This is a genomic window from Burkholderia pyrrocinia (assembly GCF_001028665.1).
GTDB classification, from domain to species: domain Bacteria; phylum Pseudomonadota; class Gammaproteobacteria; order Burkholderiales; family Burkholderiaceae; genus Burkholderia; species Burkholderia pyrrocinia.
Genome location: NZ_CP011505.1, coordinates 628426 through 857236 on the forward strand (window position 1 = coordinate 628426; position 228811 = coordinate 857236).

Annotated in this window: 203 protein-coding genes and 3 pseudogenes (2 of these 206 running past the window's edge); 107 read left to right on the plus strand and 99 right to left on the minus strand. The window is 66.2% G+C overall.

Annotated features, from left to right (window positions below; all coding sequences use genetic code 11):
• The 5 genes from ABD05_RS32920 to ABD05_RS39170 all read left to right on the plus strand — a co-directional run.
• Positions 1-805: the 3' portion of a glycosyltransferase family 87 protein gene (locus ABD05_RS32920; protein ID WP_047904317.1), read on the plus strand. Its footprint begins 575 nt before the window's first position; 805 of the gene's 1380 nt are visible here — the last part of the coding sequence; its start codon lies beyond the left edge, outside the window; it ends in the stop codon at positions 803-805.
• A gap of 24 nt (positions 806-829) precedes the next feature.
• Positions 830-1873: a glycosyltransferase family 2 protein gene (locus ABD05_RS32925; RefSeq protein WP_047904318.1), complete on the plus strand. Its 1044-nt coding sequence runs from the start codon at positions 830-832 to the stop codon at positions 1871-1873.
• Positions 1874-1888: 15 nt separating this feature from the next.
• Positions 1889-2272: a GtrA family protein gene (locus ABD05_RS32930; RefSeq protein ID WP_047904319.1), complete on the plus strand. Its 384-nt coding sequence runs from the start codon at positions 1889-1891 to the stop codon at positions 2270-2272.
• Positions 2273-2669: 397 nt separating this feature from the next.
• Positions 2670-3173 carry an inclusion body family protein gene (locus ABD05_RS32935; protein WP_047904320.1) on the plus strand — a complete coding sequence of 168 codons (504 nt, stop codon included), beginning with the start codon at positions 2670-2672 and terminating at the stop codon, positions 3171-3173.
• A 65-nt stretch (positions 3174-3238) separates the two neighbouring features.
• Complete coding sequence (locus tag ABD05_RS39170) at positions 3239-4129, plus strand: AidA/PixA family protein (RefSeq protein WP_082146325.1); 891 nt, start codon at positions 3239-3241, stop codon at positions 4127-4129.
• Positions 4130-4159: 30 nt separating this feature from the next.
• Here the strand turns inward: ABD05_RS39170 and ABD05_RS32950 are convergent, their stop codons facing one another.
• Positions 4160-5098, minus strand: a complete 939-nt coding sequence (locus tag ABD05_RS32950; RefSeq protein WP_047904321.1) for an ABC transporter substrate-binding protein — start codon at positions 5096-5098, stop codon at positions 4160-4162.
• A 108-nt stretch (positions 5099-5206) separates the two neighbouring features.
• Complete coding sequence (locus tag ABD05_RS32955; RefSeq protein WP_047904322.1) at positions 5207-6328, minus strand: TauD/TfdA family dioxygenase; 1122 nt, start codon at positions 6326-6328, stop codon at positions 5207-5209.
• Positions 6329-6769: 441 nt separating this feature from the next.
• On the opposite strand from ABD05_RS32955, the gene ABD05_RS32960 reads away from it, so the two are divergent.
• Together ABD05_RS32960 and ABD05_RS32965 are read left to right on the plus strand one after the other, a co-directional pair.
• A complete protein-coding gene (locus tag ABD05_RS32960; RefSeq protein WP_047904697.1) occupies positions 6770-8197 on the plus strand; it encodes an MFS transporter in 1428 nt (475 codons plus the stop codon).
• Between the two features lie 58 nt (positions 8198-8255).
• Entirely contained in the window at positions 8256-9524 is a 1269-nt protein-coding gene (locus ABD05_RS32965) for an ATP-grasp domain-containing protein (RefSeq protein WP_047904323.1), read from the plus strand.
• Positions 9525-9573: 49 nt separating this feature from the next.
• Here the strand turns inward: ABD05_RS32965 and ABD05_RS32970 are convergent, their stop codons facing one another.
• The gene (locus tag ABD05_RS32970; RefSeq protein WP_047904324.1) at positions 9574-10449 is read right to left on the minus strand and encodes a LysR family transcriptional regulator; all 876 of its coding nucleotides are present in this window, start codon (positions 10447-10449) and stop codon (positions 9574-9576) included.
• A 167-nt stretch (positions 10450-10616) separates the two neighbouring features.
• Between ABD05_RS32970 and ABD05_RS32975 the strand changes: the two genes are divergently transcribed.
• Both ABD05_RS32975 and ABD05_RS32980 read left to right on the plus strand, forming a co-directional pair.
• Positions 10617-11561 carry a hypothetical protein gene (locus ABD05_RS32975; protein WP_047904698.1) on the plus strand — a complete coding sequence of 315 codons (945 nt, stop codon included), beginning with the start codon at positions 10617-10619 and terminating at the stop codon, positions 11559-11561.
• A 42-nt stretch (positions 11562-11603) separates the two neighbouring features.
• Positions 11604-12812 (plus strand): ATP-grasp domain-containing protein, encoded by a 1209-nt coding sequence (locus ABD05_RS32980; RefSeq protein ID WP_047904325.1) that lies wholly within the window; start codon positions 11604-11606, stop codon positions 12810-12812.
• 336 nt (positions 12813-13148) lie between these two features.
• Here the strand turns inward: ABD05_RS32980 and ABD05_RS32985 are convergent, their stop codons facing one another.
• The 3 genes from ABD05_RS32985 to ABD05_RS32995 form a co-directional block, all read right to left on the minus strand.
• Entirely contained in the window at positions 13149-14918 is a 1770-nt protein-coding gene (locus ABD05_RS32985; RefSeq protein ID WP_047904326.1) for a histidine kinase, read from the minus strand.
• 84 nt (positions 14919-15002) lie between these two features.
• On the minus strand, positions 15003-16415 hold the full coding sequence (gene nosR, locus ABD05_RS32990; RefSeq protein ID WP_047904327.1) for a response regulator c-di-GMP phosphodiesterase, NosR family: 1413 nt from the start codon (positions 16413-16415) through the stop codon (positions 15003-15005).
• A 237-nt stretch (positions 16416-16652) separates the two neighbouring features.
• Positions 16653-17558 (minus strand): LysR family transcriptional regulator, encoded by a 906-nt coding sequence (locus ABD05_RS32995; protein ID WP_047904328.1) that lies wholly within the window; start codon positions 17556-17558, stop codon positions 16653-16655.
• Positions 17559-17653: 95 nt separating this feature from the next.
• On the opposite strand from ABD05_RS32995, the gene ABD05_RS33000 reads away from it, so the two are divergent.
• The 6 genes from ABD05_RS33000 to ABD05_RS33025 are packed head-to-tail and all read left to right on the plus strand — an operon-like array spanning position 17654 to position 21762.
• Complete coding sequence (locus ABD05_RS33000) at positions 17654-18613, plus strand: ketopantoate reductase family protein (RefSeq protein ID WP_047904329.1); 960 nt, start codon at positions 17654-17656, stop codon at positions 18611-18613.
• A gap of 41 nt (positions 18614-18654) precedes the next feature.
• On the plus strand, positions 18655-19047 hold the full coding sequence (locus tag ABD05_RS33005; RefSeq protein ID WP_047904330.1) for a VOC family protein: 393 nt from the start codon (positions 18655-18657) through the stop codon (positions 19045-19047).
• A gap of 2 nt (positions 19048-19049) precedes the next feature.
• Positions 19050-19508, plus strand: coding sequence for a MaoC family dehydratase (locus ABD05_RS33010; protein WP_047904331.1), 459 nt, complete (start codon positions 19050-19052; stop codon positions 19506-19508).
• The gene (locus tag ABD05_RS33015; RefSeq protein WP_047904332.1) at positions 19508-20719 is read left to right on the plus strand and encodes a CaiB/BaiF CoA transferase family protein; all 1212 of its coding nucleotides are present in this window, start codon (positions 19508-19510) and stop codon (positions 20717-20719) included. The genes ABD05_RS33010 and ABD05_RS33015 overlap by 1 nt, the downstream gene beginning before the upstream one ends.
• Before the next feature lie 7 nt (positions 20720-20726).
• Complete coding sequence (gene aroE, locus ABD05_RS33020) at positions 20727-21560, plus strand: shikimate dehydrogenase (protein WP_047904333.1); 834 nt, start codon at positions 20727-20729, stop codon at positions 21558-21560.
• 19 nt (positions 21561-21579) lie between these two features.
• Positions 21580-21762, plus strand: a complete 183-nt coding sequence (locus ABD05_RS33025; protein WP_148669199.1) for a hypothetical protein — start codon at positions 21580-21582, stop codon at positions 21760-21762.
• 58 nt (positions 21763-21820) lie between these two features.
• Here ABD05_RS33025 and ABD05_RS33030 read toward each other — a convergent pair whose 3' ends face one another.
• From ABD05_RS33030 to ABD05_RS33040, 3 genes are all read right to left on the minus strand, one after another.
• Positions 21821-22111 (minus strand): DUF1330 domain-containing protein, encoded by a 291-nt coding sequence (locus ABD05_RS33030; protein ID WP_047904335.1) that lies wholly within the window; start codon positions 22109-22111, stop codon positions 21821-21823.
• A gap of 92 nt (positions 22112-22203) precedes the next feature.
• A complete protein-coding gene (locus tag ABD05_RS33035; protein WP_047904699.1) occupies positions 22204-23259 on the minus strand; it encodes an aldo/keto reductase in 1056 nt (351 codons plus the stop codon).
• A 72-nt stretch (positions 23260-23331) separates the two neighbouring features.
• A complete protein-coding gene (locus ABD05_RS33040; protein ID WP_047904336.1) occupies positions 23332-23922 on the minus strand; it encodes a flavodoxin family protein in 591 nt (196 codons plus the stop codon).
• Between the two features lie 118 nt (positions 23923-24040).
• Between ABD05_RS33040 and ABD05_RS33045 the strand changes: the two genes are divergently transcribed.
• The 4 genes from ABD05_RS33045 to ABD05_RS33055 all read left to right on the plus strand — a co-directional run bounded on the left by ABD05_RS33045 (position 24041) and on the right by ABD05_RS33055 (position 27523).
• Positions 24041-24946: a LysR family transcriptional regulator gene (locus ABD05_RS33045; protein ID WP_047904337.1), complete on the plus strand. Its 906-nt coding sequence runs from the start codon at positions 24041-24043 to the stop codon at positions 24944-24946.
• A gap of 104 nt (positions 24947-25050) precedes the next feature.
• Complete coding sequence (locus ABD05_RS38155) at positions 25051-25287, plus strand: hypothetical protein (protein ID WP_148669200.1); 237 nt, start codon at positions 25051-25053, stop codon at positions 25285-25287.
• Positions 25288-25606: 319 nt separating this feature from the next.
• Positions 25607-25963, plus strand: coding sequence for a SpoIIAA family protein (locus tag ABD05_RS33050; RefSeq protein ID WP_047904338.1), 357 nt, complete (start codon positions 25607-25609; stop codon positions 25961-25963).
• A gap of 291 nt (positions 25964-26254) precedes the next feature.
• Complete coding sequence (locus ABD05_RS33055) at positions 26255-27523, plus strand: alginate lyase family protein (protein WP_238594200.1); 1269 nt, start codon at positions 26255-26257, stop codon at positions 27521-27523.
• A gap of 61 nt (positions 27524-27584) precedes the next feature.
• Here ABD05_RS33055 and ABD05_RS33060 read toward each other — a convergent pair whose 3' ends face one another.
• The gene (locus ABD05_RS33060) at positions 27585-29030 is read right to left on the minus strand and encodes a DEAD/DEAH box helicase (RefSeq protein WP_047904339.1); all 1446 of its coding nucleotides are present in this window, start codon (positions 29028-29030) and stop codon (positions 27585-27587) included.
• 93 nt (positions 29031-29123) lie between these two features.
• Between ABD05_RS33060 and ABD05_RS37080 the strand changes: the two genes are divergently transcribed.
• The gene (locus tag ABD05_RS37080) at positions 29124-29384 is read left to right on the plus strand and encodes an aldo/keto reductase (protein ID WP_261309990.1); all 261 of its coding nucleotides are present in this window, start codon (positions 29124-29126) and stop codon (positions 29382-29384) included.
• 126 nt (positions 29385-29510) lie between these two features.
• Here ABD05_RS37080 and ABD05_RS33065 read toward each other — a convergent pair whose 3' ends face one another.
• Positions 29511-29825 (minus strand): hypothetical protein, encoded by a 315-nt coding sequence (locus tag ABD05_RS33065; protein ID WP_047904340.1) that lies wholly within the window; start codon positions 29823-29825, stop codon positions 29511-29513.
• A gap of 509 nt (positions 29826-30334) precedes the next feature.
• Here ABD05_RS33065 and ABD05_RS33075 point away from each other — a divergent pair.
• The 3 genes from ABD05_RS33075 (at position 30335) to ABD05_RS33085 (ending at position 32825) form a co-directional block, all read left to right on the plus strand.
• Positions 30335-30601 carry a hypothetical protein gene (locus ABD05_RS33075; protein ID WP_047904341.1) on the plus strand — a complete coding sequence of 89 codons (267 nt, stop codon included), beginning with the start codon at positions 30335-30337 and terminating at the stop codon, positions 30599-30601.
• A gap of 51 nt (positions 30602-30652) precedes the next feature.
• Positions 30653-31678 (plus strand): phosphate ABC transporter substrate-binding protein PstS, encoded by a 1026-nt coding sequence (gene pstS / locus ABD05_RS33080; RefSeq protein WP_047904342.1) that lies wholly within the window; start codon positions 30653-30655, stop codon positions 31676-31678.
• Positions 31679-31919: 241 nt separating this feature from the next.
• On the plus strand, positions 31920-32825 hold the full coding sequence (locus tag ABD05_RS33085) for a helix-turn-helix transcriptional regulator (protein ID WP_047904702.1): 906 nt from the start codon (positions 31920-31922) through the stop codon (positions 32823-32825).
• 228 nt (positions 32826-33053) lie between these two features.
• Here ABD05_RS33085 and ABD05_RS33090 read toward each other — a convergent pair whose 3' ends face one another.
• On the minus strand, positions 33054-33857 hold the full coding sequence (locus ABD05_RS33090) for a hypothetical protein (protein ID WP_047904343.1): 804 nt from the start codon (positions 33855-33857) through the stop codon (positions 33054-33056).
• Positions 33858-34078: 221 nt separating this feature from the next.
• Between ABD05_RS33090 and ABD05_RS33095 the strand changes: the two genes are divergently transcribed.
• Complete coding sequence (locus tag ABD05_RS33095) at positions 34079-34561, plus strand: cupin domain-containing protein (RefSeq protein ID WP_047904344.1); 483 nt, start codon at positions 34079-34081, stop codon at positions 34559-34561.
• Positions 34562-35844: 1283 nt separating this feature from the next.
• Here ABD05_RS33095 and ABD05_RS38160 read toward each other — a convergent pair.
• The 4 genes from ABD05_RS38160 to ABD05_RS33115 all read right to left on the minus strand — a co-directional run bounded on the left by ABD05_RS38160 (position 35845) and on the right by ABD05_RS33115 (position 38448).
• Complete coding sequence (locus ABD05_RS38160) at positions 35845-36408, minus strand: DUF1444 domain-containing protein (protein ID WP_141685026.1); 564 nt, start codon at positions 36406-36408, stop codon at positions 35845-35847.
• A gap of 231 nt (positions 36409-36639) precedes the next feature.
• Entirely contained in the window at positions 36640-36852 is a 213-nt protein-coding gene (locus tag ABD05_RS33100) for a hypothetical protein (RefSeq protein WP_047904345.1), read from the minus strand.
• 161 nt (positions 36853-37013) lie between these two features.
• Positions 37014-38015, minus strand: coding sequence for a hypothetical protein (locus tag ABD05_RS39175; RefSeq protein ID WP_238594201.1), 1002 nt, complete (start codon positions 38013-38015; stop codon positions 37014-37016).
• A gap of 166 nt (positions 38016-38181) precedes the next feature.
• Complete coding sequence (locus tag ABD05_RS33115) at positions 38182-38448, minus strand: hypothetical protein (RefSeq protein ID WP_047904346.1); 267 nt, start codon at positions 38446-38448, stop codon at positions 38182-38184.
• A gap of 429 nt (positions 38449-38877) precedes the next feature.
• Between ABD05_RS33115 and ABD05_RS33120 the strand changes: the two genes are divergently transcribed.
• Positions 38878-39612, plus strand: coding sequence for an ABC transporter substrate-binding protein (locus ABD05_RS33120; protein ID WP_047904347.1), 735 nt, complete (start codon positions 38878-38880; stop codon positions 39610-39612).
• Positions 39613-39686: 74 nt separating this feature from the next.
• Here the strand turns inward: ABD05_RS33120 and uvrA are convergent, their stop codons facing one another.
• Positions 39687-45590 carry an excinuclease ABC subunit UvrA gene (gene uvrA / locus ABD05_RS33125; protein ID WP_047904348.1) on the minus strand — a complete coding sequence of 1968 codons (5904 nt, stop codon included), beginning with the start codon at positions 45588-45590 and terminating at the stop codon, positions 39687-39689.
• Between the two features lie 184 nt (positions 45591-45774).
• On the minus strand, positions 45775-46170 hold the full coding sequence (locus ABD05_RS33130) for a winged helix-turn-helix transcriptional regulator (protein ID WP_047904349.1): 396 nt from the start codon (positions 46168-46170) through the stop codon (positions 45775-45777).
• Between the two features lie 132 nt (positions 46171-46302).
• On the opposite strand from ABD05_RS33130, the gene ABD05_RS33135 reads away from it, so the two are divergent.
• The 4 genes from ABD05_RS33135 to ABD05_RS33150 all read left to right on the plus strand — a co-directional run bounded on the left by ABD05_RS33135 (position 46303) and on the right by ABD05_RS33150 (position 48571).
• Complete coding sequence (locus ABD05_RS33135; RefSeq protein ID WP_238594202.1) at positions 46303-46674, plus strand: DoxX family protein; 372 nt, start codon at positions 46303-46305, stop codon at positions 46672-46674.
• 11 nt (positions 46675-46685) lie between these two features.
• A complete protein-coding gene (locus ABD05_RS33140) occupies positions 46686-47429 on the plus strand; it encodes an SDR family NAD(P)-dependent oxidoreductase (protein WP_047904351.1) in 744 nt (247 codons plus the stop codon).
• A gap of 99 nt (positions 47430-47528) precedes the next feature.
• Entirely contained in the window at positions 47529-48038 is a 510-nt protein-coding gene (locus tag ABD05_RS33145) for a carboxymuconolactone decarboxylase family protein (RefSeq protein WP_053060034.1), read from the plus strand.
• Positions 48039-48100: 62 nt separating this feature from the next.
• Complete coding sequence (locus ABD05_RS33150) at positions 48101-48571, plus strand: MaoC family dehydratase (protein WP_047904352.1); 471 nt, start codon at positions 48101-48103, stop codon at positions 48569-48571.
• 267 nt (positions 48572-48838) lie between these two features.
• Here ABD05_RS33150 and ABD05_RS33155 read toward each other — a convergent pair whose 3' ends face one another.
• Both ABD05_RS33155 and ABD05_RS39595 read right to left on the minus strand, forming a co-directional pair.
• Positions 48839-49501, minus strand: a complete 663-nt coding sequence (locus tag ABD05_RS33155; protein WP_047904353.1) for an OmpA family protein — start codon at positions 49499-49501, stop codon at positions 48839-48841.
• A 128-nt stretch (positions 49502-49629) separates the two neighbouring features.
• On the minus strand, positions 49630-54120 hold the full coding sequence (locus ABD05_RS39595) for a YadA-like family protein (protein ID WP_047904354.1): 4491 nt from the start codon (positions 54118-54120) through the stop codon (positions 49630-49632).
• Between the two features lie 1453 nt (positions 54121-55573).
• On the opposite strand from ABD05_RS39595, the gene ABD05_RS33165 reads away from it, so the two are divergent.
• A complete protein-coding gene (locus tag ABD05_RS33165) occupies positions 55574-56407 on the plus strand; it encodes a response regulator transcription factor (protein ID WP_047904355.1) in 834 nt (277 codons plus the stop codon).
• The gene (locus ABD05_RS33170) at positions 56400-58748 is read left to right on the plus strand and encodes a sensor histidine kinase (protein ID WP_047904356.1); all 2349 of its coding nucleotides are present in this window, start codon (positions 56400-56402) and stop codon (positions 58746-58748) included. Before ABD05_RS33165 ends, ABD05_RS33170 begins: the two co-directional genes overlap by 8 nt.
• Before the next feature lie 91 nt (positions 58749-58839).
• Here ABD05_RS33170 and ABD05_RS33175 read toward each other — a convergent pair whose 3' ends face one another.
• On the minus strand, positions 58840-60186 hold the full coding sequence (locus tag ABD05_RS33175) for an MFS transporter (protein WP_047904357.1): 1347 nt from the start codon (positions 60184-60186) through the stop codon (positions 58840-58842).
• Between the two features lie 296 nt (positions 60187-60482).
• On the opposite strand from ABD05_RS33175, the gene ABD05_RS33180 reads away from it, so the two are divergent.
• The 4 genes from ABD05_RS33180 (at position 60483) to ABD05_RS33195 (ending at position 65116) form a co-directional block, all read left to right on the plus strand.
• Positions 60483-61520 (plus strand): LacI family DNA-binding transcriptional regulator, encoded by a 1038-nt coding sequence (locus ABD05_RS33180; RefSeq protein ID WP_175804817.1) that lies wholly within the window; start codon positions 60483-60485, stop codon positions 61518-61520.
• Positions 61521-61727: 207 nt separating this feature from the next.
• Complete coding sequence (locus tag ABD05_RS33185) at positions 61728-63509, plus strand: IlvD/Edd family dehydratase (RefSeq protein ID WP_047904359.1); 1782 nt, start codon at positions 61728-61730, stop codon at positions 63507-63509.
• A 32-nt stretch (positions 63510-63541) separates the two neighbouring features.
• Positions 63542-64723 (plus strand): fumarylacetoacetate hydrolase family protein, encoded by a 1182-nt coding sequence (locus tag ABD05_RS33190; protein ID WP_047904360.1) that lies wholly within the window; start codon positions 63542-63544, stop codon positions 64721-64723.
• Positions 64724-64738: 15 nt separating this feature from the next.
• A complete protein-coding gene (locus ABD05_RS33195) occupies positions 64739-65116 on the plus strand; it encodes a cupin domain-containing protein (RefSeq protein ID WP_047904361.1) in 378 nt (125 codons plus the stop codon).
• Between the two features lie 83 nt (positions 65117-65199).
• Here the strand turns inward: ABD05_RS33195 and ABD05_RS33200 are convergent, their stop codons facing one another.
• From ABD05_RS33200 to ABD05_RS33280, 18 genes and pseudogenes are all read right to left on the minus strand, one after another.
• A complete protein-coding gene (locus tag ABD05_RS33200) occupies positions 65200-65676 on the minus strand; it encodes a helix-turn-helix domain-containing protein (RefSeq protein WP_047904362.1) in 477 nt (158 codons plus the stop codon).
• Positions 65677-65687: 11 nt separating this feature from the next.
• The gene (locus ABD05_RS33205; RefSeq protein ID WP_047904363.1) at positions 65688-66842 is read right to left on the minus strand and encodes an NAD(P)/FAD-dependent oxidoreductase; all 1155 of its coding nucleotides are present in this window, start codon (positions 66840-66842) and stop codon (positions 65688-65690) included.
• A complete protein-coding gene (locus tag ABD05_RS33210) occupies positions 66839-68260 on the minus strand; it encodes an FAD/NAD(P)-dependent oxidoreductase (RefSeq protein ID WP_047904364.1) in 1422 nt (473 codons plus the stop codon). Before ABD05_RS33210 ends, ABD05_RS33205 begins: the two co-directional genes overlap by 4 nt.
• Positions 68242-68550: a (2Fe-2S)-binding protein gene (locus tag ABD05_RS33215; protein WP_047904365.1), complete on the minus strand. Its 309-nt coding sequence runs from the start codon at positions 68548-68550 to the stop codon at positions 68242-68244. Before ABD05_RS33215 ends, ABD05_RS33210 begins: the two co-directional genes overlap by 19 nt.
• 74 nt (positions 68551-68624) lie before the next feature.
• The gene (locus ABD05_RS33220; protein WP_047904706.1) at positions 68625-69902 is read right to left on the minus strand and encodes an NAD(P)/FAD-dependent oxidoreductase; all 1278 of its coding nucleotides are present in this window, start codon (positions 69900-69902) and stop codon (positions 68625-68627) included.
• A 276-nt stretch (positions 69903-70178) separates the two neighbouring features.
• Positions 70179-70376, minus strand: a pseudogene (locus tag ABD05_RS33225) (aldehyde dehydrogenase family protein); the annotation flags it as partial.
• Positions 70377-70475: 99 nt separating this feature from the next.
• Positions 70476-70676 (minus strand): hypothetical protein, encoded by a 201-nt coding sequence (locus ABD05_RS38170; RefSeq protein WP_148669201.1) that lies wholly within the window; start codon positions 70674-70676, stop codon positions 70476-70478.
• 128 nt (positions 70677-70804) lie between these two features.
• Complete coding sequence (locus tag ABD05_RS33230; RefSeq protein ID WP_047904707.1) at positions 70805-71707, minus strand: GNAT family N-acetyltransferase; 903 nt, start codon at positions 71705-71707, stop codon at positions 70805-70807.
• Between the two features lie 84 nt (positions 71708-71791).
• Positions 71792-72976, minus strand: coding sequence for a M20 aminoacylase family protein (locus ABD05_RS33235; protein WP_047904367.1), 1185 nt, complete (start codon positions 72974-72976; stop codon positions 71792-71794).
• A 68-nt stretch (positions 72977-73044) separates the two neighbouring features.
• Positions 73045-74502, minus strand: a complete 1458-nt coding sequence (locus tag ABD05_RS33240; RefSeq protein WP_047904368.1) for an aldehyde dehydrogenase family protein — start codon at positions 74500-74502, stop codon at positions 73045-73047.
• Positions 74499-75776: an NAD(P)/FAD-dependent oxidoreductase gene (locus ABD05_RS33245; protein WP_047904369.1), complete on the minus strand. Its 1278-nt coding sequence runs from the start codon at positions 75774-75776 to the stop codon at positions 74499-74501. The genes ABD05_RS33240 and ABD05_RS33245 overlap by 4 nt, the downstream gene beginning before the upstream one ends.
• A 135-nt stretch (positions 75777-75911) precedes the next feature.
• A complete protein-coding gene (locus ABD05_RS33250; protein ID WP_047904370.1) occupies positions 75912-77237 on the minus strand; it encodes an NAD(P)/FAD-dependent oxidoreductase in 1326 nt (441 codons plus the stop codon).
• A 2-nt stretch (positions 77238-77239) separates the two neighbouring features.
• Positions 77240-77974, minus strand: coding sequence for a cupin domain-containing protein (locus tag ABD05_RS33255; protein ID WP_047904371.1), 735 nt, complete (start codon positions 77972-77974; stop codon positions 77240-77242).
• 311 nt (positions 77975-78285) lie between these two features.
• Positions 78286-78741 (minus strand): helix-turn-helix domain-containing protein, encoded by a 456-nt coding sequence (locus tag ABD05_RS33260; RefSeq protein WP_047904708.1) that lies wholly within the window; start codon positions 78739-78741, stop codon positions 78286-78288.
• A gap of 248 nt (positions 78742-78989) precedes the next feature.
• Complete coding sequence (locus tag ABD05_RS33265) at positions 78990-80861, minus strand: ABC transporter ATP-binding protein (RefSeq protein WP_047904372.1); 1872 nt, start codon at positions 80859-80861, stop codon at positions 78990-78992.
• A complete protein-coding gene (locus ABD05_RS33270; protein ID WP_047904709.1) occupies positions 80861-81817 on the minus strand; it encodes an ABC transporter permease in 957 nt (318 codons plus the stop codon). The genes ABD05_RS33265 and ABD05_RS33270 overlap by 1 nt, the downstream gene beginning before the upstream one ends.
• 30 nt (positions 81818-81847) lie before the next feature.
• A complete protein-coding gene (locus ABD05_RS33275) occupies positions 81848-82801 on the minus strand; it encodes an ABC transporter permease (RefSeq protein ID WP_047904373.1) in 954 nt (317 codons plus the stop codon).
• Positions 82802-82880: 79 nt separating this feature from the next.
• Complete coding sequence (locus tag ABD05_RS33280) at positions 82881-84467, minus strand: ABC transporter substrate-binding protein (RefSeq protein ID WP_047904374.1); 1587 nt, start codon at positions 84465-84467, stop codon at positions 82881-82883.
• Positions 84468-84963: 496 nt separating this feature from the next.
• Between ABD05_RS33280 and ABD05_RS33285 the strand changes: the two genes are divergently transcribed.
• Positions 84964-85308 (plus strand): cupin domain-containing protein, encoded by a 345-nt coding sequence (locus ABD05_RS33285; RefSeq protein WP_047904375.1) that lies wholly within the window; start codon positions 84964-84966, stop codon positions 85306-85308.
• Between the two features lie 54 nt (positions 85309-85362).
• Here ABD05_RS33285 and ABD05_RS33290 read toward each other — a convergent pair whose 3' ends face one another.
• Positions 85363-86901 carry a methyl-accepting chemotaxis protein gene (locus ABD05_RS33290; protein ID WP_047904376.1) on the minus strand — a complete coding sequence of 513 codons (1539 nt, stop codon included), beginning with the start codon at positions 86899-86901 and terminating at the stop codon, positions 85363-85365.
• Between the two features lie 209 nt (positions 86902-87110).
• A complete protein-coding gene (locus tag ABD05_RS33295; protein WP_047904377.1) occupies positions 87111-87779 on the minus strand; it encodes a haloacid dehalogenase type II in 669 nt (222 codons plus the stop codon).
• Between the two features lie 476 nt (positions 87780-88255).
• Here ABD05_RS33295 and ABD05_RS33300 point away from each other — a divergent pair, with 476 nt between their 5' ends.
• The 9 genes from ABD05_RS33300 (at position 88256) to ABD05_RS33340 (ending at position 100477) form a co-directional block, all read left to right on the plus strand.
• Entirely contained in the window at positions 88256-89116 is an 861-nt protein-coding gene (locus ABD05_RS33300) for a GNAT family N-acetyltransferase (protein ID WP_047904378.1), read from the plus strand.
• A 12-nt stretch (positions 89117-89128) separates the two neighbouring features.
• A complete protein-coding gene (locus ABD05_RS33305; protein ID WP_047904379.1) occupies positions 89129-90055 on the plus strand; it encodes a 2-hydroxyacid dehydrogenase in 927 nt (308 codons plus the stop codon).
• A gap of 161 nt (positions 90056-90216) precedes the next feature.
• Positions 90217-91617: an aspartate aminotransferase family protein gene (locus ABD05_RS33310; protein ID WP_047904380.1), complete on the plus strand. Its 1401-nt coding sequence runs from the start codon at positions 90217-90219 to the stop codon at positions 91615-91617.
• A 97-nt stretch (positions 91618-91714) separates the two neighbouring features.
• Complete coding sequence (locus tag ABD05_RS33315) at positions 91715-92206, plus strand: Lrp/AsnC family transcriptional regulator (RefSeq protein ID WP_034182400.1); 492 nt, start codon at positions 91715-91717, stop codon at positions 92204-92206.
• Between the two features lie 104 nt (positions 92207-92310).
• The gene (locus tag ABD05_RS33320) at positions 92311-93783 is read left to right on the plus strand and encodes an NAD-dependent succinate-semialdehyde dehydrogenase (RefSeq protein WP_047904381.1); all 1473 of its coding nucleotides are present in this window, start codon (positions 92311-92313) and stop codon (positions 93781-93783) included.
• Positions 93784-93826: 43 nt separating this feature from the next.
• Complete coding sequence (locus ABD05_RS33325) at positions 93827-94807, plus strand: M14 family metallopeptidase (RefSeq protein ID WP_047904382.1); 981 nt, start codon at positions 93827-93829, stop codon at positions 94805-94807.
• Between the two features lie 163 nt (positions 94808-94970).
• Complete coding sequence (locus tag ABD05_RS33330) at positions 94971-96491, plus strand: sensor domain-containing diguanylate cyclase (protein WP_047904383.1); 1521 nt, start codon at positions 94971-94973, stop codon at positions 96489-96491.
• Between the two features lie 251 nt (positions 96492-96742).
• A complete protein-coding gene (locus ABD05_RS33335) occupies positions 96743-98329 on the plus strand; it encodes a methyl-accepting chemotaxis protein (RefSeq protein WP_047904384.1) in 1587 nt (528 codons plus the stop codon).
• Between the two features lie 189 nt (positions 98330-98518).
• A complete protein-coding gene (locus tag ABD05_RS33340; protein WP_047904385.1) occupies positions 98519-100477 on the plus strand; it encodes an autotransporter-associated beta strand repeat-containing protein in 1959 nt (652 codons plus the stop codon).
• Between the two features lie 52 nt (positions 100478-100529).
• On the opposite strand, the gene ABD05_RS39380 is transcribed toward ABD05_RS33340, so the two are convergent.
• From ABD05_RS39380 to ABD05_RS33370, 6 genes are all read right to left on the minus strand, one after another.
• A complete protein-coding gene (locus ABD05_RS39380; protein WP_274521917.1) occupies positions 100530-100658 on the minus strand; it encodes a hypothetical protein in 129 nt (42 codons plus the stop codon).
• Between the two features lie 128 nt (positions 100659-100786).
• Positions 100787-101662, minus strand: coding sequence for an amidohydrolase family protein (locus ABD05_RS33350; protein WP_047904386.1), 876 nt, complete (start codon positions 101660-101662; stop codon positions 100787-100789).
• Positions 101659-102675, minus strand: coding sequence for an aldo/keto reductase (locus ABD05_RS33355; protein WP_047904387.1), 1017 nt, complete (start codon positions 102673-102675; stop codon positions 101659-101661). The genes ABD05_RS33350 and ABD05_RS33355 overlap by 4 nt, the downstream gene beginning before the upstream one ends.
• A 73-nt stretch (positions 102676-102748) precedes the next feature.
• On the minus strand, positions 102749-103696 hold the full coding sequence (locus ABD05_RS33360) for an ABC transporter substrate-binding protein (RefSeq protein ID WP_047904388.1): 948 nt from the start codon (positions 103694-103696) through the stop codon (positions 102749-102751).
• Between the two features lie 38 nt (positions 103697-103734).
• Positions 103735-104766 carry an ABC transporter permease gene (locus ABD05_RS33365; protein WP_034182410.1) on the minus strand — a complete coding sequence of 344 codons (1032 nt, stop codon included), beginning with the start codon at positions 104764-104766 and terminating at the stop codon, positions 103735-103737.
• Positions 104759-106303 (minus strand): sugar ABC transporter ATP-binding protein, encoded by a 1545-nt coding sequence (locus ABD05_RS33370; protein WP_047904389.1) that lies wholly within the window; start codon positions 106301-106303, stop codon positions 104759-104761. Before ABD05_RS33370 ends, ABD05_RS33365 begins: the two co-directional genes overlap by 8 nt.
• 234 nt (positions 106304-106537) lie before the next feature.
• On the opposite strand from ABD05_RS33370, the gene ABD05_RS33375 reads away from it, so the two are divergent.
• From ABD05_RS33375 to ABD05_RS33405, 7 genes are all read left to right on the plus strand, one after another.
• Complete coding sequence (locus ABD05_RS33375) at positions 106538-107239, plus strand: FadR/GntR family transcriptional regulator (protein ID WP_047904390.1); 702 nt, start codon at positions 106538-106540, stop codon at positions 107237-107239.
• A 437-nt stretch (positions 107240-107676) separates the two neighbouring features.
• Positions 107677-108621, plus strand: a complete 945-nt coding sequence (locus tag ABD05_RS33380; protein ID WP_047904391.1) for a helix-turn-helix domain-containing protein — start codon at positions 107677-107679, stop codon at positions 108619-108621.
• A 298-nt stretch (positions 108622-108919) separates the two neighbouring features.
• The gene (locus tag ABD05_RS33385; RefSeq protein WP_047904392.1) at positions 108920-110359 is read left to right on the plus strand and encodes an APC family permease; all 1440 of its coding nucleotides are present in this window, start codon (positions 108920-108922) and stop codon (positions 110357-110359) included.
• A gap of 285 nt (positions 110360-110644) precedes the next feature.
• Positions 110645-112090: an aldehyde dehydrogenase family protein gene (locus ABD05_RS33390; RefSeq protein ID WP_047904393.1), complete on the plus strand. Its 1446-nt coding sequence runs from the start codon at positions 110645-110647 to the stop codon at positions 112088-112090.
• Between the two features lie 55 nt (positions 112091-112145).
• A complete protein-coding gene (locus ABD05_RS33395) occupies positions 112146-113510 on the plus strand; it encodes an aspartate aminotransferase family protein (RefSeq protein ID WP_047904394.1) in 1365 nt (454 codons plus the stop codon).
• 148 nt (positions 113511-113658) lie between these two features.
• Positions 113659-114222 (plus strand): cytochrome b, encoded by a 564-nt coding sequence (locus tag ABD05_RS33400; RefSeq protein WP_047904395.1) that lies wholly within the window; start codon positions 113659-113661, stop codon positions 114220-114222.
• 194 nt (positions 114223-114416) lie between these two features.
• Entirely contained in the window at positions 114417-115565 is a 1149-nt protein-coding gene (locus ABD05_RS33405) for a porin (RefSeq protein ID WP_047904396.1), read from the plus strand.
• Between the two features lie 59 nt (positions 115566-115624).
• On the opposite strand, the gene ABD05_RS33410 is transcribed toward ABD05_RS33405, so the two are convergent.
• Positions 115625-116680: a porin gene (locus tag ABD05_RS33410; protein WP_047904711.1), complete on the minus strand. Its 1056-nt coding sequence runs from the start codon at positions 116678-116680 to the stop codon at positions 115625-115627.
• A gap of 313 nt (positions 116681-116993) precedes the next feature.
• On the opposite strand from ABD05_RS33410, the gene ABD05_RS33415 reads away from it, so the two are divergent.
• On the plus strand, positions 116994-117722 hold the full coding sequence (locus ABD05_RS33415; RefSeq protein ID WP_047904397.1) for an IclR family transcriptional regulator: 729 nt from the start codon (positions 116994-116996) through the stop codon (positions 117720-117722).
• Between the two features lie 48 nt (positions 117723-117770).
• Here the strand turns inward: ABD05_RS33415 and ABD05_RS33420 are convergent, their stop codons facing one another.
• The 9 genes from ABD05_RS33420 to ABD05_RS33460 all read right to left on the minus strand — a co-directional run bounded on the left by ABD05_RS33420 (position 117771) and on the right by ABD05_RS33460 (position 126849).
• Positions 117771-119222 (minus strand): NAD-dependent succinate-semialdehyde dehydrogenase, encoded by a 1452-nt coding sequence (locus ABD05_RS33420; RefSeq protein ID WP_047904398.1) that lies wholly within the window; start codon positions 119220-119222, stop codon positions 117771-117773.
• Positions 119223-119306: 84 nt separating this feature from the next.
• Positions 119307-119639: an NIPSNAP family protein gene (locus ABD05_RS33425; RefSeq protein ID WP_047904399.1), complete on the minus strand. Its 333-nt coding sequence runs from the start codon at positions 119637-119639 to the stop codon at positions 119307-119309.
• Positions 119629-121260 carry a bifunctional 3-(3-hydroxy-phenyl)propionate/3-hydroxycinnamic acid hydroxylase gene (locus ABD05_RS33430; RefSeq protein ID WP_047904400.1) on the minus strand — a complete coding sequence of 544 codons (1632 nt, stop codon included), beginning with the start codon at positions 121258-121260 and terminating at the stop codon, positions 119629-119631. The genes ABD05_RS33425 and ABD05_RS33430 overlap by 11 nt, the downstream gene beginning before the upstream one ends.
• A 3-nt stretch (positions 121261-121263) precedes the next feature.
• Positions 121264-122142 (minus strand): alpha/beta fold hydrolase, encoded by an 879-nt coding sequence (locus tag ABD05_RS33435; protein WP_175804815.1) that lies wholly within the window; start codon positions 122140-122142, stop codon positions 121264-121266.
• A 27-nt stretch (positions 122143-122169) separates the two neighbouring features.
• Entirely contained in the window at positions 122170-122775 is a 606-nt protein-coding gene (locus tag ABD05_RS33440) for an amino acid synthesis family protein (protein WP_047904402.1), read from the minus strand.
• A gap of 50 nt (positions 122776-122825) precedes the next feature.
• Positions 122826-123341, minus strand: coding sequence for a VOC family protein (locus tag ABD05_RS33445; protein WP_047904403.1), 516 nt, complete (start codon positions 123339-123341; stop codon positions 122826-122828).
• Positions 123342-123353: 12 nt separating this feature from the next.
• Complete coding sequence (locus ABD05_RS33450; protein WP_047904404.1) at positions 123354-124391, minus strand: beta propeller repeat protein; 1038 nt, start codon at positions 124389-124391, stop codon at positions 123354-123356.
• A 15-nt stretch (positions 124392-124406) separates the two neighbouring features.
• Positions 124407-125219, minus strand: a complete 813-nt coding sequence (locus tag ABD05_RS33455; protein WP_047904405.1) for an SDR family NAD(P)-dependent oxidoreductase — start codon at positions 125217-125219, stop codon at positions 124407-124409.
• Positions 125220-125268: 49 nt separating this feature from the next.
• On the minus strand, positions 125269-126849 hold the full coding sequence (locus ABD05_RS33460; protein WP_047904406.1) for an acetolactate synthase large subunit: 1581 nt from the start codon (positions 126847-126849) through the stop codon (positions 125269-125271).
• Positions 126850-127253: 404 nt separating this feature from the next.
• Between ABD05_RS33460 and ABD05_RS33465 the strand changes: the two genes are divergently transcribed.
• Positions 127254-129359, plus strand: a complete 2106-nt coding sequence (locus ABD05_RS33465; RefSeq protein WP_047904407.1) for a TonB-dependent siderophore receptor — start codon at positions 127254-127256, stop codon at positions 129357-129359.
• Positions 129360-129396: 37 nt separating this feature from the next.
• Here the strand turns inward: ABD05_RS33465 and ABD05_RS39600 are convergent.
• A pseudogene (locus tag ABD05_RS39600) lies at positions 129397-129543 on the minus strand (arsenic transporter); the annotation flags it as partial.
• 205 nt (positions 129544-129748) lie between these two features.
• Between ABD05_RS39600 and ABD05_RS33470 the strand changes: the two are divergent.
• A complete protein-coding gene (locus ABD05_RS33470; RefSeq protein ID WP_047904408.1) occupies positions 129749-130705 on the plus strand; it encodes a mannuronate-specific alginate lyase in 957 nt (318 codons plus the stop codon).
• Positions 130706-130844: 139 nt separating this feature from the next.
• On the opposite strand, the gene ABD05_RS33475 is transcribed toward ABD05_RS33470, so the two are convergent.
• From ABD05_RS33475 to xylA, 5 genes are all read right to left on the minus strand, one after another.
• Positions 130845-132044, minus strand: coding sequence for a sugar ABC transporter permease (locus tag ABD05_RS33475; protein ID WP_047904409.1), 1200 nt, complete (start codon positions 132042-132044; stop codon positions 130845-130847).
• The gene (xylG, locus tag ABD05_RS33480; RefSeq protein WP_047904410.1) at positions 132041-133600 is read right to left on the minus strand and encodes a D-xylose ABC transporter ATP-binding protein; all 1560 of its coding nucleotides are present in this window, start codon (positions 133598-133600) and stop codon (positions 132041-132043) included. The genes ABD05_RS33475 and xylG overlap by 4 nt, the downstream gene beginning before the upstream one ends.
• A 59-nt stretch (positions 133601-133659) precedes the next feature.
• Entirely contained in the window at positions 133660-134688 is a 1029-nt protein-coding gene (xylF, locus tag ABD05_RS33485; protein ID WP_047904411.1) for a D-xylose ABC transporter substrate-binding protein, read from the minus strand.
• Between the two features lie 92 nt (positions 134689-134780).
• On the minus strand, positions 134781-136271 hold the full coding sequence (gene xylB, locus ABD05_RS33490; protein ID WP_047904412.1) for a xylulokinase: 1491 nt from the start codon (positions 136269-136271) through the stop codon (positions 134781-134783).
• 4 nt (positions 136272-136275) lie between these two features.
• Complete coding sequence (xylA, locus tag ABD05_RS33495; protein WP_047904413.1) at positions 136276-137598, minus strand: xylose isomerase; 1323 nt, start codon at positions 137596-137598, stop codon at positions 136276-136278.
• Between the two features lie 273 nt (positions 137599-137871).
• On the opposite strand from xylA, the gene ABD05_RS33500 reads away from it, so the two are divergent.
• On the plus strand, positions 137872-139065 hold the full coding sequence (locus ABD05_RS33500; RefSeq protein WP_047904414.1) for a XylR family transcriptional regulator: 1194 nt from the start codon (positions 137872-137874) through the stop codon (positions 139063-139065).
• Positions 139066-139092: 27 nt separating this feature from the next.
• Positions 139093-140181 carry an aldose epimerase family protein gene (locus ABD05_RS33505; RefSeq protein ID WP_047904415.1) on the plus strand — a complete coding sequence of 363 codons (1089 nt, stop codon included), beginning with the start codon at positions 139093-139095 and terminating at the stop codon, positions 140179-140181.
• Between the two features lie 107 nt (positions 140182-140288).
• Here the strand turns inward: ABD05_RS33505 and yjfF are convergent, their stop codons facing one another.
• The 5 genes from yjfF to ABD05_RS33530 all read right to left on the minus strand — a co-directional run bounded on the left by yjfF (position 140289) and on the right by ABD05_RS33530 (position 146851).
• Positions 140289-141377: a galactofuranose ABC transporter, permease protein YjfF gene (gene yjfF / locus ABD05_RS33510; protein ID WP_047904416.1), complete on the minus strand. Its 1089-nt coding sequence runs from the start codon at positions 141375-141377 to the stop codon at positions 140289-140291.
• Positions 141374-142414 carry an ABC transporter permease gene (locus ABD05_RS33515; RefSeq protein WP_047904417.1) on the minus strand — a complete coding sequence of 347 codons (1041 nt, stop codon included), beginning with the start codon at positions 142412-142414 and terminating at the stop codon, positions 141374-141376. The genes yjfF and ABD05_RS33515 overlap by 4 nt, the downstream gene beginning before the upstream one ends.
• Positions 142411-143925, minus strand: a complete 1515-nt coding sequence (locus tag ABD05_RS33520; RefSeq protein WP_047904418.1) for a sugar ABC transporter ATP-binding protein — start codon at positions 143923-143925, stop codon at positions 142411-142413. The genes ABD05_RS33515 and ABD05_RS33520 overlap by 4 nt, the downstream gene beginning before the upstream one ends.
• 72 nt (positions 143926-143997) lie before the next feature.
• Positions 143998-144960 (minus strand): ABC transporter substrate-binding protein, encoded by a 963-nt coding sequence (locus tag ABD05_RS33525; protein ID WP_047904419.1) that lies wholly within the window; start codon positions 144958-144960, stop codon positions 143998-144000.
• Positions 144961-145759: 799 nt separating this feature from the next.
• Entirely contained in the window at positions 145760-146851 is a 1092-nt protein-coding gene (locus ABD05_RS33530) for an IS5 family transposase (RefSeq protein ID WP_047904420.1), read from the minus strand.
• Positions 146852-146940: 89 nt separating this feature from the next.
• Here ABD05_RS33530 and ABD05_RS39200 point away from each other — a divergent pair.
• Both ABD05_RS39200 and ABD05_RS38175 read left to right on the plus strand, forming a co-directional pair.
• A pseudogene (locus tag ABD05_RS39200) lies at positions 146941-147036 on the plus strand (transposase); the annotation flags it as partial.
• Positions 147037-147954: 918 nt separating this feature from the next.
• A complete protein-coding gene (locus ABD05_RS38175; protein WP_148669202.1) occupies positions 147955-149262 on the plus strand; it encodes a beta strand repeat-containing protein in 1308 nt (435 codons plus the stop codon).
• Positions 149263-149386: 124 nt separating this feature from the next.
• On the opposite strand, the gene ABD05_RS33535 is transcribed toward ABD05_RS38175, so the two are convergent.
• Positions 149387-150597, minus strand: a protein-coding gene (locus ABD05_RS33535) for an IS3 family transposase (RefSeq protein ID WP_148669077.1) whose coding sequence is annotated in 2 segments (ribosomal slippage) — positions 149387-150282 and positions 150282-150597 — 1212 coding nt in all. Because the reading frame shifts where the segments join, the coding sequence is not laid out codon by codon here.
• Positions 150598-150817: 220 nt separating this feature from the next.
• Here ABD05_RS33535 and ABD05_RS37125 point away from each other — a divergent pair.
• Positions 150818-152230: a dienelactone hydrolase family protein gene (locus ABD05_RS37125; RefSeq protein ID WP_082146329.1), complete on the plus strand. Its 1413-nt coding sequence runs from the start codon at positions 150818-150820 to the stop codon at positions 152228-152230.
• A gap of 222 nt (positions 152231-152452) precedes the next feature.
• Entirely contained in the window at positions 152453-152863 is a 411-nt protein-coding gene (locus ABD05_RS33545) for a c-type cytochrome (RefSeq protein WP_148669203.1), read from the plus strand.
• 173 nt (positions 152864-153036) lie between these two features.
• Here ABD05_RS33545 and ABD05_RS33550 read toward each other — a convergent pair whose 3' ends face one another.
• The gene (locus ABD05_RS33550; RefSeq protein ID WP_047904421.1) at positions 153037-153315 is read right to left on the minus strand and encodes a DUF4148 domain-containing protein; all 279 of its coding nucleotides are present in this window, start codon (positions 153313-153315) and stop codon (positions 153037-153039) included.
• Positions 153316-153585: 270 nt separating this feature from the next.
• Between ABD05_RS33550 and ABD05_RS33555 the strand changes: the two genes are divergently transcribed.
• From ABD05_RS33555 to ABD05_RS33565, 3 genes are read left to right on the plus strand one after another with little or no spacing between them, the layout of a single operon-like run.
• Complete coding sequence (locus ABD05_RS33555) at positions 153586-156816, plus strand: efflux RND transporter permease subunit (protein WP_047904422.1); 3231 nt, start codon at positions 153586-153588, stop codon at positions 156814-156816.
• 48 nt (positions 156817-156864) lie between these two features.
• The gene (locus ABD05_RS33560) at positions 156865-158226 is read left to right on the plus strand and encodes an efflux RND transporter periplasmic adaptor subunit (RefSeq protein WP_047904423.1); all 1362 of its coding nucleotides are present in this window, start codon (positions 156865-156867) and stop codon (positions 158224-158226) included.
• Positions 158227-158257: 31 nt separating this feature from the next.
• Entirely contained in the window at positions 158258-159826 is a 1569-nt protein-coding gene (locus ABD05_RS33565) for an efflux transporter outer membrane subunit (RefSeq protein ID WP_047904713.1), read from the plus strand.
• Here the strand turns inward: ABD05_RS33565 and ABD05_RS33570 are convergent.
• The gene (locus ABD05_RS33570) at positions 159807-161288 is read right to left on the minus strand and encodes a heavy metal sensor histidine kinase (RefSeq protein WP_047904424.1); all 1482 of its coding nucleotides are present in this window, start codon (positions 161286-161288) and stop codon (positions 159807-159809) included. The genes ABD05_RS33565 and ABD05_RS33570 overlap by 20 nt on opposite strands.
• A complete protein-coding gene (locus ABD05_RS33575) occupies positions 161285-161962 on the minus strand; it encodes a heavy metal response regulator transcription factor (protein WP_047904425.1) in 678 nt (225 codons plus the stop codon). Before ABD05_RS33575 ends, ABD05_RS33570 begins: the two co-directional genes overlap by 4 nt.
• Before the next feature lie 195 nt (positions 161963-162157).
• On the opposite strand from ABD05_RS33575, the gene ABD05_RS33580 reads away from it, so the two are divergent.
• The 9 genes from ABD05_RS33580 to ABD05_RS33625 all read left to right on the plus strand — a co-directional run bounded on the left by ABD05_RS33580 (position 162158) and on the right by ABD05_RS33625 (position 169566).
• Complete coding sequence (locus ABD05_RS33580) at positions 162158-162415, plus strand: DUF4148 domain-containing protein (RefSeq protein ID WP_047904426.1); 258 nt, start codon at positions 162158-162160, stop codon at positions 162413-162415.
• Positions 162416-162888: 473 nt separating this feature from the next.
• Entirely contained in the window at positions 162889-163398 is a 510-nt protein-coding gene (locus ABD05_RS33585) for a hypothetical protein (protein WP_047904427.1), read from the plus strand.
• A gap of 311 nt (positions 163399-163709) precedes the next feature.
• Positions 163710-164222: a hypothetical protein gene (locus ABD05_RS33595; protein WP_047904429.1), complete on the plus strand. Its 513-nt coding sequence runs from the start codon at positions 163710-163712 to the stop codon at positions 164220-164222.
• 383 nt (positions 164223-164605) lie between these two features.
• Positions 164606-165754: a cytochrome c oxidase subunit II gene (locus ABD05_RS33600; protein WP_047904430.1), complete on the plus strand. Its 1149-nt coding sequence runs from the start codon at positions 164606-164608 to the stop codon at positions 165752-165754.
• Between the two features lie 24 nt (positions 165755-165778).
• Positions 165779-167533 (plus strand): cytochrome c oxidase subunit I, encoded by a 1755-nt coding sequence (gene ctaD / locus ABD05_RS33605; RefSeq protein ID WP_047904431.1) that lies wholly within the window; start codon positions 165779-165781, stop codon positions 167531-167533.
• Positions 167530-168141, plus strand: coding sequence for a cytochrome c oxidase subunit 3 (locus tag ABD05_RS33610; protein ID WP_047904432.1), 612 nt, complete (start codon positions 167530-167532; stop codon positions 168139-168141). Before ctaD ends, ABD05_RS33610 begins: the two co-directional genes overlap by 4 nt.
• Complete coding sequence (locus ABD05_RS33615; protein ID WP_047904433.1) at positions 168138-168845, plus strand: heme-copper oxidase subunit III family protein; 708 nt, start codon at positions 168138-168140, stop codon at positions 168843-168845. Before ABD05_RS33610 ends, ABD05_RS33615 begins: the two co-directional genes overlap by 4 nt.
• An 8-nt stretch (positions 168846-168853) precedes the next feature.
• On the plus strand, positions 168854-169195 hold the full coding sequence (locus ABD05_RS33620; protein ID WP_034181991.1) for a cytochrome C oxidase subunit IV family protein: 342 nt from the start codon (positions 168854-168856) through the stop codon (positions 169193-169195).
• A gap of 56 nt (positions 169196-169251) precedes the next feature.
• Positions 169252-169566 carry a high-potential iron-sulfur protein gene (locus ABD05_RS33625; protein WP_047904714.1) on the plus strand — a complete coding sequence of 105 codons (315 nt, stop codon included), beginning with the start codon at positions 169252-169254 and terminating at the stop codon, positions 169564-169566.
• A gap of 141 nt (positions 169567-169707) precedes the next feature.
• Here the strand turns inward: ABD05_RS33625 and ABD05_RS33630 are convergent, their stop codons facing one another.
• The 3 genes from ABD05_RS33630 to ABD05_RS33640 form a co-directional block, all read right to left on the minus strand.
• Complete coding sequence (locus tag ABD05_RS33630; RefSeq protein ID WP_047904715.1) at positions 169708-169896, minus strand: hypothetical protein; 189 nt, start codon at positions 169894-169896, stop codon at positions 169708-169710.
• 301 nt (positions 169897-170197) lie between these two features.
• The gene (locus ABD05_RS33635) at positions 170198-170623 is read right to left on the minus strand and encodes a GlcG/HbpS family heme-binding protein (RefSeq protein ID WP_047904434.1); all 426 of its coding nucleotides are present in this window, start codon (positions 170621-170623) and stop codon (positions 170198-170200) included.
• A 24-nt stretch (positions 170624-170647) separates the two neighbouring features.
• Positions 170648-171661: a zinc-binding alcohol dehydrogenase family protein gene (locus ABD05_RS33640; protein WP_047904716.1), complete on the minus strand. Its 1014-nt coding sequence runs from the start codon at positions 171659-171661 to the stop codon at positions 170648-170650.
• Positions 171662-171758: 97 nt separating this feature from the next.
• Between ABD05_RS33640 and ABD05_RS33645 the strand changes: the two genes are divergently transcribed.
• Positions 171759-172688, plus strand: a complete 930-nt coding sequence (locus tag ABD05_RS33645) for a LysR family transcriptional regulator (RefSeq protein ID WP_047904435.1) — start codon at positions 171759-171761, stop codon at positions 172686-172688.
• 480 nt (positions 172689-173168) lie between these two features.
• Here the strand turns inward: ABD05_RS33645 and ABD05_RS33650 are convergent, their stop codons facing one another.
• Genes ABD05_RS33650 through ABD05_RS33665 form a run of 4 tightly spaced genes read right to left on the minus strand, consistent with a single transcriptional unit; the run spans position 173169 to position 175810 of the window.
• Complete coding sequence (locus tag ABD05_RS33650; protein WP_047904717.1) at positions 173169-173552, minus strand: hypothetical protein; 384 nt, start codon at positions 173550-173552, stop codon at positions 173169-173171.
• 41 nt (positions 173553-173593) lie between these two features.
• A complete protein-coding gene (locus ABD05_RS33655) occupies positions 173594-174505 on the minus strand; it encodes an oxidoreductase (protein ID WP_047904436.1) in 912 nt (303 codons plus the stop codon).
• A 29-nt stretch (positions 174506-174534) separates the two neighbouring features.
• Positions 174535-175188 (minus strand): NAD(P)-dependent oxidoreductase, encoded by a 654-nt coding sequence (locus ABD05_RS33660; RefSeq protein WP_047904437.1) that lies wholly within the window; start codon positions 175186-175188, stop codon positions 174535-174537.
• A 4-nt stretch (positions 175189-175192) separates the two neighbouring features.
• A complete protein-coding gene (locus ABD05_RS33665) occupies positions 175193-175810 on the minus strand; it encodes an FMN-dependent NADH-azoreductase (RefSeq protein WP_047904438.1) in 618 nt (205 codons plus the stop codon).
• A 109-nt stretch (positions 175811-175919) separates the two neighbouring features.
• Here ABD05_RS33665 and ABD05_RS33670 point away from each other — a divergent pair, with 109 nt between their 5' ends.
• Entirely contained in the window at positions 175920-176354 is a 435-nt protein-coding gene (locus tag ABD05_RS33670) for a winged helix-turn-helix transcriptional regulator (RefSeq protein ID WP_026051665.1), read from the plus strand.
• A 378-nt stretch (positions 176355-176732) separates the two neighbouring features.
• On the opposite strand, the gene ABD05_RS33675 is transcribed toward ABD05_RS33670, so the two are convergent.
• Positions 176733-177134 (minus strand): hypothetical protein, encoded by a 402-nt coding sequence (locus ABD05_RS33675; protein ID WP_047904439.1) that lies wholly within the window; start codon positions 177132-177134, stop codon positions 176733-176735.
• Between the two features lie 201 nt (positions 177135-177335).
• Here ABD05_RS33675 and ABD05_RS37135 point away from each other — a divergent pair, with 201 nt between their 5' ends.
• Positions 177336-178706: an IS30 family transposase gene (locus ABD05_RS37135; protein ID WP_082146117.1), complete on the plus strand. Its 1371-nt coding sequence runs from the start codon at positions 177336-177338 to the stop codon at positions 178704-178706.
• A 207-nt stretch (positions 178707-178913) separates the two neighbouring features.
• Here the strand turns inward: ABD05_RS37135 and ABD05_RS33680 are convergent, their stop codons facing one another.
• Both ABD05_RS33680 and ABD05_RS39215 read right to left on the minus strand, forming a co-directional pair.
• On the minus strand, positions 178914-179693 hold the full coding sequence (locus ABD05_RS33680) for a hypothetical protein (protein ID WP_338012474.1): 780 nt from the start codon (positions 179691-179693) through the stop codon (positions 178914-178916).
• Positions 179694-179748: 55 nt separating this feature from the next.
• Positions 179749-180855: a glutathione binding-like protein gene (locus ABD05_RS39215; RefSeq protein WP_238594203.1), complete on the minus strand. Its 1107-nt coding sequence runs from the start codon at positions 180853-180855 to the stop codon at positions 179749-179751.
• A gap of 92 nt (positions 180856-180947) precedes the next feature.
• Here ABD05_RS39215 and ABD05_RS33695 point away from each other — a divergent pair, with 92 nt between their 5' ends.
• Positions 180948-181877, plus strand: coding sequence for a LysR family transcriptional regulator (locus tag ABD05_RS33695; protein ID WP_047904721.1), 930 nt, complete (start codon positions 180948-180950; stop codon positions 181875-181877).
• A 377-nt stretch (positions 181878-182254) separates the two neighbouring features.
• On the plus strand, positions 182255-183724 hold the full coding sequence (gene proP / locus ABD05_RS33700; protein WP_047904440.1) for a glycine betaine/L-proline transporter ProP: 1470 nt from the start codon (positions 182255-182257) through the stop codon (positions 183722-183724).
• A 60-nt stretch (positions 183725-183784) separates the two neighbouring features.
• Here the strand turns inward: proP and ABD05_RS33705 are convergent, their stop codons facing one another.
• From ABD05_RS33705 to ABD05_RS33720, 4 genes are all read right to left on the minus strand, one after another.
• On the minus strand, positions 183785-184609 hold the full coding sequence (locus tag ABD05_RS33705; RefSeq protein WP_047904722.1) for an alpha/beta fold hydrolase: 825 nt from the start codon (positions 184607-184609) through the stop codon (positions 183785-183787).
• A 197-nt stretch (positions 184610-184806) separates the two neighbouring features.
• Positions 184807-185796 (minus strand): LysR substrate-binding domain-containing protein, encoded by a 990-nt coding sequence (locus tag ABD05_RS33710; RefSeq protein WP_047904441.1) that lies wholly within the window; start codon positions 185794-185796, stop codon positions 184807-184809.
• Between the two features lie 624 nt (positions 185797-186420).
• Positions 186421-187281, minus strand: a complete 861-nt coding sequence (locus tag ABD05_RS33715) for a ferritin family protein (RefSeq protein WP_047904723.1) — start codon at positions 187279-187281, stop codon at positions 186421-186423.
• A gap of 31 nt (positions 187282-187312) precedes the next feature.
• Complete coding sequence (locus ABD05_RS33720) at positions 187313-188260, minus strand: fatty acid desaturase family protein (protein WP_047904442.1); 948 nt, start codon at positions 188258-188260, stop codon at positions 187313-187315.
• A gap of 385 nt (positions 188261-188645) precedes the next feature.
• Between ABD05_RS33720 and ABD05_RS33725 the strand changes: the two genes are divergently transcribed.
• The 23 genes from ABD05_RS33725 to ABD05_RS33835 are packed head-to-tail and all read left to right on the plus strand — an operon-like array spanning position 188646 to position 212382.
• Positions 188646-190409 carry a fatty acyl-AMP ligase gene (locus ABD05_RS33725; protein WP_053060036.1) on the plus strand — a complete coding sequence of 588 codons (1764 nt, stop codon included), beginning with the start codon at positions 188646-188648 and terminating at the stop codon, positions 190407-190409.
• Positions 190406-191116, plus strand: a complete 711-nt coding sequence (locus ABD05_RS33730) for an ABC transporter ATP-binding protein (RefSeq protein ID WP_047904443.1) — start codon at positions 190406-190408, stop codon at positions 191114-191116. The genes ABD05_RS33725 and ABD05_RS33730 overlap by 4 nt, the downstream gene beginning before the upstream one ends.
• Complete coding sequence (locus tag ABD05_RS33735; protein WP_047904444.1) at positions 191088-192305, plus strand: ABC transporter permease; 1218 nt, start codon at positions 191088-191090, stop codon at positions 192303-192305. The genes ABD05_RS33730 and ABD05_RS33735 overlap by 29 nt, the downstream gene beginning before the upstream one ends.
• Positions 192302-193051 (plus strand): outer membrane lipoprotein-sorting protein, encoded by a 750-nt coding sequence (locus tag ABD05_RS33740; protein WP_047904445.1) that lies wholly within the window; start codon positions 192302-192304, stop codon positions 193049-193051. Before ABD05_RS33735 ends, ABD05_RS33740 begins: the two co-directional genes overlap by 4 nt.
• Positions 193041-194381: a hypothetical protein gene (locus tag ABD05_RS33745; RefSeq protein ID WP_047904446.1), complete on the plus strand. Its 1341-nt coding sequence runs from the start codon at positions 193041-193043 to the stop codon at positions 194379-194381. The genes ABD05_RS33740 and ABD05_RS33745 overlap by 11 nt, the downstream gene beginning before the upstream one ends.
• 13 nt (positions 194382-194394) lie before the next feature.
• The gene (locus ABD05_RS33750; RefSeq protein ID WP_047904447.1) at positions 194395-195510 is read left to right on the plus strand and encodes a hypothetical protein; all 1116 of its coding nucleotides are present in this window, start codon (positions 194395-194397) and stop codon (positions 195508-195510) included.
• 58 nt (positions 195511-195568) lie between these two features.
• Positions 195569-195823, plus strand: a complete 255-nt coding sequence (locus ABD05_RS33755) for an acyl carrier protein (RefSeq protein ID WP_011350104.1) — start codon at positions 195569-195571, stop codon at positions 195821-195823.
• A 7-nt stretch (positions 195824-195830) separates the two neighbouring features.
• Positions 195831-196706 carry a hypothetical protein gene (locus ABD05_RS33760; RefSeq protein ID WP_047904448.1) on the plus strand — a complete coding sequence of 292 codons (876 nt, stop codon included), beginning with the start codon at positions 195831-195833 and terminating at the stop codon, positions 196704-196706.
• Between the two features lies 1 nt (position 196707).
• Positions 196708-197328: a hypothetical protein gene (locus tag ABD05_RS33765; protein ID WP_047904449.1), complete on the plus strand. Its 621-nt coding sequence runs from the start codon at positions 196708-196710 to the stop codon at positions 197326-197328.
• Position 197329: 1 nt separating this feature from the next.
• Positions 197330-198313, plus strand: coding sequence for a ferritin-like domain-containing protein (locus tag ABD05_RS33770; protein WP_047904450.1), 984 nt, complete (start codon positions 197330-197332; stop codon positions 198311-198313).
• Position 198314: 1 nt separating this feature from the next.
• Positions 198315-199304: a ketoacyl-ACP synthase III family protein gene (locus ABD05_RS33775; protein ID WP_047904451.1), complete on the plus strand. Its 990-nt coding sequence runs from the start codon at positions 198315-198317 to the stop codon at positions 199302-199304.
• Positions 199294-200469, plus strand: coding sequence for a PLP-dependent decarboxylase (locus ABD05_RS33780; RefSeq protein ID WP_047904452.1), 1176 nt, complete (start codon positions 199294-199296; stop codon positions 200467-200469). Before ABD05_RS33775 ends, ABD05_RS33780 begins: the two co-directional genes overlap by 11 nt.
• A 24-nt stretch (positions 200470-200493) precedes the next feature.
• On the plus strand, positions 200494-202068 hold the full coding sequence (locus tag ABD05_RS33785; protein ID WP_047904453.1) for an acyl-CoA ligase (AMP-forming), exosortase A system-associated: 1575 nt from the start codon (positions 200494-200496) through the stop codon (positions 202066-202068).
• Positions 202065-203156, plus strand: coding sequence for a hypothetical protein (locus ABD05_RS33790; RefSeq protein WP_047904454.1), 1092 nt, complete (start codon positions 202065-202067; stop codon positions 203154-203156). The genes ABD05_RS33785 and ABD05_RS33790 overlap by 4 nt, the downstream gene beginning before the upstream one ends.
• The gene (locus ABD05_RS33795) at positions 203156-205003 is read left to right on the plus strand and encodes an acyl-CoA dehydrogenase family protein (RefSeq protein ID WP_047904455.1); all 1848 of its coding nucleotides are present in this window, start codon (positions 203156-203158) and stop codon (positions 205001-205003) included. Before ABD05_RS33790 ends, ABD05_RS33795 begins: the two co-directional genes overlap by 1 nt.
• A gap of 1 nt (position 205004) precedes the next feature.
• Positions 205005-206234: a citrate/2-methylcitrate synthase gene (locus tag ABD05_RS33800; RefSeq protein ID WP_047904456.1), complete on the plus strand. Its 1230-nt coding sequence runs from the start codon at positions 205005-205007 to the stop codon at positions 206232-206234.
• A gap of 28 nt (positions 206235-206262) precedes the next feature.
• The gene (locus ABD05_RS33805) at positions 206263-206925 is read left to right on the plus strand and encodes a class I SAM-dependent methyltransferase (RefSeq protein ID WP_047904457.1); all 663 of its coding nucleotides are present in this window, start codon (positions 206263-206265) and stop codon (positions 206923-206925) included.
• Positions 206926-206928: 3 nt separating this feature from the next.
• Positions 206929-208002 carry a TauD/TfdA family dioxygenase gene (locus tag ABD05_RS33810; RefSeq protein WP_047904458.1) on the plus strand — a complete coding sequence of 358 codons (1074 nt, stop codon included), beginning with the start codon at positions 206929-206931 and terminating at the stop codon, positions 208000-208002.
• Between the two features lie 12 nt (positions 208003-208014).
• Positions 208015-209028, plus strand: a complete 1014-nt coding sequence (locus ABD05_RS33815; protein WP_047904459.1) for an ATP-binding cassette domain-containing protein — start codon at positions 208015-208017, stop codon at positions 209026-209028.
• Complete coding sequence (locus ABD05_RS33820) at positions 209021-210100, plus strand: ABC transporter permease (protein WP_047904460.1); 1080 nt, start codon at positions 209021-209023, stop codon at positions 210098-210100. The genes ABD05_RS33815 and ABD05_RS33820 overlap by 8 nt, the downstream gene beginning before the upstream one ends.
• 37 nt (positions 210101-210137) lie before the next feature.
• A complete protein-coding gene (locus ABD05_RS33825) occupies positions 210138-210680 on the plus strand; it encodes a hypothetical protein (RefSeq protein WP_047904461.1) in 543 nt (180 codons plus the stop codon).
• A gap of 2 nt (positions 210681-210682) precedes the next feature.
• A complete protein-coding gene (locus ABD05_RS33830) occupies positions 210683-212092 on the plus strand; it encodes an FAD-binding oxidoreductase (protein WP_047904462.1) in 1410 nt (469 codons plus the stop codon).
• A 32-nt stretch (positions 212093-212124) separates the two neighbouring features.
• A complete protein-coding gene (locus tag ABD05_RS33835; RefSeq protein WP_047904463.1) occupies positions 212125-212382 on the plus strand; it encodes a hypothetical protein in 258 nt (85 codons plus the stop codon).
• A 118-nt stretch (positions 212383-212500) separates the two neighbouring features.
• Here the strand turns inward: ABD05_RS33835 and ABD05_RS33840 are convergent, their stop codons facing one another.
• From ABD05_RS33840 to ABD05_RS33855, 4 genes are all read right to left on the minus strand, one after another.
• Positions 212501-213853, minus strand: coding sequence for a TRAP transporter large permease (locus ABD05_RS33840; protein WP_047904464.1), 1353 nt, complete (start codon positions 213851-213853; stop codon positions 212501-212503).
• A 4-nt stretch (positions 213854-213857) separates the two neighbouring features.
• Positions 213858-214430: a TRAP transporter small permease gene (locus tag ABD05_RS33845; protein WP_047904465.1), complete on the minus strand. Its 573-nt coding sequence runs from the start codon at positions 214428-214430 to the stop codon at positions 213858-213860.
• Complete coding sequence (locus ABD05_RS33850; RefSeq protein ID WP_047904466.1) at positions 214427-215413, minus strand: TRAP transporter substrate-binding protein; 987 nt, start codon at positions 215411-215413, stop codon at positions 214427-214429. Before ABD05_RS33850 ends, ABD05_RS33845 begins: the two co-directional genes overlap by 4 nt.
• Positions 215414-215872: 459 nt before the next feature.
• The gene (locus ABD05_RS33855; protein ID WP_047904467.1) at positions 215873-216964 is read right to left on the minus strand and encodes a helix-turn-helix transcriptional regulator; all 1092 of its coding nucleotides are present in this window, start codon (positions 216962-216964) and stop codon (positions 215873-215875) included.
• A gap of 487 nt (positions 216965-217451) precedes the next feature.
• Here ABD05_RS33855 and ABD05_RS33860 point away from each other — a divergent pair, with 487 nt between their 5' ends.
• Entirely contained in the window at positions 217452-218564 is a 1113-nt protein-coding gene (locus tag ABD05_RS33860) for a histidinol-phosphate transaminase (protein ID WP_047904468.1), read from the plus strand.
• Between the two features lie 115 nt (positions 218565-218679).
• Here the strand turns inward: ABD05_RS33860 and ABD05_RS33865 are convergent, their stop codons facing one another.
• The 3 genes from ABD05_RS33865 to ABD05_RS38765 all read right to left on the minus strand — a co-directional run bounded on the left by ABD05_RS33865 (position 218680) and on the right by ABD05_RS38765 (position 220955).
• Entirely contained in the window at positions 218680-218931 is a 252-nt protein-coding gene (locus tag ABD05_RS33865) for a hypothetical protein (RefSeq protein ID WP_047904469.1), read from the minus strand.
• Positions 218932-219386: 455 nt separating this feature from the next.
• The gene (locus ABD05_RS33870) at positions 219387-220439 is read right to left on the minus strand and encodes an ankyrin repeat domain-containing protein (RefSeq protein ID WP_047904470.1); all 1053 of its coding nucleotides are present in this window, start codon (positions 220437-220439) and stop codon (positions 219387-219389) included.
• Positions 220440-220550: 111 nt separating this feature from the next.
• Positions 220551-220955 (minus strand): hypothetical protein, encoded by a 405-nt coding sequence (locus ABD05_RS38765; protein WP_175804814.1) that lies wholly within the window; start codon positions 220953-220955, stop codon positions 220551-220553.
• Positions 220956-221203: 248 nt separating this feature from the next.
• Here ABD05_RS38765 and ABD05_RS33880 point away from each other — a divergent pair, with 248 nt between their 5' ends.
• Positions 221204-222262 carry an NAD-dependent epimerase/dehydratase family protein gene (locus tag ABD05_RS33880; RefSeq protein WP_047904471.1) on the plus strand — a complete coding sequence of 353 codons (1059 nt, stop codon included), beginning with the start codon at positions 221204-221206 and terminating at the stop codon, positions 222260-222262.
• A complete protein-coding gene (locus tag ABD05_RS33885; RefSeq protein ID WP_047904472.1) occupies positions 222259-222528 on the plus strand; it encodes an AraC family transcriptional regulator ligand-binding domain-containing protein in 270 nt (89 codons plus the stop codon). Before ABD05_RS33880 ends, ABD05_RS33885 begins: the two co-directional genes overlap by 4 nt.
• Here ABD05_RS33885 and ABD05_RS33890 read toward each other — a convergent pair.
• Positions 222491-222979 (minus strand): RidA family protein, encoded by a 489-nt coding sequence (locus ABD05_RS33890; RefSeq protein WP_047904473.1) that lies wholly within the window; start codon positions 222977-222979, stop codon positions 222491-222493. The two genes, ABD05_RS33885 and ABD05_RS33890, sit on opposite strands and share 38 nt — an antisense overlap.
• 273 nt (positions 222980-223252) lie before the next feature.
• On the opposite strand from ABD05_RS33890, the gene ABD05_RS33895 reads away from it, so the two are divergent.
• Positions 223253-223552: an H-NS histone family protein gene (locus ABD05_RS33895; RefSeq protein WP_047904474.1), complete on the plus strand. Its 300-nt coding sequence runs from the start codon at positions 223253-223255 to the stop codon at positions 223550-223552.
• 164 nt (positions 223553-223716) lie between these two features.
• Here the strand turns inward: ABD05_RS33895 and ABD05_RS33900 are convergent, their stop codons facing one another.
• From ABD05_RS33900 to ABD05_RS33910, 3 genes are all read right to left on the minus strand, one after another.
• Positions 223717-224049, minus strand: a complete 333-nt coding sequence (locus ABD05_RS33900; protein WP_047904475.1) for a cupin domain-containing protein — start codon at positions 224047-224049, stop codon at positions 223717-223719.
• A gap of 134 nt (positions 224050-224183) precedes the next feature.
• Positions 224184-224780: a nucleotidyltransferase domain-containing protein gene (locus ABD05_RS33905; RefSeq protein WP_148669204.1), complete on the minus strand. Its 597-nt coding sequence runs from the start codon at positions 224778-224780 to the stop codon at positions 224184-224186.
• A 183-nt stretch (positions 224781-224963) separates the two neighbouring features.
• Positions 224964-225887 carry a LysR family transcriptional regulator gene (locus ABD05_RS33910; protein ID WP_047904477.1) on the minus strand — a complete coding sequence of 308 codons (924 nt, stop codon included), beginning with the start codon at positions 225885-225887 and terminating at the stop codon, positions 224964-224966.
• A gap of 67 nt (positions 225888-225954) precedes the next feature.
• Here ABD05_RS33910 and ABD05_RS33915 point away from each other — a divergent pair, with 67 nt between their 5' ends.
• Positions 225955-226572 (plus strand): LysE family translocator, encoded by a 618-nt coding sequence (locus ABD05_RS33915; RefSeq protein ID WP_047904478.1) that lies wholly within the window; start codon positions 225955-225957, stop codon positions 226570-226572.
• Positions 226573-226653: 81 nt separating this feature from the next.
• Here the strand turns inward: ABD05_RS33915 and ABD05_RS33920 are convergent, their stop codons facing one another.
• Positions 226654-227286 carry an FMN-dependent NADH-azoreductase gene (locus tag ABD05_RS33920; RefSeq protein WP_047904479.1) on the minus strand — a complete coding sequence of 211 codons (633 nt, stop codon included), beginning with the start codon at positions 227284-227286 and terminating at the stop codon, positions 226654-226656.
• Between the two features lie 132 nt (positions 227287-227418).
• Here ABD05_RS33920 and ABD05_RS33925 point away from each other — a divergent pair, with 132 nt between their 5' ends.
• Positions 227419-228297 (plus strand): LysR substrate-binding domain-containing protein, encoded by an 879-nt coding sequence (locus tag ABD05_RS33925; protein WP_047904480.1) that lies wholly within the window; start codon positions 227419-227421, stop codon positions 228295-228297.
• Positions 228298-228526: 229 nt separating this feature from the next.
• Here the strand turns inward: ABD05_RS33925 and ABD05_RS33930 are convergent, their stop codons facing one another.
• Positions 228527-228811, minus strand: the 3' end of a protein-coding gene (locus ABD05_RS33930; protein ID WP_047904726.1) for a saccharopine dehydrogenase family protein. 960 nt of this gene lie beyond the right edge of the window; 285 of the gene's 1245 nt are visible here — the last part of the coding sequence; its start codon lies off the right edge, out of view; it ends in the stop codon at positions 228527-228529.

The following is a 228811-nucleotide window of genomic DNA, read 5'->3' on the forward strand; positions in this document are numbered from 1 at the left end:
CGCCGGCCTGCTCGCGCTGAACCGCCGCCCCGTCTGCGCCGGGATCTGCTTCGGCTTGCTGACGATGAAGCCGCAGCTCGCGGTGCTGTTCCCGTTCGCGCTGCTGTGCGCGGGCCAGTGGCGCGCGCTGGCCGCGTGGGCCGCGACGATCGCCGGCAGCGCCGCGCTCGCGACGCTCGCATTCGGTATCGGCCCGTGGGTCACGTTCGCACATGTGATCGGCAACGTGTACGCGATCGTCGGCACCGGTCACGCGAAGCTCGCCCGCATGCCGACCGTGTTTGCGCTTGCGACGATGGCCGGCTGGCCCGCGATCGTCGCACGAAGCCTTCAATTGCTGTCGGCCGCGGTCGCCGCGATCGCCGTCGTCTACGCGTGGCGCGGCGCATGTTCGTACGCGCTGCGCGCCGCGACGCTCGCATGCGCATGCCTGCTGGTCAGCCCTTATCTGTACGACTACGACCTGACCTGGTACGGCATCGTGATCGCGTGGTACGCGCGCTATGCATGGACGCACGGCTGGCGGCATTTCGATCGCGAATGGCTGATGCTGCTGTGGCCGATGCCGCTCGCGGGCCTCTTTGTCGTGCCGCATCTGTCGTTCCAGTTCATGCCGCTCGTGACGCTCGCGTCGCTCGCGCTGCTCGTCGGCCGGATCGCGCAGGAACGGCACGACGTGCCGTCGATGCCCGACGCACGCGACGACTCGACCGAGACCGGTTTCACGCATCCGGTCCGACCGCACCACCGCCCGGCGTACGGAATGCGCCGCACCGGCCGCCCGATCATCGGCGCCGACCGGTGACGCGACATCACAAGGGGAATCATCATGCGGGAATCACTCTACAAGCCGCTCGTCTCGCTGGTCGTGCCGTTCTATAACGAAGGCGAAGCCGTCGAGCGTTTCTTCGACGTCGTGCTTCCGTTGCTGACGGCGATCGACGCGATCCGCTTCGAGATCGTCTGCGTGAATGACGGCAGCCGCGACGACACGCTCGAACGCCTGATCCGGATCAGCACCGGCGAGCGGCGCGTGCGCGTCATCGATCTCACCCGCAACTTCGGCAAGGAAGCCGCGCTGACGGCCGGCCTCGACGAAGCCACCGGCGACGCGGTGATCCCGCTCGACGCCGACCTGCAGGACCCGCCGAGCCTGATCCCGGTGATGATCGAACACTGGCGCGACGGCGCGGAAGTCGTGGCGGCGAAGCGCAGCAACCGCGCGTGCGATTCGTTCGCGAAGCGCACCGCAGCCGCGATCTACTACCGCGTGCACAACCTGCTGTCGGACGTGAAGCTGCCCGAGAACGTCGGCGATTTCCGGCTGATGGACCGCAAGGTCGTGAACGCGCTGCGCAGCCTGCCCGAGCGGCACCGCTTCATGAAGGGGCTGTTTGCGTGGGTCGGCTACAAGACCGTGATCGTCGAATACCAGCGCGACCCGCGCAGCGCCGGGCACTCGAAGTTCTCCGGCTGGAAGCTGTGGAATTTCGCGCTGGAAGGGATCACCAGCTTCAGCACGGTGCCGCTGCGCAGCTGGACCTACATCGGCGTCGGCATCGCCGCGCTCGCGTTCCTGTACGGCTCGTTCATCATCTTCCGCACGCTGCTGTTCGGCAATCCGGTGCTCGGTTACGCGTCGCTGATCTCGGTCACGCTGTTCATCGGCGGCATCGAACTGATCGGGATCGGTGTCGTCGGCGAATACATCGGGCGGATCTACGACGAGTCGAAGCAACGGCCCGTCTACCTGATCCGCCGCCGCTACCAGGCGCACGGCAAGGTGATCGAACTCCCGGTCGCGCGCGATGCGCGCCGCCAGATTGCACGCCGGCGCGTGCAGCCGACCCGGGCGCGGATCGACGCTCGCTGACGCGCGCAAGCAACCATGATCGACCTGCTTCATGCGGAGCGCACGCGGCTCGTGCGCTTCGGCTTGTCCGGGCTCTGTTCGACCGCGATCCATACGCTGGTCGCGTCGGCGCTGTTCGCGCTGTTCGATGCGACGCTGGTCGCCGCGAACGCGGTCGCGTTTCTCTGCGCCACCGCGTTCTCGTATCTCGCGAATACGCTGTGGAGTTTCTCGTCGACGGTACGCACGCGCAACGCGCTGCGCTTTCTCGTCGTCACGCTGGCCGGCTTCGTCGAAACGCTGCTGCTCGCGCGTGCCGCCGAGGCGCTCGACGTGTCGCGCACGATGAGCATCGTCGCGATCGCGCTGCTGATCCCGCCGACGACATTCGTGCTGCATCGGCTCTGGACCTACCGGTAAGCGCTGGATCGCCCGCCGCCCGGCGGCCCGATACCTGCCGCGAATCGCCCCCCTTCCCGCTCCCGAATCGTCGCGCCGCCGCGGCGGCGATCGCGCCGTCCATCGGCCCTTTCGCATTTCGAAAATAATCGGCCAACCAATTAACAGATTCAATGTCGCTCTATTTATGCAATGCATCCATTGGATTGAATCCGATTTCAAAATTAACCTCCGAAAATTATTTTCTCGACCCTGTTTACCTTTACAGCTCTCATCATTAACCGAACGGGATAATCTGCATTCGCCGTCGCGCCTGGTCGCGCCATATCGCGCACGAAGCCTTGCAGGACAAGGAGATGGCGGCTGCACGAAGCAAATCGCGCAACGATAAGTCCCATTACTTGAAACGGGAGCTTCTATGTCACGCATTACCGATGTGCTCGTCTCGATCGACACCGAAACCATTCTGAAAAATTATCCGAATCCCAGCAGGAATCCGAATAGTCCGACGCTGATCGACTGGAAGCACGTGTACATGGTCACGAACCAGGACAACGTGGTGTCCGGGCAGGCGGGCGGCGAACTCGACCTGAAGGCGCAGGTCGGCGACCTGATCCGCTGGCGCGAAACGAGCCTGTCGCTGGGCTTCGAGAAACAGGTGGTCTTCTACGGCTTCATCGCCAACCAGGGCAAGGACCTGATTTCGACACCCACGCCGCGCAAGGCCACCGCATCGGTTCCGATTCCGAACCCGAGCTCGCCGTCGACGCCGACCTGCCAGAAGATCGACAACTATTACTGGTCGTCGGAAACGCTGTCGGAAGGGCGCGTCACCTACCACTTCTACTTCCAGATCATCGACCGCAACTGCCAGTCGCTGGGCTGCTACCAGTGGGATCCGTTCATCTCGATCCACAACTGATCGCGGCAGGCGGGCGGCCGCGCCGCGGTCGCCCGCGTCATTCCCTTGTTGCGGAGGAAGCGACCATGTCTGGTCTTCGTTGCGATGTGCTCGCAATCGTCGATGCCGTCACGCTGCTGTCGGCCTACCCCGATGCGAGCGGGAACGCCGACGCGCCGACCGTGATCGACGGCCGGCACATCTACGTGGTGAGCCCCGGCGAGACCGGGCAGCTCGGCCACAACGACAGCCGGCTCTTTGCCGGCCTGTCGCCGGGCGACCAGCTCCACCTGCGCGAAACCGCGCTGGCGCTGCGTGCCGAGGTGAGCGTGCTGTTCGTCCGGTTCGCCTTGAAGGACGCCGGCATCGTCGCGCCGATCGAACCGGAAGTGCGCGACGCCACCACGCCGGTGCCGAATGCCGACGACCTGCTTCATCCGCCGTGCCAGCCGATGAAAGACCACTACTGGCGCAGCGACGTGCTCGCCGCGGGCACCACCACGTGTACGGCCGACTTCGCCGTGCTCGACCGCGACGGCGCCGTGTTGGCCTATTTCCGCTGGGAAACGTCGGTCGAGATCGCCGGCAGCCGGCCGGATACGAAACAGCCCGGCTTCAAGCCGTCGTCGGACCGCAACGGCAACTTCAGCCTGCCGCCGAATACCGACTTCAAGGCGACCTTCTACGCGAATGCCGCCGACCGGCAGGACCTGAAGCTGTTCATCGACGACGCGCCGGAACCGGCCGCGTCGTTCGTCGGCAATGGCAACGACGGCGTCAGGCAGTTCACGCTGAACTCGAAAGGCGGCAAGATCCGCATCGACGCATCGGCCAACGGCAGGAAATCCGCGACCGATGCGCGCCTCGCGCCGCTGTCCGCGGGCGACCAGGTGTGGCTCGGCTGGCTCGGCGCCGAGGACGGCGCCGACAGCGACTACAACGACGGGATCGTCATTCTTCAGTGGCCGATCACCTGAGCGTCCGGGCGTCATCACCGCGTGCCGCGCTCAGGTGCGCGGCAGCCCCGGCGGATTGGTCTGCGACCGGTCGACCGCTTCGGCGTCGAGGCTCCAGCGGCCGAGCACTTTCCGGTAGCTGCCGTTCGCGATCAGCGCATTGACCGCGAGCGTCAGCGGATCGGCGAGGCCGCTGCCCTTGCGCGTCGTGATCGCGATGTCCGCGGTGCGCGGCCAGCCGCCGCTCACGGTGCCGATGAGCTTCGCATCGCCGCGCAGCGACGCCTGGTACGCAAGCATCGAATTCACGCTGAAGATCGTGTCGACGCGGCCCGACTGCAGCGCGACCCAGCGCTCCGCCGCATCGGCGTAGTACTGGATCTCGACTGGTGCGAGGCCGCGCGCGACGTTCTGCCGGTTCCATTCGAGCAGGATCTTTTCCTGGTTCGTGCCCGAATCGGTCACGACGCGCAGCCCCGCGACGTCCTTCGGCTCGCGGATCGCGGTTATCCGGCTGCTGGTTTTCACGTAGAAGCCGAGCTGATCCTTCCGGTAGGTCGAGAAGTCGAATTTTTCCTTGCGCTGCTCGGTGACCGTCACGTTCGAGATCACCGCGTCGACCTTGCCGGACTGCAGCGCGAGCGGCCAGTCGGCCCACGCGAGCGGCACGATCTTCAGCTTGCGCCCGGCGCTGTCCGCGATGAGCTGCGCGAGATCGGGATCGAAGCCGACCACCGTCCGCGCGTCGGTCGCATACGTGCTGAGCGGCGGCAGGTTCGGCGCGATGCCGATCGTCAGCGTGTTCGCTTCGGCAAACCTGAAGCCGCCCGGCAACGCCTGCTCGACCGCCGGGTTCACGGTGCCGCGCTGCCGGCCGGGCTGCTCGGGGCTCAGGTCGAACGTCGCGGCCTGTGCGGCGACGCTGCCGCCGATCAGCACGGCGGCCAGCATCCGAACGACGCGTGCAACGGGAAATGCTGTTCTTGTCATGTTTGACGGGTTCCTTCTTGTTCGATGATGCATTGGGCGAACGCGAGTCGCGGCAGCGCGATGATCGACGCTGGAATACGCAGCCACCGCCCCGCGTTCCCGGCCCTCTTACGCGGGCGTCGCTTCGAGTTCGGCCGCAGCGGTGCGCTGAGGCGCCGGCTGCGCGACCGGCGACGGGCGCGTCGCTTGCGACGATTCGCCCGCATACAGCGCCTTCGGATCGAACACACGCGCCTGCAGCGGCGTAAACGCGCGGAAATTCCACAGGCTGCGCGCGACGAACACGCGCTGCACCCAGCGGAACGCGCGGTCGTTCTCGTCGTATTGCGGATCGAAGCGGTCGCGCGAATGCAGCGTGAAATGGTTGTTGATCAGCACCAGCTTGCCCGGCGACACCTGCACGCCGAACGACACCTCGCGCACCGCGCGATACAGGTTGGCCAGCGCTTCCTGCGCACGCGTATTGACCGCCAGCACCATGTCCGGATAGAACGCGACCGTCACGCGCGGCGCATCGAGCGGCCCCGACAGCACGGCGCTCAGGTCGGTGTTGTCGCGCGGCGTCGGCGCCGCGCCGCGCCACCGGTACGGCACGCGGATGATGTAGTGCTCGCCGTAGAGCTGCGCGATATCGTCCGGCGACAGCAGTTGCAGCGCGCGGCGCGCATCCGCGAGCCGCGTGTACGGGCCGCCGCCGGCTTCGCTGCGCACGCCGAGCAGCAGCAACGCGAACGGCGACGTGTCGCCTTCGGGCATGTGCGCCTGCGCGGCATTCTCGATATGGAAATCCAGCTCGACCTCGGAGCCGAGGCCCGTGTATTCGCGCGCGGTCGTCTTGTGCGGCGTCAGGTTGTTCACGAGCTCGCGGCCTTCGTGCGCGATCGAATACGGCTCGCCGGCCAGCGTGCTCAGCGCGACCAGTACGTTCTCGCTCAGCACGCCGGACTTGAACGAGCGGCCGGTCTCCTCGAACCTCGGGCTGCCGTTCACATCGCCGTCGATCGGCAGGTTGTCGATCTCGATCGACCCGTGCGCGTCCGCGGTCGGCGCCTTCGCGCGGTCGAAGGCGTCGACGATCCGGTCGGGAAACGCGTTGTAGGCCAGCTTGCGGACTGCGCTGATGTAGCCGGCGCCGCCGGCGGGATCGTAAGCGAGCGCGCCGAGCGTCTTCCGGATGTGACCGGACTCCACTGCCGTCAAGACGATACGTTCATCTGCAAGGTAGGTCATAGGTCTCTCGTAAAAAGATCTTGGGTCGAAGTGCGGTGGGCACCACCGCCGCGCTTTGCCGTCCTCGGTGCGAAGCGCTCGACAAGACTAGGAGACCGTCATTGCATTGCGAAATGATATTAAATCGATTGCTAACAAAAATTAGCGATATAAGTTCAGCAATTCCGACCGCACCATGTTGCGTCTCTCGCGCCGGTCCTTAACACGAATGCTTGTTAAAAAATCACTGGTTATTATTTGTATTCGCTAGCGGGTCGATGCTAGTTTTCTGTCGGATTCGACGATGCGGCTCGCTTCGATGGGCAGCCGCCCCCTCATCCGCCAACCGGGAACTCGCCATATGAACCGATACCGCCTGCTGCGCTGCTTCTTCGGATACGCCGGATGCGACGCTTCGCCGCCGGCACGCCGCCTCGCGACCCACGCGGCGCGGGGGCAGCAATGAGCGAACGCGTTCCGGCGCTCGACAGCGCACTGGCCGCCGCCGCGCCGCCGCATCGCTCGTCGCTGCGTACGATCTTCCCGACCGTCGCGGCCGCGAGCCTCGGCTTCGCGATCGTCCAGCTCGACGTGACCGTCGTCAACGTCGCGATTCCGAGCCTCGGCCATTCGTTCGGATCGAGCGTCCACGGGCTGCAGTGGATCGTCGATGCGTACACGCTGTCGTTCGCCGCGCTGCTGCTGACGTCCGGCACGCTGGCCGACCGCTTCGGCAGCCGCCGGCTGTTCGCGTACGGCCTCGCGCTGTTCCTGTTCGCGTCGCTCGGCTGCGCGCTCGCGCCGTCGCTCGCGGCGCTGATCGCCGCGCGTGTCGCGCAAGGCGTCGGCGCTGCGATGATCCTGCCCACGTCGCTCGCGCTCATCACGCATGCTTGCGCGAACGACACCGCCGCGCGCGTGAAGGCCGTCGCGTGGTGGAGCGCGACCGGCGGTGCGATCAGCGCGGCCGGGCCAACGCTCGGCGGGCTGCTGATCGATTCGCTCGGCTGGCGCGCGATCTTCTTCATCAACCTGCCGATCTGCGCGGCCGGGCTGTGGCTTACGCTGCGCCACGTGCAGGATTCGGCCGCCGCGCGCACGCGGCTGTTCGATCCGGCCGGCCAGATCGTCGCGGTGCTCGTGCTCGCACTGCTGACGGGCGGGATCATCCGGGCCGGCGCACATGGGCCGGGGGACCCATATGCGGCCGGCGCGCTGGTTGCATCGGTCGTGCTCGGCGCGCTGTTCATCGCGATCGAGCGGCGCGTGGCCGCGCCGATGCTGCAGCTCGCGTTCTTCAGGATCGCGCGCGTGCCGGGCGTGCTCGCGATCGGTGCGGTCACGAATGCCGCGTTCTACGGGCTGATCTTCTCGCTGAGCCTCTATTTCCAGAACGCGCGCGGCTTCACGGCAACCGAATCGGGGCTCGCACTCGCGCCGCTCACGATCATCATGCTCGCCAACATCGCGAGTGCGCGGCTCGCCGTCCGGTACGGATTCCGCGCGACCGTCATCGTCGGCCTCGGCGTATCGCTCGCGGGCTACGTGTGGCTGTGGCAAACGCTTGCAGCGCACACGCCGTATGCACTGCTGGCGCCCGGGCTCGCGGCGATGGCGATCGGCGGCGGCATCGCGATTCCCGCGCTGACGTCGACGATGCTCGGCAGCGTCGAAGCCGGCCGCTCGGCCACCGCGTCCGCGATCCTCAATACCGCGCGCCAAGTCGGCGCCGCCGTCGGCGTCGCGGCGCTCGGTGCGCTGGTCGCGGGCCAGGGCGCGGCGATCGTGGCCGGTGCGTCGCGTGCGTTTGCCGTCGCGGCCGCGCTCGTCGCCGTGTGCATCGTGCTGGCCGCGCGCTGGCCCGGCGACGCGCCGGACGCCGGCACGTGATCCTGAGCACGTGCCGCCCGCCTCTTTTCAACCGATCCCACAGCCGAGCGAGGAATCCATGCAGCATCGCTTCATCGATACCGTCCTGATCGTCGACGGCGCGTCGACGGCCGCCTATCTGGCGCCCGCGTTTCGCGCATACGGCATCCGTTGCGCGCACGTGATCAGCGACCCCGATTTGCCGGAAATCTACCGGAACCAGTTCGTCGCGTCCGACTACATCCGCCAGGTCCAGCATCGCGGCGACCTCGACGCGACGCTCGCGCAATTGAGCGACCTGCGGATCGGCGCGGTGCTGCACGGCCTGGACGCGGCGCTCGAACTCGCCGACACGCTGGCCGAGCGGCTCGACGTGCCATATCGCAACAACCTCGCGACGTCGGCCGCGCGACGCGACAAGTTCGCGATGAACGAGCGCATCCGCCAGGCCGGCCTGCGCGCACCCGCGCATTTTCACAGTACGTCGGTCGACGAAACGCTCGCATGGGCACGTGCGTACGGCACGCTGCCGCTCGTGGTGAAGCCGGCGCGCAGCGCGGGCGTAGCCGGCGTGAAGATCTGCCGGACGCTCGAGCAGGTCGAGCACGCCGCGCGCGACGTGCTGGCCACCCGTTCGCTGTACAACCAGCCGAACGACGACATCGTGATCCAGAGCTATTCCGAGGGGCAGGAATACATCGTCGATTCGGTGTCGTTCGAGGGCCGCCATCGCGTGGTCAGCCTGTGGGAGGTGCATCGCGACCGTACGCACGCGCCGCGGCTCGACAAGATGCTGGTGCTGAACCATGCCGACCCGCGCTACGCGCCGCTGCTCGATTACGCGGCCGACGTGCTCGATGCGCTCGACGTCCGCTTCGGGCCGACCCATCTCGAACTGTTCGATACGGCCGACGGCCCGACGATCGTCGAACTGAACGCGCGGCTGCACGGCAGCCTCGACCCGCGGCTGACGAGTGCGGTCAGCGGCGAGAATCACGTGTCGGCCGCCGTCGAAGCCGTGCTGCATCCGGAGCGGCTGTTCGGCGAAGCCGCCGCGCCGACGGATTTTCGCGGCTACTGCGGACACGTGCTGCTGCTGTCGTCGCGCAACGGCGTGCTCGCGCAGGACTTCACGTGGCAGGCGATCCAGGCGCTGCCGTCGTTCGTCGGGCTGAAGCAGTGGATCAAGGTCGGCGACACGCTGCGCGTGACCACCGACCTGCAGACGGCGCTCGGCACGGTCGGCCTCTACAGCCCGACGTTCGAGCGGCTGCTCGAGGATTGCCGGCGCATCCGCGAAATCGAGGCCGATTTCTTCGCGGACGAACGCGCCGTCGCGCTGGCGTAGCGTTGCTGGCACCGCGCGCCCGAGCCCTCGAGTTCCCGCTTCTCCGGCGCTAGCGCGCGAGCAACGCCCCCGCCTGCCGGCCCAGCACCGCGCGCAATGCGTCGAGTTCGGACAGCGCGGGCGCTTCCTCGGGCGTGACGAGGTAGGTCGTCACGCTGTCGAGATCGTCGAACGCGTGCGCGCGCAGTTCCTTGCGGGCCACGTGTTCGGTGGTGATCCGCTTCGGCAGGATCGCGACGCCCATTCCGGCCGCCACGCAGCCGAGGATTGCGCCGAACGTGCCGAACGACGACACCGATTCGATCGCGAACCCGCGCGCCTTCAGCCAGTGCTCGGCGACCGCGCGATACGGGCAGCCGTCGTGAAACGCCAGCAGCCGCACCGTGCTGTCGGCCAGCAATTGGCGGCGCGTGACCGTGGCCGCGCTCACCAGCACCATGTCCTCGGCGAACGCGGGCTCGTAGCGCAGCCCCGGCCGGACGACCGCGCGCGCGGTGAGCGCGGCGTCGATCCGGCCGCGCAGCAGCGCGTCGGCCAGCTCCGGTTCGCTGCCGATCTGCACCGCGAGGCCGAGTGCCGGATCGTGCGCCTTCAGCGCGGCGGCGAGCGCCGGCAGCCGCGTGGCCGCCGTGCTTTCCATCGAACCGAGCCGGAAGCTGCGTGCGACCGGCGTCTCGCGCACCACCTGCGTCGCTTCGTCGACGAGGCGCAGGATGCGGTCGCAATACGGGATCAGCCGGCGCCCGGCTTCGTTCAGCACCAGCCGCTTGCCGTGCCGGTCGAACAGCGGCGCGTCGAGCGACTCTTCGAGCTGGCGAAGCCGCGCGGTCACGTTCGACTGCGTGCAGCCGAGCCGTTCGGCCGCGCGCAACGCGCTGCCTTCCTGCACGACGGCCCGGAAGGTTTCGAGCAGAGGTATGTTCATATCACCTTCTCTTGTTACTGATCCAGTTTATATCATTTTACTTCGCGAATCATCGGGATTAGCCTAGCGGACATTCCATGCTGGCCGGCCCCTTTCCGAGGAATCCGCATGTCATCCGCTGTCTGTTCCGGCTTCACCTCCGTGCGCCGTCGGCGCGAGGCTTGCCCGTGCGTGCACTGATCGCCGCACTGGTGCGGCGCGGCCCGACCGTGCTCGCGTGCGGCGTCGGCCTCGGTCTGCTGATTCCGCCGCTCGCGAACCTCGCACGGCCGCTGATGCCCGTTACCGTGTTCCTGTTCGTGCTCGGCACGCTGCTGCGCGTCGAACCGAGCGCCGTGCGCGCGGTCGCGCGGCGGCCGGCCGTGTCGCTGCTGCTGCCCGCCGCGACGATGATTGCCTGCCCGGTCGCGCTCGGCATCGCGGCGCGGCTCGCCGGCATGCCGGACGAGTGGGTCGTCGCGCTGGTGATCGCGTACTGCGCGCCGCCGTCGAGCGGTACGTCGACGATCGCGCGGATGCTGTCTCTCGACGCGAGCGTCGCGCTCGTCGCGACCCTCGCGTCGATGGCGTTCGTTCCGCTCACCGCGCCGCTGCTGACGGCCTGGTTCAGCCATGATGCGGCCGTGTCGATCTCGCCGTTGAGTCTCGCGTTGCGGCTCGCGCTGCTGATCGGCAGCGCCGAAGGCGTCGCGCTGCTCGTGCGGCGGCTCGCCGGCTCGCGGCTCGATCGCTATGCGACGACTATCGACGCGATCGTCGTCGTCGCACTGCTGGTGTTCGCGCTCGGCACGATGGCCGGCATGCAGCAGTCGATCATCGATGCGCCGCAGCGCGCGTTGAGCGCGATCGCACTCGCGTTCGCCGTCAACGCGGGCTTCCAGATCATCGCGTACGGGCTCACGCCCGGCGACGTCCGCACGCGGCTCAATGTCGCGCTGATCGTCGCCAATCGCAATGTCGGGCTGATGTGGGCCGCGCTCGGGCTCGCGGCCACGCCGACCATGGCGCTCGTGTTCACGTGCGCGCAACTGCCGATCTACACGCTGCCGCGCGTCGTCCAGCACCTGCTGCCGCGCCTCGAAGCGCAGCGCCTGCGCAGGCGTGCACGCTAGCCGGCACCGCCCCGCTCTCCCGTCCTCGATCAAGGATCCAGCATGAAGCGACTCATCGTGATCGGCGCACGCGCCACCGGCAGCAGCCTCGCACTCGTGCGTGCCGCCCTCGCGCGCCAGGTGGCCGTGACCGTCGTCACCGCGCCCGGCCATCGTCTCGACGGCGTGTTTCCCGACGGCGTCGAGACTATCAACCTCGAACCCGACGCCGGCCAGCTCGCCGGCTGGCTGCGCACGCGTTTTCAGGGTGAACTCGACACGCTGCGCGTGACGACCGCCCACGACACCTATGCGCGCACCGCCGCGTGGGTCGCCGACGCGCTCGGCCTGCCCGGCCCCGATGCACGGCACGTCGCGCACGCGGTATCGAAGTCGAACCAGAAGGCCTTGCTCGCCGCGCACGGCATCCCCGCCGCGCAATTCGTCACGGGCACGCTGGGCGCGCCGGCAGCGCTCGCCGCCGCGGCCGCCCCGTTGCGTTTTCCGGTCGTCGTCAAGCCGTCGGAGGGATCGGCGAGCGATGGCGTCCGGCGCTGCGAGGACATCGCCGAAGTGCGCGCGCAACTCGACGCGCTCGCCGCCGCGCAAACCGATGCGCGGACGCTCGCGACGGAGCGCGTCGTCATCGAGGAATTCCTGAGCGGCAGCGAATACTGCGTCGAGTATTTCGACGGCCGCTACGTCGGCGCGCTGCGCAAGCTGAAGCGGCATGGCGCCGGCTTTCTCGAACGCGGCTATACCTCCGAACTCGATCTCGATGCCGACACGCTGCGCGCGCTGATCGACGTCGGCACGCGCGCGACCGCAGCCGCCGGGCTCACGTGGGGGCCCGTGCATCTTGATTGCATCGTGCACGACGGCGTGCCGCACGTGATCGAACTGAATCCGCGCATCGCAGGCAGCTTCATCTGCGACATCGTGCGCGACGGATACGGCTTCAACGTGGTCGATGCATTGCTCGACAAACTCGACGGACGGACGGTGACGATTCCCGAACTGTTCGAGCCGCACGCGTATGCGCGCGCCGAATTCCTGCTCGACAGCGATCCGCGCGCGTGGCGTTTCGCGCAGGCTGGCGAGATCAACGACGGCGCAGTCACGATCAGTTACGGGCCGCAAGTGTTGCCGGATCGCGAACGGCGCGCGTTTCTTTATGTGCGTGTCGCGTCGCCGGCCGCGCACGAGGTGGCGAAAAGGCCGGGCTCATCGACCGATAGCGGCGACGTCCGGCAGCCGACGCCGGCCGGATAGCGCGTCGGCCAGCGCGGCTGGACGGGAGCGGTACGCCCTCCCGTCCAGCCGGTACTCGGCGTCTATGGGCAGCTCGCGGCCCCGTCCGCCGGAAAATGGGTCGTCAGTTGCTCCGAACGAACATACGCGCATGCTCCAGATCCAGCATCACAGGTCGGATCGCGGCACGAAGCCGTTCCGTTCATGGAAGCAGTTCGGTTCGCTGCCGCGCAATGCGTCGACGCGCAGGCACCTGCGTTGCGCATTCGCCTGCGCAAAAATCTCACGCGGCACGGCGGCGCCAATGCCCTTTGAGCACGCGCTTCCCGCACACGCACGGCGCTCCCGATCGCCGCCTCACGCCCGCTGCGCCAGCGCCGCCGCGTTCGCGTTGTCGCGTGCCCGCCGGACCGGCAGCCGCACGCAGAACGTCGTGCCGCGCCCGGGTTCGCTCGTCACGTCGATTGCGCCGCGATGGCGCTCGACGATGCCGTGCGATACCGACAAGCCAAGCCCCGTTCCCTGCCCGACCGGCTTGGTCGTGAAGAACGGATCGAAGATCCGCCGGACGACGTCGGGCGACATGCCCGTTCCGGTGTCGCTGATCGCGATCGACACCTGTTCGCCCTCGCTCGACGTGCGGATCGTGATGACGCCGCGCTCGGGAATCGCCTGCACCGCGTTGACCAGCAGGTTCATGAATACCTGGTTCAGTTGCGACGGCAGGCATTCGACCTGCGGCAGGTCGCCATAATCGCGCACGATGTCGGCCTTGTACTTGAGTTCGTTATGAACGACGTTGAGCGTGCTCTCGAGGCCCGCGTGGAGATCGACCACGCTCCACTCGTCGCTGACCGGGCGCGAGAAATCGCGCAGGTCCTGCACGATGCGCCGCACCCGCACCGCGCCATCGATCGATTCGTCGATCAGCGTCACGATCTCGTCGCGGACGTAGTCCAGATCCGCCGCGCGGCCCATCGCCGTCAGCGCATCGCGGGCGGCGGGGTCGAGCTGCGGCAGCACGGCCTCATGCGCCGCGACCACGTCGAGCAGGCTTCGCACCCAGGTCTTCAACGTATTGAGGTTCGCGCTGACGAAGCCGATCGGATTGTTGATCTCGTGCGCGACGCCCGCCGCGAGCTGGCCGATCGACGCGAGTTTTTCCGACTGCAGCAACTGCACGTGGGTTTCCTCGAGCGCATGCAGCAGGCGCCGCTGTTCCTCCCGCTCCTGTTCGAGCCGTGCCTGTGCCGCCTTGCGTTCGTCGATCTCGGTCGCCATGTTCTCGCGCGTGCGCTGCAGCATCTCCGTCGACTGCTCGTAGCGATGCAACGCACGCTCGAGTTCGGCGGTTCGCATTTTCACGAGCCGTTCGAGCGTGTCGGTCATCCCGCGCAGAAAGGTTGTGCGCGCATCGAAGCGGCTGAGCAGCAGCGTGACGATCAGCGTCGCCATCGTAAACAGCGCGACGGTCGTCGCGAGCCACGGCGCGTCGATCCCGTTCGCGGCGCCGCATCGAACGTCCGGCGCAAAATGGGCGGCCGCCATCCCCGTATAGTGCATGCCGGTAATGGCGATGCCCATGATGACGGCCGCGCCGACGCGTTGCGCGGTCGCATGACGTGCCTGCTGCGCGCGCAGCGCCTGCGCAATCCATAGCGCGGCGGTCGATGCGATCACCGCGATGCCGATCGATGCGGCGAACAGCGCGGGATCGTAGCGAATGCCGGGTTGCATGTGCATCGCAGCCATCCCCGCGTAGTGCATGCCGGCAATCCCGCCGCCCATCAGCGCACCGCCCGCGAACAGTCGCCGCCAGCCCAGCCGCGCTCGCGTGACGACGTTCAGCGCGAAATACGACACGAGCACGGCGATCGCCAGCGATGCGCCCGTGTCCGGCAGTGCATAGCCGAGCGGGATCGGCAGCGAGAACGCGAGCATGCCGACGAAATGCATCGACCAGATCCCGGTTCCCATCGCGGCCGCGCCGCCGCCCAGCCACGCACGCTTGAGCTTCGGGTTGTCGAGCAGCGAAATGAACGCGGCCAGATCGAGCGTCGTATAGGAAGCCAGCGTCGCGATGGCGAGCGACAGCAGGACGAGCGGGAGATTGTAGGTGCCGTGCATGATCGAGCGCCCGAATCGGTATGAATGCGTTGCCGCGACGTGCGCTCGAGCGCGCACCGCGGCCGTCAGGCCGCGTATCCGACGTCAGGCGGGCGGCGTGCCTGCAGCGGGCGTCTGCTTCGACGCGGCCGCGCCGGCCAGGACGAGGATGTCGAACGGCGTCCCTTCCCGCGTCTCGAAGCGGCGCACGAGCTCGATCTGGTGTGCCGACATCACGCTGCCTTTCGTCATCAGCAGCACGCCGCGATGCGTGCGCAGATCGTCGGCGAGCTGCATCCCTTCACGCAACTGCGTGGACTTGATCTCCGCGACGGACGCCGCGATGCCGAGACTCGCCGGGTCCCGCATCAGCTCGACGAAGCGCTCGACGAGCTGCGGGTCATACCGCACGCCGGCCTGCGACCGCAGCGCATCGAGCGCCTGCTCGAGCGAATGCGGCGCACCGATTTCGCCGTTGCGCAGCCCTTCGAAATCGCGTGCGATCGCAACGATCCGCGAACCGGGCGGGATCGCGTCGCCGGCCAGCCCGTCCGGCGTGCCGCGTCCGTTGAAGCGCTCGTACTGGTGAAGCACGATCGACGCGACCTTGTGCAGTTGCGCGACCGGCGTCAGCACCATCTGCGCGCGCAGCGGATGCTGCTGGAACAGGCGGTGTTCGTCCGTCGTCATCCGCGTGAGCGGCTTGTGCAGCAATTCGTCGGGCAGCGACAACTTGCCGATGCCGTGCAGCAGCCCCGCGAAATAGACGTCCTGCGCGTGCAGCTCGCTCATCTCCGACGCCAGCGCGAGCCGGCGCGCAATCTCGCCGACCCGCATCGCGTGTCCGCCGGCGGTCCCGCAACGCAGTTCGATCATGCTCGCGCAGACCTGGACCATCGCCGTGAAACTGCTTTTCAGGTCGCGTTGCGCGGCTTCGAGGAACATCACGGTCTGGCCGAGTTCCTCGGTGCGCGCGCGCACCTGCGTTTCGAGTTCCGTATTGAAACGGCGCAGCGCATCGTTCTGCGCCTCGGTCAGCGCGGCCAGCCGGATCGCTTCGCGGCGCAAATGCCGCTGCTCCAGCGCCTGTTCGATGGTCAGCAGCAGGTCGTGATCGTCCCACGGCTTGTTCAGGTAGCGATACACGCCGCCTTCGTTGACGGCCTGCACGACCGACGCGATCTCCGCATAACCGGTCAGCAGGATGCGCATCGTGTCCGGGTACAGCGCCCGCGCGCGAGCCAGGAATTCCGCGCCGCTCATGTGCGGCATCCGCATGTCGGACACGATCAGGTCGACTTCGGTCGACGCCAGGATCTCGAGTGCGGCCTCGCCGCTGTCGGCGGTCAGGATCTCGTAGCGTGCGGGACGGAACACGCGCTTGAGCGCCGACAGCACGTTCGGTTCGTCGTCGACCAGCAGGATCGACGGTGCGGGACATGCGTCGCCGGATGCGGCTGCCGCGTCGGGCGTTTCAGGCGATATGGCATTCACGCCGTTTGTTGCAGATGTCGTCATAATCGGCCTCGGATCAATTATTTACATCTTCTCTCTTTGCAACATCGGCTCGTGCGGCGATTTTTATATTGGGAGAAACGCTGATACGTGCTTGTCACGGGGTCTTGATTCGTTCCGTCCGCATGGCAAGGAATCGCAAGTACTTGCCGTGCTCGCCCTCGAAAAGCTCCGGCACGCCGCCCACACCTGACGGATCCGGACGCATCGGCCACCGATAGCTGAAGACGATACGACAGGTCAGTGCGAATTGCCAAACAGCTCAACCACCAAACCGCGCAGCCAGCGATTGCCGGCTTCGTGGTGATATCTGGCGTGCCAGTGCTGCCGCACGGCAAAGCCCTCGACGGGAATCGGGCATGGATGGACTGACAGGTCGTTGGCCTTGGCCAGTGTCTCGCCGATATGTCGCGGCAGCGTCGCAATCAGGTCGGTGGTCTGGATGATCGCGGCCAACCCGAGAAAGCCCGGCAACTCCAGCACCACCTGCCGCTCGACGTGCTCACGCACGAGCGCCTGCTCCAGCAATTGCGCCCCGGTCCCCGCCGTGATCGCGACATGCCCCGCCGCGCGGTATTGCTTCGCCCCGAGCTTTGCGCGCAACCGCGGATGATGCCGGTTGGTCAGGCATACCCAATCCTGCAAATACAACTGCTGCTGGTAAATGCCGCCGCCTAGCCACGGCACATGGCCGATTGCGAGATCGGCTTCGCCGGATTCCAGCGCTCGTTCGGTATTGCCGTCGATTCCCGCCACCTCCAGACGGATTCCGGGCGCTTGCGCGCGTACGTGCGCAAGCAAGCGCGGAAGCAGCGTGATGTGACTCGCGTCGGTCATGCAGATGCGGAAACGCCGCTGCGCGGTAACGGGATCGAATGCGATTTCCCACGCCGCGAAACGCCGCAACGATTCGAGAATCTCCCGGCATGGCCCGATCATGGCGTCGGCGTGCGGCGTCGGCGCCATGCCGCCCGGCGTACGGACGAACAACGGATCCTGCAGGAATTCGCGCAGACGTCCGAGCCAGATGCTGACCGTCGGCTGGCTTTGCCCGAGTTGTTCCGCCGCGCGCGTGACGCTGCGGGTGTCGTACAGGAGATCGAAGAGCTGCAGCAGCTTCAGTTCGGGGAGATCGGTCGGCGTCATGGCGTTATTGCGAAACACAATGATGTCATTGTAGTCATTGCATTGCCGGCATGAACAGCAACTCGTATCGTGGATTCCATGTCAAGGAGATGCCATTGAAGATCGCGATTCTGGGTGCCGGCGCACTGGGCTGTGCCATTGGCGCGGCGCTCACCGAAGCCGGCCACGAGACCTGGTTGCTCAACCGCTCGATGGCGCACGTCGAGGCGATGTGTCGCGACGGTCTGCGGGTGGACGACGACGCCGGATCGCGGCGCGTCATGGTCCGTGCCACTACGCGGGCCGCCGAGGCCGGCACTGCGGATCTGGTCGTCGTGTTGGTCAAGTCATTCCATACCGAATCGGCGATGCGCGGCGCGCAAGCGCTGATCGGGCCCGATACGCTGGTGCTGTCGTTGCAGAACGGCCTCGGGCACGAAGATGTGCTCGCCGACATCGTCGGCCGCGAGCGGGTGTTGGCGGGCAAGACCTACGTCGGCGGCGTCATGCGCGGCCCGGGGCATATCCAGTCCGGCGTGGCCGGCAAGACCACTTACGTCGGCGAACTCGATGGCCGGCTCACGCCCCGCGTGCTGGCGATTGCCGATGCCTTCAATGCCGCCGGGCTGGACACCATCGTGAGCGACAACATCGTCGGCACGATGTGGGACAAGTTGCTCGTCAACGTCGCCACCGGCGCACTGACCGGCGTCACCGGCCTGACCTATGGGCAACTCTACGACGAGCCGCTGCTGAAGGCGACCGCCCTCGCGGCGGTCGCCGAGGCGATGGCAGTCGCCCGGGCCGCCGGCGTGAAGCTCTCCATCACCGATTCCGAACAGGCGTGGACGCTGGCCGCGGCGGGACTGTCTCCGGGCTTCAAGACTTCGATGCTGCAAAGCCTGGAGAAAGGTTCGGTCACCGAAATCGACTTCATCAACGGTTCGGTCGTGCGCCGGGGACAGCGGCATGGCGTGCCGACTCCGGTCAACGCGACGCTGGTGGCCTGCATCAAGGGCATCGAGCGCGCCATGGCCGACCGACAACACTTCAACACCAGCATGAGACCGGAGTAAGCGCTGAAGCGCCAACCCCGGTAGACAAAGGAGACAACCCAATGAATGTTCCAAAGGCCTATCTGGAGCACGTTGCCATCCGGGTGAAGGACATCCGCTGGCACATCCGCTTTTTCGAGGAAGTGCTCGGCATGAGCATGCGCGAGGTGGACGGTACCCGCGAGGAACCCCGGCAGTACTGGACACTCGGCGGCCTGCAATTCATCCATGACCCACATCATGAAGGTCCGGAGGGCCGGCTCGCGCATCTCGGCGTGATGTGCGAAGACCTCGAGGCCGCACTGGCCGCGGCGCAAAAGCATGGCGTAAGCGAAATGCCGCAGGGGCGCAATTGGGTGCGCCTGCCGGACGGCCTCGCCGTCGAACTGATCCAGGCCAGGCCGGCAGCGTGCGTCGCGCAGGCGCTGGCGATCAACCCGCGCGCGGAGGCGTGACCATGACGATCGCCGAGAAATACTGGGACGACGCCCGTGAGGGCGACGAATGCGTAAGCCCGGGCTACACCGTCACCCGAGCGCGCATTCTGGCCTACGCCGACCTCACCGGCGACCGCACGCCCGTGCACGTCGACGAGGAGTACGCCAATGCGAGCCACTTCGGCTGCCTCGTCGCGCACGGCCTGTTCGGGCTGTCGATCGCCGATGGGCTCAAGACGCAGAGCGACTACCGCTTCCTGCCGGGGATGTCGCTCGGCTGGACGTGGGACTTTCTCCTGCCCATCAAGGTCGACGACGTGCTGCACGTCAAGTTCCGCGTGGGCTCGATGCGGGCAAGCAAGAGCCGCCCCGACTGGGGCATCGTCGTGCTGCCGTCCGAGCTGATCAATCAGGACGGGCAGGTCGTCCAGCGCGGCGAGCATCGCCTGATGGTGCCGCGCCGGCCGGGAGCGTTCTGATGCAAGCCCGCCCTCTCGAAGGTATTCGCGTCGTCGACTACAGCCATTTTCTGGCCGGCCCCTACGTGGGACGCTGCCTCGCGGCGCTCGGCGCCGAAGTCATCAAGGTCGAGCGCCCGGGCAGCGGCGATGCAGGGCGCCAGCACGCCACCGTGCTCGACGACCGGCAAAGCGGCTACTTCCTGCAGCTCAACATGGGCAAGCGCGGCGTCAGCGTCAACATGAAGGACCCGCGCGGCAAGGATTTCATGCAGCGTCTGTGCGACTCGGCGGACGTGTTCGTCGAGAACTACCGGCCGGGCGCGCTCGACAAGCTGGGGCTCGGATATGCCGAGTTGTCGGCACGCAATCCGCGCCTCGTCTATTGCTCGATCTCCGCTTACGGCCATACCGGACCGGATGCTCATCGCGCCGGCTTCGGCCTGATCGCCGAGGCCAGGAGCGGCATCATGCAGATGGTCGGCACGCCGGGCGAACCGCCGCCGCTGCTGCGCATCTCGCTGGGCGACATGTACACCGGCATTCATGCGGTGGCGGCCATCAACGCCGCGCTGCTCGGGCGCGCGAGTAGCGGCCGGGGCCAGCATATCGACATGGCGTTGTACGACACGCTGGTGTCGATGCACGAGTACGCGGTGCAGTGCTACACGTTGCAGGGCGTGCTACCCGAACAGACGGGTCACGACATGCCGAACTCGACGCTCTACGGCGTGTTCCGTGCCGCCGACGGCGATCTCGTGATCGCGGCGCAGGTGGACGATGCCTGGAAACGCTTCGCAGCCTTGGTCGAGGCTCATGGCGGGCCGGCCGGTTTCGGTACCGACGAGCGATTCCACGACAGTGTGGGGCGCAATGCCCATCGGTCGAACATCCTGTCCGTGGTGCAACCATGGGTCGCCGCTCGTTCCGTGACGTCAATATTGGCGCTGCTGGACGCGATCGACGTTCCGTGCGCGAAAGTGCAGCGCATCGACGAGGTGCTTGCCGATCCGCAGATCCGGGCGCGCGGCATGGTGGTCGAGCAGCAGCATCCGCGCTACGGCACGCTGCGCTTGCCCAACCTGCCGTTCCGCTTCTCGGATTGCGATACGACGATCCGCGACGTCGCGCCTGACCTCGGTCAGCACAACGCGGAAGTGGCGCAGTCGCTGGGCTTTGGCCCTGCCGAGATCGACGCCATGCAGACCGACGGCGTTCTTTTTTCGAAGTGAGGCCTTGATGACGGACCAGTACGCGGTGATCGGCAACCCGATCGGACACACCAAATCTCCGCTGATTCATGGACTCTTTGCGCAAGAGACGCAGCAAGACATGACCTACGCGGCCATCGAAGGCCCGCTGGAACCCGAGGAAGCCTTTGCAGAAACCGTGCGGGCGTTCGTCGTGGCGGGCGGCAAGGGGATGAACGTCACCGCACCCTTCAAGCTGAAGGCCTTCGCGATGGCCGACGAACTCGGCGAAAGAGCGAAGCTTGCCGGAGCCGTCAATGCCATGAAGTTCGACAACGGCCGCATCGTCGCCGAGAACTTCGACGGAATCGGACTCGTGCGCGATATCGAGGTGAACCTCGGCCTGCCGCTCGACGGCAAACGCGTGTTGGTGCTCGGCGCAGGCGGAGCAGTACGCGGCGCATTGCTGCCGTTCCTGGCGGCGCGCCCCGCCGAGTTGGTCATCACGAATCGGGATCTGGCCAAAGCTCGAGCCCTCGCGTCTCAGGTCGACGCGTGCGGCCCGCTGCTCGCCTGCGGCTATGGCGATCTCGAGGCAATGGGACGTTTCGATCTGGTGGTCAACGCAACGTCGGCCAGTCTCACCGGCGACCTGCCGCCCGTTCCGCCAAGTGTCTTCAGCACGGAGGGCGCAGCCTATGAACTCGCTTACGGCAAGCGGCTGACACCTTTCCTGCGGCTCGCGCGCAATGCCGGCGTGCGGACTGTCGCGGACGGCGTGGGCATGCTGGTCGAGCAAGCAGCAGAAGCCTTCGACTGGTGGCGCGGCGTGCGCCCCGGGACGCGGGCCGTGATCGACCGGCTCACGGTGCCGTTGGACTGAAGGTGCGATGGCGATACGCATGAAGAAAATCCCGCTGCTGCACGGTGTCAAGCACAACGTATTCGGCAAGCGCCTCGAGCAAAGCGATCGCGATCGCGCTACCCGCTGCCCCGGCACCGATCAGCAATGCGCGGCCATCTTTCACGCATGCACCGTGGTCGATCTGCGCCTTCACGAGCACGAAAGCTGCCGGGATTCATGAAAATACCCGGCACTGAATCAAAGCGGGGGGCTGGCGTTCGGGCGCGTCGCGACCAGCGTCATGAAGTCCCTTCGAGGATGACAAAGGTCCCGGTCGCTGCCCCGGCGCGGAGCGCCTTGGCCGCCTGATATTCGGGGCTTTCATAGAAACGCCTGGCCTCGGCCAGCGAATCGAACTCGAGGACCACATGCCGCTCGTGGGCCTCGCCTTCGAGGTTTTCATACGCTCCCCAACCAGCGATGACCTTGGGGCTGTAATGCTTCATTGCATCGCCTGCGGCTGTTGCGTAGGCGGCGTAAGCAGTTGCGTCCGAGACGCTGACGTGTGCGATCAGATAACCCTTTGGCATGTCTATGCCTCGTTCAGTGGCCGCATTCAACTCGATGCGGGGGCATTCGAATAACCGCCGATGTCGATGGTATGGTTGTGCAGTAGCCGGTTCTAATTCGACGCATCGGGCCTGAACGGCAAGGGGCGCCTGCTCGCGTCCTGACGATCGATCATCCAGCCGGGATAGCAGCGAGGCAAGGCACTCACGGCTTCAAGACGCGCAAGTTCGTCCTCGGTGAGAGCGACATCGACCGCGCCGAGATTGTCTTCGAGCTGTTCGATCCGTTTGGCGCCGATAATGACGCTCGTGACAAACGGCTTGGCGAGCAACCACGCAAGCGCGATCCGGGCGACCGAGACACCGCGCGCGTCAGCGATGGCACGCATCTCCGCAACGCACGGCCAGGCCTGACCGAGATCGACCGGCGGAAAATCGAAATGGCTGCGCCGCGAACCTTCTTCGGCAGGTGCCCCGGGACCAAACTTCCCGGAAAGCAATCCGCCGGCGAGGGGCGACCAGACGAGCAGCCCCATCCGCTCCTCGACAACGAGTGGCACCAGTTCGCGCTCCACGTCCCGCCCGGCGATCGAATAATAGGCCTGGAGCGTCTCGAAGCGCGTGGCGTGTAGCGCCGCACTCAGTCCGAGCGCCTTACCGATCCTGCCTGCGCGCCAATTCGAGACGCCGACATAACGAACCAGCCCCTGCCGCGTGAGATCGTCGAGGGCCCGCAGCGTTTCTTCGATCGGCGTGACAGAATCGTTCGCGTGTATCTGGTAAAGATCGATATGGTCGACCTGGAGCCGTTCCAGGCTCCGCTGCACGGAATCCATGATGTGACCGCGCGACGCCCCCTGCTCGTTGGGTTTCGGGCCCATCACGCCGGCCGTCTTCGTCGCCAGCACGATCTCGCTGCGCGGTACTCCGATGTCTCTCAGCGCCTGTCCGACGACACGTTCAGACTGACCGAAGGAATAGATATCGGCGGTGTCGATGAAATTGATTCCGTCGGCAAGCGCGCGGGCGATCAACCGGTTCGCGTCGTCCTGACCGAGTGCGCCGATCGCCTTCCACATGCCGGCGTCGGCATTGCCGCCCAGCGTCATCGTGCCGAGACACAGCTCGGAGACGTACAGGCCGGTGCGGCCGAGTTGCTTGTATTTCATGGCCATTCCCTTCAAGGTTGGCTGGATAAAATGCGGCGGCGTCCGGGCTGTCACGTCCCGCGCGCGAGGATTTCAGTTGCCTTGGGATTTTCCGGACCGGAACTGTCCGGCGATCATCGCGACGCGAGCGCCATAGCGGCGTGCCGTCTCGAGGTCCCCCGGCGACATCTCGGCAGGCGACGCATCGGCAGGCGTCTGCGCCATCGGCGCGATATAGGAGCCCATGCGATTCAGGTCGTCACGCATCGAGGCTTTCACATTCGCCGGCTTGATATCCATGCTGACCCAGATGCCGCCGTGCTGCCCGGCAAGCAGAACGAAGTGTTCGAGCGTATTGAGCTTGTCGCCGTTGATGCTTGCGCTGTTGGTGAAGCCGCCGAAGATCTTGTTTTGCCACGCACCTTCGAACCAGGGCTTCGACGATGAGTCGGCAAACTTCTTGAACTGCCAGCTGGGGCCGCCCATGTAGGTCGGCGAGCCGAACAGGATCGCATCCGCGCCGGCAAGCGTATTCCACGCATCCTCGGCCATGTTTCCGTCGGTGTCGATTGCGACGAGTACCGCGCCGGCGCCTTCGGCGACAGCACTTGCCATGCGCTCGGTATGCCCATAGCCGGAGTGGTAGACGACGGCCGCTTTAACCGGAGAAGTGTGTTGTGTCATGGTGGCTCCCTTTCGTTCGAATCGTCCGCTGTGGACGACATGGGAAGCCACTCTACTGAGTCACAACTGAGTTATAAATGATGACAAATTGAACGTTCTGTTACTCCCTGGGTGAACAATGCAAAACCTTGACGCGCTTTTGATCTTTGCCCGTGTCGCCGAAATGACGAGCTTCACGCGTGCGGCCGAAAGCCTCGGTATTCAGAAGGGACGTGTCTCGATGGTGATCCGTGAACTTGAGCGAGATGTGGGTGTTGCGCTCCTGCACCGGACCACGAGGAGCGTGCAGCTAACCGAAGACGGACGCGCCTTTTATTTGCGCGCACGGGACCTGCTGGCCGAAGTACAGGAATTGCAATCGATGTTCTCGGGTCATGGCACGCCACTGCGGGGAAGGTTGCGCGTCGACATGCCCACCGAGTTGGCACGAAGCGTCGTGGTGCCCGCGCTCCCGCAACTGATGGCGGCACATCCGGATCTGGAACTGGAGCTTTCCAGCACCGATCGGCGTGTCGATCTCGTGCAGGAAGGGTTCGATTGCGTGATCCGTCTGGGTCCGATCGTCGACGAGACGCTGATTGCCCGACCGCTGGGCAAGCTGCGCATGACAAATGCGGCGAGCCCGAGCTATCTGGCACGGTACGGCATACCGCACACGCTCGACGATCTGCGCAGCCAGGGGCACCGGATGATCCACTACACGCTGACACTCGGCGCCAGGCATGCCGGTTGGGAATACCCGAATGGCGACGGCTATGCGTCGCTTCCGTTGCCAAGCGCGATGCAGGTCAACAGTGTGCAGACCTATCATGCAGCCGGGCTTGCGGGCATCGGGTTGATCCAGGCGGGATATTCGGCGCTCGCGCATCACATCGAAAGCGGCGCGCTAGTGGAGGTTCTGCCGGACTTGCGTCCTGAGCCCCTCCCCGCGTCGCTCGTCGTGGCCCATCGGCGTAACCTGTCGCCACGCGTCCGGGCCTTCATGGATTGGATCGAGCGGGTATTGGAGCCCTATTTTGATTGACCTTCGGGAGTAGCGGCTCGGAGGGGCAGTGGACGAGTTGTCAGGTATCCGGGGCATGGCAGCCATTGGAGCGTCGGTGCACGAGCCTGGCCGAGCGGCAGAAAATGGCCGAACCCGGAAGCGCGAAGTCGGACGCCGGTCGCGCGCCCTGGCGCAAGTGGCCGAACTACCTCAGTCGACTGCGGACTCAACCCGTCGATGCAACACACTTGAGGCTGCATGGCAGCGAGGCGTGTTGCAACGAAACCGAGACGCGCGGCCTCGCGCATCGCAACGGGATCATTCACGACGACGGTTTCGTCGAGCGCGCCCGCGATCTCGATACTGTTCGCATTCCGTAACATCCAGTCACGACCTCGCCCCGTGCGCGGCGAGTGCTTGGCGATGCCGTTGCTGGCAGTGGGTCCTGAAGGATCGGCCGGCGGCGGCCGGCCGGATATCCGAAAAACTGCCGCCCTCCGCCCCCGTCCCTGCTCGTACCCCAACCGAACGGCTGGCCATCGCGGGCGGGAAACCGGTGACGGGGCGGGCCCGTCAGCCTGCTCCGAACGCTGCTGACCGGGCTGTATGGAAAGGCGTACGATGAAGAAATCATCGAACGCCAGGCTCATCCGCGCCGCGCTTGAGTGTGTAACGTCTCCCCAGTCAGGAGGTCTTGCCATGATCCAGTATCGCACCGAGCCCGATTCCCCTGTCATCGAAATTTCCGTCGAAGGCAAAATCACCGACCACGAACTGCGCGAGGCCATCGAGCGCATGCGTGGCGATCTCGAGCTGAACGGCAAGACCCGCGTGCTCGAACGCATCGAGCATTTCACCGGCATCGAGCCGAAGGCGCTGTGGACCGACATAACGCTCGGCGTTCCCGTGAGTCGCAAGGTCACGCGCGCCGCCGTGGTGGCCGATGCAGGCTGGATCCGAGCGTCGATACATCTGGCGCGGTTCTTTACGAAGGCCGAAGTCAAGGTATTCCACGTCGACGAGCTGGAGCAGGCGCGCGTCTGGATCAACACCTGAACGCCACCAGGCGAATTTCGTAGCAGTCCGGACGCACGTCCGAGCGCGATTGACCGTAGGCGGTCCGTAAGCGACGCCTGTTGGATCGGTATGCACGGAATCGGAATGCGTCTTCCCGGGATGACGAATGATTCTTTACGGAATACTTACCGTCAACCGTAGCGTCCCGAGGACCGTTCATACGTTGCAAAGCGGCTTTCTCCCGGCGGCGCGTTCAGCGTACGCCGGTTCCTGTTCGAATCCATGCTGGCTCTTTCTCGGCAAGACCAGCGCAATCATTATCGGACCCATATGGCATTTCGCCTGTCCTTGCGAGCAGCAGCCACGATTCCCGTTCTTAGCATCGTGATGCTCGGCGGGTGCACTGCCGCGACGCAGCACCATACCGACGCGACCGGTACGTATCAGTCACACACCGACGCACATCCGAAGCCTGCGCCCGGCGCCCGCGTGGCCGGCGCACCTTTTGTCCACCCCGGCCTGCTGCATACGGAGAGCGATTTCACGCGCATGCGCGTGAACGTCGCCGCGCGGCGGCAGCCGTGGTTCGACGGCTGGCAACGCCTGGTTGCCAACCGGCATGCATCGCTCGACTGGAAGCCGAATCCGCAGCCGGCCATCTATCGCGGACGCAACCCCGACCACGCAGAGAATTACGCCACGCTCTTCAACGATGCCGCTGCGGCCTACGCGCTTGCGCTTCGATGGAAGATCACCGGCGACGACGCCTACGCGCAACACGCCATAGACGTCCTGAATGCGTGGTCGCGCACGCTGACGACGATCGATGGCAGTTCCGACAAGTTCCTGGCTTCCGGTATTTACGGCTACCAGCTGGCGAACGCCGGCGAAATCCTGCGCACGTCCCCGCAGTGGCGCGCCGACGATTTCCGGCGCTTCCAGTCGATGATGCTGGGCGTGTTCTATCCGATGAACCACGACTTCCTGACGCGCCACAACGGCGCAAGGATCGACCACTACTGGGCTAACTGGGATCTCGCAAACATGGCATCCATGCTGGCGATCGGGGTCCTGACCGACCGTCACGACATCTATGCCGAAGCGGTCGACTATTTCAGGCATGGCGCCGGCAACGGTTCAATCGAACACGTGGTGTGGAAGCTGTATCCGGATGGGCTGGGTCAGGTGCAGGAAAGCGGGCGAGACCAGGGGCATACCATGCTCGATATCGCGCTGCTCGGGCCGTTCTGCCAGATGGCCTGGAGCCAGGGGGACGATCTGTACGGATATGACGACAACCGGTTCCTGCGCGGAGCGGAATACGCCGCCCGATACAACCTCGGGAAGGACGTGCCTTACACGCAATACACGAACAGCGACGTCACGCAGCCCGTCATCTCGCCGGGTTCACGCGGTGACGGGCGTCCGATCTGGGCACTCGTCTACAACCATTACGTCGTGCTCAAGGGGCTCTCCGCGCCGGACGTCGAGGCTTATGCCCGCAAGGTCGCGCCGGAAGGCGGCGGTGGCGACTACGGTCCCAACAGCGGCGGCTTCGATCAGCTCGGATATGGGACGTTGACATATACGCTCAAATGACGGCCAGCGGGCCGCAAACCGCCAGCGCTGGAACAGCGCCGGCGTGACTCATTCCCACGGATCAGGGCTGACGTTTGCCGCGGCCACCAGCGGGCTTGCCAGCCGGCTTGCGTGAACCCGCGGCCGACTTGCCGGCGGGTTTGCTGCGTGGCTTCTGCACGCCGAATGGGTTACCGCTGGACAAACCTGCGCCTTTACCTGCGGCTACTGCGCGCTGCGCCGCAGGCTTGCGTTTGTTTTCGCCGCCTTGCGGGCGCGGCTTTTTGCCGGGCACCTGCGTGGCGCCCGACGCAGCTTGCGGCACTTTGGGCTTCTTCGGCTTTTTGGGCTTCTTGACGATCTGGCCCGTTGCGCTGGTTTCCGGCACGCGGTGTTCGGCTTCAAAACCCGGCTCTTCTTCACGGGGCAGCGTTTGCCGGATCAGCGCTTCGATCGCGGCCAGTTGCGGCGCTTCGTCGGCACACACGAGGGACACCGCCACGCCGCTGGCGCCCGCGCGGCCGGTACGGCCGATACGGTGCACATAGTCTTGCGCCACGATCGGCAGATCGACGTTGATCACCAGCGGCAGATCGTCGATATCCAGCCCGCGCGCAGCCACATCGGTGGCGACCAGCATATTGACTTCGCCCGTCTTGAAGCGCTCCAGCGCACGCAGGCGCGCGGGTTGCGGTTTGTCGCCGTGGATGGTGTCGATCGCATAGCCCGCTTCATCCAGCATGGCCGCCAGGTAATCCACGCCTTTGCGGGTTTTGACGAACACCAGCGCGTGCTCCCAGTTGTTCTCGGCCACGAGGTGCATGAAGAGGTCGGGCTTGTTCCTTTTATCCACCGTCACCACCCACTGCTTGATCTTGCTGGCCGTGACATTGGGCGGGCTGACGCTGATATTGACCGGGCCGCGCAGAATGCCCGCCGCCATCGTGCGGATATCGTCGGTAAACGTGGCGGAGAACAGCAGAGTCTGGCGCTGGGTGGGCAACGCAGCAAAGACAGCATTGAGTTCGCGCGCAAAGCCGAGATCCAGCATGCGGTCGGCTTCATCCAGCACCAGCGTTTGTACCTGATCGAACTGCACTGCGTTCTGGCGATTGAGATCCAGCAAACGGCCCGGCGTGGCAACGAGCACATCCACGCCCTTGCGCAACTTCATCATCTGCGGGTTGATGCTCACACCGCCGTAGGCGGCCAGAAATCGCAAGTCGAGGCCTTTGCCGTAATCGACAAAGCTTTGCAGCACCTGTTCAGCCAGCTCACGCGTGGGCACCAGCACCAGAACGCGCACGCGGTTGCTGGACACCGCCGGCCCGTGTTGCACCAGCCGCTGCAACAGGGGAAGCGCGAAACCCGCCGTCTTGCCGGTGCCGGTCTGTGCCGCGGCCATGACGTCCTTGCCGCTGAGCACTGCAGGAATCGCCTTGGCCTGCACCGGCGTGGGTGTCTGGTAATTGCGGTCCTGCACATTACGCAGCAGGGGATCGATCAGGCCAAGCGAGGCAAAAGACATGGGGGCATTCCGGGCTAAAACCGCAATTCTAGCGGTTACCGCTCCGATTGCACCGCGCACGTCAATGGTCGGAAAGATCGACGTCGGTCGCCACTGAAAAACGTAGCGGTGCCGGGCCACGGCAAGTCCGTGGGACAAGTCGTGCTGCGATGGGTGGTTCAGCGTGGAATCGTCGCTCTGGCGAAGTCCGTGCGAAAGGAGCGGATGCTGGAAAACCTGGCCGTATTCGACTTCGAACTGTCCGAGGAAGACATGCAGGCCATCGCTACGCTGGAGACCGGCACGAGCAGCTTCTTCTCCCATCGCGATCCGGCGATCGTGAAGTGGATGAGCGAACGGAAACTCGGCCTTTGATACGCGATCGGGGGGCGTCCGGCCAATCAAGCCGGCCGCCCCTTCGCCGAAAGTGGTAACGCGCATGCGTCGGGTTCGCTGCGCTCGGTCGTCAGGCCTTAAAACTCGTCAACCTCTCTACGGCGCTTATCGTGTCGCCGCCAAGGAATCCTGCCCTGCCCGCGTCTTGCCCACTCGGACGAAATCGGAAATGTTCAGAGGGACCGTATCCGCCTTGGCACTCGAGCGCGTCTTCCTGGCGGCACCCAGGATCGGCCCCAGGTGTTCATAAAAGCACTCGAGCTGTCGCGCATCGGACGCCAGTCGCTCGAGATCGAGCGCCCTCTCAAGAACCATCCGCGCAATATGAAAGCGCTGAAGGCCGCGCCCCACGCGAACCTGGAAGACCACACCATCGCTGTTGTGCGGCACTCCTGCCCAAACAAGCGAACCGCTGTCCATGACGCCTCCGAAGAATCACAATCGTCACATCAATATGCCAGCAAGCTCTCACGGCGCATATCGGTATTTCAAAATTGTGACGCTTGGCGCATCGGAACTTTTACAGCAACTCGTATATTGCGGCGCAGCAAAAATGCCCGTAGACTGAGTTCGCACCTTCGATGTAGTTGCCCCGCAGTCGCCCCATGACGGGAGAGCACGCCATGACGACTTCTTCACCCGCACCGAGCCAGGCGCCCCCCGCCCTCCACGTATTCGAACAAGATGGGGGTTGGCATTGGGGCATCACGGTTCCTCGCTCCACGGGAAGCGGCTTCAAACTGATCGCATTCAGCGAGCACGTCTTTTCCGCTGAAGACACTGCCCAGCGCGACGGCGATCGAGCGTTGGCCTCCATCGCGGCAAGTGACGGGAACTGAGCGTTTCCGGCAGTTGCACGCACCTTGAGTTTTCACATCCAGATGCAATACTCCTATCACCCTCCGATGCGAGACCACTCACCGCACGCCATGACGGACCTCGCCACTCGTCTGACATGCCCGATCGTCTGCGACGATCTGAGCCTGTCGTTCTCTGCCTATGGCACCGGTTGGGGGTACGTTGCGATCAAGCTCCCGTCCGACATCATTCGAGACAAGCTCGGCGCAGACACGGCGACACCCGAGCAGTTGCTCACTGCATTTGAAAGCAATCGCGAGAAGATCACGGTCGCGGTCAACCGACATGCATTGCCGAACGACGGCCGCCACATCCAGCTCGACAAATCAGACTTCTAGATCGAAACCAGCGTGTGGGCCCGCATGCCGACCGTAGACAGGAGGTAACACATGAACATCCGGATCCTGGTTCCCTGCGCCCTCGCGCTTGTTGCCCTCTCCGCTCGAGCTGCCGATATCACCGGTGCAGGGAGTACGTTTGCCACGCCGATTTACACAAAATGGGCCGAAGCGTACAAGAAGGCGGGCGGCGGCAAGGTCAACTATCAAGGCATCGGTTCGTCGGGTGGTTTGAAGCAGATCAACGCGAAGACGATCGATTTTGCCGGTTCGGACGCGCCGCTGAAGGATGACGAGCTCGCGAAGGCAGGCCTGTTCCAGTTCCCGACGGTGATCGGCGGCGTGGTGCCGGTCGTCAATGTGCCGGGCGTGAAGTCAGGCGAGCTGACGCTGTCGGGCCCGGTGCTCGGCGACATCTACCTCGGCAAGATCAAGAAGTGGAACGACCCGGCGATCGCCGCACTGAACCCGAAGGTCAAGCTGCCGGATGCGGACATCGCCGTCGTTCGCCGCGCCGATGGCTCGGGCACGAGCTTCATCTGGACGAACTACCTGTCGAAGGTCAACGGCGAGTGGAAGTCGAAGGTCGGCGAAGGCACGACGGTCAACTGGCCGACGGGCACCGGCGGCAAGGGCAACGACGGCGTCGCAGCCTTCGTGCAGCGCCTGCCGGGCGCGATCGGCTACGTCGAGTGGGCGTACGCGAAGAAGAACAACATGACCTACACCGCGCTGAAGAACTCGACGGGCACGGTGGTCGAGCCGAAGACGGAAACGTTCAAGGCCGCTGCCGCCGGCGCGAACTGGTCGAAGTCGTTCTACCAGATCCTGACGGACGAGCCGGGCAAGGACGCATGGCCCGTCGTCGGCGCGACGTTCGTGCTGCTGTACGCGAAGCAGGAGAAGCCGGAACAGGGCGCGGAAACGCTGAAGTTCTTCGACTGGGCATTCCGCAATGGCAACCAGGCCGCCACGGATCTCGATTACATCTCGCTTCCGGATCCGGTCGTGTCCGAAATCCGCAAGCAATGGAAAGCGAAAATCAAGGACGCCTCCGGTAAAGCGCTGACGGATTGAGCGCGTTGGGCGGGATGCGATGTCGACCTGATATGTCGCGTGGCGAAACGAAAGCGTCTGTTCAAGAATCCTTCCCCGATTTCCGTTATGGCCAGCAGCGGCCGATCCAGTCGAGCAAGCGCCGAAATCCAGCCGATCTTGGCCTTGCCTCGGTACCGGCACAGCGCTTGCGCCGTCGCGGCAGCCGTAATTTAGGTTTGGTAGGCTGCACGGCTTGATCCTTGACGTTCTCGCCGAGTTTATGACTACTGCACAATCGGACAACGCTTCTTCCGAGTTCATTCCGGCCGACGTGAGGCAGAGTGTCGTCACCCAAACATTGCCATTCGCGCAGATCGGCATCAGTCGGCTGAAGTCGGCGCGGAGAAATATGGGCCGGACCGCGCCCTATGACCTCGAAGACGCCGATCTCATCGTGTTGCAATTGCGCGCTTTCGGCGAACAGGAATTGTGGCTTGACGGACGCGCCGCTCGCTTCGTCCCCTACCAGGCCGGGACCGTGACGATTCACGACCTCGACCGCAGGTGGGTGGCGGATCTGAAGGGGGCGTTTGATTGCATCCACTTCCATCTGCCTCGCCGAACGCTGGAGGAGACGGCCGATGAAATCGGCGGCCGGCGACGACCGCAGCTTTATTTGCCGCCGCACTTGAGTGAAACCGACCCGATCATTCATCACCTCGGACAATCATTGCTGCCCGCGTTGGCGCAGCCCGAATATGCGTCGCAACTCTTCATCGACCATGTCGCGCTCGCTTTCCAGGCGCATATCGCACATCAGTACGGCGGCATCGGCGCACAGCAGGAAAAGCAGACCGGCAAACTCACGCCGTGGCAGGAGCGGCAGGCAAAAGGGCTTCTGTTCGAACACCTCAACGGAAAAATTTCGCTTGTCGATGTGGCGAAAGCCTGCGGTATGTCCCGCAGCCATTTCGTCAAATCCTTTCATCAGACCACGGGACTGCCCCCGCATCGCTGGCTGATCAATCAACGCGTAGAGCTGGCAAAAAAGTACCTGCGCACGTCCCCCATGCCGCTGAACATGATCTCGGATTTGTGTGGCTTTGCGGACCCAAGCCACTTCACGAGGACATTCACGCGCCTGACCGGCGTCACACCTCGTCAATGGCGCGCGGACAACCGTTGATTGAGCACCGCGGTGCTGCTGCGATGCTTTGCAGGTTCGTTTTCAGGACATGACGCAACAGAAACCGACGTTCGAACCGGCACGGCAAGGGGCCGTTCCGGGCCGGCCGCGGGCTTTGTGTGATTGACGCAACTGCCCGCGCCAACTCTGTCGCAAGGCAACTGTCAGTGCCCCAAAGGCCACTGACAACTCAGCCACCGCCGACGGCCTGCTTACCGTCGACTTCGGTCAGGGCTTCACATCCCCTTGCCTGGCGCCCATGGCCGCAGCAATGCGGCTTTGTGCAGCGACGAGTTGGTCATCCGTGGTCGCCACCAGCCACAGACGCGCCTGCTCCTCGATCTGGCGGTTGTGGTCCTTCAACGGACCCATCGTGGCAGCGGCCTTCCAGACCACTGGGCCGATTCGGCTTTTCCTGCCCGACGGCGCGCCTACCAGCAGGCAGTATGGTCCCAGCGGAAGCGATACAAACGGGAGTGCCGGACTGGCACGCACGCGCCAGTCAATGAAGGGCGTGTCTCCGATCAGCAACGGCATGGGCAAGCCGTAAAGCACACTGAAATCGTAAAGCGCCAGTTGCTCCCGCATGCCGACGTAAATACGCCGGATGTCGGCGACAACCGCGGCGCGGATCTCGTCATCGAACATCGGTTCCTGCGCGTAGCGGGCAAAGGCCTTTCGAGCCTCCGATTGATATGCGCTGAACAGGCCAATCTCCACGCAATCCTGCACGGCGCGCTGTACATCCGCTACGGAACCGGCTTCCTCTGGCTTACCCAACTGAGCAGCCCGCAAAAACCGGGCAAGTCCTGCGTCGTGGATCGCAGGACGGTCCGCGGATGCATCGTCTTCAGCGCCGTTGCCAAGGGGCACGTAGACATATTCCTCGGCTGCGAAATGCGATTTCTTGCCTTCATCGAACTTGATTTCGCCATCGACGCAGTCCAGATAGCGCGTCCCGATTCGGCCGTGCTCCCAAACCCAATTTTTCAGGAACGGACGTAGCGGATGCAAGCTCTCGTGATCGGTCATTGAATCCTCCAGGTTGCCCAGTATAGTTCCAAGTTGCCGATTGTCCCGTGGAGGACATGGCGATCGATCAAACCAATGGGTCAGCCCTTTCCGATCAGCCGAGCGGAGGCCGGCGAGCTCAGCAGCGACCGGCACGACAGGCGACACTCCGATGATGCAGCAGTACCTGAAGCCCGCCTGACAAGGCATAACTGCAAAAGCCACGCCAAGGAGAACCACCGATGAACCGCCCCGATTTCATCAAGCATTGGACTGAGCTCGAAGAACCGGATGCGCATTGTTATCGCGGCGATACCGAGCCCATGGCGCTGGACGCGCCGCTCTCCGCCGCGCTCGGCATTACACGTATCGGTATTCATCACGTGAGGCTTCTGCCGGGCCGGCGGACGTCATATCCGCATGCCGAAAGTACCGAGCAGGAGTTCGTGTACGTGCTCGAGGGCAAGCCCGATGTCTGGATCGACGGCGTGCTTCACCCCATTGCCGAAGGAGACTCCGTCGCGTTTCCTGCGGGCACCGGAATCTGCCACACCTTCATCAACAATACGCAGGACGAAGTCAGGCTGATGGTGATCGGCGAACGTCCGCGCGACGACAACCGGATTCGCTACCCGCTCAACCAGGCGTATGAACTTACCCGCGCGGACCGCTGGGTAGACTGGCCCGACAGACCGCTCGGGGACCATAACGGGATGCCGGACTAACGCTTGCGCGGAGGATCGCAGTGGTTGACGACTTGCCGGATCGAACCTGCGTTTCGATAGCCGGTATCCGAGCGTAGCCAACGCTCGAATGTCCACCTGAGAGCATTGGCGAACGGCCACATGTGACCAGCGGCCGCCGTTCCTGATCACCGGCAACTGGCCGCACGGCGTACCTCGCGCTTGAATGTCCGGACCGTGGGTAAACTCGGGCGACCAAAGCAACTTCCCCCGGTCACATGAGCACGCAACCCACCGACGTACCTGCTAACGTCACCCCAATGATGCAGCAGTACCTGCGCCTTGCCTGACAAGGATCAGCCCGAAAAGCTACGCCAAGACCTACGCTCACCCTTTTCAGAATCTGTCGTTAGCCGAAAAGGGCATGGCATCGAACGTGTCACAATCATGCGTCGTCGCGAAAAACCAACTGGGCAACTTGTGAAGTCACTACTCATTCTGGTTGCATTAACAGGCTTGTCGGTCGTTTCGACAGCGCAGGGACAGAACGCTGCGACTCTCATCGGGTTATCAAAGGACCTATCTAGGCATATGAATGGCCCGGACGGCGAGTACGGGTTCATTCGTGTCGAGACGCCTCACTGCCGTCAGTTTGGACTGGGAGCCAGCGACGATCTGCCACCTCCAAATCAATACCGTTTCGTAGATTTTAGTCACGCGCAGAATGCGAACGTCGATACGCGCGGAGTGACGTTTACGATGCGGTCAATACCTTTGCCCTGGTGCAAGCCGGGCGAAGGTATGTACTAATGGTCCGTCTCTGATATTTTGTGATTGCTTGTTCGTTGTCTAGCGTCGCGAGAGTTTGGAAACGCTTGGCTGCCGCTCACCATCTCCCGCACCTGGCCAAACGGCGAACTTCGCGCGTGAACGCCGAAGCCACTGGTAAACTCGGGCAGCCAAAGCAACTGTTCCCGGTCACATGAGCACGCAACCCGCCGCAGCACCTGCCCCCGTCACCCCAATGATGCAGCAGTACCTGCACCTTATCTGATAAGGCTCTGTGAACAAACCTACGCCAAGACCTACGCCCGCCTTTTTGAGGATCGTCCGCTAACGACTGCGGATTCAACCCGTCGATGCAACACTCCTCGCTGCTATGCAGCCTCAAGTGTGTTGCATCGACGGGTTGAATCCGCAACCCTGAAGAGACAGTCGCGGAAAGCGAAAGCGGACATTCGCATCGTCGTTAGGCGCGAATCTGTCCTATTGGGCTCGGCGTCTATCTTGCCTAAATTCCAGAGCGCCTGAATCGCCGTCCCTGATCACGGCGTGACAGGCAGTTGCTTCCATGCGCCGGCTATGCGTCGGTACAAGTGAGGGAGCAGTCGATGGTCGCAATCCCCGGACCGCTCTACGACTTGCCGAAGTTCCACTAACCCTTGTGCGGAAGATGAGTCGCAGAATGCAAGGAGGTCACGCGCTGGAGCAACCGCGACAAAGCCCTGTGGGGCGACATGGGCATACCAGTGATTCCACATGGCATCAAGCGTGAGAAGACTCGCCTCGAAGTTACCTCCCATGAGTGCAACATACATGGAACCGTACTCGCGAACAACCAGCTTTTCTTCCGCAAGAGTCTGCAAATTTGAAACGGCGATTGAATGAAGCTGATCAGCCGAAACACACTCCTGTTCCAGATGCCGGTGCTGAACGAAAGCCAAATGATCAGATGCGTCTACGACATACGAAACCAATAGGTCGTCACTTAGAGGACGGAGAACAGGCGAGTCCTCGCCTGACAACGATATTGCTGGCGTTGAGTCTTGCACCAAGGGCTTCAGATAAGCGATGGCGCGGGCACAGATGCCGCCTTCTCTCACGGTCATAGGGCGATATTCAATCAATCCGAAAATACTGCTAGAACCATCCTCGGAGGATGGTCAACGATTCGGGTCGTGATGTCGAATGGCTGGTTGTGGCCGAACGCGGCCGGCCGCCACCCCGCGACGCGGTCAGCACATGCTGCCATGACCAGACCTTCGCCCAGTTCTAAAGGAAATGCAAAGCGTCGAGGAGCATCCTGCTTCCACTCCGTCAAAGCCCGCAGCGCTTCGCTGCTAACCGAAACTCGCCGCTATCAGGTGCCGTTCAGAGTATGCAATCAAGGCGAATATGATCAGCCCTGTCACGATCCCTGCAACGCGCCCGGTCGTGACATTCGTCGATTTGGCCATGATATCGCCGGCATTGCGCCGTTCTTTAAGGCGATTCATGGCGTAAAGCACGGCAGCCAATGCCGCCGCCCGGACAATTGCACTCTGAATAGTCATATATCCCCCGGCTGATCTGTTTGATCTAGTGTGTCGTCGATAGACGGTTATCAGGCGACGGCGAACCATTTTGTTGGTATGCGCCTTTGAGATGCTCGCGAGGGCAATTGTGGACGAATTGAGTCACGGTGTCGAACGACCGTTCATGGCCGGCCTCGTCCTTACGAAGAAGGTTCGAGGCAATCACTTCGACGGATCAAGACCCTTACCGCGCGCATGAGGTGATGGTTTATCGTCGGAATCAGTGTTGCCGGAATCTCATAAGGGCCAGCGGTCCGAAAATCGGCTGCGTGCAAAATGTGAGCCCGCCCACCGTTGAACTGAACGAACGCTTCGATCGTTGGATCGTCCCGCATAGCCGCTTTCATTTCATCTTCCCCGAACCAGGGTGACGAATAGAGGGTGAACGTCGGTCCATCGAATGGCGGTAGCGCTCGGAAACCCGCGTGAACGAGCCAGTCGAATTGCGCCCGATTCACCTTAACGATACTAGACGCGCCGTAAAGACTGCTACCGCTGCGCGCGAGATAGTCGATCCACCAGTCGTTTTGCCATGGCTCGTAACCAAGCAACGCACCCTCCAGTCGCTCCATGTTTTCGCAGCCGTCGCCTTGTCGGTTGAGATTCTGGCGGAAAAACTCCAGAGCCGGGATGCGCCACTCCTCGCCTTTGAGCGTATATAGGACTTGCCTGATTCGACGTGCTGGACGGCCTTGACGCACCGGTGCGTCGACGATGATTTCCTGCGAGTGCAAGACACCTTGAGCCACATACTCGTCAAAGCGAGCCTTCAGTTCGACCGACGGCCGGCATTCGCTGTCGAAATCGATGAACCCGAATGGTTTACGCCCTTGCACCATCAAAGCCAGTTCGTAACCGGTATGGACAAGGTACGGTACGGGAACACGGGCTTCTACATACTTCGTGAGGATGGTTTCGCGTGAACGGTGTTCAAAGTCGATCGCGAAGAATTCGCAAACGTCGGCGACCTGTATCGGCGACAGAAGATACCAATCGTCAAGCGCGGCATCCTCCAGGGCGTCCGGGTCGACCAGCTGCCGCAGCGCCGCAACATCGTCGATTTCGAATCGGATCTGAAGGCACGGGTACAGAAGATCAGGATCGATCGCCGTCAGAATGAACGAGTTTCTCGGATCTCTCATGGCAGCTTCCCGTGCGTCAGTTTGAAGACTTCGATTCAATACGCGCGAAGATTTTCGACGATCTACTGGCCTACACGCAATCAGAAACGATCCGGACTTCGGCGCCAGATTTACCTTTCAACGTCCGCCCTTGACCGAAGCCCGACGCATCTCGCTGTGGCCGCGTTCAGAATACCTCGAACGAGCACCAGTCTGGCACAAACCCCTCGAAGATAAAAAAGTCTTCGATATACGTGAGGCCAAGCTTTTCCAGAGATCTCATGCATTCGTCGGCTGCATCACCTCCAAAAAAAGGACCAAGCGATACCAGATTGTCAGATTCGTCAAAGTATCTACCCAGATTGAATTCGGTCATGACCGTTGACAAGTCGACGTTCTTGGCCGAAAGCGCGGCCCGCCGGACAACAATTCCGAAATCCCGGGATACTTTCATCGATGTGGAGCTTGAGTGAATGAGTCGCCACGATTGTCGGAGATCTATGTGCCGAGGTCGAGTGTCCGAAACTGGCCGGTAGCCGTCTCTCGCCATCGTCGGCGACAACTGGCCGGATGGCGAACTTCGAGCGGTCCCGTCCGGCCCACTGGTAAACTCGGGCGACCAAAGCAACTTCCCCCGGTCACATGAGCACGCAACCCACCGACGTACCTGCTAACGTCACCCCAATGATGCAGCAGTACCTGTGCACCAGCCCTGACGAGAGCGTAAACGAAGTGCCAAGCGATCATGTGCACCCGAATAGCATGGCGACCAACTATCGCGCAGGCACACACCGCAACACGCTGCCCCCAACGGCCTGGTGATAAGCTCAACGTCGGTGCACCCGTCAGCCCCGACCGTCAATCCGCCCCAACGAGCCCCCTCATGCCCCTCGCCCCCGCCATCCTCTCCGCCTTCGCCCCAACCGGCAAGCTGCGCGCGTCGATCAATCTCGGCAACCCGATCCTCGCGAACCGCGACCCGGCAACCGGCGAACCGTTCGGCGTATCGATTGACCTGGCGCGCGCGTTCGCGGAGCGTCTGTCGGCCGAGCTGGAACTCGTCGTATTCGACGCCGCCGGAAAATCGGTGCAGGCGCTGACCGAAGAGCGCGCCGATTTCGGCTTCTTCGCGGTCGATCCGCTGCGCGGAGAAACGGTCGCATTCACCGCGCCGTACGTGTTGATCGAGGGTTTCTATCTCGTGCGCGACGCTTCACCGATCCGCACGAACGCCGACGTCGACCAGCCGCACAACCGCGTGACCGTCGGCAAGGGCAGCGCATACGACCTGTTCCTCACCCGTGAACTGAAAGCCGCGCAGATCGTGCGCGCGCCGACGTCGCAGGCCGTCGTGCAGACGTTCGTGGAACAGCAACTGGAAGTAGCGGCCGGCGTAAAACAGCAGCTCGAAGCCGACGCCGCTAAGACGGCAGGCCTGCGCCTGCTCGACGAGCGGTTCATGGTGATCCGGCAGGCGATGGGCGTGCCGAAAAGCCGCGGCGAGGCGGCCGCAGCGGTGCTGAACGAATTCGTCGAGGAAATGAAGGCATCAGGCTTCGTCGAAGATTCGCTGCAACGCCACGGCATCACCGGCGCGTCCGTCGCACCGCCAGCCTGATCAAAAACGACCCGACATAAAAACGGCCCCGGTGTCTCACTCGACACCGGGGCCGCTCATTCGAAGCGCCGCATTCAACCGACCCGCGCTTCTCCCTGGCGCTCGGCTTCCCCCTCATCCGCCCCCGTACGCGCGAGCACCGGCTTCAGCGCCTGCCCCGTATGGCTCGCGCTCACCTTCACAAGCGCTTCGGGCGGCGCCGCCGCGACGATCGTGCCGCCGCCCACGCCGCCCTCCGGCCCGAGATCGATGATCCAGTCGGCTTCCGCGATCACGTCGAGGTCATGCTCGATCACGACGACGCTGTGCCCCGCATCGACCAGCCGGTGCAGCACCCGAATCAGCTTCGCGACATCCGCCATGTGCAGGCCGACCGTCGGCTCGTCGAGCACGTACAGCGTGTGCGGCGCCTTCTGGCCGCGCCGCGTGATGTCGTCGCGCACCTTCGTCAGCTCGGTGACGAGCTTGATGCGCTGCGCCTCGCCGCCGGACAGCGTCGGCGACGGCTGGCCGAGCGTCAGGTAGCCGAGCCCGACATCCTTCATCAGCTGCAGCGGATGCGCGATGTTCGAGATCGGCGCGAAAAACTCCACCGCCTCGTCGATCTCCATCGTCAGCACATCGCCGATGTTCCGGCCGCGCCACGTGACGGCGAGCGTCTCCGGGTTGAAGCGCTGCCCGTGGCACACGTCGCACGGCACCTTCACGTCGGGCAGGAAGCTCATGCCGATCGTGCGCACGCCTTGCCCTTCGCACGCGGGGCAGCGCCCGTCGCCGGTATTGAACGAGAAACGCGACGCCGTATAACCGCGGGCGCGCGCTTCGAGCGTATCCGCGAACAGCTTGCGGATCGTGTCCCACACGCCGATATAGGTGGCCGGGCACGAACGCGGCGTCTTGCCGATCGGCGTTTGATCGACTTCGAGCACGCGATCGATCTGCTCCCAGCCGCTCAACGACTCGCAGCCCTGCCACGCATGCGTGACGTTCAGCGACGGCCGCGGCGCGCTGCGCGCGAGCACGCTCGAGCGCCGGTTGGCCGCCGGCGCGTCCTGCTGCGCGGCCTTGCGCGCGCGCCGCGTGGCCGGCGACGACAGCACCGAGCGGCCGACCGCGTCGAGCAGGTTCGTCATCAGCACGTCGCGCGCGAGCGTCGACTTGCCCGACCCGCTGACGCCCGTCACCGCGACGAGCCGCGCGAGCGGAATGCCGACCGTGACGTCGCGCAGGTTGTGCAACCGTGCGCCATGCACGGTCAGCCACGCCTCCGGCACCGCGGCACCGCCCTTCTTGCCCGGCACGCTCACGCTGCGGCGCGGCTGCAGCGGATGCGTCATCGGCTGCGCGAGCAGGCGCCCCGTCACCGAATCGGACTGCGCGGCGAGATCCGCGACCGCGCCCTGCGCGACCAGCGTGCCGCCGCGCTTGCCGGCGCCCGGGCCGACGTCGATGATGTGATCGGCGCGGCGGATCGTGTCCTCGTCATGCTCGACGACGACCAACGTATTGCCCTTGTCGCCGAGCTTGCGCAGCGCGTCCAGCAGGATCTGGTTGTCGCGCGGATGCAGGCCGATCGTGGGCTCGTCGAGCACGTAGCAGACGCCCTGCAGGTTGCTGCCGAGCTGCGCGGCGAGCCGGATGCGCTGCGCTTCGCCGCCCGACAGGCTCGGCGCCGCGCGATCGAGGCTCAGGTAGCCGAGCCCGACTTCCTCGAGAAACGCGAGGCGGCTGCCGATCTCGCTGACGATGTCGCGCGCGATCTGCGCGTCGCGCCCGGTGAGTTCCAGCCCGTCGATCCAGCGCCGCGTGTCCGACACCGTCCACTGCGCGACCTCGACGATCGGATGCGCGTCGAACGTGACCGCGCGCGCGGACGGGTTCAGCCGCGTACCGCTGCAATCCGGGCACGGCTCGTTGCCGACGCCTTCCGGTTCCTGCTCGTCCGACGGCAGCGTCTGTTCGCGGCCGCGGCCGTCCTCGGCGAGCACCGTGTCGTCGTACGCGGCGCGCTGTTCGCGCGTGAGCGTGACGCCGGTGCCGACGCAGGTCGTGCACCAGCCGTGCTTGCTGTTGTACGAGAACATCCGCGGGTCCAGCTCCGGATAGCTCGTGCCGCACACCGGGCACGCACGCTTGACCGACAGCACCTTGACCGCACCGACGCGCGCGGTCGAATGATCGTTCTGCATCGCATCGTGCAGCCCGTCGAGCGGCGCGAGCAGGTGCATCACGCCCTTGCCGAGTTCGAGCGTCTCGTCGAGCACGCGCCGCAACTCGGCCTCGTTGTCCGGCGATACGACAATGTCGGCAACCGGCAGCTCGATCGTGTGCTCGCGGAAGCGGTCGAGCTTCGGCCACGGGTCGACCGTCACGAACTCGCCGTCGACACGCAGATGCGTGCTGCCGCGCGCCTTCGCCCACTTCGCGAGATCCGTATACACGCCCTTGCGGTTGACGACGAGCGGCGCGAGCAGCCCGACGTGTTCGCCGCGATGGTCGCGCAGCAACTGCGCGGCGATCGATTCGACGGATTGCGACGTGACCGGCGTGCCGTCGTGGATGCAATGCTGCAGGCCGAGCTTTACGTACAGCAGCCGCAGGAAGTGCCAGACTTCGGACGTCGTCGCGACCGTACTCTTGCGGCCGCCGCGCGACAGCCGCTGCTCGATCGCGACGGTCGGCGGAATGCCGTACACCGCGTCGACTTCCGGTCGCCCGGCCGGCTGCACGATCGAGCGCGCATACGCATTCAGCGATTCGAGGTAGCGGCGCTGGCCTTCGTGGAACAGGATGTCGAACGCGAGCGTCGATTTGCCGGAGCCCGACACGCCGGTGATCACATTGAACTTGCCGTGCGGGATATCGACGTCGAGCGACTTCAGGTTGTGCTCGCGCGCGTTGACGATCCGCACGACGTCCTCGCCTTCGATCGCACGGCGCTCGCGCGCGGCGTTCAGCACGGTCTGCAACGGCACGCCTTCGTCGGCGAACGGCGCTTCGGCGTCCATCGCGCGGTCGTATTGCAGCAGCGCCACGCCGGTATGCGATTCGGCGCAGGCCTTTACCTCGTCGGGCGTGCCCGCGCACAGCACGAGGCCGCCGCCGTCGCCGCCTTCCGGGCCGAGATCGATCAGCCAGTCGGCCGCGCGGATCACGTCGAGGTTGTGCTCGATCACGATCAGCGAATGGCCGGCCGCGAGCAGCTTGCCGAACGCCAGCATCAGCTTCGCGATGTCGTCGAAGTGCAGCCCGGTGGTCGGCTCGTCGAACATGAACAACTTCGCGCGCGCGACGCGTGCTTCTTCCGTGACGACCCGGCGGCCGTTGACCGCCGCCGCGGATTCGGCGAGGAAGCCGGCCAGCTTCAGGCGCTGCGCTTCGCCGCCCGACAGCGTCGGCACCGGCTGGCCGAGCTTCACGTATTCGAGCCCGACGTCGACGATCGGCTGCAGCACGCGCAGCACCTCGGCGTCGGTCGCAAAGAACGCGGCCGCTTCGCTGACGGTCAGGTCGAGCACGTCAGCGATGTTCAGCGCGCGACCGTCGCGCTCGATGCGCACTTCGAGAATCTCGGCGCGGTAGCGGCTGCCGTCGCAGTCCGGGCAACGCAGGTAGACGTCGCTCAGGAACTGCATCTCGATGTGCTCGAAGCCCGAGCCGCCGCAGGTCGGGCAACGGCCGTCGCCCGAGTTGAAGCTGAACGCGCCGGCGCCGTAGCCGCGTTGCAGCGCGAGCGGCGCCTTCGCGAACAGCTTGCGGATCTCGTCGAACGCACCGACATAACTCGCCGGGTTCGAGCGCGTGGTCTTGCCGATCGGCGACTGGTCGACGAACACGACGTCGCCCACCTGGTCAGCGCCTGCGAGATTGCGGTATGCGCCCGGCGACTCGGTCGCCTTGCCGTGGTGCCGCGCCATCGCCGGATAGAGCACGTCCTGCAACAGCGTGGATTTACCGGAACCGGACACGCCGGTCACGCACACGAGCCGCTGCAGCGGAATCTCGACCGTCACGTCGCGCAGGTTGTGTTCGCTCGCACCGTCGAGCACGATGCGCGGCGTATCCGCGTCGACCGGCCGGCGTGCCCAGTTCGACGCATGCGCGACATGCTTGCGGCCACCGAGATATTCGCCCGTCAGCGTGTGCGCCGAACGGATGTCGCCCGGCGTGCCGTCGTAGACGATCGTGCCGCCGCGCTCGCCCGGGCCGGGGCCCATGTCGATCAGCCGGTCGGCCGCGAGCATCACCGACGGATCGTGTTCGACGACGACCAGCGTATTGCCCGCGTCGCGCAGCCGCTGCATCGCCTCGACGATCCGCGTGAGATCGCGCGGATGCAGCCCGATGCTCGGTTCGTCGAGCACGAACAGGGTTTTGGTGAGCGACGTGCCGAGCGCCGTCGTCAGGTTGATCCGCTGCACCTCGCCGCCCGACAGCGTGCGGCTCTGCCGGTCGAGCGTCAGGTAGCCGAGCCCCACGTCGCACAGGTATTTCAGGCGCGTGCGCACTTCGGCGAGCAGCAGCTTCAGCGCATCGTCGAGCAGCGCGCTCGGCAGGTTGATGTCGTCGAAGAAACGGCGGATGCGCTCGATCGGCAGCAGCATCAGGTCGTGCACGGTCAGGCCCGGCAGCGCTTCGAGCTGCGCGCGGTTCCAGTCGACGCCGCGCGGCATGAAACGGCCGGCCGGCGCGAGCACGCCGTCGGCATTCTCTTTCGAGCCGAGCCGCCATTGCAGCGATTCCGTCTTCAGGCGCGCGCCGCCGCACACGTCGCACGGCGTGTAGCTGCGGTATTTCGACAGCAGCACGCGGATATGCATCTTGTACGCTTTCGATTCGAGGTAGCCGAAGAAGCGCTTCACGCCGTACCACTGGCTCTGCCACTTGCCGTTCCAGTCCGGCGAACCGTTGACGACCCAGTCGCGCTCGGCGTCCGTCAGCTCGGCCCACGGCACGTCGCGCCGGATGTCGGCTTTCGCCGCATAGCGCATCAGGTCGTCCTGGCACTCTTTCCATGCGGGCGTCTGCATCGGCTTGATCGCGCCGCCGCGCAGCGTCTTGCGCGCGTCGGGAATCACGAGGCCGAGATCGACGCCGATCACACGGCCGAAGCCGCGGCAGGTTTCGCACGCGCCGTAGGCCGAGTTGAACGAGAACATCGCCGCCTGCGGCTCCGCGTAGCGCAGGTCGCTGTCGGGGTCATGGAGCCCGGTGGAGAAGCGCCACACCTGCGGCTCCGCGGCCGCGCCGCCGGCGGTTTCCGGCTCCGGCGCGAGCACGTACACGTTCGCCCGCCCGCCGCCGCGCTTCAGCGACGCCTCGATCGCCTCGACGACGCGCACCTTGTCGGCCTGCTGCACGCGGAAGCGGTCGGCCACCACGTCGAGCACCTTGCGCGGCCCGGTGGGCGACGCGACTTCGCGCCGCGCCTGCACGCGCGTATAGCCGCTCGCCGACAGCCACTGCGTGATTTCGTCGTCGGACGCGGTTTCCGGCAGCTCGACCGGGAACGTGACGACGACGCGCGGATCGTCCGCCTGCGTGCGCGCGACGAGTTCCGCGTAGATCGTCTCCGGCGTGTCGTGTCGCACCTGCCGTGCGGTCTTGCGGTCGAACAACTCGGCCGCGCGCGCGTACAGCAGCTTCAGGTGATCGTTCAGCTCGGTCATCGTGCCGACCGTCGAGCGCGAGCTGCGTACGGGGTTGGTCTGGTCGATCGCGATCGCGGGCGGCACGCCGTCGACGCGCTCGACCTGCGGGCGGTCCATCCGGTCGAGGAACTGCCGCGCGTACGCGCTGAACGTCTCGACATAGCGCCGCTGGCCTTCCGCGTACAGCGTGTCGAACACGAGACTCGACTTGCCGGAGCCCGACGGGCCGGTGACGACCGTCATTTCGCCGGTGCGCAGGTCGAGATCGATATTCTTGAGGTTGTGCTGACGTGCTCCGCGAATGCGGATCAGATTGCTGGATGACAATTTGCCTGCCCGTCTGAATGAGTTAGCCAGAGTTCACGGTGCCGGAACGCTGCGGCGGATGCCCGCAGGCGCGGCGCACGTGCCGCCCGGGGTCGCACCTGGGCGGCTCGATTTCGACGGGTACTATACTGTATATTCATACAGTTTTCCATGGCCGGCGCGGATACCCCGGCAACGCGTCCGGTCATTCCGGCTTCGGCTTGACCGCGTTGGGCTTGCGTCCGCGCGTCGCCGGCTTGACCGGTACGCTGCGCCCATACTCGTTCCACCACGCTGTCAGCGCTTCCATCGTCGGTCCGAGACCGCGCGCCTTCGCGGTGATCGCGTATTCGACGCGCGGCGGCACTTCCGCGAAAACCGTGCGGGTAATCAGGCCGTCCGCCTCGAGTTCCCGCAACTGCGCCGTCAGCATGTGCTGGGTGATGCCCGGAATCGTCTTGCGTAGTTCTCCAAAGCGATAAACGCGCTGGTTGAGCAGCCACATGATCTCCAGTTTCCACTTGCCTGACAGCAACGAAAATGCGCGTCGCATTTCGTCGTGCATGTTCACTTCATCGGCGTCATCAGTCATCTTTTCCATACCAACAGACAGAAAATCATCCTACTTGCAGGCTTTCATCTTAGACGACATTCTTGAGCCAGGTCGACACCTAAAAACTTAAGGAACCCATAATAAATGGCTGAGAACTACGCATACTGGATCAGTACGGCATTGCTGTCGCTGCTCTATCTGGCGTCCGCGACGCTGTACATCGCCAAGCGGGATTGGGTTCGCAAGAGCCTTGCCGGGTTCGGCTATCCCGCGTATCTCGTTTCGATCCTGACCGCCGCGAAGCTGCTCGCCGTGGCGGCCATCCTGACGCGTGTGGGCGTGCCGCTCAGCGATCTCGCCTACGCCGGCGTCCTCTATCACCTGCTGCTTTCGGCACTCGCGCACGTCGGTGTGCGCCAACCGCGCGGCGCGCTGCCGGCCGCGGTCGGCCTCGTCTGTCTCGTCGTGTCATTCACCACGCAAAACGCGGCGCGCGACATCCCGTCGCCGTATGGCGCGCTCGCGACAACGCATCACGCAACCATTGACTGAAGGAGAACGCCATGGCCCGACTCAACGGGAAAATTGCCATCGTAACGGGCGCCGGTCGAGGAATCGGACGCGCCACCGCGAAACGATTCGCTGCCGAAGGCGCCACGGTAGCAGTCGTTTCGCTCACCCCCGCCAACGTCGACGCGGTAGTGGCCGACATCGAGGCGGCCGGCGGCAACGCACTCGGCGTGCCTTGCGATCTCGGCAACGCCGACCAGATCCAGGCAACTGTCGACAAGGTCGCCGCGACCTGCGGCGGCATCGACATACTCGTCAACAACGCCTTCGATCCATCGGCGCCGTTCTCGTCGATCGTCGATCTGCCGGTCGAGCAACTGCAGCGAAACTTCGAACTCGGGCCAATCGCGTATCTGAGGATGATGCAGGCGGCCTACCCGCACCTGAAAGCGAGCGGCGAAGGACGCGTGATCAATTTCGGGTCCATGGCCGGGGTCATGGGGCTGGCAGGATACGGACCGTACAACATGGCGAAAGAAGCGGTGCGCGCGCTGACGAGAACCGCCGCACGCGAATGGGCCGCCGACAGGATCACGGTCAACAACGTCCTGCCGCTGGCGCAGACGTGGGGCGCGGACGCCGACGTACCGCCGCCGACCAACCCGCTTGGCCGCTTCGGCACGCCGGACGACGACATCGCGCCTGTCGTCCTGTTCCTGGCGAGCAAGGACGCACAGTTCCTGACCGGATACAGTCTCACGCCGGACGGCGGTTCGATCATCGACAGCGCGCGCTGAAGCGCGATCGTCATTGCCAGCGAGAATCAGCACGACGCGGTACGGCATCACTTGAAGGCTTGTCTGCATCTTAGCTGGACACGCAGCGAGCAGACGGAAGTGCTGATTCAACTCACCGGCTATATCGGCTGGCCGCTCGTGCTACCGGTGGCGCGCATCGCGCTTGACGTGTTCGATGCAGCAGAAGACAGCGCGACTGCAGAGCAAGCAGACACAATCGCCGAAACGGAATCGCTGGAACGCGATCGGCGCGCACCGTACGCACCGACAGGCATCGCAGACATTTCGATCGACATCGCGCGTTGTATCGACGAAATGGGCGCCGCGACGACGCACCTCGAACCGTTCGAACATGCGAAGGCACGGCACCTGACAGCCATCGCCTGCCTGACGTGCCTCGCTCGAAATGCCGATGCGGAAGCGCTCGCCAAGCACATGCGCGACGCGCTCTCGTTGGGCGCGTCGCGGCAAGACATCGTCGAAGCAATCGTCGGAACACTGCCTCACGCAGGCGTACTCGCCGCGCAGTCGGCATTGCGTGTGGCAAATCAACTGTTTGCATCGACAGATTCGCACGCGGCGGGGGTACAGGAAACCACGGCGGCATAGCGGGCGACGCCTCTCGATGCACCCATCAACACCAATCGGTACGAACGACACAGGAACAGACCATGAACGACGAAGGTGGATACGACCTCGAAGACCTCATGCCGGGCATGACCGCGCAGTTCCTGAAGATTCTGTCCGAGCGCGACGTCTTCCTGTTTGCGAGCGCCTCCGGCGATCGGAATCCCGTGCATCTCGACGACGCCTATGCGCAGCGAACGCGTTTCGGCGGCCGCATCGCGCACGGCATGTTGTCCGCATCCGTGATCTCCGCGGCGATTGCGTCGCGTCTGCCTGGCCCCGGGTCGATCTATCTGTCGCAGGATCTGCAGTTTCGGCGGCCGGTAAAACTCGGCGAAACCGTATGCGCGACCGTGACGATCAAGGAGATTCTCGCGAATCGGCGGCGAGTCGTGCTCGATACCCGATGCGAAGTGAATGGGCTCGTCGTTGTAGAAGGTACGGCGGTTGTCATGCCGACGACCGCCGCGGAACGCGTGAAAGAAGCGGAAAAATTGCAAGGTCAGGAAACCTGACAGTCGTGCGCCCGGGTTTCGGCCCCTCCGCGGCGATCTCGATTCGCCATGATCGCAGCGGAACTCGAGCCCCTAGCCGACACGCTATCGCCTGTCCCGTCACTCGGCTGGGTGCGACAATGTCGCCGCCGCATTCGAGCGCGGCACTGCATCGACCGTCATCACCTGCACCACGTTCTCGATCGACGGCGGCATGAGTGCCGCCTGGCAACGAACCGCATGCACGCGAGCGCCGTCGGATGACCAGCGCTCGCGGCACCCCGCCTGCTAGTTCTGCAGCAAGATCTCCACGCGTCGATTGCTCGCTCGCCCTTCCGCGGTATCGTTTGAGCCCACCGGATCGGCTTCTCCCCTGCCGGCCGCCGTGACGGAATCCGCCTTCAGGCCATGTTCGCGCAAGTACGTCGCGACCGAGTCGGCCCGGCGTTGCGACAACGCAAGATTGTGCGCATCCGAACCGACCGAGTCGGTATAGCCCGTCACTTTCACCACCGAGAAATGCCGGTCCGCCTGACGGCTCAGCAATGCGTCGAGCGAAGCGCGGGCGGCGGGCGTCAGCGTTGCGGAGTCGGTCGCGAAATACGCGTCGCCGGTCAGGCTGACCTTTTCCGCGGCGGCAGGCGCGACCGCCACCGGCGCCGGAACCGGCGCGGGCGCCGCGCCGCACTGGAACTCGATCGACCGCGGATCGGCGCCGTCGCGGAACGGCGCCGCCGAATCGACCAGACGTACCGGCTCCTTGTCGCACATGCGCGTCGCGACTTTCATGCAGGTCTTTTCGCTCGACAGGATGCCGTGACAATCGACACGGAACGTCCGAACGCCGTTTCTCGGTTGCAATTCGTACGCGCTGAACGTCGGCCCGGACGCGCTCGAGCATGCGGCGAGGGAGGCCACGGACACAAGCAGGGCAAGAGAATATTTGTTCACTGGATAACTCCGGAAATTCGATTCGATACCTCGCATGCGGCGCGGCAGCGCGGCTGCATGCGGATGCGTTCTCACTCGGGGCGAACCCGTCCGGCGCGACACGCCGGACGGGTTCGGGGCACACGGAATTACTTCCACTGGTACAACATGCCCCCGCCAACGACGCGTTGACTGCCGCTGAAACCGCCATTCAGCGTCGCCTTCAGGTTCTCCGTAATGCGCGCCTGCACGCCGACCGCCAGCGCTTTTTGACCGAGGAAGCTCGACGTACCGACCCCCATCGCGAAATTCGAGTCGCGGTCCATGTGCGGGATCGACGCGATCGCAGCGGTTGCGGCGATCCCCTCGCGCGCCATCGAATCGGTCTGCTGAATCTGCTGCTGCATCTGCGTGAGCTGATTGTTGACGGTGTTCAGCGACTGCGTGAACTGGTTCGACACCGCGTTGAGCTGGTTCACGTTGACCGCATCGGTACCCTGCGTGCCGGCCGCGACGTTGACGACCTGGCGCGCAGAATCCGCCGAGCCGACCGCGACGACGTTCGACCGCCCGCCGTCGTTGCTGCCCGTGCCGATCGCGGCCGAGTTGCCGCCCGACGCGGTCGACCCGACCCCGATCGCGGTCGACCCGTTGCCGGATGCCAGCGACCCGTTGCCGACCGCCGTGCTGTTCGAGCCCGATGCGACCGCGCCCGAGCCGCCCGCGGACGAGTTCACCCCCGTCGGGCCCGGCGGCACGTTCGTGCCGGCGGGATTCGAGTTGTACGAGCCGCCGAGGTTCGACGTGCGCTGGGTGATCAGCGTCGTCAGCTGGTTGGCGACCGAATCGAGCTGCGACACGTTCACCGCGTCGGTGCCGCTCTTGCCGGCCGCGAGGCCGGTGATCTGCCGGTTGCCGACGTTCACTTCGCCGGACGACGACTGCGGGCTGCTCAACCCGTACGCGATGTAGTTCGTCAGTGCGCCGACCGTGGTCAGCGAACCCGCGCCGAGCGCGACGCTGTTCGCGAGCGTCGCCGATGCGCCGGCGCCGAGCGCGAGCGCGTCGGTTGCATTGCTGTGCGCGCCCGATCCGAGCGCGACGCTGCCGACGCTGGCCGCGACCGCGTTGGCGCCCTGCGCGACCGACTGCGCGCCGGTGGCCGTCGCGCCGCTGCCGAGCGCGATCGCATCGGCCTGCGCGGAACTCGCCGCCTGCCCGATCGCCACGCCGCCGGGCGCGGTGGCGTCGACGATCGCGCCGTTGCCGATACCCACGCCGTGATCGCCGTTGACGACCGTCGTCGGGCCGACCGCGATCGAATCCGCACCGACCGCGAGCGAATCCACGGCCGTCGAGTTCGCATGGAAATACTTCGTGGTGGTGACCGCGAACGACTGCAGCGCGCCGGCCAGCTGCCGCACGGTCACCGCATCCTGCTGGCCGGTGCCGTCCGCGACGTTGGTGATCTGGCGATACGTCCTGCTCGTCGCGTCGCCGACCGATACCGCGCCCAGCAGCGTCTGGTCGGCCGTGTTGAACGGGATCGACGCGCTGCCGTTGCGGATGGTGCCGGAAGCCGGCACCGTCGCGCGATCGGCCACCGAGCCGGCACCGAACGCGATGCTGCCGTCCACCTTCGCGATCGCGTTCGGGCCGATCGCGACGCTGTCGACGCCGAGCGCCTGGCTGTCCGGCGCGGTCGAGTTCGCGTGGAAATACTTGGTGCCGTGCGCGTTGATGTTGTCGATCGCCGAACCGACGTTGTTGTTGATCGTCGTCGAGCCGTCGCTGTTGTACGTCACGTACGACGGCGCCGAGATCGTCCCGGTCGTCGGGTTGTAGGTCGCGCCGCCGCCGATCGCACCGGCCGTGCTGTTGCCGAGATTGGTGTTGTTCGACCCGATCGAGCTGATGCTGGTCGACAACGAACCGATGCCCGTCGACGTCGCGGTGGACAGCGAAGTCAGGTTGCTGTTCGTGCTCGACAGGCCGGTGGACAGTGAACCGACGATCGTCGACGTCGAGGTCGACAGCGACGAGATCGAGCTCGTCGTCGAACTGAGGCCGGTGGACAGCGAACCGATGCTCGTCGACGTTGCCGTGGACAGCGACGTCACGTTGCTGTTCGTCGTGCTCAGACCGGTCGACAGCGAAGCGACGCCCGTGGACAGCGAACCGACGCTCGTCGAGGTCGACGTCGACAGGGACGTGACCGCGCTGTTCGTGCTCGACAGGCCGGTGGACAACGAGCTGATGCCCGTCGACGTGGACGTCGACAACGACGTGACCGTGCTGTTCGTCGAACTCAAGCCGGTGGACAGCGAGCCGACCACCGTCGACGTCGACGTGGACAACGACGTGACCGAACTGTTGGTCGAACTCAGGCCGGTCGACAGTGAGCCGACGACCGTCGACGTCGACGTGGACAGCGACGTGACCGAGCTGTTGGTCGAACTCAGGCCGGTCGACAGCGAACTGATGCCGGTCGACGTCGACGTGGACAGTGAAGTGATCGAGCTATTGGCCGACGACAACCCCGTCGACGTGGAAGTCGACAGTGACGTCACCGAGCTGTTGGTCGAACTCAGGCCGGTCGACAACGAGCTGATGCCCGTCGACGTCGACGTGGACAGTGAAGTGATCGAGCTATTGGCCGACGACAACCCCGTCGACGTGGAAGTCGACAACGACGTCACCGAGCTGTTGGTCGAACTCAGGCCGGTCGACAACGAGCTGATGCCCGTCGACGTCGACGTGGACAGCGACGTGATCGAGCTGTTCGCCGACGACAACCCCGTCGACGTGGAAGTCGACAGCGAAGTCACCGAGCTGTTGGTCGAGCTCAACCCGGTCGACAACGACGACACACCCGTCGACAACGACGTAATGCTCGACGCCGTCGACGTCGACAGCGAATTGACCGCCTGATTCGTCGCATCGAGCTGCGACCCGTTGATCGCGTCCGTGCTCGCCGAATTGATGCGCCCGGCCGCGACGTTGGTGATCTGGCGTTCGGTGCCCGGCGCACCGACGCTGACGACGCTGGTCGGCGTCGTGCCCTGGAAGTTGTACGTGACGCCGCCGATCGTCGCGCTTGCCGTCGGATTCGGCGCGGCCGTCGTCGAGCCGGAGCCGAGCGCGACATCGCCCGCGTTGTTCGCCACGGCCGATGCGCCGAACGCCACCGCGCCCGCCGCCGCGGCCGTCGACGTGTTGCCGAGCGCGAGCGAGCCGACGCCCTGCGCGTTGTTCGAATTGCCGATTGCCACCGCGCCGTTGCCGTTCGCGGTGTTGTTCGAACCGGCGGTCACCGCGCCGGTGCCGATCGCGGTGCTCGGGTCGCCGATCGCCACTGCACCGTCGCCGCTGACCGTCTGGCCCTGGCCGAGCGCGACGGCGCCGATACCCGCCAGCACCTTCGAGTTGTTGCCGCCGGCGATCGAGCCCGCGCCCGCGGCAGCAGCGACCGAGTTGGTGGCGCCGATCGCGACCGTGGAACCCGCCGCCGCGACGCTGTTGATACCGATTGCGGTCGAATTGATGCCCGACGCCGTCGCGCCGGGGCCCAATGCGGTCGCCGATATGCCGCTTCCGAGCGCAAGATTGCCGAGCGCGACCGCGAACTGCTGCGTCGCGGTCGCCTGCACGCCCATCGCGACCGAACTGACGCCCGACGCATTGGCGCTCAGGCCGAGCGCCATCGCCTGGTTGGCGCCGGCCGTCGTGCTCGAACCCAGCGCGATCGAACTCGTGCCGAGCGACTGCGTGCCCGATCCGGGCACGCCGGCAACGCCGCCCCAGCCGATCGCGATCGACGTGCCGCCCTTCGCGCCGCTGTTGACGCCCATCGCGATACCCGAATTGCCGGACGCCAGCGCACCGCTGCCCACCGCAACGGCGGCCGCGCCGGAACTCGTCGACTGGTTGCCGAGCGCGATTGTCCCCTGGTTAGTCGCCTGTGACGAAAAACCGAGCGCCACGCTGCCAAGGCCCGACGAAACCGCGCCGAGCCCGAGTGCGGCTGCATTCTGGCCAGAGGCCGTCGCATTGTTCCCGAGCCCGATGGCGGAAACGCCGTTCGCGGTCGCGCCACTGCCGATCGCCACCGTGCCGGACTGCGTCGCGAGGGATTGGTTACCGACGGCAACCGAGAACGCTCCCGAGCTGATCGCCTGCGAGCCGAGCGCCGCGCTATTGATGCCGGTCGCCTGCGAGTTGATGCCGACGGCCGTCGAAGCGTCGGCCATCGCATGAGCGCCCGGGCCCAGTGCGGTGGCGGAAACGCCCGCTGCCGTCGACAGGTTGCCAAATGCGGTGGAATTCACCTGCGTCGCGACCGAACCGTTACCGACCGCTATCGAACTGGCGCCGCCGGTTGCCGACCCGCCGCCCGCCGAGTACTGAGCGTGGGCAGCAACATGGAACAAGCCGAGATAAGCCGACGCCATCAGCACGGCCAGCCGCCGTAGCGACGGGAGAGAAGGCACTCCCGAGCGTGTCGCTGCGCCCCCGATCGCGGCGCGTTCCGGCACGCTACTCGACGACGCGACGCGCTTGCCGCGCGCACGGTCAAGCTCCGACGCCGCAACCCAGGCCCCCAGTGCTTCGTTCCAGATCGACTTGAACGACTTGTTCATCTCGTGTTCCCTCGGTTCTCATGTGCTGAATGACGCAACAGCGAACGCATCGACAAGCGACGACGCATCCCTCTGCGTTCCCGCCCGTGTTGCGACGCTCCGTTCTTCACTTTGGATAGCTAAATAAACGCTCGAACAACACTGCACGACATTCCCGATCGCTATCGCGATCGCGCGAACGCAGCCCGCACGTGCGCTTCGGCACGACGCGCGGCGGCAATCGCCGGTTATCGAATCACGGAAGCCGACATCGCAGGAAAGGCGGATTCGCGATGCACCGCGCACCGCAAATCCGCGCGCGCGTGCGCCGTCGCACCGAACCTGCGGCGACCTCGAATTTCATGGGAAAGCGTCGTTCAGACGCCGGATGGACGGATGCCGGCCCCAACCTCGGGGCGGCCCGTCATGGTTCATTCAGGAGGAGAAGGAGGATGACGCTGCGTCGTCCCCGGGGCTGAAGCATGCGCCGCCGGTTCGTTCGAACCGGTGCGTTGACCTGCCATGCCTGTCGTGCTCATATTTTTCGTGCCCGTCTGATTCGATAGCGCACCGCGCACGATCGCGCCCGGGCGAATCAAACCGCCAGGCTGCCAACGCGAAGCCGCTCACCCTATCCGTTCGGCCGCCAAACGCACTTTCCGGATTTCCGGAAAAGAACCGCTGGCTTGCCGAACGACCCCTGCACCGAATTAATCGAACGAATTTCCTTGACGATTTCTTCTTGACAGATACTTCACATCATGACAAATCTCACATTTCTCCGATTCATCTTATATATCAACACATTCGGAGAATTATGAAGTTTGCGTTACCTCGTGCCAATTATTCGTTCGCCACCGCATTCCCAGACTCTGAGAATTTCATCATTCAATGTCACATTGAATATTGCATTCGTCAAAATGCGACAGCGGCAAGCAATCCGCGCGGAATCGTTCACCTCGAAGAACCGATTCCAGCCGCGCCGGGGCTAGTGTGCGGGCATTCGCCGGAATAAACCTTTTCCCGAGCGGACAAACCCTTTTCCCGAGCGGACGACATTTACATTCATACATTTCGGCGGGAAATCCGACTTCGACGAGAAAGAAATTCTGAGTCGGAGATCAATAAACCATTAATCAGTCAAGCTTCGAATCGGCACGTTCAATTCGCATGGAAAGACACCGACTTTCGACACACGACGTCCGAATTCATCGCCCGGGCCATTTCAATCAGATAATCGACCTACCGGAAATAAAGACCGACATTAAAAGGTAATTCGGCATGTTTTTCCACTTCTTTTCCTTCCGGCCGATCGCCGCTGCCGAAAAACGCGCCGCGCCCCGTCGGATATGCCCACACAGGCCGCACGGAATCCTCACAATCGGGCTGTTGCCGGCATATAATTTTTCGCAACAATCGCGCACATAGCGATGCTTTCAGCCTGTCAGGCCTACTACCCTACCCGTTTGCAACCATGTCATCCCGCTCGTCCAGTCCGGCGCCGCCTCGCTCCACGCCGGAACTCGCTGACGCACATATTCTTGTCGTCGACGATCGCCCGAACGACCTGCGGCTCCTGACCGAAATCCTGCGTGCCGCGCGGTGCCGGATCAGCGTCGCGTTCGACGGTTTGCAGGCCTATCACCGAGCGCAAGCCATCTCTCCCGACCTGATCCTGATGGACGTGCGCATGCCGCGCATGGACGGGTTCGCCGCGTGCCGGCTGCTGGCGTCGACGCCGTCGACGCAGTCCATTCCGGTGATCATCCTGACGGCCGCGGGCGATCTCGAGGACCGCATCGCGGGGCTCGAAACCGGCGCGATCGACTACATCGTCAAGCCGTTCGAACCGGCGGAAGTGATTGCACGGATCCGCAATCACCTGAAGCGCGCGCGGCGCAGCCAGCCGTTTGCGCACCTGCCCGAACTGCCCGACAAACCCGATGCGGCGCTCGTGCGCGCAGCGACCGAGGTGCTGCTGCGCGACCTGCGCCATCCGCCGGCGCTCGAGGATCTCGCCAAACAGGTCGGCACGCACGAAAAGCGCCTGTCCCGTGTGTTCCGCGACCATCTCGGCCAGACCGTGTTCGAGTATCTGCGCGACACGCGCCTGCGCGCCGCAATGCACTTTCTCGCGGAAACGTCGATGGGGATCGGCGACATCGCCGAGGAAATCGGCTTTTCCACGCCCGGCAATTTCGCGACGGCGTTCCGCGAACGCTTCGGCATCACGCCGTCCGACTGGCGGCGCCAGCGTCATGCGGTCAAGGCGCCGCCCGCGCCCGGGGAGCACCGTCACGATGCGTAGGCGATACGCGGCATGGGCAGCCGGATGTCGCGCGTTGCTGCTGCTTCTGATGGCGATGGCCGTCGCCTGCGCGACGGCCCGGGCCGCGTCGGCGCCCAACCCCGCGCAACTGGAAGCCGTGTCGGTTGTCGAGGACGCCAGCACGACGATGACCGTCGATCAGGTCGCCGCACGGCTCGCCGATCCGGTACACAGTGGATCCGCAGCTACCACGCCATCGTTCAACGTCGCGTTTTCCCGGTCGGCATGGTGGGTCCACGCAACGCTGACCAACCGCGACAACACGGCGGGCCCGCTGGTGCTGGCGATTCGCGACGCGCGCGTCGACCATGCCGACTTCTATCTCCACCAGGACGGCCGGTGGATACTCGCCAGCCGCTTCCCCGCTGCCGATGCCGACGGCGATGCAAACCGGCAGCCATCGCGGTACCCGGCACTCGACGTCACGCTGCGCGCCGGCGAAAGCATCCCCGTGCTGATCCGCGTCACGTCCCGCAAGGAAATGCGGCTCGCGCCGGCCGCGTTCACCCGCGAAGCATGGAACGCGCAGGAGTCGCGCGCCGCGATGTGGGACTTCGGCTTCTTCGGCGGGCTGCTCGCACTCGTCTGGTGCGCGCTGCTGATCGGGTTCTTTTCGCGCAGCGGCATGTTCCACGTACTGGCCGCGACGGCGCTCGGCACGACGCTGTTCGAAGCGACGTACCGCGGCTACACGGCGTTGGCTCTGTGGCCCGCCGCGCGCGAGTGGTCGGCGCGCGGCGAGGTGATCTTCGCGTACCTGGCGGTCTCGCTCTTCATCGTGTTCATTCTGTTGGTCGCGCATCGCGAGAAGGCGCGGCTTCCGGTGCGCGCCGTCTACATGACGATCCTCGGCCTCGAATGCGCGGGAATGATCGGCGCCGCCTTCGGCGACCTGCTGACCTTCACGTGGTTCTGCCTGCGCTTGAACACCGTGCTGGGGATCGTGAACATCGGCATCGCGCTGACGCTCGCGATCCGCCGGACGCCGACCGGCCGCGTGATGCTGATCGCGGTGACGCTCGCCTGCTTCAACATCCTGCTGCGCACGCTCGACGGCATGGACGCGCTGCCGCCGTTCCTGTCCTGGCTCAAGTCCGATATCCATCCGAACCCCGTCACCGCGATCATCGGGCTCGCCACGCACCTGCTGGTGCTGGCCGCATGGATCCACCACGTGGGCCGTCAGCGCACCGAGGCCAGAACGCGGCTCGAGCATTTCCAGCTCACCGAACAGGATCGCCTGCGCGACGAAGTCGCGAGACGCACGGTCGCGCTCAACGACGCGCTGCAGCAGGTGACGACGCACATGCAGCAGAAGATCGAGACGCTCGGCTATGTCAGCCACGACCTGCGCGCGCCGCTGTCCACGATCAACGGCTACGCGAAGCTGCTGCTGCAAAGCGCGACGCGCAGCCAGGCGCGGCTGATCCGGTCGATCGACCGCAGCATCCGCTACCAGCTCGCGCTGATCGACGAACTGCTGGCGTTCACGAAGGCCGAGTTGCAGCCGCTCGGCGTGTCGCCGGACACGACCGACCTGCCCGCACTGCTCGACGACATCGCGCACTACGCGGTCGCGCTGTGCGCGCAGCAGGACAACCGGTTCGTCTACCGGCCGGCCACGCCGTTGCCGCACACGGTGTCGATCGACGGGATGCGGCTGCAGCAGGTGCTGCTGAACCTGTTGTCCAACGCGTCGAAGTTCACGCGCGACGGCACGGTCACGCTGCTGGTTCACGCGTCGCGCGAAGGCGATGCGTGGCGCCTCTTGTTCGAGGTCGCCGATACGGGGATCGGGATCGACATCAGCGGAACCCGCGACATCTTCCGCGCGTACCAGCAGGTGCAGGCCGTGAACGGCGGAACCGGGCTCGGCCTGTTCATCGCGCAACGCATCGTCGGCGCGATGGGCGGCGAGCTGGCCGTCGCCAGCCGGCCGGGCGTCGGCACGTCGTTCTCGTTCCCGATCGTCGCGCCGGCAGTCGGGCACGCGCTCGTGCCGGCGTCGGAACTCGTCAGGCGGTTCCAGCCGGCGGACGATACCGAACCGGAGATCGCTGCGCCCGTGCCGCACGGCCCGTCCGACGATGCGCTCGACGAACTGATCCTGCTCGCCGGCGAGGGCCGGCTCACCGATATCGAGGAATGGCTCGGCCAGTATGCGGACGAGCCGGACCATGCGGCCTTCGTGCTGGACGTGCGCGAGCATCTCGACGCACTGGACCTGCACGCGATCGAGAAACTGGCCGGCACGCTGAAACGCGCGCGCCACGCGGATGCGTCGTTCGACGCCGAGACGGACGCGGCCGGGCAAGCCTGATCATCCTGGTCGGTCGCGCGATCGCCGCTGCATCGTCGATACCGGCGCCGCGCCCTCGTCGGGCGCCGCCACGCGAGCGACTGTAACGGATCTACTGCTCGGCCGCGGGCACCAGGATGCTGCGCGGAATCAACGCAATCAGCACGCAGCTGACCAGCAGGCAGGCGCCCAGTGCATAAGTACCGTTGTTGATGTTGCCGGTCATTTCCTTGGCGATGCCGGTGATCATCGAGCCCGTGAAGCCGGACAGGTTGCCCACCGAGTTGATCAGCGCAATGCCGGCGGCCGCGGCCGTGCCGGACAGAATCTGGCCCGGGAAGGTCCAGTAGATCGGCATCAGCGCCAGGATGCCGCAGGTGGCGATGGTCAGGAACACGATCGACAGCGCCACGTTCTGCGCGCATGCCGCGCTCATGATCAGGCCGACGCCGCCGATCAGGGCGGGAATCGCTGCATGCAGGCGGCGTTCGCCCGTCTTGCGCGAGTGCGATGCGTTCCACACCATCGCGAAGATTGCCGTCAGGTACGGAATGGCAGTAAGCAGGCCGATATGCAGCGGGCTCCGCACGCCGGACGCGCGAATGATCGACGGCAGCCAGAAGGCCAGCCCGTAGAAGCCGGTATTGAATGTGAGAAGGATGAAGGTAAGCAGCCAGACGCGCGGGCTGCGCAACGCGGCACCGACGCTGTGCGACTTGTGCGCGGCCTCGGATTCGAGGTTGCGCGACAGCACCGCCTTTTCCTGGTCGGACAGCCACTTCGCCGACTGCGGGCCGTCGCCGAGGCAAGCCAGCACGATGAACGCCACCACGATCGACGGCAAACCTTCGAGCAGCAGCATCCATTGCCAACCGCTCATGCCCGACAGGCCGTGCGTCTGCTCCATCAGCCAGCCGGAAACCACGCTGCCCAGCGTCAGGCTCAGCGGGATCGCCACCAGGAAGCCCGACATCGCCACGCTCTGGCGGCGCGCCGGAAACCAGTAGTTCATGTACAGGATGACGCCCGGGAAAAAACCGGCTTCACACAGACCCAACAGGAAGCGCAGCGTGTAGAACATGGTGGGCGTCTGCACGTGGAAGAACTGCGCGAGCGGCACGATGAAGGCCATCGACGACGACACGATGCCCCATGTGATCATGATCCGCGCGATCCAGAAGCGTGCGCCGTAGCGGTGCAGCAGCAGGTTGCTGGGCATCTCGAACAGGAAATAGCCCCAGAAGAACACGCTGGCGCCGAACGCATAGACGCTGTCGCTCAGGCTCAGGTCATCGAGCATCTGCAGCTTGGCGAAGCCCACGTTGACGCGGTCCAGGTAGGCCACGACGTAGCAGAGCAGCAGCAATGGCAGGATGCGCCGCATGACCTTGCGGTAGAGGGCGTCTTCGGACGAGTCGGCCGCGGCCGGCGCGGCAGCGGTCTGCGTGATGGTTGGCATCGGATTGTCTCCTGATTGTGTAGGTCTTCTTCGTACCGGCGAGCTCGCCGGCTCGCCGATGTTACCGATACCATCCGGTGATAAAAAAAACCGTCGACAGGACGACGGGAGCAACCGGCGCTCTGATACCGGTAACAGATCTGAAGGTAGCATGCGACGACAGGCGAATTCAAGTCCCGACGAACACGTGGTTTCCCTAGTGAAGGCGTCGATACACTGGACGCGCAGCGGGCGGCCTGGACGGTACGCCGCACCGGTATGATGTAGCCTTTCATGTTTCCCCGATCGCGATTCCGATGCCCAGTCCCACCGCCGTCCGGCCTGCCGGACCGCCCCGCATGTCCGACGTAGCGCGCCTGGCCGGCGTATCGAAGATGACCGTGTCGCGCGTGCTTGCCGGCCACAGCGTGGCAGCCGAGACGCGCGAACGGGTCTGCAAGGCCATCGACCAGCTCGGCTACGTGGCCGATGCCGCCGCGGGTGCGCTGTCGTCGGGGCGGTCGGAATTTGTCGCGGTGCTGGTGCCGTCGCTGTCGAGCTCCAACTTCTCGGACACCGTGCGCGGCCTGACCGATGCGCTCGAACCGCATGGCCTGCAACTGCTGCTCGGCGACACCGACTACGACCTCGAACGTGAAGAACGGCTGGTGCGCTCCATGCTGCGTCACCAACCGCGCTGCATCGCGCTGACGGGTGCGCAGCACACCGATGCGACGCGCAAGGTGCTGCAGCGCTCGGCCATTCCCGTGGTCGAGATGTGGGACCTCCCCACGCATCCTATCGACACCGCCGTGGGCTTCTCCAACGTGCGCGCCGCGCGTGCGATGGTGCGGCACCTTGCCGGGCAAGGTTACCGGCGCATCGGCTTTCTCGGCGGCGCCAGCGTGCTGGACCGCCGCGGCCTGGACCGGCTCAAGGGGTATCAGTCGGAGATCAAGGCACTGGGACTGGGCGAGCCGCGCGTCGTGCGGCTCGGCGAATCGCCGATCACCATGAGCCACGGCGGCCCCGCCATGGCAGCACTGCTGGAGATGTGGCCGGACACCGACGCGGTGATGTGCGTGAGCGACATGTCGGCGTTCGGCGCGATCATGGAATGCCACCGGCGCGGACTGTCCGTGCCGGCAGACATGGCCGTGGCCGGCTTCGGGAACTTCGAAGTGGCGACATGCTGCCACCCGACCATCACCACGGTGTCGGTCGACGCCTACGGCATCGGCCTGCGCACGGGCGAGGCCTTGCTGGCAGCGCTGCAAGCGCGTGACGACGGCGAACGGATAGAATCGCAAAGCGTCCGCATCGACTACACGATCGTCGCGCGGGAAAGCGCCTGACGGGCTGCAGGCCAGGTTTGCCGCCCTTGATGACAATGGTCGCGCGTCGACGCGCGACTGCGTAGCGGCTCGCGCCCTCATCCGCCCCACTCGCACGCAAAATCCCCTTTCGCAACGCAAAATCCCCGTGCTAACATCCGCTCGTATGTTACCGGTAACTATCCGGTAGAAAAAACTGAACGAAGAACCATGCGGAGACAGCCCACCATGTCACACTCCCCTCGCCGCCTGCGCAGCCAGGAATGGTTCGACGACCCTGCCCATGCGGACATGACCGCGCTCTATGTCGAGCGCTTCATGAACTACGGGCTGACGCGCGAGGAGCTGCAGTCGGGCCGTCCCATCATCGGCATCGCGCAGACGGGCAGCGACCTGGCACCGTGCAACCGCCACCACATCGAACTGGCCGAGCGCACCAAGGCGGGTATCCGCGACATGGGTGGCATTCCGATGGAATTCCCCGTGCATCCGCTGGCCGAGCAGAGCCGCCGGCCCACGGCCGCGCTCGACCGAAACCTGGCCTACCTGGGGCTGGTCGAGGTGTTGCATGGCTTTCCGCTGGACGGCGTGGTCCTGACCACCGGCTGCGACAAGACCACCCCCGCCTGCCTGATGGCCGCGGCCACCGTGGACATGCCCGCCATCGTGCTGTCGGGTGGACCGATGCTCGACGGCTGGCACGAGGGCAAGCGCGTCGGTTCGGGCACGGTGATCTGGCACGCCCGCAACCTGCTGGCTGCCGGCGATATCGACTACGAAGGCTTCATGAAGCTGACCACGGCATCGTCGCCGTCGATCGGGCACTGCAACACCATGGGCACGGCGCTGTCGATGAACAGTCTGGCCGAGGCGCTGGGCATGTCGCTGCCGGGCTGCGCGAGCATTCCGGCCGCCTACCGCGAGCGCGGCCAGATGGCTTACGCCACCGGCAAGCGCGCTGTCGAGCTCGTTCGCGAAGACATGCGCCCGTCGAAGATCATGACGCGCGCGGCGTTCGAGAATGCCATCGTCGTCGCCTCCGCGCTCGGCGCGTCGACCAACTGCCCGCCGCACCTGATCGCCATTGCGCGCCACATGGGCGTGGAACTGAGCCTGGACGACTGGCAGCGCCTGGGTGAATCCGTGCCGCTGCTCGTCAACTGCATGCCGGCCGGCGAATACCTCGGGGAGAGCTTCCACCGCGCCGGCGGCGTGCCCGCGGTGCTGCGTCAACTCGATGCGGCCGGCCTGCTGCAGCGCGACTGCCTGACCGTGTCCGGTCGCGCGATCGGCGAGATCGCCGACACGGCGCAAGATGCCGACCGCGACGTGATCCGCACGCCCGAAGACCCGCTCAAGCATGGTGCCGGCTTCATGGTGCTGTCAGGCAACTTCTTCGACAGCGCCATCATGAAGATGTCGGTGGTGGGCGAAGCCTTCCGCCACACCTACCTTGCCGAGCCGGGCGCGGAAAATACCTTCGAGGCACGCGCCATCGTCTTCGATGGCCCCGAGGACTACCACGCCCGTATCGACGACCCTCGGCTGCAAATCGACGAACGCTGCATCCTGGTGATCCGCGGCTGCGGTACGGTCGGCTACCCGGGCAGTTCGGAAGTCGTCAACATGGCACCGCCCGCGCACCTGGTGAAGCGTGGCGTGACGTCGCTGCCATGCATGGGCGATGGACGCCAGAGCGGCACGTCGGCCAGCCCGTCGATCCTGAACATGTCGCCGGAAGCGGCGGTTGGCGGCGGCCTGGCCCTGCTGCGCACGAACGACCGCGTCCGCGTGGACCTGAATCGCCGCAGCGTCGACGTGCTCGTCGATGAAGACGAACTCGCGCGCCGCCGCGAGACTGCATGTTTCGCCGTGCCGCAGGCACAAACGCCCTGGCAAGAACTCTATCGCCAGTTCGTGGGCCAGTTGTCCACCGGCGGCTGCCTCGAACCGGCCACGCTGTACCTGAAGGTCATCGAGCAGCGCGGTAACCCGCGCCATTCGCACTGACCCAACCGCCCACGACTCTTGCCGAGCTGACCATGCGTACTCCTTCCGTTTCCGACTGCCTGCCGCACGACCTTGCGCAGGCCCTGCTGATCGGCCGCGTCTGGCGGCACGATGGTGCCCACGCGGGCCCGAGCGTCGTCGCCGTGCGCGGCGGCGAGATGTTCGACATCACGCACACCGTGCCGACCACCGCGGACCTGTTCGACCGTCCCGACGCAGTCGCAATCGCGGGCACCGCCCCCGGCGAATCGCTCGGCCGCGTCGAGCCCCTCCTGCAGGCGGCGCTGGACGGCACGCCCGGCGCCACTCACCTGCTCGCTCCATGCGACGTGCAGGCCATCAAGGCTTGCGGCGTCACCTTTGCGGTCAGCCTGATCGAACGCGTCATCGAAGAACAGGCCGGCGGCGATCCCGCCAAAGCGAGGGACGTGCGCGAAACCATCGCCGCGACCATCGGCACCGACCTGTCGAGGATCGTTCCCGGTTCTGAAGCCTCCATGCGCCTGAAGGCGGAACTCGAGCGCCGCGGCGCGTGGTCGCAATACATGGAAGTCGGCATCGGCCCGGATGCCGAGGTGTTCTCCAAGTCGCAGCCGATGTCGGCAGTGGGCTTCGGCGCGGACGTGGGTCTGCTGCCGGTGTCGGTGTGGAACAACCCGGAACCGGAGATCGTGCTGGCGGTCAGCTGCGACGGCAGGCCGGTAGGCGCCACACTCGGCAATGACGTGAACTTGCGCGACATCGAAGGCCGCTCGGCGCTGCTCCTCGGCAAATGCAAGGACAACAACGGCTCGTGCGCGATCGGCCCGTTCGTGCGGCTATTCGACGACCGCTTCACGCTGGACAGCGTGCGGCAGGCCAGCGTGTCGCTGCGCGTCGAAGGCGCGGATGACGGCTTCGTCCTCGACGGCATCAGCCACATGCGCGAGATCAGCCGCGACCCGGCCGACCTCGTCGCGCAGACCTGCGGCGCGCATCACCAGTATCCCGACGGTTTCATGCTGTTCCTGGGCACGATGTTCTCGCCGATCCAGGATCGCGACGCACCCGGCGGCGGATTCACTCACCACCTGGGCGACCGCGTCACCATCTCCACGCCCATGCTCGGCGCACTCGTCAACACCGTGCGGCTTTCCACCGAGATCTCGCCATGGACCTTCGGCGTGCGTGCCCTGTACGCCAACCTGGCCGCACGCGGCCTGCTCGATGCGTGAGGCCATTCGTGGACGATCCGGTCGACCTCGGAACGATCGGGACGTGGGCTCGGCGTGTCGGAATACTGGTCGCCCAAAGTCGTTGCTCAGGTCAACGATCAATACGTGAAGGTTGCAAAAGTACGCGGACAGCTCGTCTGGCACGACCATGCGCACGAAGACGAATTGTTCTTCGTCGTGCGCGGGCACCTCAGGATCGAATATGAAGGCGGCCGTGTCGTCGATCTGCCTGCGGGTTCGATGCACGTCGTGCCGAAAGGCACGCTGCACAATCCGGTCGCTGATGACGAATGCTGGATCGTGCTGATCGAACCCGTGCAGACGAAGCATACCGGCGACGTCGAATCACCGCTGACACGGACGATCGACGAGCAGTTGGGTGGGTCGCGCTGAATTCACCCCTCGGCTTTGACCGATCCCTCCCACGCCGCCATGTCGTTGCCGAACCGGTGCCGAAGCCCCGATACCGCGAAACGTCAGGCCGAAGCCGCCGGGCTGCCCGCCCCCTGCTCGCGCGCCGGTGACCCGCACCGCCCCGACGCCGGCGCCGGCACGCCGTTCGGCCGCGCCGCATTCGGCCGGTCGACGTAATCGCGCGGCGTGCGCCCGAGCACCCTCCTGAAATGACGGCACAGATGGCTCTGGTCGAAGAACCCGACCTCGGTCGCGACGACCGACGGCGGCAGCCCCGCGCGCAGCAGGTCCTGTGCGCGCCGCACCCGCACGAGGCACAGATAGCGATGCGGCGACACGCCCAGCTCGTTGCGAAAGCGCGCGGCAAAACGCGACACGCTCAGCCCGGCCGCCGCCGCGAGCGCCTCGATGCTCAACGGCTGCGCGTACGCAGTCTCGATGATGCGCAGCGCGCCGTCGACGGCGCTCGACGCGGGTTGCGCAACGCCGAACGGGCGGATCGCCGCGGATTCGCCTGCCGGATGAAACACGTTTCCCATGCGCGGCTCCGTCAGGTTGTCGCGTGCGCCGCGTCGGCCGGCAGTACGAAGCGCCCGATCGCGAACGGCTCGATCGGCGTGCTCGTCGCGCCCGTATCGATCAGCTCGGCCATCGTGTCGCCGACGCCCGGGCCGAGCTGGAAGCCGTGCCCGCAGAAGCCGAACGCGTAATACAGCCCGTCGACCCTTGCGCTGCGTCCCATGATCGGCCGGTCGTCCGGCATGTAGCCCTCGACGCCGCTCCATACGCGAATGATGTTCAGCCGCGTCAGCGCCGGTGCGACGCGCGCGAGCTGCGTGAACTGCAGCAGCGTGCTCTCGGGCAGCACCTTCGCGCGCCGTTCGTCGAGATAGGCCGGCGCGCGCGCGCAGCCGCCGATCACGACGTTGCCGCGCTCGACCTGCCGGAAGTACACGACTTCCTCGATATGCGGCGACGACACGCCGACGGCCGGCAGGATCGAATACGGCACCGGTTCCGTCACGCACATCTGCGGCCCGTTGACCGCGATCGGCACCGGCTCGCCGAACTGCGTGCTGAGCTGGTTGCCCCACGCGCCGGCCGTCACGAGCAGGTTCGGCGCGCAGAACACGCGGCCGTCGTCGCTCGTCGCGCGGAACGTGTCGCCGTCCTTCTCGACGGTCGCGATCGCGGTGTTCTCCTCGATCCGCGCACCCGCGCGTGCCGCCGCGCGGCCGAACGCCGGCGCGGCGAGGCGCGGGTTCGCGTGACCGTCCAGCGCCGAATGGGATGCGCTCAGCACCTCGGGGCCCAAAAACGGAAACTTCGCGCGCATCGCCGCGCCGCGATACAGGTCGAGCTTCAGCCCGTATTGCGCGGCGTCGCGCGCATAGGCGTCGAACATGTCGTCCTGCTCCTGCCGGTAGCACACGCGAACGTGCCCGGTCTGCAGGAATTCGGCGCTGTGCCCGATCAGCTCGGGCATTCGGCACCAGATCTCGCGGGAACGGTTCGCGAGCGGCAATTGCGGCAGGTAACGGCCCTGGCGCCGCACGTTACCGAAATTGACGCCGCTCGCCTGCTGCCCGATCAGCCCGCGTTCGAGCAGGATCACCGAGCGGCCGCGCCGGCGCAGGAAAAACGCGGCAGCGGCGCCCATGAAGCCGCCGCCCACGATCACGACATCCGCATCGGCCCGCATCATTCATCCCCCTTCATCGTCACGGCTTCGTCGCGCGGCGCGGGCGGCTCGCCCGCCGCACGCAGCGCGACCGGCAGCGGCTTCACGGGCGCCTGCCCGCGCAGGCGGCCGACCGCATCGAGCGGCACGCCGGCCGCGGCGGCGATCACCTCGGCCCCCGCGTGGCCGCAGTAGCGGCCCTGGCAGCGCCCCATCCCGACGCGGCTGAACGCCTTCGCGCGATTCGCCTCGCACGCGCCTTCGTCGCGGATCACGCGGCGCAGCTCGCCGACGCTCACGCCCTCGCAGCGGCACAGGATCGTGTCGTCGGACAGCGTCGCGGCCTGTTGCGCGGGCCACGGAAACGCCTGCGCGAGCCCCGCGCGGAAACGGTCCATCTTCGTGCGTTCGCGCTGCAGCGCGGCGACCGCGCGCGCGTCGACCGGCCGGCCGAGATCCTTCAGCAGCGCGAGCGCCGCGAGGCGGCCCGCCGCTTCCGCACCGTCCGCGCCGAGCACGCGCGCGCCGTCGCCGGCCAGATAGACGCCCGCGACCGAGCTGCGCCCCATGTCGTCGAGCTGCGGCAGCCATTGCCGCGTGTCGCCGTCGAAGCGGAACGCGCAGCCGGCCAGATCCGCGAGCTGCGTCTCGGCGCGCAGGTGGTAGCCCAGTGCGACCGCGTCGCAGTCGATGACCGCGGCGGTGCCGGCGGCGGTGCGAAAACTGACGGCCGACACGCCCTGCGCGGGATCGCCGTGAATCTCGAGCGGCTCGATCCCGTGCTCGATGCGCACGCCGGCGCGCTTCAGCGCACGCGTGAGCGCGATGCCCTTCGCGAGCACGTCGGGCCGCGCGAGCAGTTTCGGCAGCGCGCGCAGCCGGTTCGCGGCTGGCGACGTGTCGAGCACCGCCGCGACCTTCGCGCCGGCCTGCACGTACTGGTTCGCGACGAGGTACAGCAGCGGGCCCGAACCCATGAACACGACGTTCGCGCCGATCGCGCACGCCTGCGCCTTCAGCGCGATCTGCGACGCACCGAGGCTGTAGGTGCCCGCGTACTGCCAGCCCTTGACGGGCATCAGCCGGTCGGTGGCGCCCGGGCACAGCACCAGCGCATCGTACGGGCGGCGCACCGACATGCCATCGTGGGCGGTGTAGAGTGCGCCTCCGGACAGGTTCCAGGCCAGCGTGTCGGGCGCGTAGTCCAGCGACGCGCGCAGGCGCTCGAACGTGTCGTGCAGGTCTTTCGCGCGCACGGCCTCGGTGCCGTACAGCTTGTCGTACGGGCGCGAGAACGTATCGGGCTGACGCCGGTAGATCTGGCCGCCGTCGCGCCGGCCTTCGTCGATCACGAGCGGCCGCACGCCGGCTTCCACCAGCGTCTGCGCGCAGCGCACGCCGGCCGGCCCGGCGCCGACGACGATTACGCGTGGTTCGACCATTGCGCCTCCGGTTGGCGGGTGACGATGTCGAGGCCCGGCTGCACGACGGTCGTGCACGCCCGCAGGCGCTCGCCGTCGGCCGTCCAGACCCAGCAGTCCTGGCACGCGCCCATCAGGCAGAAACCGGCCCGCGCCTCGGGGCCGAACTCGGACTGCCGCACGTGGCCGGCCTGCGTCAGCATCGCGACGAGCAGCGTATCGCCCTCGAGCCCGTTCACCGTGCGGCCGTCGACGCTGAACGTTACCGGACGGCGCCCGGTTTCGGCGAGACGAACGAATCGCCCTGTCATATCCAACCCTCCTGTCGCGCGAGCGGGCCGCCCACCGGCCGGCTCGTCGCGCGTCTTCTCATCGTTTTCAACGTTCAGTGCAGGATGTCCTGCAGCCGGTAATACGCGCCGACGAACGGCAGGAACCACGCGTGCCCGAAATGCCCCGGTATCGCCGGCCAGTCGAGCTCGCGCCACGGATTCGACGCGGCCGCGCCATACATCACGTCGGCCATCACGCGGCCCATGTGCACCGACATCTGCACGCCGTGGCCGCTGTAGCCCATCGAGTAATAGACACCGTCGTGCTGGCCGGCACGCGGCAGGCGGTCGGCGGTGATGTCGACGAGCCCGCCCCAGCAATAGTCGAGCCGCACGTCCGCGAGCGCGGGGAAATACTCGGCCATGCCGGCGCGCAGGACGTCGCCGCTTTTCGCATCGGAGCGCGGGCTCGACATCGCGAAGCGCGCGCGCCCGCCGAACAGCAGCCGGTTGTCGGGCGTCACGCGGAAGTAGTTGCCGATCTGGCGTGAAGTAACGTACGCGCGGCGGTGCGGAAGCAGCCGGTTCAGTTGTTCGTCGGGCAGCGGTTCGGTGACGACGATGAAACTGCCGACCGGCGCGATGCGCCGCCGGAACCACGCGAACGGCCCCTGCTGCGATGCGCCGGTCGCGACCAGCACGCGATCGGCCACGATCGTGCCGCGCGTGCAGGTGATCGCGTGGCGCTCGCCATCGAGCCGCTCGAGCTGCGTGACGGCCGCATGCTCGTAGATGCGCGCGCCGGCCCGCACGGCCGCTTGCGCGAGCCCGACGCCGAACTTGCCCATGTGCATCTGCGCGCCGTTGCGCTGCAGCAGGCCGCCGTGGAAGCCGTCGGAGCCGACCTCATCGCGAATCCGCGACGGCTCGATCAGTTCGATGTCCGGATCGACGTCGCGCCGCAATGCGTCGAAGGTCTTCGCGAGCCCCGCGAAATGCTGCGGCTTCGCGGCGAGCTTCAGCTTGCCGGCGCGCCGGAAATCGCAGTCGATCGCGTGTTCGGCGACGATCGTTTCGACGGTTCGCACCGCGCTCTCGTACGCGCGATAGAACTGCTTCGCCTGCTCGGCGCCGATCCGCGCGGCGAGCGACGCGTAGTCCTGCGCAACGCCGGTGTTGCATTGCCCGCCGTTGCGGCCCGATGCCTCTGCGGCAACCTGTGCGGCTTCCAGCACCACGACCGACACGCCGCGCTGCGCGAGCGCCAGCGCCGCCGACAACCCGGTAAAGCCGCCGCCGATCACGACCACGTCGGCACGCCCTTCAACGGGCCCTTCGCTACCGCCGCGAAAATCGGGACGGGTATCCAGCCAGTACGATTCGAGTTTCATCGGATCCTTCGTGAGCATTCGGGCGCCGCGAACGACGTGCATGCGGCGCATCGGCCCGCCTGTCGCCGCAGGTTCGCGATCGGGCGACGGCCGCCCGGTGAATACCATTTAATCATCGTCAAAAAGCGTAGTTGCCGCGTATTGGCGCGCGGCGCGCGCATCATCCGCTGTTTTGCGCGGCCGCGGCAGCACACCATGCGCAAGCCGCGCGCGGCAGCCCGCGCACACCGGCTGAACGCCGGCCGATCCGGTCATGGAACGCGCCGGCGTCATTCGTCACGCCTCCACCGACATGTCGATCAGGACGCTCTTGAAGCGCAGGTTCGCCTCGAAGGCATGGCGGCCGAGATCCTTGCCGATGCCCGACTGTTTGTAGCCGCCGGTCGGGATCACGAAATCCGACGTGCGGCCATAGCGGTTGTTCCAGACGGTACCGGCCTCGAGGCCGCGCATCACCCGCAGTGCGCGGCGAGCGCGACGGGTTTCGTGCCCGACTGCACGCATGCCGCCATGGTCGCCGCGGCGTTGTCAAGTTGAAGTGTCGGAGGCGCAAGCGTGCCGGGGGATTGGTCGTTACCCGGAAAGCGGACTGAGTCCGGATGACATGGGTCGGTTCACGCCCTGCTGTGCGGCGAATCGTCGGAGGATTTCCAGCGCACGAGAAACGCGCCCGGCGCACGGCATTTCGTCGCGGGCAAGACATTGACGTGACAACGCCGTTTTGACATCGATCACGATTTTCATGCCGCCGACTGTTCCGACGACGCTCACCATGACACGCATTGCACTGAAATCAAGGCCGCCTTTACGAAACGCCGGCTTCCATGTTTTCCGGCTGGCCCCAGGGCGCGATTACGGTTCTGATGGACGCGAACGGCTGCCGCCGGGTGCGCAGCCGTGGCCTACAACATCGCTTGACTGATTAGCCCGTACAGCCCGCATGCCGGATCGAGCGCACCGCCGTGTGCTGCCGCGAGCGGGTTGCGAACCATCTTCGAGCAGGTGTCCACCCGCGTCAATCCCTGAGCGCCGAGCCAGTCCGGCAAACTCGTTCCCGAAGGTACGTCGATGCGAACGAATTCGTTCTCCAATCCGCTCATCCAATAGCCGATCAGGGCCCTTGCATGCGCGTCGTCGGTCGAACGCCGTGCGACCACCGGGCCGATCAGGTAACCGCGACCGAAGTGGCGCAGCACCGAAAATCCGACGATTTCGCCGTCGCGCTCGAGCACGACGCTTTTCCCGCGCTTCGACAATGCCGACAAAAGCGCATCGCGCTCGAGGCCGGAAGCGCGCGTGTCCAGTTCGACGAGGCAACGCAAATCGGCAGGCGTCCCGGCCCGCAGTCTCTCGCCATCGAGCAGTGCAACCGCGGCAGGCCGACTCACGTTCCCTTGATACTGGTCCAGCGATCCGCACACGTTGAAACCGAGCCTCTCGTAGAGTGGCAGGCCGGCCGGCGTCGCATGCAGGAACGTGATGCGCGGCCCCAGTTCTTCGAGGAGCGCCTCCATCAGCTCGCGGCCGATACCTCTGCCCTGGTGCGCGGACGACACGATGACGTGCCCGATGGAAGCGCGGTCCGAGCCGAACTTCCAGCACATCGCCGTACCAATGACCACACCGCGTTCCTCGGCCACGAACGCGATCGACGTGTCGGCGGAAAACTGCCAGTCTTCCAGTCTGAAGGGCCAGCGAAGCGCCATGGACAGCGCGTGGGCCGCGGGTATATCGGCCGCGGTGAACCTTCGATAGCGAAGCTCCGTCGTCGAGCGGGAATCGTTCATCACGTGTTCCTGTTTCATCAAGCAATCCTTCCAGATGGCGCCGTTCCGCAACCGGGTGCGCGCGACGAATCGATCCCGGTCACGATGGATCGAACCGCCGCGTCAAACGGTCCCGAAGTAATGCTGCGCCAAGGCGACCCAATACCGGACGCCGGCCGGAATGATGTCGTCGTTGAAATCGTATTTCGGGTGATGCAGAGCCGGCGCGGCCGTTCCGGCCGGCGCATTGCCGATCAGCACATAAGCGCCGGGCCGCTCCTCCAGCATGAAGCCGAAGTCTTCGGACGTCATGTTCGGCGGCACGTCGCGGTAAAGACGTTCGTCGCCGAACGTCTCGCGAATGACCGTTTCGCAGAGCGCAGTCTCGGCCGGCGTGTTGACCGTCGCGGGGTAGTACTGAAAAAACTCGACCTCGACTTGCGCGCCATAGGCACGGGCCAGCCCCTCGCACATGAGCTGGACGTCGCGCTGCAGCTTCTGCTGCAATGCCGACGATAGCGTGCGAATCGTCCCGCGCAACTCGGCGCTGTCCGGAATGACATTGTCCGTCGTTCCCGCATGGAACATGCAGACGGAAATGACGGCGGGATCCACGGGATCCTTGTGCCGCGCAGCGATGGTCTGACACTGCAGCACCACCGAACACGCGAGGGGGACGGGGTCGACGCCCAGATGCGGCTGCGCCGCATGCGCGCCCTTGCCCGTTACCGTAATCCTGAACCGGGAGCCCGCGGCCATGATCGGGCCGGTACGCAACCCGAAATGCCCGGCGGGCAAACCGGGCCAGTTATGCATGCCGAATACCGCATCCGTCGGACATTGCTCGAACAGCCCGTCGTCGATCATCTTCCGCGCGCCCGCGCCCCCCTCTTCTCCGGGCTGGAACACGAAATGAACCGTGCCCGGCAACTGCCGTAGTTCCTTCAGGATTCGCGCGGCCCCCAGCAACATGACGGTATGCCCGTCATGCCCGCACGCGTGCATGACCCCGTGGGCGCACGATGCGTGCGCAAAGTCATTGGCTTCCTGGATCGGCAACGCATCCAGATCGGCACGGAGCACGATGCCGCGGCCCGGATTCGCACCGGGCAGGCTCGCGACGACTCCCGTGCCTCCGATCCCACGTGAAACCGCGTAGCCAAGATCTTCAAGCTCACGGGCGACGACGTCGGCCGTCCGGTGCTCTTCGAATCGCAACTCGGGATGCGCATGCAGATCGCGGCGCAATGTCGCCCAGTGCGCGTGATGCGTTTTCAGCGACGCCTCGGGGATGACGGGGGTTTCCAATCTCGGCACCTTTACCAAGCAAACGGATTCAAATCTGTACTGCCGTCGCATCGCGTGCAGCAGCTGCTTCAATCATGGAAACCCAGGATCGACTTGATCTCCATGTACTCTTCCATCCCTTCGATCCCGTACTCGCGACCGTTCCCCGACTGCTTGTACCCGCCAAACGGAGCCTGCGGGTCCCATGCCGGGTAGTTCAGATGCACCTGACCCGACCGGATGCGCGCAGCCACCGCGCGCACGCGTTCCTTGTCGGTGCCCTGCACATGTGCGCCAAGCCCGTAAACCGTATCGTTCGCGATAGCGATGGCTTCTTCGACGGTGTCGTAGGGAAGGATCGCGAGGACCGGACCAAAGATCTCTTGCTGCGCGATCGTCATGCCGGTGCCGACATCGGAAAAGACGGTTGGCCGCGCATAAAGGCCTCGATCGAAACCCGCGGGCCGTCCGGGCCCACCGGCGATGAGCTTCGCCCGTTCGTCGATGCCCGCGTCGATCATCTGCCCGACGCGATCGAACTGCGCGCGATTGGCCAGCGGGCCATGCGTCGTCGCTTCGGCGAACGGATCGCCGACGACCATCCGTTCCGTTGCCGCGACGACCAACTCTTCGACGCTACCCAGAAGGCTGCGCGGTACGATCAGGCGGGTCGGCGCGCTGCACGACTGGCCCATGTTCCGGAACGCTGCGGCAACGCCCGGCGCGACGGCACGCGACAGGTCCGCATCGGGCAACACGATGTTCGGCGACTTGCCTCCAAGCTCCTGCGCAACGCGCTTGACGGTCGGAGCCGCCGCTTGCGCAACCAGTACGCCCGCACGCGTCGACCCCGTGATCGAAACCATGTCGACCTCCGGGTGCGATGCGAGCGCCGCGCCCACTTCCGCTCCACTGCCGCTCACCAGGTTGAATACGCCCGCGGGCACGCCTGCATCGGCGATCACTTCCGCAAACAGCAACGCGCTGAGCGGCGACAGCTCGCTAGGTTTCAGGACCACGGTACAGCCCGCTGCGAGAGCCGGGCCGACCTTCGCCGTGATTTGATAGATCGGCCAGTTCCACGGCGTGATCAGCGCGCACACGCCGATCGGCTCGCGCACGACCGCGGTCGTCCCCCGCCGGGTCCGGAACGGGTAGCTGGCCAGATTGTCGCGCGCGACCCGGATATGTTCGGCCGCAAGCGGCACATGGGCACCGCGCGCATAGCTGATGGGCGCGCCCATTTCCATCGTGAGCGCCATGGCGAACAGTTCGGCACGCTCGAGTATCAGCGCATGAACGCGGTCGAGCAGCGCGGCGCGTTGCTGCGGCGACGTCGCGGCCCAGCGTTCGAAAGCGTCGCGCGCGGCCTGCACCGCGCGGTCGGCGTCGCGTGCGTTCCCAAGCGGAATTTCGCACAGCCTGTCTTCAGTGGAAGGGCAGACGACCGCGAACCGATCGCCGCCGTCGGGCATGACCCAGTCTCCGTCGATGAAGAATCGATCCAGTCTTCCGGCTTGCATCAGGTGATGAACAGGTGAATTCATTGCAGGGTGTCCTTGAGTCGGTACCACGCGCCCACGAACGGCAAAAACCATGCTTTGCCGAAGTGGCCGGGAATAGCGGGCCAGTCGAAGCTGTTCCACGGGTTGAGATCGGCTCGCCCGTCCATGATCTCTGCCATCAGCGTGCCCATCAGCGTGGCCATGTGCGTGCCGTGGCCGCTATAGCCCATCGAGTAATAAACACCTCGTCGCTGGCCCGCGCGCGGCAGGCGGTTGGCCGTCATGTCGACCATGCCGCCCCAGCAGTAGTCGATGCGCACGCTGGCCAGTTCCGGGAACACGGCGGCCATCTGCTGTCGCAGGATCAGCCCGCTCTTTTCGTCTGAACGGGGGTTGGACGTCGCAAAACGCGCACGCCCGCCAAACAGCATCCGGTTGTCGGGCGTGACGCGAAAGAAGTTGACGAAGTTCTTCGTGTCGGTGGCCATCCGGCGAGTCGGCAGCAACCGGTCCAGAAGTTCGCGCGGCAAAGGCTCGGTGACGATGATGAAAGCGCCGACCGGCACGATCCTGCGTCGGATCCAGCCGAACGGCCCCACCTGCGAAATGCCGCTCGCCAGAAGAATCTGGCGCGTACGGATCTCACCGAGCGGCGTTCGCAACGCGTATGCGCCACCCGGCTCCCTCTTTAACCCGAGTACCGGCGCACGCTCCAGGATGTGCGCACCGCGCGCTTGCGCGGCGTTCGCAAGGCCGCGCACATAGCGGCCGACGTGCATCCCGGCACTCTTCTCGAAGATCAACCCGCCGTGATAGCGGTTCGAGCCGATCTCGTCGCGCAGTTCCGCCTTCGTCACCACGCGCGTGTCGGGATCCACGCTCCCGGCGAGCAGCGCCTGACTTCGTACCAGCTTGTCGTAGTGCTCCGGCTTCGCCGCGAGCTTGAGCTTTCCGCAGCGCACGAAATCGCAGTCGATCGACTCCTCCCGGACCAGCCGCTCGACCGTGTCGACACCCGCGTCGAACGCAAGATACAACCGGTTGGCCAGTTCCGTGCCGATGCGCTGCGACAGTGAAGCGTAATCCTGCGCGAAGCCGTTGTTGCACATGCCGCCGTTGCGTCCCGACGCCGCCTGCCCCACGGTGCCGGCTTCGCAGACGACGACGCGGGCGCCTTTTTTCGACAGCGCCAGTGCCGCCGCCGAACCCGTGATTCCGCCGCCCACCACGACCACGTCGCAACTTCCGTCAGGCAGATCCGGCGAGCTGCTCACGAATGGCTCGGACGTATCGAGCCAGTAGGAACTGAAACGCATCACACACTCCAAAGCTGGCGCACCAGGCTGGAAAGGCGGCGGGCATTCGCCGCACCGATCCGGCTGGTCGCGCACGATCCGAACCGAAGCGCATCATTCGAACGCCGCCACCGCCTTCCGCGTGACGGCCGCAAACTAAAAATCAGCGACCTTGCCCCAGGTGGATTCGCCGAATCGGCCGGGCCGATACGGTATCGGGTCCACGATCGGCCGCACACCGGTGGCGAGATCCGCGATCAAGTGACCCGCGCCCGGGCCGATGCCGAAGCCGTGCCCGGAAAAGCCCGCTGCCAGGATCAAGCCCGGCACGCCCGGCACTTCGCCGATACCCGGGACGCCGTCCGGCGTGCTGTCGACGAACCCGGCCCAAGCGTGAGTGATCGTCGCTTCACGAAGTTCGGGCAGCAGTTCGACGGCACGGCGGTACGTTTCGGTGACCGTCGGCATATCGGGCTTCGGATCGAGAATGCGCACCGCCTCCATCGGTGTCGGCGCATCGAGTCGCCACCGCTTCAGCGATTCGTGGCCGCCGCGCATGCCTTCGAGGCCTCCCGGAAGAAGGCTGCGCCAGCGCTTCGCGAACATCGGCACGAAATGCGGGGCGAATCGCAGGAACTGCGGCGTCACATCCACGCGCGCGCGGCCGCTGATGGCCAGTGCGTAGCGTCCGTCGCTCCGACGCGTAACGGACACGCCGGAGGTGTACAGCGCATCCGGCAAGCGCTGTTCGACAGGCGACACGCTCAGGATCGACTGGCGGATCGACGCCTGAGGAAAACGGATGCCGAGCTGGCGGCAGAACGACGACGCCCACGCGCCACCGGCGAGCACGGCCGTTCTGGTCTTGATCACCCCGGCTTCCGTGACGACGCCGGAAACCCGCCCGCCCTCGAGTTCGATGCCGCGGGCCGCGCAGTGCTGGTTGACGCTGCCGCCGAGCTTCATCAGTGCAGCGGCCACGGCCGGCGCGGCCTTCGCCGGGTCGGCGGTGCCGTCGCTCGGCGAAAAGACGCCGCCCTTCCAGGGTCGCCCGGTTGGCTGCCCGCGCTGGCTCGCTTGCCGGCTGTCGAGCATGTACGTCGTCACGCCCGCGGTCTTTGCGAACTCGCCCCAATGGGACCAACGCGACAACTCGGCTTCGTCATTGCTCAGATACAACAGCCCGCAACGATGAAAACCCGTGTCTTCGCCGGATTCGGCGGCAAATCGTTCCCAGAGATCGAGGCTCTTGCTTGCCATCGGCAACTCGCGCGCGTCGCGGTTTTGCTGCCGGCACCAGCCCCAGTTGCGGCTCGACTGCTCGGCTCCGATCCTGCCCTTCTCGACCAGCGCGACCGAAACCCCGCGCAGGGCCAGGTAGTAGGCGGTAAAAACGCCGATGATCCCGCCTCCGATCACGACGACGTCAGCCGCGGCCGGCAGCGTGGGCGAAGTTTGTATGTGCTGCAGTGGAGGCGACATGATCAATGTTGCTCGGTAGATACCTGGACGTCTTGCACGACGTAGAACTTCGCCACGCGATCGCTGCTTTCCCACCCGATCGATGCACCCTGCGGGACGAAAAGCGCGTCGCCGGCGCCGACCGACAGCACGCTGCCATCAGGCGCGGCGAACCGTACGCTGCCGGCCAGCAGCTGCATGAACTCGTTCACCCGATGCGGGCGAACGATCCGATGGTACGGCGTCGAATCCCACGTACCCGCGCAGTAACCTGCGCCGTCGTCGGTGAAGACGTTGTCACTGCGGCATTGCGGAGCGGGACCGAGCAGCACGTCGGCAGGCAGCGATGCAGACGGCTTGAAGTCGGCATCGGCGCGCAGCGCAAAGAGGCCGCGTTTCGTCGGATTCCTGCAAGCCGCCGCGCAGAACATGAAAAGCACCGGCGATGCTGCACTGACGCGGACCGTCGTGCCGCTGCCGATGACCGCCCCCGCTTGCGGGCCGAGCACCAACGGCGCCGCTCCGGGCACTTCGAGCGTAAGCTCTCCTTCCACGACGACGATGGTTTCAATGTGCGGAAAGCTCGGCACGTCGAGCTCGCCCACGAAGCCGATACGGCCCGCGGCCATCGAGCCGCGGCCTTCCCATGCGATCTCCCGATGTCGCCCGAACGGGTCGTTCTCGCCGAATGACTCCCTGCGGAAGACGGTTGACAAAGGCGTGCCGTCGGCACGGTGCAACACGAATGCTACGGTCATTTCTGCTCCTGCGCATTGCGCGACGATCTTGTTGAGATGCCCTGGGGCGGTACCGGAAATCGTTGTTCTCGCGACTTCGTTTCCGGAAACCGTCAGGAGTATTGATCTGTTGGATAAAGCGTATTCGTTGCGAAATAATTCAATCGCGCGGCTGGTGGTTCTTGCCTGCAATTATGCGTCTCGGACCTTCCCGACTGGTTAACATCCAGAAAATCGATCGTTAAACACGGTTTAATGACCAAGCCACAGGCCGGCAGGCGGCTTCACCGAGCAGCCAGGGCCGGTCGCAGCCGCGCGCGCTCCGCTTTCGCCTACACGGCGTGACAGGACACGTCGCGGCGTTCATCGTGCGTGCGCACCGACGACGTTCGCCCCTGCGCCCCGCCCGACCGCGCGCTCACGTAATCGCGCGGCGTAATCCCGAGCACCCGCCGGAAATGCCGGCACAGATGGCTCTGGTCGAAGAAACCGACCTCGGTCGCCACGACCGACGGCGCCACGCCGCCGCGCAGCAAGTCCTGCGCACGCCGGACACGCACCAGACACAGATACCGATGCGGCGACAGCCCGATTTCGCTGCGAAAACGCGCGGTGAAACGCGACACGCTCAACCCGGCCACCGCCGCGAGCGTATCGAGATTCAGCGGCTGCGCGAACGATGCATCGATCGTGCGCAGCACGTCGCCGATGGCCGGCGATACGGACCGCCCGACGCCAGCAGCGCGGAGCGCCGCACTTTCGACCGAATCGTGGAACAGAGCGACCATGTTCGCCATCCTCATGCGGCCGCCTGCGCGGCCGTTACCGGCGCGACGAAGCGCGCGATCGCGAACGACTCGATCGGCGTGCCGGTCGCGCCGGTGTCGATCAGTTCAATCACCGTCAAGAAGCGCAGTTGCAGCGTATTCGCGCACGGCGCACGCCCAATCCACCGTTTTTCGCGACTGCCGCGGCAGCCTGTGCGGACAGCCGATCGCCGGCCTGCGCGAGCGCGGTGAACTCATGGCGCGGCCCACTACAGGCGCACCGGCTGCACCGGCGCGACGACCGCCGCCGGCTCCGCCTGGAAGCGCGTCAGGTCGTCCTCGCTGCGGTGGCACAGCACCTGCGCGCCGTTGTCGAGGGTGCGCAGCACGGGTGCCGTTTGATTGCATACGCCGTCCACGCGCATCGGGCAGCGCGACAGGAACGGGCACAGCCCGGCGTTGTCCGCGCTCGCGCCGATCGGCACCAGCGGCCGGTGACAACGCTCGGCTGCATCGTCGAGCCAGCCCGCGCGCAGTTCCGGCGCCGACGACACGAGCAGGTGCGAATACGGGTGATAAGGCGGCGCGCACAGCGCGTCGCGGCTGCCCGTCTCGACACGGCGGCCCGCGTACAGCACGACGATGTCGTCGCTGATCGCGCGCACCTTGGCGATGTCGTGCGTGATGAACACGTACGACACGCCGAGCTTTGCCTGCAGTTCGCGCAACAGGTCCATGATCGCGGCGCCGACCACGGTATCGAGCGCCGACGTGACCTCGTCGCACAGGATCAGGTCGGGCTCCGCCGCGAGCGCGCGCGCGAGGTTCACGCGCTGCTTCTGCCCGCCGGACAGCTCGCCGGTGCGTCGCCCGGCGACGGCCTGCGGCAGCCGCACGAGCTCGAGCAACTCCGCGACGCGCCGCCGTGCGCGCTCACCCTTGATCCCGTGATAGAACGCGAGCGGCCGCGCGAGCGTGCGCTCGACGGTATGCACCGGATTGAGCGCGGTATCCGCGTTCTGGAACACGATCTGCACGCGCCGGTGCTGCTCCTTCGTGCGTTTGCCGATGTCGAGCGCGAGCGGCTCGCCGTCGAGCAGGATCTGCCCGCCGGTGGCCGGCACCAGGCCCGCGATCACCTTCGCGAGCGTCGTCTTGCCCGAGCCCGATTCGCCGATCACGCCGACCGTCTGCCCGCGCCCGATGCGCAGGTCCACTTCGTGCAGGATCACCTTGGCCGGCCAGCCTTTCGCGGTGCGGCCGCCGTAGCCGGCGATCGCGCCGCGCACGTCGAGCAGCGGCGCAGGCGCGGCCGGTGCGAGTTTCGCCGCGCGTTCGGCATCGCTCGGCGCGACCGCCGCGATCAGGCTCTGCGTGTACGGATGTACGGGCGCATGCAGGATCTGCTCGGTGTCCCCCGACTCGCGGATCACGCCGTCGCTCAGCACGATGATCCGGTCGGCCATCTGCGCGACGACGGCCAGATCGTGCGACACGTACACCGCGCTCATGCCGTAGCGCCGGATCACGCTCTTGAACGCCTGCAGCACGTCGATCTGCGTGGTCACGTCGAGCGCCGTCGTCGGTTCGTCGAGGATCACGAGCTCCGGATCGGTGATCAGCGCCATCGCTGCCATCAGACGCTGCAACTGGCCGCCCGACACCTGGTGCGGATAGCGTTTGCCGATCGTCTCCGGCTCCGGCAGCGCGAGCGCGCGGAACAGCTCGACCGCCTTCGCCTGCGCGTCGCGCTTCGTCAGCGTCCGGTGGATCAGCGCGCTCTCGATCACCTGGTCGAGGATCGTGCGCGACGGGTTGAACGCGGCGGCCGCGCTCTGCGCGATGTACGCGACCCTGCGGCCGCGCAGCGCGGTCAGCGCCTGCGAGGACAGCGTGCAGACGTCCGAGCCGTCGAGCTTGACCGAGCCGCCGGCGATCCGGCAGCCGGCGCGCGCATGGCCCATCAGCGACAGTGCGATCGTCGTCTTGCCCGAGCCGGATTCGCCGATCAGCGCGAGCACCTCGCCGCGCCGGACGTCGAAGTCGACGCCGTCGACGATCGTCGTTTCCGCACCGCCCGGCCGGCCGCCGACCACGCGCAGCCCGCGCACCTCGACGAGCGGGTTCGATTCGTGTCGCATCAGTGTGCTCCCGCGGCAGCGGCCGCGCCCTTGCGGCGGCCGCGATGCGGCAAGCCGTCGATCAACAGGTTGACGCCCACCGTCAGGATCGCGATCGCGACCGCGGGCATGATCGCGACGGCCGAGCCGTCGCCGAGGCTGGCGATGTTCTCGCGCACGAGCGAGCCGAGGTCCGCGTACGGCGGCTGCACGCCGAGCCCGAGGAAGCTCAGGCCGCTCAGCAGCAGCACGACGAACGTGAAGCGCAGGCCCGTGTCGGCGAGCATCGGGTGAATCATGTTCGGCAGCATCTCGACGCACGCGATGTACAACGCACTCTCGCCGCGCGCTCGTGCGACCTGCACGAATTCGAGCGTGCTGATGTTGACCGCCAGCGCACGGGCAATCCGGTACGAGCCCGGCATGTAGCTGATCGCGGCCGTCACGATCAGCAGCGGCAGCGACGAGCCGAACGCGGCGACGATCATCAGCGCGAACATCTTCGACGGGATCGACGTGAGCGCATCGAGCACGCGGCTCATGGTCTCGTCGACCACGCGGCCCGACACCGTCGCGAGCAGCCCGAGCGTCGTGCCGGTCAGCGCGGCGAGCAGCACCGCGGCGAGCGCGAGCAGCACGGTCAGCCGCGTGCCGAACAGGATCCGGCTCAGCATGTCGCGGCCGAGGAAGTCCGAGCCGAACGGCAGCTTCGCGCTGAACGGCGCAAATACGTCGGGTGTCACGATCGTGCCGACTTCATGCGGCGCGAGGAGCGGCGCGAACACCGCGATGAACAGCATCAGGCTGGCCATCGACAGGCCGATCCAGCCGCCGGTGGTCAGGGCCGGGCGCATCGCGCGGCGCTTGCGCGGCTGTTCGGGGGAAGGTGCGGCAGGCGGCGTGTCGCCCCACGACGGGCGCGGATCGCCGGGCGGCGGCAGCGCGCTGCTGCGTTGTACGGGTTCGGTCGGGTGCATGTTCGGCATCTCGGGAGAAGGACGGGACGGTCAGGTCCGCAACCTCGGGTTCGACACGATCGAGCACAGGTCGGCGAACAGCACGAGCGTCAGGTAGGCCACGCAGAAGATCAGCGTGCACGCCTGCACCAACGGGAAGTCGCGGTTGCCGACCGCATCGACCATCAGGCTGGCGAGGCCCGGATAGTTGAAGATCGTCTCGACGACGATCACGCCGCCGAGCAGGTACGACAGGCTCAGTGCGATCGCATTGGCGATCGGCCCGATCGCGTTCGGCAGCGCATGGCGCAGCACCACGCGCGCGGGGCTCGCGCCCTTGAGCACGGCCATCTCGACATACGACGCGCTCAGTTGCTCGATGACCGCCGCGCGCGTCATCCGTGCCATCTGCGCGATCACGACCGCGCAGAGCGTCAGCACCGGCATCGCATACGCGCGCAGGAAATCGTGGACGCTTTCGATCGGCCCGCTGTACGACAGCGCGGACAGCCAGTGCAGCTTCACCGCCAGCACGAGCACGGCGACCGTCGCGATCAGGAATTCCGGCGTCGCGACGAGCGACAGCGTGCCGAGGCTGATCGCGCGGTCGATCGCCGACTCGCGCTTGACCGCCGCGAGGATGCCGAGCACCAGTGCGATCGGCACCGACACGCAGGTCGTGATCGCCGCGAGCGTCAGCGATTTCGGCAGGCGTCCGCCGATCATGTCGGACACCGGCATGTCGCTCGACAGCGAGCGGCCGAAGTCGCCGTGCAGCAGGCTCGCGAGCCAGTGCACGTAGCGCACGTGGGCCGGCATGTCGAGGCCGAACTGCTGGCGCAGCGCGGCCACCGTTTCCGGCGTCGCGGACTGGCCGAGCGCGGCCTGGGCGGCATCGCCGGGCAGCAGGTTCGTGATCGCGAAGATGATCACGGACACGATCAGCAGCGTCAGCGCGGTGACCGCGATGCGGCGGCCGATCAGTCCGAGCAGGATGCGGTTCATCGCGCGGCCCTCCGGGAAAGTGTGAGCGTGTCCGGCGCGGCAACCCGCACCGGCCACGCGGCGGCGGCGGGCAACGGCGTCACGCGTTCCACCACACGTGCTCGGCGAACATGAAGCCCATCATCCCGCCCGTCGGGATCGAACCCAGGCCGCCGAGGCGCTTGTCGTAGCCGTCGAGGAAGCTGATGAACGCCGGGATGCCGACCCTGCCCTGCTGCGCGACGATCGCCTGCATCTCGCCGTACATCTGCTTGCGCTTCGCATCGTCGGTCTCGGAACGCGCGGCCAGCAGCAGCTGATCGAACTTCGCGTTCTTCCAGCCCGACTCGTTCCACGGCGCATCCGACTTGAAGAACTGCGTGAACAGCACGTCGGCGCTCGAGCGCGGATTGATGTTGCCGAAGCCGAGCGGATGCTTCATCCAGTGGTTCGACCAGTAGCCGTCGGCCGACACGCGGTTCACCTGCAGGTTCAGTCCGATCTTCTGGCCGGCCTGCTGCAGCAGCACGGCCATCTCGATCGAGCCGTTCGCGTCCGACGTCGCGTAGATCGGCGGCAGCGCGACACCCAGCGCGCCCGCCTTCTGGAACAGGAATTTCGCCTTGTCCGGATCGTGCGGCCGTTGCGGCAGCGACGCGTTGAAGTAGCGATGGCCCGGCGGAATCGGCTGATCGTTGCCGATCACCGCGTAACCGCGGAACACCGCCGAGCGGATCTGCTCGCGGTCGAACAGGTACTTCATCCCCTCGACGAAATCCGGGTTGGCGGTCAGCGGGCTTTCGCTGCGCATGATGAGGTCGGTATAGAGCCCCGACTTGGTTTCCTTGAGCGCATAGCCGGGCGTCGACGCGACACGCTGCGTCGAGCGCGGGTCGACCGCGTTCACGAGGTGCACGTCGCCCGACAGCAGCGCGTTCAGGCGCGCGGCGCTGTCGCTGATGCCGATCAGCTCGATCTCGTCGAGATACGGCATCCCCGGCTTGAAGTAGCTGTCGTTGCGCACGCCAACCGTCGACACGCCCGGCTTGAACGTCTTCAGCTTGTACGGGCCGCAGCCGATGCCGGTCGTGAAGTCGGTCGTGCCGTCCTTGACGATCACGAGCTGCGGCGTCGCGAGGATCACCGGCAGGTCCGCGTTCGCGCTGGCGAGCGTGAGCGTGACTTCGTCGGGCCCGGTCGCCTTCGCGTCGGTGAACTGGTCGGCGATCGTCTTGACCTTCGACGCCGTGGCCGCGTTCTTGTGGCGCAGCAGCGAGAACACGACGTCGGCCGGGCCGACCGTCTTGCCGTCGTGGAACGTGACGCCCTTGCGCAGCTTGATGACCCAGGTCTTCGCGTCGCTCGTCCGCAGCGACTCGGCCAGGTTCATCTGCGGCGTCAGGCTGGCATCCAGCTGCGTGAGGCCGCTGTAGAACATGAAGAAGCGGATGTAGTCGGCGCCCGTCGAGCCCTTGGCCGGGTCGAGCGTGTCGGCCGTCGAGCTGGATTCATTGGCCACGCGGATCTTGCCGCCGCGCTTCGGCGCGGGCGCGGCGAACGCCGGGTGCGCGCCCATCAGCAGTCCGCCGGCGCCGGTGGCTATCATGCCGCCCGCCGCCATGATCCGCATCATGTCGCGGCGCGTGAAGCCGCGGTGATCTCCGCCGTTGTCGATATCGTCGCTCATCCGAACTGCTCCTGACTGTGGAAAGTGGGTCCTGGGATCCAGCGTGGTTCGAGATTCCCGCCGCGCCCGCCTGCTGGTAGCGAGTGCAACGTCGTACGCATTGAGTTCATTTAAGCACCGCCAAAATGGCGGTTATCGCGATTCGGGGCGCCTGCACGACACGATTCGACCGTTTTGGGCCGGCCGCGCAGCATGATTAGCTGCGCGCTCGCGTGTGCCGCCGCACCTTCCTGCTCAACTCGCGACAGATGCGTGACAAAGGGAATCGTAAAGCGGCGTCCACCGCAGATTTCACCGACAAAATTGCCCGTTCGGCATCCGAAACGCGTTCGGCGGCCTCAAACCGCATGTTGTGCGTCGATTGCGCGCTCACGGGCCGGCGCGGGTCGAAACGAGCGAAACGTCCTGGTCGCCGGCCGCGCGCGCATGCGACAGCGAGCCGCCCTCGCAGCCGCTGCGCCGGGGCGCTTTCCCATCACCTCCAGGACACCCACGCATGAAAGTTCAGAAGATTTCCCGCTCCGTCGACACCGCGTTGCCCGAAGACTGGGGCACGGCCGGATTGCCCGGCACCGAGCCCGCCCGCGTGTCGGGCCGCCAGGTCGTGATCCCGGGCAGCGAGGCATTCGACACCGGCGTGTTCGAATGCACGCCGGGCACTTACCGGCGCGGCGTGAAGGAAGCGGAGGTGATGCATTTCCTCGCAGGCGCCGGCACGTTTGCGCCGGACGGCGAGGAAGCGATCGAGTTCGGCGCGGGCGACACGTTGTTCTTTGCCGCGAACACCGAAGGGCTGTGGGACGTGCGCGAGACGATGCGCAAGGTGTATGTGATTTTCTGACTCGGGCGGGCCGCGCATGCGCGCCGCGCCCGCTTTCCCTCCCGGGCAGGCCGCTCAGCCGGCCAGCCGGAACACTGCTACCGCGGACCTCAACCGTGCCGCCTGTTCATCCAGCGACGAAGCCGCAGCGGCAGCCTGCTCGACGAGCGCGGCGTTCTGCTGCGTGACTTCATCCATTTGCGCCACCGCCTTGCCGACCTGTTCGATGCCGGTACTTTGCTCGGCCGAGGCCGTGGAGATCTCGCCCATGATGTCGGCAACCCGGTCGATCGAGCGAACGATCTCCGTCATGCGCGCCCCCGCCGCCTCGACGAGCCGGCTGCCGCTGCCGACCTTCTCGACCGACACCCCGATCAGCCCCTTGATGTCCTTCGCCGCCGCGGCGCTGCGCTGGGCGAGCGAGCGGACCTCCGACGCCACGACCGCGAACCCGCGCCCTTCCTCGCCGGCTCGCGCCGCTTCGACGGCCGCGTTGAGCGCAAGAATGTTGGTCTGGAACGCGATGCTTTCGATCACGACGGTAATGTCGGCGATCCGCACCGACTCGTCCGAAATCTGCCGCATCGTTTCGACGACTTCCTGCACCGCGGCCCCGCCGAGTTCGGTCGCCTCCTTGGCCGTGGTGACGAGCACGTTGGCCTGACGCGCATTCTCGGCATTCTGTCGGACCGTCGACGTGATCTGCTCCATGCTGGCGGCCGTTTCCTGCAGCGACGCGGCCTGTTCCTCCGTGCGTTGCGACAGGTCCAGGTTGCCTTGCGCGATCTCGCCGGTGCCGACGGCAATCGAGTGCGTCGTGGTCTGGATTTCGGCGATGGTCTCGGTCAGGCGCGCCTTCATTTCGCCGAGCGCCGCGAGCAGGCTGCCCGGCGCGGCCGTTGCCGCATCGAACTCGACGTCCAGTTCGCCGGCGGCGATGCGCGCGGCGATATGCGTCGCGTGCGCCGGCTCGCCGCCGAGCGTGCGCCTGACGCTGCGCAGGACGCCCCATGCGATTGCCGCCAGCGTCGCGGCGATGACGAGCGCAATCGCGCCCAGCACCATCGCGAGCCGCGTGAAGGCCGCGTCGATATCGTCGTAAAAGAACCCCGTGCCGATCCACCAGTTCCAGTCCGGAATGGCGACCACGCCCTGGAGTTTCGGCACCGCATCCGCGTCGGGGCTGCGCTTGACCAGCACGTCGACGAGCGCGAAATGCGCCGCCGCCATCCCGGCGCGGTAAGCCTCGCTATCGGTCAGGCCGTCGGTCGTGCGATTCCCCTTGGCCCGGGTGCCGATGAATTTCGCGTTCGGATGAACCAGGTTGACGCCGTCGGCAGTCGTGACCCAGTAGTAGCTTTTCGTATCCGCGTTGAGCGCCGACAGCGCGGCTTTTGCCTGCTGCTGGGCCTGATCCGCCGTGAGCGTGCCGCTCGCCTGCAACGCGCGGTACGAATTGACCAGATGTTCGGCCTTCGTCAAAAGAATGACGATCTCTTCGCGACGGCTGTCGATCAGCGCGCCGCGCAGCGTGTGCAGCGACATGGCGGCAAGCAATACGACACCGAGCAGGGCGGCTGCGACGAGCATCAGCAGTTTCGTGGACAACTTCATGCGGGAGCCTCGCGATATTAACCATTCGGTACAGATATCGGCGCTGGCGGCTCCACCTTGAATGTCACTGCATCGGTATTTACCCTCGATTCGTGCGCTGATCGTACGCACCCGAGCGAACGGCCGGGCCGGCCGCTCACTGGATTCGCCCGGGCGTGCCCGAGCGGCGGCGCGACGCACGACACGTGCGCGCGCCGCCGACGCGGCGCTTACAGGCCGAGCTGCGTCGCGAGATCGCCGATGTCGGACACTTCCGTGTAGTTGTAGTACGGCGTGCCCGGCTCGTGGCCGCGATTGACGAACGCCTTGTGCTTGATCCCGAGATCCTCGGCCGTCATCAGGTCGTAGCGCAGGCTCGACGACACGTGCAGCACGTCCTGCGGCTGGCAGCCGAGCTTGTCGAACATGTACTCGAAGCCCTGCATGCGCGGCTTGTACGACTGCGCCTGCTGCGCGGTGAACACCGCGTGGAACGGCGCGCCGAGCTTGTCGACGTTGCTCATGATCTGGTCGTCCGACGCGTTCGACAGGATCACCAGCTTGTACTTCTTCGCGAGCCGCGACAGGCCGGCCGGCACGTCCGGATGCGGGCCCCAGGTCGGGACCGCGAGATAGAAGCGCTCGGCTTCGGCTTCGTCGAACTTCACGCCGAGCCTGTTGCAGGTGCGGCGGATCGCGTTGACGACCACGTCGCGATACGGCTTCCACGCGCCGAGCACCTCGTCGAGGCGATAGCCGGCGAACACACGCACGAATTCCTCGAGATCGACCGGCGACAGCCGGTCGGCGTAAATCTCGCGCGCCATGTCGCCCATCCGGAAGCGGGTCAGCGTGCCATAGCAGTCGAACGTGATGAATTTCGGTTCAAATTGAATCATGGTGACGTCCTGTCGGTGTGAAGCCCCGGCAGGGCCGGGGACGGGCTGGGTTGAACACAATTGAATCAGGGCAATAAATCCTTCGCGCATCGTTCGGCGCCGCTCGAAACGCACGATCGCCGCGTGTTGCGGGGCCTGCACGGCACGAACTGCGGCGCGATCCCGGCGCGGCGCGCGCCGGCCGGCCGACGGGATCGCCGAAGCGGCAACGCGCCGCTCGTGCACACTTGCCATGCGATCCCGCCGGGCGGCGAGCGCGCCGCGCTGCTTCAATCGTACGGGCGTTCCCGTAGCAGATGCTGCCGGATTGACCACCCGCGCCGGCACGGAACGCGCGTTGCGTCGCGCCGTTCGAACCGGTTTGCGTCGATTTCGCGCGACGGGCCGCCGCCGCCGAAAAACAGGCGAATCGTCCTATCCGCACCGCGCCGGCGCTGGCAGAGTGGGGCGTCATTCCTACCGATCCGGAGTCCGGCGTGGCCGACCTCAATTCTTCCCGCACGCTTACCTATCGTCCGTTCGCCGAAAGCGACCTGCCCGCCGCCCATCGGCTGTCGGAAGCGTTCAACTGGCCGCATCGGGTCGACGACTGGCGCTTCGTGCTGCAGCTCGGCAGCGGCTTCGTCGCCGAAGACGAGACCGGCGTCGTCGGCACCGCGCTCGGCTGGCGCTTCGGCGAATCGCATGCATCGCTCGGCATGGTGATCGTGTCGCCCGAGCGCCACGGCCGCGGCATCGGCCGCGAACTCCTCGCGCGGCTCGTCGACGGCTTCGGCACGCGCACGGTATTCCTGCATGCGACGCCGGCCGGCGAGCCGCTGTACGCGAAGTTCGGCTTCCACGCGATCGGCACGATCGACCAGCACCAGGGCACCGTGTTCCAGCCGCCGCTGATCTCGCTGCCGCCCGGCGAACGGCTGCGGCCGCTCGGCACGAACGACGGCCCGCGACTCGCGGCGCTCGCGTCGCGCGCGGCCGGCTATCCGCGCGACGCGGCGACCGAGGCGCTGCTCGACGTCGCCAACGGGATCGCGCTCGACCGCGACGGCGAACTGCTCGGCTTCGCGCTGTTCCGCCGGTTCGGCCGCGGCCATGCGATCGGCCCGGTGATCGCGCCGGACGCGCTGCGCGCGCAGGCGCTCATCAGCCACTGGCTCGCGCTGCACGAGGGCATGTTCGTGCGGCTCGACGTGCCGGGCGACAGCGGCCTGTCCGACTGGCTGCAGGGGCTCGGGTTGCCGCGCGTCGACACGGTCGTCGCGATGGTGCGCGGCGACGCGCCCGCGCGCGACCCGGCGCTGCGTGCGTTCGCGATCGTGAACCAGGCGCTCGGCTGAGCGACGCGGGCCATGAGCTTCGTCTACAAGGCCGACCCGGTGCGCGGCGCGTTATGGGCGCGCCGCTTCGCGCAACAGGCGCCCGACCTCGCGTTCCGGATCTGGCCGGACATCGGCGATCCGCACGCGGTGCGCTACCTCGCCGCGTGGCAGCCGCCCGACGATCCGGTCGCGCTGCTGCCGAACCTCGAGATCGTGTTCTCCGTCGGCGCCGGCATCGACCAGTTCGACCTGTCGCGCGTGCCTGCGCACATCCCGGTCGTGCGGATGATCGAGCCCGGCATCGTCGACGGCATGGTCGAGTATGTGACGCAGGCCGTGCTGACGATCCATCGCGACCTGTTCGACTACGCGGCGCAGCAACGCACGCAGGTCTGGCACGAGCGGCCGGTGCGCGCGGCCGCGTCGCGCCGCGTCGGCGTGCTCGGGCTCGGCACGCTCGGCCAGGCCGTGCTCGACATGCTGCGGCGCTTCGGCTTCCCGTGCGCCGGCTGGAGCCGCACGCCGCGCACGCTCGACGGCGTCGAGTGCCATGCGGGCGATGCGGCGCTGGAAGCGTTTCTCGCGCGCACCGACATCCTGATCTGCCTGCTGCCGCTCACGGACGACACGCGCGGGCTGCTCGGCGCGCGCGTGTTCGACGCGCTGCCGGCCGGCGCGTCGCTCGTGCAGGTCGGCCGCGGCCCGCAGCTCGACGCGGCCGCGCTGCTCGCGGCGCTCGACAGCGGCCGGCTCGACAGCGCGATCCTCGACGTGACGGAGCCCGAACCGTTGCCGGCCGGCCACCCGTTCTGGACCCATCCGCGCATCCGGATCACGCCGCACATCGCCAGCGCGACGCGGCCCGACACCGCCGTCGATGCCGTGCTGGCGAACCTCGCGCGCCATCGCGCGGGGCAGCCGATGATCGGCGTCGTCGATCGCGCGCGCGGCTACTGACCGCTCATCCGCACCGGCGCGCGGGCGCAGCAGAAAATGCCGAAGCGCGCCGTGCAAACGCCGCGCCCGTACGTTTCAGCCGGCAAATTGAAGGCACGCGAGAATTTCTCGCTCGTTAGGATGACTCCATCGCTGACACCCGACGAGAGTCCCGCCCTGCCATGACCTACTCCGCGCTGATCGAAGCCGATCGCCAACACCTGATTCATCCGGTCGTCAATTACCGTACGCACGAGGCGCGCGGCGTCACCGTGCTCGACTCCGCCGACGGCGTGTTCCTGCGCGATGCGCAAGGCCACACGCTGCTCGACGCGTTTTCCGGCCTGTGGTGCGTGAACGTCGGCTACGGCCGCGACAGCATCGTGAAGGCGGCGGCCGACCAGATGGCGAAGCTGCCGTACGCCACCGGCTATTTCCATTTCGGGTCGCAGCCCGCGATCGAGCTCGCCGAGCGGCTCGCCGCACTCGCGCCCGCGTCGCTGAACCGCGTGTACTTCACGCTCGGCGGCTCCGATGCGGTCGATTCCGCGGTGCGCTTCATCACGCACTATTTCAACGCGACCGGCCGCCCGACGAAGAAGCACATGATCGCGCTCGAGCGCGGTTATCACGGCTCGTCGTCGATCGGCGCCGGGCTCACCGCGTTGCCCGCGTTCCATCGCCATTTCGACCTGCCGCGCGCCGACCAGCACCACATTCCGTCGCCCTACCCGTATCGCCACCCGCTCGGCGACGATCCGCAGGCGCTGATCGCCGCGTCCGTCGCCGCGCTCGAAGCGAAGGTCGCGGAACTCGGCGCGGACAACGTCGCGGCGTTCTTCTGCGAGCCGGTGCAAGGCTCCGGCGGCGTGATCGTGCCGCCCGCAGGCTGGCTGAAGGCGATGCGCGACGCATGCCGCCGCCTCGGCATCCTGTTCGTGGCCGACGAGGTGATCACCGGCTTCGGCCGCACGGGCCCGCTGTTCGCATGCGAGACCGAACGCGTCGAGCCGGACCTGATGACCGTCGCGAAGGGCTTGACGGCCGGTTATGCGCCGATGGGCGCGGTCCTGATGTCCGACGAAATCTATGAAGGGATCGCGGGCAGCCGCACCGAGTCCGCGGTGGTCGGGCACGGCCACACGTATTCCGCGCATCCGGTCAGCGCCGCGATCGGCCTCGAGGTGCTGAGGCTCTATCACGAAGGCGGGCTGCTCGCGAACGGCCAGGCGATGGCGCCGCGCTTCGCGGCGGGCCTCGACGCGCTGCGCGACCACCCGCTGGTCGGCGACGCGCGTTCGGCGGGCCTGCTCGGCGCGCTCGAGCTGGTGGCCGACAAGGCGCGCAAGACGCGCTTCGACCCGGCGCTGAACCTGCCCGACCGGATCACGGCGGCCGCGTACGCGAACGGCATCGTGTTCCGCGCGTTCGGCGACGGCGTGCTCGGTTTCGCGCCGGCGCTGAGCTTCACGGCCGGCGAGTTCGACCTGCTGTTCGATCGCGTGCGCAAGACGCTCGACGACGTGCTGGCCGACGCGGGCGTGCAGCGCGCGCTCGACGCCGCCCACGCGCAGCCGGCGTAAAACGGGCGTGAAGCGGGCGAGGGAAAGCCGGGCTTGTGGCGGCTACCGTTCGACTCTAAAGTAACCGGACATTCCATTTCTGCCTTCTCACGCGAACATGACGGACAGCAAGCTAGACCGGATCGACCTGCGCATTCTTTCCCAGTTGCAAAAGCGCGGGCGCATGACCAACGTCGAACTGGCCGATGCAGTCGGACTGTCGCCGAGCCCGTGCCTGATCCGCGTGAAGCGGCTCGAGAAGGCCGGCTACATCGCCGGGTACGGCGCGCACATCCAGCTCGAGAAGCTCGGCGACGTGCAGGTGGTGTTTACCGAGGTCACGCTGGCCGACCACCGGCGCGAGGACTTCGACCGGTTCGTCGCGGCGATCCGCGATGTCGACGAGATCGTCGAGTGCCATCTCGCGAGCGGCGGCTACGACTATCTGCTCAAGTTCGTCACGCGCAGCGTGAGCCACTACCAGACGATCGTCGAAGGGCTGCTCGAGCAGAACATCGGCATCGAGAAGTATTTCAGCTACGTGATCATCAAGTCGCCGTTCGTCAAGCGCCACTACCCGCTCGAATCGCTGTTCGGCGAGCGGCACTGACGAACAGCGGCGGCCATCGCGAGCACAGCAGCGGCGCGCCGGACGCGCGTCGCCGCGACGCACCCGCCTGCCGCCGTCTAGCCGACCTCATTCAAGGACCTGCCATGTCACTTACCCTTTCCCGCACCGAACTCGTTCGCAGTACAAACCTGATCGACGGCACGTGGCGCGACGCGCTCGACGGCAGCCGCTTCGCGGTCACCGATCCGGCGACGCTCGAGCGCGTGGCCGACGCGCCCGACAGCGGCGCGGCCGACGCGCGTGCCGCCACCGACGCCGCCGTGCGCGCGCTGCCCGCGTGGCGCGCGACGCCGGCCCGCGAACGCGCGGCGATCCTGCGCGCGTGGCATGCGGCGATCGTGGCGCACACCGACGATCTCGCGAAACTGATGTCGCGCGAACAGGGCAAGCCGCTCGCCGAAGCGCGCGGCGAAGTCGCGTATGGCGCGTCGTACGTGCTGTGGTTCGCCGAGGAAGCGACCCGCACGTACGGCGACCTGATTCCGCAGCAGCAGCGCGGCAAGCGGCTGAGTGCGGTCAAGGAGCCGATCGGCGTCGTCGCCGCGATCACGCCGTGGAATTTCCCGCTCGCGATGATCGCGCGCAAGATCGCGCCCGCGCTCGCGGCCGGCTGCACGGTCGTCGCGAAGCCGGCCGAAGACACGCCGCTCACGGCGCTCGCGCTGGCGTTCCTCGCGCAGGAAGCCGGCGTGCCGCCCGGCGTGCTGAACGTGATCGCCGCATCGCGCGAGCACGGCATCGACGCGGTGGCCGACTGGCTCGCCGACGGCCGCGTGCGCAAGATCACGTTTACGGGATCGACGCCCGTCGGCAAGCTGCTCGCGCGCGAATCGGCCGCGACGCTCAAGAAGCTGTCGCTCGAGCTCGGCGGCAATGCGCCGTTCATCGTGTTCGACGATGCGGATCTCGACGCCGCCGTCGACGGGCTGATGGCCGCCAAGTTCCGCAACGGCGGCCAGACCTGCGTGTCGCCGAATCGCGTGTACGTGCAGGCCCGCATCTACGACGCATTCGCCGCGAAGCTCGCCGCGCGGGTCGGCGCGTTGAAAGTCGCGCCCGCGACCGACCCGGCCGCGCAGATCGGCCCGATGATCAACGCACGCGCGACCGACAAGATCGCGCGCCATGTCGACGATGCGGTCGAGCGCGGCGCCCGCGTGCTGACGGGCGGCAGGCGCCTGCCCGAACTGGGGCCGAACTATTACGCGCCGACCGTGCTCGCCGATGCGGCCGCCGGCATGCAGCTCGGTTGCGAGGAGACCTTCGGGCCGGTCGCCGCGCTGTTTCCGTTCGATACCGAGGACGAAGCCGTCGGCGCCGCGAACGACACGCCGTTCGGGCTCGCCGCGTATTTCTACACGCAGGACGTGCGGCGGATCGCGCGCGTGTCGGCGCGGCTCGAAACGGGCATCGTCGGCATCAACGAAGGCGCGCTCGCGAGCGAAGCCGCGCCGTTCGGCGGCGTGAAGGAATCGGGCTATGGCCGCGAAGGTTCGCGCTACGGCCTCGACGACTACCTGTCGATCAAGTACCTGTGCCAGGGCGGGCTCGACTGATCGCGCGCCCCTTCCTTACGTTTTCGTTACCCGGTACGCCGCCATGACCGCTTTCACCCCCTACCCGATCGAGGTTTCGTTTCCCGACCTCGCGCCGCACCGCGCGGGCAATACCGGCGTCGACCACGTCTACCGCTTCGCGTCCGGCGAGGCCGGCCCGAACGTGATGGTCAACGCGCTCACGCATGGCAACGAAGTCTGCGGCGCGATCGTCGTCGACGCGCTGCTGGCGCTCGGCGTGCGGCCGCGTCGCGGCACGCTCACGCTGTCGTTCGCGAACGTCGCGGCCTATGCGCGCTTCGATCCCGCGCAGCCGGACGCGGCGCGCTTCGTCGACCAGGATTTCAACCGCGTGTGGACGCCCGCCGTGCTCGACGACCTGTCGGCCCGCTCGGTCGAACTCGATCGCGCCCGCGCGCTGCGCCCGTTCGTCGATGCGGCCGACTGGCTGCTCGACCTGCATTCGATGCATGAGCGCAGTGCGCCGCTGATCGTCGCGGGGCCGCTCGACAAGGGCGTCGCGCTCGCGCGCCGGGTCGGCGCGCCGGCCACCGTGATCCGCGACGAAGGCCACCCGGAAGGCACGCGGATGCGCGATTACGCGGCATTCGGCGAGCCGGGCAGCCCGAAATGCGCGATGCTGGTCGAATGCGGGCAGCACTGGGAAGCACGCGCGGTGGACGTCGCCCGCGACTCGACGGCCCGCTTCCTGGTCGCGTCCGGCGTGATCGAGCGTGACGACCTGCCCGCGGACTGGTTCCTGCCGCTGCCCGACACGATGCGCGTCGTGCAAGTGACGGAGCCCGTGGTCGCGACGAACGGCGTGTTTCGCTTTGCGGGCGACTATACCGGCCTCGAACATTTCCCGGACGCCGGCACCGTGATCGGCTGGTCGAACGAGGTCCCCGTCGTGACGCCCTATCCCGATTGCGTGCTCGTAATGCCGTCGCTGCGGCAATTGCGGCCCGGTGTCACCGTCGTCCGGCTCGGGCGGCTCGTCGACGAATCCGGCGCACCCGCCTGACGCATCGGCTTCGACGGAACCGGCGGGGCGGCCGCACACGTTTGCGGCAACGCCCCGTCGATTCGCTTCGCATGCAGGCCTCGATTTCCCCGCTTACCTGCCGTTAACCCGGATTTGAGCGCAGCCTCGGTCATCGCACCGGGCATTCCCCACGAGCGCGAGCATGTCCGCATCCACATCCATCGAAAAAATCGCCGACTGGGCGGGACGAAACCATCTTGTCGTCGGCGCGCTCGGCACACTGATGTCGCTCGCCGCGCTGAGCATCAGCGCAATCACGCTGTGGGCCACGAGAAGCGGTGTCGTCGAGCATGCGCACGAGACCTCGCGCAACGTCGCCGCCGTGCTGGTCAGCGAGATCGCGCGGACCGTCGAAACGTCCAACAACGCACTGATCGCGCTCGCATCCAATCTCGGCAAGCCGGAGGTCCAGCATATGGACACCGGGCTTCGGCACGACCTGCTGTTCCAGCGCGCGGCCGCGCAATACGTGACCGGCATGGGTGTGACGGACCAGTACGGCCGCCTGATCGACGGGTGCTGCGGCCCGTCACATCATTGGGACTTCAGCGATCGCGACTACTTCAAGGTCCATCGCGACGCGGCGAACGTCGGCCTTTACGTATCGGAGGCCTATCGCGCGCGTTCGCGCAGCGGCACGGAGTCCATCGCGCTGTCCCGGCGCATCGAAGGTCCGAACCACGCGTTCAACGGGATCGCGATTGTCGCCATCGATATCGCCTACTTCGATCAGCTGCTTGCCCGCCTGGACGTCGGGCGGAACGGCATCAGCGCGATCCTGCGCACGGACGGCACCATCCTGGCCAGAAATCCGCCGCTGAGCGAACACCAGATGGTTCGCCTGAGCCGATCGAAGACCTTCGATCGCATGCTGAACCAGGATTCGGGGTTCTATGCGTCCTACTCGCGCATCGACGGAATCTTGCGGCTCTATACGTTCCAGCGGGTGCCCGGCACCCCGCTGATTGCCGTCGTCGCCCCTGCCGAGCGCGACGTGCTCGCCGGTTTCACGCGCATGTCATGGTCGGTCGGTGTGTCGGCATCGTTCATCTGCGCGCTGTTCTGCGCCGTCGTCTGGCTGCTCGCATTCGCGTTGCGGGACAATCTTCGCAAGCAGACCCTGCTGACCGATCTCACCCGCACCGATCCGCTGACGGGCCTGTGCAATCGCCGCGCGCTCGACGTCGCGCTGGCCGACGAATGGAAACGACTTCAGCGCAGCAATGAAGGCAGCCTGTCCGTGCTGTTCATCGATGCCGACCACTTCAAGCAGTACAACGACCGATACGGGCATGCGCAGGGTGACACGGCTCTGAGATTCCTGGCCGAATGCATCCGGACTCACACGCGGCGGCGCGCCGACATCGCCGCGCGTTACGGCGGCGAAGAGTTCGTCGCGGTGCTGCCGGACACCGACGAAAGCGGCGCCGCGAAGGTCGCGGAGGCCATTCGCGCGGAAGTGGAACGCAACCGGCTCCCCGAGTTCGCCGAGACGGTTCCCCCTTTCACGGTCAGCATCGGCTACGCGACCGGGCATCGCGCACGCCCGGTGTCCGTCGACGCGCTCACGCATCAAGCAGACCTCGCGTTGTATACGGCGAAGCGCCACGGTAGAAACCGCGCGTGCCGCGGCGACACGGGATCGCTTGCGCATCCGGTTTGACGGGCGTTGCGGTCGACCGCGACCGCTTTTCGGACAATGACAATTTCGTGACGGTGCCGCCTCCGACATCACGCACTCCATAACATCTGACGTAAAAACCTCTCCGGACAACGCTCAGAACGGCGGGTTCTTTTCCATTTCGAAGTTTCTCATCCCGCAAACGATTGCGTTTTTCAAGCACCCTCAATCCTTCTTTAACCAATCCGATAATAAGGAAGGCTATTCAACATCAACGCAAGAGGTCCTTACAGATGCATGGCAAACAGTTAACGGTTCGCACGAAACTCACCCTTACATTTGGCCTCCTGACATGCGTGGTGCTGCTCGTTTCGTTCCTCGGCATCGTATCGCTCAGCAACGCGAACGCGGTGTTCGCAAACTACGTCAATGGCATCAACGCTCGCGCGGAACTGGCGGCCAAGGTCCGCGTCGCCGTCGATCGGCGCGCCATCGCGGCTCGCAACCTGGTGCTCGTGACGACGCCGCACGACCTGGACCTCGAGAAGGAAGCGGCGCTGCAGGCCGATCGCGACGTCGGCACACGGATCGCCGCACTCAAGAACGCCGTTGCCGAAGGCACCGACGCAACCGACAAGGCGCGCGAGCTGGTGCGGCAAATCGACCAGATCGAGGCCAGGTATGGCCCGGTGGCACGGGCCATCGTCGACGCCGCGCTGAACAACCGGCGCGATCAGGCCATCACGATGATGAACGAACAATGCCGACCGCTGCTGGCGCAGCTGGTCGACGCATCGCAGGCCTATATCGTGTACACGCGCGAACGCGCCGGGCAGATGGTGAAGGAGTCGGAAGACCGCTATGCGTCCCGGCGCGCGCTGCTCATCGCCATCTGCGTCGCCGCCGTCGCGGGCGCGGTGGCGGCGGGCTTCGTCATCGTGCGAGGGCTGACCCGTTCGCTCGGCACGGAGCCTGCCACGCTCAGCGACATCGCGCATCGCATCGCCGGCGGCGACCTCGCCGCCGGCTCCGCCACCGCCGACGCGCCGAGCGGCAGCGTGCTGGCCTCCATGCGCGAAATGCAGGCCAACCTGGTGCGCCTGATTGCGCAGGTCCGCATTGCGTCCGGCAATGTCGCGACAGGCGCGAGCGAAATCGCGTCCGGCAACCAGGATCTGTCGTCGCGCACCGAACAGCAGGCCGCATCGCTGCAGGAAACCGCCTCCAGCATGGAAGAATTGACGTCCACCGTGCGACTGAACGCCGACAATGCGCAGCAGGCGAGCTCGCTGGCCAATAACGCGTCGGAAGTCGCGCAGCGCGGCAGCGCCGCGGTCGGCCTGGTGGTCGAAACGATGACGGAGATCAGCGACAGCTCGACGAAAATCGCCGATATCACCGGGATGATCGAAGGGATCGCGTTCCAGACCAACATTCTCGCGCTCAACGCGGCCGTGGAGGCCGCACGCGCGGGCGAACAAGGCCGCGGCTTCGCGGTCGTGGCCAGCGAAGTGAGAAGTCTCGCGCAACGTTCATCGACCGCCGCGAAGGAAATCCGGCAACTGATCACGCAATCGGTCCATAAGATTCAGGACGGCTCGCGTCTCGCGAACAATGCGGGCGACACCATGAACCAGGTGACGCAGGCGGTGGCGCGCGTGACGGACATCATGGGCGAGATCGCCGCGGCATCGGACGAGCAGAGCCGCGGCATCGAGCAGGTCAACCTGGCCATCACGCAAATGGATGAAGTCACGCAACAGAATGCGGCGCTCGTCGAAGAAGCCGCCGCCGCATCGAAGTCGCTCGAGGAACAGGGCAGCCAGCTTGCCGAGTCGGTATCGCTGTTCCGGCTGGAAGCGGGCGCATCGCACGCATAGCCGCGTCGCACCACTGCCGACATCCATATTGCTGTCGATACCCGTCCCGTTTAGGAAGTCAAACTAAACATCATCCGCCGAACGCGGGACGGGCTCGCTCACGCCGCATGACGTTAAACGGTTTCGTAACCGTCGCGTAACGATCGGCCACCACAATGCTCCATCTTCTACCCTCAGGATGGAGTTTGCATGTTTGCGTCACCGAGCCGTCTCCCGCTGCACGTCGCAGCCCTATCGACCGCGATCGTCCTGGCTGCCTGCGGCGGCGGCGACGATGTCGTCGCAACGAACTCGACGAACGCCTCGGTCGCGGCGCCGCCGGCCGACCCCGGCTTCGTCGACAGCGCGCCCGTTCCGAGCGTGCCCGCGTTCGTCGACAACGTCGCGACCAACCAGCGCGGCGACGCTCGTTATGCAACGCTGTCGACCAACGCCGCCGTGCGCGTGGTGAGCCGCTTCCTCGACCTGTGGCAGCCGTCGACGATGCTCGTCGATGCCGGCGTGACCGCGGCGGCCAACGGCGCGTTTCCGGCCATCTCGCCTTCCACCTGCACGGGGCTGCCCGGCAACGGCACGCCGTGCGGCACGAGCCTGAACGACACGGTGCTGTCGGCGAACGTGCAATACGTGGTCAACGCGACGACCGCGCGCACGCCGCAGCAAGCCGACGCCGCCTACTTCGACGACCGGCGCGGCAAGGGCTACAGCGTGACGGACGGCATGGGGCCGCTCACCGCGGCATGGCGCACCGCGGCCCAGCAGACGACCAGCATCACCAGCGTGCCGGCCGACGCCACGACCGTCCTCTATAACGACACCGGCAACAACGTCGGCGTGGGCAGCAGCGGCAACGCGAATTTCGGGAAAGTCGTCGACCTGCTCAACGAGATGGGCAACAACGCGTCGACCGAACCCGCGAAGCGCTTCTACAAATATGCGCGGCCGTATCGCTGGAGTTCGAGCGTCGTCGTCGCGCCGACGCTCGTGCCCGCGGAAAGCACGACGCCGGCGACCGACGGCGGCTTCATCAGCGGTCACCAGGCCGAAGCGATGCGCGACGCCGTGACGATGGCGTGGCTCGTGCCCGAGCGTTTCCAGGAAATGGTCGGCCGCGGCCTCGAGCTCGGCGAGAACCGGATCCTCGCCGGCATGCACTCGCCGCTCGACGTGATCGGCGGCCGCATGCTCGCGCTGGCCGTCAGCGCGGCCAACCTCGCCGCATACGCGAGCGACGCGCAGGCCGCGTATGGCCAGGCACACCAGACGCTGCAGCAGCTTACCGGCACGACCGATGCGACCTTCGCCGCATTCGCGCGCTCGGGCACGACGGCGACCGACCGGTTCGCCGACTACTCGACCAACAAGGCGGCCTTCACGCGCCGCATGACGTACGGCTTCGGCGCGATCGACGCGACCGGCGCGCCGCCGGTCGTGCCGAAGGGTGCGGAGATCCTGCTGCAGACGCGCTTCCCGTATCTGGGCGCGGACCAGCGGCGTGTCGTGCTGAAGACCACCGAACTGCCGTCCGGCTACCCGGTGATGAACGACGCGGAAGGCTGGGGCCGGCTGAACCTGTTCGCGGCCGCCGACGGCTACGGCGCGTTCAACGGCAACGTGATCGTCGCGATGGACGCGTCGAAGGGCGGCCTCAACGCCGCCGACCTGTGGCGCAACGACATCGCGGGCGCCGGCAAGCTGACGCTGCAGGGCAGCGGCACGCTGACGCTGGCTGGCAACAACAGCTATACGGGCGGCACGCAGGTCAGCGGCGGCACGCTCGCCGCGGCTTCCACGATGGCGTTCGGCAACGGCGACGTGTATGTCGGTTCCGGCGGCGGCATCCGGATCGCGGCCGGCGCACCGGTGACAATCGCGACCCGCTACACGCAGCTCGACAACACGACGCTCGAACTCGACATCGACGGCAACGGCGGCGGGCGCCTGCGCGTCGGTGGTGCGTTCACCGTCGCGGGCGGCACGCTGCACGTGAAGTTCGTGAACGGTTATACGCCGAAAGCCGGCGACACCATCGCGCTGATCGACGCGGCAGCAGGCGCCGCGAAATTCTCGACGGTGACGGTCGACGGCTTCAAGGCGACGCCGGTCTATACGGCGACGGGTGTGTCGATCACGCTGTCGGCGGCATAACCCGGCAGCGGGCATCGATCCGTGCAACGGCGCCGCCCGCCGGCGGTGCCGGTCAGGCGAAGCGGCCGGAGGCCCCTGCTTCGTCGCGCATGCCGGCTTCGCCCGACGGGCGAGGCCGCGTACCGAAGCGCCGTTGCAGATCGATGATCGCGGGCAGGTTGAAATCGTGGACGTCGGGCACGGCGCCGCCCTGCCGCCGGGCCACCTCGGCACAAAGCTCCGGCGCACGGGCGGTTCGCGATGTTGCACGCGCAGCACGCCGGGGGATTCGCAGATCACGCCGAGCATGTCGGGTTCCTTACGATCAGGTCATGCGCCGCTGCTCGCGGCGTCGATCCGGTAGAAACGGCGCGCGTTGCCGCCGAACAGATCGGCGAGCGCCGCCGAGCCGAGGAACTGCGCGCAGTCGTCCTCGCACGCGGCCAGCCAGTCGCCGTAGCCGCCGCACGCCGACGCCACCCGCAGCACCGGCCAGTCGCTGCCCCACATCAGTCGCGTCGGCCCGAACAGGTCGGCCAGCGCATGCACATAAGGCCGCGTGCGCGCTCTTACGGCGTCCGCGCCGTCCGACGGCCCGGCCTCGGTCCACAGGCCCGACAGCTTGCAGTGCAGGTTCGGCAGGCTCGCAAGGCGGCGCATCGCCGACAGCCACGGCTGCAGCTCGCCGCGCTCGATGAACGGCTTCGCGCCGTGATCGATCACGATCTGCAGATCCGGGTGGCGCTGCGCGAACGCATGCAGCGCATCGAGATGGCGCGGCATCACCAGCGCATCGAAACGCAGCGCATGTTCGAGCATCGCGGCGACCGCGCGATCCAGCACCGGATCGTCGATCCACGCATCGTCGGGCAGATCCTGCAGCATCGGTCGCAACCCGCGCGCTTTCGGCGCCGCCGCAAAGGCCGCGATCCGCGCCGGCGCGTCGGCAGCCTTCAGGTCGACCCAGCCGACCACCGCGCCGACCGTCGGGGTTTCGTCCGCGAGATCGAGCAGGAAGCGCGTGTCGGCGTCGCTCGGCAGCGATTGCACGAGCACGGTGCCGTCGATGCGCGCCGCGTCGAGCAGCGGCGCCAGATCGGCGGGACCGAAATCGCGGTGAATCGCGTCGAGTTCGGCCGGCGGCCAGCAGCCGGCCCGCGCGCCCATTTGCCAGTAGTGCTGATGTGCGTCGATGCGCGCCGTCATGCGCGCGCTCCCGGGACGGGCGCGCGCGCCGCGATCAGCCCTTCGTCGCGCAGCGCGGCCCACAGTTCGCTCGGCACGGGGCGCTCGAACCATGCGATGTTCTGTTGCAGCTGGGCCACGCTGCGCGCGCCGACCACGCACGACACGACCGCCGGATGGCCGAACGGAAACTGCAGCGCGGCGGCGGGCAGCGGGACGTCGAAGCGGTTGCACAGCGCGCCGAGCCGCGTGGCCTTGTCGATCACGTCGGCGCTGGCGTCCGCATAGTTGAACTTGCCGTTGCCGGCCAGCACGCCGGAATTGAACACGCCGCCGACCACGATGCCCGTCCCCGCGCGGCCGCACGCGTCGAGCAACGGCTCGAGCGCGGTCTGTTCGAGCAGCGTGTAGCGGCCGGCCAGCAGCACGGCATCGAGCGCGGCCTCGTTCAGCGCAGCGGCGGCGACTTCCCATTCGTTCACGCCGAGGCCGAACCCGCCGATCTCGCCGCCCGCACGCAGCGCGTCCAGCGCGCGAAACCCGCCGCCGCGGGTCAGTTGTTCCCAGTAGTGCGCGTGACGATCGCCGTGCGTCATCGCGCCGATGTCGTGCACGTACAGGATGTCGATCCGCGCGAGCCCGAGCCGCTGCCGGCTGTCCTCGTGCGACCGCATGATGCCGTCGTAGCTGTAGTCGTAGACGGGCCGGAACGGCAGCGGCTCGGCCCAGCCGTCGTCGCCCGGGCGCACGCTCGCGTCGGCGCGCATCAAGCGCCCGACCTTCGAGCTGAGCGTGAACGCGCCGCGCTCGCGCGGCGCGAGCCCCGCGCCCACGCGCCGCTCGGACAGCGTGTAGCCGTAATACGGCGCGGTGTCGAAGTAGCGCAGGCCGGCGGCCCACGCGGCTTCGACGAGCGAATCGGCGTCGGCGGCCGACATCGGGCGATACAGGCCGCCGAGCTGCGAGCAGCCGAGACCGAGCGCGGACATCGTCAGACCGCTGCGCGGCAATGCGCGCATATCGTTTGCGTTCATGAGTCGTGACAGGGTGCGGGAAAGAGGCACGGCCGGCAGTCGCCGCCCGTGCGCGGGCGGCTTGCGCGGTCGCTCAGTACAGGACGTTCCTGGCCGCCTCCGAATCGAGGTTCTGCTTGTCGACCATCACGACGCCGGTATCGATCAGCTTCGGCGCCGGCTTGCGTTCGACCACGTCGAGCGCCGTGCGCACGCCCTGGTTCCCCATCTGCCACGAGCCCTGCACGGCGATCGCCTGCACCGTGCCGTCGCGCACGAAGCCCTGCAGGTCCTCGTTGCCGTCGAACCCGATCGCCACCACCTTGCCGGCCTTGCCCGACTGCTTCAACGCACGGCCCATCCCGACCGCGGTCGGCTCGTTCGCGCCGAAGATGCCCTTCAGGTCGGGGTTCGCCGACAGCACGTCGGTCGTCTGGTTCAGCGCGTTCGCCATTTGCGATTGCGAGTAGTACGGGCCGACGATCTGCAGCTTCGAATGGCTCGCGATGTACTTGCGGAACCCGCCGACGCGGCTGACTTCGGAACCCGCGCCCGGCACGTACGACATGATCGCGACCTTGCCCGACTGCCCGACCCGGTCGATCAGCGCCTTCGCGCACAGCGCGCCCGCCTTCTCGTTGTCGGTCGTCAGGAATGCCTGGTAATACGGCTTGCCGGCGTCCGAGATCGCCGAGTCGATCAGCACGACCGGAATGTGCGCTTCCCACGCCTTCTTGATCGCGGGCACGAGCGCATCGGGATCGGACGGCGCGAGCACGATGCCCGCCACATGACGCGTGACCGCGTTGTCGACCATGTTGACCTGCCCGCTGATGTCGGACTCGGCCGCGGGGCCCTGGAACGTCATCGTGTAGCCCTTGGCGCCGTCGAGCGCCGCCTTCGCGCCTTTCTGCACGTTCTGCCAGTAGTTCGAATTGACCGTCTTGACGATCACGGCGATCTCGCCGCCCGCCGCGTACGCACCGCTGTTGCATGCCGCGAACAGGCATGCCGATGCTGCCAGCAGGATGGATTTGTTCATGTCTCGCTCCGCTTCTCGTTGGTGGGAACTGCTGCCGGTCAGTGCCGGCGATTGCGCAACTGGTCGATCCAGACCGTGCCCAGGATCACGACGCCGATGATGATTTGCTGGATGAAGCTCGACACGCCGTTCATGTTCAGGCCGTTGCGCAGCACGCCGATCACGAACGCGCCGATCGCCGTGCCGGAAATCGTCCCGACGCCGCCCATCAGCGACGTGCCGCCGATCACCGAGCTGGCGATGGCGTCGAGCTCGTACATGACGCCTTCGTTCGGCTGCCCGGTGACGAGCCGCGACATCAGCACGCAGCCGGTCACGCCGGCGAGCGCGCCGGACAGCACGTAGGTGAAGAGCTTCACGCCCTGCACGTTCACGCCGGACAAGCGGGCCGCCTCCGCGTTCGACCCGACCGCGTAGATATGGCGGCCGAGCGACGTTCTCGACAGCAGCACGGAAACCACGACGAACAGCACGACCATGATCACGACCGGATACGGAATGCCGGGAAACGTCGTGTCGGGGAACCCGTCCGCGCCGATGCGCGAGATGCGCAGCAGCGCGCCGTTGCCGAGCGCGCCGAACGCGTCGCCGAGATCCGATACCGGCCGTGCGCCGGTGATCTGGAGCGCGATGCCGCGCGCGACGAGCATCATCCCGAGCGTCGCGATGAACGGCGGCAGGCCCATGCGCGTCACGCAAATGCCGTTGACGAACCCGCACAGCGCGCCGACCAGGATCCCGGCCGCCATGGCCGCCGGCACCGGCACGCCCGCCTTGACCAGCAGCGCGGACGAGACGCCCGCCAGCGCGAGCACCGAGCCGACCGACAGGTCGATGCCGCCCGTGATGATCACGCAGGTGGCGGCCACGCCCAGATAGGCGATGGAGGTCACCTGCAGGCCGACGGTCATCAGGTTGTCGACCGAGAAAAACGCCGCGCTCGATACGGAAAACGCGAACACGAGCACGACCAGGCTGCCCAGCGCCGCGAACTTCTGGATCAGGTCGCGGCGCCGCTGTCGCGCCGCCCGCTCGTCGGCCTGGCTTCGATCCGATGTCATTTCAAGCATGGGGACGCCCCGAAGCGTAGTGCATGATCTCCTCCTGACTGGTGTGTTGGGTGTCGAGAAACGCGGTCAATCGACCTTCGTGAAAAACGGCGATCCGGTCGGTCATGCCGAGCAGCTCCGGCAGTTCCGAACTGATCAGCACCACGCCGACGCCGTCGGCGGCGAGCCGGTCCATCAGCCCGTAGATCGCGAACTTCGCGCCCACGTCGATGCCGCGCGTCGGCTCGTCGAAGAACAGGATCTTCGAGCCGCGGTAGAGCCATTTGCCGATGACGACCTTCTGCTGGTTGCCGCCGGACAGGTTGCGCACGAGCTGCTGCACCGACGGCGTGCGAATCGCGAGGTCCTGCACGTAGCGCCGCGCCACGTCGAGCTCGTCGTCGAAGCGCAGGAAGCCCAGGCGCGACGCGATGCCGCGCACGTTCGCGAGCGTGAGGTTCGCCGCGACGGGCATCGGCAGCGCCAGCCCCTCCTTCTTGCGGTCCTCCGACAGATACGCAATGCCGTGGTGGATCGCCTCGCGCGGCGAGCGGATCGCCACGGGCCGGCCGTGCAGCGTGATCGCGCCGCCGTCCGGGCGGTCCGCGCCGAAGATCGCGCGCGCGACTTCGGTGCGCCCGGCGCCCATCAGTCCCGCGAAACCCAGGATCTCGCCCTTGCGAAGCGCGAACGACACCGGCCCGAACACGCCATCGCGGCGCAGATCCCGCACGTCGAGCAGCACTTCGTCGGTCGGCGTCGATTGCCGCGACGGATACGCGTCGTCGAGCGTCCGTCCGACCATGCGCGCGACGATGTCGTCGATGCTCACGTCGGCGAAATCGTCCGTCGAGATGTGGCGCCCGTCGCGCAGCACGGTCACGCGATCGACGATCTGCGCCATTTCGTCGAGCCGGTGCGAGATGTACAGAATCGCCACGCCGTCGGCACGCAGCTCCTCGATGAGGCGAAAGAGCTGCACCGTTTCCGATTCCGTCAGCGACGACGTGGGCTCGTCCATGATCAGCACGCGCGAATCGTGCGACAGCGCCTTCGCGATTTCGACCATCTGTTGCTGCGCGATGGACAGCACGCCGACCTTCGTCGTCGGTGCGACGTTCAGGCCGATCCGCGCAATGCAGCGTGCCGCATCCGCATTGAGCCGTTTCGTGTCGACGAACGGCCCGCGCCGCGGCTCGCGCGCGAGGTACAGGTTCTCCGCGACGCTCAGGTGCGGCACGAGATTGAGTTCCTGGTGGATGATCGCGATGCCGGCCGCCTGCGCTTCGGAGGCCGAACGAAACCGCACCGGCGCGCCGCGATAGTGAACGACGCCCTCGTCGGGCAGGTACTGACCGCTGATGATCTTCATCAGCGTGGACTTGCCTGCGCCGTTTTCGCCGCACACCGCATGCACCTCGCCGCGGCGCAGGTCGAGGCGAATCCCGTCGAGCGCGAGGACGCCCGGGAAGCGCTTGCGAATCCCTTCCAGGCGCAGGATCTCCCGGTCCGCTTCGTCCTGTGCGGCCTGACCGGGCAGATTGCGAGGCATTGCCATTACGTCTCCTTGGGAAGGGCCGACCTCGTCTCCGTTTGGTCAGTCCAATTTCGAAGAATTACATCAAGTCAGCCACTTTTTGGTCTAGCCAATTTATATATTTGCATCCGATCTTACCAATGGTGAAAACCCGGACATCTGCACTAACGGGCCGCCGTATAGAGCGATGAGGCGAGCGTGATAGACTTTGCGACGCGCGCTTGCGCGGAAAGCGCATTGACCAAGATCCATCGGATGAAATCGACAGAACCCAAGCGGCTTTACCAATCGGTCGCGGCGCAGATCGTCGCGTTGATTCGTCAGGGCGAATTCGCAGTCGGCGAGCGTCTGCCGCCCGAGCGCGAGCTGGCGCTGACGCTCGGCGTATCGCGCCCGTCGCTTCGCGAGGCGCTGATCGCGCTGGAAATCGGCGGCCAGATCGAGATCCGGATGGGCTCCGGCGTCTATGTGCGCGACACGGCGGCCGACGATGTCGGCACGATGGGCACGCTCGGCGACAGTCCGTCGGAACTGATGCAGGCGCGCGCGGCCATCGAGGGCAGCGTTGCCGCGCTGGCCGCGGCGCGGATGACGGCCGCGATGCTCGATCGCCTGCGCCGCACGGTTCAGCGCATGAAGCGGCTCGCGGAGTCCGGCAAATCGCCCGTCGAAGCCGATCGGCAGTTCCACATGCTGATTGCGGAAGCCGCCGGAAATTCGGTGCTCACCCGCTACGTCGGCGAGCTGTTCGACAGCCGCCACGACCCGATCGCCGCGGCCATGCGCGGCCACGCGGAGAATCCGCAGACCTGGACCGCCGCCGTGCAGGAGCACGAGGACGTGCTCCACGCGTTGCAGGCCGGCGACCCGATCGCGGCCCAGACGGCCATCCGCGCGCATCTTCGCGCGTCGGAAGCGCGATGGATCGACGGTGGGCTGAAAGCCGACCCGGATTGACCGGCACACGGGCGCCTTCGCGCCCTTGTCGCCCTTCGCGCAATGCGTCGCGCGGCACCGTGTGTAAACCCCATCTCGGAATTAAATTGAATCCCCTATAATGGGATTTCAATAATTCATTGCACCTTCATTCACAACCAATTTTCTGAATTGTCCCGCATTTCGGGCTTTTATTTCACGTTCCTTGCGCTCACCCGTCGCTATCCGCGACACGACGCTTGCAGGTGACGCGAAGTGCGGCAACGGCGTCTTGCCGACGCGTCACCCGACGTTTTTTTTCTGGATATGATCGTCGGCACGACTGGTCGGGCCGCACGGCACCTTCCGGGAGATTCCGGGCGGATCGCGCGCATTGCGCGATCGCGCTGCCCGCGCCCGGGCAGCATGAGCCGGCTTCGGCCGGCATCGAATTTGAGAAGGGACGCATTAGTCAGACCATGAACCTGCACGCTGAAACACTGTGCTTCTCGGATGTGTTCCTCCATTCCCAGGCGATCGTGAACTGGTCGCAGCACTACGACCAGATCAGCCCCGGCACCGCCACGACCACGCTGCGCCAGGTCGCCGGCCAGCGCTTTCATGTCTTTCGCGAACGCATCAACCAGCGTGTCATGCAGCACGGGCTGGCGCCGCGCGATCGCCTCTGCTTCGCACTGCCGATCGCAAGCGCGGTCGCGCCGGTGGTCCAGGGGCGCACCGTCGAGCGCCCGAGCCTGCTGACCTTGCGCGGCGGCGAGGAGTTCGTCGCCCATCTTCCGTGCGATACCGAAGTGCTCGCCTTCACGATCGATCGCACGCTCACGGCCGATCACGAACTGGACGAACTCGCGAACCTGCCCGCGCGCATCCTGAAGCAGCCGGTGCTCCCCATCTCGCCCGCGCGTTACCGCAATGCGCTGGACGGCCTCGAGCGCGTGCTCGGCCAGGCGCTCGACAGCGGTTCGCTCACCGCACGCGACGCGTTCGACGAACGCGTGCTCGCGCACAGTGTCGTCGGCATCCTGCTCGACCTCGTACAGTCCGACGAATCGGATGCCGGTGCGCTGCCGTCGGCATCGACGCAAAGCTACATCGTTCGCCGCAGCCAGGAGATCGCGCTGCAAAGCGACGACGTGCCGACGGTCATCGATCTCTGCCATCACCTCCGGATCAGCCGCCGCACGCTGCAATACAGCTTCCAGAACGTCGTCGGCACCACGCCGACGGCCTACCTCCGCTCGATCCGGCTGAACGCGGTGCGACGCTTCCTGATGACGACACCCGAGACGATGCGGATCGGCGACGCGGCAGCGCAATTCGGCTTTTGCCACTTCGGGCGCTTCTCCGCGTACTACCAGCAGCATTTCCACGAGCTGCCGTCGCACACGCCGCGCCTGAGCTGACGTCGCGCATACGCGGCGCCGCGCGCCGCGGCGTCGCATCCGGGTAATCCCCTGCCACCCGGCGCACGCGGATTGCCGATAGCGGACAACGTCCGGCTTTTCGGCACCGTAAATTTTGTCGTCGCCCCGCTCGCGCGCTCCGTGCGCGTCACCGGGCGGACGTCGAAGCGCATACCTGTGTCGTCGGCGGACGGCAGCACCCACTGCCGGATCGTCAGGATCGGCCCGCGGCGCAGGGATATTGATCAGGCATGCCGGTGTCGACTCCTGACGGACGATCCGGTCAGCGGGACTACCTATGAACGAACTGTCATCCCGGTCCGAAGCAGGGCTCAGCAAAAACGCCGTCGGACTTTCACACATCGTCTTCTTCGTCGTCGCCGCGGCCGCGCCGCTCACCGCGATGGTCGGCGCGACACCCGCGGCATTCTCGCTCGGCAACGGCCCCGGCGTGCCCGGCGTATTCGTGCTGGCGGGCGTGATGTACCTGATCTTCAGCATCGGCTACGCGGCGATGAGCCGGCACATCTCCAATGCGGGCGCGTTCTATGCGTATATCGCGAACGGGCTCGGGCGCCCGGCCGGCGTCGGCGGCGCGTTCGTCGCGATCGTCGCGTACAACGCCGTGCAGATTGCGATCTACTGCATGTTCGGCTTCTTCCTGAACAACGGCGTCCAGCAGCACTACGGCATCGACGTTCCGTGGTGGGCGTTCGCGCTGGCCTGCGTCGTCGCCGTCCACTTCTGCGGCGCGCGGCACATCGAATTCAGCGGGCGGCTGCTCGGCATGCTGATGATCGGCGAGATCGCGATCGTGATGCTGCTCGATCTCGCGATCGTCGTGCACGGCGCGAACGCCGGCGGCTTCAGCGCGAAGCCGTTCAGCCCCGCGATGGTGTTCACGCCCGGGCTCGGCACCGCGCTCGTGTTCGTGCTCGGCTCGTACATGGGCTTCGAGGCGACGGCGATCTTCTCCGAGGAGGCCCGCGACCCGAAACGCACGATCCCGCGCGCCACGTACCTGGCCGTGATCCTGATCATGGTGTTCTACGCGCTGTCGTCGTGGGCGATCGTCGAGGCGTGGGGCGAAGGGCAGATCGCCGCGCAAGCGAACCGCGATCCGGCCAACCTGTGGTTTGCCGTCAGCGGCCGGCTGCTCGGCGGCATCGCGACGGACGCGATGAACGTGCTGCTCGTCACGAGCCTGTTCGCGGCCATCCTGTCGTTCCACAACACGATCACGCGCTATTTCTACGCGATGGGCCGCGAACGCGTGCTGTGGCGCAAGCTCGGCCATACGTGCCCCGTGCATCGCTGCCCCGACGTCGCCGGGAAAGTGCAGACGCTGATCGCGCTCGCGGCCATCGCCGGCTCCGCCGCCTTCCGCCTCGATCCGTTCGCGGTCGTGTTCTCGTGGATGAGCGCGCTGGCCACGATCGGCATCATCGCGGTGCAGATCCTCGTCGCGGCCTCGGTCATCGCGTTCTTCGCGCGCGACCACCGCGACGCCAGCCTCGTGCACCGCCTGATCGCGCCGCTCGTCAGCGTGATCGCGCTCGGCGCATGCCTCGTGCTGGTCGTGCGCAACCTGTCCGTGCTGAGCGGATCGGATTCGACCTTCGTCGCGATGTTTCCGTATTTCCTGCTCGCCATCGGCGCGCTCGGCATCCGCGCCGCGCTGCGCCTGAAGCGCAGCGATCCCGACCTGTATCGCGAACTCGGACGCGCCGTCCAGTAGTCGCCCGGTAGTCGCCGCCCCGCCGGTGCCGTGCGCGGCGCCGGCGTCGCGTTGCCCTGCCCCCCGACGCTTTCCCGTTGCCGGCGCGACACGCATCGATGCGTCGCGCCGGCGCCGCCGCGCGGGTATTCCCTATCCCGATCGCGCGGCAACGATTGCCGATAGCGGACAAGGCCCGCCATTTCATCGACATACAGTGGATCCGACGTTGAAGCCGGGCCGTGGCAGCCGCCATCGCCTCGACCGGCCCGGCCCGACGATTCGCCCCTGGGAAATACGGACACCATGATGAAAATTCAGAATCTGATCGGCGGCCGGCATTGCGATGCATCTGCCGGCCGCACCTTCGAAAAGCTGGCGCCGGCGACCGGCGACTATGTCGCCGCGGTGCCCGCGTCGACCGCCGAAGACGTCGATCGCGCGGTGCGCGCCGCACACGGCGCATTGCACGACGACGCATGGGCGCGCGCGGGCGGCTCGGCCCGGGCCCGCTGGCTGCTTCGGCTGGCGGACCTGGTCGAGCGCGACGGCGACGCGCTGGCAAACCTCCTGGCCGTCGAACAAGGCCGTCCGCTTGCCGAGATGCGCATGATGGACATCCCGATGAGCATCGACACGCTGCGCTACTTCGCCGGCTGGGCCGACAAGCTCGAGGGCCGCACGATTCCGACCGACGGCTTCATGGGCCGCCCGACGCTCAGCTACACGCGGCGCGCGCCGGTGGGCGTCGCCGGCCAGATCATCCCGTGGAACGCACCGCTGATGATCGCCGTGTGGAAACTCGCGCCGGCGCTCGCGGCCGGCTGCCCGGTGGTCATCAAACCGTCGGAGGACACGCCGCTGGCGCTGTCCCGGCTCGGCGAACTCGTCTGCGAGGCCGGCCTTCCCGCCGGCGTCGTCAACATCGTCCACGGCGTCGGTTCGGAAGTCGGTGCCGCGCTGGTCGCGCACCCGCTCGTCAGCAAGATCAGCTTCACCGGCAGCACCGAAGTCGGCCGCGCGATCGCCGGCGCAGCGGCCAAGACCTTCAAGCGCGTCACGCTCGAACTCGGCGGCAAGGCCGCGCAGATCGTGTTCGCGGATGCCGACCTCGACCGCGCGATCCCGTCGCTGATGGCCGGCATGTTCGCGAACCAGGGGCAGACGTGCGCGGCCGGTTCGCGCGTGCTCGCGCACCGCTCGATTGCACGCGCCCTCGAAGAGCGGCTCGCCGACGCCGCCCGCGCCATCCGCGTGGGCCCGCCGTCGGAGCCCGGCGTGCAAATGGGCGCGCTCATCAACCCGCGCCACCTCGCGCGCGTGCGCGCGCACGTCGAAGGCGCGCTCGCCGACGGCGCGGTGCTGCTCGCCGGCGACGAACAGGTGCCGCCGCGCGGCTGCTTCATGCGCCCAACGATTCTCGGCGGCGTGCATCCGGACATGCGAATCGCTCGCGAAGAAGTGTTCGGCCCGGTCGGCATGGTCATGCCGTTCGACACCGAGGACGACGCGGTCCGCATCGCCAACGACACGCCGTTCGGCCTGTCCGCGTCGGTCTGGACGCAGGACGTCGGCACCGCGCACCGCGTCGCCGAGCGGCTCGACGTCGGTGCGGTCGCCATCAATGCGTGGAGCCCGATCGACGCACGCCTGCCGTGGGGCGGCACCAAGCAGAGCGGGATCGGGCGCGACCTGTCGACGGCCGCGCTCGATTCGTACCTCGAGGAAAAGATCATCACCGCAGCCCTGTGATCCCGCGGCGCACGTCGCGCCGCACTGTGTTCAAGCACTTCGTGAGAGAACCACCATGGACTACCAAAAGCGACAAAAGCGATTCTGGCACCCGATGAGCTCGGCGGCCGCCGGGCATACGACCCCCACCGTGATCATCGAGCGCGGCGACGGCAACTACGTGTACGACGTCGAGGGCCACCGCATGCTCGACGGCGTCGGCGGATTGTGGAACGTCAACGTCGGCCACAACCGGCCTGAAGTGAAGGCCGCGATCGCCCGCCAGATGGACGAGCTTTCGTACTACCAGACCTTCGACGGCGTCGCCCATCCGCGCGTGTACGACCTGGCCGACCGCCTGTGCGCGATGTTCGCGCAGGAAGACATGCAGCGGGTGATGTTCGGCAGCGGCGGGTCCGACGCGGTCGAGACCGCGCTCAAGATGGCGCGCCAGTACTGGGTCGCCGCGGGCGAGCCGTCGCGCACGAAATTCCTGTCGCTGCGCAACGGCTATCACGGCGTGCACGTCGGCGGTACGTCGATCGGCGGCAACGGCGTCTACCATTACAATCACGGTCCGCTGCTGCCCGGCTGCGTGCTGCTCGACACGCCGTGGCTCTATCGCAACCCGTGGAACTGCGACGATCCGCAGCAACTCGTCGAGCATTGCATCCAGCAGCTCGAGGAAACGATCGCGTTCCATGGCCCGCAGACCATCGCCGCATTCGTCGCCGAACCGGTGCAGGGCGCCGGCGGCCTGATCGTCCCGCCCGCCGACTACTGGGCGCGCGTGCGCGCCGTGTGCGACCGGAACGGCATCCTGCTGATCGCCGACGAGGTGGTCACCGGTTTCGGCCGCACCGGCAGCCTGCTCGGCAGCCGCGGCTGGGGCGTCGCCCCCGACATCCTGTGCGTCGCCAAGGGCATTTCGGCCGGCTACGTGCCGCTCGGCGCGACGCTGTACAACGGGCGCATCGCGCAGGCGATCGAACATGGCGCGGGTTTCTCGCACATGGTCATGCACGGTTATACGTACAGCGGGCATCCGCTCGCGTGCGCCGCGTCGCTCGCGGTGCTCGACATCGTCGAAGCCGAGGATCTGCCGGGCAATGCGGCACGGGTGGGCCAGCGCCTGCTCGAGCAACTGCTGCCGCTGAAAGGCGACTTCGAGACCGTCGGCGACGTCCGCGGCAAGGGGCTGATGCTGGCGCTCGACCTCGTGACCGACAAGGCCAGCCGCACGCCGCTCGATCCGGGCAAGGGGTTCGCGGCGCGCGTGGCCGATGCGGCGCGCAAGCGCGGCGTGCTGGTCCGGGCGATCGCCAACAAGGTCGTGATGTCGCCGCCGTTGACGCTGCAGCAGGGCGAGGCCGACTTCATCGCGGTGACGCTGCGCGAGGCGCTGCAGGAGTGCTGCGCGGATTCGCGATCGATCGCCTGACCGCGCGGACAGCCGGGCGCACGGACTTTTCGTCGAAGGTTCGTGCGCCGCGATCCGGCCTCGGTTCGACGAAGATCGCCGCGGGACGTCGAAGTCGACGATCGGCATCCCGCCTGTCGTAATTTCGCTTTCAAGGAACACAAGCCAAATGGAAAACCAGGCCATTGCATTCACGGTGGAGAAATACCCGCTCGCGCTTCGGCTGCTTCACTGGGCCAGGGCGATCCTGATCGGCGCGCAGCTGTGGACCGGATGGACCATGGTCCGGCTCGACGACAACCTGCCGGCCAAGTTCGACTGGTACTACCCGACCCACAAGGAGTTCGGCGTACTCACGCTGCTGGTGGTCCTGACGCAACTGGCGATTCGCTCGATGAAGCCGTTGCCGCCGCTGCCGTCGAGCCTGCCGAAGCTGGACCGGAAGCTCGCCAAGATCGCCCACTACCTGCTGTACGCGCTGGCGATCATCGTGCCGCTGATGGGTTACTCGATGTCCAGCACGTATACGCAGAGCGACGGCGTGCCGTTCTTCTTCTTCCGCGTACCCGAGCTGCTGCCGAAGAACGACCACTGGTTCGAGGCATTCCAGTGGCTGCACAAGACGCTGGCCTACACGCTGCTTGCGCTCATCGTCCTGCATATCCTCGCCGCACTGAAACACCGGTTCTTCGACTCGAACCGCGAAAACGACGTATTGCGGCGCATGCTGTAACGCCGCGGCAATACAGGGCCGCGATCCCGGCGACGTTCCGCATGCGGGTCGCTCGACCGCGGCGGTCCGGTTTCTTTCATTTCAAATACTTCGTTTTACTAACTACTGACGGACCGTTTCGAGCGTCCGGCGCGCCCGCACGCCATCGAAAACGGTACCGCACGGCCCTACCGGCCCTCACCTGGAGATCGACGATGAAGAAGATGATTGCGGCCGTATCGGCCGCCGGCGCGATGGGATTCAGCCTGACGGCACACGCGCAGAGTACCGTGACGCTTTACGGGTTGATCGACGAAGGCGTCAATTTCACGAGCAACGCGGGCGGCAGCAAGGCCTACCAGATGGTCAGCGGCGACACCGTCGGCAGCAACTGGGGGCTGAAAGGCACGGAAGACCTCGGCGGCGGGCTGAGGGCGCTGTTCCAGCTCGAGAACGGCTTCAACGCGAGCACGGGTGCAGTCGGCGTGACGTCCAGGATGTTCGGCAGGCAGGCGTACGTCGGGCTCGATTCCGACCGGTTCGGCACGCTCACGTTCGGCCGCCAGTACGATCCCACGCTCGACATGTGGAGCACGTTCACGGCCACCGGAAACTGGCTCGGCGACTTCGGCGCCCACCCGTACGACAACGACAATGCCGACTGGGACTACCGCATCCAGAACAGCGTCAAGTACGTGTCGCCCACGTACGCCGGCTTCAAGGGCGAAGTGCTCTACGGCCTCTCGAACCAGGCGGGCGGCTTTGCCAAAAACCGTGTGTACAGTGCCGCGCTGCAGTACCAGATGGGCGCGTTCTCCGCCGCCGTCGCGTACCTGAAGGCCAACAACGGCGGCGCGACCGCGGGCGGCGCGTTGTCGAGCGACGATACGGTCTTCAGCGGCCGCTCGCAGCAGAACATCGATGCCGGCGCGTCCTACAAGTTCAGCGACAAGCTGACGCTGTCCGCCGCGTATTCGCACGTCGACGTGTATAGCCCCGAATCGAATATCTACTTCGCGAACCAGCCGGCGACGGGCTCGCAGCACGCGTGGAAATTCGACAACTTCGAGGTCAACGGCCAGTATTACTTCCGGCCTGACTTCTGGTTCGGCGCCGCCTATACGTACACGCGCGCGCATGTGGCGACGGCGGCGGGCGATGCATCGCCGAGCTGGCACCAGGTGTCGATGATGCTCGACTACGACCTCAGCAAGCGGACCTCGACCTACATCCAGGGCGCGTACCAGCATGCGACCGGCAACACCGGCACCGACTTCGACTTCGCGCACGTGCTCGGCACCGCCGGGCAGTCGTCGGGCCGCAATCAGCTGGCCTTGCGCGTCGGGATGATGCATCGTTTCTGATGGCAGCAGAACCGGGGCTGGCGCGCGGCGTGCGCGGCAGCCCGTGTTTTCCCATGCCGTCAGAACTGATGCCGCACGCCGACGCGCACCGCAGTCTGCGTCGAGCCGGCCGCCGCCCCGCCGAGCGCGGCTTCGATCTGGGCGCCGTACGCGCTGTCGCGCCCGCGTGCGAACACCGCGTACAGGCCGGTACGCTTCGACAGCGAATAGTCGGCGCTCAGCGTGACCTGATTGGCCGGGCCGACGTCGCCGCCGCGCTGCTGGTACTGGAAACCGCCGCCCAGCTGCAACGACGGCGTGAGCGCATAGGTCAGCCCGGCGTCGTAGGTGGTTGCCCGCAGCGGTGCGGCGGCGCTGATCCGGACGTCCGACACCATGCCGAAGATGCGGAACTGGCCGAGGTTGTAACCGGCCCCGCCCGAGAAGTTGCGAAGATTGCCGCCGGAAGCCACGTCGTGCTGGCCGAAATAAGCGAGCGCGGCGCTGAACGCACCCTGCGTGTAGGACAGCATCGCGCTCTGCACGCTGCTGCGCGCGACCGTGCCGGGAACATTGCCGAACCCCCACATGCCGCCGAACGACAGCCCGCCGAAGGTCGGACTCACGTACTTCACCGCATTGTTCACCTGAACGCCCCACACGCGGTTGTCGAGCGCGCCGCCTGCCGACGCATTGGCAGGCAGTCCCCATGCGAGCAGGCCGGCCGGCGTGTTCGCGCCGACCGCGAAGGCCGGCAGCAGATCGCCGACGAAATCGAACTGGCGCCCGAGCGTCACGGTGCCCCAGTCGCCGCCGAGCCCGACGTACGCTTGCGAGCTGAACGCGGAGCCCGGCACGGTCAGCGCGCCGTCCGACGTCTGGAACTGGCTTTCGAGCCGGAACACGGCAAAATTGGCGCCGCCGAGATCCTCCCTGCCCGTCAGGCCCCACACGTCGTTGCGCGCCACGCCCGCCTGCAGCGCGACCTGACGGCCGCCGCGCGGCGCGGACGCCACGTCGCTCGTATAGGTCACGCCGGTGTCCAGCGAACCGTAGAGCGTCACGCTCGATTGCGCGAACGTCGGTGCAACGGCACCGCAACCGCACAATGCCACCATTCGGAACCACACTTTCATCTTCTTCTCCTCATCAAATTTTCCCGGCCGATGCGCGTGCGAACCGACCGGCATGCAGGCGGCATCGACCCGGCATGATTCGCCGCACTAAAATAGGATTCCATATCGATCAAAGTCGGCACGATCCACCCTGCCGCCGGCGGCCTGCATCCCGCACATTCGTTGACGCGAATCCGGTTGCCGCGTGCGTGACTTAAGTTAGACTACGGCCCTGTCGCCGCCGCTGCCGCATTCGTGCCGCAGCCCCGCTGCCCGAACCGCTGCCGATCTTCCCGTTCCATTGCCGCAAGCCGCCTGAATCCCGGATCACGTCATGTCGAGCCTCACCAAAATGCTGTCCATCCTCGACGTCTTCTCTTCGTCCGCGACGTCGATGACGGCCGAGGAGATCGCCGAACTCATGGGCTTTTCGCGGACCACGTGCTACCGCTACGTGAAGGAACTGGCCTCCGTCGGCCTGCTCGTCAGCAGCAACGGCCGCTATACGCTGGGCCCGCGCATCATCCATCTCGACTACAACATGCGGCAGTCGGACCCGACGCTCACCGCCGCGAAACCCGTGATCCAGAGACTGGTCCAGGTCACCGGCGGCGACGCGCTCGTGTCGACGCTGTTCGACGAGCAGATCATCAACGTGATGCACGAAACCGGCGCCGAGAACCTGCAACTGGGCTTCGGTCGCGGCCGCATCATGCCGCTGTTCCAGGGCGCGTCGTCGAAAGTGATCGTGGCCGCGATGTCGCGCGCGCGCCTGAAACGCCTGCACGAACGGCACAACGCCGAGCTCGGCGAATTCGCGGCCGACTGGACGCGGTTCTGGCGCGCGTGCCAGCAGGTCGCCGACGCGGGATACTGGATCTCGCGCGGCGAGCTCGACGAAGGCTTCGTCGGCATCGCCGCGCCGATTCGCACCGCCAGCAGCGGCGAAATCAACAGCAGCCTGTCGCTGGTCTTTCGCGCCGAACACTTCGCGCTGTTCGACGAGCACGTGCTCGGCAAGCTCCTGATCGACGCCACCGCCCAGATCGGCGCAGCCACCTGAACATTCGCGCGGCGTCGCGAACGACGCCGTGCACACCACACCGTCAATTCAATTCATCTGCGTGATGAATTTGGTGACCAGGTAACCGTCGAACGTCTCCGTGCCTCCCTCGCTGCCGAAGCCGCTGTCCTTCACGCCGCCGAACGGGATCTCCGCCGGCCCCATCCCGAAGTGATTGATGTTGACCATGCCCGCTTCGAGCGCGCGGCCGATCCGGTGCGCGTTGCGCGCCGATGCGGTGAACGCGTACGACGCGAGGCCGAACGGCAAGCGGTTGGCCTCGGCGAGCGCATCGTCGAGTTCGTCGAACGGCACGATCCCGACGATCGGGCCGAACGGCTCGTCGTTCATCAGGCGCGACTCGCGCGCCGGGCCCAGCACGACCGTCGGCGCGAAATAGTGCCCCGGCCCCGGCAAGCGTGTTCCGCCCGCGGCGATCTCCGCGCCTTTCTCCTTTGCATCGGCGACGAATGCGTCGATCTCGGACACGCGTCGCGCATGCGCGAGCGGCCCCATCGTGGTCCCCTCTGCCAGCCCGTAGCCGACGCGGATCGTGCCGACCGCATCGAGATACGCGGCGACGAACCGTTCGAACACCGGGCGTTGCACGAAGAACCGCGTCGGCGATACGCACACCTGCCCGGCATTGCGAAACTTGTACGCGGCCAGCATCGTCGCGGCACGCTCGATGTCCGCGTCCGCGCACACGAGCACCGGCGCATGCCCGCCCAGCTCCATGGTCATGCGCTTCATGTGCGACGCGGCAAGCGCCGCCAGTTGCTTGCCGACCGGCACCGAACCGGTGAACGAGATCTTGCGCACCAGCGGCGACTCGATCAGCCGCGTCGACACGTCGCCCGGCACGCCCCAGACGATATTCAGGCAGCCCGCGGGCAGCCCGGCATCGTGGAAGATGTGCGCAAGCGCGACGATCGCGCTCGGCGATTCCTCGGGCCCTTTCAGCACCAGCGTGCAGCCCGACGCCAGTGCGGCCGCGATCTTGTGCATCGCCTGGCTGAACGGGAAGTTCCACGGCGAGAACGCCGCGCACACGCCGATCGGTTCCCGCAGCACCGTCTGCGCAACGTCCGGGGAACGCGCCGGAATGACGCGGCCGTAAGTGCGACGCCCCTCCTCCGCATGCCATTCGAGCTGTTCGGCGGACGACACGACCTCGGCGATCGCCTCGCGCAGCGGCTTGCCCTGGTCCATCGTGATGTGGCGGCCGATGGCTTCGGCACGCTCGCGCACGAGCGAAGCCGCACGACGCAGGATGTTCGAGCGCGCGAGCGGCGACTCGCGCCGCCATGCCGCGAACGCGCGATGCGCGGCGTGCACCGCGGCGTCGATATCGTCCGGTGTCGCATGCGGCAATTCGCCGAGCACGCGGCCGGTTCCCGGATCGAGAACGGGCTGCGTGCGCCGGCCGTCGGCCTGCAGGAACCGGCCATCGATATACAGGTGGAGCGGCGCGTAATCGCGTTGCGCATCAGGCGCCATGCGGGAAGTCAGCGGCGTGAACGGAATCAAGACGGATACCTCGGTAGAGACTGCACGATGGGCGCGGACGGTGCGACGATCGCATCACGCGGCCTGGCTCGGCGCACGCAACAGGCCGCCGATTTCCTGCCGGAGAATCTGGTTTTCCTGCCGGACGAGCAGATGCCGGACCTTGCCGCGAAACGTCCTGAACTCGGGGTCGGCCATCAGCACGGCGCGGCGCCGGGCGCGATCGTCCAGCGAATCGAACGCCCACAGATAGACGAGCTGGTTCAGCGGCCCGACTTCCGTCGCAAAACAGCCGATCATCGTGCCGAGCGCCTGCTCCTGCGCGGCGCGCCCGCATTCCGCGTACAGCCGCAGATATTCGGCGACGCCGCCCGGCACCAGCGTATAGGTGCGTTGCTCAACAAACATGCGCTTCCTCCGGTTGTCGCGGCGCGAACGCCTGAAAGGCCGCGGTCACGCGGGCCATCCCCACGGCATCCGTCTGCGCTGCCACGTAGCGATCGGGGCGCACCACGACGAGCGGGCCGGCATGCCGGTCGAACCAGTCCGCCAGCGCGTTGTCGACGTCCTCGACGCACGTGCTGCCGTGGGCGCTGGTCACCCGCCGCGCGCGGCCGGTCCCGCTGCGCGAACGGCTGACCTGCACGAACGTCGCGCCCAGCGCCGCCCAGTACGCGCGATCGTCGTCGCTCAGGCACGCCTGCGGATCGCATTGCCAGCCGACGATCGAGAACCACGGGCCCAGCACGTCGTCGAGCTTGCTGCGCACGCCGTCGGCCGTTTCGACGTCGGGCTGCGCGATCATCCTGCCGACTGCGTCGCCCGGCGCCCCCGGCAGCACGACGCCCCGCGTATAGCTCGGCATCGGCTTGAAACGCATCTGCAGGATGTAGTCCTTCAGGCCCGGCGCATACCGCGCGAGCCCGAGGAAACGATCGCGCAGGAACGCGACGAGCCGGTTGGTCGGCATCAGCATCGCGCCGAACGTGTCGGCCAGGTCGATCATCGCCTTCGCATGGTCGCGCCGCTCCGATTCGTAGCTGCCGATCACGCCGGGATGCAATGCGCCGTTGACGACGCCCGCCAGCTTCCACGCGAGATTGCCCACGTCGCGCAAGCCCGCATTCAGGCCCTGGCCGACCCACGGCGGCGTCAGGTGGGCCGCATCGCCGACGAGCGCCACGCGGCCGACCACGAAACGTTCGGCGAGGCGCGAATGGTGCGTATAGGTCCGCGCGCGCACGATCTCGATGCGATCGACGTCGTCGACGTACGGCGCGATCAGCGCGCGGATCGATTCCGGTTGCGCGATCGCCTCTTCGTCCTCGTGCGGGAACACGAGAAACTCCCAGCGCCGGAAATTGAACGGCAGATAGATGCAGACGTTCGGGCGCCGCGGGTCGCAGTTCAGCGCCGTGCACGGCTGGTCGAGCCCGGCGTTCTTCACGTCGACCACGACCCATTTGATCGGATGCGTCGTGCCGGCCAGCTTCACGCCCAGCAGCTCGCGCATCGGGCTGCGCCCGCCGTCGGCCGCCACCACGTAGTCGGCCTCCAGCGCATACTGCTGCCCGTCGGCGCGGCGCACCTGCAACGTGACGCGTTGGTCGTCCTGTTCGACGCCGACCACTTCTTCGCTGGTCCGCAGCGACACGTGCGGATAACGGGCCAGCCCGTCACGCAGCGTGCGCTCGGCCAGTTGCTGCATGAAGATGTTGCGCCGCCACCAGCCGAATTCGCGCATCGACGGGCGGATGTCGGCGAAGCATTCGCCGTTCGCCTTGAACATGCGCAGCGGCACGTTCTGGATGATGTCGCGGCTCAGCTCGTCGGCGAGGCCGGCGGTCTGAAACATCCGCAGCGCTTCGTCGTCGATGCCGACCGCGCGCGGAAACTCGACGATCTGCGGCGCCTTCTCGATGACCGTCGTCGCGACGCCATAGAGGCCGAGCAGGTTCGCCATCGCCGCGCCGTTCGGCCCCGCGCCGACGATCGCGACCGACGTCCGTTCCGGATTGTTCGCTCTCATGCGTCAGCCTCCCGTGCGCCACGCCGGATCGTCGAGACGATCGAGCCACGTGCGCAATGCGTGGTTGAACGCGGCGGGCTGATCGTCATGCACGTAGTGCGTCGCACCGGGAATATCGATCCGGTCGATTCCGGCGTTGGCCGCCGCCATTTCGGCCGCCACTTCCGCGGACAGGAAATCCGATGCGCCGCCGCGCAACAGCAGCGTCGGCACGTGCAGGTTGAGGACCAGCGGCCACAGATGGACGAGTTGCTCCGGCGTCGCGGCCAGCCGCGCCGCCGCAATCCCGTCGGCGTCGTGCCGCCACACGATCCGCCCCTGCGGATCCTCTTTCAGCGAGTGCGCGATGCGCGAATCGAGCGCGGATTCCGCGATGTTCGGCCGCTGGCGTCGCCAGAACGCGCGCGCGTCGTCCCACGACGCGAACGCGTCCGGCGTTTCCTTCAGCTCGCGCTTGATCCGCTCCGAACCCTGCGAACCGGCCGACGCGCCCGGGCCCATGTCCTCGATCACGAGGCCGGCGAGCCGTTCCGGCTGCGCCGCCGCGTAGACGAACGCATTGGCGCCGCCCATCGAATGCCCGACCAGCACGAATCGTTGCAGGCCGAGCGCGCGCACCAGCGCGTCGAGATCGCGCACGTAGGCCGCCGCGTAGTAGTCGCGCCGCGGATCCCAGTCGCTCCAGCCGCGCCCGCGCTGGTCGAGCGCGACGACCCGGTAGCGGTCGACCAGCGCGTCGGCCACGGGCTCCCACGTCTGCGCGTAACTGCGCAAGCCGTGCAGCATCACCACGACCGGCGCATCGTCGCGCCCCCAGCTCACGTAGTGCAGCCGCAGCCCGTCGCTGTCGACCCATCCATCCTTGACGGACGCCGTATTCATCATGTGCTCCCCGGCCCGCATCCGCGCTCAGACCAGGCCGTCGCGGCCGACGATCTCGCTCGCCTTCAGCCCGCCGAGCCGCGCATGCAGGCGGCCGCGCGTCGCGAACGCGAAGATCACCAGCACTTCGTCGTCGTTGGGCGCATCGGGGAACAGGCACGTCACCGTGTCGTAGTGCGAGCGCACGTAGAGCGCATCCTTGTGCGCGAGCGGCACGTCGATCACCGTGTTGACCGGGCCGCGCTTGCCGCTCGACGGCACCCACGACTTGCCGCCGCCCAGCGCCGCACGGATCGGCTCCGCGAAGATCGACGTGAGGAACGCGTTGCCGTGTTCGTACTCGCCGGCCGAGCCGACCAGGCACGCCTTGCCGTAGCTCTCGATCGCGCGGCCCGCGGCGAGTTCCTCGATGCGCCGCGCGAACTCCTTGCCGAGCGCCGGCGACGGACGCACGAGATCGTCGAGGTTTTCGCTGAAGCGCCCCGCGTACGGGTTATGGACGGCCGCGGCGATCACGATCTTGCGCAACGGCTCGCCGTCCGCGAGCTGGCCGGATTCGTTCGCGAGCGAATCCTCGATCTGCGTGTACCACTTGCGGATATGAAAGCCTTCGAAATTTGCGATCTTGCTCATCAGGAATCCTCTATGAAATATCGGTTAAGCGGGAATGAAAGACCGGCGCCTCAGTCGAACAGCGGCTCGAGCTGCACGGGATCGCTGGGCGCGTTGTACCGGTGCAGCACGCGCTTGCCTTCTTCGTCGTCCGTGACGGTTTCGCAGAAGAATTCGAGGCGGTTGCCGTCCGGGTCCGTGAAATACACGCCGATCCCGACCTTGTGATCGGTGATCTTGACGATCGGCACGTGGCGGCGGATCAGCATGCCGTACAGGCGGCGCAATTCGGTCAGGCCGCCGGCGATCTCGAGGCCGTAGTGCTGCAGGCCGATCGTGCCGAGCTCCGCGTCGGACGCCGCGCGAATCAGCGCGATGTCATGGTGCTTCTGGCCGAAGGACATGAACACCCACTGCTCGCCGCGCGCGGTTTCCGTCATGCCGAGCACCTCGGCGTACCAGGTGCTCGAGCCCACGGGATCGCGCACGAACAGCGACAGGTGGGTGCGCTGCACGTGCGGCGTCGGCAGCGGCAGCCCGCTCGCGTTCGCGCGCTCGGCGTGTTGCTGGATATCGGACGGTGTCATCGTTCGCTCCGCTCAATTGGTCGACTGCGCGTGGGCGACGAGCGGCGCTTCGAACGGCGTCCACGCGACGGCCGTGATCTCGCTGAAATCGCGCCATTCCTTGCTCCAGTTCCGGCCGCCGTCGCGCGAACAGAACAGGTGCCCGTACTTGGTGCCCGCATAGACGAGCTCCGGCCGGGCCGCATGGACGCCGAACGCCCAGAACGTGGAATTCGGCGGCGTCTGCAGATCCGTCTCATGCCACGCGTAGCCGCGATCGGTCGAGCGGTAGATGCGGCTGCGGATGCCCGGCGTGCCGTCGCCGATCGCCATCAGCAGGTCGCCTTCCGGCGTCGGCAGCTGCACGACCGTGCGCGTGTAGTACAGCCCGTCGAAGCGATCGCGCGACAGCTTGCCGTCCCACGTCTGGCCGTCGTCGTCGCTCACGTGCACCGCGTTCACGGTCAGCAGCACCGTGGTCTTCGGCCGGTCCGGCGTGGCGGACAGCACCGCGATCGCATGAATGTCGCTGTTGCGGATCGCCGTGCCGGGGCCGTCCACGCGCGTCCAGCTCGCGCCGGCGTCGCGGCTGCGCCATGCGCCGCCCTCCTCCACGCCGTACCAGACGTTGCGGGTGTCGTCCGGATCCACGCAGATCGTCAGCAGCCGCGGGCGATTGACGCCCGAGCAGAACTCGGGGAACTCGGGGGCCGTTCGCTCCCAGGTCACGCCCGCGTCGCTCGACTTGTACAGCGCGGCGCGCGACGGTGCGCCGGTGCCCGCATAGAGCACCGCGGGGTTCGCCGGATCGATCGCGATGGACCAGACCGTCTGCCCGTTCAGCAGGTTCCCGGGCCGAAACCAGTGCGCGCCGCCGTCCTCGCTGATGGACAGGCCCGAATCGGCGCCGGCATAGACGCGCGACGGCGTCGCGGGGTCCACCGCGAGCGCGCGCACGATGCCGTCGAACTCGATCGGCTCGGCGAGCCCGAGGCGATGCCAGGTCTTGCCGTCGTCGTTCGAGCGCAGGATGCCTTGCCCGGCCGTGGCGACCAGTACGGTTGCGGTCATGAAATGCTCCTTGTGTCAGAGAAAAATGCCGCGCGTGAGCCCGCCGTCGCAGCCGATCGACTCGCCGGTGATCGAGCCGGATTTCGGCGACGCGAGAAACGCGACGATCCACCCCATCTCTTCCGGCTGCAGCACGCGCCGGATCGGCGTGACCTTCACGTAGTTCGCCTCGACCTCCGCGGCCGTGAGCCCCTGCTTCTGCGCCTCTTTCTCGTAGAGTTCGTGGATGTGCGGCGTCTCGACGACGCCCGGGTGAATCGTGTTGACCGTGATGCCGAACGGGCCGAGCTGGTCGGACAGCGTCTTGGTCAGGTGCACGATCGCCACGTTGCGCATGCCGGACAGTTGCTTGCTGCCGCGGCCCGTCAGCCCGCCGACATTGACGATCCGGCCGAAGCCGTGGCGCCGCATGTAGGGCGCGGCCGCCTTCGCGCAACGCAGGTAGCCGACCACCTTGATATCGATGTCCTGCAGCAGCCCCTGCGGGTCGGCGTGTTCCAGTTCCGCGCGCACGAGGCCGCCCGGATGCGCGGCGCCGTTCAGCAGGATGTCGAGCCGGCCGAAGCGCTCGACGCTCGCGGCCATCGCCGCTTCGACCGACGCCATGTCGGTCGTGTCCAACGTGACGGGCAGGATTGCGCCGGCCGCGTTGCCCAGCGGCGCGAGCGCCGCGCGAATCTCGGCGGCGGCCGCTTCGAGGTGTTCCATGCGTCGCGCGGCGATCGTGACGTTGACGCCTTCGCGGGCCAGCTCGAGCGCGACCGCCTTGCCGATGCCCATGCTGCCGCCGGTGATGAACGCGGCTTTTCCGTGGAGTTGCAGATCCATAGCGATGAAAGGTGAGAGTCGGGATTGAAGGGGAAAGCGGGTTGCGCGATCAGGACACGCACATTTCGATGAGCCTCGGCCCGTCGGTGTGCGCGAGCGCGTCGTCGAGCGCTTGCGACAGCGCTTGCGCGGTGCGCGCGCGCTCGGCCGGCACGCCGTAGCCGCGCGACAGCGCGAGCCAGTCGATCGGCGGATCGTCCAGCAGCGTCAGGCGGCTGGCGTGCGGCGTGTCGGCCGGCAGGCCGCTGCGCGCGAGCTCGGTCTGCAGGATGCCGTAGCGCCGGTTCGACGCGATCAGCATGACGATCGGCAAACGCTCGCGCGCCATCGTCCACAGCGCCTGGATCGTGTACTGCGCGCTGCCGTCGGACTGCAGCGCGAACACGCGGCGTTCCGGGCACGCGACGGCGGCGCCGAGCGCTACCGGCAAGCCCTGGCCGATCGCGCCGCCCGTATTCGTGAGGATCGTGTGACGGCGCGCGCGCGCCGACGCGGTCACGAACGGATAGCCGCACGTGCCGCCCTCGATCGACACGATCGCGTCGTCGGGCAATGCGTTCGCCAGCACGCGACCGACGGCCTGCGGCGTCAGCGGGCCGTCCTCCACATCCCAACGCTCGACCGGCACGCCGTCGGCGTTCGCCGGCGCGCCGATGCGATCGGCCAGCGCTTCCAGCGCGTCGTCCGCCGCGTCGCCCGGTTCGGCCAGCGTCACGATGTCCTCGGGGCGCGCGAGTTCGCCCGGAATGCCTTCATAGCCGAAGTAGGTGACGGGCGCGAGCGCGCCCGCCAGCACCACGCGCCGGTCGGCCAGCGCGGCCAGCGCCGGCTCGGGGAAATAAGGCAGGCGGTCGATGTCCGGCAGGCCGCCGCCGCGCTCCGCGCGCGCCGGGAAGGTCTCGCTGAAGCAGGTCGCGCCGGTCGCCGCCGCGATGCGCGCCGCCGCGCGCTGCCCGCGGGCCGACATTGCGCAGCCGCCCATCAGCAGCACCGCGCGATGGCCGCTGAGCAGCAGATCGGCGACGCGTTCGACCCGTGCGGGATCGAACGACACCACGGCCGGGCGAACGACGGCGGGCGACGCCGCGTCGCGCACCTTGGCCGACTGGAGATCGACCGGCAGCACGAGGGTCGCGACGCCGCGCTGCGCACCCATCGCGGCCGAAATCGCATCGGCCGTATCGGTTGCGAGATCCGTGTCGCGCGCCACGCTGCGATACCACACCGACACCGGGCGGGCGAGCGACTCGATGTCGGACGTGAGCGGCGCGTCGTACTTCAGGTGGTCGCGCGTGTGATCGCCGACGATGTTCAGGATCGGCGTGCGGGCGCGGCGTGCGTTGTGCAGGTTGGCGACGCCGTTCGCGTGGCCGGGCCCGAGATGCAGCAGCGTCATCGCCGGTTTGCCGGCCATGCGGCCGTAGCCGTCCGCGGCGCCCGTGCAGACGCCCTCGAACAGCCCGAGGATCGAGCGCACGCCCGCCACGGTGTCGAGCGCGCCGACGAACGGCATCTCGGTAGTGCCGGGATTGGCAAAACAGACGTCGACGCCGGCGTCGCGCGCCGTCTCGAGCACGATGCTCGCGCCGCTTCGTGTTCCGGTATCGGTGTCCAACTGTGGGATGTTCATGCGGCCGCTCGACGGTTTGAATGAAGTGGGATTTACTGTAATCCCGATATACGGGATTTGTCAAACCTCAAAAACACCACCGACGGGTCGATTCGATCCACGTTTACCCGATTCGTGTCGTGTATTTCCAGCAACAAACACCGCGCCTCGGCTCTCCACGCCTCGCCCAGGCTTAACTGAATTCCCGCAATTCGGAATTTGCAGGAACCGTCGGCCGCACAAGCGCCTACGGTCGCCGCCCCGTTTCCGGCCGCTTCGCATCGCACGCGGCAGCCGCACTAATTTACGATTGCAAATGCCTCTCATTTGCATTAAATTTCGGCGCGAATGTACTGTTTGGAACACAGACGTCGGCGCGAGGCCATCCGCCCTGCCCGAATGCAGATCACATCAAAGGACGGGGTATGAGCAGGAAGAACTGGGCGGCCGCACCGATGGCCATAGTCGTCGGCACGGCCGGCCTGAGCGCCGCCGATGCGCAGGAGTTGTCGCTGCCCGCCATCGAGGTCTCGGGGCAGCGCACGACCGCGCCGTTTCGCGCACCCGATTCGACGAGCGCGACGCGCACCAAGACGGACGTGATGGAGATTCCGTTCGCGGTCAGCAGCGTCGACGCGAAACTGGCCCAGACCGTCGCCGCGACGCGCGGCGAGGACCTGTACGACTGGGTCGCGGGCGTCGCGCGGCAGAACAACTTCGGCGGGCTGTGGGACAACTATGCGGTGCGCGGATTCGCCGGCGACGGCAACACGTCCGGCACCGACTACCTCGTCAACGGCTTCTCGTGGAACCGCGGGATCAGTGTCCCGCGCGACACCGCCACTCTCGAGCGCATGGAAGTGCTCAAGGGGCCCGCGTCCTCGCTGTACGGCCGCGGCGATCCGGGCGGGCTCATCAGCTACACGACCAAGCAGCCGCAGTTCGCGCGCGCGAACACCATCGGCGTGTCGGCCGGCAGCTACGGCGCGTTGCGCGAGACGCTCGATTCGACCGGCCCCGTCACCAAATCGCTCGCGTACCGCTTCGTCGCGATGAACGAGAACAACGGCAGTTTCCGCGATACGGTGTCGAGCAAACGCTACCTGTTCGCACCGTCGTTCACGTGGGACATCGGCGCGGACACGACGCTCCATTACGAGTTCGAAAGCGTGCGCCAGCGCGCGCCGCTCGATCGCGGCGTGGTGGCGGTCAACGGGCAGCTCGGCGCGATTCCCGCATCGCGCTTCCTCGGCGAGCCGCGCGACGGCGACTACGACGTGCGCAACACGGGCCACCAGTTCACGCTCGAGCATCGCGTCGATGCGAACTGGTCGATCAACGCCGGCTTCGCGCAGCGCGACACCGACCTGTCCGGGCGCTCGTCCGAAGCGTTCGCGCTGCAGCCGGACGGGCGCACGCTGTGGCGCCGCTACCGGCAAGTCGCGTTTCACTCGAACGACCTGCAGGGCCGCGTCGAAACGACCGGCAAGTTCCGCACCGGCGGCATCGGCCACACGCTCGTGATGGGCGTCGATGCGTATCGCTTCAACTACGACCAGTTCGTCGCGCGCTCGACGCCGACCGCCGCCGCGCCGTATGCGATCGACATCTTCGATCCCGTCTACGGCCAGCCGACGCCCGCGCTGCGTACCGCGACCAACCTGCTCGAGCGCGACGACGGGCAAGGCGTCTACGCGCAGGACACGCTGGCGTTCGGACCGCACTGGAAAATCCTCGCCGGGCTGCGCTGGGATCGCTTCCACCAGTCGGTCGAGAACCGCCTGAAGGGCGTGACGACCAGCCAGCTGCAGACCGCGTTGAGTCCGCGCATCGGCGTCGTGTACGAAATGAGCCCCGCGCTGTCGCTGTATGCGAACACCGCGTACTCGTTCCGGCCGAACAACGGCGCCGATGCCGGCGGCCAAGCGTTCGACCCGGAGAAGGGGCACGGCTACGAGGCCGGCGCGAAATGGGCCGGCGCGCGCTGGCTCGCGACGGTCGCGGCGTTCTACGTCAACAAGCGCAACGTGCTGACCGCCGATCCGGCGAATGCCGGCTTCTCGCGCGCGGCCGGCGAGGTGCGCAGCCGCGGCGTCGAATTCGAATGGAACGGCGACCTGGGCCACGGCTTGCGCGGCATCGTCAACTTCGCGTACGTCGATGCCGAGGTCACGCGCGATGCCGTGCTGACGCCCGGCGCGCGTCTCGTCGACATTCCGAAGCTGAGCGGCAGCGCGCTGCTCATGTACGAAACCGCGCTGCCGTTCGCGGACAAGGCCGGCATCGGCACGGGCGTGATCTATGTCGGGCGCCGCGCCGGCAACACGGCGAACACGCAGGACGGTTTCGAGCTGCCCGCCTACGCGACCGTCCAGCTCAACGGCTACGTGCAGGTCAACAAGCACCTGCGCGCGTCGGTCGTGCTGAACAACCTGTTCAATCGCACCACCTACGTCAGCTCGTACAACAGCCTGTGGGTCACGCCGGGCGCGCCGCGCAGCCTGTTCGCGTCGCTCGCCTACACGTTCTAGGTCGAATCGGGCGCCTGACGTGCGTCGCGCGTCAGGCGCCGAGCGCAAGCATGCGCGAGCCGTACAGCACGAGATCCGCCGGGTTCGAGTTCGGCAGCACGAAGCTCGCCGCGTTGGCCACGAACGCGCAGATGGTCAGCATCGGCATCGGGTCGGCCTTCGCGCGGCGTGCAGACGCGCAGACGCGCCGGATAACCGAAGTGCTGCGCGAGGACACCGCCCAGCGCGGGACTGAGCGCCGCGCCGGCCCATCCCCGTTGTATTCGGGAAAGGCGGATGAAAGACCGAAACGATAGACTGCCCCCGCATGCATTCGCACCGATCGCGTCGGGCCGCCGCCGCACAATCGGCTTACGCATCGCAAAACAACCATAACCATCGAGGGCCGCATGCGCCATCTGTCGATCCGACCGCTAATAGCAACGTTACTCGCCGTGGCCGCGCTGTTCGGCGCCGCGCCACCGTCGCGCGCATGCGAGGTACCCACCCCCGTGCGGACGATCGATCCGCCCGGCTACTATGACGATGCCGCCGGCTATGCGCGCGCCGTGAAGCCGATGCGCGATTTCGTATCGAAAGTCAATACGGCGGCGGATCATGGCGACTGGTCCTGCGCATTGACGCTGCTCGACAGCTGGGCGCAATCGGATGCGCTGATGGGCCATATCTCCGGTTATCAAGGCTATTACGAGCGCTCGTGGGCCGGCACAGACTTCGCGATGGTGATCCTGCGGATGCCGCGCGGCTTGCGCGAAGCGAACCGCGCACAATTCAACGCGATCGATCCGTGGCTCGAACGCATCGCGATCGCCACCCGCGATGCGGAAGCGATCAACCACCTGCACAACAATCTCGTGTACTGGGCGGGGCTCGACCTGATCGCCATCGGCACCGTCACCGACAATGCGAGCCTGATCGATTCCGGTTTGCTGCGGGTACGCGAAGGGATTCGCGACATCGGCCCGGACGGTTCGCTCGCGCGCGAAGTCAAGCGCGGCAACCGCGCGCTCCACTATCACACCTTTGCGCTGCTGCCGCTCGTGTTCGCGGCGGAACTCGTGCAACGACGCAATATCGATCTCTACCGCGAAAACGGCGGCGCAATCGGCCGCCTCGCGAATCTCGTGATCGACGCCGTGGAGAATCCCGCGAGCTTCACGAAGATCACGCCGGTCAAGCAGGACCTGTTCCCGTGGACGTTCCGCGACGAACTGAGCTGGGTCGAGCCGTACTACGCACGCTTCGGCGATCGCCGCCTGCCGGCGATCATCGCGCCGCGCCGCCCGTTCAGCGAATGGCGGCTCGGCGGCGACGTGACAGCAGCGTGGGGCGTGCCGCTGCCATAGGAAAAGGCGCGCCGCGCCGATGTGCGCGCGCGCGCTCAGAACCGGTGGCGGATGCCGACGCCAGTGGTGGGAATCCGCCGCCTTTAGGCGGCGGAGGACGTCATGTCGTCCTCTCGTTGACGGGCGGCCGGGCGCCGCGTCACCGCCGGTTCGAGCGCGACACCACGTCGATCCACACCGCCAGCACCAGCACCGCGCCCTTGACGATCATCTGCCAGTACGCGTCGACATCCAGCATCGACATGCCGTTGTCGAGGCTCGCCATCACGAGCGCGCCGATCAGCGCGCCGTAGACGGTGCCCGACCCGCCGCGCATCGACGTGCCGCCGATGAAGCACGCGGCGATCGCGTCGAGCTCGCCCATCGAGCCCGCGGACGGCGAGCCGGCCGCGAGCCGTGCGGTGTTCACGATGCCGGCGAATGCGCACATCAGCCCCATCAGCGCGAAGATCGCGAGCTTCACGCGATCGGTATCGACGCCCGACAGCCGCGTCGCCTCGAGATTCGAGCCGACCGCGTAGATGCGCCGGCCGAACACGGTCTGCGTCGCGATCCACGAGAAGATGCCGAGCAGCGCGAGCAGCAGCAGCACCGGCACCGGAATGCCGCCGTATCGGTCGAGCGTCGCAACGAACCCGAACAGCACCGCGCCCGCGCCCGCGATCTTCACGACGTCCTGCCACGGCGGCGCGACCGCGAGCCGGTAGCGGCGCCGCGTGCCGCGCTGCCGCACGACCAGCAGCACGACGAGCGCGAACAGCAGCAGCGCGAGGCCGTCCCCCGCCACGCGCGGCAGATAACCCTGCCCGAGGAACACGATGCCGTCCGACACGGGCGCGATCGTCGAGCCGCCCGTCACGCCGAGCAGGATCCCGCGAAACGCGAGCATCCCGCCCAGCCCGACGATGAACGACGGCACACGCCGGTAGGTCGACCACCAGCCGTTGAAGAGCCCGATCAGCACGCCGAGCGCGAGCACGGCCGGCACCGTCGCGGCGACAGGCCAGTGTCGGTTCACGTCGAGGATCGCCGCGACGCCGCCGAGCAGCCCGAGCAGCGACCCGACCGACAGGTCGATCTCGCCCGCGATGATCACGAAGACCATCCCGCACGCGAGCATGCCGGTGATCGACATCTGACGCAGCAGGTTCGACACGTTGCGCGGCGTGACGAACGCGCCGTCGGTCAGCACCGAGAAGAACGCCCAGATCGCCACGACCGCGAACAGCAGCGCGAGGATCTTGTAGCGCACGAAAACCTGGCGAAGCTGACGACTTGTCGGCCGGCGCACTTCGGCATCCGGCGTCGCCGGGGTAGAGGAAGAAAGTTCGGAATTCATGTCGCACTCGTTGCGGTGGGTTCGGTCGGCCGCCGCGCGGGCTTCAGCGCGGCGCCGAGGATCTGTTCCTGCGTGAGGCCGTCGTTGACGAAATCGCCGCGCAGTTCGCCTTCGCCGATCACCAGCACGCGGTCGGCAAGCCCGAGCACCTCGGGCATTTCCGACGACACGACGATCAGCGCGACGCCGCGCTTCGCGAGCGCGAACACGAGCCGGTAGATCTCGGCCTTCGCGCCCACGTCGACGCCGCGCGTCGGCTCGTCGAGAATCAGCACCTGCGGCTCGGCCAGCAGCATCTTGGCGAGCACGGCCTTCTGCTGGTTGCCGCCGGACAGGCTCGAGATCGGCAGGAACGGGTGCGCGGCGCGCACCGACAGCCGCTGCATCTCGGTGCGGATCGTGTCCAGCTCGGCGGCCGCGTCGATCCGCCCGCGCACCGCGAAGCGCCGCAGCACCGCCAGCGTGATGTTGTGGCCGACGCCGAGCTGCGGCACGATGCCGTGGCGCTTGCGATCCTCGGGCACCATCGCGATGCCGGCGCGGATCGCGTCGGCCGGCGAGCGGATCGTGAGCGGCCGGCCGTTCATCAGCACGGTCGCCGTGCACGCGCCCGGATACGCGCCGAAGATCGCCTGCATCAGCTCGGTGCGGCCCGCGCCGACCAGCCCGGCGACACCGAGGATCTCGCCGCGCCGCACGCTGAACGACACGTCGTCGACCCGCTTGCGGCGCGTGTTCGTCACGTCGCGGCAGGTCACGTTACGCGCTTCCAGCACGACGTCGCCGATCTCGTGCGGCTCGCGCGGATACAGGTCGCGGATCTCGCGGCCGACCATCATCGCGATGATCCGGTCGGTGGTCAGCGCGCGCATCGGCTCGGTCGCGACATGGCGGCCGTCGCGGATCACGGTCACCGTGTCGCACACGGCCTCGACCTCGTCGAGCTTGTGCGAGATATACACGCACGCGACGCCGCGGCGCTTCAGGTCGCGCACGATGTCGAGCAGGATGCGCGTTTCGGCAGCGCTCAGCGACGACGAAGGCTCGTCGAGGATCAGCAGCTTCGCGCGCTTGTTCAGCGCCTTCGCGATCTCGATCAGCTGCTGGTGTCCGCCGCCGTAGTTCGTCACCGGCTGCGCGACGTTGATCGAGTCGATCCGCAATTCGCGCAGCAGCTCTTCGGCACGCTGGACCATCGCCGCATAGTGCATGCGCCCGCCCGGCAACGTGATCTCGTTGCCGAGGAAGATGTTCTCGGCCACCGACAGCTCGGGCACGAGCATCAGTTCCTGGTGGATGATCACGATGCCCGCGCGCTCGGTGTCGCGCACGCCGGACGCGACGAGCGGCGCGCCTTCCCAGCGGATCTCGCCGTCCCACGTGCCGTGCGGATAGACGCCCGACAGCACCTTCATCAGCGTCGATTTGCCCGCGCCGTTCTCGCCGCACAGCCCCACGCACTCGCCCGGCCGCACCATCAGGTCGATGCCGTCGAGCGCCTTCACGCCGTCGAAATCCTTGACGATGCCGCGCATCGTCAGCAAGGGTTCGGTCATTCGCTCATGCCTCGCAGTATGCGCGCGGACGCACCGATGGGCCGCCGCGCGCCGCGCCGTTACTGGCTCGCCAGCTGCGCCTGGGTATAGAAGCCGTCCTTCACGACGATGTCGACGTTGCGCTTGGTCAGCAGCGTCGGCTGCAGCAGCACCGTGTCGACCTTCTTCTTGCCGTTGTCGTATTGCGAGTTGAACGCGGGCTTCGTGCCCTTCGCGAGGTCGACCGCGAGCTTCGCCGCTTCGCTCGCGATCAGCTTGAGCGGCTTGTAGACGGTCATCGTCTGCGTGCCGGCGATCACGCGCTTGACCGCCGCGAGGTCCGCATCCTGCCCGGACACCGGCACCTTGCCGGCCAGGTGCTGCGCGGCGAGCGCCTGGATCGCGCCGCCCGCGGTGCCGTCGTTCGATGCGACGATCGCATCGATCTTGTTGTTGTTCGCGGTCAGCGCATCCTCGACGATCCGCAGCGCGGTCGACGCGCTCCACTCCGGCACCCACTGCTGGCCGACGATCTTGATGTCGCCGCGATCGACCGCCGGCTTCAGCACCTTCAGCTGTCCTTCGCGCAGCATCTTCGCGTTGTTGTCGGTCGGCGCGCCGCCGAGCAGGAAATAGTTGCCCTTCGGCTTCGCATCGTAGACGCCCTGCGCCTGCAGCTCGCCCACCTTCTGGTTGTCGAACGAGATGTACGCGTCGACGTCGGCGTCCAGGATCAGCCGGTCGTACGACACCACCTTGATGCCCGCCTTGCGCGCTTCGGCGACGACGTTGCCGAGCGTCTTCGAATTGAACGGCACGATCACGATCACGTCCACGCCGCGCGAGATCAGGTTCTCGATCTGCGAGATCTGCCGCGCCTCGCTCGCGTCCGCGGACTGCACGGACACTTTCGCGCCGAGCTGCGTGGCGGCGGCCACGAAATAGTCGCGGTCACGCGACCAGCGCTCGACGCGCAGGTCGTCGATACAGAAGCCGATCTCCGGCTTGTCCTTGCTCGCATGCGCGAGCGGCGCGCCAAGCGTGAGAGCCGCCATCGCGGCGGCGCCTGCCAGCGCATTCAATACGGTACGACGCTTCATTGATTTCATGTCTCCGCTCCTCTATTTATTGGACTACTCCACGATCGCCGGGCAGCCGCCGAAGCAGGTCGCCCATCGTCTTGCCACCGCACGGCAAAGTTTCACGCGGCGTGACCCGCGCCTGCCGCAAACACCGGTTCGAGTGCGCGATACAGCGCGCGAAACGTCGGCCGCCGCGCGTCGCGATACCACGCGTGGCGTGCCATGTCGGGCTCGCGCACGGCCACCACCGGCGGCTGCGGACACACCGCGTCGAGCGGCGCTTCCGGTTCGAGTGCGAGATGCGCGAGCCGCGCGGCGCCGAGCGCCGGGCCGACTTCGCCGCCCGCGCGCAACGTCAGCGCGCGGCCGCTCAGGTCGGCGAGCATCTGTGTCCAGTACGCGCTGCGCGAGCCGCCGCCGATGACCGTGATGCCGTCGGGCGCGAGCCCGGCCGCATGCAGCGCGTCGATTCCGTCGAGCAGCGCGAAGCCGACGCCCTCGAGCGTCGCGTTCGCGAGATCCGCGCGCTGCGTGTCGGGTGTCAGCCCGTAGAACACGCCCTTCGCATTCACGTCGTTGTGCGGCGTGCGCTCGCCGCTCAGATAAGGCAGGAACCACGGACGATCCGCGCGTGCGTTCGCCTCGGCGTCGTCGAGCAGCGCGGCAACGCCGTCATAGCCGGCCAGTTGCGCGGTGAAATCGACGCAGCCGGCCGCATTCAGCATCACCGACATCAGGTGCCAGGTGCGCGGCAACGCATGACAGAAGCTGTGGACCGCCGATTCCGGATTCGCACGAAAACCGTCCGACACCGCGAAATAAACGCCCGACGTGCCGAGCGACAGCAGCGCATCGCCGGGCCGCACGATGCCGACGCCCACCGCGCCGGCCGCGTTGTCGCCGCCGCCCGCGACGACCGGGATCTCGCGCAGCCCCAGCGCGCGCGCAACGGCCGGCTGCAGCGTGCCGGTGATGCGGTTGCCCTCGAACACGGCGGGAACTTGCGCACGCGACAGCCCGCACGCGGCGAGCAGCGTGTCGTCGTAGTCGCGCTTCGCGACATCGAGCCACAGCGTGCCGGCGGCATCCGACGGATCGGTCGCGAACACGCCGGTCAGCCGGTAGCGCAGATAATCCTTCGGCAACAGCACGTGTGCGATCCGCGCGAACACGTCCGGCTCGTGCCGTCGCACCCACAGCAGCTTCGGCGCGGTAAAGCCCGGCATCGCGAGGTTGCCCGCGACGGCGCGCAGCGTGGGCGCCAGCCGCTCGAGTTCCGCGCATTCGGCATCCGCGCGGCCGTCGTTCCACAGGATCGCGGGGCGCAGCACGTCGCCGCGCGCATCGAGCAGCGTCGCGCCGTGCATCTGCCCGGTCAGGCCGAGCGCGTCGATGTCACGCGGATCGATGCCGGCCGCACGCGCGTCGGCGACGAGCGCCGCCAGCGCGCCGCATGCCGCGTCCCACCAGTCGCGCGGCGCCTGTTCGGACCAGCGCGGCCGCGGCCGGCTTACCGACAGCGGCCGGCTCGCGCTGCCCCGCACCGCACCGTCGCGGTCGAGCAGCACGGCCTTCACGCCCGACGTGCCAAGATCGAGTCCGATGTACATGGCGTCAGCGCAGCCCGTAGATCGCCTGGTTCACGATGTTCTCGAGCCGTTCCTGCGCGCCGCTCGCATGCTGCGGGTTCACGCCGCGCGCGAGCGCGTCGGCGGCGAGCGACTCCAGCGTGTAGGCGCCCGACAGGATCTCGCGGCCGAACGCGCTGTCCCACTGCGCGTAGCGCTGCCGGCGCAGCGTGTCGAGCCGGTCGTTCCCGACCAGCACGGCCGCGCGCTCGAGCGCGAGCGCGAGCACGTCGATCGCGCCGACGTGGCCGTAGAACAGGTCTTCCGGATCGATGCTCTGGCGTCGCACCTTCGCGTCGAAGTTCATGCCGCCGGTGGTAAAGCCGCCGTGGCGCAGGATCTCGTAGAACGCGAGCGTCAGTTCCTCGACGCTGTTCGGGAACTGGTCGGTGTCCCAGCCGTTCTGCGCATCGCCGCGATTCGCATCGACGCTGCCGAACACGCCGAGCGCGAACGCGTTCGCGATCTCGTGATGGAACGAATGGCCGGCGAGCGTCGCGTGGTTCGCCTCGATATTCACGCGGATTTCGTTCTGCAATCCGTATTGCGTGAGGAAGCCGTGCACGGTCGCGACGTCGTAGTCGTACTGGTGCTTGGTCGGCTCCTGCGGCTTGGGCTCGATCAGCAGCGCGCCTTTGAAACCGATCCGGTGCTTGTGCTCGACGACCATCGACAGGAAGCGCGCGAACTGCTCGCGCTCGCGCACGAGATCGGTATTGAGCAGCGTCTCGTACCCTTCGCGGCCGCCCCACAGCACGTAGTTCTCGCCGCCGAGCCGATGCGTCGCGTCGAGCGCATGGCGCACCTGGGTGGCTGCCCACGCGAACACGTCGGGGTTCGGGTTGGTCGCCGCGCCCGCCGCGAAGCGCGGATGCGAAAACAGGTTCGCAGTGCCCCACAGCAGCCGGACGCCCGTCGCCTGCTGACGCTCGCCCAGGTAGTCGGTCATCCGCGCGAAGTTCTCGACGTACTCGTGCAGGCTGTCGCCTTCCGGCGAGACGTCGGTGTCGTGGAACGTATAGAACGGCGTGCCGAGCTTCGTGAAGAACTCGAATGCCGCATCGGCCTTTTGCCGCGCACGCTCGAGCGGGTCGCCCGGCTGCTGCCATGGCCGCCGGAACGCGCCCTGGCCGAAGATGTCGTGGCCCGGCCACACGAACGTGTGCCAGTAGCACACCGCGATCCGCAGGTGCTCCTCGAGCGTCTTGCCGAGCACCCGCTTCGTGCGGTCGTAATACCGGTAGGCAAGCGGGTTGTCCGACTGCGGACCTTCGTAGCGAATCGCGGGAATATGTTCGAAATACGACATGGCGTCTCCGTCCGGTTTCTTGTTGCAGTGCGGCGTGCATCGCGTTGGCGTGCGAGCCGAATTCGATCTGGCTGGATCGTGCCCGCGCGCCCCGTCGCCCGCAATTGCGAAATTGCGCAGCACGCTTAACGTTTCTTGCCAGCGCGCTGCGCACCGCACGTGTTCCGTCCTACAATCGCCGGACAGCAGACAGACCAGACAGCCGCGCGGCGTTGCCCGCGCGCCCGGAGACAACGGCGCGACGCCACGGACGGCACGCGCTTCGAGACCGAGATGAACCGCGCCCCTTCCACCCAGACGCCGCACCGCATCGCGCTGCTGTTCAACGCCAACAAGGTCTACGACCGCGAGATCATCAGCGGCATCGGCCAGTACCTGCGCTCGACGCGCGTGGTATGGGACCTGTTCCTCGAAGACGATTTCCGCTGCCGGCTCGCCGGCATCGAGCGCTTCGACGGCGACGGCATCATCGCGGACTTCGACGATCCGGCCGTCGCCGACGCGCTCGCCGGTTCGCCGCTGCCGATCGTCGCGCTCGGTTCGTCGTACGAGGATCCGGCGCAATACCCGGACGGCGTGCCGTATATCGCGACCGACAACGCGAAGCTCGTGTCGCTCGCGTACACGCACCTGATCGGCGCCGGGCTGCCGCACTTCGCGATGTACAGCCTGCCCGTCGCGCAGCAGAACCGCTGGGCGCAGCAGCGCGAGCTCGCGTTCGACGGCCTTGCGCGCGCGGACGGCGTCGACGCGCCGATCTACCGCGGGCTGTCGACGAGCGCATCGGGGTGGAACCACGCGATCGAGCAGCTGATCGGCTGGCTGCACGCACTGCCGAAGCCCGTCGGCGTGATCGCGGTGACCGACGCACGCGCGCGGCACCTCCTGCAGGCGTGCCTGATCGCGGGCCTCGCGGTCCCGGAACAGGTCGCGATCATCGGCATCGACAACGACCCGCTCACGCGCACGCTCACGCGCATTCCGCTGTCGTCCGTGATCCAGGGCACCGAGGAAATGGGCCGTACCGCCGCGCACCTGCTGCACCAGATGCTGGGCGGCGCGCGTTTTCCCGACCGGCGGATTCTCGTGCCGCCCGTCGGGATCAACGTGCTCGATTCGACCCGCCACGAGCCGCTCGCGAGCCCGCATGTGATGCGTGCACGCCACTTCATTCGCCAGTACGCGTGCCAGGGCATCAAGACCGAGCAGGTCGCCGACTACGTCGGCGTGTCGCGCTCGCTGCTCGAAGAGCACTTCCGGCGCGAACTGCAGCGCACCGTGCACCAGGAAATCCTGCGCCACAAACTCGAAGCGGCGCAGGCGCTGCTCGCCGCCCGCCAGGCGTCGAGCGCCGAAGTCGCGATCCGCTGCGGGTTTACGTCGCTCCAGTACATGTACGCGGTGTTCCGGCGCGAGCTGGGCTGCACGCCGCGCGAATACCAGGAACGCGCGATCGCCGCGCGCTGAAGCCCGCCGTTTACATCGAATCCGCCCATGCACATCGATACCGATTCCTCCCATCTGACGCCCGGCGTCGCACGCGTGCCTTCCGAGCCGTGGGGCACGCTGCCCGACGGCGACGCGGTGCGGCGCTATACGCTGCGCAACACGCACGGCATGCGCGTCGTCGTCAGCGACCTTGGCGCGACCGTCGTGTCGTGGCTCGCGCCCGACCGCACCGGACGCTTCGCCGATATCGTGCTCGCGCACGACACGCCCGCGGAATATGTCGAATCGGGCGCCTACCTCGGCGCGACGGTCGGCCGCTGGGCGAACCGGATCGCCGGCGCACGCTTCACGCTCGACGGGGTCGACTACCTGCTCGATCGCAACGAGAACGGCAATCTGCTGCACGGCGGCGCAAGCGGCTTTCACCGGCAGCGCTGGGAAGTCGTCGACGACTGCGGCGGGCTGACGCTGCGGCTCGATTCGCCCGAAGGCGACGCGGGTTTTCCGGGCAACGTGAGCGTGCAGGTTCGTTATGCGCTCGACGACGACGGCACGCTGACGATCGACTACACCGGCGTCACCGACGCACCGACGCCGCTCAACCTCACGAATCACAGCTACTTCAACCTCAGCGGCCGCGCGGGCAGCGACGTGCGCGGCCATGTGCTGAGCATCGACGCCGACGCGTTCCTCGAAGTCGACGACGCGCTGATCCCGACCGGCACCGCGGACGTGACCGGCACCGCTTTCGATTTCCGGCAGAGCGCGCCGCTCGGCGCGCGCCTCGACTGGCCGCATGCGCAACTTGCCCGTGCGCGCGGCTTCGATCACTGTTTCGTGCTGCGCGACGGCGCGCGCACGGTCAGGCCCGTCGCCGGCATCTACGATCCCGAAAGCGGCCGCGAGCTGGTCGTATCGACCGATCAGCGCGGCCTCCAGCTCTATACCGGCAACTATCTGGACGGCCTGCGCGTGAGAGGCGGCACGCAGTGCGCGCAACACGCCGCGCTGTGCGTCGAAGCGGGCGGCTTCCCCGATCAGGTCAACATGGCCGACCTGCGCGACGACGTCATCCTTCATCCGGGCTCGGTCTATCGTCAAACGACCCTGTACCGGGTAGCCGTTCGCGCGTAACGCGCGCGCCGGCCGCTTTCGACAGGCACCGGCGGCCGGGCTTCGGCCGCGCCGCCGCCCCGTTGCGGGTCACGGCGCGGCGCGCGGCGTGCGATCCACTACACGCACTACACGCGCCGCATCGTCGATACGAGCGCCGCGTCCTCGCCGGGCTCGGACGGCCGCGCGTGCGCGGTGTCGCGCTTCGGCTGCTGCGCGCCGAGCCCCGTGCCGCCCGTGCGCCGCCGCGTCGCATGCCGCTCGATGACCCGCTGCAGCACGCAGAACACGCACAGCAGCGCGCCGATCACGATGCGCGTCCACCACGAACTCAACGTGCCGTCGAACGTGATCAGCACCTGGATCGTGCCGAGGATGCCGACGCCGAACACCGAGCCGATCACGTAGCCCACGCCGCCCGTGAGCAGCGTGCCGCCGATCACCGTCGCGGCGATCGCGTCGAGTTCCATCCCCTGCGCCTGCAGCCCGTAGCCCGACAGCACGTACATCGTGAACACCACGCCGCCGAGCGCCGAGCACAGGCCGCTCAGCGCGTAGACGCCGATCTTCGTACGTGCCACCGGCAGCCCCATCAGCAGCGCCGAGCGTTCGTTGCCGCCGATCGCGTATACGTTGCGGCCGAAACGCGTGAAATGCGCGACGTAGATCGCGACGGCCAGCGTCGCGAGCGCGATCAGCGCGCCCGCGCTCAGCGTGCCGCCGCCGACCGGCACGCTGATGCCCGCGATCGCATGAAACGTCGGTTCGTTGATCGTGATCGACTGCGTCGTGATCAGGAAGCATGCGCCGCGCGCGAGAAACATCCCGGCCAGCGTGACGATGAACGGCTGCAACCGGAAATAATGGATCAGCGCACCCATCGCCGCGCCGTACAGCGCGCCGAACGCGAGCACCAGCGGCACGATCACCCACACGGGCCAGTGCAGCCGCTCGGCGCCGACCGCGCAGAAGATCGTTGTCAGCGCAACGACCGAGCCGACCGACAGGTCGATGCCGCCCGACACGATCACGAACGTCATCCCGATCGCGACGATCAGCAGGAACGCGTTGTCGACGAGCAAGCCGGTGAGCACCTGCATCGAGAAAAATCCCGTGTACATCACGGATCCGAAGCCGAACAGCGCGGCGAACAGCACGATCGTCACGACGATCGGCAGCGTGCGCGGGTCGGCAAGCCGGCCAAGGAATCGGGTCATCGGGGCGTTGCTCCGGAGGTGGTGCGCGAACGCGCGGAGGGCAGCAGCCGCGACGCGTGCCGGACGACGAGCGCACGCGCCGCGTCCGACTGGATCAGCGTCACGACGATCACGACGACCGCCTTGACGACGAGCGTCGCCTCCGGCGGCACGCCGATCGAATAGGTCGTGTAGGTGAGCGTCTGGATGATCAGCGCGCCGAGCACCGAGCCGGCCAGGCTGAAGCGGCCGCCGAGCAGCGACGTGCCGCCGAGCGTCACCGCGAGGATCGCGTCGAGTTCGAGCAGCAGCCCCGCGTTGTTGCCGTCGGCGCTGCGCACGTTCGAACTCGCGAGGATGCCCGCGATCGCCGCCATCACGCCCGAACACAGGTACACGCCGAACACGACCGCGCCCGAGCGCAGCCCGACGAGCCGCGTGGCGACCGGGTTCACGCCGATCGCGCGGATGAACAGCCCGAGCGCCGTGCGGTTCACCAGCAGCGCGGTCGCGGCGATCGTCCCGACCGCGATCCACACCGAGCACGGCACCGTCGCCAGATAACCGCCGCCGAGCGCAAGGTAGCCGGGCGCGCCGATCGGAATGATCTGGCCGCCCGTCAGCAGTTGCGCGACGCCGCGGCCGGCCACCATCAGGATCAGCGTCGCGATGATCGGCTGCATCCCGACGAACGCGACGAGCAGGCCGTTCCACGCGCCCGCGAGCAACCCGACGCCGAGCGCGGCGGCCAGCGCCGTGCCGACCTGCGACGGATCGGCCTCGAGCACGATCGCCGCGGCCGCGCCGGCGATCGCGACGATCGCGCCGACAGAGATGTCGATCCCGCGCGTCGCGATCACGAGCGTCATGCCGAGGGACACGATCACGAGCGGCGCCGCACGGTTCAGGATGTCGATCGGCGCGCCGAACAGGTGGCCGTCGAGCAGCACGATCGACAGGAAGCCCGGACGATGCGCGACGTCGAGCGCCAACAGCAACACAAGCGTCAGCACCGGCCACGCAAGCGGATGACGAAACAGCGTGCGCACACGCATCATGACTGGCCTCCCGCGATCAGCCGGTAAACCTGCTCCTCGGACGCGTCGGCGCCGGTCAGTTCCGCGACCTTGCGCCGGTCGCGCAGCACCGCGATTCGATGGCTCACGCGCACCACTTCGCCGATCTCCGACGAGATGAACAGGATCGCGAGCCCGGTCGCGCACAGCGCGAGCACGCGTTCCATGATGTCGAATTTCGCGGCGACGTCGATGCCGCGCGTCGGCTCGTCGAGGATCAGCAGCTTCGGGTCCGTCGCGAGCCAGCGCGCGAGCAGCACCTTCTGCTGGTTGCCGCCCGACAGCAGTCCGATCGGCTGCTCCGCGTCGCGCGCCTTGATGCCGAGCCGCGCGATATACGTGTCGGCGATCTCGCGCTGACGCGCGCGCCCGATCAGCCGCCACCAGCCGCGCCGCGCCTGCAGCGCGAGGATGATGTTCTCGCGGATCGACAGCGCGGCGACGATGCCCTCCTTCTTGCGGTCTTCCGGGCAATACGCGATTCCGTGCCGGACCGCATCGTGCGGCGACGCCAGCCGCTTGCGCGCGCCGTCGATCTCGATCGCGCCGGTGTCGGTGCGCTCCGCCGCGAACGCGAGCTGCGCCGTTTCGGTGCGCCCCGAGCCGAGCAGCCCGGCGAGCCCGACGATTTCGCCGGGCCGCACGTCGAGATCGAGCGGGCTCATCATCCCGCGCCGGCCGACCTGCTGCATCGACAGGAACGGCGCGGCCGTGCCGGCGGTGCGCTCGACCGCGGCGGCACCCGCCTGCAGCGTGTCGGACATCCGTTCGCGGCCGGTCATCTTCGCGACCAGCAGATCGACCGGCAGGTCGCGCGCCAGGTACTCGCCTTCGCGCTCGCCGTTGCGCATCACGGTGATCCGGTCGGACACCGCATAGGTCTGCTCAAGGAAATGCGTGACGAACAGGATCGCGATGCCCGACGCCTTCAGCCGGCGCAGCACGGCGAACAGCCGCGCGACCTCGCCGTCGTCGAGGCTCGACGTCGGCTCGTCGAGAATCAGCACGCGCGCATCGACCGACACGGCGCGTGCGATCGCAACCATCTGCTGCACGGCGATCGGATACGCGTCGAGCGAGCGCGTGACGTCGAGCGACAGGTCGAGTTCGGCCAGCGCCGCGCGCGAGCGCGCATGGATCGTGTTCCAGTCGATCGCGCCGCGCCGCATCGGCTGCCGGCCCGCGAAGATGTTCTCGGCGACCGACAGGTTCGCGCACAGGTTCACTTCCTGGTAAAGCGTCTGGATCCCGGCCGCCTCGGCTTCGCGCGGCGCGGCGAAACGCACCGGCTCGCCGCCGACGCGAATCTCGCCCGCATCGTGCGCATGCACGCCGGTGAGCACGTTGATCAGCGTCGACTTGCCCGCGCCGTTCTGGCCCATCAGCGCGTGGATCTCGCCCGGAAACAGCCGGAAGTTCACGCGCTGCAGCGCGCTGACGCCCGGAAACGACTTGTCGATGCCGATCATCTCGACCACCGGCGGACTCGTCATGAACCCTCCCACGAAGCGGTTGCCGGACGACGGCGTGTCACGCGTGTCACGCCGCCGCCCGTGCGGACCATGTCAGTATTTGCGGGTCGGCAGCACCTGCGCCGCGACGTTCATCGGGAACACCGTCTCGTTCGTCACGATGCGCTTGGGCAGCTGCTTGCCGGCGGCGACGTCCTTCACCGCGCTCATCAGCTGCGGGCCGAGCAGCGGGCTGCATTCGACGTCGACGTTGATCTTGCCGGCGATCATCGCCTGGAAGCCGCCCTTCGTCGCATCGAACGACACGACGGTCAGGTCCTTGCCGGGCTTGATCCCGGCCTCTTCCATCGCCTGGATCGCGCCGAGCGCCATGTCGTCGTTGTGCGCGTAGACGACGTTGATCTGCTTGCCGTAGGTCTTCGCGAACGCTTCCATCACCTGCTTGCCGCCGGCGAGCGTGAAGTCGCCGCTCTGCGACGCGATCACCTTGAACTTCGGATTGTTCTTGATCACTTCGAGCAGGCCCGCGCGGCGATCGTTGGCCGGCGCCGAGCCGACCGTACCCTGCAGCTCGACGATGTTGATCGGGCCCGCGTCGTTCTTGTAGTGCTCTTCCATCCAGTGGCCGGCGCGCCGCCCTTCCTCGAGGAAGTCCGAGCCGATCATCGTCACGTACAGCGACGGATCCTTCACGTCGATCCCGCGATCCGTCAGGATCACCGGGATGTGCGCGGCCTTCGCTTCGGTCAGCACCGGCTCCCAGCCCGATTCGACGACCGGCGAGAACGCGATCACGTCGACCTTCTGCGCAATGAACGAGCGGATCGCGCGGATCTGGTTCTCCTGCTTTTGCTGCGCGTCCGAGAATTTCAGGTTGATGCCGGCGTCCTTCGCCGCGCCCTTCACCGACACGGTGTTCGCGGTGCGCCACGCGCTTTCGGCGCCGACCTGCGAGAAACCGAGCGTGATCGGCTTTTGCTGCGCGAATGCGCCGGGCGCGAGTACCGTCGCCGCGGCGACGATCGCACCGGCCGCCAGCTTCCTGATGAATGTCATGGTCCGTCTCCGATGATGTCGTTGTATGCCGCGGCGCTGTTCTGATTCTGCTTGGCGCGCGGTTCAGGGCTGGGCCTGCCGGCCCGGCATGTATACCCCGGACCAGTCTAGGAACAAGTCCGATAACCTTCCAATGAAATCTTGGATTGAAGCGATATCGGAATCGGCATACGTATAAACACCTAAGCGCGCGGGATGCCTGGAGTGGTGGTGGCGTCGGACGGGCCGTCTTGTATGTTTAAACCAGACCAGCACAGTACAGGCTGATCATCGCTGAGGTGACCGGACCGGATCGTGTAGCCTGGAATCGTCTGGAGTCGGCGAGTCCGCTCGCCAGTTCGTACCTGAGTCGATTGCGCACCTCCTCCGTGCTGGTCTTCTTGAAGCCCGAACGGTAGCCGAGTGGTTTGATACCAGTTCGCATGCACAAGAAAGGGATATAAAGACCATGTCCGGATCATCCGTAACGGTGGGCATCGGTGTGGCGAGTACCCATGTCGATGTAGCGTGACCGGGGGCTACCTTGTCAGCCGAACTGACACATATCAGCAACGACACCGAGAGGCACGTCTCGCTAGCTGTGAAGCGTCAAGGAGTTGTTGACCTAAGACGGATCGTGTGGCCGAACGGCAAGTGAGTTCTCTTATCCTAGCAGGCCGTTGAAATACCCATCGACCGGATTCAGACCACTCTCGCAAATGACATGAATTCGCTCAACGGTTCGGCAATTTTGTTGCGTCACGCCGGGTTCAGCGGTAGAGCCCGGCCGGCGAAGGTATTTCCCGCCAGATTTCCTGCATTACGCGCCCTGCGGACGCACGAATCCCAACGTTCTCAGCCGCGTCAGGTTGTAGGCCGCCATCGTCAGCGTGAGCAACTGATCAACTTTCTCCAAGCCCCTCACCATCACCTGCCGGATCGGCCCGATCCGTTTGCCCCAGCCGAAGCACTGTTCGATGCATTTCCGTTTGCGCTGGCTCAGTGCGTAACCGAGATGCCGCGTCGTCCGACCATCGATTGCACTTCCGCCGGTGCGCTTCGTGTTGCGTGCGACGTGCGGCGTCACGTTGTATTCGCGGCAGGCCTTCACAAATCCACGCGTGTCGTACGCCTTGTCTGCGCCCACCGTAATACGCACGTCCGAACCCGACACATCGCGCAACATGTCCGTCGCCACTTTGCGTTCCGCTCGGCCATTCGCCTCGCTGGCCTGAACGTTCACGACCAGACCGTGCCGGTTATCCGTCAGTACATGGCCCAGGTAACTCGGCAAGGCTGGCGCGGCATTGCTCTTGCGATAGAGCCGGCTCTCACCGTCGCTCTTCGATTCGTGCGTTTCATTACTGCGCGATTCGCCATGCCAATTGTCAGGCGGACGATCATCGTCCCCGCCATCCTTGCGCCGGATGCTCTTGTGGCTGGCCCACGCATGGATCAAGGTGCCGTCCACACTGAAGTGCTCGCCCGACAGCAAGCCGCGTTTATGCGCCGTTTCCACCGTCGCGTTGAACAGGTCAGTCACTGCGTCGAACTCGATCAGTCGATCCCGGTTCTTGCTGAACACCGAGTGATTCCACACCGCGTCTTCGATCGACAGGCCGACGAACCAACGGAACAGAAGGTTGTACGAGATCTGCTCGACCAGCTGCCGCTCGCTGCGAATGCTGTACAGCACCTGAAGTAGCATCGCCCGCATCAGCTTCTCCTGCGCGATGCTCGGCCGACCGCCGTTGATGTCCGCTTCGTACATCGCCGAGAACTTGGCATCCATATTCGATAGCGCCTCGTTCATCCAAGTCCGGATCGGGCGCAGCGGATGCGTTTGCGGTACGAACTCCTCCAGTCTGACTGTACTGAACAGGGATTCGTTGTAGCTGTCGGTGCCTCGCATGCTGCCTTCGTGCCTTGGGATCGGGTTGGCTACATCGTGACGGATCGGCGGGGGTATTTCAACGGCCTGCTAGAGGCAAGGAGAACTCGATGAAGAAGCGACACACTGAAGAACAGATCATTCGCATTCTGCGGGAAACCGAGAGCCGTGAAGAGCCGGTGAAAGACCTGTGCAAGCGGCACAGTCCCAACACCACACATCAACCGAATGTTTAATCCACCAGCGATTCGAATTAGTACGGGATCGGGCATTCGTCCCAAATCCATTGAATGTCGCAATGAAGCCATTGTCGGTTTGGTGTGCCCGGGTGGCTGAACTTGAACTGTACTTTGTAGCTTTGGCAATATACCCAATAAACGACCGGAGAATTCGCTGCCGTTGGAGGTCCAGATGAAACCATAGCCTGACTTAATTTCTTTCAAAATCAATACCAGACACCAACAAATGCCAAACAATTCCCATTCTGAAATATTCCGTAATATTACGATGCTTTGACGTGACCCTAGAGCACGTTGTCATTACGGAAGTCGACTGATAGATTGATCTGAAGAGTGATGTGGATCCGCAACCGATAATGCACTATCTACGATCCCGAAATAAAGCTTACGATTCCATGGAGTTATCGAATTTCTAACTTGTTTTCGATCAACAACCAATTTCTTCAGGTAGATTGGCGACCTAGCCATCACCCCAGTACTTGTGATCCGTCACTAGGCAACACACCCTTAGAACATGACGAGGTATAGGTTGATTGAAAAAAAACCAATCTCAAGAAAAATTAATCTCATCCTGCTTTCGGTGATATCGATTTCGCTGCTGGAGATACTGTTGTTTATGCAGTGCGACAAAGTGGGCTGGCTATTCAAATCTTTGGCACAAGTCAATACCATCCTTCTCCTTATATACCCAGCCGCACTTGCAGCGTCACTTATTCTTACAACTATCTCCTACTTTAACCACTTCAAACAAAAATCAATTGGTCGCGAATTATTGCCAAGAAAATTGGCAATGCCATATCTGATTTTATTTATTGCACTAATCTGCATTTCGAGATTGGTGTCAATATCCGTTTGCGTTAAATAATCTAAAAATGAGAGCAAATTATGACCTCCGCGACTGTCGCAGGCTATACGATTTCCGGATTGGATAACGCTGCAGGCGTACAAAGCGCAGCACAGGCGTATCAGAATAATCCAGGTAATGCCACCCTCGTTGCTTATCAGGCTGCTTTGGCGAGTGCCGCCGCCGCCGCGACATCTCTTGTACCAGGAGAAGGTGCTGCTTTTGCAGGAAACTCGATTATCGCCAACATTTCGAATATCATAACAAATGGCGCCTCGATGAGCGCCAACGATTTGTCAAGTGCATTCGCGTCAATTGCCGGGAACATTGCCACTATGGCAGGTCAGGGAGTTGAATTTTTAGGTCTCACTGGATCAAGTATAAACCCAATTTTTGGTGGCGGTGCATTTACATTGGGTGAGCTCATTAATGCAGTTGGTTTTATTGCATCTGCGACCGGAGCCGGAATAGATTCGGCAACGATTGCGAGTGTAATTTCACAAAACTTGCAATCTGCCGGACTATCTCCCGACTCAAGCGGAAACTATAGTCCGGCGTCGCTAAGCAGCTCGAATTTCGTTTGCGATTCCTCCAATGCAGCGACTATGTGGGACATAGTTCAAGGAAATAACGTTGACCAGATTAGCGCAACACAACAGAGCGGGGATGGTGTTGCGACGATTATTTCCAACGGAGGAAATGATGACATTATCGTTTCCCCCGGAATTGCTGGATCCGATTTTAATTTGACTTCCAACGGCGGGAATAGCGCGATAACCGGAGTGAACTCGGGTTCGACATCCGGCGGAAATTTTACCGTCAATGGAAGTCAAAACTCCACTTCTGCATCAAATAGCAATATAAGTGTCGGCGCAAATTCGATCGAAAAAGTCAATGGTTCCGCTAATGACATCACCGTTGCCGGACCCGGCAGCGCTGTCACGATTGGTGGAAACGGGCAAAGTGCAAGTGCTTCTAACGATAACTACGTCAATTTTGCAAGCGGTGTATCAGGAACAGTAACGGTCGAGGGTAATTCCCGCACGGATGTTAGTGGCAGCGGTCTTACGATCTATGCCAGTGGCAACGAAAGCCTGGGTGTTACAGGCAGCGGAAACACCGTTGATGCCACGGGTGTTAATGATGGGATTTGGCTTAACGGAGCGAATGCGGTCGTAAATTTGTCAGGGCAAGGCGATTCGATCTACGGATCGAACGACACGATCTACGGCCAGAACAGCGACACATTTACCGTGAATGGCTCGGGCGACACGATCACGGATGGTACGAGTAGTACTACGCACTGGAAGCTGCGTCCGAGAGTGCAGCCCATAGCATGTCGTTGCTGACACTCGCTCAGCAAGCCTATACCGCGGCCGAACACCGTTACATCGTTGGTGTTGGCAACATCCTTGAATTGCTCAGTACGCAGACAACCTTGGTGGAGTTGCCCCTGTAATACCGGACACAGCGTCACACTAAGGTTGCCGAATCCATCGAGCGCCGGAACTCGCGAGGCGAGCGGTATTTCAGCGCGCTATGGGGATGCTTCTCGTTGTAATGCTCGAACGCGATGGCCAAGTTGCGTGCAGCAGTCGCTGCGTCCGGCTTCGGCATGAAGGCGACGTAGTCGCGTTTCATCGTCTTCACGAAGCTCTCGGCCATCCCATTACTTTGTGGGCTGCACACCGGTGTGGTCAATGGCTTCAGGCCGATGGCCACTGCGAATCGGCGCGTGTCGTCGGCCGTGTAGCCCGAACCGTTGTCGCTCAGCCACTCGATTTCGGATGGCGTATGCAGCTCGTTGCCAAACCGATTTTCCACTGCAGCCAGCATCACGTCTCGCACGATGTCGCCGCTGTGGCCTGCTGTCGTGGCCGCCCAGCTCATCGCCTCTCGGTCGCAGCAATCCAGCGCAAACGTCACCCGCAGCGGCTCGCCGTTGTCGCAGCGGAACTCGAAGCCGTCCGAGCACCATCGCTGATTGCTGCGCGCGACGGCCACCTTGCCATCGTGTCGACGTTGGGGGTGAGGCGGAAGCGGCCGGCGCTGCATCAGCAACCCGTGCGTGCGCATGACGCGATAGATGCGCTTGGCATTGAACGGCACCAGCCCAACCGCGACGCGCTCGTTGCGCAATATGCCCCAAACCCGGCGATAGCCATAGCTGGGCAAATCGCCGATGACCCGGCGGATTTCCTCGACCGCGGTCGCGTCGTCAGTCTGCCTCGATTGACGGCCATCGCGCCACGTCGCCGGACGCGACAGTCGTGCCGATACGTTCGAGCGCGACACGCCGAGAACTTCACAAACCAGTTTCACTGGTCGTCCTCCGGCAGCGAGGGCGAGTGCGCTATCCATTTTTTTGCCCGGCCGTACTCGACTGCTTCGCGGAGAATCTCGTTCTCCATGGTCTTCTTGCCGAGCATCCGTTGCAGCTCACGAATCTGCTTGAGCGCGTCGGCCAGCTCTGAGGCGGGAACCACTTCCTCGCCAGCCTTGACCGCTGACAGGCTCCCGTCCTGGTACAGCTTGCGCCAGTGGAACAGTTGGTTCGGATTCACGCCGTGCTGGCGCGCGACCATCGAAACCGATTTCCCCGGCTCGAAACTCTCGCGAACCATCGCCAGCTTCTGCTCCGCCGTCCAGCGCCGCCGGCGCTCCGGGCCCGTCAACACTTCCATCACTTCCTGCCTGGTGTTAGTCAAAAACACAGTCTTATGCCTACCCGTTATTGTAAGTGGGTGACTGTGTCCGGCGTTTCAGGGGGCTGCTCCACTTGGCTAATGCCAAGGATCGCAGAATTCAGACGCTGACGGACTGGGACAACGCCCGCATTGACTTGGCGTCGAAGCTTGGACGCTTGGATATGTCTTCTGTCTCTACACTTGGCGCACCCTGAAAATGCACAAGACCTGGAAGTCGCGTTTGCTCGTGGCCATCACTAGTCTCTATACGTACATGCCCTTTGCATATGCGGGAGAGACGGATAGCCTGAATGCGCCCGAAGCGACTCTGCGTCACGAACAGATCATCTCGATTCCAAGTGCAGACGGCGAGTCAGTCATGCTGCAAGCGACGCTGGATATACCCGCTGGCCCGGGCCCTTTTCCGTTGGTCGTGATGAACCATGGTGCGAATGGAAGCATGCCGCCGCCGGATCAGCCACGATATCACTTGACCTTCTCCGCATACTATTTCTTGTCGAGAGGGTATGCCGTCGTCCTACCCATGATGCGCGGTTATGCAGGATCGCAGGGACATCTCGAGCATCACGGATGCGACTATGCAGCAACCGGTATCGAGGATGCTCAAGATATCAAAGCCGTTATCAACTACATGAAAACTCAACCGACGATCGACGGATCGAGGATCGTCGTCGCAGGGCAGAGCTTTGGGGGATGGAATACGCTTGCACTCGGGACGATGGATGTGCCCGGCGTGCGAGGGCTAGTCAGCTTTGCTGGCGGCATGAATGAATCGGATTGCCCCTTTTCTAGCCAATCCTTGATCAAAGCAGCGGGAGAACTCGGGGCGCATGGCAAACTTCCTTCAATCTGGTTCTTCGGCGACAACGACAAGGTGTTCTCGAGAGACACATGGCACGCCGTATATGAGCGCTATGTTTCAGCGGGTGGGTCTGCTGAACTGGTGGCGTATGGTGCCTTCGGCCAGAACGCACACAACATGCTCGGTTCTGCCGAAGCGCTTCCGCTCTGGGTTCCGAAACTCGATGCATTTCTCTCACGAATAGGCATGCCTCATACCGAGGTCAGCCCGGAATACATGCCGACACCTGTTCCGCCAGCAAGTGGTTATGCGGCCATCGACGATACGCAAGCTGTGCCGTATCTCGGCGTCGCGGGACAAGCGTATTACAAAAAATTCCTCGAACGACCATTGCCCAGGGCATTTGCGATTGGCCAGCGTGGAGCAGCGTCGACTAACGGCGGATTCGATCCGATCGCACAGGCAATGAACTTGTGCAATCAACGTGGCCCTGGCTGTCGCCTCTATGCTGTGAACAACACCGTCGTTTGGACCAGACCGACACCTGTTCCGCCGCCCAGCAACTTCGCCAAGCTGGAGGACGTGTCAGCGATTCCGTACCTGAGTGATAGCGGAAGATCCGGATATCAAAAGTTCCTGCTGCTTCCTCGTCCTCGCGTGTTCACCATTGCTCCCGATGGAGGCTGGGACGCTTCAGCGCTCGGCCCTGATCCGGTCAAGTACTCACTGGACCAGTGTAGTCAGCGGCATCAAGGGTGCACGGTTTACGCGGTTGACAGTTCGGTCGTGTGGCGTCGGGAAAAATAGCTTCCCTGTGTGTTCGTTAGCGCCGCCACAAACCCGAGCGGAGCTCGGATAAAGGTTAGGTTGACGAACTGCAGAGTGTAGAGACAGTGCCACGGGCATAACCATAAGAACTGTCTCGGATCCGGCCGCGAACCGAGTGCGCCGCGCATCGCCGGAAAAAATCCCGACGACCTCGCGCATGCGTTGTCGATGTTCAAGGCCGGTACGCGCGTCAATCCGACGATGCAGGCGATCGCGCAAAACCTGTCCGAGCGCGACATGCAGATGCTTGCCACCGATTTTTCGAAGCAGCACCCGCCGCTGCTGAAAACGCAGACGCCGCCCGCTCCGGATCTCGTCGCAGCAGGCAGGCATATGGCGGAAACAGAAGACGACGCGAACGTGCCGGTGTGTTTCAGTTGCCACGCGGCTGACGGTCACGGAAACGGCGCGCACTTCCCGGGTATTGCCGGCGAGCCGGCCACCTTCACGATCGCGCGTTTGCACGAATTCCAGACGCGCGCCCGCCAGCCGCCCCCGAAACCGGGCAGCATGACGGCCGTCGCCGCGGCGCTCGACGAGACTCAGTTCCGTCGCGTCGCCGCCTTCCTGTCAGTTTCGCCACCCCGATTCGAGGCAACGCCCGCGGTATGAGCCCGCGCGTCGCCGTTCACCCGCGTCGGGTTCAACTCGCGCAACACGCTGGCGCGCCCGCCGTCATCATCGGGCAGTTGCGGCATCCCGCGCGCAAACGCCGGCGCGACCGCCGCCGCGAGCAGCGCGGCGATCGCCAGTCGGGAAAGGAGCTTCATCGCCCGACTCCCGTTTCACTGCGTGCTGACTGCCGGCACGGACGCCGACGCGGTCGCGGTGCCCTGCTCGCCGTGCGCGATCGCATACAGCTCGCGATTGCGCTCGATCGTCTGCGTGCTCGGCGGATAGTCCCAGTTCGACGTCGGCACGGTGCCGTCGCGCTGCGCCTGGACCAGTTGGGCGATCACGTCGGCACGCGTCAGGCCCGACGACGACGTCTGTGCGAAAGCGGCGACCGGCGTGCCGATTGCGAGTGCGAGCAGCGCGGCGGCTGCGATCAGTCTGCGATTCATGATGAAACTCCCCAGAACGGTTCGATGAAGACGCATCGTCGATGCGCCGCCGGCGGAACCGCGGATGCGATTCGCCGCCTGACACGTTCATTCTGGCGATCGCGACCGGCGCGACGCTGACTGCCGGATGACAATCCTGAAATCTGCGGCGCTGCACGCAGATAACAGCTTCGTAATCTTCGAGTCAGGGCCGGGTCAACGCGGCGCCGGCAGACTGCACGCTCGTCGCATCGAATGCGGCGCCCCTGCCCTGCTTCGAGGAACAACATCATGTGGATCGTCCGGCTCGCGTTGCGCAGGCCCTATACGTTCGTCGTGCTCGCGCTGCTGATCTTCATCGCGGGACCGCTCGCGCTCCTGCGCACGCCGACCGACATCTTCCCGAACATCGACATCCCGGTGGTCAGCATCGTCTGGTCGTACAACGGCTTCTCCGCCGAGGACATGGCCAAGCGGATCACGTCGAACTACGAACGCGCGCTCACGTCCGACGTCGACGACATCGAGCACATCGAATCGCAGTCGCTGAACGGCGTGTCGGTCGTGAAGATCTTCTTCCACCCCGGCGCGGACATCAATCGCGCGGTCGCGGAAGCCTCGAGCAATTCCGCGTCGATCCTGCGGATCCTGCCGCCCGGCACGCTGCCGCCGAACATCATCACGTACAACGCATCGACGGTGCCGATCCTGCAGCTCGGGCTGTCGAGCGACACGCTCGCCGAGCAGCAGCTCTACGACCTCGGCAACAGCTTCATCCGCACGCAGCTCGCGACCGTGCAGGGCGCGGCCGTGCCGCTGCCGTTCGGCGGCAAGATCCGCCAGATCGTCGTCGATCTCGATACGCGTGCGCTGCAGGCGAAGGGGCTCGCGCCGATCGACGTCGTGAACGCGATCAACGCGCAGAACCTGATCCTGCCCGGCGGCACCGCGAAAATCGGCACGCGCGAGTACAACGTGCAGATGAACGGCAGCACGCAGACGGTCGCCGCGCTGAACAACCTGCCGGTGAAAACGATCGGCGGCAGCGTCGTCTATGTGCGCGACGTCGCGCACGTTCGCGACGGCTACGCGCCGCAGACCAACATCGTGCGCGCCGACGGCAAGCGCGCGGCGCTGCTGACCGTCGAGAAAACCGGCAGCGCATCGACGCTGACGATCATCGACCAGGTCAAGGCGATGCTGCCGAAGATCGCGGCCGGCCTGCCGAAGGCGCTGCATATCTCGGCGCTCGGCGATCAGTCGGTGTTCGTGAAGGCGGCGATCCAGGGCGTCGTGCGCGAGGCGCTGATCGCCGCGTGCCTCACCGCGCTGATGATCCTGCTGTTCCTCGGCAGCTGGCGCGCGACGCTGATCATCGCGGTGTCGATTCCGCTCGCGGTGCTGAGCTCGCTGCTCGCGCTCGCCGCGCTCGGCCAGACGATCAACATCATGACGCTCGGCGGGCTCGCGCTCGCGGTCGGGATTCTCGTCGACGATGCCACCGTCGCGATCGAGAACATCACGCATCACCTCGAACGCGGCGCACCGCTCGAAGACGCGATCCTGACCGGCGCGGGCGAGATCGCGGTGCCGACCTTCGTGTCGACGCTGTCGATCTGCATCGTGTTCGTGCCGATGTTCCTGCTGACGGGCGTCGCGCGCTACCTGTTCGTGCCGATGGCCGAGGCGGTGATCTTCGCGATGGTCGCGTCGTATTTCTTCTCGCGCACGCTGGTGCCGACGCTCGCGATGGCGCTGATGCGCGCGAAGGGGCACGGCCGGCCGCCGCGCGGCGTGTTCGCTCGGATCGCAAGTTTCCAGGCGGCGTTCGAACATCGCTTCGAGGCGATCCGGCTGCGCTATCGCGCGCTGCTGTCGGCGGCGATCGCGCGCCGCCGCCGTTTCGCGGCCGCATTCCTGCTCGCGTGCATCGCGTCGACCGGGATGTTCGCGTTCGCCGGGCAGGATTTCTTCCCGTCGGTCGACACGGGCGAGATCCGCCTGCACCTGCGCGCGCCGACCGGCACGCGGATCGAGGAAACCGCGCGCCTGACCGACGAAGTGGAAGCGCGCATCCATGACGTGATTCCCGCGAACGACATCGCGAGCGTGCTCGACAACATCGGCGTGCCGGTGAGCGGGATCAACCTCACGTACGACTCGTCCGACCCGATCGGCACCGAGGATGCCGACGTGATGATCACGCTGAAGCCGAACCATGCGCCGGCCGCCGCCTACGTCGCGAAGCTGCGCAACCTGCTCGCGCAGTCGTTCCCCGGCGTGACGTTCGCGTTCCTGCCGGCCGACATCGTCAGCCAGATCCTCAACTTCGGGCTGCCCGCGCCGATCGACATCCAGATCGTCGGCAACAAGCTCGACCAGAACCGCGCGGTCGCGAACGCGCTGCTCGCGAAACTGCGCGGCGTGCGCGGCCTCGTCGACGCGCGCATCCAGCAGCCCGGCGACGAGCCCGCCATCAATGTGAACGTCGACCGCACGAAGGCGATCCAGGCCGGCCTCGAACAGCGCGACGTCGCGCAGAACCTGCTGATCGCGCTGTCCGGCAGTTCGCAGACGACGCCGAACTTCTGGCTCGACCCGCGCAACGGCGTCAGCTATCCGCTGCTGGTGCAGACGCCGCAGTATTCGGTCGATTCGCTGCAGGCGCTCGCGAACGTGCCGCTGCCGGCGGGCACCGCACGTTCGCCGCAGACGCCGGCCGGCGGCCCGGCGGCCGGCGCGCCCGCGCAGAACCTGCTCGGCTCGCTCGGCAGCTTCTCGCGCGCGACGCAGCAGGCGGTCGTCTCGCACTACAACGTGCAGCCCGTGCTCGACATCTTCGCGTCGGTGCAGGGGCGCGATCTCGGCGGCGTCACGGCCGACGTGACGAAGCTCGTCGACGCTGCGCGCGCGCAGTTGCCGCCCGGTTCGTCGATCGTGCTGCGCGGCCAGGTGCAGGCGATGCACGAATCGTTCGCAGGGCTGCTCGGCGGCCTCGCGCTCGCGATCGCGCTCGTCTACCTGCTGATGGTCGTCAACTTCCAGTCGTGGCTCGACCCGCTCGTGATCGTCGGCGGCCTGCCCGCGTCGCTCGCCGGCATCGCATGGATGCTGTTCGTCACGCGCACGACGCTGTCGGTGCCCGCACTGACCGGCACGATCCTGTGCATCGGCATCGCGACCGCGAACAGCATCCTGGTCGTCAACGCGGCGCGCGAGCTGATCGCGGGCGGCGCGCCGCCGTGGCAGGCCGCGCTCGACGCGGGTTTCAGCCGCTTCCGCCCGGTCGTGATGACCGCGCTCGCGATGCTGATCGGCATGCTGCCGATGGCGCTCGGCCTCGGCGACGGCGGCGAGCAGAACGCGCCGCTCGGCCGCGCGGTGATCGGCGGGCTCGCGTTCGGCACGCTGTCGACGCTGCTGTTCGTGCCCGTCTTGTTCGGCTTCGTCCATGCGTGGCTCGACCGGCGCCGCGACGCGGCCGCCGCCCGCCGCGCGCAGGACACGCCGGCATTGCCCTGATCGCGGCTTCACATCGACTTCCTTCGACTCGCCCGACCTCGAACCATCATGAACGACACGACCGAACCTCTCGCCCCGCCACCGGCCGCCGAAGCGGACACGGCACCGTCCACCGCACGCGCCACGGCGCCCGACACTTCGCCGCCCCGTCGCGGCCGCAAGCTGACCGTCCCGCTCGTCGCGATCGCGGTGGCCGCCGCGCTGCTGGCCGCCGGCATCGTGCCGCGCATCGACGCGCGCGCCGCACAACGCGTGCAGGTCGCCGCGCAGCAGGCGCTGCCGGTCTCGGTGATCCTGCCGGGCGCGGCGCCCACCGACCAGACGCTGACGCTGCCGGGCGCGGTGATGCCCTATGCCGAGGCATCGATCTATGCGCGCACGAGCGGTTATATCGCGCACTGGAGCGCCGACATCGGCGCGCACGTGAAAGCCGGGCAGACGCTCGCGCAGATCACGGCGCCCGACCTCGACGCGCAGTTGCGGCAGGCGCGCGCCGACGCGGCGACCGCGCAGGCGAACTACGACTATGCGAAATCGACCGCGCAGCGCTGGCAGGACATGCTGAAGACACAATCGGTGTCGCAGCAGGACACCGACACGAAGGTCGCCGACATGAACGCGAAGCGCGCGATGCTGGCCTCCGCGCAGGCGAACGTCGCGCACCTGACCGAGCTGGTGTCGTACGAATCGGTTGCGGCGCCGTTCGACGGCGTGATCACCGCGCGCAACGTCGACGTCGGCACGCTCGTCACCGCGGGCGGCACGCCGGGCAGCCCGGGCCTGTCCGGCGAACTGTTCCATCTCGAACAGACCGGCACGCTGCGCGTGTTCGTCGACGTGCCGCAGGACAGCGCGGCCGGCGTGACGACCGGGACCTCCGTCTACCTGACCACGCAGCAGTATCCGGGGCGGCGCTTCGCCGCGCGCGTCGCGCGCAGCGCGGGCGCGATCGATCCGGTCACGCGCACGCTGCGTGTCGAGATCGACGTCGACAACGGCGACGGCGCACTGATGCCCGGCGCGTATGCGCAGGCGCACCTGCTCGTGCCGAGCGCGGCGCCGGCATTCGAGCTGCCGGTCAGCGCGCTGCTGTTCCGGCCGAACGGCGTGACGGTCGCGACCGTCGCCGCGAACGGCACCACCGCGCTGAAGGCCGTGCAGATCGGGCGCGATTTCGGCACGCGCGTCGAGATCGTGTCGGGGCTCGCCGCGAGCGATCGCGTGATCGACAACCCGGGCGATTCGATTGCCGCCGGCGAGACCGTGAAGATCGTGTCGGCCGCACCGGCGGTGCAGACGGGCCCGGCAAACGGTGCGACGGCAGCGTCTGGCGCGGCTGCGTCGACGCCCGCCGCCGTCGCGGCGCCGGCTTCGATGCCTGCAGCAGCTTCAACGCACGCCCGAGGCTGATCCGCCCATGAAAAACCGCGAGATATCCGTCATGCGCTTCGTTCGTCCGCTTCCGTTCGCCCGCCGCGTCGTCGCGCTCGGCGTTGCCGCCGCGTTGGCCGCGTTGTCCGCGTGCTCGACATTGCCGCCCTATTCGCCGCCCACCGTCGCGGTGCCTGCGCACTATGCGGGCGTACCGGCTCCGGGCATACCGACATCGGGCGTACCGGCTCCGGGCATACCGGCCTCAGGCGTACCGGCTGCGGGCGCCCCCGCCGCCCAGCCGGGCTGGAACGTCGCGGCACCGGCCGATGCCGCGCCGCGCGGCCCATGGTGGACCGTCTTCGACGATGCCGGCCTGAACGCGCTCGAAGCGCGTGTCGACATCTCGAACCAGACCGTGAAGAAAGCCGTCGCCGATCTCCAGCAGGCGCGCGCGATGGTCGACTACCAGCATGCGGGGTTCCTGCCGACCGTCACGGCCGGCGTCGCGCAGAACCGCGCGCGCCTGTCGCAGAACAAGCTCGGCTCGTCGCTCGCCGGCAAGACGACCCCCGACTATCAGGCCGGCGTGGCAGCGAGCTGGGAGCCCGACCTGTTCGGCCGCGTACGCGATGCAGTGACGGGCGCGCAGGCGAACGCCGACGCGAGCGCGGCCGACCTGCAGGCCGTGAAGCTGTCGGTCACGGCCACGCTCGCGACCGACTATTTCGCGCTGCGCTCGCTCGATACGCAGAAACAGTTGCTCGACGATACGGTGCAGGCGTATGCGGACGCGCTGAAGCTGCTGAAACAGCAGCTCGCGGCCGGCGCGATCGACGCGTCGGCCGTCGCGCAGGCCGCGACGCAACTCGAAGCGACGCGCACGCAGGACACCGACATCGATGCGTCGCGTGCGCAGCTCCAGCATGCGATCGCGACGCTCGTCGGCGAAAACGCGTCGACGTTCACGCTGCCGCCGCACGTGCAATCGTTCGACGTGCCGGCGATCCCGACCGGCGTGCCGTCGCAACTGCTCGAACGGCGGCCCGACATCGCGGCGGCCGAGCGTCGCGTCGCGGCCGCGAACGCGCAGATCGGCGAGGCACGCGCCGCGTTCTTTCCCGATCTCGTGCTGTCGGCGAGCGCGGGGCTCGAAAGCGGGTTCTTCGCGCCGTGGCTCACCGCGCCGAGCCTGTTCTGGTCGCTCGGCTCGCAGCTCGCCGGCACGCTGTTCGACGGCGGCCGCCGCAGCGCGTCGCTGCGCGGCGCGCATGCGCAATACGACGGCACGGTCGCCGACTATCGTCAGACGGTGCTCGTCGCGTTCCAGCAGGTCGAGGATCAGCTTTCCGCGCTCGATGCGCTCGCATCGGAGGCCAACAGCCAGCAGCGCGCGACCGATGCGGCCGACCTGTCGCTGCGGCTGACGACCAACCGTTTCAACGCGGGCGCGGTCAGCTACCTCGATGTCGTGACCGCGCAGACGATCGCGCTGACGAACCGGCGCGTGGCCGACCAGATCGCCGCGCGCCGGATGGAGGCCGCGGTCGGGTTGCTGACGGCGCTGGGCGGCGGCTGGCACACGGGTGCGGATGCAACCGCCGCCGGGCACCCGGCCGCTACGCCGTCGGCGTCTTGATGAACGTGAGGATGAACCGCGTCCCGGCCGCGTCGCTTTCGACGCGGGCGGTGCCGCCGTGCAGTTCCATCACCGACCGCACGATCGCGAGGCCGAGCCCGGCCGTGCCGCCCGGCGCGCCGCCGCTGCGCGCGGGGTCGCCGCGCACGAAGCGGTCGAAGATGCGCGGCAGCAGCGCGGGATCGATCGGCTCGCCCGGGTTCGCGACGACGACCTGCACCGCGTCCGCCGTTTCGTCGACGCGCAGCGCGATGACGCCGCCCGCCGGCGTGTAGCGCAGCGCGTTCGCGAGCAGGTTGCTGACCGCGCGGCGAAACAGTTCGAGATCGGCGGTCAGCCGGCCGTGCCCGTCGACAAGCAGCGTCGACCCTGCTTCGTCGGCGAGCCCTTCGAAATAGCCGGCGATGCGCTCCAGTTCGTCGTGAACGTCGAATGCGCGCTGCCGCGTCACGAAGCCGGGATGCTCGGCGCGCGCGAGAAACAGCACGTTCTCGATCATCCGCGCGAGACGGTCGTATTCCTCGAGGTTCGATTCGAGCAGCGCCTGGTATTCGTCGACCGAACGCGGCCGCGCCAATGCCACCTCGGTCGCGCCGCGCATGTTGTTCAGCGGCGTGCGCAGGTCGTGCGCGAGATCCGCGCTGAATTGCGACAGGTGCCCGAATGCCTGCTGCAGGCGGCCGAGCATCGCGTTCTGCGCGTCGACGAGCGCCGTCAGCTCGCGCGGTGCGCGCGATGCATCGAGCCGCGTATCGAGCTTGTCGACGGTGATGCGGCCCGTGTTCGCGACGATCTCGCGCAGCGGTGCGAGCGTCTTGCGGATCAGCCCGTAGCTGAGCAGCATCGCGAACAGCGCGCCCAGGCCGCCGGCGATCTTCAGCTTGTCGCGGTAGCCGTCGAGCAGTTCGGCGCGATCGCTCATGTTGCGCGCGATCGCGATCCGGATCTTCGTGTGGTCGCGCAACGCCGCATCGGTGACGACGCCGCGCACATGCGTGCCGCCGCCGGCGGTCCACGTCGCGATCCGGTCGGCGGTAATCCGCTCGTTCGCGGGCACCGGCGTCGCGTGCGGCGGAAACAGTTCGCCATCGGGTAGCGCCGGCAGCGCGGGCGACGATGCGCCCGCGGCCGTCTCGGGAAGATCCTCGAACTCGGTCCGTTCGACGTTGTGGCGCGCGAGTACGTTGCCCTGCCCGTCGACGACGGCCAGCGACAGCGCCGCGTTGCCGAGCACCTGGCTCGTCAACCGGTCCGCATGCGCGCGCACCGCGTCGAGCGAATCGAGTTCGCCCGCCAGCCGGCGCGTATGCCGCGCGGCGAGCACGATGTCGAGGTCGTCCTGCGTGCTCACCTGCCGCTCGAGGCCGGTGTACACGTACACGCCGACGAGCGCGAAGACAGCCAGCATGGTCGCGCCGAACGCGAGCGCGAGCGTCGCGCCGAGCGAGCGGCCGAGCGTCATGCGGCGTCCTTCGGTTCGAGCACGTAACCGACGCCGCGCACCGTATGAATCAGCTTGACCGCGAAATCGTCGTCGATCTTCGCGCGCAGCCGGCGGATCGCGACTTCGACGACGTTGGTGTCGCTGTCGAAATTCATGTCCCACACGTACGACGCGATCTGCGTGCGGCTCAGCACCTCGCCCTGCCTGCGCGCGAGCAGCTGCAGCAGCGAGAATTCGCGCGGCGTCAGGTCGATCCGCACCGTGCCGCGCTTCACGCGGCGGCGCACGACGTCGATCTCCAGGTCGCCCACCGAAATGCGCTCCGTCTCGCGCGGTGGCCCGCGGCGCGCGAGCGTGCGGATGCGCGCGAGCAGTTCGACGAACGCGAACGGCTTCACGAGGTAGTCGTCGGCGCCGAGTTCGAGCCCATGCACGCGGTCCTGCACGTCGTCGCGCGCGGTCAGGAACAGCACGGGCGTCGCGTGCGTGTCGCGCAGCCGCTTGAGCACGCTCCAGCCGTCGAGCACCGGCAGCATCACGTCGAGCACGATCACGTCGTAGCTCTCTTCCTGCGCGAGCGTCAGCCCCTCGCCGCCGTCCTTCGCGAGATCGACGCTGAAGCCGGATTCCTCGAGCCCCTTCTTCAGGTACGCGCCGGTCTTCGGTTCGTCTTCGACAATCAGGATCCGCATGTTCGATTCCGTCGCATTCGGTGGTGACATGCGCCGATGTTACCGGGAAACGGGGCGGGCGCACCGCCACGCGCCCGCGCGACACGGCCTGATTACGAAACTGTAATCGGCGGGTCAGTGTGGTGACTGCCGCGGCGGCCAGAATTCGAAGCGTGGGCCCATCCCGCCCGCTCGTTCAACCGCCCAGGAGCCATCATGAAACTCGTCGCTGCTTTCGTCGTTGCCACGCTGAGCCTGCCGTTCGGCACGCAGGCCTTCGCCCGGTCCACGCAGGCGCCGATCACGCGCGCCGACGTGCGCCAGCAACTGATCGATGCCGAAGCCGACGGCCTGCTGCCGTCGAACCGGAACGACTATCCGCCGTCGGCGTCGCAGATCGCGCGCAATCGCCAGCTCCATGCGATCCAGCATCACGACACGATGCCGACCGCGACGGCATCGACCGGCAATTGATCCCGGCGTATTACCGACAACCCGCTGACAGCCGGATGTCGTGCCGGCCCGGCGCATTTCGGCATATTCCGCGGCGCGCGCAACCGCGTCCACGGAATCCCTTTTCAATCACTCACTCGAGCGCACCGCATCGACGGCTGCAATACCGTTCAACGATCGACCGGCACACGTGAAAACCGCCGTCGATCGTCACCTCCCCGGCCCCGCCATTTTTCGAAATCCGGCGTGACGCCCATATAATTCTCATTCGTCCGACCCTCCACCAGATTGCAGGCGTTCACAGCGCAACGAGGGGACGACCCGGGGCCGCCTGGTCGTGTCATGCACTCGCCGCGGCCGGTAACGAGGCCGGTAACGAGTCGGGGAATGCGACCCCGACGCTCGTACGCTCGCACATACTGCGCGGCCGATGCTGACATAAAATAGAAAATCTCTGTTGACGATGAGTCAATGGCAAAAAAAGGAGTGCCAACATGAGACGCCTTTATTTCCTCGTACCTGATACGCAGATGGCGAAGGCGATCGTCGATGACTTGCTGCGCGCGCGCATCATCTGGCGCCATATCCACGTCCTCGCCGATCACAGTGTCACGCTCGATCAGTTGCCCGAAGCGTCTTTGCTGCAAAGCAGCGATGTCGTGCACGCGCTCGAGCGCGGCGTCGCGTTTGGCGGCGCGACGGGCGCGCTGATCGGCCTCGTCGCGCTGGTGTTCCCTCCAGCGGAGCTCGTGATTGCGGGCGGCGCCGTCGTCGCATTGACGCTGGCGGGAGCGGGCTTCGGGGCGTGGACGGCCGCGATGATCGGCATCGCCGAGCCGAACGCGCGACTCCAGCGATTTCGTGACGCGATACGCGAAGGCCAGATCCTGATCATGGCCGACGTGCCGGCATTACGAGAGCAGGAAATCGAGGAGATGGTCGCCCAGCATTTTCCGAAGGCCGATCTGGAAGGCGCCGAGCCTACGACACCGATCTTCCCCTGAAAGTCGGCGCCACAACTTCCGTTCGATGTCGCACCGGCGCCCGCCGGTGCGGGCCGTGTTCACCACGGCGCATCAGCCTTTCTCCCACCCGGTGAGCGACGAAAAAACGCCGCGCGCCAACTGCCCGCCTGCCGACACGTCGATGCCGAACTTCGAGCAGAACGCCGTGGAACCATGCAACGCGCAGGGTTTTTGCACCTTGCATTGGCACCCATATCTGCCATTCTGAATCGCAGAAGGGACGTACTTTTGACGCACGTTGCGCCCTCCTACCCTGAATGCCGAAGCTGAACTGTCCGCAAGGAGGTCGTATGGAACTGAACATTCAATCACACCATTGGCAGCGGCGTACGCCCGACTGGCTCGCCGCTGCCGTGGCCGGTCTTGCGGGTGGCGCGCTGGTGATCGTGCTCGAATTCTTCTGGTCGACCATGGTGCTCGACGAAAGCCCGTGGCAACCGACCCACAAGATCGCGGCGATGGTGCTGGGCCGCAGTGCGCTCGAACAGATGTCGGTGTTCAGCGTCGGCATTGTGGGAACGGCGCTGGTACTGCACTACGTGCTCGGTGCCATCATGGGGATGATTCTCGCCGTGATCATTGCGCCGTTCCGCTTCGATTCGAGTGTGCGCATGGAGGCTGCCATCGGGCTGGCCTTCGGGATCGTCGCGTATGTGTGGAACTTCTATGTGATGACAGCCGTGTTCCCATGGTTCGTCTCGGAGCGGGGTTCCGGACCCTTGTTGGCAAACCTGCTGTTCGGTGTGGTCGCCGCCGTCACCTACGGCATGCTCGAGCGGCGCAAGCAGGACGCGATGCGCTGACACGCCGTGTTTTCCCGCCGCGCCGACAGGGTCTGCTCACGTGTGCGACGTACGTACTTCGCACAAGCGAACAGACCCGGAACACCCGGCGCCCTCGCGAAACGGCCGCCTCGACAACCCATGCCGGAGGCGCCGTTTTGCATTGCATCGCAGCAGGCGACGCCTCCAATCGCGCGATGCGTCGATGGGGCGCGCGTCCCCGTTGCGCTGCCTTGCACGATGCGGAGGAGAGGACTACCTTTGCTTTAGAGCTTGTTTACAGCGCTTGGCGAATCGGTCCTGGCAGACTGCCGGCGAAAACAATACGTAGTACGAAAACGTGGCACAACGACGCCGGGAACGTTGTTGGCGGCTCCGACGAGTGACACGCAGCGAGGCGGCTAATGGCGCTTGCGATTGCCCTGACCCTGATCATCATATTGGCGGTGGGGTTTCACTTTGCCAGTCCCTGGTGGATCACGCCGATCGCGTCGAACTGGGTGCGCATGGACGACATGCTGACGATCACGCTCGTCATTACCGGCGCGCTCTTCATCGCGATCAATGTGTTCATCGTGATCGCACTGGTGCGCTACCGCCACCGCAGCGGGCATCGTGCGGCTTACGAGCCGCACAACCGGCGGCTGGAATGGTGGCTGATCGGCCTGACCTCGGTCGGCGTGGCCGCGTTGCTGGCACCGGGGCTCTTCGTCTACGCGGACTACGTCCGGCCGCCGCGCAACGTGCTGCAGATGGAGGTGCTCGGCCAGCAATGGCAATGGCGTTTCCGCTTTGCGGGCCCCGGCGGCAAGCTGGGCACGACGGACGTGCGCTACATCAGCAACGACAACCCGTTCGGCCTGAACCCCGGCGACCCCAACGGCCGTGACAACTACCTGATCGAGACGCCCGAGGTACACCTGCCGCTCAACCAGCCGATCCAGGTCCTGGCACGGTCGCGCGACGTACTGCACGATTTCTACGTCCCGCCGTTCCGTGCGCGCATGAACATGGTGCCCGGCATGGTGACCACCTTCTGGTTCACGCCGACCAAGGCCGGGCGTTACGACATCCTGTGCGCCCAGCTTTGCGGTATCGGGCACTCCGACATGCGCGGCGTGGTGGTGGTGGAAGACCAGGCATCGTTCTCGCGCTGGCTGGCGCAGCAGAGCACGTTCGCGCAGCGGCAGCAGGCCAAGGTGCAGGCTGCCGCCGCCGCGACCGGCGGCAGCGCGCAGGCGCTTGCCGACCAGGGCAAGACGCTCGCGGCGGCCAAGGGCTGCGTCGCCTGCCATACCGTGGACGGCAGTCCGCGCGTGGGCCCCACCTGGAAAGGCCTGTACGGCAAGACCGAAACGATGGCCGACGGCAGCACCGCGAAGGTGGACGAAGCCTATCTGCGCGCGTTCATCCGCGACCCGAAGGCCCGCGTCGTGAAGGGCTTCTCGCCCATCATGCCGACCTTCGACCTGAGCGAGCAGGAACTGACCGCGCTGGTGACCTACATCAAGTCGGTAGGCGGTCCGGCCGCCAGCAGCGCAACGAATCCCTAGCGAATCCCCGGCGGAGCAGACGCAATGTCCTACGCGCATACAGATCACGTCCCGCAAAGCTTCTGGACCCGCTATGTCTGGAGCCAGGACCACAAGGTCATCGCCGTGCAGTATTCGCTGACGGCGATCGCCATCGGCCTGGTCGGCCTCGTCTTGTCTGACCTGATGCGGTTGCAGCTCGGCTTTCCGGGCAAGTTCAGTTTCATCGACGCCACCCACTACTACCAGTTCGTCACCATGCACGGGATGATCATGGTGATCTACCTGCTGACGGCGCTGTTCCTGGGCGGCTTCGGCAACTACCTGATTCCGCTGATGCTGGGCGCGCGCGACATGGTGTTCCCGTTCCTCAACATGCTGAGCTTCTGGGTCTACCTGCTGGCCGTACTCGTGCTGACGGCGAGTTTCTTCGTGCCGGGCGGACCGACCGGCGCGGGCTGGACGCTGTATCCACCCCAGGCCATCCTGCCGGGCACGCCGGGCGTGGAATGGGGCATCGTGCTGATGCTCGTGTCGCTGGCGATCTTCATCGTCGCGGCAACGATGGGCGGCCTGAACTACGTCACCACCACGCTGCAGGCGCGCACCCGCGGCATGACGCTCATGCGCATGCCGCTCACGGTGTGGGGCATCTTCGTCGCGACCATCCTGGCGCTGCTGGCATTTCCGGCGCTGTTCGTGTCGGCCGTGATGATGCTGCTCGACAGGACGCTCGGCACCAGTTTCTTCATACCGGCCGTGGTGTCGATGGGGCAGACGCTCAAGCATGCCGGCGGCAGCCCGCTGCTGTTCCAGCACCTGTTCTGGTTCTTCGGGCATCCGGAGGTCTACATCGTCGCGCTGCCGGCCTTCGGCATCGTGTCGGACCTCATCAGCACGCACGCGCGCAAGAACATCTTCGGCTACAGGATGATGGTGTGGGCCATCATCATCATCGGTGTGCTGAGCTTCGTGGTCTGGGCGCACCACATGTTCATCGCCGGCATGAATCCGTACTTCGGCTTCTTCTTCGCCACCACCACGCTCATCATCGCCGTCCCGACCGCGCTCAAGGTCTACAACTGGGTGCTGACGCTGTGGCGCGGCGATATCCACCTGACCGTGCCGATGCTGTTTGCCATCGGCTTCGTCAGTACCTTCGTGCTGGGTGGGCTGACCGGGCTCTACCTCGGCAACGTGAGCGTGGACATTCCGCTGTCGAACACGTACTTCGTGGTCGCGCACTTCCATATGGTGATGGCCGTGTCGCCGATCCTGGTGGTGTTCGGCGGCATCTACCACTGGTATCCGAAGGTGACGGGCCGCATGCTCGACGACACGCTCGGGCGCGCGCACTTCTGGATCACCTTCGTCGGCACCTATGCGATCTACTTCCCGATGCACTATCTCGGCATCCTGGGCATGCCGCGGCGGTATTACGCGTATGAGGGCTACAGCTTCATTCCCCATTCGGCGCAGACGCTCAACACGTTCATCACCGTCGTTGCGCTGATCGTCGGGGTGGCGCAGTTGCTGTTCCTGTACAACCTCGCGTGGAGCCTCGTGCGCGGCAAGCGCGCCGACGGCAACCCGTGGCGGGCCACCACGCTGGAATGGCAAACGCCGCAAACGCCGCCCGTGCACGGCAACTGGGGCGCCGCGCCGCCCGTCGTCTACCGCTGGGCGTACGAATACAGCCCGCCGGGGCACGACGAAGACTTCGTCCCGCAAAACCAGCCGCCCGAGACGGCGCCTGAAACGGCCCATCCGACGCTTCAACCTGGCGAGGCACACGAATGACCACACTGCCACGACCGTTCGGTCCCGGTGCGCCACCGGTGTTGCCGAATGCGAACCGCATCGGCCTGATCGTCTTCATGGCGGTGGCGACGACCTTGTTTTCGCTGCTGTTGCTCGCGTACGGCATGCGCATGCGCGAGCCCGACTGGCAGCCGATCCCGCATCCGGCGCTGCTGTGGTGGAACACCGGCGCGCTGGTGCTGGCAAGCCTTGCGATGCAGCGCGCCCGGCAGATGACCTTGCACCGCGCGGCGTGGCTGGTGTCCGGCGGCGTGCTGGCGGCCGTGTTCGTGATCGGGCAATTGACCGCCTGGCGCATGCTGTCGGCGGCCGGGCAGACCGTCACCGTCAATCCTTCCAACAGCTTCCTCTACCTGCTCACCGGCCTGCACGGATTGCATGTGCTGGGCGGGCTGGTGGCCTGGGCCGTGACGATTGCGCTCCTGCAGCGCGCGGATCCGTTCCGGGCCCAGCGCGCCATCGCGCTGTGCGCGATCTACTGGCATTTCCTGCTGGCTGTCTGGCTCGTGCTGCTGGCGGCGATGTGGTGGATCACCCCCGAGATCGTCGCCGCCATCTGCGGGCCGCTGTATGGAGCCGCGCCATGACCTCGCCCACGCTCCCCACCGAATCCGCCGCCACCCCGCCCGCCGACGCCGGGCCTGAAGGCTGGCGTGGCATCGTCACCGACTGGTCGGCCGACCGCGAAGCCTTCAAGGTGCCGTGGGGCAAGGCGATGATGTGGATCTTCCTGCTGTCGGACACCTTCGTCTTCAGCAGCTTCCTGATCGGGTACATGACGGTGCGCATGTCGACCACGGCGCCGTGGCCCGACCCTTCCAAGGTGTTCGGGCTCACGGTAGGCGGCGTGGACGTGCCGTTGCTGCTGATCGCCATCATGACGTTCACGCTGATCACCAGCAGCGGCACCATGGCGATGGCCGTCAACTTCGGCTACCGGCGCAACGCAACGCGTGCCGCCGCACTGTTGCTGGCGACCGCGCTGCTGGGCGCGACCTTCGTGTCGATGCAGGCCTTCGAATGGACCAAGCTGATCGTCCATGAAGGGATCCGCCCGTGGGGCAACCCGCTGGGCGCGGCGCAGTTTGGCGCGTGCTTCTTCATGATCACCGGGTTCCACGGGTTTCACGTGACCTGCGGCGTGATCTACCTGCTGCTGATCGCGCGCAAGATCCTGCGGCCGGGGTTCACCGAGCACGGCAACTTCCAGATCGTCGAGATTGCCGGCTTGTACTGGCACTTCGTCGACCTGGTGTGGGTGTTCATCTTCGCGCTGTTCTATTTGTGGTGAGGCAGATCATGGACCACACCGATCCCGCCGATCGACCCGACGCCGCGCATGGCCAGCAGCATCCGATCGGCCTCTACCTGAAAATCTGGGGCCTGCTGTTCGTCCTCAGCACGTTGTCGTACATGGTGGATTACTTCCACGTGCAGGGCCTGCTGCGCTGGGTGCTGATCGTGGTGCTCATGATCGCCAAGGCCGGGCTGATCGTGTCGATTTTCATGCACATGATGTGGGAGCGGCTGGCGCTGGTATACGCGATCCTGATACCGCCCCTGTGCCTGCTGGTGCTCATGGTGCTGATGGCTGCCGAAGCGCATCACACATTCGGCATGCGGGAACTCTTCTTCCATTGATCCCTTCGCCGCCCTTTCCCCAGGCGACGAACGCTTCGCACATGCAGGAGGACGCGATGAAATTTTCACGTCGACGTTTTATTGCCGCCACCACCGTTCTGGCATCCGCGCTGGCATTCGGGCGCCGCGCGGCGGCCGCAGATGCCGGTGCCGTGCAGGAATCCGATGCAAACGCCCAGGCCCTCGGTTACAAGACGGATGCAAGCCGGGTCGACCATGCGAAGTTCCCGCAATTTCAGGCGGGCCAGGCTTGTGCGAACTGCCAGTTCTTCCAGGGCAAGACCGGCGTCGCGATGGCGCCGTGCACCATCTTCAGCGGCAAGCAGGTCAATGCAAAAGGCTGGTGCAGCGCCTATATGAAGAAGGCGTAGCAGGGACGGCGTGGCCGAGTTACGCGCGATGTAGCCTGTTCGCAGATGATTCCGGACGCAGCCAACCGGACAGCACATTGCATGGCGCGAGCAAAATTGCGAGCACCCTCCGTCACCGGGCGCCCGGCAACGAACTCCGCGTCAGCGGTCGGTGAGGTTGACGGCCACGATTTCGTATCCGGGGTCGGCGTTCTCGCTCGCCGCCTTTTTCGCTTCCTCATACGATAGAAAAGACATGGCGTCTTCAATCACCGGTGCCATGCCGATGTCGCCATCCTCACCGGTGCAGAGGAACTGCTTGCCCGTCTTCACGACATAGATGGTCGTCATGTCTCCCTCCATGGTTTTCATGGGGAACTTCCAGTCTAGCTGCCACGATTTCGTATGCAACCCCGGCAGTTGGATTGATCGGCCGTCGAGGCTGCGATGAACATCAGGCGACTGTGGAGGAGACGGCATTGGCAGATCCGGCTTTCGACGATTTGTCATCCTTCGTGATCGCGGTTACGCCAACGGTGATCCGGCCATCCTGGCCGGTCCCTCTCGAGCGACCAAAGAGCACGGGCGTGCTGGCGTGAACCGGAGTCGTTCCGCTGAGTGCAGTTGGGACAACTCCTCCAGCAGGCGAGGCTTACAGCGCTAGCCCTGCGCGACGCAGAGCCTCCTCAGCGGCCTCATGGTCTTGAACCGATGTTCCACCAGAAATACCGATGCCACCTACCAGACGCCCTTCATGGAAGATCGGTACGCCACCGCCGACCGGCATGAGCCGCGGATGGTTTGCCAGCGGGGCGACGGCAGGCTCGGCCATGTACTGGTTCCATTGGTGCGTGGCCATGCCGAACGACGCGGCGGTCCATGCCTTGTCGATGGCTACGTCAACGGTCAGGAACGGGGCGGAATCCGAGCGCTCGAACGCTCGCAGGTGGCCGCCTGCATCGGTAATGGCGATTGTCGCGGCGAACCCGCGTTCGGCGCACGCTCGGCGTGCTTCTGCCAGCAGTTCTTGCGCAGCTTCGAGGCTGATCGTGGCCGTGCCGATGATTGGCGATTGCATATTGATGCTCCTTCTCAAACGGGTTCAGTGGTTGGCAACGACGACCTTGCCGATCATGTTGCCGGCCTCGACCAGCGCATGCGCTTCGATGAGACTTGCGGCATTGATGCCGCCAATGCATCTGGTCACGGTGTGCTTGAGGCGGCCCTGATCAACCAGTTCCGCTGCGCGGCGCAGCAAGGCGTGCTGCCGTGCCATGGTGTCGGTGGTGAACATTGCGCGCGTGAACATCAGCTCCCAGTGAATCGAAATAGATTTCCCCTTAAATGGGCCGATGTCCAGTCCCACCGGGTCGTCGATCAGTGCAAATTGGCCTTCCGGACAAAGCACGGAGGCGATTTGACGCACATAGGCGGCGCTATTGCTCAACCCGGCAACGTGGGTGACGTGCTCGATACCGAGCGCGGCCAACTGGGGTGCCCAGGGTTGATGGTGATCGAGGACGTGATGCGCGCCATGAGCCAGCGTCCACTCGCGGGTTTCCGGCCGTGAGGCCGTGCCGATGACGGTCATGCCAGTCAGCTCGCGTGCCAGTTGGGTAAGAATCGAGCCGACGCCGCCCGCCGCTCCGATTACGAGCAGCACGTTGTTGTCGGTCGGGTCCGCTGCCTGAACATGCAGGCGGTCGAACAGCAGTTCCCACGCAGTGATTGTCGTCAGCGGCAACGACGCGGCTTCTGCGAAGTCCAGTGATGTCGGCATGGGGCCGACGATACGTTCGTCCACGGCGTGCAGTTCGCTGTTGCTGCCGGGCCGCGTGATGTCACCGGCGTACCAGACACGGTCGCCCGGCTTGAAGCGCGAGGCGAACGCACCGGTTGCGCGGACGATTCCCGCCGCGTCCCAGCCGGCGATACGCGCCGTCCCTTCTGGAATGTCGCCGCCGCGCCGGATTTTGGTGTCGACTGGGTTGACCGACACCGCTTTCACTTCCACCAGCAGATCGTGGTCGCGCAGTTCCGGCGTCGGCAACTCGATATCTCGCAGTGCCTCCGGGTGGGTGATGGGATGGTTCTGATAGAAGCCGATGCCTTTCATACACTTGCTCTCCAAGAGTGTTTGAGGTCATGTTATCTTTCGTCGAAACGCGGATAAATATCCTTCTAACCCAAACACTTTCGGCGTTTTAGTGAAAATGATTCGACTCGATGATGTGCAGATCTTCGTGCACACGGTGGACTACGGAAGCTTCTCGGAGGCGGCACGTCAGCTGAATATCGCGCCCGCACATGCGAGTGCGTCAGTGCAGCGGCTCGAAAGGGCGCTGGACACGCGTCTGTTCACCCGTTCGACGCGAAGCATGCAACTGTCGGAGGCTGGCGAGCGTTATCTGCCGCATGCGCGGGTCATGATTGGTGCGCTTGTGCAAGGCGAGCAGGCCCTGGCGAGCGGTCGGGGGGCGCTGTCCGGGCCGCTGCGGCTGTCCGCTCCGTCCGACTTCGGGCGAAACCTGCTGTTGCCGTGGCTGGATGAATTTCAGCACCAGCACCCAGGCTTGTCGCTGCACCTCAAAATGAGCGACCGCTCGGCCGACCTCATCCGCCAGCCGCTCGATGCTGTCGTGCGCTACGGGGCGCTACCTGATTCGTCTCTGCTAGCCATGAAGCTGGTCGACAACAACCGCCGGGCATTGTGTGCCGCGCCGTCATACGTCCAACGGCATGGCGCACCGGCCAAAGTCGAGGACTTGCGGCGACACAATTGTCTTCGGTACGTCTGGAGCGAGCAGCTACATGAACGCTGGCGCTTTACGCCGCCGGGCGGCGAGCGCACCGTGGCAGTCACCGGCAATCGCATCAGCGATGACGCCGATGCAGTTCGTCGCTGGGCAATAGCCGGGGAAGGCCTCGTCTACAAGTCGCGACTGGATCTCATCGACGATCTGAAGGCAGGACGACTGGTGGAGTTATTTCCGCCGGAGCATTGCGAGCCTTCGCCGCTGCACTTGATTTGTGCTCACCGTGCGCAATTGACGCCGGCGATCATCGAGTTGCATGCCTTCCTGAGCGAGCGCTGCTCGGCGTTGCTTGCCAGCCATCCGTCGGAACGCTCCCGTCCTGCGTAACGAAGTTCGGCCCTTCTTGCTCGGCTCGATGAAGCGACCGAAGGCACTGTTCACACGTGAGCCTGGCGCTTCTCGCAGCAGGGTGGATTGCCGTTGATTTCACGATTCCGGGTGGCTACATTTTCGCGACCAGGTGCCGCCTGTGTGCGTCGCTTCGCACAGTTGTAGCTGACGCTCGACGGTCCTTCGCCAACTTTGGTTGGACGACCGTTCCTGGCCGGCCTCCGACCGTCGGCGCTGCCGCTCCGGGCGGCCGGGTCTGCGCCCGGAGAAGGCGGGCACCGTCCCGTTGCTGCCGGTCGAGCCGTTGCAGTTCCAAGGATGGGTGTCAGAGCACAACGGTCACCCGTTCCGAAGATCCGAAAGCTTGTCCTCCCTTGGCGGATCGGTTGCAGCAACCGAGAGCCGGGCGCACCACGCGACTGACCTGACTCCAGCCCCGCACCCAGCACGACTTGAAACCCCAATGGTAAGCAATGCTCAGAGATCTCCGCGCACTTCACCGGTTCCCAGCGCGCTCCGCCGCTGGTTGACTTCCGCCCAAAGCTCATCGCTGTCGTCATTGCGCAGCAGGACCATCCAGTCCAGTTGATTGTCGGTCACGCCGAAGTATTCCAGGATTTCCCGGCGAACCGCATCGACGAACTGCGCGTATTCCGGGGTTGCCTGGGCCTGCGCGTGCAAGGCGTCGTATGCTGCATCGTCCGCGCCGCCGCCGTGCTCGTCGATGTAGCGCGAGATCCACTGGTCTCGTTCGCGGTCGTAATCGGCCTCGGCGCGCATCGCTTGCACAGCCGTGTAGAAATCCAATTGGGCAAACGCGGCAATCGCCGCCGTTGTCGCCTCGTCGAATGTAGTCGTCATTCCATCTCTCATGTTGGTCACGGCACATTATGATCTGCACGCTATGAATTTGAAGGTAGCTCGGCATCGATTCCGGTCAGTTGAACCGATACGTCCCACAGTCGTGTTGCGAGTTCTGGATTCCGCGCGTCCTGAGACGGAGTGCATTCACCAGAGGGACCTCGCAATTCGGAAGTTTTCGTCGGCCCGTAATAGCCGCCGGACTTTATTTGTCCGGTCGCCGCTTGCAATGCGCCCCACGCGCCCTGAGCCGGCGTGTTGAAAAACAGGCCGATCAATGACATTGCGATGTTGCCCCACCAGCTATCGCGCGCAAGGTTGGTTCCAGCAAGACCCGGGGGGCAGGCCAAAGCCGTAACCGCTATCCCCGCCGCCTGCAGTCGCCGATCCAGCTCAAAGACAAAAAGCAGATTCGCAAGCTTGCTGGCTGCATAGCGAGGCATCCACTTGTAACTCTTCTCCGCATTAAGATCGTCCCATTCGATCTTCGCGCTCTTGTGCAGACCGCTGCTCGTGACAACGATGCGCGACCCGGATGTTTCCGTGAGCCTGGGCAACATGAGCGCGGTGAACGCAAAGCAACCAAGATGATTGACGCCGAATGTCAGCTCGAAGCCTTGCACCGTGCGCTTCAGCTTCGGCCCTTGCACGCCCGCATTATTGATGAGCGCGTCGATGCGCGGTTCCTTTTCGGCCAGTTTTGCTGCGTTCCGCACGCTCGTCAGGTCTGCGAGATCAAGCGGCAGGAATGCGACATTCGCTTCAGGGGCCTTCAGACGAATCCGGCTAATAGCAGCTTCCGCCTTTGCCTCGTCGCGGCACGCGAGAAGCACCCTGGCTCGCCGTGCCGCCAGCGTACTCGCTATTTCAAGGCCTATGCCGGTGTTGGCGCCGGTGACGATAAAGGTCTTGCCCGATTGATCGGGTACATCAGCATTGGTGAATCCGCTCATGGCGTGAACCGTGTCGAGACGTTCTTGCGTCAATGGTTAGCGATGCCTGGCGCGGCACGCACGAACCTCCTGTCGGTCACTTGGTCGACCAGGAACTTCGCAACGTTGCCTCTGGAGAGCTTCGTGCTGAGTCTGGTTTTTCCATACCAACCCACATCCACGCGGCGATCGGCGGGACCATCCTTTAGATTCGGAATGCGTACCAGTGTCCAGTCCAGGTCCGAATTGACGATCAATTCGCCAGTCGCCTTGATGTCCTCATACCCCTTGCGCGCGATAACCTTGAACAACAGCGCGACCGCATGGGTTTTGAAGGCAAAGCCATCCTTGGGATCACGATAGGCAGCCGTAGAAATCTGGATAAGACGGCGCACGCCCGCGTGCTTCATCGCGGCGATGATGTTGGTCAAGCCGCGCATGATCGGCTTATCGCCCTGCACCTTGAGACTGTTGGGACCAAGGGCGCTAATGACCGCATCGGCACCCTGGACGCACTTCGCAATGGCACGCTGGTCTTTGAGGTCGCCGACAACGATTTCTACCCTTGCCGCGAACGGCGCGAGTTTCTTTGCGTCGCGCGTATAGACCGACAGTTTGTAGCCCTGCGTCAAGGCTTCCTCGATGATGTGCCTTCCGGTCGGCCCGGTCGCACCGAACAGCGCGATGGTTCTTTTCCCGGCCATGAGGTCACGCAGCCTTCGCCAACAAGGCTTTGATGGCCGTTTCGGTGTTGGCGATTGCGGCCTTCACCGCATCGGGGCCGAAAACCGTGCCTTCGACACGCACCACCTCAACGTCGGTCAGGCCGATGAAACCAAGCAGATGCAGCAGATAGTTAGTCTGAAAGTCGAACGGTGCCCAGGCACCTTCCGAGAACACGCCGCCGGTAGCGGTAACGAGATAGACCTTCTTGCCGGTCAGCAGCCCCTTCGGCCCAGTATCGCCGTAGCCGAAGGTGACGCGCGGCCAGGTGACGTGATCGAACCAAGCCTTGAGCTGCGAGGGCAGACCGAAGTTGATCATGCCCGAACCGAGCACGATCACATCGGCGACCTTCAACTCATCGACCAACTCTTGCGCGACCTTCACCGCCTCGACCTGTTCCGGTGTGCGATCTTCGGGTGCCGTGATCCGGCCCTGGATGTAGGCCGGCGTGATGTGCGGCGGCGGATTCGCGGCAAGGTCGCGCACGGTCAGCGGACCGCCCGAGCGGGCCTGGATACCATCGGCGATTTCGGTGGCAAAGCGGGTGGAAAGGCTGTCGGCCCCGCGCGGGCTGGAAGTGATAAGTAGGGTGTGGCTCACGGCGGCTCCAAGGTATAAAAAGAGAACTAAGTAAGGTATCGACTCTTACTTACCAATTCATACAAAGGATGGTATGGTTCCTGCGGTTTCCCCACAAGAAGGCACACGCATGTCACTCAGTCACCCCGAGCTACCTGCCGATATGCCTGCACCTGACGCTGGCGGCTGCCTGGCAACCCGTGAAATCCTGGATCGCATCGGCGACAAGTGGAGCCTCTACATTGTCGCTATGCTGGCCAATGGCCCGCGGCGCTTCAACGAATTGAAGCGCGGCATCGACGGCATTTCCCAGCGGATGCTGACACTCACCTTGCGCGGACTGGAACGCGACGGACTGATAACGCGAACGATGTATCCAACGATTCCTCCTCGCGTCGATTACGAACTCACTGACATGGGAAGAACGCTGTTGAAGCCTGTCATGGCGTTGGTCAACTGGGCGAGCGAGAATCAAGTCGCCATTGCCGAGGCGCATAAACGTTTTGACGAGGCGCCGGAGCCAGATCTGGTCTCGATTCAGGGCGTTGTCTACCAGCGTCGATAGACGGGTCCAGACCGTAGGCTTGTGCCAATACAGCGGCGAAATCCAAATGCCGGCTCCCGTTGGGACCTGTTCCAACGCGGATCTTTCGTGGGCTGAGAAGGCGCTGCATTTTCCGATCTATCCAACCATGAGTCGGCCACGACCAATCGGAAAAGTCGCATAGCCTGCTTGGGTGTCCGCTCCCTGAGCCAAACGGGACGCCTCAACGTCTCGCCGTTGACGCAAACCAATGACGCTTCATGGCCGCGCCCTGACGCCGGGGCATGTCCCGGTATCGAGCTCCCGTTGCCCATGCGCAGCCTCCCGATCATCAAGCGTAGCCACACCGGGGAGCCTCTTCCCGTTCGACCCGGCGGGTTCGGAAAGTCAGCGGACAAGCTATCCGAAAACCCGAGCCCATACCGCCCGAAGGCGTCGCGCGCGGTCTTCGAAGAGATATGAGGCCGCCAGCGTCAAGAGACCTGAAATTGCCCCCGTCACGATGTGCTCGACATAGGGGATACGGTAGTGACTCGTGTGCGAGTAGGCGTCGCCCAACGTTGTCAGGACGCCAACGACCAGCGCATTGCCGTATCGATGCGCGAAGAGTTTCGCCGCAGGCGTAAAAGTCAAAAGTACAGCCAGGAGTCCGGTAAGCAGACCTGTATGAAATGCAATAGTCCAGTGGGCAAGGCTCATGATATTGCCCCAGCTCCCCGGCATGCAGGTCATGCACGCACTGGTCGGCTGCCAGAAACGCTGGATAAACAGTCTGACGCGGTGCTTCCACTCGGTTGACATGATGCATTCCCATCAATGCCGTCGTCACGGCCGACGCCATCACACGTATCGTTGAAGCAGTTTCCAAACCCTTTGACGAGCTTGCCGCCCTCGTCACGGATGGGTTGGCGGTGCGCCGTAGAGGCCGAGCAATCACTTGGACATGGGGGAATACGGCGGATTCAACTGGTCGTCGCAACATCTCCAGATTGGAGCTGTTGAATGGGACGACCACTGGGATGGGGCTCGGAACAAACGGGAAGGCCCGTCATGCGATCACCTGGCAGACCGGGTGTCAATCAACTCGATTCGAAGCGAGCATTCTGGAAGTGCATTGCACAAGGTATGGAGACCGAGGCCGCAGCGCTGGCGTGTAACGTATCGCAACCGTTGGGGCCGCGATGGTTTCGTGAAGCGGGCGGCATGGCACCGATCGACCTGGCGCCACACTCTGGGCGCTATCTGTCATTTTCGGAGCGCGAAGAGATCGCGCTGCTGTGGGCGCAGGATTGCAGTGTTCGTGAGATTTCGCGAAGGCTGCAACGGTCGCCGTCAACGATTTCACGCGAGCTACGCCGTAACGCAGCGACCCGCGGTGGTACTCTGGTGTATCGGGCAACGGTTGCCCAATGGAAAGCTGAACGCGCGGCCGAGCGTCCGAAGGCTTCGAAACTGGCAGAGAACGACCAGTTGAGGACATATGTGCAGGATCGCCTGGCTGGAACGGTCACTGACTTTCGGGGCAAGCCGATTCCCGGACCTAACGTTCCGTGGAAAGGACGAAGACAAGGACGTCGTGCGGACCGTCGCTGGGGCACTTGCTGGAGTCCGGAGCAAATCAGTCGGCGAATTCAGATTGACTATCCCGATGATCAATCTATGCGGATCTCCCACGAAGCCATCTATCAGGCACTCTACATTCAAGGCCGGGGCGCTTTGCGACGAGCGCTTACTGCTTGCCTGCGTTCGGGCCGTGCACTTCGCGTGCCGCGGGCCAGGACGCAACAGCGCGGAAAGCACTTCGTCACTCCGGAGGTTATGATCAGTGAACGCCCTGCAGAAATTGCTGATCGTGCTGTTCCAGGGCATTGGGAAGGCGACCTGATCATTGGCCTTAACCGCTCGGCGATTGGCACTCTGGTTGAGCGCACCACCCGGTTCACGATGCTGCTGCATCTTCCTCCAATGGAGGGCCATGGAGTCGGGGTGCGCGCCAAGAACGGGCCAGCGCTGGCAGGTCACGGGGCAGAGGCTGTTCGCAACGCTATCGCGACAAAGATCGCGCTACTACCCGAGCATTTGCGCCGATCACTGACATGGGATCAAGGCGCAGAGATGGCCCAGCATGTACAGCTACGAATCGACACGGCTCTGGAAATCTACTTCTGTGATCCCCAGAGTCCATGGCAACGCGGGACGAATGAAAACACGAACGGCCTACTGCGACAGTACTTTCCGAAAGGCACAGACATGAGTCGATATACCGAGCGTGAACTCGACGCGGTCGCGAACACACTGAACTGTCGACCACGTAAAACGCTCGGATGGAAGACGCCAGCGGAAGCATTCCACGAACTGTTATCCGAAACATAACGATGAGTGTTGCGACGACTCCTTGAACCTAAGTACTACTCCACGATCAGACCGCCGCTGTCTCGCCCGAGACCGGAATTCAACGCTTGCGTCTAGCGGTGCGGTCCCGTCCATGACGGGCATCGAACGATGCGCTTCCGAGCGGTAAAGCAGTCGTTCGCGGGCGCCCGTCAGGTGCAATTCGAGAACGGTTCACCAGCTTCCACGCTAAAGCCGTTCGATCAGGAAATTTTCGAGGGAGGCCAACACCTCGTTCGGGGCATCCTCAGGCAGCAGATGCCCACCGGGCAGTCCGCCACCCGTCACATTTTCAGCCCACCTCGACCACGTGTCGACAGGCGACACATTTCTCGCCTTTTGCTCTTCTTCGCTCCATAGCACCAGCATCGGACAGACGAGCTTCCGGCCCGCTGCAAAATCGCTCGCATCGTGTTCCAGATCCTCTGACGTAGCGGCGCGATAGTCTTCGCAGATCGCGTGACGCACGTCCGGGTTTCGGAATGCGGTTCGATAGGCTTCCAGCGCCAATGGATCGATCCGCTCGATTCCTCCCGCCATCTTCGCAAGCGCGGCGTCAATGTAGGCGTCCTGATCGGCCGCCAGCATCCGCTCCGGAAGGTCCGCAGGCTGCGCCAGAAAAACCCGGTGCCACGCATCGAGCGCAAAAGTCTTGTCGACACGCGCGAAAGCATCGAGCGTGGGCACGACGGTCAGCGATGCATACGCGGTGACACGCCGAGGATGATCCAGCGCATGATCGCGACCGGTTTCACCATTGACGACATTCGCGGCTTCCCGGACTGCATGCTTCTGATCGAAGGCGCTCGTTCGTGCGACCAGACCACCGATGTCCAGCGGCGACGCCTCGAAGCCATCGATCGTCAGATCGCGGATCTCGAACGACGTCGCATGAGGCTCATCAAAACCTTGTCGGAACCCGATCCGGTCAGGTTCGCGATCCACTACGGCGCCGACGTCGCGGTTCACGGATTATCCGCAAGACCCTTCACGCGACTCGGCGAACAACCCGCCCGCCACTCGCCTACGACGGCTCCGAATCGAGGAACACATAAAGCGCGGCAATCTTCCCGTCGCGCACGATGATCACGTCCACGCCCGTGTATTCGGGCGCTTCGCCGCGCGGACCCGAGCCCCATGCCACGCGACCGGCGTTGTGGAGTGCCTGCGGCTTGCCGTGCGCGGTATAGGCAAAATGAGGATGCGTCGCGCGCAGATCGCCGGCGAACTTGTCGAGCGCGTCGTGTCCGACGAACGTGCCGGGCGGCACGTAGAGCACGCAATCGTCGGTATACAGCGCTTCGATCGCGGCACGGCGGCGCGCCGCGTCGCCCTCGCCGAAAACCTCCTGCAGATTGCGTTCGAGCAGTTCATGAATACGGTCGCTCATCATCGTTCTCCTGAATAAATGCAATGAAGTGAATTGCCGGATAGCGCGGTCGCGCCACCGCGCGAGTGCCAGTGTCTTTTCGACGGCGGTGACGACCGCCGGGCGCGCGGCAATTTCGTCGTACCAGCGGGCAACGGACGGAAAGCCGTCGAGGGTCGCGCCGATCGCCTGATGGCGCCATATCCATCCGAAGTGCGCGATGTCCGCGATGCTGTACGCGTCGCCGGCCACGTAGCGGCTGCGATTCAGCACGCGATCGAGCACACCCAGCGTCCGGTCCACGTCCGCCAGCGCACGCGCGTTCGCGTCGGGTTCCGGCGACGCCTGGATCGCCACCCGGAACGCCTGCAGGAATGCCGGGCTCAATCCCGACGCATGGAAAAAGAGCTGTTCGAACACCTTGCCGCGCTGCGGGCCGCTCTTGGGCAGCAGTTGCCCGGTCTTCTCCGCCAGGTAGACCAGGATCGCGGCCGACTCGCTCAGCACGATGTCGCCATCCGCGTGCGCCGACCGGTCGACGAGCACCGGTACCTTGGCATCGGGATTCATCGCCCTGAACGCGTCGGTCTTCTGCTCGCCCCGGCGCAGATCGACCGGCACGAGCCGATAGTCGACGCCCATCTCTTCCAGCGCGATGGGCACCTTGACGCTGTTGGGCGTCGCGAATGCGAACACTTCAAGCGTAGCCGAATCGGGCCCGCCGGCGGCAACGGCAATCTTTCTTTCGAGTTCGGGTTCCATGATTCATCTCTGCATTGCGGTGAGACAAATGTATGGCGCCGTGCTATTTTTCGAAACAGAAACGATTGCAAACCATCATTGCAAAAATGTCGATGTCCAGACTGCCGGATTTTGAAGGCTTCGCGATGTTCGCGAAGGTCGCCGAAGAGGGCTCGTTCGCCGCCGCGGCAACGGCGATGGGCGTGTCGGTCGCGACGGTTTCGCGCGCCGTGACGCGCCTCGAGGAGCGGCTCGGCGGGCGGCTGTTCAACCGCACGTCGCGCCGGCTCGCGCTCACCGATTACGGCCATACGCTGATCGAACGCGCGGCAAAGCTCTACACCGATGCGGAAGAAACCGAGGATTTCGCGCGCGAGACGTCGAGCCGCCCGCGCGGCCTCGTGAAGCTGGCGGCGCCGCTGTCGTTCGGCGCGCGCTGGGTTGCGCCGCTGCTGCCCGAGTTCTTCGCGCTCTATCCGGACATCTCCGTCGATCTGCATCTGACCGATGCGCAGTCCGACCTGATCGGCGACGGCTTCGATGCCGCGCTGCGCATCGCCATTCTCGAAGACTCGTCGCTCGTCGCGCGGCTCATTGCGCCGGTTCGCCGCTTTGTCGTCGCGTCGCCGGCCTATCTGTCGCGCCATGGCCGCCCACGGCATCCGCAGGCGCTCGGCGCCCATCCGTGCGTGACGTACACGAACCGAAGCCAGCGCGACGTCTGGCGCTTTACCCGCCAGAGCGGTGAAACCTGCGCGGTCACGCCCGTCGGGATGTTGCGCGGCACGAGCGTGGAAGCATTGCTGCCGACGGTGCTCGCGGGGCTGGCGATCACCGAGCTTCCCGAGTTCGTCGCGACGCAGTATTTCGCGGACAAGCAGCTCGAACCGATCCTGACCGACTGGCGCTTGCCCGAAGGCGGCCTGTACTTCGTCACGCCTTCTGCGCGCGCACGACCGGCCAAGGTCAGCGCGCTCGCCGATTTCTTCATCGAGAAGCTGGCCACGGCCGAATGGCGCGCGCCGGCCAAACGATCGCGCTAGGCACGCGTTGCGGGTTCGTGCGCACCCGTTCGGCCCTTCGATATCGATGCACCAACCGCTGCCACGGCGCGTTTCGCCACGCCGTGTCGTACGCAGCCGGGTAGCGACACCCGCTCGCACACGCCCGATTCGGCGCAACACGCACCGCTCGAACCCGTGTCGTTTACGACCGGTTTCCGGGCGCATGACCGATAGCCCGTTGCGCGTGTTTCTCTAAACTGGTTCACACAACACACCTGCCCGGTGTCGCCCGCTGCGCGCGTCACGCCCCCGACATCGAGGCACCCCCGAGACATCCGCCTTCGCAGTCCATCGGCCCGCACTACTCCATCGCATCTCTGCCCGGCCGGCTGCCAAGGCAATTCCAGGAGCGTTCATTGAGTCCGTCACAAGCGCACCCCGCGAAAGCCCGGTCTTCGCGCAAGTCCGTCAAGCTGGATGACATCACGATCGTCGACCCTGCCGTCCTCAAGCGCGCAGTCGGCGCAATGGCGTTCGGCAATGCGATGGAATGGTTCGACTTCGGCGTGTACAGCTATATCGCCGTCACGCTCGGCAAGGTGTTCTTCCCCTCCAGCAGCCCGTCCGCGCAGTTGCTCGCGACCTTCGGCACGTTCGCGGCCGCGTTCCTCGTGCGCCCGCTCGGCGGCATGGTGTTCGGCCCGCTCGGCGACCGCATCGGCCGCCAGCGCGTGCTCGCCGCGACGATGATCATGATGGCCGTCGGCACCTTCGCGATCGGCCTGATCCCGAGCTACGCGTCGATCGGCATCATGGCGCCCGTATTGCTGCTCGTCGCCCGCCTCGTGCAGGGCTTCTCGACCGGCGGCGAATACGGCGGCGCAGCCACCTTCATCGCCGAGTTCTCGACCGACAAGCGCCGCGGCTTCATGGGCAGCTTCCTCGAGTTCGGCACGCTGATCGGCTACACGCTCGGCGCGGCGACGGTCGCACTGCTCACTGCGACGCTATCGCAGGAAGCGCTGCTGTCGTGGGGTTGGCGCGTGCCGTTCTTCATCGCCGGCCCGCTCGGCCTCGTGGGCCTCTACGTCCGGTTGAAGCTCGAGGAAACACCGGCGTTCAAGAAGGAAGCCGAAGCACGCGAAGCGGACGAACGCACGCGACCGAAGCAAGGCTTCGCGACGCTGCTCGTCGAACAGTGGAGGCCGCTGCTGCAATGCGTCGGCCTCGTGCTGATCTTCAACGTGACCGACTACATGGCGCTGTCGTACCTGCCGAGCTACCTGTCGGCGACGCTGCACTTGCGCGAATCGCACAGCCTGTTCATGGTGCTGCTCGTGATGGTGCTGATGATGCCGATGACGTTGTATGCCGGGCGCCTGTCGGACAAGGTCGGCCGCAAGCCGGTGATGATGGCCGGCTGCGTGGGCCTGCTCGTGCTGTCGGTGCCGGCGCTGATGCTGATCCGCACCGGCGGCATGCTGCCCGTGTTCGGCGGGATGCTGATCTACGGCACGTTGCTGTCGACGTTCACGGGCGTGATGCCGTCGGCGCTGCCGGCGCTGTTCCCGACGCGGATCCGCTACGGCGCGCTCGCGATCGGCTTCAACGTGTCGGTATCGCTGTTCGGCGGCACGACGCCGCTGGTCACCGCGTGGCTCGTCGATCGCACCGGCGACCTGATGATGCCCGCGTACTACCTGATGGGCGCGTCGTTCATCGGCATCGTGTCGGTGCTCGCGCTGCGCGAGACGGCTCGCCAGCCGCTGCCCGGTTCCGGGCCGTGCGTGTCGAGCCGCGCGGAAGCGCTGAGCCTCGTTCGCGGCGGTGCCGAAGAAGCCCGCGTGCAAGGCAGGAAGTTCACGCCGGTCAGCGAGCGCGCGTGACGCGGTTCGGCGTGACGCGACGCCGCGCGGCATGTGCGGCCGGCGTCGCCCGCGCGTGCTTCAGTTCGACGGCAACCGTTGCCCGTCCAACCAGTCGAGCAGCGCACGCGTGACGAACGCGGGATTTTCCAGGTTCGAGATGTGGCCGGCGTCCGGCACCAGCGCATGCGCGCAACCGATCACGCCCGCCATCTTCACGGTTTCCGACGGCGGGCGCGCCATGTCGCCCGCGCCGCACATCAGCAGCGTGCGTTCGGCATCCAGGTCGGCCAGCGCCGACAGCGTGTCGGGCCGGCCGAAGATCAGGCGGCCGAGCGGGACGATCGATTGCCGCAACCGGTCGGCAGGCAGGTTCGCCAGCGCGTCGCGAAACGCGGTCGGCACCGGGCCTGCCAGATCGACGTCCGGCCGGAAGAACAGCGGCACGATCGCGTCGAGCAGCGGCGGCGCAACGCAGCCCGCGGCGGCGATCGCATCGAGCATGGCGAAGTAACGCAGGCGCGTCGCGTCGGGCTCGGCCTCCAGCGATGCATCCATCAGCACGAGCGAGCGGACGCGCTGCGGTTCGCGCAACGCGAGCCGCGCGCCCCACATGCCGCCGACGCTGAGCCCGACGACCGCGCACTGTTCGATATCCAGCGCGTCGAGCAGCGCACTCGCGTGCGCGGCGAGATCGTCGAGCGTCTGCGTGCCTTCGGGCAATGCACCCGATGCGCCATGCCCCCACAGGTCCGGCACGATCACGCGATACTTGCGCGACAGCGCGTCGATCTGCGGCGCCCACATCGCCGAGTCCCACAGATAGCTGTGTCCGAGCAGCACCGGAAATCCGGTGCCGTGATCCTGGTAATGCAGGGTACTGCCATGAATGGTGTGTGCGGGCATCTCGTCTCCGGGCGTCGGCACGATCGGCAGCGGCCCGAAAGCGGGCGCCGCAATCAGAGGCGTTCTGCAACGAACGCGAAGCGGCGCATCATCGCACAGGTTGCAGACGACATGCATCGAGGACCGCACGAACGCCCGCCGCGAACGGCAACGCGATGCAATCGCTGCTCCCGCGACGGCACGGCGCGGCCGCCGGGCTATCCGACGCGATACAGCGGCAGCACGTTGGTGCCGGCGGCATCCTGGTTCGACACGAGCGGATGGCGGGCCTGTTCGAGCAGCCAGTTGGTCAGCACCGCGATATCGAATTCGTTGCACGCATCGGGGTTCTGCACGAGCACGTAGCTGCCCGACGCGACCGTGCAGTACGAGAACAGCTCGACGAGCCGGCCCTGCTTCAGCAGCCCGTCGACCAGCGGCCGCCGTCCGATCGCGATGCCGTGTCCGTCGACCGCGGCCTGGACCAGTTGGTCGTACTGACTGAAGTGCAGCGCGCCGGCAGGCCGCAGGCGGGGCACGCCGAGCTCCTTCAGGAAAGGGCTCCACGCGTGCCATGGCCACTCGCCGCGCGGATCGTCGAGATGCAGCAGCACGTGCTTGTCGAGGTCCGCCGGCGTCATCGCCGCGGCACCGCCGGCGGCCACCAGGCTCGGGCTGCAGACGGCCACCACACGCTCGCGGAACAGCACGTCCGTATCGTCCGTCGACGTACAGGGCCCGGCATAGCGCACGGCCAAGTGCAAACGTTTGCGTTTAAGATCTTCAACTTCGCTCGTTGCCGACACGCGCACGTCGATGTCCGGATAGCTTGCACGGAACGAACCGAGGCGCGGAATCAGCCACAGCGCCGCGAACGACACGGTCGTCGACAACGAGATCGAGCGCTGGCCCACGCTCGACGACAGCTTGCCGATCACCGATTCCAGGTCGGACAACGCGAACGCGATCGCGTCGTACAGTTCCCGCCCCTTGTCGGTCAGCGTCAGCGAACGGATGTGCCGGTGAAACAGCTCGATCCGAAGTTGCTCCTCGAGCGCCTTGACCTGGCGGCTCACGGCAGATTGCGTGACGTTCAGTTCCTGCCCCGCACGCGTGAAGCTCAAATGACGCGCCGCGCATTCGAAGCCCCTCAGGAAATCCAGCGAAGGCAGACTTCTCAATCGCTTTGCCAATCTCACATTAGCCATACAGCCGCCTCAAAGTTGCATCCATTGCCAGACAAATCGCTGTTTGCCTCCCCGAGTCGCTTCCTTTCATTTGAATTCGGAAACGATTTTATATTGAAGCATACATGCATCTCATTCTTATTTTCAATCATGACATTTGTATTTATCTATCGATTTTCGGCACGCAATCTTTCTTACATCAACATTTTAAAGTAGCGATTTTGTAAGTTAATGTGCGAACGATATCGCGTCGCGATTGATATAAAAAGCGCCGCTACTGCAGGCAATTTTTGGCAAATGGCGATGCTGCATTGACAGTTTTCGCGCTTCGACAGAGCGATCGAATTAAACCTACAAATTAATTTCAATTACCTGTCTTTTTATTCGATTTATCGGATTACGAAAACATGCAAAATCCCGGCATGCATGCCGAATGCATATAAATCATGAATTCGATGTTTATTGCGCCCGACTAAACACATGGAATTGCGCCTTTCTTTGCGCGCATTCAAGAAACCGGCGAACCGATTATTGCCGGAAATGAATATCCCGCCGGTCGCGATCCGCGATCGGCGTTTTTTCCACCTGCGTTACGGCCGGGGCGTCCGGCCAGCCCCCCCGAGCGGAGCGAGCGGCCCGGACCGGTTACACGCCGTCCACCGCCCCATTCATCCGCGCGGTCACCTCGCGGCGATAGCGGTTCAGTTCCTGCGCGGTCGCGAACGTACGCTCGAACAGGATCGACAGGTTGTGCAGGATGCGCTCGACGACCTTCTTTTCCCACTCGCCGTCGAAACGGATCTGCTCGTCGAGCCAGCGCTCGAGCCATTCCGGATCCGGCAGGCGCGACTGCACGGTGTCGCGCGGGAACAGCGCCTGGTTCACGTGCAGGTTGGTCGGGTGCAGCGGCTTCTCGGTGCGGCGCGCCGACGCCATCAGCACGCCGATCTTCGCGAACGCGGCACGCGCGACGTCGCCGCAGTTGTTCAGCGCCTTCTTCATGTAGCGCAGGTACGCGCCGCCATGGCGCGCTTCATCGCGCGAGATCGTTTCGTAGATCTGCTTGATGACGGGCTCGGTGTGCCAGTCGGCCGCGCAGCGATACCAGTGGTTCAGGCGGATCTCGCCGCAGAAGTGCAGCATCAGCGTTTCGAGCGGCGGCGCCGGGTCGAACTGGAAGCGCACCGCGTGCAGTTCCGCTTCGGTCGGCACCATTTCCGGCTTGAAGCGGCGCAGGTATTCCATCAGCACGAGCGAATGCTTCTGTTCCTCGAAGAACCACACGCTCATGAATGCGGAAAAGTCGCTGTCGTGCCGGTTGTCGCGCAGGAACATTTCCGTCGCGGGCAACGCGGACCATTCGGTGATCGCGTTCATCCTGATCGTCTCCGCCTGCTCGTCGGTGAGCAGCGCAGCGTCGAACCGGTTCCACGGAATGTCCTTCTCCATGTCCCAGCGGACCGCTTCGAGCGACCTGAAAAGTTCCGGATAGAGCATCGTCGTCACCGTCGTCGAAAGGCGTTCGGGCCGGGCACGGTCATGCCGACTGCGTGGACGCTGGCGCGGCCGCTTCGGCGTCGGGCGCGCGATCGTCCGCATCGTCGTCCACCGTGCGCGGCGACAGCTTGCCGCGCAGCAACGCGGAATAGAACTGCCGGTACGTGCGGTGGTAGTAGCGGATGCGCGGCGCGATCGCGCCATGCAGGTCGTGCAGCCGCTCGATCGGCAGGTTCGGCATCATGTGGTGCTCGACATGATAGTTGTTGCCGTTCGTGAACCACGTCATGAATGCATTGCTCTCGATCGTCCGCGTGTTGCGGAACGGGTCGGTGCTCGTCAGGTCGCAGCGGTAATGCTCCGGCATCTCGACCAGCGCATGCACGGGCGCCGCGACGAACACGAGCGGCACGACCCACACCCACACGACGAACCACGTGTGCAGCGCGAACGACAGCCCGGCCAGCAGCGCGATCGCCGCGACCATCAGCAGGTGATCGCGACGAATGGCCCGCGACACGAGCGGGTTGTCGCCGAAGCGCGCGCCCGGCACGACGAGTTTCGCGACGTTCTTCGCGAACTGGATATAGTGCGCGGCCATCGACAGCCGCCATGCCCACAGGCCGAGGTTGACGACGGGGCTGGCGCCGTACTGGTCGCCGTAGTCGAAGAATTCCTTGTTCTCGGGCGTGCCGAGCAAGCGGTGATGGCGCAAGTGGCTGTCCTGGTACGCATGGAACGACACGAGCATCGGCATGCCGACCAGCACGCCGAACACCATGTTGAGGCGCTTGCTCCTGAACCCCTGGTAATGCAGCGCCTGGTGCTGCAACTCGACGCCGTGCGCATACATCGCGCCGATCAGCACGACCCCGACGATCTTCAGGAATACCGACGCCGACAGAGCGAACATCATGCCGTGCGCGATGAGCGCGACGTAGACCGCCAGCTTCAGCGAGAAGACCACGCCGCTCGGGCGGCTCTTCATGTCTGCAACTGGTTTCGGGCGGGCGACAAGCGATGAGGTGACGGACAAAACGCTCTCCTTGGCCGGACCCTCGCCCGGCACCGTGGACATTGACGACGCTGGCGCGCTGCCGGGTTGCAATTCTTCTGTGAGTCGATGTTTCGGACAAACGAATTTTCCGAACGCATTGCATGACGCCCGCGCATGAGCGCACCACATCGTGAACTAGACGACCGGTCGAATGCGCGTACCGACCGTTCACCTCGTGGATGCGTGCCGCGCATGCATAGCCTGCATAGATTCCGTTTGTCGCGTTGCATCGATCCGGCAAGAATCCCCCTCACTCGACGAACGGCGCCGCCGGCACCGTGGCGCGAGCGGCCGTGTTCCTCAACGGGAGATCCTCGTGACGAAGTGCGCATCCACCATTCATCGCCTGATCGAATCGCTCGAGGACGTCGCGGGCGCCACGCATCGCATGACGTTCGTCGACGATGCGGGCCGCGAAGCGGACATCACGTACCGGCGCTTTGCGGAAGAGGTGTTTCACCAGGCCGGCGCGCTGCGCGAGCTTGGCGTCCGCGAGAACGACATGGTGATGCTCGCGCTCCCCGCATCGGTCGAGCACGCGGCCGCGATGATGGCCTGCGTGATGACGGGCGCGCTGCCCTGCACCGTGCCCGTCCCCGTGCGGCGCGCCGCCGCCGGGCGGCAGGTAGTCGACGTCGCATGCGAGCTGTACCGGCCGCGCCTCGTCGTCGCCGCGGATGCGCAGTCCGCCGCGTGGCGCGACGACGCGTTTCCCGCTGCGTCCACCCGTGTCGTCGATCTCGCGACGCTGTCGATCGCCGCCGATGCCGGCACGCGCGCGCTGATCAGCGCGAAGTGCGGCCGCGATCCGCATCACGTGCAGCTCACGTCCGGCTCGACGTCGCATCCGAAGGCAGCGGTGCTCAGCCACGAGAACGTGATCGCGAACGTGCTCGGCATCGGCGGATCGGTCCGCTTCGACATCGCGGCCGGCGACGGCACCGCGTCGTGGCTGCCGCTCTATCACGACATGGGCCTGCTCACGCTGCTGTCGAATCTGCACTACCGTGCGCCGTTGCTGATGATGCAGCCGAACAGCTTCATCCGGAATCCGCTCGGCTGGTTGAAGCGCATCGCGTCGGCGCGCGCGACGACGACGTCGGTGCCGACCTTCGCGCTGCGCTACTGCGTGCGTCGCTTCAATGCCGCCGCGATGGACGGCGTCGACCTGTCCGCGTGCCGCAACATCTTCATCGGCGGCGAACGCGTGGACGACGCGACGCTGCGCGATTTCGCCGCCACGTTCGCGCCGTACGGTCTCGCGGCGTCGGCGCTGCAGCCGTGCTACGGAATGGCCGAGTCGACGCTCGCAGTGTCGATGCACCGTGCATGGCATGACGGTGCGGTCGACGGCGCACCGTACGTGATCGCGGACACGCTCGACCGTCGCGCGCTGATCGAGCGCCGCGACGCGCAACCGGTCGCCTCGAACGACGGCGACGAGTCGGAAACCGAAACCGTGCTCGCGATGGGCACGCCGATCGAAGGGATGGCGTTCCGCATTCTCGACGACAGCGACCACGCACTGCCGAGTCGCACCGTCGGCGAAGTCGCGATCCGCGGCACGTCGGTGATGCTCGGCTACCTGACTCCCGACGACGGCACGATCGCCGCGCCGCTGACGGCCGACGGCTGGTTCCGCACCGGCGACATCGGTTACGTCGCGGACGGCCAGCTCCATATCCTCGGGCGCAAGAAGGAAGTCATCATCATTCGCGGCAGCAACTACTTCCCGCACGAGATCGAGGAGGCGCTTGGCGCCCATCACATGCTGCGCAAGAGCACCTGCATCGCGTTCGGGCTGCCCGATCCCGAGACCGGCACCGAGCGGCTGGTCGTCGCGATCGAGGCGCGTCCCGTCGACGCGACGCCGCAAACCCGCACCGAGTGCCAGCAGCTGCTCGCGGCGCGCATCGGGTTCGCCGCGCAGGATCTATGCTTCGTCGAACCCGGCTCGCTGCCGCGCACGACGAGCGGCAAGCTGCAGCGCCTGAAGTGTCGCGACCTCTATGCAAACGGCGCGCTGCCCGTGATCCATGCGCCGGCCGCCGTTGAAGCCGGTCAAGGAGCGTACGCATGACGTCCGCATCGTTCCCGCCGGTGCTCGAGCTGCGCGACGTCTCACGCGTCTACGAGGGCGCGGGCCGCGTCGTCGCGGTGCGCGGCGCGACGATCTCGATCGGCCAGCGCGACGTGGTCGCGCTCGTCGGCCCGTCCGGCAGCGGCAAGAGCACGCTGCTCAATCTCGCGGGCTTTCTCGACGTGCCGAGCACCGGCGAACGCTGGCTCGAAGGCCGCCGCATCAACGATGCGCCGGACACGCTCGAACGAATTCGCCGCGAACGCATCGGCTTTGTGTTCCAGCAGTTCAACCTGATTCCGGTGATGTCGGCGCTCGAGAACGTCGAGCTCGGCTGCTTCGCATGGGGCACGCCGCGCACGCGCCGCGAGCGCGCCCGCGCGATGCTCGATGCGGTCGGGCTCGCCGCACGCGAACGCCACCGCCCCGGCGAGCTGTCCGGCGGCGAGCAGCAGCGCGTCGCGCTGGCCCGCGCGCTTGCCAAGGAGCCCGCCATCGTGATCGCGGACGAGCCGACCGCGAGCCTCGACAGCACCAACGCGCTGGCGGTGGCCGAGCTGATCCTCGACACCAACCGCACGCTGGGAACCGCCTTTCTGATTGCGTCGCACGACGATCGTCTGTGCACGCGCCTGCCTCGCCGCATCGAGATGCGCGACGGCGTACCGGGAGTGAACCGTGAACTGGTCGACGTTTGCGTGGCGTAACCTCTGGCGCAACCGGCGCCGCACCGTGCTCACGATGGCGATGATCGGCGTCGCCGCGTTCGCGTCGAGCCTCGCGCTCGGCTACGTGATCGCGACGTTCGACGCGGTGCGCGAAGGGTCGATCGACAGCGGCGTCGGCCATGTGCAGGTACTGCACCACGGCTATCTCGACCGGATCGGCGAGCGGCCGCTGCAGTACGGGCTGACCGCCGACGAGCAGGCCGCCGCGGCACGCGCCGTCGCGACGCTGCACGGCGTCGCGACGACCGCGCGCGGCATCGACTTCGACGGGCTGGTCTCGAACGGCGATCTCAGCTACGGCTTCGTCGGCGAAGGCATCGAGCCGAACCGCGAGCCGCCCGGCTTCTTCGACTATCACACGGTGTTGTCGGGCCGCTACCTGTCGCCGACCCATGCCGGCACCGAAGTCGTCGTCGGCGCCGAACTCGCGCGCAAGCTCGGCGTCCACGTGGGCTCGGTCGTGCAACTGATGGCATCGACCGCGCACGGCGGCATCAACGCGACCGACGCGCAGATCGTCGGCGTGATGAGCACCGGCAACAAGGACATCGACGAGCGCATCGTCAACGTGACGTTCGCCGCCGCGCAGGCGCTGCTGCGCACCGACCGCGCGTCGCGCATCGCGGTGTTCCTGTCGGATACGTCGCACACGCCGGCCGCCGCCGCGACGCTGCGCGCCGCGCTGCCGACGCTCGACGTGAAGACCTGGGACCAGCTCGTGTCGCTCTATCACCAGGTCGTCGCGCTGTACAAGAACCAGTTCTCGGTATTCGGCGCGATTCTCAGCGTGACGATCCTGCTGTCGATGAGCAACTGGATCCTGATGAGCATCGTCGAGCGCCGCCGCGAGATCTCGACGCTGCGTGCACTCGGCGTGCCGGCCGCAACGGTGCGCGGCGTGCTGATCCAGGAAACCGCGCTGCTCGGCCTGCTCGGCGCGGCCGCCGGCATCGCGGTGGCGCTGCTGACGATGGTCGCGCTCAATCACGCGCAGATCCACCTGCCCGCGCCGCCGGGCCGCGTGAAGCCGATCCTGCTCGAATTCACGGTATCGCCGGCCGCCGTGGCCGCCGTCGAAGGCGCGTTCGTCGTGCTTGGCGTGGCAGCCGCGCTGCTCGCGACACTCGGACTCGCCAAACGCAACATCCTCGAAGGACTCGCCCCATGATCCGCATTCGCGTTACGTACGCCGCTTTCGCCGCGCTCGTCGCGTGCGCGCCGGCCGCCCATGCAGCCGACGCACCGCCGGCCCAGACCATGCTCGCCCGTGCCGACGCCTATCGCAGCACGGCCGCCGATACGCAGACGAACATCGAGATCACGAACCTGGCCGGCGGACAATCCGGCGACGCGACGCGCTATCTCGTCTATACGCGCGGCAACGGCGACACGCTCGCGCTGACCCGCAGCGGCGAGAACGACGGCCAGAAGTATCTCGCGACGACGCGCGGGCACTGGTTCTACGTGCCGAACACGCGCAGCGCGGTGCGCATCAACGGAATGCAGCGGCTGCAGGGCGAAGTCGTGATCAGCGACATCACGCGCACGCACTGGGCAGACAGCTACCGCGCGACGGCCGCGCCCGGCACGACGGCGATCGCCGGCAAGCCGGCCACCGAGCTCGACCTGACCGCGACCGATCCCGACAACGTCTATCCGACGATCAAGCTGTGGGTCACGCCCGACAGCGACGTGCCGGTGCGCGCGCAGTTCTTCCTGGCGAGCGGCCTGCTGTTCCGCAGCGCCGATTTCTCCACGCCGGTCGAGGCGAACGGGCGCAAGGTGATCCGCAAGATCACGTACCGCAACGAGATCGAGAAGCAGCGCGCGAGCGTCGTCGACATCCTCGACGGCCAGCCGCGCAAGATTCCGTCGGGCTGGTTCAATCCCGACACGCTTGCCGATGGCCAGTGACAACGAGGCCCGCGCCGATGCCCATCGTGACCGCTTCCGTCCATCGTCCGGCCGCACATGCGCGCCGCGCAGACGCGCCTGGCATCGCGCCGCGCTCGCCTTCCCGCTCGCGCTCGGCTGCACGTTCGCGCATGGAGAATCGCTGATGGACCAGTTGAGCACGCTGAACGGCATCGCGTACGCCCGCTCCGTCGACAGCACGGACGGCCATGCGCTGCTCGGCAACCTGATCGGCGACGAACCGCGCAACCGGCAGGAAGCCGGCCTGCTCGCGCGCATCGACGGCGAAAACCTGTTCATGAACGCGCGCGTCGTCGCGAGCAATCACTCGCTCGGCGCACAGGCGAGCCGCTTCAACGAGGCCGGCGTGCGCTACGCGTTCGACAACGGCATCACGCTCACGGCCGGCAAGCGGATCGACCCGCTCGACACGTCGCAGGCGTTCTTTCCGCTCGGCTTCTTCCAGAAGCGGGCCGCGACGGCGGATATCTACGATCGCTACGGCGACGTCGAAGGCACGCCGCTCGTCGAGGCGAAATGGGCCGGCGAACAGACCACGCTGCAGTTCATCGCCGGCGAGAACCGCACGTTGCGCAACGACGTCGACAACCGCGACGTGCAAGGCGCGACGCAGCTCGTGCGCGGCGCGTACAACTGGTCGGGCGGCTCCGCCGCATTGCTCGCCGGCCGTCACGCGGGCCGCGGCGGCGCAGGCGCAACGTTGTCGTTCGACGTCGCGAGTTCGAACACCGTCTATGCGAGCGCGTGGCTCGAACGCGGCACGACGCGGCCGCTGCCGGCGTTCATCGCGAACGGCACGCCGCTCGATTCGCCGGCCGCCTACGACGCGGTCGATCGCCGCAACGACCGACAAGTCATGTGGCGCAGCGCGGTCGGGATGCAGAGCGCGCTGCCCGGCAACCTGTCGCTGATCGTCGAGTGGTCGCACGACGAGGCGCGTTACGACGCGAACCAGTGGCGCCAGATGGTCGGCGCGGTCCGCGCGAACAACGCGCTGCTGCCGGTCGCGCCCGGCGCCGCGCTCGCCGGCCTCGGCGGCACGGCCGACTTCGTGAGCGCCGACGGCAACCTGCGCGACTACCTGTTCGCGCGGCTCGGCAAGAAGATCGGCCGCGTCGAGTATTCGCTGCGCGGCGTCTACTCGCCGCAGGACAAGGGCCTGCTCGCGATCGCCCAGGTCGTCGCCGACGTGAACCAGCGCGTGAGCGTCGATGTCGCGCTCTCGCACGCATTCTCCGACAGCAATTCCGAGTACCGGATGGTCGGTCTCGGCACCCGCATCGACGCCGCCGTGCGCGTGCGCTTCTGACAGGAACCCTGCCATGTCCACGCTTTCCGTCCCTGCTTCGTCCGCCGGCCCGCTGCTGCCACTGCAGCCGCCGCTGCTGCTGCGCGTGGCCGACCAGGCCGCGTATCCGGTGCTGCGCCACCTCGACACGCTCGGCACGATCGGCACGCCGCCGCGCGCGGCTGCCCGGCTCGTCGAAGCCGCCGCCGTGCGGCTGCTCGACAGCGAGATGGTGATCGCACTGCGCGCCGCCACGCCGGACGTGCTGCCCGATTCGTCCGCATCGACGCCGCTGCAACACGACGAGGCGCCGCTCACCGAAGCGCTGCTCGAACAGATCGGCCGCGAAGGCTTCCACCACCTGTTCAAGCCGTTCATGCGCGCGTTCATCCGCATCATGTTCGGGCTGTTCTTCTCCGACGACCAGAACCGTCGTGCGTGCGACTGCATCGACGCCGGTCACAACTTCGCGTTCCTGATGAGCGACGGCGGCGGCCCGACCCTCGCCGCATGGCGCACGGTCGTCCGCAGCGACGACAGCGGCCTCGCGCTCACCGTCGACAAGGTGTGGGGAATCGAGGCGCACCGCGACTGCATGGCGGTCGTCGCGGCGCGCTTGCCGGGCGTGATGTTCCCGGCCGCGTATCTCGTGTGGCCCGACGAGTATCGAAAACTGAAGCGCGCGACCTGCGGCGCGCCGTTCCTCGCGGGCAACCTGCAGCTGGCGAACGTCGGCGGCCAGGTGCGCGTCAGCGCCGAGGATCGCCTGCGGATCGGCGGCCCGACCGTGTTCAACAAGTACCTGACCGTCGTGCGGCCGTACTTCGTCCGCGCGCTGATGGCGCACGTCGGCTGGCTCGAACGGACCGGCCGCGTCGAACTCGACGCCGACGCGCACGCCGTGCACCGCTTCATCGCGGACGCCGCACGCAGCCAGACCGACGACGCGCACTACAGCTTCGGCAAGGTGCAGCGCGTGCTCGCGATCAAGCTGCTGTCGAACGAGTTCCTGACGGCACTCGTGCGCGACGGCAAGGTTGCGGCGTTCGACGACCAGCGCGACCTGCTGGCGTTTTCGAAGATGGAAGGCAGTTCGTACCGTTGTTATCACGAGCTTCGCAAGAGCCTGCGCTGCGAAGCCGGCAGTTGACCCACGCGACAGGCCGATCGATCCCGATCAACCCACTTCAAACCAAGGAGCTCCTCTCATGACGACCCAGAACGTTCCGGCCGACGCGCTCGACATCCTGTCACGCGAAGTCGCGAAGATCCTCAACGTCGAAACCGTCGATACGGACGCCGGCATCGGCGAACTCGGCATCGATTCGCTGAACATCGTCGAGCTGATCGTGTTCTGCGAACAGCTCTACGGCTCGATCGACCCGGAAGCGCTGAACATCACGCAGTACACGACGCTTCAGCAGCTCGACGCGCAACTGCGCCGCCAGCAGCACGCCGCCTGACACGACGATGCTCGCGCCTCTTGCCCCCGTGGCGGCCGCCGCCGTCCAGCCGGCCCCGGCGACCGCGCTGACCGTGCAGGCGCTCGCGTACCGGCGCGTCGCGCCGTCGCGCGACGGCGCGGCCGTGCCGCTCGACGACACGGCGCACGCGATCGGCACGCTCGCGTGCGCCGAACGCGAGCGGCTGTGCGGCGCGATCGGCGCGGACGACTACGTGGTCAGCTCGACGATCCTGTCGATGCTGCTGATGAACGATTCGCCGCAGCACCGCGTGTTCGCGCAGGCACTCGCCGGCGCGAACGACTACACGCCCGACTGGATGACCTGCTCGTACGAATGCGCGGGCTGGGGCTACGTGCTGCGCCGCACGCTCGCGACCGCGGCCGAGACCGGGCCGCGCACGCTGCTGCTGCAGATCGTCGACATCGACGTGCACGGCTATACGTACTGGCACGGCAACCCTGCATGGGGACGCTCGGGCTTCGGCGTCTGCACGCTGCTCGTCGATGTCGGCCGCGAACCGGCGCAGTCGGTGCTCGCCGACGCCGCGCCGCCGGCCAGCGCGGTCGTGCGGCTGGGCCGCGACATCCGCACCTTCTGCGCGGCGCGCCCCGGCGTGCACGCGGCGCTGCCGTTCTTTCCGGCCACGTCGCGCCGCGCGCTGCTGGCGTCCGTCGGCAAGACGCCACTGCTGCCGGACGGCCACGGTCTGTTCGGTCATGCGTTCGGTAGCGATCCGTGGCTGTCGGTGCTGCTTGCGCACCGCGACGGCGACACGCCGCGCCGCGCGGCCGTCTGCTCGCTCGCGCTGAACGGCTATTACGCGATCGCCGACGTCGCGTTCGCGCCGGATGCGACGTTGTCTCTCGAAGGCGAGGCGTGACATGGTGCGACCCGTTCACTTCACCTACCGGATCGAACGCGATGCGCAGCGGCCCGTCGCGGTCGCGGCGAGCGCGTACCGGATGCCGCTCGACACGCCCGCCGACTATGCGCGCGCCGCGCTGGCCGAAGCGGCCGGCGACACGTACGACGCCGGCGACGCACCCGTCGGCGAACGCCGCGTGCTGCTCGACCACGTCCAGTATTTCGCATTCCTCGCCGAAGCCACCGTGCGGATCCGCGACGCCGTGCATCCGGACGCACGCGTGTTCATCGAAGTCTGCGCGCCGTACTTCGGCGCGCTGCCGGCCGAACTGCTCGCGCCGCACGTGCTGCTCGGCGTGCACCTGTACGACGAAGCGTTGCGCGATGCCGCGCGCGGCACGCCCGTCGTGTGGATCGGCGACCGGATCCTGCGCGATGCGGAGTTCGCCGGCGACAACCGCGTGTGCTGCGCGATCTGGCCCGCGCGGCTCGCCGACGCGTTCGACGCGCAACTGCGCGGGCCGTGGCCGGCGTATGCGATCCGCCTCGTGCCGCATCCGGGCGCGCCGCGCACCGCCGTCACCTTTACCGATTCCGCCCATCATTCCGGCGCCGCCGCGCGGCCGGGGAGACCTTGACATGACTCAAACGCTCACCGTTATGCAGGACACCGCCGATATCCGCTGGTCGATGCCCGTCGACGCGCTGATGTCCAACGACTACGCGCTGCGCGAAGAGGCGCTGAACCGGCTGTACGAAAAGGCGAAGGCATCGCAGTGGGACGTCGCGACCGACGTCGACTGGAGCCACGACCTCGACCCGGCGAATCCGCTCGGCATGCCCGACCCGACGCTGCTGATCTACGGGACCGAGCTGTGGGGCAAGCTGTCCGACACCGACAAGCGCGAGGTGCGCCATCACGCGCAGGGCTGGCTGCTGTCGCAGATCCTGCACGGCGAGCAGGCCGCGCTGATCTGCGCGTCGAAACTCGCGTCCGCCGAGTCCGGCCTGAGCGCACGCCTGTGCGCCGCCGCGCAGATGATGGACGAGGCGCGCCACGTCGAGGCCTACGCGAAGCTCGTCAACGAAAAGCTCGACGTCAGCTACCCGATGAGCCGCTCGCTGAAGGGGCTGCTGCACGACACGATCACGAGCAGCTCGCTCGACATGACGAACCTCGGGATGCAGGTGCTCGTCGAGGGCATCGCGCTGTCGATCTTCCAGAGCGTCGTCGCGTACAGCACCGATCCGTTCATCAAGGACCTGTTCATGCGGATCCAGCGCGACGAATCGCGTCATTTCGCGGTCGGCCGGATCACGCTGTGCCGCGTGTATGCGGAGATGAGCTCGCACGAGCTGCGCGAGCGCGAGCAGTTCGTCTGCGAAGGCGCGGCCGTGCTGTACGAGCACCTGTGCGCGGACGACATCTGGGAACCGATGGGGCTGTCGAAGCGCGAATGCAGCGCGATGGTGCGCGAGTCGCCGGTGTCGAGCTCGATCCGCCGCTCGATCTTCCGGCGCCTCGTGCCGACGATCCGCGAAATGGGCCTGCTCACGCCGACCGTGCAGGCGACCTTCGAAAAACTCGACGTCCTCGACTACGCGGCGATGCCGCTCAACTGACATGACGATGCCCTCCTCCCACGCATCCCGCGACGCCGGCTTCTGGATCGGCATCGACGCGGTGGCCTACGAGCTGCCGGGCCTGCCGGTCGATATCGAGGCCTGGGCCGCCGAACGCGACTACCCGGCGCAGCGGGCCGCGGCGATCGCGCAGTCGGGCAGCCGCTATTTCCACATGGCGCTCGACACGAGCGAGACCGATCTCGCGATCGCCGCGGCCGGCCGCCTGCTCGACACGGCCCGCGTGCATCCGTCCGACATCGGCGCGATCGTGCACGTGCACACGCAGCAGTTCAGCGTGCCGCCCGCGCCGCGCAGCCTGCCGCACGAACTCGCCGCGCATTTCGGCATCGAGCCGCTGTGGCTCGGCTCCGTCGCGCAACTGAACTGCGTGTCGGTGGCGGCCGGGATCGAGACGGTCCGCGCGCTGATGCGCAGCCATCCGCAGCTCGACGCGGCGCTCGTCGTATCGTCCGACCGCGTGTACGGCGAGGATTACCGGATGCGGCAGATGACCGGCGTGCAGTGCGACGGCGCGGCCGCGATGCTGATCGCGCGCAACAGCACGAAGAACCGGCTCGGCGGCATCGCGATCGAGACGCATGCGAAATGGCACCGCGGCTCGGATACCGTCGCCGCGAACGAGGCCGACCTGATCATGATGGAGTGGCCGTACACGCGCAAGGCGATCGACGCGGCCGTCGCGCTCGAGCCGCACGCGCTCGATGCATACGAGCTCGTGCTGCCGCACAACGCCGACCTGCCCGGCTGGAACGCGCTGTGCCGCGCGATGCGCGTGCCGGCCGAGCGGCTGTATGCGGAGAACATCTTTGCGCGCGGCCACGCGTGCTGCTCGGATTTCCCGATCAACCTGGCCGACGTCGGGCTCGATGCGGTGGCGCACGGCAAGCGCGTGCTCGGCGTGATGCAGTCGAACTGCGGCGCGTATGCGGCCGCCACGCTCCATCCGGTGGGTCGCCATGACGCCTGAACGCCCGCTTCCGCCCGCCGGCGATCACGCATGGATCGCCGACCTGCGCACGCCGTGCTACGTGTACGAGCCGGAAGTCGCGATCGCGCGCTACCGATCGTTGAAAGCGCAGCTCGGTACGAAGCTGATCGTGTCGCTGAAGGCGAACCCGAACCAGGACATGCTCGCGCGCTGCGCGCATGCGTACGAGGACGGCGTCGAGCTCGCGAGCCGTGGCGAACTCGACGCGGTGATCGGCCGGATCAAGACGCCGCGCTACCTGAACAATCCGTCGATGGACGAGATGTTCATGCGTGCGGGGCTCGCGTCGCGCTGCCATTTCGTGCTCGACAACCCGGACGCGGTCGCGCGCTTCGTGCCGCTGGCGCGCGAGGCGGCGGCCGGCGGCGGCACGCCGGGCCAGGTACTGCTGCGCCTGAACGCCGGCGCGCTCGCCGGTGACGACGCGCGTGCGCTGTGGCACGACCACTTCGGGATGACGCCGAGCGAAGCGCACGACGCGGTGCGCACGCTCGCCGCCGCCGGCTTCCCGGTGGCCGGGCTGCATGTGTTCTCCGGCCCGCATTCGTTCATTCGCCAGGATGCGACGCAACCCGACACGCTCGCCCTGCCCGAATTGCTCGCGGCGCTTGCACGCGATCTCGCGCCGGCCAACGGCGCGCCGCTCGGCTCGCTGAGCCTCGGCGGCGGCTTTGCCGACGATCATCCGGGCGATGCCGCTTTCGCACGCTATGCGACCGCGCTCGCGCCGCTGGCCGGCGACTACTCGCTGGCGCACGAAGCCGGCCGCGCAATCTTCGCCGACGCGGGCGTGTTCGCGACCCGCGTCGTCGCGGTCAAGGCGTGGCAGGACCGCACGATTGCCGTCTGCGACGGCGGCCTGTCGCATGCGTTCCTGCTCGCGCAGACCGAATCGGTGATGCGCCGCCTGGCCGCGCCGTCGCTCGTGCGCCGCACGCCTGCGCCGCCATCGCGCGGCGTACCGACGAGCTACGTCGGCAGCACCTGCAGCCGCGCGGACGTGATCGGCCGCGACGACACCGGCGCACCGCCGCAGGTCGGCGACATCGCCGTGTTCGCGCGCTGCGGCGCGTATCACCGCACGTACTCGATGGCGCATTTCCTGTCACACGAAGCCGCGCACGTGTACGTGCGGCCTGCCTGAAACATCCAGAGAGAGGAGCCGATCATGAACGCACTGATCAGCGTCGCCGACCTGCTCGAGCACGGCGCCGCGCGCTGGCCGCAGCGTTTCGCGTATGCCGACGGCGGCGGCGCGATGACTTATGAACAGCTTGCGCGCGCGGTCCGGCGCGCGGCAGTCGCACTCGCGTCGCGCGGCGTGCTGCCCGGCGAGCGCGTCGCCATCTACGCGCCGAAGCGCATCGAAACCGTGGTCGCGATGCTCGCGGCCAACGCACTCGGCGCGATCTTCGTGCCGGTCAATCCGCAGTTGAAGGAAGCGCAGATCGAACACATCGTCGCCGACAGCGGCGCGGCGCTGTTCGTGACCGGCGCGCAACGGCTCAAGCGCCTGCCCGCGCTCGCATCGCTGGTCGGTACCCGCGTGCTGCTGATCGGGGAACTGGCCGATGCGATCGCCGCGCCGGGCGACATGCCGGCGCCTGCCCCCGCCGGCCGGCCGGTCGATGACGATCCTGCCGCACTGCTCTACACGTCCGGCTCGACCGGCAAACCGAAAGGCGTCGTCGTGTCGCACCGCAACCTGGTATCGGGCGCGTTCAGCGTGGCCGCATACCAGGGGCTGGCCGACGACGATGTCGTGCTCGGCGTGCTGCCGCTCAGCTTCGATGCGGGCCTGAGCCAGCTCACGACCGCGCTGGCGTCCGGCGCGTGTTATGCGCCGCTCGATTTCCTGCAGCCCGCCGAGGTGCCGCGCCATTGCGACGCGTTCGGCGTGACGTCGATCACCGGCGTGCCGCCGTTGTGGATGCAGCTTGCGTCCGCCGGCTGGAGCGACACGGCGCGCGCGCGGATCCGCCGCTTCGCGAACACCGGCGGCCACCTCGCGACGCCGCTGCTGCACCGCCTTCAAGCGCTGTTCACGAATGCCGAGCCCTACCTGATGTACGGGCTGACCGAAGCGTTCCGCTCGACGTACCTGGCGCCGGCCGACGCGGCGCTGCGCCCGACGTCGATCGGCAAGGCCGTGCCGAACGCGGAAATCCTCGTGCTGCGCGCGGACGGCAGCGAATGCGCGGCCGACGAGCCCGGCGAACTCGTGCATCGCGGCGCGTTCGTCACGCTCGGCTACTGGAACCGGCCCGAGCTGACCGCGCAGCGCTTTCGCGCGCTGCCGCGCCGGCACGGCGAGATCCCGCGCGGCGACGTCGCCGTGTGGTCAGGCGACATCGTGCGACGCGACGCAGACGGCTACCTGTACTTCGTCGCGCGCGGCGACGACATGATCAAGACATCCGGCTATCGCGTGAGCCCGACCGAGATCGAGGACGTGCTGTTCGCGCTGCCGCACATCCGCGAAGCGGCGGTGTTCAGCGTCCCGCACCCGGCGCTCGGCGAAGCGATCGCCGCATGCGTCGTGTCGACGCTCGACGCCGACGCGTGCCGCGCCGACATCGCGCGCGCGTGCCGCGACGCGCTGCCGACCTACATGAGTCCGCTCGTCGTCGAGCCGCTGCCGGCGTTGCCGCGCAACCCCAACGGCAAGATCGACCGCCCGGCGCTCAAAGCCCAGTATCGCGACGCGTTCGCGAGCACGAACCTCGAGGAGAACGCCGCATGACCCTGTCGACGCTCGATGAAACCTGCCTCGACGCGCGCCGCGTCGCCGCACCCGGCACGCTCGCGCTGTCCGGCGGCGTCGTGGTGCTGCCGCCCGCCGTCGTGTTCAGCGCGATCCAGGCGCAGGAGCGCCATCCCGGCTACCGGCACCTGCTGTTGCCGCAGGCGCGCTTCGCCCGGCCGCGCGGAATGGGCGCGCTGACGCCCGAAGAAGGCACGCGCCTCGCGCCGGGCGGCCGGCCCGCGCTGCGGGTCGCGCCGCCCGGGCGCAGCCTCGCCGATCTCGCCGCCGACGCCGCGCTCGACCTGCGCGACCAGCTCGGCTCCGGGCAGCTCGCGCGCACGACGCACGTGATCGTCGCGAGCTGCGCGCTCAACGAAGGCATCGGCGACTCGGTCGTCGGCCGCATGCAGTACGAGCTCGGCCTGCAGCGCGTGACGCCGTTCGCACTCGGCCAGAACGGCACGCTCGGCTGGTATTCGGCGCTGATGCTGCTCGACGGGCTGCTCGACGAAGGCGACCAGGCGCTCGTGATCCTGAGCGACAAGTGGCTCTACCCGTTCTTCCGCCAGTTCGGCGACCTGGTCGGCTACGGCGACGCGGCCGCCGCACTGCTCGTGTCGCGCGTCGGGCCGGCGCCCGAACTGGACGCGTGGGGCGGCGTGCGGTCCGTCGCGGTCGAATTCGGGCCGTCGATCGCCGATCCGTGGGCCGACGCGCCGGCCGCGCTGCGCGACACGCTCGCGCCAGTCGCCGCGCGCGCGATCCGCCGCGCGCTCGATCAGGCGAACCTGCGCGCGAACCAGATCGACTGGTGCGTGCCGCCCGGCTTCGATCCCGGCTTCGCGGCGCGCGTGGCCGACGCCGCGTCGATCCCGCTCGGCGCGCGGATCCAGCACGACGGGTCGGGCCACCTGTCGTCGGCCGAATCGGCGGCCGCGCTGATCCGGCTCGCCGGCGCGCTCGACGAAGGCGAGCGCCGCACGGTGCTCGTGTGGGATGCGGCGTTGCATGGCGCGGCGGCCGCCGCCGTCGTCGACCTGGCCGGCGGCTTCGACGCCGCGCTCGATATCGAAGGAGACGCATGATGAGCGCCTACAAGGTGAGCCTGCGCGAGCTGCGCTTCTTTCTGTGGGAGCTGTTCGAAGCGGACCGGCACTTTCTCGAGCACGGCCCGTACAGCACGCACGATCGCGCATCGGTCGACGCGCTGCTCGAGCGCGCGCGCGATTTCGCGCTCGACCTCGGGCGCAGCTACCAGCAGGCGGACGTCGAGGGCTGCACGCTGCTCGACGACGGCCAGGTGCGCATTCCGTCGCATTTCCACGCGCTGTGGGCGCGTTTTCGCGACGAATGGTCGAACACGCTGTTCGGCACCGCGCACGGGTTGCCGCCGATCGTCACGCAGATGATCTACGAGATGTTCATGGGCGCGAATCCGTCGTTCATGACGTACGGCGGCTTCACGCGCCCCGCGATCAAGCTGCTGCAGATGCACGGCACGCCGCACCAGAAAGCGCTGATTGCACCGCTCGAGGCGTACCGCTGGGACGCATGCTTCTGCGCGACCGAACCGCAGGCCGGCACCGACCTGACCGCGGTCGCGCTGCGCGCGACGCCGCTCGAACGCGACATCTATGCGATCGCGGGCGAGAAGGTCTACATCTCGGCCGGCATGCACGAGCTGACCGAGAACACGCTGTATTTCGTGCTCGGTCGCATCGATACCGCGTCGCCGGACTCGTTCTCGCTGTCGTGCCTCGTCGTGCCGCGTTTCTGGCCGGACGAGGAAACCGGCGAGCTGCAGCCGAACCATGTCGACTGCGTCGGCCTGCCGCGCAAGATGGGGCTCAAGGGGTGCGCGAACACGCACCTGGTGTTCGGCTCGAACGGCACGACCAAGGGTTGGCTGCTCGGCGGCCGGCGCAACGTCGGCCTGCTGCAGCTGATGCCGCTGATGAACCAGGCGCGGATGAGCACGGGCATGTTCGGCGTCGGCGTCGCGTCGAGCGCGTACCTGCACGCGGTCGACTACGCGGGCCGCCGGCTGCAGGGCCGACCGATCGAGCGCGCGTCGAACACCAACGCCGCACGCGTCGCGATCGTCGAGCACGCGGACGTGCAGCGCATGCTCGTCGACATGAAAAGCCGCGTCGACGGCTGCCGCGGCCTGCTCGGCAAGCTCGCGGCGACCGCGACGCGCGCGGCGATGCTCGAAGCGACGCCCGATGCCGACCCGGCCGAGATCGAGCGCCATCGCAAGCTCCAGCTGCTGCTGACGCCGATCTGCAAGGCGTTCATCTCCGACCAGGCGTGGCGGATCTGCGAAACCGCGATCCAGGTGCATGGCGGGCTCGGTTATACCGACGCGAGCCCCGTCGAGCAGAACGCGCGCGACGTGAAGATCCTGTCGATCTGGGAAGGCACGAACTACATCCAGGCGCAGGACCTCGTGCGCGACAAGCTCGGCTTCGGCCGCCATTCGCGGCTGATCCAGTACTACCGCGACGAGCTCGATACGTTCCTTGCACGCCAGCATCACGCGGGCACGCACGCGGAACTGCGCCCGCTGTTCGATGCGCTGCGCGCGGGCGCCGACCGGATCGCCGCCGCGCTCGACGACATCGCGCGCGACGTGCAGGACGGCCACACGCACCGCAGCAGCCAGTTCTACACGCGTTTTCTGGAGATGTTCGGGATCGTCACGTCGGCGTGGGTGCTGCTCGAATCGGCGACGATCGCCGCGCGCCGGCTCGACGCGCCGGAAACGGCCGACACGCCCGCCGAACTCGCGTTCTATCGCGGCAAGCTGAAAAGCGCGCGCTACTACTTCGCGAACGTGCTGCCCGTCGTCGACCAGCATGCGGCAGTGATCGCCGCGATGGCGCAGGCGGCGATCAGCGTCAGCAGCGAAGAACTCGCGCAGGTGGAATGACATGGACACGACACTCGATTCCGCCGCGGCCGCCACGACAGGCGATGCGCCGCGCAACCTGCTCGGCCGCCCGGCGACCCGCCATCGCGGCACCGACATCGACGGCGCGACGCTCGAACCCGAAGCGCTGCGCGTGCGCGATCTCGACCTGAACGCGCTGATCGGCGCGACGACGTTCGAAGGTGCGCTCGCGCACCTGTGGTTCGACGTCGCGCCGGGCAGCGTCGAGCACGAAGCACACGAGGTGGCGATCCGCGCGAGGCTGGCAGCGTTCGCCGACGCGCTGGCGCCCGGTTCCGCCGCGCAGTTCGTCGCGGCGAATCTCGGCGCGGCAGGCGTCGCGCCGGTGTTCGCGGCCGCGTCCGGCCTGTTGCGTGGTCTCGATGACGTACAGGCGCGCATGCACGGCGGCGAGCCGGACGACGCCGATCTCGACGCGATGCTGCTGTGCGCGGCCGCCACGCCGTTCCTGCTGCACGCGGCGATCGGGGGCCGGCCGTTCGCTGCCGGCGCCGGCGCATCGCTCGACGCAGCCACGACGCAAGCGCAACGCATGCTCGTGCTGACCGGCGCAACGCGCACCGATGCAGCGGCGCAAGCCGCGATGGACATGCTGCTCGTCGCGTGGCACGCCGGCTTCGGCTACATCACGCCGACCGTGCTCGCGCCGCGCGTCGCGATCGGCACCGGTGTCACGCTGACGCAGGCGATCGCGGCCGGTTTCCTCGCGAGCGGGCCGTCGCACGTCGGCGCCGCGCTCGAAGCGATGCACTGGCTCGGCGCGCTCGCGCTGTCGGTGCCGGGCGGCGCCGGCGCGCCGTCCGCCGCGCTCGATGCGGCCGGGCGCGCGGCGATCGATGCGGCGCTCGACGCGAAACACACGCTGTACGGCTTCGGCCATCCGCTGTTCGTCGCCGATCCGCGTCCGCCGCACATGCGTCGCCTGTTCGCGGCGCGCGGCTTCGACGGCGCGTACGTGACGCTGTTCGACGCGTGTTGCGCGCAGGCCGACGCGCGCCGCGCGCTACAGCCGAACATCGATTTCCTGACCGCCGCGACGCTGCTCGAACTCGGCGTCGCCGCGCCGTCGTGGGGCGTCGGCGTCGGGCTCGGCGCACGCATCGCGGCCATGGCCGCGCATGCGGTCGAACGCCGGCGCCGTCCCGCGTTCGGCGTCAACAGCGCGACCGCGCGACGGCTGCTGGCCGCCGTGCCGGTCGGCTGGCTGTGATCCCTCACCCTTCCGCAAAAGGAACGTCATGCTGCTCAAGAACCTGCGCCCGGCGAACGACTACGATCGCTTCGCCACCGAAACGCTCGAACCGTGGGACCTGCTGTTCATCAGCCGCATCCGCCAGCTGGCGCGCGGAATGACGCCCGGCGTGATCGCCGACATCGGCACGGCCACCGGCGTCGTGCCGGTGCGGCTCGCGACCGACCCGGCGATGCGCGACTGGCGCTACGTCGGCATCGACCTCGATCCGGCGATGCTCGACGAAGGCCGCCCGCGCATCCACGAGCTCGGTCTCGACGACACGATCGAGATGCGCGTCGGCGACGCGCTCGCGCTGCCGTTCGACGACGGCACGCTGACGATGGCGGTCGGCCGCGCGACGCTGCACCACCTGCCCGACAAGGCGCTGAGCCTGACCGAGATGTATCGCGTGCTGGAACCGGGCGGCATCGCGCTCGTGCACGACATGCGCCGCGATGCGCCGCAGCACCTGCTCGACCGTTTCACCGAGATGCGCGCCGCCGCCGACTATCCGCCGACCCACGTCGAGGAGAAGATCACGCTCGACGAAGCGCATGCGCTCGTCGCCGAAGCCGGCCTGGCCGACGTCGCGTCGATCTACAGCCCGAGCGCGGGACTCGGTGCGCTCGGCTTCGAAATCCTGCTGAAGAAACCGGCGCTGGCCTGAGCGATGACCGACCTCGCCTTCCTCGCCGCGCACGCCGCCGTGCGGCTCGGCGCCGACGACGTCCACTGCGCGGCGGTCGCGCCCGGCGCGACGCTGCCGCTATGCGTGACGCCGCGCAACGCCGAACTCGCGAACTCGCCGGACCTGTTCGTCGCGTGGTACCGCTCGCGGCTCGACACGATCGACACGCTGCTCGACGCGTGCGGCGCGCTGCTGTGGCGCGGCTTCGCGGTGCCCGACACAGCGGCGTTCGGCCGCCTCGGCGCGCTGTATCCGGCGCACGCGAACGGCTATACGGCGGGCGCCGCACCGCGCAGGCAGATCGACGGCCAGGTCTACGAATCGACCCGCATGCCGCCGCCGTTCAAGATCGGGCTGCATCAGGAGATGGCCTACATGCCCGCGTTCCCGCGCCTCGTCGCGTTCTATTGCCGGCAGCCGGCCGACGCGGGCGGCGAAACGCCGATCTGCGACATGCGGCGCGTGACGGCACGCGTGCCGGCCGCGCTGCGCGAACGGTTCGCCGCGCGCGGCGTGATGTACCTGCGCAATTTCGCGGCGCCCGGCGATCGCGCGGACGGGCTCGCCGCCAACCCGAACCTGCCGTTCGCCGCGTATCACCGGCCGTGGGACGACGCGTTCGGCACCGCCGAGCGCGACGAGGTCGAGCGGCTGTGCGCGGCGCGCGGCGTCGGCTGCCGCTGGCTCGACGACGGCAGCGTGACCGTGTCGCACGTCGGCAGCGCGCTGCGCGCGCATCCGCGCACCGGCGAAACCGTCTGGTTCAACCAGGCGAGCGCGCAGCACCCGAACCCGCGCTCGATGGGCGAGCTCAGCTACCGCTACCTGCAGCGCATGTACGGCACGCGCGCCGCGTTCCCGTACGAGATCCGCTACGGCGACGGTGCGCCGATGCCGTACGACGATCTCGCCGCGATCTACGACGCGCTCGACGACGAGGAGCTGTCGTTCCCGTGGCAGGCCGGCGACGTGCTCGTCGTCGACAACATGCTGGTCGCGCACGGCCGCAACCCGTACCGGGGTGCGCGCGACACGCAGGTCATGCTGTTCGACTGACAGGATGCAACGATGAGCGTCTCCTTCCTCGCCTCCGTGCGCGCGATGTTCGGCCCGCACACCGCGTTCGACCGGCCGCAGCGCTCGGGCACGCCGCCGCTGCCCGATGCGCATGCGCCGGGCGCGGCGCTCGGCGCGCGCGCGATCGACGTCGCGGCCGGCGATTTCCGCTTCTCCGCGCGGCACGTGCGGTTCCGGCTCGGCGCCATCACCGCGATCGTCGGGCCGAACGGCTCCGGCAAGACCACGCTGCTCGAAACGCTGCTCGGCTTCCGGCGCGGCGGCAGCGACGTGCGCGTGCTCGACGTGCCGGCCGAGCGCTTCATGCGCGATACGCGGTCGCTGCGGCGGCTCGGCGCGCAATTGCAGAAGGTCGAGTATCCCGACCACCTGCGCGTGTCGGAGATCGTCGCGCTGCACCGCGCGATGTACGTGCACGCGGATGCGGCGATCACCGGCGTGCTCGGCATCGCCGAACTGCTCGACAAGCCGTGCCGCGCGCTGTCGAAGGGGCAGCGCCAGCGCGTGGACCTCTACGTCGCGCTCGCGCACCGGCCCGAACTGGCCGTGCTCGACGAACCGTTCACCGGCCTCGACCGTCGTTATGCGGGCGTCGTGATCGACCTGCTGCGCCAGCGCCCGCGCGGCGCGAGCGTCGCGATGATCTGCCATTCCGAGGAAGAACTGGCCGTCGTCGACGATCTCGTGTGGGTGCGCGACGGCGGCGTGCGCTACCAGGGCGACAAGGCGACGCTGCAGGCGGAACTCGTCGGCGACGCGCGCGCGGTCCTGCATTGCCGCGACGAAACCGATGCGCGCGCGCTGCGCAAGCGGCTCGCGGCGCTGCCCGGCGTGACCGGCGTGCGCGTGTCGGCGTCGCACGTCGTCGAAGCGTTCGGCGATGCGACGCTGCATCCGAACGTGCACCGGATCGTCGGCGAACAGGGCATCCAGCATCTCGCGCTCGCGCCCAGCACGCCGGGCGACCTGCTGCGCCTCTGCACCGAGGGCCCCGTCCATGACTAAGGTTTTCCTGATCCTCGTGCGCAACGAGCTGCTCGGTTACCTGCGCAGCCGCTCGTCGCTGTTCTGGACGCTCGTGTTCCCGGTGTTCCTGCTGAGCGTGATGCTGTTCGCGTTCGGCGGCTCGGGCTCGCTCGGCACGGCCGACATCGCGTTCGACGTGCCCGGCGGCGCGACGCCGTACAGCCGCGCGTGCGAAGCGCAGATCGTCGCCAGCCTGTCGCACAGCGACACGGTAAAGGCAACCTTCGGCGGCAGCGGCGCGGCGGCCGATCGCGTCACCGTCGTGCTGGGTGCGGACGAACGCACGCCGGCGACGATCCGCTACGACTTCAACGGCTCGCTCGCCGTGAAGGCCGCATCGCGGGTCGTCGAGATCGCGCTCGCGCGCTGCGCCGCGCAACGGCTCGGGCTGCCCGCCGCGCAGGCGCGCTTCGAGAACGCGGCGCCGGCGCGCCGCCCGTTCGACTATGGCGCGTTCTTCGCGACCGGCATCCTGGTGATGGCGTTCATGGCGATCGGCCTCAACTCGACGACAACCGCGATCGCCTCGCTACGCGAACGCAACACGTTCAAGCTGTACGTGTGCTTCCCGGTCTCGCGCGGCGTGTTCCTCGCCGCGCTGATCGTCGCGCGGATGGCGATGATGGCGCTGTCGGCGCTCGTGCTGCTGACGGTCGCGCGCGTCGCGTTCGGCATCGCGCTGCCGATCGCGACGCCGGACGGCCTGCGTGCGTTGCCGATCGTGCTGCTCGGCGCGGCGATGGTGCTGAGCATCGGCGTGCTGCTCGCGAGCCGCACCCGATCGCTGGCGGCCGCCGAACTCGCGTGCAACATCACCTACTACCCGCTGCTGTTCTTCAGCGACCTGACGATTCCGATGCACGACGCGCCGGCATGGTTGAAGGCCGTGCTCGCGTTCCTGCCGACCAACCAGTTCGCCGTCGCGCTGCGCGGCGCGCTGGTCGACGGCGCGCCGTACGCACAACTCGCGCCGCAACTGCTCGGCATGGCCGCGAGCACGGCGCTGTTCCTGTTCGCCGCCGCGCGGCTGTTCCGCTGGCATGACGCATGACGCGTCGCCCGCTGTTTCGACGAAGGAGAAAACCCGGATGAAATCGACCAATCCCATAACCGACTACCTTCTGCACGCCAGCAACTTCCTGCCGGCGATCGTGTTCCTGTTCTACGGCCGGCTCGGGCCCGAACAGCCTGACGTGCGCTGGACGCACGCGTTCCTGATCGGCGGCGTGCTCGCGCTCGTGCACGGCGCATGGCTGATCCGCCGCGCAAACCGCAACAGCATCGCGATCGGCGTCGACCTGTTCCTCGTGATCGGCGCCGTGCTCGCGATCGTGTCGCCGACGGGTAGCCGTCTGTGGGGCGAGGAACTCGGGCCGGCCGCGATGCTCGTCTGCGTGCTGGTGGTCGGCATCGTGCATACCGCGTGGTCGGACGGCGGTTTCGTCGACGGCACGTTCGTCGACCATGCGCGGGCGCGTTCGCTGTCGCTCGTCCTGCTCGCCGTCACGGCCATCGCGCTCGCCGTGTCGATCGCGATGCGGCACAGCCCGCTGTGGGGCGGTGTCGTCCCGCTGGTCGCGCTGGTCGTCGTGCGCGGCCGCCTGCGCAAGCAACTGGTGCGGGCGAACTGACGATGAACGCGCTGCCCGAACACGCCACGCAGCGGCACGCGCTCGCCGCGACGCTCGGCGACGGCTGGCTCGAAGGCGCGTCGTGCGAGCCGTACGCGACGGATGCGGCGCTGTATGGCGGCGTCGCGCTCGGCGTGGCGCGACCGGCATCGACCGCCGACACGAGCGCGCTCGCGCGGGTCGCCGCTGCGCACCGGATCGCGCTCGTCGCGCAGGGCGCGCGCACCGGGCTCGTCGGCGCCGCCGTGCCCGATCGCAGCGGCACGCAATGCGTGGTGTCGTTCGACCGGATGCGCGCCATTCGCGCGTTCGATCCGGCGAACCGCAGCATCACCGTCGAGGCCGGCGCGCGCCTGTCCGACATCAATCGCGTGGCGGCCGAAGCCGGCCTCTGCCTGCCGATCGATCTCGGCAGCGATCCGGCGGCCGGCGGCCTCGTCGGCGCCAACGCGGGCGGCAGCCGTCTCATCAAGTACGGCGACGTGCGCCGCAATGTACTCGGCATCGAAGTGGTGCTCGCCGACGCGGCGGGCACCGTGATCGACACGCTCGCGCCGCTGCGCAAACGCAACGCGGGCTTCGACGTCACGCAGTGCTTCATTGGCGCGAACGGCGCCAACGGGCTCGTGACGGCCGTGTCGTTCGCGCTTGCCGCGCTCGAACGGTCGTCGTGCGCCGCGTTCGTCGCGTTCGCGTCGTACGATGCCGCGCTCGCCGGCCTGCTCGCGTTCGAGCGCGCGTTCGGCGAGCTGCTGTCGGCGTTCGAATTCATGTCGGCCGCCGCGGTCGGCTGCGTCGCCGCCGCGTTTCCCGCGTTGCGCGTTCCGTTCGCGGCAAACGATGCCGCGTGCTACGCGCTCGTCGAGATCGCGACCGGCATGCCCGGGCTCGATGCGCTGCTCGAGGAGCGCGCACTCGCGACGCTCGACGCGCTCGCGAACGAACGCGTGGTGCTCGACGCGGCCTGCGCGCCGGCGGAACGGTTCTGGCGGATCCGCGACGCGCTGCCGGTCGCGGTCGCGCAAGAAGGCATTCCGCTGTCGTTCGACGTATCGTTTCCGCGCGGTGCGCTGGCATCGTTCGTGACCGGCGCCGAGCAGTGGATCGCCGACGCACATCCGTCGCTGCGCTGTCATGCGTTCGGCCATTTCGGCGACGGCGGCTGCCATCTCGTCGTATCGATTCCACACGACAGTGCGCAACGGTACGGGCCACTGCAGCAGGTCGCACTGCGCGGCGCGCTGTACGACCGCGTCGCGCGCGCGGGCGGGTGCTTCAGCGCGGAACATGGCGTCGGGCCCGTGAACGTCGCGTACTACCGCAAGCACGTGCCGGCTTCACATCGGCAAGTCGCCGCCGCTGTCCAGCACGCGATCGACCCGCTGGGTCTGATCGGACGTGTCCGCTATTGACGCGCCGTATCGAGGCGCCACGGAGAATTCGCATGATGTTTCGACGCCCGCCCGGCCCGGTCACCGCTTCCGAACCGGACGCCGATCAACCGTTCTCCGGTATCCCGGCCACGCTGCCCGACTCGGGGGTCATGGTCAACGTGCGCGGCGTCGCGTACGTGATCAGCCTGCCGCCGCGCGACCATGCGCGCCCGGCACTGTGGCGCGATCTTGCGCAATGGCGCGACGGTGGACCGGCCGATGGCACGCCGTGCGATGCGGTCGAGCCGGATGCGTCAATCGACACATAGGCCATGCTCGCCGCGAGCATCACTCCGGTGAAGCAAACGGAACCACACATGCAAAAGCGGCGCCGGACAACCTCGGTCGTCCGGCGCCGCGACGGGCGAACACAGGCGAAGCGCGCGATCAGAACACCGCGTGCCCGCTGATCACGCTCGGCAGCCAGGTCGAAAAGAACGGCAGGTACGTGACGATGTTGATCGCACTGAAGATCGCGAGGTAATACGGCCACGCCATCTTCGTGGTCTCGCCGATCGACACGTTACCGATCGCGCATCCGACGAACTGCACCGACCCGATCGGCGGGTGCACGAGGCCGAGCGAGCAGTTCAGCAGCAGCATGATCCCGAACTGCACCGGCCCGACGCCGCACGCCATCGCGATCGGCAGGAACAGCGGCGTCGTGATCAGGATGTGCGCGGCCATGTCGACGAACGTGCCGAGGAATACCTGGATGATGTTGATGTACAGCAGCATCAGCCAAGGCGCGGCAGTCGACTGCTTCAGCAGCCCTTCGATCGCATCCGGAATCTCCAGGTACGACATCTGGAAGCGCAGCATGTTGGACACCGCGATCAGCAGCAGCACGACGCCCGTCGTACGCGCCGCATGCGACAGCGCGCGGCGCAGCTTCGCGACCGTCAGCGTCCGGTAGACGATCGCGGTCAGCACGAGCGAGTACACGACGGCGATCGCGGCCGCTTCGGTCGCGGTCGCAATCCCCTTGGCGACGCACACGAGGATGATCGCGATCACCATCAGGCCCGGCACCGCGCCGACGAAGCTGCGCAGCACCGCATACCAGCCGGGAAACGCGGGCAGCGCGGACGAGCCGTCCGCACGGCGCGGATAACCGTGACGCACGGCCTGCCAGTACGCGGCGGCGAGCACGAAGCCCATCACCCACAACACGGGCAGCAGCCCCGAGAACAGCAGGTCGCCGATCGACACGCCGCTCACCGGCTGGCCGTGCAGCATCCCGGTGATCCCCTGCGCGGCGAACGCGTAGATGATCATGTTGGTCGACGTCGGCATCAGCGCGCCGGCGAGCGACGCATGCGTCGTCACGTTGACCGCGTACGCGGCGCTGTAGCCTTCGCGCTTCATCAGCGGGATCACCACGCCGCCCATTGCCGACGTATCGGCAGTCGGCGAGCCCGACACGCCGCCGAACAGCGTGCACGCGACGACGTTCGCCATCCCGAGGCCGCCGCGGAAGTGGCCGACGGTCGCCTGCGCGAAGCGCAGGATCCGGTCCGCGATGCCGCCGTGCAGCATCAGCTCGCCGGAGAAGATGAAGAACGGCACCGCGAGGAACGAGAACGCATTCATCCCCGAGATCATCGCCTGCATCGCGGTCGCGATCGGCAAGCCTTCGACCATATAGGTCAGCACGCAGGCAATCCCGAGCGCGAACGACACGGGCACGCCGAGCACGAGGAAAATCAGAAAACTGACGGACAGGATCGCGAGTTCCATGGCGTTATTGTCCCGACGAAGAACGACGAAGCGCGAGCAGGTGCTCGAGCGAGAAGAGGATGATTGCGATCGCCGCGGGCATCGCGATCAGGTAGCGCACGCCTTCGGGCAGCCCGATGATCGGAATGCGGTCGCCCATCGTCTCGGCGGCCATGCTGCCGCAGCCGGCCATGATCATGATCGCGAACGCGATCAGGCTCAGGTGCTGGATCGCGATCACCACGTTGCGCGCGTTCGGGGGCAGCCGGCGCACGAGCGAGTCGAGCCCGATATGGCCGCCGTCGCGCACCTTCATCGCCGCACCGAACATCGCGATCACGATCACCAGCAGCAACGCGATCGGCTCGACGAAATCCGGCGCGTTCTCGAACACGTAGCGCATCACGACCGCGTAGAACACCAGCACCGTGAGCACCGCGAGGCACGCCGACGCGATCACGGCCAGCACGCGGAACAGCACGTCGTTCACGCAGCGCAGGAACGGCGCGGCGTGCGGCCGCGCCGGCGCCGCGCCGTCCGGGGCGGCGGCCGACGCACCCGCGGCCGCCGCGCTGTTCAGGGAAGTGCGACGCGTCACTTGGTCGCCTCGATCTCGTCGACGATCTGTTTCATCTGCGGCGTCTTCTCATACTTCGTCCACAGCGGCTGCATCGCCTTCACGAACGCCGCGCGGTCGATCTGCGCGGCCGGCAGGACCTTCGCGCCGCCCTTCGTCACCGCCTGCTGCGCGGACGCCTCGCGCGCGGTCCACAGCTTCTGGTAGTACGGCACCGAATCGGCCGCCGCCTTCCTGATCGCCGCCTGCTCCTGCGGCGACAGCGTGTCCCAGATCTTCTTCGAGAACACCAGTACTTCCGGCGTCATCGCATGCTGCGTCTCCGAGTAATCGGGCGCTACTTCGTAGTGCTTCGTTTCCTCGTACGACGGCAGGTTGTTTTCCGCCGCGTCGACGAGGCCCGTCTTCAGGCCCGTGTACACCTCGGCGAACGGCATCGGCGTCGGCGTGCCGCCCATCGCCCTGATCTCGTCGACCATCAGGTCGGACGGTTGCACGCGCACCTTCAGCCCCTTCATGTCGGCCGGCGTGCGCACCGGGCGCTTCGCGTAGATCGAGCGCGCGCCGCTCTCGTAGAACGTCAGCGCGATCATCCCCTTCGCCGTAAACGCATCGAGGATCTTCTGGCCGGCCGGCCCGTACATCGCCTTGCGGAAATGATCGACATCGCGGAACAGGAACGGGAACGACGGGATCAGCGATTCCGGCACGATCTCGTTGAACGACGCGCCGTTCACGCGCGCCATGTCGATCGCGCCGATCCGGACCTGGTCGACCGTGTCCTTCTCGGAGCCGAGCGCGCTGTTGCCGAACACCTTGATCGAATCCTTGCCGCCCGTCTGCTTCGACAGCTCGTCGCCCATGAACTTCACCGCCATGTTGGTCGGGAAGTTATCGCCGTGCACGTCCGCCGAGCGGAACACGCGCGCCTGCGCGGACATCGCGAAGCCAGCCAGCAGCGCAACGGCGAGCGCGGTACGGGAAGCGGTGAATCGGTGCTTCATGGTGAGTCTCCTTGATGGTCGATCGTTGTTGTGCGGCGATCCGTCGGCATGCGCGTTCGTCGGCGATGCGCTCCCCTGAACCGCAGAGTCATACGTCGTATGACGTGTTGACGCGAATGTACGTCGGTTAATCGTTTAACTCACTTGGTGCATACCCCTATAACCGCTGTCACCATGGGTTACAGGTGCAATTCGTGGAATCGCATTCTCTGTTTTGGTGATTTTCTGCGAAACGTTTTCCGGAAACGGATCTGCATTTGAACCGGGCGCCCGTGCGGCTGTTTCCCCCGACACCGAGAAGCAACCTTTCGCTTCGCTTGTCATCGTTATAGGATGACTGACCACGAGACGTAGACACCCGCGCACAGCCACCAGCACACGCCGGCACACGCATCGTGTGCGGCGGAACCGCGAAGATTCGGGAAGCATTCCGTGCGAGCGCGGGCGCTCGCCGCACCGTCACGTCTGCATGACCAGCGACGTCAGTTGCGCCGCGCGCGCCACATCCGTCTTCGCGTAGATCGACTTGATCTGCGCGCGGACCGTGCCGATCGACACGCCGCGCAGCGCCGCGCATTCCTGCGGCGACAGCCCGTCGCAGCACAGCAGCACGGCGAGATCGGCTTCGGCCGACGACAGCCCGTAGAACACCCGCAGCCGCTGCGCGCGCGCCGACGGCGAACGCAGGTCGGCGGCGGTCATCAGCGCCGCGACGCCGGGCCGTTCACGCAGCAGGCGCGACTGTTCGGGGATCGGCATCAGCGCGAGCGACAACGGCTCGCCCGTCGCGCGCCGCAGCAGCAACCCGCCACGTGCGAACGCGTGCCGCCATTGCGCATCGTCGATGCAGCCTTCCGGCGCGAAGCGCCCGTTCACGATCCGCATCGCCGGTTCCGCCGCGATCAGTTGATCGGCGGCGCGATTCGTGTAACGCAATTCGCGTTGCTTGCCGAGCAGGAACACCGGCACCGGAATCGCGTCGAGCGCCGATTCCGCGGCGGCCACGCGCGCCTCGAGTTCCCCGATGCGCGCCTGGATCCGCAGCGCACGGGCGATATGCGTGCCCATGATCTCGATCGTGCGGCGCTGATCGTCGGAAAGACCTTGCGATTCGGGGCCGCTCTGGACGCTGAGGAATGCGCCGGCCCCCGCTTCGCGATGGATATACAGGCCCGAGATGCTGCCGAGCCCGTAGGGACGCAGGAACTCCTGATAGAACACGCTGTGCGCACGCTGTTGCGGGGACAGGTGCTTGACGTCCTCGAACCAGCGGCCCGCCGGCCAGTTGCCGGCGATCGGCACGACCGGATCGTACCGGTAGAACTCGGTGTTGTAGGTGTGGTAACACGCGGCGACCCATGACGGGTCGTCGCCGGCCGCCCGCTCGATCGCCGGCACCCTCGCCGCATCGTCGAACGACAGCAGCGTGGTCATGCGCACGCCGACCGTCGATCGCAGCCCGTCCAGCGCCGCTTCCCATCGTTGATCGCCCAGCGCCGCAGCGTAGATGTCATCGATCCATGCCGATGGAATCAATCCGTTCCGTTGCATCTGGCCACCCCGCGCCGTGCGTTTTTGTTGAACGTCTTGCGCGAATCTTACTCAACCGGCGGCATTGTTCAAATTATCGATGTGCATTTGATTCGAAATACCACGTTTGTTACCGTTTCTCGTCAGACGTAATGGCCTTTCTCAACAAGCTTTCGGTTTCTTTCGGTACAAAAGACCGGGACCTTCGCGCTCGACGGCACCGATCGTGATGGCAGCGCACGTCCAGGGAATTCATAGCGACGCCGGCTTCTCATCAGGGTCGGCGCATGTCATGATGCAGCGCATGAAGATCCGAAACGCCACGACCCACCTGCACCATCGCCACGGACGCCCGTTGTTGCGCCGTGGTTCGTTTCGCATCTAGTCATTGAATCGGGAGCACTCCCGATCAAGACAACGACCAAGGCGCCTCCGGCGCCTTTTTTGTTTTTGGCCGCCTTAAAAACCATGCCCCGCTGATCAATCAATAACGTACGGAGTGTTTTCAATGCAACGACCGTGGAAGGAAGTGTCCTTGTCGAATTTGCCGCTCAGGGAGGACCTCAGGTTGCAGCACGCGTACGGGGCGCCGCAGCTCGATGTGCCGGTTTGCCTGAACGTCAACGAGAATCCGTATCCGCCGTCGCCATCGCTCGTCGAGCGCATCGCGACTGCCGTGGCCGACGCGGCGCGGCAGGCGAACCGCTATCCCGACCGCGACTTTGCCGAGCTGCGAACACATCTGGCCGCCTACCTGACGCACGACACCGGCGTGACGGTCGACGCATCGAGCGTCTGGGCAGCCAACGGTTCGAATGAAGTGATCCAGCAGATTCTCCAGGCCTTTGGCGGCCCGGGGCGAGCGGCGCTGGCCTTTACGCCAGCGTATCCGATGTATGACGAATACTGCCGCACGACCTTCACACGGCTGCATACGTTGCCGCGCACCGAGGATTTCGCGCTGGATCTGAATCAGGCAATCGACAGCATCCGCGAGCATCGGCCGAGCGTGGTCCTGCTGACGTCGCCGAACAATCCGACCGGAACCGCGCTTCCCGTCGACACGATCCGCGCGATTCTCGACATCGCGCCGGGCGTGGTCGTCGTGGACGAAGCGTATGCGGAGTTTCGGCGCCACGGCGTCCGCAGCGCGGTGACGCTGCTGCCCGACCATCCGCGGCTCGTCGTTACCCGCACGCTGAGCAAGGCATTCAAGTTCGCGGGCGGCCGCGTCGGGTATTGCGCGTGTGCGCCTGCGATCGTCGAAGCGCTGAAGCTGGTTCGGCTGCCCTATCACCTGTCCGCCTTTACCCAGGCAGCCGCCTGCGCGGCGCTGGTCGCGCGTGACGAGATGTTGTCGCAGGTCGACGCGATCAAGGCCGAGCGCGACGCAACCGTTTGCTGGCTGCGCAGCCAGGGCCTCGCGGTGGCCGATTCGGACGCCAACTTCGTGATGTTCGGCAAGTTTGCCGATCGCCACCGGATCTGGAGCGGACTCCTGCGCCACGGCGTCCTGATTCGCGAGTCCGGGCCGCCGGAATTCCTGCGCGTGTCCATCGGCACCGCTGCGGAGATGGCCGCGTTCCGCGCGGCGTTGCTTGCGGTGATGGCGCACGAATGAGCAACGATGACGCGATGGAGCGCGAGGCTTCGGGATCGCGGCCGCGCAGGCGCGCCGTGTCGACCGGGGCGCCCGTCGCGTCACGCGCGTTTCAGCGGAAGGTCCGACGACGCACTTACTTCATCGCCACGTATCGCGATTCCAACTCGTCGATCTTCACGAGCACCGCTTCGCATAGCTTTCCGAGGTGACGCGGCACATCGGGCGTCGACAGCAGTTCCTCGATCCGCCCGCGCCAGTAACTCGGATGCCTCACGCGCCCCGCGCCCGACATCGATACGTCGTCAGCGATCGCCTCGCTGTCCAGGAGAGCCACCATTCTCTGTATGTGAGAAAGCTCTCGTTCTACATAGTCTCGTGCCAGCATATTGATTGAAATTCCCCGAAGTTCGACATCAGGCCTTCCGTCATCAACGCGCCATCGTGCTGCGATGCAAACGACGCACCGCACACGTTGCCTGTCAGCGTACGCAAAGACTGTGTCAGTCGACTGCATGGGCAGTCCCGGCGTTCGACACGGAATGACTAGCCTGTCCGCGCGTTCCGGTTACATCCATCCCCGATGCCCTGTTGCCAATCGTAGGCGGACTGTCCGGCGCCGGCATCCCCAAAAGTGGGGATGCCGGCCGATTTCGGGGACGTGACGGTTTCCGGAAATGACGGAGAGTGGAATGGCCGGCGAGCACGTGTGCCCGCTGTCACTGCGATGCGATCGCGCGCGACTTGAACGGTCTGCCGCCGGCACACGGCAGCCAAGGGAGTCGGAAACAGGGATTTGCAGCGCGCACGAACGGGCATCGCTCCGTGCGCGCCGGAGCACGGTTACCGCCGATAAGGCGGCGGTTCGAGTTTGACCGGGTCGGGGTTCAGGCGCACCCATGCGACAGCGACCCGGCACAGTTGCGCCGGGTCGCCTGACTGGCGTTTGACGTCGTGCACGAGCGCTTCCACGTCAGACAAATCGGCCGACGGCAGCGACGTCCCGGTGCGCACGAATGCCGCGAACGCATCGGCCATCTTCCGGAAGTCCGCATCCCAGTTGCAGCCTCCGTTGTGGTCGAGCTCGTACGCGATGCGGCCCGAGATCCGGATGAGTTCGCCCTGCACCGTCGCCGCATGCCCGGCCCCCGGCACCAGTTGCGTCCACAACGCCTGATGCTGCTCCTGCCACGTGCCGGCCGCGACGACGATCGGCGACTGCGCGTCGTGCAGTTGACGGCGCGGCACCGGCGGCACGTCGAACAGCGTGTAGAGCCGCTCCAGCGCGGCGCTGGCTGCATCGACGGATTCCGGGTTGAAGCGCTCGCGCATGAACTCGAAGCGCTCGCCGATCTCCGTGACGCTGGTTTGCATGGGCGGCGTCCTCGCCGCACCGGCGTCGAGCAGCACCTCGGCGAGCGTGACCATGTGCTCCAGGTCCGCATTGCCGCAGGTACGCAGCGCGCGTTCGAGCGGCGTCTGCCCGTCGCGGTTCAACGCATCGACGCGGGCGCCGTGGTCGAGCAGCACGCGGGCGGACTGCGCATTACGCGAGTCGGCCGCCGCGTGCAGCGCGGTGCCGATCGATGCACGGTCATCGTGAACGTCCGCGCCGAGTTCGAACAGCACGTCGAAACGGCTGCGGCGGCTGCGGGCGCGCACGTGCAGCGCGGTGTTGCCGTATGCGTCGGCCGCACCCACGTCCGCGCCCTGCGCGACGAGCCAGCGCGCGAGATCGTCGGGGCAACGGTCGAACGACAGCGCCGTCCGTTTGCTGACCCCGCCACGCGCATTCACGTCGCAGGTGTCGAACACGGCCTGCAGCTTCGCGACGTCGCCTTCGTCGAGCAACGATTCGAAGTCCTTCGGTAGCAGCTTCTTTTTTGCTTTCGCCATTGCAGATCTCCGTCTTTGCGGCGATACGTATCGTTGTTATTCCGTCAATGTGACGAATCGGTGACGCATCCGTTGCCGCGATTGCCGAAGCGGCCACGTCCGGAGCGGCCATCAGTCCAGCGGTTCAAGCGCTTCCAGACCGTCCGGACGGCCGGATGCGCCACCGAGCTTCGTAATGTTCCAGCGCGCGTGGTCGTTCCATTCGTAATCCATTCGATAGGAAAACCGGGAATTGGCACGAAAAAGCGCGACGCGCAATTTCTTTCCTTCATTCGCCAGCGCGTCGCGCAGTTGCGCGCCGATGTGCATGACGCCGTCGACCAAACCGCGATGCTCCATCGTCGAGATCAACGCGATGCCGGCCGCCGTCGCGTATGAAGCACGTACGCCGCGCTGAACATCGCTCGGCGCGTCGAAACGGACGTAAACTTCGTTCCAGCCGGGAACGGCGGATTGCATGTAGCCGATGACATGTTTGGCGAATTCGATCACCCGTTCCGTCGCGTCGTCGTTCATCGATCTTCCTCGATGTGCGCTCCGCGGAGCGTAATCGGGCGCGGGGCGACGCGTCAATGACTCGCGCATCGAGCATGAATCGGCAACCGGCCAGTCGTCCGGCCGGCCCATGATCCGTCGCACCGGCACGCGATGCCGATACGGCCGCACCTGTCGCACTTCGCCTGTCGACCGGGGCACTTCGCGTGTCATCGCCCCGCGAAAAATCGGCATCATGTCGAACATCATCCGCCACGGAAGCCACGAAGATGCAAATCGATACCGACCTCCCCGTCCTGGTGACCGGCGCAACAGGGTATGTCGCGGGCCGGCTCGTGCAACGGCTGCTCGACGCGGGCGTGACGGTCCATGCGGCCGTCCGCGATCCCGACGACCCGGACAAGCTGAAGCATCTGCAGCGCATCGCGGCCGGCGCACCCGGCACGATCCGCTATTTCCGCGCCGATCTGCTCGAACCCGGATCGTACGCGGACGCGATGGCCGGTTGCGCGATCGTGTTCCACACCGCGTCGCCGTTCACTGTTCATGTCAGCGATCCGCAGAAGGAACTGGTCGATCCGGCGCTGCTCGGCACGCGCAACGTGCTCGAAACGGCCAACCGCACGCCGTCGGTCCGGCGTGTCGTGCTGACCAGCAGTTGCGCCGCCATCTACGGCGACAATGCCGATCTCGCCGCGACACCGAACGGCGTGTTCACCGAGGCCGTCTGGAACACCAGCTCGTCGCTGACTCACCAGCCGTATTCGTATTCGAAGACCGTGGCCGAGCGCGAAGCGTGGAAAATCGCCGGCGGGCAAGACCGCTGGGATCTCGTGACCGTCAATCCGTCGCTCGTCATCGGGCCGGGCATCAATCCGTACGCCACGTCGGAAAGCTTCGAGATCGTGCGGCAGATGGGCAACGGCACGATGAAAGTGGGCGTGCCGGATCTCGGCATCGGTGCGGTCGACGTGCGCGATGTGGCCGATGCCCATCTGCGCGCCGCATTCCTGCCGGACGCAAACGGCCGCTACATCGTCTCGGGCCACGACACGAGCTTGCCGGCGATGGCGGCCACACTGCTCGACCGGTACGGCGCCGACTACCCGATTCCGCGGCGCATCCTGCCGAAATGGCTCGTGTGGCTGTTCGGCCCGCTGGCGAACAAGGACGTGACGCGCCGCGTGATCGCACGCAACGTCGGATTTCCCTGGCGCGCCGACAACAGCCGCAGCCGCAACGAACTCGGCATTCGCTACCGCCCGCTCGCCGAATCGATGAATGAATTCTTTCAACAGCTTGTCGAGACCGGGCAATTGCGGCGATGAACCGTTTCGCGATTTCACCGGGCCGGCAGGTCATGATCATCGATCTCGGCCTGCGAGTCGACGAGCTGCTGCGGTGCGCGCCGTTGCCCGCAGATCTGTTCGCGCGGCCGGAGAGCGGGTTGACGACCCGCGAGTATTTCCGCATGTGGCGCGCGATGGAGGAGATGGTCGATACGCCCGCCATTGCACTGCGCGTCCGACCGATCGCCGAACCCGGCCGCAGACGCATCAGCGACCGGCCTGGCTGCGGTTCAATCCGAAAATGAAATCCGCTTCCACCGAAGCGCCTTTGGGCAATTGCAGCACGCCGACCGACGAACGCGTATGGACGCCCGCATCGCCGAGCACTGCATACAAAACGTCGGAGGCGCCGTCAGCCACTTCGCTTTGCATCGTGAAGCCGGGTGCGCTCCGCACGTACACAGTGATGCGGGGAACCGTCGCGATCGCGTCGAGCGTGCCGCAATGCTTGCGAATCAGCGACAGCGCACGCAGCGCCGAAATGCCGGCCGCACGGCGACCGTCGTCCAGTGAAACGGATTCGCCCACCTCGCCCATGAAGTGCACTACTTCCCCCACGCGCGGAATCTGGCCGGCAATATAGGCCGTACTCCCGTCGACCAGAACGGGCGTGTACTTTCCGCCGATCCTGATTTCCTCGTCCGGATCGAATCCGAATTCGGTTGCGACCTGTCTCAGCTTATCGTCTCTGTTCATCGGTGAAATCCCCGATCCTTCTGAAAAAAAGATAAAGAATAATTGAGTCTTCGGCGCTTGTCCCAAAAGAGAAGATCGGCTGCGAAGAAGCGTCGTCAGGCCGCTAGATGCTTTGAGTCTGCGTGCCTTGAACCGCCAAAGCGGTGCATCCTTCAGGTGTTCGAATCAGTCGTGCATCGCCGTATTGTGCGCGAGACGACACTCGAAGAGAATTTCTCCATAAATCGCGGCTGAAAGCGCTATCATGTATGGATACAACCTGAAGAGTGATATATGGCGACTTACAAGGAATTGAAAGCCCAAATGGAAGCTTTGGCCGAGAAAGCCGAAGCAGCGCGCGCCGCGGAATTCCAGTCGATCGTCGACGACATCCGCGCCAAGGTCGCGGAATTCGGCATTACCGAGAAGGACATTTTCGGTGCGCGCCGCGGTCGCCCGGCCAAACAGGCGTCAGCACCCGTGCAGGCAAAGTATCGCGATCCGAAGACCGGTGCGACCTGGTCCGGCCGCGGTCGCGCGCCCGCATGGATCAAGGATGCGAAGAATCGCAATCGATTCCTGATCCAGGAATAAGGTTCTCGACGCGCACCGGCGCGCGATTCAGCGCGCTGTCCGGCGATATGGGGCATCGATACCGGCGGTATCCAAAGACCGCTCCGGGTTGACGGCGTTTTGTCCTGTTTGGTGCGTGGCGCTGCCGATTAATCGGCAGATCGCGTCGCGCGCCAATACTTTCTTCAGCGTTCGTAATAAATCGCCAGCCAGACGGATGGCTCGTCTTCGTGCGTCCACGCGACGCGATGGCGGCAATGCGGCTCGATCAGCACGTAGTCGCCCGGGCGCATGTCGTGTCGCGTCGAACCCTCTTCGAACTCGAGCACGGCCGCCCCCGACAGCAGCACGACCCATTCGGCGCGCGAGTCGTCATACCAGAACCCGTCGGGGCTCGCATGCCCCATCGACACGATCCGCTCGACGTTCAGGCGCTGCCCCGTCACGAGGATGTCGACCCGCTCGTCGCCGCCGCGCTGCCCTTCGACGCTGAACAGATTACCGGTTTGAAGTTGCATCGCTCGACCTCGTCGTTGACCTTCGCGTGAAGGAAGCGGGCTCAATGGCGCCGGGAACTGTTCACTGTAGTCCAACGGCCGCCATTGTTTACAAACGCATCGATGAATGCCCGCAAAAAGATGATGAATGGCCGTTACAGCGCCCGCGCCCATTCATTGCCGGGGTGAAGCGCGCCGAGACAGTCTTTTAGCCACACGCGTTCGCTAACCGGCAGTTTCGGTAGTGCCCTGTCGAAATCCTGCTGGTCTTTGGGGCGTCGATCCCGTGCCTTGAACAGAAGCACGGCGGTCGGATTCAGATACGGAATGTCGTCGGTGGTTCTCATCACCATTGCGGCACGCGGTCGCCTGATCGACGGATCTCGCTTGTAGGCCCACCATTCAGGCGTTCCAGGCTCGATCATCATATCGACCCGCCAACATTCAGCAGCGCGGTCGAATCCCCAGAATTGCATGACTTCGGGCGGCGGTTCCTGGTTTTCCGGCAGTTTTCCGACAACGCCGGCGTGCGCCGTGTAGAACGCCAGATCGCTGAGCGCCTGACGGAATCTGCCGAAGTCTTCCCGCAAAATCGTGAATTCCAGATCGTCGTGTTCGCGCGTCCGGGCGCCGTGCCAAAGATCGAGCGCCCATCCACCGACTACGCACCAGGGCAAATGAATATCGCTCAATCGTTGAGCGAGTGTGGCCGGTTGCCAGGCATTCCATGCCTGTTGGTCGGGAATTGCCATTCGAGTATTCATCCTGTTGGAATGATCTGCACTGGATAACGTGTGTCGGATTTTCCCGGAAGGTCACGTGATCTCCAATAGGGCCGGCCGATCATGAAAAAATCCGCGCGTGTTCGAGTCGCCACATATGTTGGCCAGACATTTAAATACCCGGTCAGCGTCACGCGGCCCCCTTCCGCACCGTCAAACCATCGCCGTCAACCACGCAAGCAGATCCGACTGCGCGCTTCCAGCCGCCACGGCTTCCGGCGTCAACAAACAGTAGTGCGAGCCGTCTTCCACAAAACCCATCGGCGCGACCAGCACACCGCTTTCCAGATCATCGCGAACGAGATGCCACGGGCCGACGGCAACCCCCAGCCCCGCGACAGCCGCCTGCAGACTGAAATAGAAATGCTCGAACATCTGCGGCCGCCCTTTCCCCGTCGGCTGATTCGCCGCCACCGCCCATTCCTTCCACGCGTCCGGCCTGGTGCGCGTATGCAATTGCGGAGCATCCGGCTTCAACAAGCAACCCCCGCGACCACGGGAAAACCACGCGTCGACTTTGTCCGGCCGACAAACCGGCCCCACCCGCTCGGCGAACAGGCGTTCGGCGTGATATCCCGCCGGCCACGCAAAGTCGTTGCGGCGAATGGCCATGTCGATGCCGCTATCGAACGAGAACGGGCCGCCCGCAGCGACAAGGTGAATGTCGACGCCCGCATATCGCGCCTGGAAGTCCGGCCAGCGCGGGATCAGCCAACGCATCAAGAGCGTTGGCTCGCACGACAGAACCCAACGCCGCGCGCGGGCAGCCTCGGTGCGCAATTCGTGCGCGGCGTGACGCATCAGGCCCAGGCCCTCGTATACCGCCTGGGCCAGCTTGCGGCCCGCATCGGTCAGGAAAACACGACGACTGCGCCGTTGAAACAGCGCCACGCCCAGGTCATCTTCGAGCAGACGCACCGCACGGCTGACCGCGCCGTGGGTTAAGCACAGTTCGTCGGCGGCACGGCTGAAATTCTCGTGACGCGCCGCCGCCTCGAAACAACGCAACGCCATCAGCGACGGCAGGTTTGCGCGGATTGATTGTGAGTCAGTCTCACCATCCTGGTCAGAAATCATCGCTTTTCCTGATGGAATTCAGTCTCTACGATTGTGCCATGACGACATCAATCGAAAGGACAATGCGATGACAGAATTGATAGTTGTAGTCACCATTACGCTGCTGGCCGTCATCAGCCCGGGGCCGGACTTCGCGATGGTCACGCGCAACAGCCTGATGCTGTCGCGCCGATCCGGCTTGCTCACCGCGCTGGGTATCGGGCTGGGTGTGACGGTCCACGTGAGCTACACGCTGCTCGGCGTGGGCCTGCTGATCCGCCAATCGCTGTGGCTCTTCAACGCCGTCAAGCTCGTCGGCGCGATCTACCTGATCTACCTGGGCGCGAAGATGCTCATGACGAAGGCCAACACCGGGCAACCCGACGTGCCGGTGGCGCCGCTGTCCGATCTGGCGGCGCTGCGCACCGGCTTTTTGACCAATGTGCTGAATCCCAAAACCACGGTGTTCATCGTCAGCCTGTTCATGCAGGCAGTCCGGCCCGACACGCCGTTGATCGTGCAGATCGGCTACGGCGCCTTCATCGCGCTGGCGCATGCCGGCTGGTTCAGCCTGGTGGCGGTCTGTTTCTCCGCCACGGCCGTCCGCGACCGCTTGCTGTCGCTGCGCCACTGGATCGACCGCACCTTTGGCGGCTTGCTCGTGGGCTTCGGTGTCGCACTCGCGATCGCACGCGGCGGTCGCTGATTCGTGTGTCCGGTCCGCGCTTCCAGGCGACCGTCGGGCATGTTCCGCCGACGCGCCGGATGTGAAGCGCGGCATCCTTATTCAGAACGCGCTTGCAATCGCACGGGCTTCGTCGATCGCACGACTGCGATCGACCTTTCCGTCCGGACCGAACAACGTGCGCTCGACGACAATGCCGGTGACGTCCTTCACGCCCACGAACTTCAGCCAGGTTTCCATGTACGGGCGCTGAAGGTCGAACTCGGCGGCCGGCGTGAACGAACCCGGCGACTCGTAGCTGAGCCCGCGCGCGTAGACGACCGCCGCTTTTTTCCCGGCCAGCTTGCCAGCGAAACCCGCACCGTCGAACGTGAACAGCACGTCCTTCTGCGAGATCACATCGATCAGGTGCTTGAGTTTGTATGGAATACTGAAATTCCACAGCGGCACGCCGAACAGGAACTTGTCCGCTTCGTGGAACGGCGCCGCGAGCTGCTCGATCTGCTGCCACGCCGCGGCCTGCGCCGGCGTCAACGCCGTTCCGCTCAGCCCGGCGTATTTCGCGGCAAGCGCGGCTCCGTCGAACTCGGGCATCGCCAGATCCCAGATGTCGAGCTTCCGTATCTCGTGATCGGGATGGGCGTGACGGTATGCATCGAGAAATGCATTGCACACTTCGATGGATGCCGAATATTCCTTGTTGGGTGAACCTTCGATATAGAGCACGCGTGTCATGGAGCCTGTCCTCGCGAAGAGTGACGGCGACGCGCGGGATGCGCGGTCGCCCACTGCAATTCGCAGCCTATCGAGTCGGCCTATAATTTGGAAACGCTATTAATTGATTGAATTAACCCGGATTGAAGATCAATGAGCAACCCTCTCGACACGGCCCTTCTTCATACGTTTGTGGCGGTCGCCGACATGCGGAGTTTTACCGGCGCCGGTCGCAGGCTGAATCTCAGCCAATCGGCGGTCAGCGCCCAGGTCGTTCGTCTTGAAGAACAGGTCGGCCGTGCGCTGCTCGTGCGCAATACGCGCAGCGTCTCGCTCACCGAGCATGGCGAGACGCTGCTCGGATATGCTCGCGCGATGCTCAACCTGAGCGAGGAAGCGCGGTCCAGGCTGGGGCCCGGCGACGCAGTCGACATCAAGCTGCGCATCGGCGCATCGGAGGATTTCGCGGGAGGCTGGCTACCCGACGTGATGCGCCGCTACAGCGCCGCGCGGCGCGGCTTGCGTCTCGATCTGACGGTCGACATCGGCGACAGCTTGTTTCGGCGGCACGCAAACGGCGAATTCGATCTCGTGATCGGCAGCCGGTGTTCGCACACGAGCCAGGGCGCGACGTTGTGGCAGGAACCGCTCGTCTGGGCGTTTGCGCGCCACGAGCCGCTTCCGGAAGGCGAGGTCCCGCTCGCGTGCTTTCCCGATCCATGTCCGTACCGAGGGGCCGCCATCAAGGCGCTCGCGCTGGCCGGCATGCGCTACCGGATCGCATGCGAAAGCCCGAGCGTCACCGGCATCCTGACGTTCGCGCGCGCCGGCATCGCGATCACGCCGGTGCCACGCAGTGCGATCGACGACACGCTCCGCGAACTGACCGGGTCCGAAGGGTTGCCGGAACTGCCGGACGTGGAATTCGTGATGATGCATGACGCCCGGATGCCGGCTGCGGCCGAATTCGCCGCGACGATTTTCGATGAAACCGCGGTTCGCGCGGGGGCAGGCAGACGCAACAGGCCGTAGCAGGCATCTCCGTGCTTTGATGTCCTGGCCGGCGTCGTAAAGAAGGTGCCCTATAACGTCGAGCAGCAGATGGAACAGCGTGGCGCGCCACGAGAAGGTGCTGATTCCGAGACTGCCCGGCCTAAACGCATCCGACCATTTGACCTGCCGTGACGGTAAGTTGTCTCCTCACATTGATTCGCAATCCGATCTTTATCTTTTCCTTTCGCATAGCGGACAGGAATCGCGCTCAAATCACCTCGAAACGCAACCCCGCGTGGCGAACCAGACGCTCGACAAAGCGCTCGTCGAACATCGTCGCGGGCGTCCAGAAACCGCCGCCGCGCCCGGTCTTGATGCCGTCCCCGCCGCAATCCAACGCAAGACCGATCGCGGCCTGGCCCAGCATCTTGCCGGTGGAGCCATAGCCCGGATCGCGGTCGCCGGTGACTTTCACGCGCAAGGTTCGCCCGTCGTCGGCGCGGCCGAAGAAACGCAAGTCGTAGCGGCCGGCCAGTTGGGCCGCGGCACTCGG

What these genes read in the sequence shown, in the direction of transcription:
- ABD05_RS32925 (WP_047904318.1), top strand. Translation starts at nt 830, where the DNA reads ATGCGGGAATCACTCTACAAGCCGCTCGTCTCGCTGGTCGTGCCGTTC.
- ABD05_RS32930 (WP_047904319.1), top strand. Translation starts at nt 1,889, where the DNA reads ATGATCGACCTGCTTCATGCGGAGCGCACGCGGCTCGTGCGCTTCGGC.
- ABD05_RS32935 (WP_047904320.1), top strand. Translation starts at nt 2,670, where the DNA reads ATGTCACGCATTACCGATGTGCTCGTCTCGATCGACACCGAAACCATT.
- ABD05_RS39170 (WP_082146325.1), top strand. Translation starts at nt 3,239, where the DNA reads ATGTCTGGTCTTCGTTGCGATGTGCTCGCAATCGTCGATGCCGTCACG.
- ABD05_RS32950 (WP_047904321.1), bottom strand. Translation starts at nt 5,098, where the DNA reads ATGACAAGAACAGCATTTCCCGTTGCACGCGTCGTTCGGATGCTGGCC.
- ABD05_RS32955 (WP_047904322.1), bottom strand. Translation starts at nt 6,328, where the DNA reads ATGACCTACCTTGCAGATGAACGTATCGTCTTGACGGCAGTGGAGTCC.
- ABD05_RS32960 (WP_047904697.1), top strand. Translation starts at nt 6,770, where the DNA reads ATGAGCGAACGCGTTCCGGCGCTCGACAGCGCACTGGCCGCCGCCGCG.
- ABD05_RS32965 (WP_047904323.1), top strand. Translation starts at nt 8,256, where the DNA reads ATGCAGCATCGCTTCATCGATACCGTCCTGATCGTCGACGGCGCGTCG.
- ABD05_RS32970 (WP_047904324.1), bottom strand. Translation starts at nt 10,449, where the DNA reads ATGAACATACCTCTGCTCGAAACCTTCCGGGCCGTCGTGCAGGAAGGC.
- ABD05_RS32980 (WP_047904325.1), top strand. Translation starts at nt 11,604, where the DNA reads ATGAAGCGACTCATCGTGATCGGCGCACGCGCCACCGGCAGCAGCCTC.
- ABD05_RS32985 (WP_047904326.1), bottom strand. Translation starts at nt 14,918, where the DNA reads ATGCACGGCACCTACAATCTCCCGCTCGTCCTGCTGTCGCTCGCCATC.
- nosR (WP_047904327.1), bottom strand. Translation starts at nt 16,415, where the DNA reads ATGACGACATCTGCAACAAACGGCGTGAATGCCATATCGCCTGAAACG.
- ABD05_RS32995 (WP_047904328.1), bottom strand. Translation starts at nt 17,558, where the DNA reads ATGACGCCGACCGATCTCCCCGAACTGAAGCTGCTGCAGCTCTTCGAT.
- ABD05_RS33005 (WP_047904330.1), top strand. Translation starts at nt 18,655, where the DNA reads ATGAATGTTCCAAAGGCCTATCTGGAGCACGTTGCCATCCGGGTGAAG.
- ABD05_RS33010 (WP_047904331.1), top strand. Translation starts at nt 19,050, where the DNA reads ATGACGATCGCCGAGAAATACTGGGACGACGCCCGTGAGGGCGACGAA.
- ABD05_RS33015 (WP_047904332.1), top strand. Translation starts at nt 19,508, where the DNA reads ATGCAAGCCCGCCCTCTCGAAGGTATTCGCGTCGTCGACTACAGCCAT.
- aroE (WP_047904333.1), top strand. Translation starts at nt 20,727, where the DNA reads ATGACGGACCAGTACGCGGTGATCGGCAACCCGATCGGACACACCAAA.
- ABD05_RS33025 (WP_148669199.1), top strand. Translation starts at nt 21,580, where the DNA reads ATGAAGAAAATCCCGCTGCTGCACGGTGTCAAGCACAACGTATTCGGC.
- ABD05_RS33030 (WP_047904335.1), bottom strand. Translation starts at nt 22,111, where the DNA reads ATGCCAAAGGGTTATCTGATCGCACACGTCAGCGTCTCGGACGCAACT.
- ABD05_RS33035 (WP_047904699.1), bottom strand. Translation starts at nt 23,259, where the DNA reads ATGAAATACAAGCAACTCGGCCGCACCGGCCTGTACGTCTCCGAGCTG.
- ABD05_RS33040 (WP_047904336.1), bottom strand. Translation starts at nt 23,922, where the DNA reads ATGACACAACACACTTCTCCGGTTAAAGCGGCCGTCGTCTACCACTCC.
- ABD05_RS33045 (WP_047904337.1), top strand. Translation starts at nt 24,041, where the DNA reads ATGCAAAACCTTGACGCGCTTTTGATCTTTGCCCGTGTCGCCGAAATG.
- ABD05_RS38155 (WP_148669200.1), top strand. Translation starts at nt 25,051, where the DNA reads ATGGCCGAACCCGGAAGCGCGAAGTCGGACGCCGGTCGCGCGCCCTGG.
- ABD05_RS33050 (WP_047904338.1), top strand. Translation starts at nt 25,607, where the DNA reads ATGATCCAGTATCGCACCGAGCCCGATTCCCCTGTCATCGAAATTTCC.
- ABD05_RS33055 (WP_238594200.1), top strand. Translation starts at nt 26,255, where the DNA reads ATGGCATTTCGCCTGTCCTTGCGAGCAGCAGCCACGATTCCCGTTCTT.
- ABD05_RS33060 (WP_047904339.1), bottom strand. Translation starts at nt 29,030, where the DNA reads ATGTCTTTTGCCTCGCTTGGCCTGATCGATCCCCTGCTGCGTAATGTG.
- ABD05_RS33065 (WP_047904340.1), bottom strand. Translation starts at nt 29,825, where the DNA reads ATGGACAGCGGTTCGCTTGTTTGGGCAGGAGTGCCGCACAACAGCGAT.
- ABD05_RS33075 (WP_047904341.1), top strand. Translation starts at nt 30,335, where the DNA reads ATGACGGACCTCGCCACTCGTCTGACATGCCCGATCGTCTGCGACGAT.
- pstS (WP_047904342.1), top strand. Translation starts at nt 30,653, where the DNA reads ATGAACATCCGGATCCTGGTTCCCTGCGCCCTCGCGCTTGTTGCCCTC.
- ABD05_RS33085 (WP_047904702.1), top strand. Translation starts at nt 31,920, where the DNA reads ATGACTACTGCACAATCGGACAACGCTTCTTCCGAGTTCATTCCGGCC.
- ABD05_RS33090 (WP_047904343.1), bottom strand. Translation starts at nt 33,857, where the DNA reads ATGACCGATCACGAGAGCTTGCATCCGCTACGTCCGTTCCTGAAAAAT.
- ABD05_RS33095 (WP_047904344.1), top strand. Translation starts at nt 34,079, where the DNA reads ATGAACCGCCCCGATTTCATCAAGCATTGGACTGAGCTCGAAGAACCG.
- ABD05_RS38160 (WP_141685026.1), bottom strand. Translation starts at nt 36,408, where the DNA reads ATGACCGTGAGAGAAGGCGGCATCTGTGCCCGCGCCATCGCTTATCTG.
- ABD05_RS33100 (WP_047904345.1), bottom strand. Translation starts at nt 36,852, where the DNA reads ATGACTATTCAGAGTGCAATTGTCCGGGCGGCGGCATTGGCTGCCGTG.
- ABD05_RS39175 (WP_238594201.1), bottom strand. Translation starts at nt 38,015, where the DNA reads ATGAGAGATCCGAGAAACTCGTTCATTCTGACGGCGATCGATCCTGAT.
- ABD05_RS33115 (WP_047904346.1), bottom strand. Translation starts at nt 38,448, where the DNA reads ATGAAAGTATCCCGGGATTTCGGAATTGTTGTCCGGCGGGCCGCGCTT.
- ABD05_RS33120 (WP_047904347.1), top strand. Translation starts at nt 38,878, where the DNA reads ATGCCCCTCGCCCCCGCCATCCTCTCCGCCTTCGCCCCAACCGGCAAG.
- ABD05_RS33130 (WP_047904349.1), bottom strand. Translation starts at nt 46,170, where the DNA reads ATGGAAAAGATGACTGATGACGCCGATGAAGTGAACATGCACGACGAA.
- ABD05_RS33140 (WP_047904351.1), top strand. Translation starts at nt 46,686, where the DNA reads ATGGCCCGACTCAACGGGAAAATTGCCATCGTAACGGGCGCCGGTCGA.
- ABD05_RS33150 (WP_047904352.1), top strand. Translation starts at nt 48,101, where the DNA reads ATGAACGACGAAGGTGGATACGACCTCGAAGACCTCATGCCGGGCATG.
- ABD05_RS39595 (WP_047904354.1), bottom strand. Translation starts at nt 54,120, where the DNA reads ATGAACAAGTCGTTCAAGTCGATCTGGAACGAAGCACTGGGGGCCTGG.
- ABD05_RS33165 (WP_047904355.1), top strand. Translation starts at nt 55,574, where the DNA reads ATGTCATCCCGCTCGTCCAGTCCGGCGCCGCCTCGCTCCACGCCGGAA.
- ABD05_RS33170 (WP_047904356.1), top strand. Translation starts at nt 56,400, where the DNA reads ATGCGTAGGCGATACGCGGCATGGGCAGCCGGATGTCGCGCGTTGCTG.
- ABD05_RS33175 (WP_047904357.1), bottom strand. Translation starts at nt 60,186, where the DNA reads ATGCCAACCATCACGCAGACCGCTGCCGCGCCGGCCGCGGCCGACTCG.
- ABD05_RS33180 (WP_175804817.1), top strand. Translation starts at nt 60,483, where the DNA reads ATGCCCAGTCCCACCGCCGTCCGGCCTGCCGGACCGCCCCGCATGTCC.
- ABD05_RS33185 (WP_047904359.1), top strand. Translation starts at nt 61,728, where the DNA reads ATGTCACACTCCCCTCGCCGCCTGCGCAGCCAGGAATGGTTCGACGAC.
- ABD05_RS33190 (WP_047904360.1), top strand. Translation starts at nt 63,542, where the DNA reads ATGCGTACTCCTTCCGTTTCCGACTGCCTGCCGCACGACCTTGCGCAG.
- ABD05_RS33200 (WP_047904362.1), bottom strand. Translation starts at nt 65,676, where the DNA reads ATGGGAAACGTGTTTCATCCGGCAGGCGAATCCGCGGCGATCCGCCCG.
- ABD05_RS33205 (WP_047904363.1), bottom strand. Translation starts at nt 66,842, where the DNA reads ATGATGCGGGCCGATGCGGATGTCGTGATCGTGGGCGGCGGCTTCATG.
- ABD05_RS33210 (WP_047904364.1), bottom strand. Translation starts at nt 68,260, where the DNA reads ATGGTCGAACCACGCGTAATCGTCGTCGGCGCCGGGCCGGCCGGCGTG.
- ABD05_RS33215 (WP_047904365.1), bottom strand. Translation starts at nt 68,550, where the DNA reads ATGACAGGGCGATTCGTTCGTCTCGCCGAAACCGGGCGCCGTCCGGTA.
- ABD05_RS33220 (WP_047904706.1), bottom strand. Translation starts at nt 69,902, where the DNA reads ATGAAACTCGAATCGTACTGGCTGGATACCCGTCCCGATTTTCGCGGC.
- ABD05_RS38170 (WP_148669201.1), bottom strand. Translation starts at nt 70,676, where the DNA reads ATGGTGAGCGTCGTCGGAACAGTCGGCGGCATGAAAATCGTGATCGAT.
- ABD05_RS33230 (WP_047904707.1), bottom strand. Translation starts at nt 71,707, where the DNA reads ATGAAACAGGAACACGTGATGAACGATTCCCGCTCGACGACGGAGCTT.
- ABD05_RS33240 (WP_047904368.1), bottom strand. Translation starts at nt 74,502, where the DNA reads ATGAATTCACCTGTTCATCACCTGATGCAAGCCGGAAGACTGGATCGA.
- ABD05_RS33245 (WP_047904369.1), bottom strand. Translation starts at nt 75,776, where the DNA reads ATGCGTTTCAGTTCCTACTGGCTCGATACGTCCGAGCCATTCGTGAGC.
- ABD05_RS33250 (WP_047904370.1), bottom strand. Translation starts at nt 77,237, where the DNA reads ATGTCGCCTCCACTGCAGCACATACAAACTTCGCCCACGCTGCCGGCC.
- ABD05_RS33255 (WP_047904371.1), bottom strand. Translation starts at nt 77,974, where the DNA reads ATGACCGTAGCATTCGTGTTGCACCGTGCCGACGGCACGCCTTTGTCA.
- ABD05_RS33260 (WP_047904708.1), bottom strand. Translation starts at nt 78,741, where the DNA reads ATGGTCGCTCTGTTCCACGATTCGGTCGAAAGTGCGGCGCTCCGCGCT.
- ABD05_RS33265 (WP_047904372.1), bottom strand. Translation starts at nt 80,861, where the DNA reads ATGCGACACGAATCGAACCCGCTCGTCGAGGTGCGCGGGCTGCGCGTG.
- ABD05_RS33270 (WP_047904709.1), bottom strand. Translation starts at nt 81,817, where the DNA reads ATGCACCCGACCGAACCCGTACAACGCAGCAGCGCGCTGCCGCCGCCC.
- ABD05_RS33275 (WP_047904373.1), bottom strand. Translation starts at nt 82,801, where the DNA reads ATGAACCGCATCCTGCTCGGACTGATCGGCCGCCGCATCGCGGTCACC.
- ABD05_RS33280 (WP_047904374.1), bottom strand. Translation starts at nt 84,467, where the DNA reads ATGAGCGACGATATCGACAACGGCGGAGATCACCGCGGCTTCACGCGC.
- ABD05_RS33285 (WP_047904375.1), top strand. Translation starts at nt 84,964, where the DNA reads ATGAAAGTTCAGAAGATTTCCCGCTCCGTCGACACCGCGTTGCCCGAA.
- ABD05_RS33290 (WP_047904376.1), bottom strand. Translation starts at nt 86,901, where the DNA reads ATGAAGTTGTCCACGAAACTGCTGATGCTCGTCGCAGCCGCCCTGCTC.
- ABD05_RS33295 (WP_047904377.1), bottom strand. Translation starts at nt 87,779, where the DNA reads ATGATTCAATTTGAACCGAAATTCATCACGTTCGACTGCTATGGCACG.
- ABD05_RS33305 (WP_047904379.1), top strand. Translation starts at nt 89,129, where the DNA reads ATGAGCTTCGTCTACAAGGCCGACCCGGTGCGCGGCGCGTTATGGGCG.
- ABD05_RS33310 (WP_047904380.1), top strand. Translation starts at nt 90,217, where the DNA reads ATGACCTACTCCGCGCTGATCGAAGCCGATCGCCAACACCTGATTCAT.
- ABD05_RS33315 (WP_034182400.1), top strand. Translation starts at nt 91,715, where the DNA reads ATGACGGACAGCAAGCTAGACCGGATCGACCTGCGCATTCTTTCCCAG.
- ABD05_RS33320 (WP_047904381.1), top strand. Translation starts at nt 92,311, where the DNA reads ATGTCACTTACCCTTTCCCGCACCGAACTCGTTCGCAGTACAAACCTG.
- ABD05_RS33325 (WP_047904382.1), top strand. Translation starts at nt 93,827, where the DNA reads ATGACCGCTTTCACCCCCTACCCGATCGAGGTTTCGTTTCCCGACCTC.
- ABD05_RS33330 (WP_047904383.1), top strand. Translation starts at nt 94,971, where the DNA reads ATGTCCGCATCCACATCCATCGAAAAAATCGCCGACTGGGCGGGACGA.
- ABD05_RS33335 (WP_047904384.1), top strand. Translation starts at nt 96,743, where the DNA reads ATGCATGGCAAACAGTTAACGGTTCGCACGAAACTCACCCTTACATTT.
- ABD05_RS33340 (WP_047904385.1), top strand. Translation starts at nt 98,519, where the DNA reads ATGTTTGCGTCACCGAGCCGTCTCCCGCTGCACGTCGCAGCCCTATCG.
- ABD05_RS33350 (WP_047904386.1), bottom strand. Translation starts at nt 101,662, where the DNA reads ATGACGGCGCGCATCGACGCACATCAGCACTACTGGCAAATGGGCGCG.
- ABD05_RS33355 (WP_047904387.1), bottom strand. Translation starts at nt 102,675, where the DNA reads ATGAACGCAAACGATATGCGCGCATTGCCGCGCAGCGGTCTGACGATG.
- ABD05_RS33360 (WP_047904388.1), bottom strand. Translation starts at nt 103,696, where the DNA reads ATGAACAAATCCATCCTGCTGGCAGCATCGGCATGCCTGTTCGCGGCA.
- ABD05_RS33365 (WP_034182410.1), bottom strand. Translation starts at nt 104,766, where the DNA reads ATGCTTGAAATGACATCGGATCGAAGCCAGGCCGACGAGCGGGCGGCG.
- ABD05_RS33370 (WP_047904389.1), bottom strand. Translation starts at nt 106,303, where the DNA reads ATGGCAATGCCTCGCAATCTGCCCGGTCAGGCCGCACAGGACGAAGCG.
- ABD05_RS33375 (WP_047904390.1), top strand. Translation starts at nt 106,538, where the DNA reads ATGAAATCGACAGAACCCAAGCGGCTTTACCAATCGGTCGCGGCGCAG.
- ABD05_RS33380 (WP_047904391.1), top strand. Translation starts at nt 107,677, where the DNA reads ATGAACCTGCACGCTGAAACACTGTGCTTCTCGGATGTGTTCCTCCAT.
- ABD05_RS33385 (WP_047904392.1), top strand. Translation starts at nt 108,920, where the DNA reads ATGAACGAACTGTCATCCCGGTCCGAAGCAGGGCTCAGCAAAAACGCC.
- ABD05_RS33390 (WP_047904393.1), top strand. Translation starts at nt 110,645, where the DNA reads ATGATGAAAATTCAGAATCTGATCGGCGGCCGGCATTGCGATGCATCT.
- ABD05_RS33395 (WP_047904394.1), top strand. Translation starts at nt 112,146, where the DNA reads ATGGACTACCAAAAGCGACAAAAGCGATTCTGGCACCCGATGAGCTCG.
- ABD05_RS33400 (WP_047904395.1), top strand. Translation starts at nt 113,659, where the DNA reads ATGGAAAACCAGGCCATTGCATTCACGGTGGAGAAATACCCGCTCGCG.
- ABD05_RS33405 (WP_047904396.1), top strand. Translation starts at nt 114,417, where the DNA reads ATGAAGAAGATGATTGCGGCCGTATCGGCCGCCGGCGCGATGGGATTC.
- ABD05_RS33410 (WP_047904711.1), bottom strand. Translation starts at nt 116,680, where the DNA reads ATGAAAGTGTGGTTCCGAATGGTGGCATTGTGCGGTTGCGGTGCCGTT.
- ABD05_RS33415 (WP_047904397.1), top strand. Translation starts at nt 116,994, where the DNA reads ATGTCGAGCCTCACCAAAATGCTGTCCATCCTCGACGTCTTCTCTTCG.
- ABD05_RS33420 (WP_047904398.1), bottom strand. Translation starts at nt 119,222, where the DNA reads ATGGCGCCTGATGCGCAACGCGATTACGCGCCGCTCCACCTGTATATC.
- ABD05_RS33425 (WP_047904399.1), bottom strand. Translation starts at nt 119,639, where the DNA reads ATGTTTGTTGAGCAACGCACCTATACGCTGGTGCCGGGCGGCGTCGCC.
- ABD05_RS33430 (WP_047904400.1), bottom strand. Translation starts at nt 121,260, where the DNA reads ATGAGAGCGAACAATCCGGAACGGACGTCGGTCGCGATCGTCGGCGCG.
- ABD05_RS33435 (WP_175804815.1), bottom strand. Translation starts at nt 122,142, where the DNA reads ATGAATACGGCGTCCGTCAAGGATGGATGGGTCGACAGCGACGGGCTG.
- ABD05_RS33440 (WP_047904402.1), bottom strand. Translation starts at nt 122,775, where the DNA reads ATGAGCAAGATCGCAAATTTCGAAGGCTTTCATATCCGCAAGTGGTAC.
- ABD05_RS33445 (WP_047904403.1), bottom strand. Translation starts at nt 123,341, where the DNA reads ATGACACCGTCCGATATCCAGCAACACGCCGAGCGCGCGAACGCGAGC.
- ABD05_RS33450 (WP_047904404.1), bottom strand. Translation starts at nt 124,391, where the DNA reads ATGACCGCAACCGTACTGGTCGCCACGGCCGGGCAAGGCATCCTGCGC.
- ABD05_RS33455 (WP_047904405.1), bottom strand. Translation starts at nt 125,219, where the DNA reads ATGGATCTGCAACTCCACGGAAAAGCCGCGTTCATCACCGGCGGCAGC.
- ABD05_RS33460 (WP_047904406.1), bottom strand. Translation starts at nt 126,849, where the DNA reads ATGAACATCCCACAGTTGGACACCGATACCGGAACACGAAGCGGCGCG.
- ABD05_RS33465 (WP_047904407.1), top strand. Translation starts at nt 127,254, where the DNA reads ATGAGCAGGAAGAACTGGGCGGCCGCACCGATGGCCATAGTCGTCGGC.
- ABD05_RS33470 (WP_047904408.1), top strand. Translation starts at nt 129,749, where the DNA reads ATGCGCCATCTGTCGATCCGACCGCTAATAGCAACGTTACTCGCCGTG.
- ABD05_RS33475 (WP_047904409.1), bottom strand. Translation starts at nt 132,044, where the DNA reads ATGAATTCCGAACTTTCTTCCTCTACCCCGGCGACGCCGGATGCCGAA.
- xylG (WP_047904410.1), bottom strand. Translation starts at nt 133,600, where the DNA reads ATGACCGAACCCTTGCTGACGATGCGCGGCATCGTCAAGGATTTCGAC.
- xylF (WP_047904411.1), bottom strand. Translation starts at nt 134,688, where the DNA reads ATGAAATCAATGAAGCGTCGTACCGTATTGAATGCGCTGGCAGGCGCC.
- xylB (WP_047904412.1), bottom strand. Translation starts at nt 136,271, where the DNA reads ATGTACATCGGACTCGATCTTGGCACGTCGGGCGTGAAGGCCGTGCTG.
- xylA (WP_047904413.1), bottom strand. Translation starts at nt 137,598, where the DNA reads ATGTCGTATTTCGAACATATTCCCGCGATTCGCTACGAAGGTCCGCAG.
- ABD05_RS33500 (WP_047904414.1), top strand. Translation starts at nt 137,872, where the DNA reads ATGAACCGCGCCCCTTCCACCCAGACGCCGCACCGCATCGCGCTGCTG.
- ABD05_RS33505 (WP_047904415.1), top strand. Translation starts at nt 139,093, where the DNA reads ATGCACATCGATACCGATTCCTCCCATCTGACGCCCGGCGTCGCACGC.
- yjfF (WP_047904416.1), bottom strand. Translation starts at nt 141,377, where the DNA reads ATGACCCGATTCCTTGGCCGGCTTGCCGACCCGCGCACGCTGCCGATC.
- ABD05_RS33515 (WP_047904417.1), bottom strand. Translation starts at nt 142,414, where the DNA reads ATGATGCGTGTGCGCACGCTGTTTCGTCATCCGCTTGCGTGGCCGGTG.
- ABD05_RS33520 (WP_047904418.1), bottom strand. Translation starts at nt 143,925, where the DNA reads ATGACGAGTCCGCCGGTGGTCGAGATGATCGGCATCGACAAGTCGTTT.
- ABD05_RS33525 (WP_047904419.1), bottom strand. Translation starts at nt 144,960, where the DNA reads ATGACATTCATCAGGAAGCTGGCGGCCGGTGCGATCGTCGCCGCGGCG.
- ABD05_RS33530 (WP_047904420.1), bottom strand. Translation starts at nt 146,851, where the DNA reads ATGCGAGGCACCGACAGCTACAACGAATCCCTGTTCAGTACAGTCAGA.
- ABD05_RS38175 (WP_148669202.1), top strand. Translation starts at nt 147,955, where the DNA reads ATGACCTCCGCGACTGTCGCAGGCTATACGATTTCCGGATTGGATAAC.
- ABD05_RS37125 (WP_082146329.1), top strand. Translation starts at nt 150,818, where the DNA reads ATGCACAAGACCTGGAAGTCGCGTTTGCTCGTGGCCATCACTAGTCTC.
- ABD05_RS33545 (WP_148669203.1), top strand. Translation starts at nt 152,453, where the DNA reads ATGCAGGCGATCGCGCAAAACCTGTCCGAGCGCGACATGCAGATGCTT.
- ABD05_RS33550 (WP_047904421.1), bottom strand. Translation starts at nt 153,315, where the DNA reads ATGAATCGCAGACTGATCGCAGCCGCCGCGCTGCTCGCACTCGCAATC.
- ABD05_RS33555 (WP_047904422.1), top strand. Translation starts at nt 153,586, where the DNA reads ATGTGGATCGTCCGGCTCGCGTTGCGCAGGCCCTATACGTTCGTCGTG.
- ABD05_RS33560 (WP_047904423.1), top strand. Translation starts at nt 156,865, where the DNA reads ATGAACGACACGACCGAACCTCTCGCCCCGCCACCGGCCGCCGAAGCG.
- ABD05_RS33565 (WP_047904713.1), top strand. Translation starts at nt 158,258, where the DNA reads ATGCGCTTCGTTCGTCCGCTTCCGTTCGCCCGCCGCGTCGTCGCGCTC.
- ABD05_RS33570 (WP_047904424.1), bottom strand. Translation starts at nt 161,288, where the DNA reads ATGACGCTCGGCCGCTCGCTCGGCGCGACGCTCGCGCTCGCGTTCGGC.
- ABD05_RS33575 (WP_047904425.1), bottom strand. Translation starts at nt 161,962, where the DNA reads ATGCGGATCCTGATTGTCGAAGACGAACCGAAGACCGGCGCGTACCTG.
- ABD05_RS33580 (WP_047904426.1), top strand. Translation starts at nt 162,158, where the DNA reads ATGAAACTCGTCGCTGCTTTCGTCGTTGCCACGCTGAGCCTGCCGTTC.
- ABD05_RS33585 (WP_047904427.1), top strand. Translation starts at nt 162,889, where the DNA reads ATGAGACGCCTTTATTTCCTCGTACCTGATACGCAGATGGCGAAGGCG.
- ABD05_RS33595 (WP_047904429.1), top strand. Translation starts at nt 163,710, where the DNA reads ATGGAACTGAACATTCAATCACACCATTGGCAGCGGCGTACGCCCGAC.
- ABD05_RS33600 (WP_047904430.1), top strand. Translation starts at nt 164,606, where the DNA reads ATGGCGCTTGCGATTGCCCTGACCCTGATCATCATATTGGCGGTGGGG.
- ctaD (WP_047904431.1), top strand. Translation starts at nt 165,779, where the DNA reads ATGTCCTACGCGCATACAGATCACGTCCCGCAAAGCTTCTGGACCCGC.
- ABD05_RS33610 (WP_047904432.1), top strand. Translation starts at nt 167,530, where the DNA reads ATGACCACACTGCCACGACCGTTCGGTCCCGGTGCGCCACCGGTGTTG.
- ABD05_RS33615 (WP_047904433.1), top strand. Translation starts at nt 168,138, where the DNA reads ATGACCTCGCCCACGCTCCCCACCGAATCCGCCGCCACCCCGCCCGCC.
- ABD05_RS33620 (WP_034181991.1), top strand. Translation starts at nt 168,854, where the DNA reads ATGGACCACACCGATCCCGCCGATCGACCCGACGCCGCGCATGGCCAG.
- ABD05_RS33625 (WP_047904714.1), top strand. Translation starts at nt 169,252, where the DNA reads ATGAAATTTTCACGTCGACGTTTTATTGCCGCCACCACCGTTCTGGCA.
- ABD05_RS33630 (WP_047904715.1), bottom strand. Translation starts at nt 169,896, where the DNA reads ATGACGACCATCTATGTCGTGAAGACGGGCAAGCAGTTCCTCTGCACC.
- ABD05_RS33635 (WP_047904434.1), bottom strand. Translation starts at nt 170,623, where the DNA reads ATGCAATCGCCAATCATCGGCACGGCCACGATCAGCCTCGAAGCTGCG.
- ABD05_RS33640 (WP_047904716.1), bottom strand. Translation starts at nt 171,661, where the DNA reads ATGAAAGGCATCGGCTTCTATCAGAACCATCCCATCACCCACCCGGAG.
- ABD05_RS33645 (WP_047904435.1), top strand. Translation starts at nt 171,759, where the DNA reads ATGATTCGACTCGATGATGTGCAGATCTTCGTGCACACGGTGGACTAC.
- ABD05_RS33650 (WP_047904717.1), bottom strand. Translation starts at nt 173,552, where the DNA reads ATGACGACTACATTCGACGAGGCGACAACGGCGGCGATTGCCGCGTTT.
- ABD05_RS33655 (WP_047904436.1), bottom strand. Translation starts at nt 174,505, where the DNA reads ATGAGCGGATTCACCAATGCTGATGTACCCGATCAATCGGGCAAGACC.
- ABD05_RS33660 (WP_047904437.1), bottom strand. Translation starts at nt 175,188, where the DNA reads ATGGCCGGGAAAAGAACCATCGCGCTGTTCGGTGCGACCGGGCCGACC.
- ABD05_RS33670 (WP_026051665.1), top strand. Translation starts at nt 175,920, where the DNA reads ATGTCACTCAGTCACCCCGAGCTACCTGCCGATATGCCTGCACCTGAC.
- ABD05_RS33675 (WP_047904439.1), bottom strand. Translation starts at nt 177,134, where the DNA reads ATGTCAACCGAGTGGAAGCACCGCGTCAGACTGTTTATCCAGCGTTTC.
- ABD05_RS37135 (WP_082146117.1), top strand. Translation starts at nt 177,336, where the DNA reads ATGGGACGACCACTGGGATGGGGCTCGGAACAAACGGGAAGGCCCGTC.
- ABD05_RS39215 (WP_238594203.1), bottom strand. Translation starts at nt 180,855, where the DNA reads ATGGAACCCGAACTCGAAAGAAAGATTGCCGTTGCCGCCGGCGGGCCC.
- ABD05_RS33695 (WP_047904721.1), top strand. Translation starts at nt 180,948, where the DNA reads ATGTCCAGACTGCCGGATTTTGAAGGCTTCGCGATGTTCGCGAAGGTC.
- ABD05_RS33705 (WP_047904722.1), bottom strand. Translation starts at nt 184,609, where the DNA reads ATGCCCGCACACACCATTCATGGCAGTACCCTGCATTACCAGGATCAC.
- ABD05_RS33710 (WP_047904441.1), bottom strand. Translation starts at nt 185,796, where the DNA reads ATGGCTAATGTGAGATTGGCAAAGCGATTGAGAAGTCTGCCTTCGCTG.
- ABD05_RS33720 (WP_047904442.1), bottom strand. Translation starts at nt 188,260, where the DNA reads ATGAAGAGCCGCCCGAGCGGCGTGGTCTTCTCGCTGAAGCTGGCGGTC.
- ABD05_RS33730 (WP_047904443.1), top strand. Translation starts at nt 190,406, where the DNA reads ATGACGTCCGCATCGTTCCCGCCGGTGCTCGAGCTGCGCGACGTCTCA.
- ABD05_RS33740 (WP_047904445.1), top strand. Translation starts at nt 192,302, where the DNA reads ATGATCCGCATTCGCGTTACGTACGCCGCTTTCGCCGCGCTCGTCGCG.
- ABD05_RS33745 (WP_047904446.1), top strand. Translation starts at nt 193,041, where the DNA reads ATGGCCAGTGACAACGAGGCCCGCGCCGATGCCCATCGTGACCGCTTC.
- ABD05_RS33750 (WP_047904447.1), top strand. Translation starts at nt 194,395, where the DNA reads ATGTCCACGCTTTCCGTCCCTGCTTCGTCCGCCGGCCCGCTGCTGCCA.
- ABD05_RS33755 (WP_011350104.1), top strand. Translation starts at nt 195,569, where the DNA reads ATGACGACCCAGAACGTTCCGGCCGACGCGCTCGACATCCTGTCACGC.
- ABD05_RS33760 (WP_047904448.1), top strand. Translation starts at nt 195,831, where the DNA reads ATGCTCGCGCCTCTTGCCCCCGTGGCGGCCGCCGCCGTCCAGCCGGCC.
- ABD05_RS33765 (WP_047904449.1), top strand. Translation starts at nt 196,708, where the DNA reads ATGGTGCGACCCGTTCACTTCACCTACCGGATCGAACGCGATGCGCAG.
- ABD05_RS33770 (WP_047904450.1), top strand. Translation starts at nt 197,330, where the DNA reads ATGACTCAAACGCTCACCGTTATGCAGGACACCGCCGATATCCGCTGG.
- ABD05_RS33775 (WP_047904451.1), top strand. Translation starts at nt 198,315, where the DNA reads ATGACGATGCCCTCCTCCCACGCATCCCGCGACGCCGGCTTCTGGATC.
- ABD05_RS33780 (WP_047904452.1), top strand. Translation starts at nt 199,294, where the DNA reads ATGACGCCTGAACGCCCGCTTCCGCCCGCCGGCGATCACGCATGGATC.
- ABD05_RS33785 (WP_047904453.1), top strand. Translation starts at nt 200,494, where the DNA reads ATGAACGCACTGATCAGCGTCGCCGACCTGCTCGAGCACGGCGCCGCG.
- ABD05_RS33790 (WP_047904454.1), top strand. Translation starts at nt 202,065, where the DNA reads ATGACCCTGTCGACGCTCGATGAAACCTGCCTCGACGCGCGCCGCGTC.
- ABD05_RS33795 (WP_047904455.1), top strand. Translation starts at nt 203,156, where the DNA reads ATGAGCGCCTACAAGGTGAGCCTGCGCGAGCTGCGCTTCTTTCTGTGG.
- ABD05_RS33800 (WP_047904456.1), top strand. Translation starts at nt 205,005, where the DNA reads ATGGACACGACACTCGATTCCGCCGCGGCCGCCACGACAGGCGATGCG.
- ABD05_RS33805 (WP_047904457.1), top strand. Translation starts at nt 206,263, where the DNA reads ATGCTGCTCAAGAACCTGCGCCCGGCGAACGACTACGATCGCTTCGCC.
- ABD05_RS33810 (WP_047904458.1), top strand. Translation starts at nt 206,929, where the DNA reads ATGACCGACCTCGCCTTCCTCGCCGCGCACGCCGCCGTGCGGCTCGGC.
- ABD05_RS33815 (WP_047904459.1), top strand. Translation starts at nt 208,015, where the DNA reads ATGAGCGTCTCCTTCCTCGCCTCCGTGCGCGCGATGTTCGGCCCGCAC.
- ABD05_RS33820 (WP_047904460.1), top strand. Translation starts at nt 209,021, where the DNA reads ATGACTAAGGTTTTCCTGATCCTCGTGCGCAACGAGCTGCTCGGTTAC.
- ABD05_RS33825 (WP_047904461.1), top strand. Translation starts at nt 210,138, where the DNA reads ATGAAATCGACCAATCCCATAACCGACTACCTTCTGCACGCCAGCAAC.
- ABD05_RS33830 (WP_047904462.1), top strand. Translation starts at nt 210,683, where the DNA reads ATGAACGCGCTGCCCGAACACGCCACGCAGCGGCACGCGCTCGCCGCG.
- ABD05_RS33835 (WP_047904463.1), top strand. Translation starts at nt 212,125, where the DNA reads ATGATGTTTCGACGCCCGCCCGGCCCGGTCACCGCTTCCGAACCGGAC.
- ABD05_RS33840 (WP_047904464.1), bottom strand. Translation starts at nt 213,853, where the DNA reads ATGGAACTCGCGATCCTGTCCGTCAGTTTTCTGATTTTCCTCGTGCTC.
- ABD05_RS33850 (WP_047904466.1), bottom strand. Translation starts at nt 215,413, where the DNA reads ATGAAGCACCGATTCACCGCTTCCCGTACCGCGCTCGCCGTTGCGCTG.
- ABD05_RS33855 (WP_047904467.1), bottom strand. Translation starts at nt 216,964, where the DNA reads ATGCAACGGAACGGATTGATTCCATCGGCATGGATCGATGACATCTAC.
- ABD05_RS33860 (WP_047904468.1), top strand. Translation starts at nt 217,452, where the DNA reads ATGCAACGACCGTGGAAGGAAGTGTCCTTGTCGAATTTGCCGCTCAGG.
- ABD05_RS33865 (WP_047904469.1), bottom strand. Translation starts at nt 218,931, where the DNA reads ATGCTGGCACGAGACTATGTAGAACGAGAGCTTTCTCACATACAGAGA.
- ABD05_RS33870 (WP_047904470.1), bottom strand. Translation starts at nt 220,439, where the DNA reads ATGGCGAAAGCAAAAAAGAAGCTGCTACCGAAGGACTTCGAATCGTTG.
- ABD05_RS38765 (WP_175804814.1), bottom strand. Translation starts at nt 220,955, where the DNA reads ATGAACGACGACGCGACGGAACGGGTGATCGAATTCGCCAAACATGTC.
- ABD05_RS33880 (WP_047904471.1), top strand. Translation starts at nt 221,204, where the DNA reads ATGCAAATCGATACCGACCTCCCCGTCCTGGTGACCGGCGCAACAGGG.
- ABD05_RS33885 (WP_047904472.1), top strand. Translation starts at nt 222,259, where the DNA reads ATGAACCGTTTCGCGATTTCACCGGGCCGGCAGGTCATGATCATCGAT.
- ABD05_RS33890 (WP_047904473.1), bottom strand. Translation starts at nt 222,979, where the DNA reads ATGAACAGAGACGATAAGCTGAGACAGGTCGCAACCGAATTCGGATTC.
- ABD05_RS33895 (WP_047904474.1), top strand. Translation starts at nt 223,253, where the DNA reads ATGGCGACTTACAAGGAATTGAAAGCCCAAATGGAAGCTTTGGCCGAG.
- ABD05_RS33900 (WP_047904475.1), bottom strand. Translation starts at nt 224,049, where the DNA reads ATGCAACTTCAAACCGGTAATCTGTTCAGCGTCGAAGGGCAGCGCGGC.
- ABD05_RS33905 (WP_148669204.1), bottom strand. Translation starts at nt 224,780, where the DNA reads ATGGCAATTCCCGACCAACAGGCATGGAATGCCTGGCAACCGGCCACA.
- ABD05_RS33910 (WP_047904477.1), bottom strand. Translation starts at nt 225,887, where the DNA reads ATGATTTCTGACCAGGATGGTGAGACTGACTCACAATCAATCCGCGCA.
- ABD05_RS33915 (WP_047904478.1), top strand. Translation starts at nt 225,955, where the DNA reads ATGACAGAATTGATAGTTGTAGTCACCATTACGCTGCTGGCCGTCATC.
- ABD05_RS33920 (WP_047904479.1), bottom strand. Translation starts at nt 227,286, where the DNA reads ATGACACGCGTGCTCTATATCGAAGGTTCACCCAACAAGGAATATTCG.
- ABD05_RS33925 (WP_047904480.1), top strand. Translation starts at nt 227,419, where the DNA reads ATGAGCAACCCTCTCGACACGGCCCTTCTTCATACGTTTGTGGCGGTC.